This window comes from Rhizobium hidalgonense (assembly GCF_005862185.2).
Lineage (GTDB): Bacteria > Pseudomonadota > Alphaproteobacteria > Rhizobiales > Rhizobiaceae > Rhizobium > Rhizobium hidalgonense.
In genome coordinates this window covers 3,481,997-3,709,660 of sequence record NZ_CP054027.1, presented here as the reverse complement: position 1 = coordinate 3,709,660, position 227,664 = coordinate 3,481,997, and the positions used below count along the sequence as shown (strand labels likewise).

Sequence of the window (227,664 nt, the reverse complement as noted above, 5' to 3'; positions counted from 1 at the left end):
GCTGTCGATCGTTGAGCAAACCGCTGGCCCATCCTTGACGAATTTGAAAGTTTCGCCGGCGTTGCGTCCAGTGGAACAAGGGTCATGGCATCGTCACTCCCTAGGTTCCCGTTCGAGCCGGTGGTTGAAGATAGGTTTCATAGATCCGCTCGCTGTCGCCGAAGGCAGCCACCATTCCATTACGCATGATGGCAATCTTGTTGGTGACCGGCAGGATCCCCATCCGATGCGTTATGATAACCACGGTCATCCCCCTGGATCTCATGCGCTCGATTGCGGTAAACAGCATGCGTTCGCCGTCATAATCCAGGCTCGAATTCGGATCGTCGAGAACGATAAGAGACGGATTTCCATAGGCCGCCCGTGCCAGTCCCAGCTGTTGGCGCTGCGCCCGCAGGAGCAGGTTGCCACCTTCACCGATGTCGGTCTCGTAGCCCTGCGGCAGCCGCATGATCGCGTCGTGCAATCCAACCAGCTTTGCGGCGTCGATGGCCTTGCCCGGATCTCCTCCATCGAGCCGGCCGATCACATCCTTGATTGCTCCGCCGAAGAGTTCGATATCCTGCGGCAGGTATCCGACATGGCAGGTTCCCCCGCAAAGGCGCAGAGCCGAGATATCGACCCCGCCGAGAAGCGCATATCCGCTTGTCGCCGGCACGACGCCCGCCATGATGCGACCAAGTGTCGATTTTCCCGACCCCGACGGACCGATGAGCGCAATGCAATCGCCAGGCGCCAGGCGCAATGTGATATCGCTCAATATCGGCCGATCGGCGAATGGCTTGATATAGCTGACATTATCGAGAACGAGGCCATTGGGTTCCGGCAGCGGCACCATTCGGGCATCGCATTCCGATGCAACTGTTATCAGCATTCTGTTCAAGCGATTGAAGGCGTTGCGCGCGAACATAAAGGAGCGCCATGCCCCTATTGCGCCTTCGATCGGTGCAAGCCCGCGCCCGAGCAGCAGGCTCGCCACGAAGATGATTCCGGGACTGCCGCTGTTGACGAGCACCAGCCATGTCGCCGATCCCATCATCAGGATCTGCGCAAGCGTGCGGATCGATTTGGAGAAACCAAGAATGATCTCCGTGCGATGCATCGCGATGTCCTGCGCCCTTCTTGCCATTTCCGCATCGCGATAGACGATCAGCGCTGCGCCGTCCTGCATGCCCATGGCCCGGATCACTTCGATGTTTTTCAGCGCGGTCGCAAATCGCAGATAGCTCCTCGAAAGGGCAAGATTAGCGTGAGCAAGCGGCGCCCGCGTCCCTACTTCCGTCGCCAAGGCAAACAGCAGCAGCGCAACTGCGCACAGGAGACCGATGGTTCCAAGCAGCGGGTGAACAAGAAAGAGCAGAAGCAGGAATACCGGCGCCCAGGGAACGTCAAATAAAAGCGAGCTGGCCGGTGAATCGAGGAACTGCCGTAATGCGGCGAGATCCCTGTAGCACTCCGTGGCGGCTCCCGTATCGGCGTGAGCGGCATATTCGAACGATGCGGTGAGCACCATTGGCCGCAGCCTGTGGTCCAGCCAGCTGCCGATGCGCGAGAGCGCTGCCCTGCGCACGATATCCAGCGTCGACCCGACCAACACGGCGATGGCGATGATCATTGTCAGCATCAGGAGTGTGTCGACGCTTCGGCTCGACAGGACCCTGTCATAGATCTGCAGGAGATAGATCGAAGGTGTGAGAAGAAAGAGATTGTAGCCGCAGCTGTAAAGGAAGACCAACCCGAAGGCTCCGGCACAAGCCCGGAGCGCAACAACAAGCTGTGTCGGCGGGCGCGGTGGCTTTATGGAAATCGTTGTCATTATCAGATCTCGCTGCACTTGATACTGACAAGAAGAGGCTGCTTACCTTGAGGGCCGCCGGCCGAAACCAGCGGCCCTTGATGTCTGAGTTCAGGAGCCGAGATGGTCGACGTCGATATGGCCGAAGGCGTTTATGAAGTGATCGAGAGAATTGGTCACCGTCGTCGTTTCGGGATCCGAGTGAACCAAAGCCGACGAGATATCGCCGCCATGAGCCGTGTTGCCGTTGCCGCCGTTGCCGCCGACACCGGCGAGGATGGTGGCGTGCTGATCGGCCATAAGCTGCGTATATTGTGTCGCGGTCGTCGCCGCAGCCACCGCAGCCGTGTCGCCGCCGCTTGTGTTTCCTTGACTGCCGTTGGAGTTGGAATCTCCGCCGTCGCCGCCGGGGCCGCTATGCGCGAGTGCCGCCAGGAAGTTGTTCTGGGCTTGGCTAAAGCCACCGTTTCCGCCATGGCCGGCGTCCCAATCTGCCGTCTGCCAGACGTGATCGCCGTTGTGCACATCGGTCGTTGCCCCGTAGACCTTTTGTGTGGGGTCGACATAGGCGACCGGGTTGTAGTTGATGTTCCCATCATTGTGGCCATCACCACCGTTGCCGGCATTCGCGTCACCCGCATCCGGATGGTTGAGATGAATCGTGTCGGAGATTTGTGGAATAGGCATTGATGTCACTCCTTCTACTTGGTTTCGTGCGTGTTTATTTTTACGGCGTCCCCCTGCGGCCTGCGTTCCAGCATGTCACCGCAGCCAATACGACCGCGGACGAATATTGCCTGCGATTTAAACTTCGAACTACCCGGATATTCGGAGGCATTCCTTCGGGTGTATACTTGATGTGACGTAGCGTTATTTGGATTGGTGCTCGGTGATTTGGCGCAGGGTGGTGGTCATGATCTCGATTCACCGAAGCGACGCCAGACCTCTCATCCAAAGACCGATTTGGTGCTTTCAACACGCACAACGGGCACGTCGGCCATGACCGCCAAATGGCTACAGAACTAGCCGACTGGATGTAGACGAATTGCAGGCTCTGCTTTTGCTAGGTTCAGATGCACAATGCCTCAACAATTCAGGCTGCATGGCGCCGCATGCTTGGCGGATCTGCGGTCGACCGCGAATGGAGACGGTAATGGCGGAATCTCGTCCCTTATTGGAAGACCTGCCCAAGACGGGCACCGATCAACACCTCGCCCCCAACGTGGCCGCGGGGCACCTGGCATTGGTGCCGACCTGGCTTCCATTGGATGTCGCTTCCGGTCCAAGCCATAATTCAGCCGGCAGCGGTGGTGACGGGATCAGCGAAGGCGTGATCAGCAGCAACGCACTGGCCGTCTTCATGCCGTCCAATGCGGCGATCGCGGGACCTCATTCGAGTGCCGACGCTTTCCAGGGCAACGATGCGCTCATCAATCAGCATCCCACCGAAATGGCTGGGATCGGCGGGAATGGCGGAAGCGGCAATGTTGCCATCGGCAGCGGCGAGGGCGCCAGTCATGCCGGCACCGGCGGCAATGGCGTCTTCTACGGTGGGATGGTCAGCACTGAAGTCGCGCTATTTGCCCCCGTCAATACTGCCGTGGCCGCTGGCCCCGGCGCGGAGGCTCACGCCGACCAATCGAACAACGCAATGTTCTTTCAGGGCGCAACCCAGATAGGCGGCATGGGCGGCTCGGGTGGAGACCATAATGTCGCGACCCATGGCTCGTCGATGAGCCCGGGAACTGCGCTGACATTGACTGGCGACTTTTACGCGGGCCACGGCGGCGATGGATATTTCGTCGGCAGCATGGTCGACGTGAGCATCGCCATCTTCTCGCCGATCAACATCGCCATCGGCGCCGCAGGCGGCTCGGCGGAGGCTCATCAGACAAACAACGTCATTTTCGATCAGGGCACTGTGCAGATTGCAGGCATCGGCGGTAATGGCGGTGGCTTCAACCTGTCGTCGGACACGATTTTTACCGGCAACCATGCCGGTGGCGGGGGCGGCGACGGATCGTCGACCGGCAGCATGGTCGACGTCAATTTCGGTTATTTCCATCCCATCAACATTGCCGTTCCCGCCGGTGGAACGGCGGACGCCCAACAGGTCGATCATGTTCTCTATGATCAGCACGCGCTTCAATTGGCCGGTATCGGAGGCCACGGCGGAGAGGGCAACCTCACGGACGCCCATTCGGCTCTCGTAGACGACATTCTGAGTTTCATGCATAGCTAGAGAATCATGCATAGCTAGAGAATGAAGTGTGAGCGGTCTTCGGACGACATCCTGTTCTCGATGATAGAATCCTCACTTGTATTGCGCAGGCCCAACGGCACGAGACTGTTCCTGGTGCCATTTTTCAAACCATATGTTGGTTCGCTTCCTCCGCCCGGTACTCGTCTCCCCGGCATGGGCCGCAACGACCGGCTCACCGAGATACCGACCGTTCCGCCATGACCTTATCCGCATTATCGGCGATTCCGGCCGATGGAGGCCGTGATCTCTGGCCGGTATCTGTCGGCGCCGGCGCGGTTCCAAAGGGAAAACGATGCTAAACTGGTATTAATGCGTCATCAGAACTCAGTTTTCAGTAATCATAACGGGTAGTCGGCGATCTCAGGCATTTTTGCTCTCCGCGTTTGTCGTTTTGCTGTCGGCGTTTACGGCTGTTTTGAATTGCGATAGGCAACCAAAGCCGCGCCGATCGATGGATCGTTGTATCGAGCAGCTTCTTGCTGAATATGTCGGTAGAAGATCGGTTGGCTTTTCAGTGTCTTTTGAAGATTTGTTTACCCGCTTCCCGTACGTAATTTTTCGAAGACTCAAAACTCTTCACGGGCAAGTCGAACCAGAGGCTCATGATGAAAAATATCTTGAATGTGCTCTGCGAGCCACAATTATCTATCGATGATATCTTATAGACTATAAGAATTATCGTGAGAGATCAGACTATTGATATTGAGAATACACTCGCTTTTTATCATGACATGCAGCGAGAACTGGAATAATATGAATAGCTGTTGGGTTGCACAACTTCTGGGGAGCACGCAAGTGTCCGACAGTGCTGGAATAAAGCGCCGGCGCAATGCACCAACTGTGATCATTATTGAGCATTCGACACTGGCGCGCACGACCGTGGTGAAGCTTCTTGAGCGTGAACTCGCCGGGTGGAACTTTATCGATTTGATCTCGACCGAGAGTCTCGATCGGGCGCTTGGAGCCGAGGTGCGTTTGATTGCATTGGATCTGGCCGGGAGAGGCGTTGAGAGCACGAGCCTGCGCGATGATCTCGCCGCGATCGCTGCACGTTTTCCTGAGATTCCTATCACGTTGCTCTCAAGTACGGATGACGCCATCATCGCCCGTCAGGCGCTCAAGATGGGCATCCGCGGCTTTTTCTCGACCTCCCTTCCCATCGACATTGCCCTTGCCGGTCTTCGTCTGGTTCTGGCAGGAGGAACATTTTTCCCACAGCTTTTGGGGACGGCCGCAAACGGCTCGAATGAGCATAGCCCGGCCAGAAGCGAGGCCGAAAAAAGCTTGGATGAGAGAACGCAGTACTTGGCGCTTGCCGATTTCACTCCCCGGGAGGCGGATGTCCTCGCTGAGTTGCAATCCGGCTGTTCAAATAAGGTCATTGCAGGAAAACTCAATTTGTCAGGGCATACGGTGAAGATGCATCTGCAGCACATAATGCGAAAGCTGCAGGCGCAAAACCGGACTGAAGTGGTTGCCCGCTTGATTCAAAGAGCCGCCGGCGGGCCTGACGCCTCGCCGAGTTAGATCGCCCGCGCGGCCGCCGGTCGCATATCGATCGGAGCCTTCGTGTCATCTGGTTTCATATCGTGAATCCTCGGATGGGAACCGCGAGTCCGGCCGTCCGTTACCCCAGAGCGTTCCGGGTTCATCTAACCCGGAAAGGCTCTCGTGAACGGAGGAGATGACATGCGCAAGAAAAAGGCCATCGTCGAGGCGGCGCTCGAGTCCGAGTATGAGCGCCAGCCGCTCGGGATCATGAATACGGAGCAGGCTCTGCAGCTTGAGGATTCCGACGGGCTTGTTTTCAGTCATCCGGATAAGGAGGCCGGCGTGACGGATGATTTTGTCGATCAGGAACAGCTGCGCCGTTTGGTGCAGAAGCCAAAGTCGCCGCCTGTGTCCTTGTGACCCTTGCAAGACGCGGCGCTGCCGACCTCAGGCAATCATATAACCGCCGTCCACCGGCATCGATATCCCGTTCACCATTGCCGCCTCATCCGAGAGCAGGAACAGAACAACCTCGGCGACATCAGCCGGTTCAGCGAAGCGGCCGACGGGAATGCGCTGCATCATTCCGGCGGCCTTCTCGGGATCGCTCCATGCTTTCACCGCCATCGGCGTCAGCGTCACCGTCGGGTGGACGCCATTGGCGCGGATGCCGTGCGGCCCGAGCTCTTTGGCCATGACTCGCGTCAAGCCATCCAACCCACCCTTCGACGCACAATAGGCCGCGTGGTCGGGGAGGCCGATGAAGGAGGCGACCGACGAGACATTGACGATGGCGCCGTTGCGGCCCTCCCTGATCAGGAAACGGGCATATTCCTGCGCGACGATCATCGGCGCACGCGTATTGACCGCGACAAGGCGGTCGAACGCCTCGACTGTCGTCTCCAGGAACGGTTGAAGTTCGGTCGTGCCGGCGCAGTTGACGAGGAAATCGGCGGGAAGGGCAGCGATCGCCGCCTTCCTCGTCGCATCGGCGTCGGCGAGATCGACCTGTATGGCGCGGCAGCCGGATTCCCCTCGCAGCGCGTCGACGTCGGCAGCACTCCGGGTCAGGGCGCTGACCTTCGCACCCCGTTCTGCGAGCATCCGTGCAATTTCGCGTCCGATGCCTTTTCCGGCACCGGTAACGATGACGGTCTTTCCATTAAAGTCCATGGTCGTCTCCCTTACAGTCGCTGGCCCGTTTCCCGATCGAAGATATGTGCACGGCGGGGATCGATGTGGAAGTACATTGTCCGTCCGGGATCGACCTCGATGCGCTCGCGGATCAGGGCGTCGATCGGCACGCCTCCCGTGCGGCCGAAGATCAATGTCTCCGAACCGGTGGGCTCGAACACCGATACCTCCACAGGAACGCCGTCGTCGCCGATGGTGATGTGCTCCGGTCGGATGCCATAGGTAACGGCTCTTCCTTCATCCGCATTGGGATTTTCCACGGGAAGGGCGACGCCCTGGTCGGTGACGACGATCTTCCTGCCGTTTCGGGTTTCTATGCGGCCCTGAAGGAAGTTCATCGATGGGCTGCCGAGGAAGCCGGCGACGAAGAGATTGACTGGGAAGTCATACAGATCGAGGGGCCTGCCGATCTGCTCGACCCTGCCGTCGCGCATCACCACGATCTTGTTGGCCATCGTCATGGCCTCGATCTGATCGTGCGTGACGTAGACGGTGGTGGTCTTCAGTCGCTGGTGCAGCTCCTTGATTTCGACGCGCATGGTGACGCGAAGTTTGGCGTCGAGGTTCGACAGCGGTTCGTCGAACAGGAACACCTGCGGATCGCGGACGATGGCGCGGCCCATCGCCACGCGTTGACGCTGCCCGCCCGACAGTTGCTTCGGATAGCGGTCGAGATAGCGCGTCAGGTCGAGGATCTCGGCCGCCCTGCCGACCTTCTCGTCGATCTCCGCCTTGGGGCGCTTGGCCATCTTCAGCGGAAAGCCCATATTCTCCGCCACCGTCTTGTGGGGATAGAGCGCGTAGCTCTGGAAGACCATCGCGATGTCGCGATCCTTCGGCGGAGCGTTGGTGACGACACGGCCGCCGATCCGGATGTCGCCGCCGCTGACGGTCTCCAGACCGGCGATCATCCGCAGCAGCGTGGACTTGCCGCAGCCGGAGGGGCCGACCAGCACGACGAATTCGCCGTCCTCGATGTCGACGCTGACGCCGTGCATCACCTGAAGCGCACCATACCTCTTGGTGACTTCGCTAACCTGTACGTTTGCCAATCTCGTTCCTCCCTAAAGCAACGCGGCTTGTGTGTTGACGGAAGTCATCGGCTCATCCCTTCCAGACGATATAGGCGCCGAGCACCGCCGAGATTGCCGCTGCGAACCACACCGAAAGCCCGGCCGGCTCGATGAACCGCATCCAGAACAGCGAGAGCGCGACCCAGATCACCACCGAGATGAACAGCCGGTCGAACCAGTTCGTTTCGATCGGCAGGAAGCCCGGCTTGCGTTCGTTATTTCCTGATGGAGACGTCATGGCTTTACCCTTTCACCGCACCGAAGGTTAGGCCGGCAACGATGTGACGCTGCACCACCGAAAAGACGATGAGGGCGGGAACCAGGGTCAGCATCGAGATCGCCGCCATGATGCCCCAGGCAGTCCCCGTGGTCGTCACATATTCCGACAGACCGGTGGTCAGCGTCCGCGCGTTGAAGTTGGTGAGCGTCGCTGCCAGCAGATATTCGTTCCACGCAAACACCCAGGTCAGGATCAGCGTCACCGCAAGTCCCGGCCGCGCCAAGGGAAAGACGATGTCATAGAGCACGGTCCATGGGCTGGCGCCATCCATATAGGCTGCCTCGTCCAGCTCCTTCGGAATGCCTTCCACCGTCGGGCGCAGCGTCCAGATGGCGAAGGGAAGGTTGAAGGAGCAATAGACCAGGATCATGCCCAGCCGGGAATCGGCGAGCGAGAAGTCGCCGATCCTGTAGACCTGCGTCAGCAGCAGGAAAAGCGGCAGCAGGAAGACCGCCGGCGGCGCCATGCGGTTGGTGATCGTCCAGAAGAAGATGCTTTCCTTGCCGGCGAGGTCGAAGCGGCTCAGCGCGTAGCAGGCAAAAAAGCCGAGTGTGGTGACGAGCAGCGCGTTGCCCGACGAAATGATCATCGAGTTGAGCATGTATCCGCGCAAGGTCGGATTGGTCAGCACATCCTGATAGTTCTTCCAGAAGAAGCTCCGGAGAATGACGTCGGGCGTCGAGAACAGGTCGAAGGGCTGTTTCACCGATATGACGAAGAGCCAGTAGATCGGGAAAAGCGTCGCCAGGCTGATCAAGGTCCACAACACGACCGGCAGCCAGGGGGTCTGGTTCTTCATCGCGTCAGCCTCTCTTCACGCGGGGCGCAATCAGGCCGACATAGAGCAGCCAGCAGACGACGATGGTGAGGTAGAGGACGATGACCGAGATGGCCGAACCATAGCCGTAATTCGTCTTGGGGAAGACTTCCCGGAAAATATGGACGCCGATATAGCGCGTCGATGAACCCGGGCCGCCTCCGGTCAGCATCAGCACCTCGTCGACGGTGCGCAGCGCGTCCATCAGCCGGATGAACACCGTGGCGAGCAAAGCCGGGCGGATCAAGGGAAGCGTTATGTGCCAGAAGATCTGGCTCTTGCCGGCGCCGTCGATCTGCGCCTGCTCGAACGGGTCTGGCGGAAGCGAGACGAGGGCGGCGATCAGCGACAGGGTGACGAGCGGCGTCCAGTGCCAGATGTCCATGATCACCGTCACCGTGAAGGCCGCAACGGCGCTCTGGCCGATATTCAGATCGTAGCCGAACCAGTTCCTCAAAAGATAGGGGATGATGCCGATCGATGGCGTGGTCATCAGCTTCCAGACGGAGCCGACGATGATCGGCGCCATGATCAGCGGCAGGGTGTGGATCGTGCGAAACACCGCTTTTCCAGGAAAGTCCTTGAGCAGCGCTTGGGCGAGGATATAGCCGAGCACCAGCTCCGATACGACCGCGAAGAAGACGAATGCCAGGGTAATGCCGAGCGATGCCAGGAACTGGGCGTCGAAGACGAGCCGTCGATAATTGTCGGACCAGTTGAAGACCATGCCCGGATTGGCCGCGAACGGGTTCCATGCATGGAACGAGACCCAGAGTACGTAGATGAACGGAAAGATCCCGAACAGCCCGAGGATTATTATGGTCGGTGACAGCAACAGCCACCCGAGCTTCTGCGAATGCATCGCCTACCCCCATTGAACGCTATATGGACGTCCGCTCCAGCCGGGAGCGAAAGATGCCGGGTCGTCGGAACGACCCGGCAGTTGGGGAGGAGGTCTTATTTGCGATAGCCGAGCGAGGTGAGTTCCTCTTCGGCCTTGGCCGCCATCTGGTCGAGGCCTTCATCGGCGCCGATCTTGCCGGTCAGGATGTCGTAGAAGATCGGCGCGGTCGCTTCACGCACCTGAGCATGGAAGGGGTAGGGAGGAGCGCCCGCAAACAGTTTGCCTTCGTCCTTCAGCATCGTGTAGAAGCCGCCGAGCTTGGTATCCATCTCTTTCACCTTCGGGTCGTCGAAGGTTGCCTTGTTGGTGATGCGCGGTGCAGCGATGGCCCATTCTGGCTGCACTTCGTTCTGGCCGATGAATTCGAGGAACAGCAGCGACGCTTCCTTGTTTTTGGAGGTCACCGGCACGCCGAAGGCGCCGCCGTCGTAGTAGCCGATATAGCCCTTTCCGGCTTTCGCATCGTCCAATACGCCCGGCTCGAGCGGCGGCAGAGCGAAACCGACCTGTCCAACCACCTTAGACTGCGCCGGATCGCTGGCGATCCATGCGGCATTCTCACCATAGATCAGCCCCTGGGCGACGCGGCCGGCAGCGAATGTCGTTGCGGTTTCCGTCCAGGTCGACTGCGTCGATTCAGGCGGTGCGATGTCGCGCAGGTGCAGCCAATATTTCAGCGCGGCCTTCGCCTTGTCGCCGTTCATGGTGCCGCCGTGTTCGACCGTCGCCGCATAATTGTTCTTGGCGTCGATGCCCCAATTGTAGACGCCGAAGGTAGGCACGATGGACTCGAAGAATTCATACCAGGAGGCCGGATGGCCCGTATGGGCCTGAGCGGTCGTGCCCCAGAGCTCCATGCCATTGTCCTTGCCGTACTTCGTGAAGAATTCGGCAATCTCGGTATATTCCGCGTGGGTCGTCGCCGGCTTCAGGTCCTTGCCGGTTTCCTTCTTGAAGGCCTCTTTGATCTTCGGATCGTCGAAGAGGTCCTTGCGATAGAGATAGGTCTTCAGGAAGGCTTCCATCGGCGTGCCGAACAGATCGCCGTTGGCGTCCTTGAAGTAGTCGGCGAAGCTGGTGAAGTTGGAGTCGTCGTAAGTCGGCGCTTTCAGATCAGGTTGATCTTTCAACGTCTTGGTGATGTCGACGAGGAAGTCCCTGGCCAGATACGAGTAGATGATGTCCTGCTCGATATAGACCATGTCATAGATGCCGGTCTTGGCTTCCATGTCCTTGATGGCCTTGTCGTACATCTGGTCCCAGGATGTCGTCTCGATCTCGACCTTGATGCCGGTCTTCTTTTCGAATTCCGGAGCGAGAACATTCTTGATGTAGTTCGATGGCGGGGTGCTTTCGGTGACGCCGTGCAGCGTCACGCCCTTGTATTTAGCCCCGGCGTCGGACCAGAAGTCAGCCCGGGCCGGCGACGCGGTAGTAGCGAGGCCGAGCGTCAGCGCAAGCGCGCTAGCCTTCAAAACGTAATTCATTTCATCCTCCCCAAAGTGCAGCGAGATCATTTCGCCGGCATTTGTGTAGGCCAAAAAACGCCATCGCGCAACATTTGTTGTCTAAACATGCAAATGATTGGTCTATCCTATTGATTTCCGCAGAAACTAATTTCCATGAAAAAGCTGACGCCATCAAGCTCAAAATAAAATGCTGCAATGCAAAGAGATTTTGCCAAGCAGCAAAAAAGTGACCATCGAAATTATTTGTTGCCTTACCAAACTAAAAGGCATAGCTATGCCCGATCAACGGCATTTTCGTGGAGGAAGAACCTATGCGTCGATTGGGTATCCATTCATTTGTATGGACGGGCGGCCAAACGCAGGAAGGGCTGGAGATGGCCCTCAACAAGACGGCCGAACATGGATATCGCACCATCGAATTTGCCTATCTGCGGCCTGAGAAATTCAACCTCGATCGACTGGCAAAACTTGCGCAGTCCCTTGACGTCGAGATTGGCGTGACCATGGGTCTGCCGCTCGATAAGGACGTTTCAAGCGAGGAGGCGTCTGTGGTGTCCGCCGGCAAGCAGACGCTGGCCGACGCCGTACGTGCCGTCCGTGACATTGGCGGCAACAAGCTCGGCGGGATTCTCTATTCCGCGCACACCAAGTACAATCGCCAGCCGACGAAGAAGGGCTGGGACAACAGCGTCGCCGCGATCGCCGCGACCGGCGAAATCGCCCGTCAGGCGAATGTCGATCTCGTGCTGGAGGTGGTCAACCGGTTCGAGACCAACCTGCTGAATACCGCGGCGCAGGGGCTGAAGTTCATCGCCGAGACGGGATCGGAGCATGTTCGTCTCCATCTCGATACGTTCCACATGAACATCGAGGAAGCCAATCCGGCCGCCGCGATCCGCCTGACCGGCGACAAGATCGGTTACTTCCACATCGGTGAAAGCAATCGCGGTTATCTGGGTGACGGCGTCATCAATTTCGATCTGATTTTCGACGCTCTGCTCGATATCGGCTACATCGGCGACGTCGTGTTCGAGAGCTTCTCGACGACGGTCGTCGACGAAGGCCTGTCGCTCGCCTGCGCGATCTGGCGTGATACCTGGGAGGATAATGATCCGCTCGCGGCGCACGCCAAGCGCTACATCGAGCTGAAATATGACGAGGCCAAGCGCCGCCGCGCCACAAACGCGCGACCCTGATTATCCTTCTGACAGCCTGTTCCAGTCGTGTAAGGGTGGGCGGCGTGAAGGGAATGGAAATATGAACGACAGCGTCTCCATCGGAAGTTCGCCGCGCAGGATCCGGCAGAACAATATCGTCGCCGCCTTGCAGTCGATCTACACCCACCGAAGCCTCAGCCGCGCCGATCTGGCCCGCAAGCTCGGTATGAATCGCTCTTCCTCGGGAGAGATCGTTGCTGCACTGACGGAAGGCGGATTCGTTCAGGAGTCGGACGACAGCGGCAAGCAGCGGCTGGAGCATTCCCGGGCCGGTCGTCCCGGCATCCTGCTCGAACTGGTGCCCGATGCTGCATTTTTCGTCGGAATCGAAATTGGCGTCGAACATATATCGGCCGCAGTGATCGATCTCTCCGCCGAGGTTCGGGCATGTCGGAAAATGGCGTTCGACACACCGTCTTCGACCGTGGAGGAGGCCGTCGCGCAGGGTGTCGAGCTCATCGTCGGCGAGATGACGAAAGGGATGATCGGAAGGTGCAAGGGCTTGGGCATATCGACGCCGGCCCATATCCAGCCGGATGGATTTGTCACCCTGGCGCCGATCATCGGCTGGCGAGACGTGCCGTTGAAGGAGATTGGCCGGTCAGCCTTCCCGACCGTCGTCCCGATTGCGGTTGAAAACGACGCCAACGCCTTTGCGATCGGCGACAGCTACCGTCACGGCGCCGCAGGCGTGACCCTGTTCCTGCTGATGGAAACGGGCGTCGGCGGCGGCATCATGATCGACGGCAAGTTATTCCGTGGCGGCCACGGTCTGGCGGGAGAAATCGGCCACACGCTGGTGCCGGGAAGCGGCGGCCAAAAGTTCGAGCAGTTGATCGGCCGCGAGGTGCTGATCAGGCAGTATCGCGAGGCTGTCGGACGCGAGGACGCGGATCTGCAGGAATTCCTGGGCGACGTTCGTGATCGTGTCCCGGCCGCGGTCAATATCGCCGAAACCTGGTCGCGCCATCTCGCCTATGCCTTGCTGCAGGCCTGTCGCCTGCTCGACCCGGACAGGATCGTGCTCGGCGGCTCCGTCGCATCCCTCTATCCGATGGTGGCTGCCCGCGTTGCGGTCCACATGTCGGAAGGCCAAAGCATCGCTTTTCCCACGCCGGAGATCGTCGTCGACGATGATGCGGAGTTCGGCTCCGCCTTCGGGGCGGCCTGCATGCTGCACCAGCGCTTTCTGTCGCTGGAAAACGAGGAGTTCGGCAGCGAGGACGGTGCGCCGGTCCAATCGGCGCTGAGCTAAAGACAACAGGGATCGAAAGCAGGATTGCACATGGCTTCAACTCTGGCTCCGGACGCGCTTGGTCCCACGGTTTGCGTCGGCGAGATCCTCGTCGAGATCGTCGCGACCACGGTTGGAGACGGGTTCCTCGAAGCCCAGCCGCTCGTCGGTCCGTTTGCGAGCGGCGCGCCTGCGATCTTCATCTCACAGTGCGGCCGGATGGGCGGTCAGGCCGCCATGGTGGGCGCCGTCGGTGATGACGATTTCGGCCGGGTCAATACCGATCGCCTCAAACGCGACGGCGTCGATATCTCGGCGATCTCGATCGATCCGGCCTATCCGACGGGAAGCGCTTTCGTTCGCTACCGCAAGGATGGCTCCAGAGATTTCGTCTATAACATCGCCACCTCCGCAGCTGCGCGCTTCGGCTGGTCTCGAACGGTCGGTGATCTCATCGATCGGACCGGGCATCTTCACGTCATGGGCTCGGCGTTGTCGGTCCCGAGTGCGCGCGCGGTGATCGACAGAGCGGTCGACATCGTCAAGGCGCGCGGCGGCACGCTCTCGGTAGATCCGAACATCCGCAAGGAATTGAAGCTGGACGAGGACACCGAGCGCCGCTTTTCCAAGCTCGTCGCCATGGCCGATCTGCTTCTGCCGTCCGGAGAGGAACTCGAGCGTGCCGCAGGTGTCGAAGGCGAGGCGGAAGCGATCCGCCGCTTGTTCGAGATCGGCGTCAAGGAGATCGTGCTGAAGCGCGGCGCCGGCGGCGCGAGCTATTTCAGCAACCAGGGAGACCGCATCGACGCTCCGGCATTCCTGGTGCAGGAGGTCGACCCGACCGGCGCCGGCGACTGCTTCGGCGGTGCCTATCTCACCTGCCGGCGGCTCGGAATGTCGCCACAGCAGGCTCTGACCTATGCCTCGGCCGCGGGTGCCCGCAACGTCACGCTGCTGGGGCCGATGGAAGGCGCCGGCACCCGGCAAGAACTCGATGCGTTTATCGCGTCAACGGAAAGGCGGCCGTGATGCAGGTGCATCTCAACGAACTGGCCAGATTTAGGATCGAAGGCCAACCCAGAGGTATCGTCTCCGTATGCTCGGCCCATCCGATCGTGCTGCGCGCCGCCCTCCGGCACGGGCGGCAACAGGCAAGCACTGTGCTGATCGAAGCGACCTGCAACCAGGTCAATCATCTCGGCGGCTATACCGGCATGACGCCGGACGATTTCGCGTCGCTGGTGATGAAGATCGCGGCCGAGGAGGGGTGCCCCGAAAAAAGCATCATCCTCGGCGGTGACCATCTCGGCCCCAATCCGTGGCGCGACCGCCCGGCGGAAGAGGCGATGGCCGAGGCGGAGAAGATGGTTGCCGCCTATGTCGGGGCCGGGTTCCGCAAGATTCATCTCGACGCCTCGATGGGCTGCAAGGGCGAGGCACTGGCGCTCGACGACGAAACCACGGCTCATCGCGCCGCCCGGCTGGCGGCAGTTGCCGAGGCCTCGGCCAAGAAGGCCGGAGGCGCAATGCCGGTTTACGTCATCGGCACCGAAGTGCCGCCGCCGGGCGGAGCCGACCATGCCCTGACAGCGATCGAGCCGACGGCAGCGACAGCGGCGCTGAAGACGATCGAAGTCCACCGCCGGGTCTTTGCGGAGGCAGGCGTGGCGGAGGCGTTCGGGCGCGCCATCGGGCTGGTCGTTCAGCCGGGCGTCGAGTTCGGCAATCACAATGTCATCTTCTACGACAGCAGCAAGATAGCGGCGCTGCAATCGGTGCTGACCGAGGAGCCGCAGTTCGTCTTCGAGGCGCACTCGACGGATTATCAGGGCACCGGACCGTTGACTTCGCTGGTGAGGGATGGGTTTCCCATTCTGAAGGTCGGCCCCGAGCTGACCTTTGTCCTGCGCGAGGCGCTCTACGCGCTGGATGCGATCGCTTCGGACCTGTTGCCCGACTACGGCCAGCGTCCGCTCTATCAGGTGATGGAAGCGCTGATGCTCGGTCAGTCAGGCGATTGGTGCCGCCACTACCACGGGACCGAGGCCGAGATGCGCTGGCTGCGGCATTATTCGCTGTCTGACCGGATCCGCTATTATTGGGCGTCGGCTGAAGCAGAGGATGCCGTCCGCCGCCTGTGCGAGGCCCTTCGAGGACAATCCGTACCGCTGCCATTGCTGTGGCAGCATATGCCGGCCGCGCAGCATTTCGCAGACGCGCCGCTCGATCCGGATGAGGTTCTGATCTGGAGAGTGACGAAGAGCCTTTCAGACTATCACGCCGCCTGCGGCGTCGGGAAGAATGAGCAACCAGCATCAAGATAGGAGGAGAAATCGATGAATGACTTGAATGGGAAGATCGCGGCGGTCACGGGTGCGGCATCCGGTATAGGATTGGCCTCGACGGAGGCAATGCTCGTCGCGGGTGCGACGGTCGTGCTGGTCGATCGGGATGAGAAGGCCCTTGAGGCGGTTTGCAGCCGGCTTGGCGAGCGCGCTATTCCGCTGGTGATCAATCTGCTCAATCCGAACGAGTGCGCGGGACTGCTGGAGGGCGTGCTGTCGAAGACCGGCAAGCTCGATATCCTGCATGCCAATGCCGGCACCTATATCGGCGGCGACCTGATGGAAACCGACCTCGATACGATCGATCGGATGCTCAATCTCAACGTCAATGTCGTCATCAAGAACGTTCACAACGTCATTCCGCACATGATCGAACGCGGCACCGGCGACATTGTCGTCACCAGCTCCGTCGCCGGACATTCGGCCATCCCCTGGGAGCCGGTCTATTCCTCGTCGAAATGGGCGATGACCTGCTTCGTCCAGACCATGCGGCGTCAGCTTCTGAAAAATGGCATTCGTGTTGGGTCGGTTTCTCCTGGGCCGGTGATCAGCGCTCTGCTCGCGGATTGGCCGGAGGAAAACCTTCGCAAGGCCAAGGAGGCCGGCGCCTTGATCGAGCCCAAGGAAGTCGCCGACGCGATCATCTTCATGCTGACCCGGCCGCGCAACGTCACCATCCGCGATATCGTGGTGCTCCCAAGCGCATTCGACATCTGAAGGAGCCTGATATGAGCTACCAGCAGAAATTTCGCCTCGACGGCGAACGTGCGGTGGTCACCGGCGGAGGGCGTGCGATCGGGCTGTGCTGCACCGAGGCGCTGGCCGAGGCGGGTGCCGCGGTCGTCGTCATCGAACGCAGCGAGGCCGACGCCAGGCAAGCGCTGGCGCTGCGCGACAAGGGTTACGATGTCGACGTCCGTGTGGGCGACGTCACCGACGCCGGCCGAATGGACGAGATCGCCGCCGAATTTGCTGACGCAGGGCGGCCGGCGACGATCCTGGTCAACAATGCCGGGATCGGCCAGAACGGCATCTCGGCGGAGGATGTCACCGACGCCGATTGGCTGCGGATGATGGACGTCAATCTCAACGGCGTCTTCTGGTGCTCGCGCGCCTTCGGCCGTCACATGATCCCGATGAAGCGGGGCGCCATCGTCAACCTCGGCTCGATGTCGGGGCATATCTGCAACCGGCCTCAGCCTCAGACGGCCTACAACGTTTCCAAGGCGGCCGTCCATCACCTGACGCGCTCGCTGGCCGCCGAGTGGGCGCAGCACGGCATCAGGATAAACGCCGTCGCGCCCACCTATATCGAGACGCCGATGGTGGTGGCCGTCGAAGCCAATCGCGAGCGGATCCCGATCTGGCTCGCCGACACGCCGATGGGCAGGATGGGAACGCCGGAGGAGGTCGCAAGCGCCGTCCTCTTCCTGGCGTCCGGCGCCGCCAGCCTGATGACCGGAGCCATCGTCAACGTCGATGCGGGGTTCACCTGCTGGTAGCCTGAGCGAATGTGGAAACGTTACCACATTTCTTGACTCGTAATTCTGGCCCGTCTATTCCACTGTGGAAACGTTGCCATACAGGGAGGAGCTTGATGAAATCCGCACGGTTGAACCGACTTTTCGGCGTGTCCGGAAATTGTTTTGACGTTGCTATCGATCACGGCATGTTCAACGAACGGACCTTCCTCGCCGGCATCGAGAACATGAAGACGGCCATCGAGGTGATCGCCCAGGCCGCACCCGATGCCATTCAGCTTCCGCCGGGCACCGCACCCATTCTGCAAGCGATCCCCGGCAAACATCGTCCGGCTTTGGTGCTGCGCACCGATATCGCCAACATCTACGGCAATCCGCTGCCGTCGCAATTGTTTTCCGAAATGATCGACAGGGCGGTGGAGCAGGGCGTGGTATTGGATGCCGCCTGTGTCGTCGTCAATCTTCTGATGCTGCCCGACCAGCCGGAGGTCTATCGCGCCTGCGTGCGCAATGTGAACAGCCTGAAGCGCGAATGCGAGATCTACGGCATGCCGCTGATGGTCGAGCCGCTCGTCATGCAGGACAATTCCAAGGGCGCCTATATGGTCGACGGGGCGATCGACAAGATTCTGCCACTGGTGCGCCAGGCGGCGGAGCTCGGCGCCGATATCATCAAGGCCGACCCCTGCGACAATGTCGCGGAATATCACCGCGTGGTCGAGATCGCCCAGGGTCTGCCGGTGCTGGTGCGCGGCGGCGGCCGCGTTTCCGATCAGGAAATCCTGATCCGCACCAAGCAGTTGATGGAGCAGGGCGCCCGTGGCATCGTCTATGGCCGCAACGTCATTCAGCACAACAAACCCGGCGGCATGACGCGGGCCTTGATGGCAATCGTCCATGACAAGGCTTCCGTCGAGCAAGCCTCGCTGCATATTGGCTGATGCGCCTCTGGGAGGAGATGTCATGACGAAAATATTCCGCTTCGGCGTCATCGGCTGCGGTCTGATGGGGCGCGAGTTTGCCAGTGCCGCGGCGCGCTGGCTGCATCTGGCTGATGTGAAGGCGCGGCCGGAAATCGTCGCCGTCTGCGATACCAACGCGACGCTGCTCGACTGGTTCACGGATCATGTGCCGACCGTTCGGCAGGCGACCGCCGACTATAAGGAGCTTCTGGCCAATCCCGAGATCGATGCGGTCTATTGCGCCGTCCCGCATGTGCTGCACCAGCAAATTTATATCGACGTCCTGAAGGCAGGAAAACATCTTCTCGGTGAAAAGCCCTTCGGCATGGACGCAGCTCAGAACCGGGAAATCACAGCGGTTCTTTCCGAGCACCCCGAACTGCTGGTCCGCTGCTCGTCGGAAATGCCGTTCTTCCCCGGCGCCCAGAAGGTCATCGCGCTCGCAAGAAGCGGCGAGATGGGGGAGATCCTCGAAGTCGAGGCTGGGTTCCTGCACTCTTCGGATATCGACCGGCAAAAGCCGATCAACTGGAAGCGCATGACCGAGATCAATGGCGACTATGGCTGCATGGGTGATCTCGGCATGCATGTGCTGCATGTGCCGCTGCGCCTTGGCTGGCGCCCGGCGAACCTGCATGCGCAACTGGTCAAGAAGGTCAGAGAACGTCCTGACGGCAAGGGCGGCATGCTGCCCTGCACCACCTGGGACAATGCCACGATCAGCGGCCGCGTGCGCAGCGGGGATCAGGATTTCCCGATGGTGCTGAAAACCTGGCGCATCGCCCCCGGCGAATCCAACACCTGGTACATCCGTATTCTCGGCATGAAGAAAAGCGCATTCTTCAGCACGAAGTCGCCGCGCCAGTGGCAGTGGATGGATTACAACGGTGGTGCGCAGGCCTGGAGCACCGAGGATCTCGGTTATGCCTCGCTGTTTCCCGCCATCACCGGCAAGATCTTCGAATTCGGTTTTGCCGACGCCATCCAGCAGATGTGGGCGGCCTTCGTCGATGAGCTTGCCGGCGGTAATGCGAACGGTTTCGGCTGCGCAACGCCGGCCGAGGCGCAGGCCCATCATGCGGTCCTGACGGCCGCCCTCAGATCCGGCCGCGACGACGTCGTCGTTCCGGTCGACTATGACGGGGTGTCGGTCTGATGGAGCCGATCGCACGCTTTGCCGCGATCGAAGAGGATGGGTCACTGCTCACACCCTTGTGGAACGAAGGAGGCCGCTGATGCGAACCGGGGAGGAGGTTCACCATCGCGACGGCCGGAAAGAGGGCGGGATCGTCTGCGCCGGAAACTTCATTGTCGATCGCGTCCACACCCTGTCCTATTGGCCCGAACAGGGCAATCTCGCCCATATCCTGCACCAGGATCTGGGCGTGGGCGGCGGGGCTGCCAATGTGGTCACGGATCTCGCCTCGCTTGGATTTCCCGCAAAGCTGGCGGCGGCGGGATGCATCGGCGCTGATCAGGACGGAGAGATCGTCAAGGCCCGGCTTGCGGTTGCCGGCGTCGATGTCGATGGGCTGACCGCGCTTGCCGATCGGGTAACGGCGCACACGCATGTCATGAATGTGCCCGGTCAGAACCGGACCTTCTTCTATCATGGCGGCGCCAATGATGCCGTCACCGATAGGCTCATCTCACCCGCGACCTTCGCCAAGGCCGGCTATCGGCTGTTCTATCTCGGTTATCTCATGCTGTTGCCTGGCCTCGACGAAATCGGCCCCGACGGTCTTTCCGGAGCGTCGCGCCTGCTCGAAGCCGCGCGCCGCGCGGGACTGACGACCTGCGTGGATTTCGTCTCGAGCGAAGACCCGGAATTTGCAGCCAAGGTCGGCGTCGCTCTGCCCTTCTGCGATTTTGTGATCATCAACGAGATGGAGGCGGGCCGGGCAACCGGTGTCAACGTTCGCGATGCGAGGGGAGATCTGATCGAGGCGGGGCTTTTGCAGGCCGGCGAGCGTCTGCTGGCCGCAGGCGTCGCAAAGGGAGCGATCATCCACGCGCCGGAAATCTGCTTCTGGTTTGCGCCGGGCGCTTCGCCGATCAGGACGCGATCGCAACCGGTCGATCTCGATGACATCGTCAGTACCGTCGGCGCAGGAGACGCCTTTTGCGCCGCCGTGCTCTACGGGCTGCATGAGAACTGGCCCGTCGAGCATATTTGCGCTGTCGCCCATGCTGCGGCTGCGCGTTGCCTCAAGGGTGCGACGGCCACCGACGGTATCCCCGACATATCAATCCTCCTTCGCGAGGCGAAGCAGACAGTCGAAAGGGAGGAGCAGATATGAAGCTATTCTTTACGGCAGCCGCGTCCGGCGCCTTTGCCGGTTTGGATGGGGAGGCAGCAGGGCGATGAGCTACACGGAAACGGCCCGGCTCCTGGGCAAGGTGGCGTTGGTCACCGGCGGAGCGAGCGGCATCGGCAAAGCGGTATGCAAACGCTTCGCCGCCGAAGGCGCCAAGGTTGTCGTCGCCGACCTCGACGGTGAACGCAGTGCGCGGGTGGCGGAAGCGATCGGCGCTCATGCCTTTGGTGTCGCGCTTGATGTGACCAGCCAGGATAGCATCGACGAAACGGTGCGTTTTGCCATTGCCGCCGCCGGTCAGGTCGACATCCTGGTCAATGCCGCAGGCATTTACGAGGTCGAGTCGATCCTGGAGATATCCCGGGAGCGGACGGCGAAAGTATTTCAGGTCAATATCGAAGGCCTGATTTTCATGACGCAGGCCGTGGCCCGGCACATGGTGGAACGAGGGGCAGGTGGACGCATCATCAACTTCTCGTCCCAGGCCGGACGCCGGGGCGAAGGACCTGCCGTGGCTTACTGCGCCTCCAAGGCGGCCGTCATCAGCATCACGCAGAGCTGCGCTCTGGAGCTGATCCGCTACGGAATCAATGTCAACGCCATCGCTCCGGGCGTCGTCGATACGCCGATGTGGGACGTCGTCGATGCAAAACTCGGCAGCCGGGAAGGTTTGCAACCCGGCGACGTCAAGCGCCGCGTGGCCGCCGCCGTCCCGGCCGGACGATTTGGCGCCGCCGAGGAACAGGCTGCGATGGCGGCCTTCCTGGCCGGGCCCGATGCAGCATACATCGTGGCGCAGTGTTACAATGTCGATGGCGGCAATGTCATGAGCTGAGCGCGCCAGCCCGGTTGGCTTTGTCACCGCGAGGTAGTCGAACATGAGGTCTGGAGGAGTGGAATGAGGGCTGTACGCTTGGAGTCGATCGGGTCTTTGGCCATGCGCAGCGTCGAGAAGCCGGTTGCCGGGCCGGGCGAGCTGCTTGTCCGGGTCGTCGCCGCCGGGATCTGCGGTTCCGATCGCCATATGTTCAAGGGCGAATATCCGACCTCCATTCCCGTCACTCTGGGCCACGAATTTTCAGGCATCGTGGAAGCGATCGGCGATGGTGTCTCCCGCTTTGCCGGTGGCGAGTTGGTGACGGTGGATCCGAATATTTCTTGCGGCACCTGTCCGGCTTGCGCGCAGGCGCGGCCGAACCTGTGCGAGAGCCTGACCGCCATCGGCGTAACACGGGATGGTGGCTTTGCCGAATACGTCGCGGTGCCGCAGGCGCAAGCATTCATGCTGCCGGCCGACCTCGATCCCGTTCACGGCGCCTTCAGCGAACCACTGGCCTGCTGTATCCACGCCATCAATAAGGCAAGGATCCGTCCGGGCGATGGCGTGGCGATCCTCGGCGGCGGCGTGATCGGCCTGCTGATGGTCCAACTGGCCCGTTTGGCCGGTGCGGCCAAGATTATTTTGGTGACGCGCCAGCAATCGAGACGCCAAACCGCTCTGCACCTGGGCGCCACGCACGCCTTCGACCCGGTCTCGTCGGACACGATCGCTTCGGTCCGGGAGGTCACCAAAGGCGGTGCAGATGTGGTGATCGAATGCGCCGGCGTCAGCGACACGCTTCAAAGCGGCCTGAAGATGGCGCGGCGCGGCGGTACCTTCGTACTTTTCGGGGTCACCCCGGCAGGTGTCGAGGTGCCGGTTCTGCCCTTCGATCTGCTGATCAACGAAGTCGATATCAGGCCCGCCTACCTCAACCCCTTCACCCATTCGCGCGCTGCGGCAATGGTCGCAAGCGGGGCATTGGAACTGGACGCATTGGTCACCAGAACCATCGGTCTCGAGGAGGTCGCCGAGGTGGTGGGCAACGCGCCCTTGCCGGGCGAGATCAAGGTCATCGTCCGGCCCTAGCTAGCTTCGGGGTCTCGCCTCAGCTGCGGACCGGACCGGTGGAATCGCGCGCGATCAGCGTGACCGGCACCTTGACGATCGCACCCTGCCGAAATCCGTCGCCTGTCTGCTGTGCCTCGATCAGCGCTTCCAGCAGCCGTGCGGCTTGCTGCCCGACATTACGGATCGGCTGTGCGACCGTTGTCAGCCGGGGAAAGACATAGGCTGCCTCCGGCAGGTCGTCGAAGCCGACGACCGAGTAGTCCTTCGGCACGGACAATCCGCGATCCTGGATGGCGTGGATTGCGGCAATTGCCGAAATGTCGGTGGTGCCGATGATCGCGGTGATTTCAGCTCGGGATGCCAGCAGTTCCCGCGCCAGCCGGTAGGTCTCGGCAAAGCTGTGCTCTTCAGCCATCGCCACGACGGCAGGCGTGATGCCGTCTTTGGCCATTTCCGCCGTGACGCCCTGCAGGCGAAGCTGGATCGGCTGGCTGTGTGCCGGCGCCCCGACGATGGCGATTGCCCGGTGGCCGAGGCCGATCAGATGGCGCGCCATCAGCCTTCCGCCTTCCTCGTGATCGGCCATCACGGCGTCGTCGGCGATGCCGCTCAGCTCGCGGTCGATGGCGATGATGGGAATACCGGCATCCCGCAGCACCCCGAAATGCTCGATGCTGCCGAACGCGCTTGCGACGATGACGCCATCGACGCGCTGGGCAAGCAGCATCGAGATATAGCGCGCCTCGTGATCCATATTTTCCGCCGTGCTGCAGATCAGCGTCTGATAGCCGTGCTGAAACAATTCCTGTTCGATGGCATGGGCGAGGATGCCGAAGAACGGCACGTCGATCGACGGCAGCATCAGTCCGATCATCCGGCTTGGTGCACCGCGCAGCATACGGGCGCCCTTGCTAGGCGTGTAGTTCAGTGTCCGGATCGCTGCCTCTACGCGATCCCTGAGCTCAGGCGAGGCGTAACCGCTGTTGTTGAGCACACGCGAGACCGAAGAGACCGACGTTCCCGCAAGTTTGGCGATATGTCTGATGCTGGTCGTCACGGGCCCGCATTTCTCTCTTTCTGCAGCACGGAGCGTCTTTGCAGCTGCGCAAGGGACGCTGTAGCAGTTTGAATGCCGCACAACTTATCCCTAAATCGATTCCGATCTAACGAATTCGTACGGCATGGACACCAGATGAACGACACAGTCATTCTTTTTCACGGAATTGCCCGGACGAAGAAAAGCATGGAGAAGCTCGCGGTCTTCCTGTCCGGCCATGGATATCGGGTTGTCAATGTCGGTTACCCCTCCACCAGGTTCTCGATCGGCGACCTCGTCGACCTCGTTCGGCCGCAGATCGACGCAGCCGCGAAGGAGGCGGGCGACGGCCGTCTGCACTTTGTCGGTTACTCGATGGGTGGGCTGCTCATCCGTGCTTTTCTCAGGAACCATCGCCCGCCGAACCTGGGAAGAGTGGTCATGGTCGGAACGCCGAACAGCGGCAGCCAGATCGCCGATTTCCTCAAGACCTGGCCACTCTACAGGAAGTTCTATGGACCGGCCGGGCAGCAGCTCATTACCGATCAAACCGCAATGACTAAGCTGTTCGGCACGGTCGATTATGAACTCGGCATCATCGCAGGGAACAAGACCATCGACCCGGTCTCTTCCCTGATCATCGGCCTCAGGGTTCCGAGTGACGGAAAGGTGTCGGTGGAGAGCACCCGTCTCGACGGTGCCGCGGCGCATATCGTCATTCCCGCCAACCACACTTTCCTGCCGGTCAACAAGATCATGTGGAGCCAGACCCTGTCGTTTCTGCAGGATGGGCGGTTTCTGGACTAAAACACGGATGGGCTGCCCATCGAGACAGTTTAACTTCTAACCATAGAACCGGCCCTCAGCGACCGGCGCCGATACGCCGTCCATTCATTCAGTTGGGCGTAAGCGCGCCAGGGGCCGACCTCACCGTTGAACGGTGAGGTCCTGCTTGACCTTTGAAATCAGCAGGCGTGAGCCGTCAGCGGTGAAGTGCCCGTAGTCGAATTGCACCGGGTCGCCGTTTTGTGTCCACACGACACAGTCCGGGTTGCACATGGTCTTATAGGTGGAGATATAGAGTGCTCCGCTTCCGGCCAATGCGTCCCGAATGTCGACACCGATGTGCTGCCGAGGCGCCAAATGATCGGCGGCTTTAAATGGCTGCCTGTCGTAGAGAGAGTGAGCGAGCAGCCGCGGCAAGGAGGATTTATACTCTGCCACTGGTCCGAAGACGACGATCTTTTTGGCAAAGGGTGAGAGGTAGTCCACCGTCTTTCTGATGAGTTTGACGTCATCTGCCGTCCAGCGTCCCGCCAAAACGAGCAAATCGACCTTGTGGCTCGGCAAAAACTCTTTGAATACGTAGTTCATCAGTTCCACGCACCGATCTTCGCCCTCGGCATCAAGCGTGGGACGGCATCCTGATGCGTTGGCTTGAATGATGTTGGCTCCCGGCAGCGTCTTCAATCCAGGATATAGGTGAGCGGCGTGGCTATCACCGACGAGCGCTATGTTTTGCTGATTATCTGAGAGAGCCAAACAGCCGTCGCGATCGTATTTTTCGATACCGTCGTTCGACGTCAGGAAACATTTTCCACTGCGGAAGGCTTGCGAGGGGTCGTAATCGGCAAATTCCGCCACCCGCTCAACGAGCTTGTTGTCGTCCTTCATTTGATTGGCGGCGAGTTGCCCGACGAATGCCAGCATTGCAACGGAGGCAATTGAGGCAGCCCCGGCGGCCACGGACACCATGGGTCGGTATCGCATCGTTCGGAACGGCGTTTCGATGAATCGCCACGAAACATAGGCGACGGCAAAACTCAAAGCGACCGGCACCAATTGCCAGCCATGCTCCCACGCCCCGTACTGGTTCGAAAACACCCAGATCGGCCAATGCCACAGATAGAGGGAATAGGAAATCAAGCCTATGGCGGTGGCGACCCGCAATGATAGAAGCTTGCTGACAAGCGTGCCTGGACCGGCCCAGATGATCAGAGCCGTGCCTGCCGTGGCGGGCAGGGCCATCAGCCCGGGAAACTCAGAGGTTTTTGACAAAAACAGTGCGCTCAGGCAGATCGCCAAGGCGCCGATTGCCGAAAGCGCACCGTTGATCCGCATATCGGCGAATTTCCTCAATGCCGGTGCTGCGATGAGGGAGCCGACCAGCAGTTCCCAAGCGCGATACTGCACAAGATAAAAGGCTGCCGAGCGATTGATTGGAACGGTGATCATTGCGGCAATGAGGCTGACCGCGAAAAGTCCCGCTATGGCTATCCCTGTTGCCCTGCGCCCGTACCGGCTTGCTGCCATGACGATCAGCGGAAAAATGACGTAGAACTGCTCTTCGACCGACAACGACCATGTGTGCAGGACCGGATTGAATTCCGCGGAATCATCGAAGTATCCAGTCGTCAGATAGAAGTAGGCATTGGAAGCAAAGAGCGCGGAAGAGGTAACAGACTTAAAGACCCGCAGGCTTTCGTCAGGCAGCATCGTGAAATACGAAACCGCCATCACAACGGCATACATGGCCACGACAGCGGGAAGAATTCGTTTGGCTCGGCGGCTATAGAAGTTGCCGATCGAAAATCGGCCATCGCTCGCTTCAGCGAGAATGATTTTCGTAATCAGATATCCCGAAATCACGAAAAAAATGTCCACCCCGATAAATCCGCCGGGAAGAATGCGATCGAATCCACAGTGATAAAGAATCACAAAAATGACGGCTACGGCTCGCAGGCCGTCGATATCTTGACGATGCGTAATCATTTTCGGCCTCGGTGTTTGGCCTCCCGGGATTTCGTAACGTGAGACAGTTCAACATGCAACCAGGGTCAGCGTAAAATGAAAACTACTCGCCTTAAAAGCGTTTCTACCCACAGATAAAAGGCCCAGCGAGCGGGCGCCGAGCGGCCGCAAGGTCATCCAGGTTTTCGAGATAGTGTTTATTTTACCATTGGTCCAAGGACGCCGGCGAGGAGAAGCATGGCGTCCATCAGCTCAACAGTGACTGACCAAACAGCTGCCTTTCAACGGTCCCCGACTCAGGCCACGGAAGAAGACTGACGGGCGATTAAAATGAGCTGCTGAAACGCAGCGGCGGCGTTGTCATGACGCCATGCAGGAAAAATCGGGCGAACGTGTGACGAGCCCGGTGCGGTGGGCCGATCTCGGGCCCGAGATGCGATGCGGCCTCGACGCGCTGGAGATAGCGGCCATTCAGGTTAAGGTAATTTTCAGATATTCAAACATCCGCCATACCACAGTTCACTATTGTGAGCGACAAGCCTATCGAAGGAAGATCTGATGCCCGCCATCCTGCGAAAGAAAATTCATGGAGCATCCACCCGTGGGCAGGTCATTGACGGTGCTGAGGATATCGGCGTCGCCTATCAGGTGTTTTCCGATACGGTGGTCGAAGACGTGGTGGTCAAGAATTCCCCGCGTGGCTTCAAATTTCACAACGGCAAGAATCTTATCATAAGGCGCTGCGAAATCGAAAATGTGACGGGCGACGGCATTTACCTGACGATGACGTCGAATGTGTTGCTGGAGAACAACCGAGTCGGCGAGGCGCCCGGCCAGGGAGCGGATTGTTGCCAATTCGCCTACCAAAACCGTGACGCCAACATCAGTTCCAATGTGGTGGTCCGGGGCAACCTTTTTCTACAGAGGCCGACCAGCGCCTCGAACAAGGGGGCGCTGGTTTGCGGCAGGACCCGAAATTACCGGGTTGAATATAATTTCATCGGCGGGAAGAATTTTTCTTTTTCATCGATCGGCGACGACGCGGTGGTGCGCAGCAATATCATGCGCGACGGCCGGATGAACGATTATTCCTTCGGCTATGGCGTTGGCGATCAAGTCAGCCATGCCGGCCACCATGTTTATGACAACAGGATTGAGAACAGCAATCGCGGCGTGAGTTTGAGCGGTTATTCGGATCAAAATCTGGCGTTTCGCAAAGACATGAATATCCACGATAACGTCATCAGCGAATGTGAAATCGCTTTCTTCGCCAATCGACCATGGTCCGGAAGCTTTCGACGCAACATATTCCTGCGGTGCAAGCAGGGCATTCTGCTGAAGGGGAACGGAAAGGAGACCGCGGGGAAGTTGACGACAACTATTTCAATGACGGCAGCTTTCTGAACGTGACTGCGCCGCCGCTTCGCTTCAACCCCGACGGAAAGGCTTCCGTTTCCTCCGGCGAATGGACAACCGAGCCCGACGAAATCCGCATCCAGTGGCGTGACAAGGGCATCGATATACCGGGCGCCAACCGGCCTTCCATTGCGGTCGCACCCGGCATGGAATTGTCATGCGTCCTATTGGCCCGCAAGGAGCAGAATTGGATGTTGGCGATCGCTGAGACTGCTTATGACGATTTCACGCCACGCGCCTGGGAAGAAAACATGCTGCCCTGGCAGAAGCGCTATCTCTCGATTTGAACGGCTGGTCGCATGCCGATTCGGCGGCCGACAAATATTGACCGATGCGCGAGAACGGCGGAATGAGCGCTCTACCGCCAGGCGTCAAGCACACGTTCCCTCAAGACTGGTGTTGATTCCGGTTTGTCCGCAACCTGGGACGTAGTTCCGAGAGTGCGATGACCATATGCGGCCAGCAAATGAAAGGTGCCAGCATCATGCCTGCCTCGGTCATGGCTCCAAGCATGATGAGGATGATGATGACAATTTCCTTTCGCCTGGCGCCCGATTCTGCCGGATCGGGGTCGACGATCGTCATCTTCCTGAACACGCGGGTCAGCGCAAACAATGTCCATGCGGTAACGCCTGGAATGCCGATATTGAGCGCGAGTTCAAGATAGGTGTTATGGGTCGATCGTGCATCGAAGGTAACCTTGACGTACTCTTCCATGACATCGGGCTGACGAAACATCGCAAACCCATAACCTGTTAGGGGCCGATCCCAGATCAACGGCAATAGCTGTTCCCAGATATTGGTGCGACCGGAGAACGTAATATCTTTGCCGAATGCTTCCGCAACCGCTGAAGCTACGCCGAGGTAAACGAAGCTGGCGCCGAACCCGATGATCACGAACAACAGGAAAACGACGAAGGAACGAAAAAGACGGTTCGGGTAAATGTGAATAACGCGAATGCCATACAGCATCATGCTGCCGAACATCGTCAAGACAACAGCCGTCGAGGACTTGGTTGCGACAATCAAGGCGAGAAGGCACAGCATCGCAGCCCAGCGTATCAGGGTACTGTAACGAAGCCGGCCGAGTTTCTCCGTCGACAGCAGGCAGACAAAACTGACCGAGCAAAACTGCCCCAACGTGTTCTTGTGATAAAATGCGCCTTTGACCATGCCCGCATAGCTGCCACGCATGATGGCGAATTGTGGGAAAGCCGCTGTATAGAGAACGTTGATGAATGCGGCGGCAATCGCAAAACGGCCGAGGACTTTGAAGGCTTCGACATTGCCGTAGCGCGCGCGATACAGAAGAGGCGGGATCGCGAGAACGATGACCGCAGCCAATCCCTTTAAGGATGCGGTCTTGTCAATGGAGAAGACGATCGATGTCAGGCAGGAAATGCCGACAACCACGATGAACGGCGAAAACCTTGAGAAGACCCGCAGGAACTGTTTCTGTTCCAGCAGAAAATATAAGCCTGACAAAGGAATAAGGCCGTAAAGCAATATCTTCATCGGCAGCGGGTCGACCGCGGCGCCATCGTCGAAGTTTGCAGGCAGGCCGTACCACATGCCTGTCGCCCGCCAGAGAGACGCGTAAAACGCTATCGTAAGGACCAGCTTTGCCAGTACATCGCGCCGGACGCGCCACCGGGGCACAGACTGCCGGTGGTAGCCCGCCGGATAGTGGTGTCTTGCTAAAGCTGCATTTTCTATCGTCATCAAAGGCTCTTATAAATCAATCTCGGAGAGCCCCGGCTGTTCACCCCAATCAAGGCATGCCGGGAGTCGATTGAACGGAGGCAGGAACTGAGCCGTGCATTCCGCTTGCACTCATAAAGAACGAATTCGTTTGGCCGTTTCGATAACGTCGTCCTAGTTTCGCAAACTGCCCGTTTCGGTGGGCAATACAGCCAGGGCACACTTGCCCAGTGGCCCCAAATTTCTTGAAGCGGCACGTCTCACTTCACCACGCGGCGCGACTTTAAGCGAACTCATTCCGTGAATCCAGCCGATATAATCATGTCATCATGTCGCGCCGTTTAACCGTCCCACCGGGGCGCTTTTGCGGCGAACCCAATTTTCGGAACCAAAAATCGAATCCGCCGTTGAATGCCATGTCCAACCGTGTCCGGGAGGCAGACATGGCACGTCAGACATTCTGGAAAGGTTATCTCAAGCTCTCGCTCGTCACCGCCGCCGTCTCGCTGACGCCGGCGACGACCGAAAGCAATAAGGTGCGGTTTCACGTCCTCAATCGCCAGACCAGGAACCGCGTCGAAAGCCGCTATGTCGATAGCGTCACCCACAAGCCGGTTGCCGACAGGGATCAGGTCAAAGGTTATCCGCGCGGCGAGGACGACTATGTCCTGCTCGAAGACGAGGAGATCGAGGAGGTCGGGCTCGAAAGCACCCGCACCATCGATATCGACACATTCGTGCCGCGCGGCTCGATCGATTGGATCTGGTACGACAAACCGCATTTTCTGGCCCCTGAGGACAAGGTCGGGGTGGAAGCCTTCTGCGTCATTCGCGAGGCGATGAAGGCGAACGATGTCGTCGGCATCGCCCGTCTTGTGCTCTATCGTCGCGAGCGTGCCGTGCTCTTGGAGCCGCAGGGCAAGGGCATCGTTCTCTGGACCCTGCGTTACGGCGACGAAGTGCGCGAACCGGTGGCCGAACTCGACAGCAAGGCGGAGATCGACAGCAATCTGCTGACGCTGATGAAGCAGCTGGTGAAGGAAGAAACGAAGGATTGGAGCCCGGACATGGTGCAGGATCCGATCCAGAAGCGGCTGAAGTCGATGATCCGCGGCAAGCAGAAGAGCCTGAAGAAGGCCGCGCCCGCGAAAAAGCCCGCACCGGTCAAATCGACCGGCAACGTCATCAATATTATGGATGCGCTGAAGAAGAGCCTCGCCGCGGAAGACGGGCGCAAGCCGCGTTAGAAAAAACGCGGTGGCATTTCGCCCGATAGGTTTCGAGAACCGTCTCAGCTCGCTTTCTTGCTGCGGCTGTCGCTGCGCGCCGGCGCCTTCTTCGCTGGCGCCTTCTTTGCCGAACTCTTGCCGCTCATCCCGGCGCTCTGGCGCAGTGCCTCCATCAGGTCGACCACCTTGCGTTCCGGCGGCTGCTTCTTCTTCGGTGGTGCTCGGCCCTCGATCTTTGCCTTCACCAGCTCGACGAGGGCAGCCTCGTAGCGATCCACATATTCGCTCGGTTCGAAACTGCCCTGCTTGGTGCCGATGATATGGCCCGCGAGCGCGATCATCTCCTTGTCGAACTTGATGTCGGGAATATCGTTGAAGACCGTCTCGGCCGAGCGCACCTCGTAGTCGAAATTCAACATCGTCGCGACGATGCAATCGTCATGCGGGCGGATCAGCAGCGTCCGGTTGCGCCGGAACAGCACGGCTTCAGCGAGTGCTGCGACCTTGCCGTCACGCATGCCCCTGGCGATCAGCGCCAGCGCCTCCTCGTCGTGTTTGTCCACGGGTGCAAGATAGTAGGGCCGGTCGAAATAAAGCTTGTCGATATCGTCGTAGCCGATGAACGCCTTGACATTAAGCACCTTGTCGCTTTCCGGCATGAGTGCGGCGATCTCGTCGCCCTCGATGACGATGTAATCGCCATTCTCCATCTGGTAGCCCTTGACCTGGTCGTCCCGCTCGACCGGTTTGCCAGTCTCGCTGTCGACGAATTGCCGCTCCACCCGATGGCCGGTCCTGCGATTGATGATGTTGAAGGAGACGCGGTCGGAAGAGGAAATGGCGGTGTAAAGTCCGACGGCGCAGGCAAGGTCGCCCACTTTCAGATGACCTTTCCAGCTTGCCCGCGCGGCCATTCCATCCTCCGTCGCAAATCAGAGCCGACTGTTGCTCTTGTCGGTTTCGAGTTCCTGGAACGCCCAGCCGCGGCCATCGGGCGCGGGGTAGGCAAGCAGTGCGTCGCCATCGCCGATCTTCTGGCGCGACGCGGCATCCCTGGCGTGAACGATCGCTTCATCGGCCGTCGCATAGGTTTCCGAGAGCGTATCGCCGAGCTTATAGGCCCAGCCATTGTCATGCGGCACGACCTGATAGGTGATATCGGCCATTTCGGATCTCCTCTTCTCAACTATATAGGGGGCATCATGGCATTGCCATCATGCTCTAATTCCGATTTGTTTTACGCCGCTCGTCCAGCGCGATGATTTTCTCCACCGAAGCGATCTCCTCGCTCGTGACGACGGGAACCGGATCGGCGGCGATTGCCTCCAGCACCTCCTGCGAGACGGCGCCGTTGCGGATCGCCCATTCCAGCGTCTCGCGTGTTTCGCGCTCGGCCTTGAGCTGAGCATAGAGCGCGACGATCAGCCGATCGCGGGCGTCCATGCGCCCGCCCTGGCGATCCACTCTGCGGACATGCACCATCGCAATCCACCTTTGTCACTGATTTCGTTCAGGTGTAATCAACTGCTGACGGGTGGAAAGGTTCCGAAACCGGCAGGCAGCCATTGCCCGGTGCGGCGCCGGGCTGACATTGCCATCCGCAGAATGTTCATGAGAGGATTTCATCATGGTCGATCTCAAGGCCCGTCCCCGCCCCACCGGCGCCACCGCCGTTCTCGGCCGCACCGGTTTTCCGCATGTCACCTCCGCCACCAGGGGCGAGATCGATATCGTCACGTCGCCGTCGCAGCCGGGCTTCAATCCACTCGACCTGCTCTATGCCTCGCTGTCTGCCTGCCTCGTGCTCAGCGCCCGCATGGCCGCCAGCCAGATGGGCGTCCTCGACAGGATCAGCGACATCACCGCCGAGGTTACCGGCGAGAAGGCGACGGAAGGCCTTTCGCGCGTTGCTAGGTTCAATATCGCCTTCTCGATCAAGGGCGATATCGATGAGGAGACCCGGCAGAAGATCGTCCATGCGGCTGAAGACGAGATCTGCACGGTGAGCAATACGATCCGCGGCAATCCCGATTTTTCGACGACGATATCGGCATAGGGCGAATCCTCATAATATTTATAGACAATTGCCAGCGGAGGATTGCGCGGCCCATGCCCGGCTTCTATGTTTGGGCATCGAAAGCGATGATACGGCCACCATGCAGTCCAAGCCTTTCCCGAATTCCGAACGGCCCGTCGTCGCCATCATCGGCGGCGGAGTTTCCGGCGCCGGCGTCGCCTATCATCTGGCCCGGGCGAATTGCGGCGAGCGCCCCGTTATCCAGGTCTTCGAGCCGCGCGCCGAGCTCGGCCGCGGCCTTGCCTATGACACGGATGATCCGGCTCACCGCATCAATGTCCCCGCCGCCAAGATGAGCCTGCAGCCCGACGAACTGGGCGAATTCCAGGCCTGGATCGAAGCCCGCGATGCCGTCGCCGGCGACCCCAAGGCCAAACAGCCCGATGGCTCGCTTTTCCCCCGCCGCCGGCTGTTCGGCGAATATGTCGCCTCCCTGCTGAAGCCATTGCTGGAAGATGGTCGCGTGCGTCATTGCCGCGCAGCGGTCACCGGCGTCGAGCGCCGTGCCGGCCGCTGGACGATCCGCGACGATAAGGGCGGCGTGACGCAAGCCGATATCGTCGCGATTGCCACCAGCCATCCGCCGCCCGCGGCCCCCGGCCGGCTCGCGAGCCGGCTCGCGGGCCATCCACGTTTCGTCGCCGATACCACCAAATCCGCTGCGCTCGACGTCATCCGCCCGCATGACCGGGTGCTGGTCATCGGCAACGGCCTGACGGCGGCAGACGTCATCGCCTCGCTTGCCGAGCGCGGACATGACGGTCCGGTGACGGCGATCTCGCGCCGTGGCCTGCGTTCGCGCGGGCATGCGCCGGTGCCGCAGCCGCTCTTCGGCGATTTCCTTGCCGATGCGACGCATTCCGCCGGCGCGCTGCTGGCAAGGATCCGCGCTGCCATCGATGCGGCAAAAGCCGAGGGCATAAGCTGGCACGGCGTGCTCGATCAGGTGCGGGCGCAGGGATATGATCTCTGGCAGGCGCTGCCGGTTGCCGAACGCCGCCGTCTCGTCCGCCATCTCAGACCCTATTGGGACGTGCACCGTTTCCGGATCGCGCCGCAGGTCGAAGCAGTGCTCGACGCCGCGATTGCCGCCGGCCGCCTTGAGATCCTTGCCGGCTCCGTCGCCGATGCGCGCATCGAGGGCGAGTTCATCCTGTGTATCCTGCAGCCGCGGTATCAGCGCCAGCCGCTGGAGCGCAGTTATGACGCGGTCATCGTCACCACTGGCCCCGCTCATGGCGGTATACTCGAAACGCAGCCCTGGCTTGGAGCATTGGCGGCAAACGGCCACTTGTCGCTTGATCCTACAGGCCTCGGCCTTGCCTGCACCGGGCATTCGGAGGCGATCGGCCCGTCAGGAGAGGCGGATCCGTCGCTGCTGATCTCCGGCCCGCTGGCGCGCGGCACCTTCGGCGAGTTGATGGGCCTGCCGCAGGTGACCGAGCACGCCTTCTTCGTCGCCACCGAGATCGCCGGGAAGCTGCGGGTGAACGCGAAAAACACGCACCCGGCCTGATTTCGCATCCCTATGTCGCGCATCGGCTGTCGCCGGGGATGGATTTCTGATACTCGCTCGGCGACGACCACATCGCGCTCGCGTCCGGGCGATTAAGAATATCGAGATCATGTCGCAGGCTGCCTCCCTTTCCGAAGCCTCGCCTTCCAATCGCCTTGCCCTTGCAGCCCTCATTCTCGGCGGGGCGGCAATCGGCGGTTCGCCGATCTTCGTGAGGCTCTCCGAAGTCGGGCCGATGGCGACGGCATTCTGGCGCGTGGCGCTGGCGCTGATCCCGATATTCATCGTCTCGCAGATGAAGAAGAATGCGGGGGCGAAGCCGCAGAGCTTTGCCGACTACGGCATGCTGATCCTGCCGGGCGTCATGCTGTCGCTCGATCTCGCCGCCTGGCACCTGTCGATCACCATGACGTCAGTCGCCAATGCGACACTGCTTGCCAACCTCGCGCCTGTTTTCGTCACCGTGATCGCCTTCCTGTTTTTCAAGGCGCGGATCGGCCGCGTCTTCCTGCTCGGTCTTGCCCTGGCGCTGGCCGGCGTCGTCGTCTTGAAAGGCGGACCGGCAGCGATCGGCAACGGCGACCTGCACGGCGACGGTCTGGCGATGATCGCCGCCTTCTTCTATGGCTGCTACATCCTTGCGCTCGGCAGCCTGCGCAGCCGGTTCGATACGCGGCGGATCATGCTGTGGAGCACGGCGTCCGCTGCCGTCTGCATCTTTCCGGTCGCCTTTTTCATTGAGGGTCACATGCTGCCGGCGACCGTCTATGGCTGGTCGATGGTCTTTGGCCTCGCCTTTATCAGCCATGCCGGCGGGCAGGCGGCGATCACCTATGCGCTGGCCTATCTGCCGCCGGCCTTTTCCTCGCTGACGCTGCTGCTGCAGCCGGTCGTCGCCGCGATCCTCGCCTGGGCGCTGGTCAATGAGGCGATCGGGCCGATGCAGGCGCTGGGCGCCGCCGTCGTGCTTGCCGGGATCATGGTTGCCCGAACATCTCGTTCTCCGGCTTGATCGCCTGTTGCGCCAGCGGCGGTGGATCGTCGCCCATTCTCTGCAGCAGCCACTTCTGGATGATCGGCACATCGGCATCGCCGAGGTCGTGGCCGCCGGCGATGACGTCTGAATCGACGGTGGCGCCCGAACTTTTCAGCCTTTCCTCCAGCTCGCTCGCATATTTGCCGTAGGCATCGGTCTTGCCGCTGATGACGAGCAGGTCCGTACCCTTCAGATCGGCATGCGGATAGTCGCTCAGAACCGGCATGGAGCGCAGCAGAACGGCCTTATGAACCAGGTTCGGATGCAGATAAAGAAGCGAGTTCAACAGGTTGGCGCCATTCGAATAGCCGACATAGACGATCTTCTTGGGGTCCAGCCCGTAGGATTTGACGGCGCCCTCGATGAAGGCCGCGAAGGCCTCCGCCTCGGTCTTGATGTCGTTCTGGTCGAAGGAGAAGGGGGTAATGCGCTTGTACCAGCGCGGAAACCCTTCCTCCGTCGCCCGGCCGCGCACGCCAAGCAGCGTCGCCCGCGGGGCCGCCTTGTTCAACAGCGGCATCAGCGTCGTTTCGTTGCCGCCGGAGCCATGCAGCAGCACGAAGACGCTGCCGTCGGGATTCGGCGGCGTATAGAAACGGTGGACGAAGGGCAGTTCGCGGTAATTGATTCGCGGCTGGCCGGGCATCGAAAATTGCGGCAGCACGACCTTCAGGTCATGGAGATTGGTGATCGCTTCGGGCGGCGCGAACAGCTTCGTCCCAAGAGCGGCCTGCTCTTCATCGACGGTCATGCCCGGCCTGTCGGTCGCAAGCTCTATCAGCGTGCCGCCGGGCTCGCGGGCATAGAGTGAGCGGAAATATTTGCGGTCATGCAGGTTGGTCGGCGATGCGTCGGTGGCTTCCAGGGCCTTGCGGACGGAAAGCAGCGTCTCCTCGTCGGCGGCGCGGAAGGCGACGTGGTCGACCGTGCCGGTGCCCGGCGCGCCGGACCAGAAGCCGCGCGCATCGCGCACGTCGATGACGTCGCCGGACTGCGAAACCAGCCTGTCGATCGTGCCGCGATTGGCCTGGAAGCGATAGCCGAAATGGCGCTCGAGAAAGCTGCGGCTTTCGGCGGGTTTCTCCGTCAGCATGGTTGCACCGCGCACGCGCTGGACGGTGTGCTCGACCGGGATCGAGGCGCCGTCCCAGACATCAGGCGATGTCAGGTTCTTTGTGCCGGCGAGCTTCAGGATGATGTTGTCGGGGTCCTTCAGCCTCAGCACGGGTTCGCCGAATTCGTCGGTCGGCCCTTCCGATCGCAGGCCGAAGCTCATGGCCCGCGTCAGCCAATAGCCGATGCTCGCAGGGTCGATCGACAGCGATATTTCGCAGATCTGGCCGTAGCCGGCCCGTCCGGGCGCGCCATCTTCCCAGGCGAGGAAGGTCAGGAGCGAACCCGGCGATCCCGCTGCATCGCCATAGAAGAGATGCAGTTGCGTCGCGTCCTCGTAACCGGCCGTCTGCTTGACGAGGCGCATGCCGAGAAAGCCGGCGTAAAAGTCCACGTTCGCCTGCACTTTTCGAGTGACGGCTGTGACGTGATGTATGCCTGATACCATCTGGAGCAGTCCTGATTGAAGCGGTGTCGTCAGGAGCGCGAGTATGAAAGCTGCGAAGGTCATACCGTTGCCAATGACCATCGCTTAGTTTTGTTCCGCACAAAGCGCAAGCGAATCGCCGCGCTGCAGCAATTCCAAATGATCGACATATTCGAGCGCTTCTTCGAGTTGCTGCAGGGTCGGCGGCTTGACCATATAGGCGCGGGCACCGAGTTTTCTGGCCCGTCGCACGTCGCTCTCGTCGCTTGACGTGCTGAGAATGCAGACGGGAATCTGGCTAAGGCGGATATCGGCCGAAAGCGCACGCAGCACCTCGAAGCCGTCCATGATCGGCATGTTGATGTCGAGCAGCATCAGGTCGATCTGCGGCACCTCGGCAATGCCGGCGCGTTCTTCCAGCAGCCGCATCGCCTCGCGCCCGTTGGTGGCGACATGCAGGTTGAAATTCACCTTTTCCCGCCGCATCAGCTTGATCTTCAGAAGCTGGATGTCAGCCGGGCTGTCTTCCACCAACAGCACTTCGGCGAGCCGGCCGGCCCCTTCACCCGGCTGCTCCGCCGGTTTGCCGCTATGCGCGACGGCCGCTGCAGGCGGCGGCTCGAGCCGCGTCTCGGCGAGCGGCACGTCGAGAATGAAGGTGGCGCCCGGCCCAGTTTCCGCCTCGCACCAGATCGAACCGCCATGCAACTGCGCGATGCGGCGGCAGATGGCAAGACCGAGCCCGGTGCCTTCGATGCCGCGGCCGACGAGACGCTTGAACGGCTGGAAGATCAACTCGCGATGCTGAGGGTCGATGCCAGGCCCGTTGTCGCGCACGGTGAGGCGGCACATGTCACCATGCGCTTCGCCTGAGATCGTAACCTCCGGGATCTTCTGCTCGCAATAGCGGATGGCATTCGACACGAGGTTCTGCAGGAGCTGGGTCAGCAGCGTCGCATCGCCCATGACCTCCGGCAGCGCTCCGCGGATGATGACCGCGCCGCGGCTTTCGGTCTGCTGGCGCAGATTGTCTTCCACCTGATCGAGTACGGCAGAGAGCGAGACCGGCGTCAGCTCCGGCCCGCCGGAGGCCTCGAGCCTGGTGAAGCCCGAGACCTTGACGATCAGGTCTTCCATATGGTCGGCGGCACTCAGCACGTAATCGAGCAGTTCCCGGTCGTCGGCCGGCAGCGCTGGAGAACCATGCAGGATGCGGCTGAAGGATTTGATCGTCCGCAGCGGCTCCTTCAGATCATGGGCCATGGCGCGGGTGAAGATTTCAAGCGATTGCCGCTTCTGCTCCAGCTGTGCCTCCAGCATGCCGTGCATGATGGCGTTCTGGATGCAGCGATGCAGGGTTTCGGGCGACAGCGAATCCTTCGTCAGATAGTCGCGCGCGCCGCTCTTCATCACCTCGACAGCGACGGTTTCACTGCCCTGGCCGGTCAGCATGATGACGTTGGCGGCAGGATCGTTCTCCAGGATATCGGCAAGAACACCGAGCCCGTTGCGACCCGGCAGCGAATAGTCGAGCAGGATGCAGTTCGGCCGTTTCCGGCCGTTCAGCGCCAGACCCTCTTCGCCCGTCTCCGCCTCCAGGACGCTATAGGCGGTGCTGGAGACGCGGCTCAATATGCGGCGATAGACCTCGCGATCGTCGATATTGTCGTCGATGATGAGAATGCTGCAGTCTTCCGCCAATCTGTCAGTCCTCGAGCGGCAGGATGGCGATTTCGAACCAGTATTCCTTCAGCCGCTGGATCGCCGCAAACAGCCCGTCGAGATCGACCGGCTTCTGCACATAGGTATTGGCGCCGAGCGCATAGCAGCCTTCGATATCTCGCTCGTCGTCGGAAGTGGTGAGGATCACCACCGGGATTTTGCGCCAGCTGGCGTTCGACTTGATCGCCTCCAGCGTCTTGCGGCCGTCAAGGCCCGGCATGTTGAGGTCGAGCAGAATCAGCCCCGGTTTCGGCACCATCGAGGCCAGCATGTCGAGCGCCTCCTGCCCCGAGGCCGCCCAGCGGATCGAGTTGCGCAGGTTGGTGCGTTTGAAGGCGCGCATGGTCGCTTCGAAATCGTCTTCGCTGTCCTCGACGATCAGGATCGGTTGCGTGTCACGCTGCTGCATTGTGCCCCTCGCGCTTTTTTCCCAATGTAAAATAGAATGTCGTGCCGGCGCCGACCTCCGATTCCAGCCAGATATCGCCATTGTGCCGGGCGATGATCTTGCGGACGAAGGTCAGGCCTGCTCCGGTGCCGTCGTCGGAATCCTGCGACTTTTCCAGCCGTTTGAAAATGCGGAAAATGTCCTCATGGAATTCCTGGGGTATGCCCTTGCCGTTATCCCTGACGAAAAACACGTTGCGGGCAATCGTGCCGTCGTGGCCGACGAACCGATCGAGATAGCCGATCGAAACCAGCGGCGCCGGTTTGTCGTTGTATTTGATCGCATTGGTGATGAGATTGCGGAAGACCTCCGTAAGCCGCGGCGCGTCGCAGACCACATCCGGCAACTTGCCGTCGATGATGACCTTGGCATGCCGTTCCTCCAGCAGCAGTTCCATCGTCGCGACGACATCCTTGATGATCAGGCCGATGTCGGTGCGTTTGACCGCCAGCTGCTGCCGCCCGAGCCGGGAGAAATAAAGCAGGTCGTTGACGAGTTTTTCCATGCGCTGGCTAAGGCGCACCAGCCGGTTCAACCGGCGCACGCCGTCGTCGTCGAGCTTGTCCTCATAGTCCTCCAGGAGAAATCGCGAGTGGTTGTGCAGGCCGCGCAGCGGCTCCTTGAGATCATGCGAGGCGATATAGGCGAATTCGTCGAGATCGTGGTTGCTGCGCTCGAGTTCGGCCGTATAGGCCTCCAACTGGGCAAGCGTCGTTTTCATCCGCTCTTCCTGCCGGGCGCGCTCGCTGATGTCGCGCACGATGCCGACGAAGATCTTCGTATCGTCGGTCGCGACTGCGCTGATGGAGACGTCGATCGGAAAGACGATGCCGTTCCTGCGTCGTCCGGAGACCATGCGCGTCGTGCCGATGATGCGCTCCTCGCCGGTCTTCCGGTAATGGGCGAGATAGCCGTCATGCTCGGAATGGTAGGGTTCGGGCATCAGCATCTTGATATTCCGTCCGATCGTCTCCTGCGGGGAGTAGCCGAACATGCTTTCAGCCGCCGGGTTGAAGCTCCTGATCGTTCCCCCCTCGTCGATGACGATGACGGCATCGGGCGTGCCGCGCACCAGCGCGCCGAAACGGACGCGCTCGGTTTCGAGATTATGATTGTTGCGCATGAAATAAAAGATGAGGATCGCGATCAGCCAGAGCGTCGCCGCCGTAATCGTGCGGTTGGCGATCTCCTGCCAGAATGCCGTCTCGTTGTGCCTGACCGCGAAAAAGCCGAGCATCAAAAGCACGGTGCACGCAAAAGCGAAGAAAAGCGGCGCATTCCTGTTGCCGAACCAGAGCGCCGTCAGCACCAGCGGCACATAGAGAATGCCGTTGGCGACGCCGAGCGGCGTGTAGAGATCGACGAGAAGGCCGGTGAAGCAGACCGCAGCCGGGATCCACAGCGGGATTTGCGCCCGGTTTGCCGGCTGCATCCACCAGGAGCGCGCGAGCAGGCCCGAGCCGAAGATCACTATGCCGACCGCCGTATGCAGCGCCATCGCCGCATAGGGCCCCCAACGGTAACCCTGTTCGGCATCGGTGACATAGCTGGCGAGCGCGATCATGCCGAGGGTGATGACGACGTAGCTCGTCAACTCCTGCACCACCTGGCCTTTGCGCACCGCGTGGAGAGAGAGCAGCAGCGAAAGATTGGCGATCAGGAAGACCAGCGCCGTGTTCGGCCCCATGCCGCCGCCGATCTCAGCGATGAAATCGGGCGGAACCAGGAACTGCGTGATCAACACGTCGACATTGTGGAAAGTCCGCCCGATCGTGATGATTTCCACCAGCCGGGCCGCGGCGAACACCGCCGCAAGCCCTGCCATGATCGTTGCCGCCAACCGAAAGCGACGGGCGGCCAGCGTCGAGGCGGCGAGCCCCAGGCCGGACAGCACGAAGCAGAGGGCGGTGTTGAAGGCCATCGACGGAAAGCCGGGAACCAGCGAAATGATCACCTTGATCTGCAGCAGCCAGCCGGCAAGGGCGCTCGTTCCGAGAAGCAGCATCAGGCAGCCGACCGCAATCGCAAAGCCACGGTAGCGTCGCCGCCGCCGCTGGTCCTGCAGGTCCACGTTGCCATTATCCTGCACCCGTCATGCCCTCCCCGGTTCGCGCGGCCATTTTTTCCGAAATCGAGGAATACTCAATAGGCAGGCGAGGGCGCCGCCGCGCTTTTTGCGAAATGATTTTTTGAGAAGATGGATCGAATTTTCGCGAAATCGCGATATCGTGACGTCGAAAGACAGCGAGGTTCATTCGAACAATATCCAATCACGGTGCTGAATGCCTACCATAATCTACGTCGACGACAGCAGGGATGATCTCTTCTATCTCGACTATATCCGCAGGAAGCAGCAGATAGAGGTCGATCTATTCTGTTTCTCGACCGCCGAGACGGCGCTTGCGGCGCTGGAGCAGCGTGCGGCGGAAGGCTGGTCGCTGCCGGAACTGTTGGTCGCCGATCTCTACATGCCGCTCGACAGCGGCATCGCCCTGGTGAGCAGGCTGCGCCGGGACGATCGCTTCAAGGCGATGCGGCTTGCCATCTGCAGCGGCTCGGATGCTGCCGAGGATCGCGCGCGCTCGCTTAAGGCCGGCGCCGATGCCTATCTGGAAAAGCCGCTTGATCTCGCCGGGATGATTCTCAATCTTGAGATGTAGGAAACGGCAAAGGCCCGGTAACTTGTTTCCCCTCCTATGTCCCAACCATACGGCAAACCGCAATTGACAAGGTCGAGGACGCATAACAAGATGCAACCGAAGCGAAGGAAATGATACGCAAAGTAAGCGCTGAGAGAACCGATTGACCCGCGTTCGCCGCCACGAACATCAGCCAACCCCTTAGCTGAATGGGTCTGTCGGCTCTCTCGCGCTTACGTCTGGCACTGCCTTCCTGCATTCATGGATGTTGAATGCAGGAAGAATACGATACCCAGGTAAGAACTACTGCCCCTCAGTAAAATCTGCCCGTGCATCACTTGTAGTTGAGATAATTGATGATTTCCGCCTTTGAATGTCGAAAGTCCCCGTTTCGATATTCGTCATCAACCGTCTCGCAATTTTTGTAGCTCTTCGCGTCTAAGACGTATATCCCAAGATTTCGGGATCGGAGGCATCGAGGAGAGGAAGAGTGGGAATGAACAACGCCCCGGCAATTCCCTTTCATGCCGGACCGGAGCTGAGCCGGGCGATCAACCGCACCGATTTTTTCCGGCTGCTGAAGTCTGCGGCACAGCACTACAATTTCGATAGTTTCGCGCTGGCCCGTATTTCCGAGGCTTCGGCGCCTTTCGGTGAGCGCGATATCGTCATCACCAATGTCGCAGAGCGGCGTGTCGGCCTTTTCATCACGACGCTGAAGGAAGCGCTCGGGACCGTCCGGGCAAAGTCCGCCCAGTTTCTGGCAACGCCGGTTCACGGCAGGAGCGCAAAGCCGGAAGATTATCGCTCCGATCTCGTTTTCAACGAATTCCTGAGTAGCGTCTTTCTGTTCATCCCGCTATTCACCCCGGAAGGGCGGCGTTATTGCCTCGTGCTCAGCGGCGAGCGTCAGGAGCCGGATCAGAGCGAGATTGCCGACATGCTTCTCGACGCCATGCGGATTTTCGACAAGCTGTATGAGGAAATCCTGACGCCGGAAATGTCCGGGCGGCTGACCCATCGCGAGCAGGAAATCGTCAAATGGACGAGCGAAGGCAAGACGTCGGCTGAGATCGCCATCATCCTCGGTCTTTCCGAACATACGGTCAATTCGCACATTACCGCGGCGGCGCGCAAACTTGACGCTGTCAACCGCGTTCACATGGTGGCGATCGCCTTGAGGAACGGTTTGGTTACGTGACGCTGGTTTCGGGATTGGGGAATTGAGACGATGATCACCGAAACGAGCCGAAGGAACGCCGTAAAGGTTCTGTTTGTCGACGACGAATTCATCGAATTCCGTGCGCTCAAGAAGAAGATCGCCGATCTCTCCGAGCCGGCCGTCGAGGTTGAATATTCGCCGTCGATCGGTGACGCGCTGGAAAAGATCCGCTTGGCGCGTTTCGATCTCATCCTGCTCGACAACCGCCTTCTGCCGAACGCCGATTTCCGCGAGACGGTGCCGGAGCTGCGCGGCATCGGTTACACCGGCCCGATCGGCGTCGTCTCGACCGACATATCCGGCGGCTATTTTCAGGAATTCCCGGATTACGGCGTCGATTTTCGCATCGGCAAGGACGAAATCGACGCCCAGACGCTGCAGCACATCATCCGCGAATATGTGAACTACGACGTCCCGGATTTCTGGAAGGACGATTACAGCATCTGAAAAGACGCGCGCGCTGTAAGCTCAGGCGGGAAGGCGGATGAGGAAGCGGCTGCCGCTTGCATCGGAATCTTCGAGGCTGAGATCACCGCCGAGCGCTGCCAGGATCTCTCGCGCCGTCGTCAGTCCGAGACCGGCGCCAGGCACCGTTCCCGCCTGCGGCAATTTCCAGAACGGTTCGAAGATCCGCTCCCGATAGGCCGGATCGATGCCAGTCCCACTGTCGGAAACCCGGATGAACCAATCCGCCTCCTGCCGCTCCGCGGCAATGACCACATGGAGTGGCGCTTCGCTACGATAGCTCAGGGCGTTGGTCAGCAGGTGCCGGAGCACCAGGCCCAGCAGGGCAGGATCGCTCCGGAGGGAGGGCAGGCCCCGGCTTTCCAGCGTCGCATCGCGAACCCCGGTTTCGTCGGTCAGTTCGCGCCAGACATTTTCGGCCAGCGCCTGCAGATCGACCTCTTCGGGCGTCACTTGAGGTGTTCCGCCGGCAAGGCTCATCAGTGCCTTGGTCAGGCGTTGTGCGGCTTGCGCCTTTTCCATGATCATCCGGAGGCTCTGACGCTGTTCGCCGTCGAGCGTTTCCTCGAGATCGTCGAGCAGCAGCTCGGCATACATGGCGATATGGCGTAGCGGCGATTGCAGATCGTGCGAGGCGGTCGCGAGAAATCGCTTGATGCGCTCCTCATTGTTGTCGTCGGTTTCCGGTCGTCTCGTCGGGTTTGATGACATCTGGCGGTTCCCCCGATCTCTGCTGCAGCGCCGCGCATCCTTTTCAGACGCGCTAAGGACGCTGTAATCCTTTGAATCGCTGCAGGATTTTATCCCTGCAATTATCGACAATAGAAAGAGGGCGCCGGCTCTGCAACCGGCGCCCTCTTCAAGGATGCGTTAACACGCGGATTTTAGCTCGCCGACTTGCGCGGGCGACCCTGTTCCGGCGGGATGATTTCGACGGCGCCATCGGTGGCCGTTGCAGCCTTGGCGTGGCGGCGGCGCCAGTCGCCGAGGAAGAGCAGGATCGGCGCCGCGATGAAGATCGACGAGGCGCCGGCCACGAGAATGCCGAAGACCATCGGGATCGCGAAGCTCGAGACGGCGCTGCCGCCCCAGATCGCCATCGGCACCAGGGCGAGGAAGGCCGTCGCATTGGTGTAGAGGCTTCGTGCCAGGGTCTCGTTGATCGACTTGTCGATGATCTCGCGCAGCGGCATCGATTTGTAGAGCCGCATATTTTCGCGCATGCGGTCATAGACGACCACCTTGTCGTTCACCGAGTAACCGACGAGTGTCAGGATGGCGGCGATGGCCGTCAGGTTGAAGTCGAGGCCGGTGATCGCAAAGAAGCCGATCGCCTTGGTGACGTCGAGCACCAGCGTGACGATGGCGCCGACGGCAAACGGCCATTCGAACCGCACCCAGATATAGATGAGCATTGCGAGACTGGCGATCACCACCGACAGGATGCCGGCCCAGGCAAGCTCGCCGCTGACCTTCGGGCCGATGACATCGGTGCCTTCGACGGTAGCGGTCGGATCGATCTTGGCGACTTCGGCCTTCAGCTTGGTCACAGCCGCCGTCTGCGCTTCTTCGCCGCCCTCCTGCCGCTGCGCGCGAACGAGAATGCTGCTTTTGTCGCCGAAGGACTGCAGGGTGATTTCGCCGAGGCCGAGACTATCGAGACCTTCGCGGAACTTGGCAAGATCGGCCGCCCCTTGAGTCTTGACGGACATCTGGATGCCGCCGCGGAAGTCGACGCCGTAGTTGAGGCCGGGGTGAATGAAGAGCACGACGGAGGCAATCGACAGCAGCGCCGAAACGGTGACGCCGAAGAAGCGCGCCTTCATGAACTCGATGTGCTTGTCATAGGGGCTGAACGGAATCAATGGCCGGATGTTCAGCACCTTATACTTGCGGCGGCGGGTGATCTCGATCATGGCAACGCGAACGAAGGCGACCGAGGTGAACATCGAGATGATCAGGCCGAGCGCCATGGTCACGGCAAAGCCGCGAACCGGCCCGGAACCGAAAAAGAACAGGATGGCCGCGGCGATCAGGGCCGTCATATTGCCGTCGATGATCGTCGAATAGGCACGATTGAAGCCGGTATCGATGGCGGCAAAGGCGCCCTTGCCCTTGCGCGTCTCTTCACGAATACGCTCGTTGATGAGGACGTTGGCGTCGACCGCAAGGCCGATGCCGAGTACGACACCGGCAATACCCGGCAGCGTCAGCGTCGCACCGACCAGCGTCAGGGCCGAGAAGGTCAGGATCGTGTGGATCAGCAGCGCGATATTCGCCAGCACGCCCCAGGTGCCATAGAGCACGAAGATGAAGAGTGCGACAAGGATAAAGCCGACGATGCCGGAATAGATACCCATCTTGATGGCATCTGCGCCGAGATCGGCGCCGACGGTGCGTTCCTCGATGACCGTCAGCTTGGCGGGCAGGGCGCCGGCACGCAGCATGGCGGCAAGCGTCGTTGCGCTGTCGGCCGAGAAGTTGCCGGAGATCTGGCCGGAACCGCCGGTGATCGGCTCGCGGATATTGGGTGCGCTCAGCACCTTGTCGTCGAGGACGATGGCGAAGGGATTGCCGACGTTCTGACGGGTGATATCGGCAAAGCGGGTGGCGCCGGCGCTGTCGAAGCGGAAGCTGACGACCGGCTCATGCGTGTTCGGGTCGAAGCTGACGCGGGCATCCGAAAGGCGGTCGCCGGAGAGTTCGACGCGGTCGAGAACCGCATAGGACCGGCCTTCTTCGTCCTGCATCATGGTCACGCCCGGGCCGGGCTGATTGTTCGGGGCCACCATGTGGAACGACATCTTCGCCGTGGAGCCCAGAAGTTGGCGCAGCCGCGTCGGATCCTGCGCACCCGGAAGCTGCACGAGCACACGATTGGCGCCGATGCGCTGAATGGTCGGCTCGGAGACGCCGACCTGGTCGACGCGCTGGCGGATGACTTCAAGGCTCTGCTGGACGGCGTTGTCGACATTGGCGGAGATGCCGGCCCGGGAGAAGCCGACGGTAATGGTCGCCCCGTTCGCCGTGACATCAAGATCCGCCTGGCCGGCGCTGAGGCCGGTGCTGATCGGGTTGGCGAGCGTCTTGAGTTCGGTGACGGCGGCATCGCTCTGCGTGGCGTCGGCGAGCGTCACGACGATCTGGTTCTGGCTGCGCACGACGGCCTTCGGCTGGATGCCCTTTTCGCGCAGCACACGGCGCGCGTCCTGAAGCAGCGATTGCAGCCGCTCCTTGGTCAGATCCGCCTCGTCGACTTCCAGAACGAGATGCGAGCCGCCGCGAAGGTCGAGGCCGAGCGACACCTGCTCATGCGGCAGCCATGTCGGCACCCGCTGAAGGACGGATTGCGGCAGGACGTTCGGCAGGGCGATCAATAGGCCGAGAAAGATGATCACCGCATAGGTGAACACCAGCCATGGTGAAGTACGCATGTTGTATTCCTTAGATAATCGGGGGCCGGCGCTCGGGCGCTGGCGGCATGTCGTCAGATGTCGGAAGCGCGCTCAGCGCAAACGTCAGGCAGCAGCCGGCGGTCCGCGCGGCTGATGGGTCCTGGAGACCGCGGCATGAGGCGAAGCATCAAATGCCGGAAAGGCGGCGGAAATGGTCCAGCCGGCGAGATCGACAACTGGGGCAGCCGCAATGGCGGGCGATCCGCCGTCATGGGCTGCCTGCTTCGGCGCCAGCCTGCGCTCGGTGGCAAGCACGCCGCGCACGGCATCTCGCGCGGTCAGTTGCGGCGGTTGCGGATCCCGGCCGGAAGAGGAAAGCGTGTTGACGGCGGCGGCCGGCGAAATGACCAGATTGCCGCCGAGCAGCAGGCCGAGATAGGCTAGGATGGCGACAAGCAGGGAAACGGCGACACGGCTGGTCAGATGGTGCTGGTCCAGCTCCACCTTCTCCGTCCCTGTAATGTCACTCCCGTATCGGCTCAAAAGCGCGCCAATCTCTCATTCTTTCTCCAGCGGAGCAGTGCCCACCGGAATAATTGTATCAGGCGCATGCCTGTCTTCATAGGGAACACTCTCATGATGCACTTGAGCGAGGCGGTCAACCATGCCAAGCGCAATTTCGCGTTCGCCCATGATGACAGTGTCGGCGCCATATTGCTTCAGCTCATCGACCTCGGCGTCGGAATGGGCGCGGGCGACGATGAGGATCGACGGATTGACGCTGCGTGCTTGCTCGGCAATGCGGCAGGCCTCGAAGGCGTTCGGGATGGCGATGGCGATGCTGCGGGCGCCGGAAAGATTGGCGAGGTCGAGCGTTTCCCGCATCACCGCATTGCCCATCAGCGTTTCGATACCTTGCGTCTTCAGCTCGCCGATGCGCTTGTCGGAATCCTCGATGACCAGAAAAGGTGTAGCCGACGATTTCAGATTCTGTCCGACGATGCTGCCGACCCGCCCGTAGCCGACGAGAATGGCGTGACCGCTGAGAGCGGTCGGGTGCACCTCGTCGTCTTCGGGCGGCACCTCTTCGTGAGCGACCGCCGCATCCGCCGAGGAAGCGGGCTCCACCACGGCTTCCTCTCGTTTTGCACCTTCAAAAAGCGGCCGCATGCGGTCGCAGAGGAAGAACAGCAGCGGATTGAGGATGATCGAGATGATGGCGCCGGCAAGGATCAGATCGCGGCCTTCCTCCGGCAGCAGCCCGAGGTCGACGCCGAGGGCGGCGAGAATGAAGGAGAATTCGCCGATCTGGCCGAGGCTGGCCGAAATCGTCAGCGCTGTGCCGAGCGGCTTCTTGAAGGCGAGCACGATCAAGAAGGCGGCGATGGACTTGCCGATGACGATGATGAAGACGGTGGCGAGGATCGGCAGCGGCCTGTCGATCAGGATGTTCGGATCGAACAGCATGCCGACCGAGACGAAGAACAGCACGGCGAAGGCGTCGCGCAGCGGCAGGCTTTCCTGGGCGGCGCGATGGCTGAGCTCGCTTTCGGCCAGCACCATGCCGGCAAAGAAGGCGCCGAGCGCCAGCGACACGCCGAAGAGCTTGGCCGCGCCGAAAGCGACCCCGAGCGCGATCGCCAGCACGCCGAGCCGGAACAGCTCGCGCGATCCGGTATGGGCGATGCGGTGCATCGTCCATGGAATGAGCTTGCGGCCGAAGACCAGCATCAGCGCCACAAACAGCGCCACCTTCACCAGCGTCATGGCGATCATGCCGCCGATGCCGAGATCGAGTCCGAACAGCCGGCTCAGCCCGGCCGAGAGCGGCTCGACAGGCGCGTGACCTTCACCGCCGATGCTGGCTGCGGCGGGGATCAGCACCAGCGCCAGCACCATGGCGAGATCCTCGACAATCAGCCAGCCGACCGCGATGCGTCCGCGCTCCGTTTCGACCAGTCGGCGCTCCTGCAGCGCTTTCAGCAGCACCACGGTCGAAGCGACCGAAAGCGCCAGGCCGAAGACCAGGCTGCCGCCGGTCGGCCAGCCCATGAAGGCGCCGAGCCCCCAGCCGAGCAGGGTCGCAAAGGCGATCTGGGCGATGGCGCCGGGCACGGCGATGCCGCGCACCGACAGCAGGTCTTTCAGAGAAAAATGCAGCCCGACGCCGAACATCAGCAGGATGACGCCGATTTCGGCAAGCTCCGGCGCCAGGCTTTGATCCGCGACATAACCAGGCGTATGCGGTCCCACCAGCACACCGGCAATCAGATAGCCCACCAGCGGCGGCATGCGCAGCCGATGGGCAAACGCGCCGAAGATGAAAGCCAGCACGAGGCCGCCGACGATTGTCGAAATCAAGGGCGTATCGTGTGGCATGCTGTCTCCCGATCTGGAAATCCCGTTCGTAATGTGACATATATGGTTTATATCGACCAATATGGGCAAGTTGTAATCATGGGTCAAGGCGCAAGGGAAACAATTCTGACCCCGGCTCTCTGCCGGGCGGCGCGCGGCCTGCTCGACTGGACCCAGACCGATCTTGCCGAAAGGGCTGCCGTCTCGCGCAGCACCATCCGCGATTATGAGGGTCGCCACCACGACATCCATCGCGCGACGGAGGCGCAACTGCGCCTCGCCTTCGAGGAAGGCGGCGTCAAATTCGTCGAGATTGAAGGGGCGGGCACCGGCCTCTGCCTGCCCACCGCATAATTCCTTGAATCGGAATCGATTGGCTCACGGCGCCAGGCAGGTGGCGGAGACCTTGTAGAGCGACAGCGACTTGCCCTTGTAATAGCCCTCTGTCGGCTGCCAGTTCTTCAGCAGCTCGGGTGTCTCGGTGGCGCAGCTGAACGGACCGCCCGTCAGGAAAAGCACCTTGCCGGTGATATCGGCCGGCAGGGCGAATTCCTGCTCGTAATAGCTTTCGGGAAGGCCGGCCGGCGCTTGCGCATAGATCCTGTAGGATGTGTCGCGCAGCGTATAGAAAAGATCGGCAACCATATCGCGATCATTGGTGACGATGATGTCGGTCCCGGCCTGGCCGGCAAGGGCTGCGGCCTCGCGGCTGACCTCGGCGCGGCCGAGATAGCGCTTCATCAGCTCGTCGCCGTTCGGCAGCAGCAATTGTTGCGGAAAGATTGTCGCCAGCGGAAAGAGCAGGCTGGCGATGCCGTTGATGATAAGCGACAGCCTCAAGCCCTTCGGCCACATCCGGTAAAGCAGCCAGACGGCAAGGATGGTGCCGGCGACATAGGCGGTCACGGCCCAGTTGGCATAGGCCTTGGCGACTGTTGCCTGCAGCGTGATCAGCACCACCACCGGCATCGACAGCCAGACCAGCATCCTTTCGCGGTCGTCGCTCCTGCCCTTGATCATGCGATAGACCGCCCACAGCATCGCGAAGAAGATGATCGGCCCGACGACGCCGAACTGGGCGGAGAAGAATTCAAGCCCGCGGCGGAGATTGATGCCGAGATCGCTCCAATGGGCGATATCCTGCGTATGCCGCACCGTCGTATTGTCGTGCTTGAGGTTCCACCAGAGGTTCGGCAACGCGACAACCGCCGCGACCGCGACCGCGACGATGAAATCCCGGATGGCGATGCGTGCCGCCGGAACGAGGAGGAGGGCAAGCGCCCCACCCGGAACCACGAACAGCACGGCGTACTTCGTCAGGAAGGCGAGGCCGACGCCGAGGCCCATGACCAGCGCCAGCCCGACCGAGCGCCGCTGCGTCAGGCCGAAATAGGCAAGCAGGACGATCGCAATGAAGAACAGCAGGATCACGTCGGTCGAGAAGAACACCGACGACAGTGCGACGCCCGGAAGGGTGATATAGGTGGCGCCCGTCCAGCCTTCGATCTCCCGCCCGACGAAACCCTTCGCAACCTTCATCAAAACCAGTGCCGCCGCCATGTGGATGAGCGGTCCGCTGAGCCTTATCCAGTAGATGGCGTCGGAGCCGGAAAGCTCGGTCATCGCCCGGATCACCCAGGCGATCATCGGCGGCTTGGAATAATAGCCGAGATCGAGATTCTGCGACCAGAACCAGTACTGCGCCTCGTCGACGAAAAGGTCCGTCGCATCGAAATGCAGCGTGACGACGCGCCAGAGCGTGAAGCCGAGAACGATGAGGAGACCTGATCTGGGGGACATGAACCGACAGTTCCGCTGACATGAAAGGCGCGAGTGCGATACACCAAAGGTGCCGGACTGCCAACGGGGAAGGATCGGTTTTAGAATACCCGAAGCATGCGGATGTCGCGGTTTGCGGCGAGAGAATCGATGCGGGCGACGGCGGCAAGCAGCGTCATTGCAATCAAGCAGGAACCCAATCCGAGAACAATCATTGCTCTGTCCTTGTCGACGTCATGTCTTGGTTATCGACCGGCCTATAACACGGAGCTTGCGTGTGCCTTGTAGCAGCCGTGCAACTCCGCCGCAGTATTTGCTGCCAACGGCCTTGAATTGCTTCAAAAGCCGCCACTGCGACAGGCTTATTAACCTTCAGGCAAGGAATTAACCATAAACATTGGTTTACACGTCGGAATGGGAAGATGCACTCGTTCCCACCAGGCATGACGCCGTCCCGCCGTACCGGTTGATCCGGTATCCATCTCTTCAGACAGCTCCGAAACATAGCTGATCAGAGGGCTCGACCCGCCGGTTGTCACCGGTGGTGAGGACCGTCTCCACGCTTCGTATTGATCGGATGCTGCAAGAATTTTTAGCCAGGCATCTGCCTGGAAAGCGGGTTTGGGGACAGGCGTTGAGGCAGGACATGCCATCAGATCAGGCACGTGGAGCGCAGGCAGGCAGCTTGCGCGACCGCCTGCGCTTTGCCGGTCTCGATGCCGAGCAGTGCGAGCTGGTGCGCCGCAACCGGCCGGCCCTCGAAGCGCATCTGAAGGCGGGTCTCAGAGATCTCTTCCACAGGTTCCAGTCTTTCCCCGACGCCGCCCGCAATTTCGACAGCGAGCGCCAGGTCGAGCGCCTGCATGATCTGCAGTCCTCGCATTGGGACGTGCTGACCGATGCCCGGTTCGACAGCCTCTATGCCGAACGTGTCAAGGTTCTCTCCGATACCGAAAGCAAGATCGGCCTCGACCCCCGCTGGCACGTCGCCGGCCATGGCGTCATGCTGGAGCATGTCGTTGCCGGTCTCGCCGAGGAAATTGCCGGCCGTCCGCTGCTGCCGTCCGCCAAGCGCCGTACCCGCGAAATCTCCGAGCTGATGACGGCGATCATCCGCATCGTCATGGTCGATGTGGAAATCGCCGTCTCGCTGCGCTTCAACGCCCAGCGCGCCGGAGAGCAGCGTGCGCTCGCCGATCAGCGCGCCGACAACGAGGCCGAGATCGCCAGGATCTTCGGCGATGTCATCGAAGGCCTTGCTGCCCGCGACCTGACGCGGCGCGCCCCCGTCGACGGCGACCATGCGGCGATCGCCGCCGCGCTGAACGGCGCATTGGATGGTCTCCAGGCCGAGTTCACTGAAATCACCGAGCGCACGCTGAAGGCCGAGGCGGCGACCGGTTCGCTCGCCGGCCTGTCGCGGCAGTTCGCCGGTACGGCGTCCGGCCAGGCCGACCGGCTGCAGCTTTCCGCCGCAGCCCTTGCCGGCATCGCCGGGAGCGTTCGCGACGGCGCCGCCGACAGCCGCGCCGCCGAACAGGCGGTCGCCTTGACGCGCGCCGCCGTCGAGGAAAGCGGCGAGGTCGTCGGCCGCGCGATCAGCGCCATGGCCGATATCGAGCAGTCGGCCGAAAAGATCGGCCAGATCATCGGCACGATCGACGAGATCGCCTTCCAGACCAATCTGCTGGCGCTGAATGCCGGCATCGAAGCCGCCCGCGCCGGCGATTCCGGCCGCGGTTTTGCCGTCGTCGCCCAGGAAGTTCGGGCGCTGGCCCAGCGTTCGGCCGAAGCCGCCCGCGAGATCAAGACGCTGGTGACGACGACCAAGGCGCAGGTCGATGCCGGCGTGCAGATGGTCGGCCGCACACAGGATTCGATCGGTAGCATCGTCCGTCAGGTCACCGACATCAATGCCGCCATTGCAGGCATCGCCACGAAGACCGGCGAACATGCCGTAAGCCTCGACAGCGTGACTGCGGACGTCAAGGGCCTGGGTGGCGAGGTGGCGGGTTGCGCCGGCCTTGCGCAGCGCTCGGCCGAAGGCGCCGACCACCTCCATACCGTCATTCTCGAGCTCGGCCGGACGATTCGTGAATTCCGCATTGCCCGGGAAAACGCCAATGCCGGACGCCCGGCCCCGGTTCGGGTGACGCCGCCGCGCGCCGTCGAGACAGCCGCCCGTCCGGCTGTGGCCGAGGACGAATACGAATATGGTGATTTTAGCCTTCCGCAGCCCTTCGCAAGCGTCGGAGGTGGGCGGAATGTTTACTAACCTATCGGATGATTACCACAGCTCGTCTTCTCGAGCCGGGGACAAGGGGACAAGGAAAAGCTGATGGTAGCAAAGAAGAGTGGCAAGACGCTGGATTTGACAGCGGTGCTCGACCTCAACGAGGCTTCCGCCTTGCGCGATAAGCTCCTCTCGCTCAGGGGCAGCGGTCTGTCGATAGACGCTTCCGGCGTCGAACGGATCGGTGCTCTTTGCGCCCAGGTTCTGATGTCCGCCGAGAAGACTTGGCAGCAGGACAAGCAGCCATTCACCTTTTCCAAGGTGTCCGATGCATTTCAGAAAACCATGCAGCTGGTGGGCGTCAATATTGATCACCTGCTTGCCAAGGAGATTCGGCAATGAAGAAAAAAGTTCTTACCGTGGATGATTCCCGCACCATCCGAAACATGCTTCTCGTGACGCTCAACAATGCCGGCTTCGAGACGATTCAGGCGGAAGACGGCGTCGAGGGCCTCGAGGTTCTCGAAGAGTCGAATCCTGACGTCATCGTGACCGACATCAACATGCCGCGCCTCGACGGTTTCGGCTTCATCGAAGGTGTCCGCCGCAACGAGAAATATCGGGCGATCCCGATCCTGGTCCTGACCACCGAAAGCGACGCGGAAAAGAAGAACCGCGCCCGCCAGGCCGGTGCCACGGGCTGGATCGTCAAGCCTTTCGACCCGGCCAAGCTGATCGATGCCATTGAGCGTGTAACCGCTTAAACCCAGGATTTGCTCCTATGGATATGAACGAAATCAAAGAGATCTTTTTCCAGGAGTGCGAGGAACAGCTCGCCGAGCTGGAATCCGGTCTTCTGAAAATGAATGATGGCGATCGCGATCCGGAAACCGTCAATGCGGTGTTCCGTGCCGTGCATTCGATCAAGGGTGGCGCCGGCGCCTTCGGCCTTGATGATCTGGTTGCCTTCGCCCATGTTTTCGAGACCACTCTCGATTGCGTTCGTTCCAACAAGCTCGAGCCGAACCAGGACGTCCTGAAGGTGATGCTGAAGTCGGCCGACGTGCTCGCCGACCTGACCAACGCTGCGCGCGACGGCGGCAGCGTCGATGAAAGCCGCAGCCGCGGCCTCGTCAAGGAGCTCGAGGCGCTGGCGAACGGCGAATTGCCGTCTCCATCGGCATCGGCCGAGGCACCGGCGCCGAAGGCGGCAGCAAAGCCTGCTCCGGCCGCCGCCGCACCCGCTGCCAAACCGACGGATGACAGCGGTTTCCAGCCGGTTCCCTTCTCCTTCGACGACTTCGGCGGCGAGGGCGATGCGGGCGCCGAGCTTCCGACCTTTGAAATCACCTTCAAGCCGCGCTACGAACTCTATTCCAAGGGCAATGACGCCACGCTGCTGTTGCGCGACCTTTCGCGCCTCGGCGAAATGACCATCTATTGCAATAGCGATGAGCTGCCGGGCCTCGATGAACTCGATCCGGAAGGCGCCTATTTCTTCTGGAACGTCACGATCAAGACGGACAAGGGCGAGGACGCCATTCGCACCGTCTTCGAATTCGCCGAATGGGATTGCGAACTGACGGTGAAGCCGGTCGAGGACGCAAGGGCTGAGGCGGCCAGCAACGACGAACTGCCGATGGTGCCGGTTCCATTCGATCTGTCGATCCTGGACGAATCGGGCGCGTCCGAAGACGTTTCCGGCGCTGCCGCCGCCGTTGCCGCTGCCGAGATCGCCTCCAATGTCACGCAGATGGCCGCCGCCGCCGCGCGCGTCGAAAAGAAGGAATCGGCAGCCGCGGCTGCGGCCGCCGCAAGCGCCGCTGCCGCCCAGAACAATGCCGCCGCCGCCGGCCAGACGATTCGCGTCGATCTCGACCGCGTCGACCGCCTGATCAACCTCGTCGGCGAACTGGTCATCAACCAGGCGATGCTGTCGCAGAGCGTCATCGAGAACGACACGACCGGTACCTCCTCGATCAATATGGGCCTGGAAGAGCTGCAGCAGCTCACCCGCGAAATCCAGGACTCGGTCATGGCGATCCGCGCGCAGCCGGTAAAGCCGGTCTTCCAGCGCATGTCGCGTATTGTCCGCGAAATCGCCGACATGACCGGCAAGTCGATCCGCCTGATCACCGAAGGTGAGAACACCGAAGTCGACAAGACGGTTATCGACAAGCTGGCCGAGCCGCTCACTCACATGATCCGCAATGCCGTTGACCACGGCATCGAAACGCCGGAAAAGCGCGCCGCCGCCGGCAAGAACACCGAAGGCACGGTCCGCCTCACCGCCAAGCATCGATCGGGACGCATCCTGATCGAGCTTGCCGACGACGGCGCCGGCATCAACCGCGAGAAGGTCCGCCAGAAGGCGATCGACAACGACCTCATCCCCGCCGATTCCAACCTTTCGGATGAAGAAATCGACAACCTGATCTTCCTGCCGGGCTTCTCGACGGCTGACAAGATCTCCGACATCTCCGGCCGCGGCGTCGGCATGGACGTCGTCAAGCGTTCGATCCAGGCGCTCGGCGGCCGTATCAACATCACCTCGAAGCCGGGCCACGGCTCGGTCTTCACCATGAGCCTGCCGCTGACGCTCGCCGTCCTCGACGGCATGGTGGTCACTGTCGCCGGCCAGACGCTGGTCGTGCCGCTGACCGCGATCGTCGAAACCCTGCAGCCGGAAGCGGCCGCGATCCATTCCTTCGGTGCCAACCACCGGCTGATCTCGATCCGCAACAGCTTCTGCCCGCTGGTCGATGTCGGCCGCATCCTGAACTTCCGCGCGACCCAGGCCAATCCCGTCGAAGGCGTGGCGCTTCTGGTGGAATCCGAAGGCGGCGGCCAGCGCGCCCTGATGGTCGACGCCATCCAGGGTCAGCGCCAGGTGGTCATCAAGAGCCTGGAAGCCAACTACACCCATGTGCCGGGCATTGCCGCTGCCACGATTCTCGGCGACGGGCGTGTCGCTCTCATTCTCGATGTCGATGCGGTTGTCGGCGCCTCGCGCGGCCAGTCGCTCAAAGCAGAAATGTCGTTAGCAGCGGTAGGGTAAGGGAATGTCGTACGCCGTAAAAAATCTGAACGAGGGGGATCGCGAGCTGATCGCGTTCCGCATCGGGGATCAGGAGTTTTGCGTGAACATCATGTCGGTTCGTGAGATCCGGGGCTGGACCCCGGCGACCGCGATGCCGCACTCGCCCGGTTATATGCTGGGAGTCATCAACCTGCGCGGCGCGGTGCTGCCGATCATCGACCTTGCCGCCCGGCTCGGCATGAAGCCGGCCGATCCGACTGCCCGTCATGTCATCATCGTCGCCCAGGTGCGGCGCAAGGTCGTCGGCCTGCTGGTCGATGCCGTCTCCGATATCCTGACGGTGACCGACGAAACCATCCAGCCGACGCCGGAGATTTCCTCCGAGCTCGAACGTCAATTTGCCCGCGGCATTCTTGCCATCGACAAGCGCATGATCTGCCTGATCGAACTGGAATCCCTCTTTCCCGAGACCGAAAGCGAAGCCGCATGAACGCAATGGGCGCAAAAGATCAGAGACAGGGACCCGACGAGGTCCTGGCGAGCGGAGAATATCCGCTGACGCGCCGCGACCTCACGGAGATCGCCGCGATGATCTATTCGGATGCCGGCATCTTCCTCAACGAGACGAAGGCGTCGCTGGTCTATTCGCGCCTGTCGAAGCATATCCGCAATCTCGGCCTGTCCGGCTTCCGGGAATATTGTGACCTCGTCGCTTCGCCGGCCGGTGCTGCGCCGCGCCGCGAGATGCTGTCGCATCTGACGACCAATTTTACCCGCTTCTTCCGCGAAAACCATCATTTCGACCACCTGCGCGATCATGTCCTGCCGGAACTTCTGCAACGGGCGAAATCCGGCGGCAGGGTGCGCATATGGTCGGCCGCCTCCTCCGACGGGCAGGAGCCTTATTCGATCGCGCTCACCGTGCTGTCGCTGATGCCGAATGTCGCCGATTACGACTTCAAGATCCTCGCAACCGATATAGATCCGAAGATCCTGGCGATCGCCCGGGCCGGCGCCTATGACGAAAACGCGCTCGAAACCGTTTCGCCCGCCATGCGCAAGCAATGGTTCAGCGAAGTCGAGGTGCAGGGGCGCCGGAAGTTCCAGGTCGACGACAGGGTCAAGCGGCTGATCACCTACAACGAGCTGAACCTGATGGCGCAGTGGCCGTTCAAGGGCAAGTTCGACGTCATCTTTTGCCGCAACGTCGTCATCTACTTCGACGAGCCGACGCAGATGAAGATCTGGCAGCGTTTCGCCGGCCTGCTGCCGGAGGGCGGTCATCTCTACATCGGTCATTCCGAGCGCGTGTCGGGCGAGGCGAAACATGTCTTCGACAATATCGGCATCACAACCTATCGCTATACGGCCAAAGGTTCTGGGAGGAAGGCATGAGCGCTCCTGCAAGGGTTCTCGTCGTTGACGACTCCCCGACGATGCGGGGGCTGATCACCGCCGTCCTGAGTTCCGACCCCGAGGTCAACGTCATCGGCCAAGCCGGCGATGCGCTTGAGGCGCGCGAGGCGATCAAGCGGCTGAACCCAGACGTCGTCACGCTCGACATCGAGATGCCGAACATGAACGGTCTCGATTTCCTCGAAAAGATCATGACGCTGCGTCCGATGCCTGTCATCATGGTATCGACAATGACCCATCGCGGCGCCGAGGCGTCGCTTGCTGCTCTTGAGATCGGCGCCTTCGACTGCGTCGGCAAGCCGGCGCCGGGCGAACTCCGGCCCTTCGGCGACCTCGCCGAGAAGGTCAAGGCAGCCGCGCGCACGCAGCGCCAGTTCTCCCATCCGGTCGCCGCCCCGACCCCTCCGCCCGCCGTTGCCGATTTCCGCGTCGGTCGCAAGATCGTCGCGATCGGTTCGTCCACAGGCGGCGTCGAGGCGCTGATCGCCGTGTTGCAGAAGTTCCCGGCCAATTGCCCGCCGACTGTTATCACCCAGCATATGCCGCCGACCTTTACCAAGAGCTTCGCCGAACGCCTGAACCGCCTCTGTGCGCCGGTGGTGCAGGAAGCGACCGATGGCGCCCGCCTGGAAATCGGCAAGATCTATCTGGCGCCGGGCGGCGAGCGTCATCTCCAGGTCAGCAACGCCTCGGCGCCATGCTGCCGTCTCGTCGACCGGGCGCCGGTCAACGGTCACCGCCCCTCGGTCGACGTGCTGTTCGATTCGGTCGCCGAGCTGGCTGGCCGCAACGCCGTCGGCGTCATCTTAACCGGAATGGGCCGCGATGGCGCCGCCGGATTGTTGAAAATGCGCCACGCCGGCGCCAGAACACTCGGCCAGAACGAAAAAACCTGTGTCGTTTACGGAATGCCAAGGGTTGCTCATGAACTTGGCGCCGTTGAGCAGCAGTTGCCCCTGTCTGCCATCGGTGAAGAAATATTGAAAATGACAGCCGCCCGAAAGGAAGGGACCGAATAAATGTCGATCGCGGAGAAAATCAAAGTTCTGATCGTCGACGATCAGGTAACGAGCCGGTTGCTGCTCAGCGACGCGCTGACCCAGCTCGGTTTCAAGCAGATCACGTCCGCAGGCGACGGCGAGCAGGGCATGAAGATCATGGCCGAGCAGCCGCACCACCTGGTGATCTCGGACTTCAACATGCCGAAGATGGATGGCATCGGCTTCCTTCAGGCCGTTCGCACCAACCCGAACACCAAGAAGGCGGCCTTCATCATCCTCACCGCCCAGGGCGACCGCGCACTGGTGCAGAAGGCAGCCCAGCTCGGCGCCAACAACGTGCTCGCCAAGCCGTTCACGATCGAGAAAATGAAGGCGGCCATCGAAGCCGTGTTTGGAGCCTTGAAATGATGACTGAGGGGGCAGCCCGCCGCGTGCACATCATTCAGGGCGAGTACAAGGTTCTGAGCGATCCAAATGCGGTCCTCTCGACCATTCTCGGCTCGTGCGTGGCTGCGTGCCTCAGAGACCCTGTCGCCGGAATCGGCGGCATGAACCACTTCTTGCTGCCGGGTTCTGCGACGTCGCCGACATCGGGCGGCGATGCCACGCGTTACGGCGTGCATCTGATGGAACTGCTGATCAACGGTCTCCTCAAGCAGGGCGCCCGGCGCGACCGGCTGGAGGCCAAAATCTTCGGCGGCGCGAAGACGATCTCGACATTTTCCAATGTCGGTGAGCAGAACGCCGCCTTCGCCATGCAGTTCCTGCGGGATGAAGGCATTCCGGTGGTCGGCTCCTCCACAGGCGGAGACCATGGACGTAAGCTCGAATATTGGCCGGTCTCCGGTCGTGCCCGGCAATACCCCCTGACCGGCGCCGAAACGCAGAGAACCGTCGCTCTCGAGCAGCGCCCCGCCGCTCCGCCGAAGCCCGTCGAAACCAGTATCGAATTTTTTTGATGGCGAGGATTTTCATATGACATTTAATCCGGTGATGGAGCCGCCTGCGCCTGTTGAAGCGTTGAGCGACATCCTGATGCGCATCGTTTCGGAACTGCACGATGTCGCCTATCTCATCGAGCGCATTGAGCCGCAGCTTCTCGATCTCGGTGGTGCTGAAATCCTCAATTCGCCGGATTCCATGAAGGTCATGCAGGGCATCGATCTCGCCGTGCAGAAATCGCGCGGCCTTGCCGAGTTCATCGACACCATCACCGGCGAAATCCCGCACGGCTGGGCCGTCGACGTCGCAACCGCGCTCAGCCTCGTCAAGCTGGCGGAGATGCAGAAGGCCCTGGGCGGCGCCACACGCCACGGACATTCCCAGCCCCTGAGCAAGGCCGCCGGCGACTTCGATTTCTTCTAGTCCTTGGGGGGGCGCGCGCCCCTTCACGAAACGCTCGCACAAGTTTCGCCGATTATTCGTCAGATGAGGCAATAAGCCTGCTTTGTCCCTGACGGATCGTGCGAGAACAGAATGAATCTGTTAAATCAATTAGTTCAGATCTTTAAGAACTTCGGTTCCCTTGGCCGAACGCGCCTGATTATTCTCGGAGGCGTCGGTGCCGTCTCCATCGCAATCGTCCTTGCGGCCGCCCTTTTCGTCAACAAGCCGGCACAGGAAACGCTCTATGTCGGTCTGGACAATCCTGATCTCAACCAGATCAGCATGGCGCTTGCCGAAGCCAACATCAATTTCCAGGTCGGCACCGACGGTGCCAGCATCAGTGTCCCCGCGGGGATGACGGGCAAGGCCCGCCTGATGCTTGCCGAGCGCGGCCTGCCGAACAGCGCCAATGCCGGCTACGAACTCTTCGACAATGTCGGCTCGCTGGGCCTGACCTCCTTCATGCAGGAGGTGACGCGGGTTCGGGCGCTGGAAGGCGAAATCGCCCGCACCATCCAGTCGATCTCGGGCATAACGGCCGCGCGCGTCCATATCGTCATGCCGGAGGTCGGAAACTTCCGAAAGCAGGAACAGAAGCCGACCGCCTCCGTCATGATTCGCGCCAGCGCCACCACCGGGCGGAGTGCTGCGACCTCGATCCGCCACCTCGTCGCCTCGGCCGTGCCGGGGCTTGACGTCGATGATGTGACGATCCTTGATTCCGCCGGTCAGCTGCTCGCCTCCGGCGACGAAGCCAGCAACAGCTCGCTCAACCGTTCGCTCAACATCGTCCAGAACGTCCAGCAGGAAGTCGAATCCAACATCGACAAGGCGTTGGCACCCTTCCTCGGCATGGACAACTTCCGCTCCAGCGTCACGGCCGATCTCAACACCGACGCCCAGCAGATCCAGGAAACGACCTACGATCCCGAATCCAAGGTCGAACGCTCGGTCCGCTCGACCAAGGAAGCCCAGCAGTCGCAGCAGAAGCAGTCCGACAGTGCGACCACGGTCGAGCAGAACGTTCCGCAGGCGGCTCCCGAGGCCGGTGGTTCGGCCGGGCCTGAATCGCAGGACAAGTCCGACAAGCGCGAAGAGCAGACCAACTACGAAATCAACAGCCGGACGACGGCGACGACCCGCAACAGCTACAAGGTCGAGAAGCTCTCGATCGCCGTGGTGGTCAACAAGGGCCGCATCGCCAAGATGGTCGGCGAGCCTGCAGATCAGGCCAAGATCGATGCCTATCTTGCCGAAATGCAGAAGATCGTCGCTTCGGCGTCCGGCATCGACGCCAAGCGCGGCGACGTCGTCACCGTCACGGCCATGGACTTCCTCGAAAACCAGTTGCTCGAAGACGCCACCGGCGGTGTCCGCGTCATGGACATGCTGAGCCGCAACCTTGCCGGCGTCATCAACTCGCTGGCCTTCGTCGCGGTCGCCTTCGTGGTGGTCTGGATGGGGCTGCGGCCTCTGGTGCGCAGCGTCAGCGGCAATGGCAGCTCTCAGGTTCTCGGCGACGCCACGCCGGAGGCGGCCGGTCTCGAGCTTCCGGACTTCGCGCCCGCACCTGGCGCCTCCGGAGGAGCCCTCATGGACGGCTTCGGATCCGACTTCGGCTTCGACAGCACCGAGGATCTGCTCAGCCTCGGCGACGACGACGGCAACTTCAACCGCCGCGTCAAGGAAGGCCCGGAACGCAAGCTTTCCCGCATGGTCGAAATCAACGAGGAACGCGCCGCGAAAATCCTCCGGAAATGGGCGATCGACGAAGCAGCGTAAGACAAAAGGCCGGGCAACCGGCCTTTTTTCATATCGGAGCCAAGCATCATTCCTGGAGCGGAAGAGTTATCAACTTGTGGACTCGCGTAAAACGCGAATGAAGTTGCGACACAGCCAGAATCACCTTAGCCTTCCAAATATCTTGATGGCTGGAAATGATCATCGAATCAGTGCATGGGCGGCAGCGGAAGTAAATCCCTAGAAGTCGGAGATGGTGATTTGCATCGGCTGGCTTACCCTTGGGTGATTCGAAATGGGATTCGAGCGGACTTGAATTGAATCCCTTATAGAAAAATTGCTGTTGCACCGAGTTTGATCGTTTCTCAGCCGCAGGACATTGCCAATGGATATGGACGTAATTCAGGCGAGCAAAGGCGAGAGGCAAATGTCGAATTTTGCGAGCGCTGTGGTGCCGGATCTGTTGCCACGCGATCAACTGCTCCAGCGCCTGCACGGTGTCGCCAACACTGGCAGGTTGCAGTCCGGTCTGCGCGCGCTGACCGAGTATGTCGGTGCTTCGCACTACCTCCTGGCGCGCTGCGATCTCCTCCAGGAAAGCGGCCTCGATTTCATTGTCTCGTCGGATTGGCCCTTTGACCTGGTCAGGGATATCGCCAATGATCTGGTTCGCGGCTATGCCCGTTCGACTGAGCTGGAAAAATGCATGCAGGTTTTCCAGCCGAATTTTGCTCTTATGCCTGACAATGCCGAGGTGCCGGACGGCGCCAGCCGCCAATATTGTTCGGTCACCTTCAATGTCGGCCGATCGCGGCTGGCCCTGATGTTTCTGTTCGGCGAGGGGTTCATTCTGTCGCCGGAGCGCCTGCGGGATGTCGGCCTGCTTGCCGGTTATGTCGCGAGTTTCCTGCGCTGCGGCGGAACGAGGGTCGATCGTGATTTCGAATTGACCGACCGCGAGCTCGAATGCCTGTTCTGGATCGCCGAGGGCAAGACCAGCGACGAGATCGCGATGATCCTCGGCATCTCCCGCAATACCATCAACAACTACATCACCAGCGTGATGCGCAAGACGGCGACAAAGACCCGCTCCGAGGCCATTGCCTTCGCCGTCCGCAATAATCTCGTATAGGGGGGATCCATGGCGCATCCATCAGCCAGGACGATGAGCAGCGCCGAGCAGTTGCGCATGGTGCGTGTGAACAGGATTTCCAGCCGCTCCGATCTCTTTCCGCGGCTGATTGCGATGCAGAAGCTCGCCGATGCCCACGGTTTTGCGATCTTCCGCGTCAGCGGGTCGGGTCTTCCGGCCAAGCAGCGGCTTGTCTGCGAGCTCGAGAACTGGGGCTCCGCCAATGCCGGTTTCGGCAAGGCCTTCACGGATGCCTATGGCGATGTCCTTCTCGAGCATATCGACAAGTCGCTATTGCCGCTCTCATGGGCCGGCGGTTACGACCGTGCCGCACCCGGTCCTGCCGACTTCGCGCCATTCATGACGCGACTGCAGGATGGTATCCTGCCTTTTTCCGGCCTTGCCTTTCCGGTGCGGCTCGGCGCCGTCGGCAACGGTTTTATCGTTTTCACCGGCGATGAGATCGATCCGTCGAGCGATACTATTGTCGAGCTGCACGGTCGCTGCTGCCATATCATGATGGATCTGCTCTCGCTCGACGAACGCCGCACGGCGGCCGCCGAAGCGCTCAGCGAACGCGAGATCGCCTGTCTCCAGCTTGCCGGCGACGGCCGCATCAGCGAAGAGATTGCCGACAAGCTCGGCCTGTCGGTGCACACCGTCAACGCCTATCTCGGCTCGGCGACCATCAAGCTCGATTCCGTCAATCGCATCCAGGCGATCGCCAAGGCGATCCGGCTCGGCTACATCAGCTGAACCGCATGGATATGCTCTCGAAAGAGCGGATGAAAGCTCTCATGTCCTGATGACAGGTCAGCCGGCCAGCGCACGCGGCGTCTGGCTGACGCTGTAGCGCGATTCCCGAAGGCTCTTTTCGAGGAAGCGGGTGTTCTCATCGGGATCGGCCGAGGGATACTGGAATGCGATATGGTTGATCTCGATGCCGGCGTGATCTTCGGCAAGCGTCAGCTGCGCATAGACGGTGACGCCGCGCGGCTTGATTTCGAGATCGAGAACGACTTCGGGCTTGCCGCCCCACTCCAGCGTATAGTTGCCGCCCAGGCCGAAATTCACCGTGCCCGGATGAAAGAAAAGCTCCGCCGCCGAAGCCACGAGATCGGAAAGATTGCCGTAATACTCGAAGCGCAGCAGCGAAATAAGGTCAGAAGCATCCAGGAGGCGCAGTTCCGTGGCGACCGGGCTGATCGCGACTGCGAGGATTTTTTCACGCTGGGTAGAGTGGGGGCATTTTTTCATTCGGCTTATCTTACCCGTTTGTTCTTGGCGTCTGCGGCGTAGACCCGGTGGATCAGCTCCGCAACGGCCTTATAGAAGACTGACGGTATGACACTATCTACCGAGACTTGCGCAAACATGGAGCGCGCAAGCGGCGGATCCTCGAACACCGGTATGCCGTTTTTCTCGGCGATCTCCCTGATTTTGAGCGCAATGAGGTCCTGGCCCTTGGCCAGCACCACAGGCGCGTCGTTTTCTTCACGCGCGTAGCGCAGCGCCACCGCGTAGTGCGTCGGGTTGGCGATAACGAGTGTCGCCCGGTCCACATTGGCAATCATGCGCCGGCGCGCCCGGTCGCGCATCAGCGAGCGCTGCCGGCCCTTGACGAAGGGGTCGCCCTGCGCCTGCTTGTTTTCTTCCTTGATCTCGTGCCGCGTCATCTTCAGCTCGGTGAACCAGTGATGGCGCGTCCAGAAGACATCGGCGATCGCCACGATCGCGGTCGCGATCAGCACGACGATGATGATCTTGCGCATCGCTGTCGAGATCCGCACCAGAATCGTCTGCGGGTCGGAGAACATTGCGTCGATCGAGCTGAAATATTCGCTCCGGAGCACGAAAAACAGGATCACCCCGACGACGACGACCTTGAACAGCGATTTTCCGAACTCGATCAGGCCCGGCAGGCTGAAGAGCCGTTCCCAGCCTTTGGCGGGAGAGATGCGTGAGGCCTGTGGCCGGATGCGTTCGAGCACGGGCGTCGGTAGGTTCTGGAAGATGGAGGAGGCGATGCCGAACACCATGAACAGGATGAAGGCGGGCGCCAGCAGCGCCGCAACTGCCCAACCGAGCCGGACGAACAGCGAAAGCACATCCGGCCCCGTCTCGATCTTCCATTGGTCGGGCTGTTCGAAGATGTCGCGCAACGTTTCAGCCATGCGCCCGACGCTGGCGGGGAGGAAGAACACCAGATAGATATAGGTGGCAAGGATGGTCGCGAAGATCGACAGCTCGCGCGAAAACGGCACGTTGCCTTTCTCGGCGGCATCGGTTTGCTTTTTCGCGGTCGGGGCTTCTGTTTTGCTGTCCTTGTCATCGTCTGCCAAGACGCGGCCCTCCGTCAAAGAAATAGGCCGCAGCTTGAGCGCGGCCTATCGGTTGAAGGGTAGTCGCCTGCGACGCGGCGATCAACAGCCGCCTTGTGGCGTGCCGGATTTGTCAACAGGCTCGAAGTGTTAGGCGGCTGCCGAAGCGTCGCCTTCCTTCTCCTTGAGCTCGATCTGGCCTGAGTTGGCCAGGCGAATCGCTTCCTGCGCCACGGCGCGCCGGGCAATGGCGATCTCGCGCGGATTGACGCCGCCCATGCCGCTCTGCAGATCCGATTCGATCATGCGGCGCTGGCGCGGGCTGATGGCGGAGAGAACCGATTCGCGGATCTCGGGCGGCGAACCGCGCAACGCGACGGTGAGCACATCTGTCGAGATGTCGTTGAGCAGCATGACACGGCTGCGCTGCGGCATGTACATGAGGTCCTCGAACAGGAAGATCTTCGGGCGGACCTTGTTGACGGATTCGCGGCTGATCGATTCGAGCGAGGTGAGCAGCGTGTCGACCTGCGGCTTGTCGAGTTCGTTCATGAGATCGGCGACCTTCGTCGAGCCGGCGGCATTGCGCTCTGCCTCGACCTCGGCAAGCAGCGTCATGACCTGGTTCTCGATGATCTGCGCAGCCTTCGGGCTAACCGTCTTCATGTTGACGGTTCGGTTCATGATGTCTGCGCGGCGATTGTCGGGAAGCTGCAACAGCACCTTGGCGCCGAAGTTGGAAGGCATCATCGAAAGAATATAGGCGACGGTCTGCGGATGTTCGCGCAGCAGGAACTGGGCGACGAATGTCGGCTCCGCCTCGCTGAGGCGATCCCAGATCGAGGTTTCATAGGCCTGGAACGCCGTGCGGCGGCCGAGCAGGCTGTCGACCTCGTCGGGCGTCAGGCCTTCTTCCAGAATGGCCTCGATCGCCTTGGCATTGTCCATCAGGCCGGCGCCCTCGGTGAAGAGGTCTTCGAATTCGGAGACGAGCTGCAGGAGCTCGTCCGGCGGAATGGCGCGCAGCGACTGGGCGGATGAGATAATGGTCTGCAGTTCGGCCTGGGTGAAATATTTCAACAGCCGGCCGGCGACGCCCTTTCCCATAGCGAGAAGAACAGCCGCCGCCTTTTCAGCCTGGGTCAACGGTTTCCCGGCTAGCGCGCCGCCGAAATCGTCAAAGTCCATCATGGTCTAACCTCTCCGTCCCACACAGGGATCAGGCTTTTTTCGTACTCAAAACTTCTATCAGTTTCACACCGAATCGGGTGTCGTCGTTATCAAGCACCGTAATCTCGCCGCGGGCAATCCTGCGGCCGTTCACCATGATCTCGACCGGCTCGCCGATCTTCTTGTCGAGGGCGATCGTCGCCCCTTCATTGAGGTTCATCAGCCCCGAGACCTGCATACGGCTGGTGCCGAGCATGATCTGGACATCGATCGGAATGTCCATGATCAGTTCAAAATTGGAATTCAAAGCGCTGCCGAGCGGAGCCGGCGATGCCTCGAAGGAAGGGCTGCCGCCGAAATCCATGCCCGCAGCCGGGCCGGCATTGCCGGCACCGAAATCGCCGCCGAAATCGTCGCCGCCGAACGGGCTGTCCGAAATCTCGCCGCCGAAAGCCGCCAGATCGGTTCCTGCTGCGAAGGCGTCGTTCTGCAGGTCGTCGCCAAACTGCGGCAGGTCGCCATCGGCATCCTGCTTCAGCACGCCGCGCAGATCGTCGATCGCCTGGTCGAGATCCGCTTCGCTGCCCGGCATATCCAGGGAGAGGTCGCTGTTCTGCTGTGTTTTCTTCGTAGCCATGAAATCACTATTCCAGTTGAAACTTGCCTCAAACTGCCTTTGCAGCCCAAAAGCCAGAGAACCGATTAATTCATTAAATGACGGATGAGTTCGTCATCCGAGTTCATCGTATCCTTGACGCGGACCATGTAATTTTCGCCTGAACGCCCGAACTCGCACACATACAATTCCTTGCTGTTGGCGCTGACCTCGACGCGCACGTCGCCATGGTCACGGAACGGGATGACATCGCCGACCATCAGCTTGGAGATCGTGCGCAATGTCAGGTCCTGCAGCCTGATCTTGGCCTCGAGCGTGACATGCGAACGGCGGACCTGGTCGCCGAGCTGCTCGGTCCATTCCGCCGATTGGCCGGTCTGGCGCTTCGGTTTCGGCGGCGTCACTTTGGTCTTGAGAAGCGCCGTCTGTGGAACGATCAACGAAAATTCCGACACGATACCGGCAAGCGTGATCGACATGTTGATGGCGGCGGCGAATTCATCCAGGCGGTCCTCCGGCGGCCGGGCACGCATCTCAAGGGCGTGCGGGACCGAAAGGCTCGGTTCGAAACCGCCGGGCGCGTTGACGGCCGAGCGCAGCACCTTGGCGATCTTGTCGAAAACCATCACCGCCAGGTCCATTTCGATGATCGACAGCAGCCGGTGGGCCGGCTCCTCGATCGTATCGGCGGTAGCGCCGAGCAGATGTTCCATCAGCGTGATGACGAAACCGTTGCCGCAGGCAATCGTGATGTTCTGCGACCAGTTGCGCAGCGTCACGTCGACGAGCGTGACGTTCGAGCTCAGGTCGTCGATCAGGTGGTTCTTGTAGCCGATCTCGCAGCCGAGATAGTTGACCGTCACGTCGAGGCCGGTCTCGCTCTTGATGACGTCGGGAAAGAATTCGCTGTAGATTTCCCCGAAGGAACTGCAGATCTTGGCGACCCTGCCTCTGTCGCCGAGCCCGCCGGTCAGCTTGGCGAGAAGGGCAGGATCCATTGCCGGTTTGTCGTGCGAAGCATTGCTCATGGTCATTTAAGCCGCCTTGTTTTCGCCGCCTGGGTTCATCATTTCCTGTTCGACCGCATCGATGGACGGACGCTCGTAAGCCGAGATCGTCTTGCGGCCGTATTCGAGAGCGACCTGCGGCACCGAGCCGTTCATGTAGGCAAGCAGCGTCTGCTTGACGATGACGTAGAGGCGGTGCTGCTTGTTGCGCACGATCTTGATCTGGGAGACCAGCGGCGAGCAGAGGCAGTAGGACAAGAGAATGCCGAGGAAGGTGCCGACCAGCGCCGAGCCGATCAGGTGACCGAGCACCTCGGGAGAGTCGTTGATGTGGGCCATCGCCTTGATAACGCCGAGAACGGCCGCGACGATACCGATGGCCGGGAAGGAGTCGCCCATGATCTGGATGGCGTGGTAAGGTTTCATCTTGTCGTGCATGATGGTGTTGAGTTCTTCGTCCATCAGCGCTTCGATCTCGTGGCTGCGGGCGTTGCCGATGATGATCAGGCGCACGTAGTCGCAGATGAACGCCGTCAATTCCTTGTTCTTGAGAACGGTCGGAGCCGACTGGAAGATGGTCGATTCCGCCGGATTGTCGATGTGGGCTTCGATTTCGTTTCGCGACTTGGTGCGCAGGTCGCGCATCAGCGAATAGAGCACGCCGAGCGTATCGAGATAATTGCGTTCCTTGGGAACTGCGTGCTTGAAGGCTTCGCCGAGCGCCTTGCCGGAATCCTTCACCACCTTCATCGGGTTCGCCATGATGAAGCTGCCGAGACCGGCGCCGCCGATGATGACGAATTCGAAGGGCTGGAACAGGGCGTCCACGTGGCCGCCCATCGCCATGAAGCTGCCGATGATACAGCCGCATACAACTACAAATCCAATAATAATGTTCATCGTCAGCCCAATCTGAACGTTGCTTTTCTTTGAGACGGATAGGGTTTCTGCCTTGCGTGAGGCTGATGAAAGGCCGCCGGCCAGGCATTTTCGCGTGCCAGCTTCGCGCAAGCATCTGCCGTCAGTCTAAAGGAGACGAATGGGTGCCCGCGCCCGTTTCTGAGATGCCGCCTCAGCGAAATCCCGGCCGAAACAGACAGACGACGCCCGGCTTTTCGTTCCGTTCATCGCCAATGCTTGGAGCTTACCGACATGCAATCCGGTCTTTATGTTTCTCTGTCGTCGCAGATGGCCCTCGAAAAGCGCCTGACCACCATCGCGGACAACATGGCGAACGTGAACACGACCGGTTTTCGCGCCACCGAGGTGAAGTTCGACGAGATGGTGGCGGCGACCAAGAACAAGCTGAACACCAAGGTCGCCTTCGTTTCCCAAGGCAACGACTATCTGAACGAGGCCAATGGCGAGCTGCAGCACACCGGCAACATGCTGGATTTCGCCATCAAGGGCGATGCCTGGTTCTCGCTCGATACGCCGGCCGGCCGAGTGTTGACGAGGGACGGCCGCTTTACGCTGAAGGACACCGGCGAACTGGTTTCGATCCGCGGATATCCCGTTCTCGACGCCGGCGGCGCGCCGATCCAGCTCAACTCCAAGGGCGGCGAGCCGGCCGTCGGCGCCGACGGCATCATCTATCAGGGCGACCGCCAGGTCGGTTCGCTCGGGCTGTTCGAGGCCGATATCAGCAAGGGTTATCTGCGCTACGAAAACAGCGGCATCATGACCACCGACCAGCCGCGTGCCGTCGTCGACCGCTTCAATGTCGGTGTCGAGCAGGGTTATCTCGAAAATTCCAACGTCAACGCGATGCGCGAGATCACCCAGCTGATCGAAGTCAACCGCGCCTTCGAAAGCGTCTCGTCGCTGATGCGTGACAGCGAGGATTCCTTCAAGGAAGCCGTCCAGACGCTAGGGGGCAGCCGCTAAGCATGAGCACGACGCTACTGTCCGAGGACGGCCTTTCCCCGAAGCTGGCGCATCTGGCAGGCCTCGTCGACCGATACGCATCGCCGGAATTCGCCGTTGCCCATGGCGGTCGCGTGCACACCATCGCCGCCGGCCACTACACGGTTCGCGGGCTTTCCCGCCACGTTCGCCTCGGCGAGTTCGTCGCCCATAAATCGGCGACCGGCATTCATCTGGGCGAGGTGGTTCGTGTCGAGCCTGATCTGATCTATGTCTGCCCGATCGAACCGGGCGAGCCGATCGGCATCCACGATACGGTGATCCGCAAGGGCGCCTTCCGCATCTCACCGTCGGACAGCTGGTGTGGGCGCACCGTCAACTCGCTCTGCGAGCCGATCGACGGGCTGGGGCCGATCGCCGAGGGCCTCGACCGCCGCTCGATCTCCAATGCCGCGCCGCCCTCGATGACCCGCAAGCGGGTCGAGGCCGGTTTCAAGACCGGCGTGCGCGCCATCGACATCTTCTCGCCGCTCTGCCTCGGGCAGCGCCTCGGCATCTTCGCTGGCTCCGGCGTCGGCAAGTCGACGCTTCTCTCCATGCTCGCCCGCGCCGATGCCTTCGACAAGGTCGTCATTGCGCTTGTCGGCGAACGCGGCCGCGAGGTACGCGAATTCATCGAGGATACGCTCGGCAGCAACATGAAGAAGGCGATCGCCGTCGTTGCCACCAGCGACGAGAGCCCGATGCTGCGCAAGATGGCGCCGCTGACGGCGGTCACCATCGCCGAGCATTTCCGTGACAAGGGTGAGAATGTTCTGTTCATCGTCGACAGCATCACGCGTTTCGCCCATGCGATCCGCGAGGTGGCGACCGCCTCTGGAGAGCCGCCGATCGCCCGCGGCTACCCGGCCTCCGTCTTCACCGAGCTGCCGCGCCTGTTGGAGCGCGCCGGTCCGGGCGCCGAGGGCGCCGGCACCATCACGGCGATCATCTCGATCCTCGTCGACGGCGACAACCACAACGACCCGATCGCCGATTCGACACGCGGCATCCTCGACGGCCATATCGTCCTGCAGCGCAGCCTTGCCGAAGAAGGGCGTTATCCGCCGATCGATCCGCTCGCCTCGATCTCGCGTCTTGCCCGCAAGGCCTGGACGCCGGATCAGGAAAAACTGGTGTCGCGGCTGAAGGTGCTGATCCACCGCTTCGAGGAAACCCGCGACCTGCGCCTGATCGGCGGTTACCGCCAGGGCGCCGATCCCGATCTCGATATGGCGGTCAAGCAGGTGCCGATCATTTATGACGTCCTGAAACAGTCTCCGGGCGATCGCGACTCGCCCGATGCCTTTGCCGATCTCGCCGGCGCCCTCAAGGCTGCAGCCGGCATCGGCAATCAGGGCGGAGCCATCCAGAGGAGATAGACGTGGCAGAATTCGACGACGAACGCATAGCTTCCCCGAAGCAGCGCAGGAAGGCCGCCGGCCTGGATCGGTTTCTGACCGTTGCCGGTCTGGCGCTTGCCGGCGCCTCCGCGTTCTTTCCGTGGTATGTGTTCTTCAACGAAGACAAATTCGGCATCAACGTCGCCGCCAGCGACAATTCGCGCGAACTGCCGGATTGGCCCGCCCGCAACGTCTTCAGCGTTTCGCCGCTGGCCATGGTCAACAAGAACGAGCCGGACAAGAAGGCGCCGCCGATCGATCCACTGACGACGGCGACGGTCTCCGACCTCGGCAAGGAGCGCGAGGGCCGCCCCATCCTGGAGGATCAGCCTTTTCCCGGCAAGTCGTCCTTCCGCCTGCTGCACGTCTCCAATGGCCGGGCGCTGATCGAGGATACTTCCGGCATGTATGTGGTGCGCGTCGGCTCGATCCTTCCGGACCAGAGCCGCCTTGCGACAATCGAACAGCGCGAGGGAAAGTGGATGATCGTCACCTCCAAGGGTGAGACCTACCAGAACAACTGAACCTGCCGGCCATCGCTGAGGCAACAGGGGCTCCGCCGCGAACCGGCCGGAGCTCCTTTTTTTGCGCGCGGCGCTCCCCGAAGAGCCGTCGAAACCTGAATTCCCGTAAGTCCCACGCAAGATTACCGCACTAGGTTCGGGACAGTAAAAACGGAGAGTCTCATGCAACCGATCCAACTTTTCGACTTGGCTTCGCGACAGGCGGAATGGCTGACGATCCGTCAGCAGGTTGTTGCCGGCAATATCGCGAATGCCAATACCCCGAAGTTCCGCGCCAAGGACGTCACGCCCTTCGACGCCGTGCTCGACAAGTCGGATATCACCATGGCGCGCACCAATCCGGCCCATCTCAGCGGCAATGATTTCAGCACCAGTGGCGATATCGACGTCAAGGACGCCGCACTCGACCAGGAAATCGGCGTCCAGGAATCCGGCAACACGGTCGGTCTGGCCGAGGAGCTCTCCAAATCTGGCGATATCAAGCGCCAGTACGATCTGAACACATCGCTGGTCAGTTCCTTCAACCGCATGATGCTGATGACCGTCAGGAAGTAAACTCATGGATCCGCTTTCAGCAGCAATGAAAATCGCTGGTTCCGGGCTCGAGGCGCAGTCGACGCGCCTGCGCATCGTTTCGGAAAACATCGCCAACGCCCGCTCGACCGGCGACACACCAGGTGCCGACCCCTATCGCCGCAAGACGATCACTTTCGGCCAGCAGATGGATCGCGTCAGCGGCGTCGAGACGGTTGACGTCAAGAAGGTCGGCGTCGACGAAGGCGACTTCAGCACCGAATTCGATCCCAGCAATCCGGCTGCGGACCAGAAGGGCGTCGTCAAGCTGCCGAACGTCAACATCCTGGTCGAGATGGCCGACATGCGCGAAGCCAACCGCTCCTATGACGCCAATCTGCAGACCATCAAGCAGACCCGCGATCTCATTTCCTCCACGATCGATCTCCTGAAGAGCCAATAATAATGATCAGCAGCGTCCAGAATGTCAGCAACCTTTCGATGACCCGTGCGCTCGGAGCCGTCGATACCGAAAATTCCGCCTCGTCGTCCGCCGCCACCATGCCGGGCACCGCGGGTGCTGCCAATAATATGAGCTTCGCCTCCGTCATGGGCAATATGGCGAGCGACGCGGTCACCAGCCTGAAGGGTGCGGAAAGCATGTCCTTTGCCGGGATCAAGGGCACGGCGACGACGCGTGAAGTCGTCGATTCCATGCTCCAGGCCGAGCAGACGCTGCAGACGGCGATCGCCATCCGCGACAAGGTCGTCTCGGCCTTTCTCGAAGTCACCAAGATGCAGATGTAACTGATTTGAGGACGAACACATGAGAGCGCTCGCCATCGCAGCAACGGGCATGGATGCCCAGCAGACCAATCTGGAAGTCATCGCGAACAATATCGCCAACATCAATACGACGGGTTTCAAGCGTGCCCGCGCTGAATTCTCCGATCTTCTCTACCAGACCGAACGCGCCAAGGGTGTCGCCAACCGCGCCAACCAGGCGGTCGTTCCCGAAGGCGCCAATATCGGCCTCGGCGTCCAGACCTCGGCGGTCCGCAACCTGCATCTCCAGGGCGAACTGACCCAGACCGGCAACGACCTCGACGTGGCGCTGATCGGCAAGGGCTTTTTCCAGATCCAGTCGACCGACGGAACGACGCTTTATACCCGCGCCGGCGCCTTCAACAAGAACGACCAGGGCCAGCTCGTCACCATCGACGGCTACGAGGTCCTGCCCGGCATCAACATTCCGACGGGCTCGACCGAGCTGACGATCAGCCGCTCCGGCCAGGTTTCGGCCAAGCTGCCCGGCGCCACGGACGCGACCGTGCTCGGCCAGCTGACGCTTGCTGATTTCGTCAACGAGGCCGGTCTCCAGCCGATCGGTGACAATCTCTTCCAGGAAACGGCGGCCTCCGGCGATGCCGTCGTCGGCAATCCTGACGAGGAAGGCTTCGCCTACATGAAGCAGGGCTATCTGGAATCGTCGAACGTCGACCCGGTGAAGGAAATCACCGAGCTGATCTCGGCCCAGCGCGCTTACGAAATGAATTCCAAGGTGATCACCACCGCTGATGAAATGGCCTCCATCGTCAGCAAGAACCTGAAGTAAAGGGAAGGGCCGAAACATGATGTTTTGCCGGGCACGACACATCTCAGGATGGGTGGCGGCAGCCACGATCGCAGTCGCGGGCATTTTCTTGCCCGCGGACGTGGATGCCGGCATGGGTTATGCCGTCGTCCCGACGACGATCATCTACCCCGGCGACACATTGTCGGCCAGCCAGCTTCAAGAGGTCGAGGTCACCAACCCCAACCTCGCCGGTGATTTCGCCAAATCCATTTCCCAGGTCGAAGGCATGGTCTCCAAGCGCACGCTGCTGCCGGGCCGGACGATTTCGGTTTCGGGTCTCCGCGAAGCCTACACGGTGACCCGCGGCTCCTCGATCCGCCTGGTGTTTTCACTCGGCGCGATGACCATCTCGGCTGCCGGCACGCCGCTCGAAGACGGCTCGACCGGCCAGGTCGTGCGCGCACGCAATATGGATTCCGGCGTCATCGTCAGCGGCACGGTGCTTGCGGACGGCACGGTCCATGTGAGGGCAAAATGAAATTGTTCTTCCGGTTCTTGACCCTTGTCGCGGTTCTCGCGATCAGCCTGGCCGACGTCGCGCCCGCCTGGGCGCTGACCTCCCGCATCAAGGATATTGCCTCCCTTCAGGCCGGCCGCGACAACCAGCTGATCGGTTATGGCCTGATCGTCGGCCTGCAGGGCACCGGCGACGGCTTCCGTGCCTCGCCGTTCACCGAGCAGTCGATGCGGGCGATGCTGCAGAATCTCGGCATCTCGACGCAGGGCGGTCAGTCCAATGCCAAGAACACGGCGGCCGTCATGGTCACCGCCAACCTGCCGCCCTTCGCAAGCCCCGGCAGCCGCATCGACGTGACGGTAAGCTCGCTTGGCGACGCGACGTCGCTGCGCGGCGGCACGCTCGTCATGACCTCGCTGTCCGGCGCCGACGGCCAGATCTACGCCGTCGCGCAGGGTGCGGCCATTGTCACCGGCTTCCAGGCCCAGGGACAAGCGGCGACCGTGACCGAAGGTGTGACCACCGCCGGTCGCGTACCCGGAGGCGCCATCATCGAACGCGAACTGCCGTCCCGCTTCAAGGACTCGGTCAATCTCGTCCTGCAACTGCGCAACCCCGACTTCTCGACGGCGATCCGCATCGCCGACATCGTCAACGGGTATGCCTCGGCACGCTTCGGCGGCCCGGTCGCCGAAGCCAAGGATTCGCAGGAAGTGGTGATCCAGAAGCCGCGCACGGCCGATCTCACACGGCTGATGGCCGACATCGAAAATCTCATCGTCGAAACCGACACGCCAGCCAAGGTTGTCATCAACGAACGCACCGGAACGATCGTCATCGGCTCCGACGTCCGCGTTTCGCCGGTCGCCGTCAGCTACGGCACGCTGACGGTTCAGGTCACCGAGACGCCGCAGATCATCCAGCCCGAACCCTTCTCGCGCGGCCGAACCGCCGTCCAGCCGCAGACCGATATCGCGGCTGAGCAGACCGGCGGGCGCGTCGCCATCATCGATGGTCCCGATCTCAGGACACTGGTTGCCGGCCTCAACAATATCGGCGTGAAACCGGATGGCATCATCGCCATTCTCCAGGGCATCAAGTCGGCGGGCGCCCTACAGGCGGAGCTCGTGCTGCAATGATAGAGACCATCAAAGACATAACGGTCCTGCAATTGATGCGCCGGCTGGCGCTGCCGGCAGCAGGTCTCGTCCTTCTGTCGATCCCGGGCGCCTTCGCGCAGGAGCATGCGCCGGCGGGAGACATCACCTCCCAGGACGAGGTCAAGCAGTTCTGCACCAATATCGCCGACCCCGCCCGCGACCAGCGTTACCTCCTGCAGAAGCAGGAGCTGGAAAAGCTTCGCGCCGACATCGACGCCCGCATGGCAGAGATGGACAAGCGCAAGGCCGAATACCAGGACTGGCTGAAGCGGCGCGATGATTTCCTGAAGCAGGCCGAAGCCGGCCTCACCGAGATCTATAAGAAGATGAAGCCGGATGCGGCTGCACTCCAGCTGCAGGATATGAAGATCGAGGTGGCCTCCGCCGTGATCATGCGGCTTGGACCGCGTCAGTCGAGCCTCATCCTCAACGAGATGGACCCAGCCAAGGCAGCGGTCATCGCCAGCGTCATCGCCAGTGCGTCCGATCCCAATACGTCGAAGGATCCTTCATGAATATGCGTTTCCCGGCCGCGATCGCCGCCCTCGCACTGCTTGCAGGTTGCCAGTCTCCGACGGCAGTCAGCGAGATCGGCCGCGCCCCTGCCATGAGCCCGATCGGCAGCGGCCTTGCCTACGGACAGACTCCGCAGATGGCGCTTTATCCGAAGCAGCCGCGTGCCGTGGCGCAGGGTTATTCGCTGTGGAGCGATTCGCAGGCGGCGCTTTTCAAGGACGCGCGCGCGCTCAACGTCGGCGACATCCTGACCGTCGACATCCAGATCAACGACAAGGGCTCGTTCGACAACGAGACCAACCGCAGCCGCAAGAATTCGAGCGGCATGAGCTGGGACGTCAACGCCCAGATCTTCGGTTGGACGCCCGAGTCCAAGACCGACCTGACCTATGGTTCCGACACCAGCACCGACGGCAAGGGCAAGATCGAGCGCACCGACAAGCTCACCCTTCTGGTCGCCGCCGTCGTCACCGGCATTCTCGAAAACGGCAACCTCGTCATTTCAGGTTCGCAGGAAGTCCGCCTGAACCAGGAACTTCGTATCCTCAACGTCGCCGGTATCGTTCGGCCGCAGGACGTCAATGCCGAAAACCAGATCTCCTACGACAAGATCGCCGAAGCCCGCATCTCCTACGGTGGCCGCGGCCGTCTGATGGAAGTGCAGCAGCCTCCGCGCGGCCAGCAGGCCGTCGATCTTTTCTCGCCGCTTTGAGGCTGAACGACGATGGCAGAGCCGGACGCAAGCGCAGGTCAAGCAAAGAAGAAATCCGCCACGCTGATGACGATCATCGGCATCGCCGTCCTGACGCTGCTCGGCGCCGGCGGCGGCTGGGCGGTCGGCACGATTGTCGCGCCCAACATCAAGGGCGCCAAGGAGGCCGAGCAGGCCAAGGACGCCGAGGCCAAGAAAAAGGCCGAGGAAGGCCTGGTCCATATCTCGACCGAGGCCAACAACGTCGTCCAGCTCGAGCCGATCACCTCGAACCTCGCTTACCCATCGGAAAACTGGGTTCGACTCGAGGTGGCGCTGCTGTTCAACGGGCCGCCGGATGTCAAGGTTTCCGAGGATATTCACCAGGATATCCTCGCCTATATCAGGACCGTTTCCCTGCAGCAGATCGAGGGGCCACGGGGCTTTCAATATCTCAAGGATGACATACAGGAACGTGTTGACCTTCGCTCGCAAGGGCGGGTATCGAAGGTCATGTTCAGGACATTTGTCATCGAATGATTCGTCTCATAGTTTTCCTTGCCGCCATGATGGCGGTACCGGAACTGGCGGTGGCACAGCAGCTGCCGACTGACTTGCTGAACGTGCCCGTCGATGGCTCCGTCGCCGCCTGGATCATCCGAACATTCGGCCTGCTGACCATTCTCTCGGTTGCGCCCGGCATCCTGATCATGGTGACGAGCTTCCCGCGCTTCATCATCGCCTTCTCGATCCTGCGCTCGGGGATGGGCCTTTCCTCGACGCCCTCCAACATGATCCTCCTGTCGCTGTCGCTGTTCATGACCTTCTACGTCATGTCGCCGACCTTCGATCAGGCCTGGCAGAACGGCGTGCAGCCGCTGCTTGCCAACCAGATCAACGAGACCGAGGCCGTCCAGCGCATTGCCGAACCCTTCCGCACCTTCATGGCGGCCAATACCCGCGACAAGGATCTGGCACTTTTCGTCGACCTGGCGCGTGAACGCGGGCAGACTATCCAGACGACCGATCCGATCGACTACCGCGTGCTGATCCCGGCTTTCATGATTTCCGAGATCCGCCGCGGCTTCGAGATCGGCTTCCTCGTCGTGCTGCCGTTCCTGGTCATCGACCTCATCGTCGCCACCATCACCATGGCGATGGGCATGATGATGCTGCCGCCCACATCGATCTCGCTGCCGTTCAAGATTCTCTTCTTCGTGCTGATCGACGGCTGGAACCTGCTGGTCGGCAGTCTGGTGCGCTCCTTCAACTGACCTGCCGCGACTGATGGCTTGGCCATGAGGAGCTTCGGACCGGTGTCCGCTAGGTTTGGTTCGCGAAATCCGTCAGCAATGCCAGACCTTCGGGCCAGTCACCCAGAGCGCTTTGGCCATTGATGTGGCCGGCAGCGCCAATGATTTTCAACTCGCTGCCCCATTGCTTTGCGCGCGTTTCGGCGTAGGGCAGCGAACCATAGGGATCGTTGGTGCTTGCGACGATCAGCGATCGAAAGCCGAACTGCGCTTCCGGTACATCTGCAAAGCCTGCAGCATCCGCAGGAAAGCTAGAGGACAGAGGGTCGGGCACGGCGGCGAGGAACGCTCCCTTGATCCGCGAAGGTGCAAGCGGGTGCCAATGTGCTACAAGCAGGCAGGCGAGGCTATGCGCCACGAGAACAGGCGGTGTTTTAGCTCCGCGCACCGCCTCATCCAATGCTTCGATCCAGTCGGAAAGATCCGGCTTATCCCAGTTCCTCGGCGTAAAACGGCGTATGGCTGGATCGGCCTCCTCCCAACGGCTTTGCCAGTGCGTATTTCCGGAATTGCCGATACCCGGCAGATGAATGAATTCGGTCATATCTCGCCTCTTCCTAGCGTCAGCGGAAGTATGGCGATTTACACCTTTGAACGAAATTGGCATCTATCGGAAAACGAGGCAGTATTCCGATAGATTGAAGGTTGATGGCGAAGCGCACCGATACCAATCCAGATCTTGATCCAACCGACATCGCCATCATCGAGCTCTTGCAGGATGATGGACGCATGAGCGTCTCCGAACTCGGAAGGAAGGTCGGCCTTTCCCAACCGGCAGCGTCGGAGCGTCTCAAACGGCTCGAAGAACGCGGTATCATCGAGGCGTACCGAGCCGTCATCGACCCCGCCGCACTCGGACTTGGCATGATGGCGGTTATTCGCCTACGCACCACACATGAGCATATCAAGACATGCCTGAAGCAATTTTCCGAAATGTCGCAGATTATCGAGGTTCTGAGGCTGACGGGAGAAGATTGTTTTCACCTGAAAGTCATTGTTCCGACGCCCGCCGACCTTGAAAGCATCGTCGATGCTATCGCGCGCTATGGTTCGGTCACGACGGCCATCGTTCTGCGCAAAGAGCCGCCTAAGCGTATCGGGCGTGAACTGATTGCAAAGGCGTAGTTTTCGCAAAAATACCCGCTGAAGCGAATAGCTTGTTCGGCGGGTATACCGGCTCGGAAAAACCTTACTCGGCGCCGAATGGCGCCGTGCGCGGCGGCAGCGCGGCAATGTCCATGTGGTCGGGTGCGAGACCCTGTTTGGCGCGCGCGGCCATGATTTCGTAGGCCTGCTCCAGATGATTGCAGAAGCGTTCGGCGTCGAAGAGCGGCGCGATATAGCGCTTCTCTTTCAGATGCGCCTTGTATTCTGCGATCCTCCCGGGGTTCTCAGCCAGCTCAACGGCCATATCCTCATAGGCCTGCAGGTCGCTGGCGACGAGGTCGGGCAGGTCGATCGCCCTGAGCAGGCTCTCGCTGACACGTGAGGCGAAGTTGGTGCCCTTGACGGTCAGGACCGGCAGGCCACCCCAGAGCTGCTCCGAGGTGGTCGTGTGACCGTTGACGGGGAAAGTATCGATGCCGAGGTCGGCGGCCTGCTGACGGTCGATATGTTGTTCGTAAGGCGCGCGCGGGCAGAATATGATCCGCTTGGGTGAAATGCCCGCCGTCTGGAACTGCTTCAACAGGTTCGCCTGGTTGCGCGGCGTGTTCGCCATCAGCCAGAGCACGCTGTTCGGCGCCCGCTTGAGAATGCGGCACCAGCTGTCGATCGTCTCCGGCGTGATCTTGCGGTTGCCGTTGAACGAGGCGAAGATGAAGGTCTCTTCCGGCAGACCGAGCTGCTCGCGGGTGACGGGGCGCGGCTTCGGGCGATGCATTGGGTCGTTCGGCTGGTAGCTCTCCGGCAGCCGGCAGAATTTCTCATGGTAGAAGGGTTTGGCCACCTCGGGCAATACCGAATGGTCGCCGATGACGTAGTCGAGATCGATATTGACCGTGCTCCCGGGGAAACCGAGCCAGCCGACATGTACGGGTGCCAGCGGCAGGTTGAAGGCTGTCGCGCGACTGCCGGAGGTATGGCCCTTCAGGTCGACCATGATGTCGATATTGTGCTCGCGCACGACTGCCAGCACCGCCTGGTCGGAGAAGCCGTGAACGTCGACGATCCGGCCCCAGCGGCTGCGGTCGGTAACGTTGTGCTTCAGGTATTCCGGGCCGGTATGGCAGAAGAGCGTCACCTCGAACCGGTCCTTGTCGTGCAGTTCCAGGATGCGCTGCAGGAGCTTCATCGTCGCATGGCGATCCCAGAAGTCCGACGACATGTAGCCGATCCGGATCTTGTCCGACCATGTGTGCGGCTGGTTGCGGCGGAAGGCCACCCGTTCCGGATTGAGGGGGGTAGTGCCGATCGTTGCATAGCGGTTGTGGTCTTCGTTGCCGCACCAGTGCAGATGATAGAACGGATTGTCCTTGCGCAGGATCTCGAGATCGCCCTTTGCGAGTGCAGCATCAATCACCGCCTGATGTTTGCTGGCCTCTTCGAACTCATTGAATTCGCGGGCGAAAACCAGGTGCAGGAAGCGAAATGCAAGGTTGCCGGGAAACCGCTTGAAGAGGTTGCGCGAAAGGCTCTGATTGGTTGCGTCGTTCAGATCGTCGCTCAGCAGCAGGGCTGCCAGGCGCATATGATCGGGATTGGCGCTCTGTGACAGCACCGTCTTGAACGGGCGAATGATATCCCGCTGCTGGCGCTTCAGATAGATTGCGGTGATGATGAAGGCGAGTTCGGCGTCGTCCTGTGCCTTGGCGAGGTTGCGCATGGCAATCAGCAAAGCATCATCCTCGTTGCCGATCTCATAATGCAGCTTGGCAGCCTGTTTCTGGTATTCGTAGGCATTCGGTCCTTCGCAGTTGCCGGCCAGGCCATAGGCTTTCGCGGCATCGGCCTTGAAGCCGAGCTGCACGAGGTTCTTGGCCAGCAGCGCGTAGGTCTTGGCGTCCTGCTGCAGATCCATGAGCTGGTTGAGCGTCGCCAAGGACTGTGTGTAGCGGCCCGCCTGGTAATCTCTGGATGCCGCAGAGAACGAAACTTTGCTGTTCAAAACCCAACTCCGTGAAGGAAATGTTCTGGCATGGCTGTCGATCGCCGACGCGCGCCCGAGCCGTCCTCCCCGAAAACGGGTGGATCGATCCGATGATGCTTTCCCGGCACCTGCCACATTGCCACGTGAAGCTTGCTTGAAACCGGTGCGCCGCCTGAAGACGCTTCCTTTCGTGAGAGAAAATGGTTTCTTTCCCGGTACGTTAGCATGCGAAGAAATAGATTCAGCCGGCATTAACTATGCGATGTAAGGAGCCGGCTCGGACCCTCCATTTTTAAGAAGTTGGCAAGCATTGGCTGCGAGATTGCCCTGGACATGACGGGTTTGGGCCAAACAAAAAAAGGCGCCGAGTAGCATGAAGCTGGTCCGTCATCGCCGGTACTTAGTCCGGTATGTCCTCCTTTTTGTATCTTGTTTCCAGGGGACAGATTTATGACAAGCATTAACACCAATTCTTCTGCACAGGCCGCTCTGCAGACGCTGCGTAGCGTCAACCAGAACCTGAACAGCACGCAGAACCACGTTTCGTCCGGCTACCGCGTCGAAAAGGCTTCCGACAACGCTGCTTACTGGTCGATCGCAACGACCATGCGTTCGGACAACAAGGCACTTTCCGCCGTTTCCGACGCTCTCGGCATGGGTGCTGCCAAGGTCGACACCGCCTACACCGCCATGGACAGCGCCATCGACGTCGTCGGCGACATCAAGGCCAAGCTGGTTGCCGCCACTGAAAACGGCGTCGACAAGGCCAAGGTCCAGGAAGAAATCAGCCAGTTGCAGGAACAGCTGAAGAGCATCGCTCAGTCGGCCTCCTTCAACGGTGAAAACTGGGTTGCCGGCGCTGACGGCACCAAGAGCGTCGTTTCCTCCTTTGTCCGTGACGGCTCCAACGCCGTTTCGGTCACCACGACCGACTACGTTCTCGACGACAGCTCTGCAGGCAACGTTCTGTTCGGCATGAGCGGCGGCGCGGTTGAAACCTCCACGGGTATCCTCGGTACTTCGAATGGTGCGACCGGTTCGATCTACTCGATGGACATCACCAGCTTCACCGCCGGCCAGATCCAGTCGGCTCTGACCAACGTCGAAGCGGCCCTGAAGTCCATGACCAGCGCCGGCGCTGCTCTCGGCTCGCTCTCCAAGCGTATCGACAGCCAGGACGACTTCGTAAACGCTCTCAGCGACTCGATCGACTCCGGTGTCGGCCGTCTCGTCGACGCCAACATGGAAGAAGAATCTTCCAGGCTCAGCGCCCTGCAGACCCAGCAGCAGCTCGCAATCCAGTCGCTGTCGATCGCGAACTCCTCTTCGCAGAACATCCTGTCGCTCTTCCGCTAAGAGCGGTTGGCAAAGGCTTTCAAGTTTCGCGGCCGGGTCATTCCCGGCCGCGAAATGTTTTAACATAAGGTTAATGAAAATCCTTCTAAGTGTCAGATATTTTTACATTATTTCCATTTTGAATTTAGCTTTCCTTAACCATCTTGCTGTTTTCTAGGCCCATCGAAACGGCGAGTTAACCTTAACGAGAATGGTTAACAGGCATGATGCTGATCGCTGTGGGCCGGCCGAAAATCCGGAATGTCCCTTCTTAAAATCTGCCAACAAGGGGCAAACAAACTATGACGAGCATCAACACCAATAACGCTGCAATGGCAGCCCTCCAGACTCTCCGTGGCATCAACCAGGGTCTCCAGACAACCCAGGCTCACGTGTCGTCCGGCTATCGCGTCGGCCAGGCGTCCGACAATGCTGCTTACTGGTCGATCGCAACGACCATGCGTTCGGACAACAAGGCACTTTCCGCCGTTTCCGACGCTCTCGGCCTCGGCGCCGCCAAGGTCGACACCGCTTACTCCGCCATGGACAGCGCCATCGACGTCGTCGGCGACATCAAGGCCAAGCTGGTTGCCGCCACTGAAAACGGCGTCGACAAGGCCAAGGTCCAGGAAGAAATCAGCCAGTTGCAGCAGCAGCTCCTGAGCGTTGCTCAGTCGGCTTCCTTCTCCGGCGAAAACTGGGTTGCCGGCGCTGACGGCACCAAGAACGTCGTTGCCTCCTTCGTCCGTGACGGCTCCAACGCCGTATCGGTCGTGATGACCGACTACGTTCTCGACGACAGCTCTGCAGGCAACGTTCTGTTCGGCATGAGCGGCGGCGCGGTGGAAACCTCCACGGGTATCCTCGGCACGTCGAATGGCGCCACCGGTTCTGTCTACGCCATGGACATCACCAACTTCACCCTCGGCCAGATCCAGTCGGCTCTGACCAACGTCGAAGCTGCCCTGAAGTCCATGACCAGCGCCGGCGCTGCTCTCGGCTCGATCTCCAAGCGCATCGAATTGCAGGAAAACTTCGTATCCGCTCTCAGCGACTCGATCGACTCCGGTGTCGGCCGTCTCGTCGACGCCGACATGGAAGAGGAATCCTCCAAGCTCAGCGCCCTGCAGACCCAGCAGCAGCTGGCCGTCCAGTCGCTGTCGATCGCGAACTCTTCTTCGCAGACGATCCTCACGCTGTTCCGCGGCTAATAATCCGCAAAATATCGGCCCGCCGGTCTCCAGCGGGCATCTACGAAACGAGCCGCGCTTCAATGGAGCGCGGCTTTTTTAATGTCTGTTAACGGTTGATTAACCATAATGCTGTTTTCTCAGGTCAACGAGACGGCGGGTTAACCAATTTTAAGAACCGGTTAACAGGCATGAGGCTGGTCCCCGTACCCGGTAGCTTTCCGGAATGTCCCTTTTTATCAACTGCCGACAAGGGGCAATCATTTCATGACCAGCATTTTGACGAACGTTGCGGCGATGGCCGCTCTTCAGACACTCCGCGGAATCAATGACGGCCTTGAGGCGACGCAGAATCGCGTATCGTCGGGTTACCGTGTCGAAAAGGCCGCCGATAACGCCGCCTACTGGTCGATCGCAACGACCATGCGATCGGACAACAAGGCTCTCTCCGCCGTCTCCGACGCTCTCGGCCTCGGCGCCGCCAAGGTCGACACGGCTTACTCCGCCATGGATAGCGCGATCGACATCATCAGCGAAATCAAGGCGAAGATCGTCGCCGCGACCGAAAAGGGTGTCGACAAGACCAAGGTCCAGGAAGAAATCGGCCAGCTGCAGCAGCAGCTGCTCAGCATTGCGCAATCGGCTTCCTTCTCCGGTGAAAACTGGGTTGCCGGCGCTGACGGCACGAAGAGCGTGGTTTCCACCTTCGTGCGCGATGGCAACGGCAATGTCTCGGTCAAGACGACGGACTACATCCTGGACTCGAGCTCCACGGGCAACGTCCTCTTCGGCATGGACTCGGTCGGCTCGATCGAGACGAGCTCCGGCATTATCGGCACCTCATATGGTACGATCGGCTCGATCTACTCGATGGACATCAGCAGCTTCGGCTCGGTCGAGATCTCCATGGCTCTGACGTCGATCGAAGCCGGCCTGGAGGCGATGACCAAGGCTGCCTCGCAGCTCGGCTCGATTTCCACGCGCATCGACCTGCAGGAAAATTTCGTCGGCGCGCTCAGCGACTCGATCGACTCGGGCGTCGGCCGCCTCGTCGATGCCGACATGGAGGAAGAATCGAGTAAGCTGACGGCGTTGCAAACGCAGCAACAGTTGGCGATCCAGTCGCTGTCGATCGCCAACTCCAGCGCTCAGAACATCCTCACCCTGTTCCGCAGCTAAACCAGGCGCTGAAGCTGGACCGAATCTTGCGCCTTCGTCCGGCAACAAGCAGAAAACCTATGAACCGCGCCCGAACGGCGCGGTTTTCTTGTTTTATATCAATGGCTTGGATTGCATAGTGATCGACCCACCGCGTTCGGTGCTGTGCTCTTGCCCAACAGGTTGATATCGAGTTACCTTTACTTTCAGTTGATTTGCTTTTGCGACACGCCGGTAGAAACTCTACCGGAGGCATGACGCCACGTCAGTCGCCGCCGGCATTCCGGCCTGCCCTTTGACCTTATTCCGAGACCCTGTCGATGACCGTTAAGATTACCAGCGCGGCCGCGGTGAATGCGCTTGCGGTGCTACGCAGCATCAACAAAGAAGCCAGCCAGACCCAGCAGCAAGTTTCCTCGGGCTACCGTATCGAGACGGCCGCCGACGATGCATCCTACTGGTCGGTCGCGACCGTCATGCGCTCGGACAGCACCAATCTCGGAACGATCGGGGATGCGCTCGGTCTCGGGGCTGCCAAGGTGGACGCGACCTACACGGCGATGAATTCGGCGATCGATCTTATGGGCCAGATTCGCGCCAAGCTGGTTGCGGCAAGAGAGCCGGGCACCGACAAGGACAAGATTAATGCCGAGATCAGCGAATACAAGCAGCAGCTGCAGACGATAGTCGAATCGACTTCGTTTGCGGGGGAGAACTGGCTTCTGAACGGAAATACCACCGCGCCCCCGACATGGTCGGTCATATCGAGCTTCGTGCGCGCTCCGACCGGCGAATATCAAGCCCGGACCATCGACTTCCCGTCGTCGCAGACCATCCTGGTCGACAAGAACAATGCGAGCGGCGGTCTGTTTACCAAGGCGGTCGATGCCAATGCGATCAACAATACCGGCGCGACGGCGCGCAACTACTACCTGCTGAACGCCAATTCGACGACGCCGGCGGCAGGAACGGAAATTGCCATCGGCAAGAATACGACCGATGCGCAACTGACCGACATGGTTGATGTCACCGACTCGCTGCTCTCTTCGCTGACGACGACAGCCGCATCCATCGGCGTGATGAAAACGCGCATCGACGATCAGATAGACTATACCGCCGATCTCTCCGATTCGATCGACAAGAGCGTCGGTGCGCTCGTCGATACCGACATGGACGAGGCTTCGATCCGGCAGAAGGCGATCGAAACCCAGAAGCAGATGGCCGTCGAAGCAATCTCGATCCTCAACACGGCTTCCAGCAAGATTCTGATCCTGCTGGAATAAAGGTGGGCGCGATCGCGGATGGCGGCGTCATTCATCCTCGCGCAAGTTTGACTTCCTAGTTTCCGGCATGAAGGCATCGTCCGAAATTCGTGCCGGCGCAAGGTGAAGCCCTTGCCCGTTTCGAAGCGACATGCCGGTGCGCAAAGTCGTTTTGAGCGGGGGTGGATATGCTGCATGCCTCCCGAATGCTGGATGGTTTTTTATGAGCATTACGCTTTCCCGGTATTTGAAGGATTTCGGTGAACCGGAACCGTCAGCGCCGATCATCGAGATGGACGATTTCGGCGGCGACGGTTTTCCCGAGATGCCGAGCGAACCGGCGATCGACGTCGAGGCGGAGCGCCGCGACGCCTATGCGCAAGGTCATGCCGCAGCGACCGCTGATTTGACCGAAAAACACGAACGCGAGGCGCAGACGCTGGCCGAGGTTCACGCGCGTGAGCTCGAAGAGCTGAAGCTTCGCTACGAAGTCGAGGCCGCAGCGATCATTGCCTCCCGCGTCCGCGATATCGCCGAAGAGGTGGCGCAACTGGTCAGCGCCGGTGCCGCCATCGCCATCGCGCCGGTAATGTCCGAAGCGCTTGCCGCCAAGGCTGCCGAAAGCCTCGCCGTTCTGCTGCGCGAGGCGATCCTCGAGGGTGCCGCCGGTCCGATTCTCGTCCGCGGGCCAACCCGGCTTTTCGATCTATTGAAGGCCGAACTCGGTGAACATGCCGGGTCGGTACGACACCTTGAGACTGACGATATCGATCTTGCCGTCGAAATCGGCGAATCCGTCATCGTTACCCGTATGTCCGCCTGGGCAGCCAGCTTGAAGAAAGTTCTCGAATGAGCGAAGGCGAAAACCACCATCACGGCAAGAACGAGATCATCATCGTCAAGAGACATGGCGGCGGTGATCACGATGGCGCCCATGGCGGTGCGTGGAAAATTGCCTATGCCGACTTCATGACGGCGATGATGGCGTTCTTCCTGGTCATGTGGCTGGTCAATGCCGCCAACGAGGAGACCAAGGCCTCGGTCGCGACCTATTTTAATCCGATCAAGCTCTCCGATGAAAAGCCGACCGAAAAGGGCCTGAAGAAGCCCGTCGACAACGCCGAAGGCGAGGAGAAGCAGGAGAAGTCTAAGCAGAAGGAAGAAAATCCGAACGACGGCAAGGCTTCGGCGGATGGCGACGACCAGACATCGACATCAGGCGACCAGACCAATTATTCCGAGGCCGATTTCTTCGAAAACCCCTATTCGGTTCTGGCCGAGATCGCGCAGGAAGTCGGCCAGCAGGCCAATGTCAGCGCCAAGGGCGATGGTGGCGCCGCCGATTCCGGCCCGGCCACTGGCGCCGATGGCGGCGAAGCCTATCGCGATCCCTTCGATCCGGATTTCTGGACCAAGCAGGTCGAAGTGACGACGGCCGGGAAATCCGCGCCTCCCGGCAAGACCGACGAGCAAGCGGCCGAGAGCGGCGCAACCGAGGTCGCGAAGGTCGAGGATATGAAGCCGATCCCGCTGGCCACCGATCAGAAGGCCGGCCAAGAAGCCAAAGAAGCTAAGGAAAACAAGGGCTCGGCCGACAAGGACGGCAAGGCGCCGGACGACAAGAAGTCTGGCGATAGGAAGGCTGAGGACAAGAAGGCCGAAGCGCAGAATGACGCCGATCATCAGAAGGATGCGGACAAGAGCGCGGCCCAGACCGAGCAGCAACAGCAGAAAGACGCAGAGCAGCTGCAAGCTGAGATCGCTGAGCAGATCGGCGGCGTCGCCGGCAAGCTGGCCGAAGGCCTGACCGTGACGGCATCCGAAGGTGGATTGCTGGTCAGTATCTCCGACCAGAACGACGACTCGATGTTCAATATCGGTTCGGCGGTTCCCCGCCAGGAGATGGTGCGCGCCATGGAAAAGATCGGCGCGATTCTGAAGGAGAGGGGTGGCGCGGTCGCCATCCGCGGCCACACCGACGGGCGCCCGTATAAGGGCACGCAGAACGAGAACTGGCGGCTTTCGATGGATCGCGCCCAGAGCGCCTATTACATGCTGGTGCGCGGCGGGCTCGACGAAAAACGCATCTCGCAGGTCTCGGGCTTTGCCGACCGCCGGCTGAAGCTGCCGTCCGACCCGTTCAACGCGACCAACCGCCGGATCGAGATCCTGGTGCAGGCGGATCGAGGATAACAAGATGGCGCGTCGGCAGCATCGCTATGTCGGATTTGTGGCGCTTGGCCTGGCGATGCTGTCGCCGGCTGCAGGCAGGGCGCAGGATCCGGATGATCTGGCGCCGTACAAGATGCTGCGATCGCTGCAGTTCGTGCAGGATTCCGTCGTCGCCGGCGATCATTCGGCCGGCGAGATGCAGCGCTTCATGCTCGGCACGATCGACGAGCGGCTGCGCACCGTCGACACGGCGGTCTTCGATGACGACCGCAACGTCGATGCGGCGCTGATCTACGCGATGAGCGGTGGCAATCCGCAGACGCTCGAATATCTGATTTCCCACGACGTCAACGGCTATTTCGACAATCGTGTCACCGATGTGCTCAGAAAATATCTGAGCGGCAAGGGGTTGCTCGTCGCCAAGACGCTGGAGGAGACGGCCAGGGAATACCGCGACAAGAAAATCGGCCCTTACCTGGCATTGATCGGCGGCAACGTGCTGATCGCGACAAAGCCGACAGACGCGCTGGATCTCTATGACCAGGCCCGCCTTGCAGCACCGGGTACGATCGTCGAGGAGGCGGCGTTGCGCCGCTCCGTCGCCATTTGCGTCGACAAGGGGATGCTCGACCGGGGCATGGCCTATTCGCAGCGCTATATCAGGCGCTTCCTGCATTCGCCCTATGCCAGCCAGTTCGCCGATCTTTTCGTCACGCTCGTCGTCGGCCACGACCATGCCGTCAAGCCGCAGGAAGTCATCGACATCCTGTCCTTCATGGATGCGCCGCGCCAGCGCGAGGTCTATCTGCGCATCGCCCGCGCTGCCGCGATCGCGGGCAAGCCGGAGCTGGCCCATATGGCGGTCGAGCGTGTGCAGTCGCTTGGCGCCGGCACCGACAATGTCTTTGGTCCGCTGGCGGACTTTTATGGCGGCATGGCCGGCCTTCCCACGGAGGATATCGACCGGGCGGCGAAGAATGTCAGCGGCATCGCCGGCGACGCGCTTTCGCCGCGGGATCAGGCGCTGCAGGAGGCGGCCCGATCGGTCGCCGAGCAGATCCTGCGCGCTCCCGACCCGGCAAGCCTGACGCAAGCCTCCAACCCTAACACTTCTGATCAGGAAATCACTTCTGAAAAGGCTGCGGCTATAGCTCCGCAACCGGGAGCGCCGGGCGCGCTTCCCGAGCCTGTTCCGGGAGGTGTGGCATCGACTGGCCAGAGCCAGGGTACCGACCCCTCATTCAACGCATTTGTGACGACCAATCGGTCCAAGCTCGACGAGATCGACGGTCTTCTGGCGCAGGAAGGCAACGAACAATGATGGATATGAGCGTCTTGGGCGGAGCCGCCGGTGCGGAGTCCGCCGCGGCTGCAAAATCTGCACGGCCGATGGGCAAAGACGATGCCGCCGGCCAGAAGAACGGCTTCTCCGATGCGCTTGCCAAGGCAAGCAACGGTGCCGTCAATGACGACGCCGACGATGCGCAGCAGGGCGGGGTTGCCGATGCCGGCGCCGAGAACACGGCGCGGACAATCCGCAGCCGCAGCGGCGGCAAGCCGTTGATCGATCTCGGCGACGCCGCGCTGAAGGCGCAGGCCGAGGTGCAGCCGGCGACGATTGCCGATGTCGTAAAGGCCGCGGTAAAGACTGCAAAGGCCACGGTTAAGATGCCGGCGGATCTCGCCTTCGGCAAGCTTGACGCGAAGGACCGCTCGGCCGAGGAGGTCGTTCAGGCGGCCAAAGGCGGCAAGCACGGCAAAGCCGATGCATTGCGGACCGATACTGACCAGGACAGCGAGGACGACGACGGCGGTATTTCCGATGTCCTCGGCCTGCTAAAACAGGATCCTGTCGACGGCGCGGTCGCTTTGCAGGCGGCAGCAGGTGCCCACGCCTCCGCCAACGCCGATGAACTCGAGACGGCCGGCAAGAAGATCGAGGGCATCGACGCCAAGGCAGGCGGGCATGCATCCGACGCCCTGGCGGCCGTCAGCGGCAAAGCTGATAGCGGCAAGGCGGATGAAGTCAAGGTTCCCGGATCGGAGAGTGCCGAAGCCGCCGACGGCAGGACGTTCAGGATCAGTCGCGCCGATGGCCGTGGCGTGTCGATGGATGTTCACCTCGGCACCGATCAGGCCGGGCCGAAGGACGGCGCGAAGAAGGCCGATGTCGAAAACGTTTCGGTCCTTGAATCGCGCCGCTACATCGGCCTGATGCAGAACTCGAATTCGGCCGCCGTCACCGCCGCTCTCTCGGGCGATTCCGAATGGGCGCGCGCCATGGAACCGAGCTCGGCGCTCTCCAACGCGGCGGAATTTACCAGCACCGGCAAGGTGGTCAATACGCTGAAGATCCAGATGAACCCGCTCGATCTCGGCATGGTGACGGCGACCATGCGTCTGTCCGGCGACGCCCTGAACGTCGACCTCAAGGTCGAAACCGGCGCGGCCTATCGTCAGATGAAGGAAGATCACGGCAAGATTCTCGAAGCTCTGCGCAGCCAGGGCTATGCCGTCGACAACGTCACCATCAGCATGGCGCCGGTCGAGCGTAGCGACGCCGGCAATCAGGCAGGCAGCCAGGGCCAGGCCTCCCAGCAGCAGTCGCTCGCCCAGCAGGGGCAGGGCGGCGAGGCGCGCGAGCGCCACAATCAGACGGCACAGCGGACGGACGGAGGCTTCAATGGTGCAGGCGAGACCGGTATTGAAGACGTTTCTGCTGGCCGCAGCGGCGGCACTGGCGGCGTTTACCTCTGAGGCGAAGGCCTCGACCGGCGCCTGCGAACGCGAGATCCAGTCGGCAGCTGCCAAATACGGCATCCCGGAAGGGATTCTCTATTCGGTCGGCCTGACGGAGACTGGCCGCAAGGGCTCGCTTTATCCCTATGCCATGAACGTCGAAGGCAAGGCGCTCTTTCCGCCTTCCGAACAGGACGCCATGCGGCAGTTCGATGTCGCCCGCAGCAGCGGCGCCAAGCTCATCGACATCGGCTGCATGCAGATCAACCACTACTATCATGGCGAAAATTTCGGTTCGGCCGAGGACATGTTCGACCCGCATCGCAACGTCGAGTATGCGGCGAAATTCCTCCGCAACCTGCATGACCGTCACGAGACATGGACAATGGCGGTAGCTAGATACCATGCCGGACCCAACAACGACCCCGCGCAGAAGCAATATGTCTGTCGCGTCATCGCCAATCTGGTCGCCACGGGTTACGGCAAGTGGACTCCCAATGCGAGTAACTTTTGTCGAAATTGATTCAACCAAAAATAGAAGAGGCCTATTGTGACGAAACTGTGTCACAATATGGCAGGAATCCGGCATGAATCGCGTGCGCAAGTCATAATTAAGGGAGTGTTAACTTTTCCACGAAATTTTGGTGTGCACAAAATGCCAGACCCACTAGATATAGATCAAATCGCCACCCGGATCTTAATCAATTATTAGTTTCTGCCATTAACTTTAACGAGTTGTCGCCGATTCGCACGATTCGTACCCATAGATCATTGAAGTGCCACACTGATTCGGAGGCGGACGAATGATCGTCGTGGTTGATGAGCGTGAGCTCGTGAAAGATGGATACACATCTCTGTTTGGCCGTGAGGGCATTCCCTCCACCGGCTTTGATCCAACCGAATTCGGCGAGTGGGTACAGACCGCCGCCGATTCCGATATAGCGGCAGTCGAGGCCTTCCTGATCGGTCAGGGCCAGCGCAACCTCGAACTCCCCCGGGCGATCCGGGACCGGTCGATGGCGCCGGTGATTGCGGTCAGCGACCAGCCCTCTCTCGAAAACACCCTTGCGCTGTTCGATTGCGGCGTCGACGACGTGGTGCGCAAACCGGTGCACCCGCGCGAAATCCTCGCAAGGGCGGCTGCGATCCGGCGCCGGCTGAAGGCGATCGCCAACTACACCGAAATCGGCGGGATCCGCGTCTTCTCGGACGGTCGGGACCCCGAGATCAACGGCGAAGTCTTCGCGCTTCCCCGGCGCGAGCGCCGCATCCTCGAATATCTGATCGCCAATCGCGGTCGCCGGGTCACCAAGACCCAGATCTTCAACGCCATCTACGGCATCTTCGATGAAGAGGTCGAAGAGAACGTCGTCGAAAGCCATATCTCGAAGCTGCGCAAGAAGCTGCGCAAAAAGCTCGGCGTCGATCCGGTCGATTCCAAGCGCTTCCTTGGCTACTGCATCGACTGGGCCTGATTTTCCGGCCGGGCGGCGGCGCCCGGCTGAACCTCGATATTAGCCTGGCAGTGCGCCATGACAGACAGCTTCACGCAAGGCCCGACAAATACTCTCGAGTTTAACAGGTAAAACGAGGTTTTCAGATGAGCATTTTCGGCAGCATGAAGACGGCGGTATCGGGGATGAACGCACAGGCGAACCGCCTCAGCACCGTCGCCGACAACATCGCCAACGTGAACACCACCGGCTACAAGGCCGTGTCGACGAGCTTCTCGTCGCTGGTCCTGCCTTCCTCGGGCGGCAACTACAATTCGGGCGGCGTTCAATCCTCGGTCCGCCAGGCCGTCTCCGACCAGGGCGACATCTCCTACACCACCTCGGGCACCGACCTCGCAATTTCGGGCGACGGCTTCTTCATCGTTCAGGGTGCCGACGGTACGCCGGTTCTGACCCGCGCCGGCGACTTCCAGAAAGACGATGAAGGCAATCTCGTCAATGCCGCCGGCTTCCAGCTGATGGGGTATTCCTACGACTCCGGCTCCCCCGCCGTTGTCGTCAATGGCTTCGATGGCCTCGTTCCCGTCAACGTCAGCCAGGACGGGCTGACCGCCATCGCCTCGACGTCGGGTGTCTTCAAGGGGAATCTCGATTCCAACGCCAATATCCCGGTCGCGCCTGCGACGGCTCCGAGCGCCAACCTTGCCACTACGACGGCCGACACCAAGAAGGTCTCGATGGTCGCCTACGACCGTCTCGGCAACAAGGTGATGTACGACTTCTATTTCACCAAGACCTCGGTCGCGGCGGCACCGCCGCCGGCACCGCCCGCAACAGCGGCCACTTGGGAAGTTGCGATGTTCCGCAACGCCAATGCGGCGGTCGGCGGCACGACATCCTTCCCTTACACCGCCGGTGGCGCCGTCGGCACGGGCACGCTCACCTTTGACGCCAACGGCAAGATGACCTCGAGCGGTGCCGTTAACATCGCCGATACGGTGACCGGCCAGACGATCGCGATGGATTTTTCCGGCTTGACGCAGCTCGGCGCCGCCTTTGCCGGCACTGGCACGCCGAACGGCCAGGCGGCGACCCCGGTCAAGGACGTCACGATCGATGGCGACGGCATTGTCTACGCCAAGTATGAAGACGGTAGCACCAAGCCGCTCTATCGCATCCCGCTCGCCAACGTCGCAAGCCCGGACAAGCTGACGCTGATGAGCGGCAACGTCTACAGCGCCAACGGCCAGTCGGGTGTCACCGTCACCGGCTTCCCGCAGACCAATGGCCTCGGCACGATCAAATCGGGCGCTCTTGAAGGTTCGAACGTCGATCTTGCCGGCGAGCTGACCGAGATGATCGAATCGCAGCGCAGCTATACCGCCAATTCCAAAGTCTTCCAGACGGGTTCCGACATCATGGACGTTCTCGTCAACCTCAAGAGATAAGCAGGGTAACGGGTAAGCTATGTCGCTCACATCCGCACTTAATACCGCGCAGAACATATTCAACAATACCGGCACGCAGAGCAGTGTCGTATCGAACAATATCTCGAACGCGGGCAACAAAGATTACGTGCGCCGACAGGCGATGCTCACCACGTCCTTGAACGGCGCGCAGGTCGTCAAGATCGACCGGGCACAGGAAGATGCCCTGCTGCGCCAATATCTGAAGACCTCCTCACAGGACAGCGCCCAGCAGGCATTGCTGGGCGGCCTCGAGGACCTCAAGTCGATCATGGGTGGCAACGACTACGAAACGTCGCCATCCACCTATCTCGGGATTTTCCAGCAGAAGCTTCAGGCCTTCCGCACGACGCCGGGCAGCACGGTTGCTGCCCAGGGCGCGATCACTGCCGCACAGGATGTCGCCAACTCGCTGAACAATGCCTCGCAATCCGTGCAGGACGTCCGCGCCACCGCCGACAAGCAGATCGCCACCGACGTCGATAAACTGAATACTCTGCTCAGCGACTTCGAGAAGGCCAACAATGCGGTGAAGACCGCCACGGCCTCGGGTGCGGATGCATCGGGCGCGCTCGACGAGCGCGAGAAAGCGCTCAAGCAGATTTCGCAGATCGTCGGCGTCAACACGACGACGCGCGACAACAACGACATGGTGCTGAGCACCTCCGACGGGACAATCCTTTTCGAGACGGTCCCGCGCAAGGTGACGTTCAAGTCTCAGGACGTCTACACCGCTACCACGGTCGGAAATTCGGTCTATATCGACGGTGTCGCACTTGCGCGCGGCAGCGGATCGACGACGACGGGGCAGGGAAGCCTCCAGTCGCTCCTCCAGGTTCGTGACGAGATCGCCCCCAACTTCCAGAAGCAGCTCGATGAAATCGCCCGTGGCCTGGTCTCGCTTTTCAAGGAGCAGAACACGGCAGCCGGCCCGGCCTATGTGCCCGGCCTCTTCACCTGGAGCGGCGGTACGGTCGATACTGGCGCCACCGCGGTTGCCGGCATGGCCTCGACCATCACCGTCAGCAGCCGCGTCATCACCTCGCAGGGCGGCGATCCGATGCGCCTGCGTGATGGCGGCGTCAATGCCAACGGCCTCGTCAGCAATCCCACCCACCTCAGCGGTTATACGACGGAGCTCGATCGTCTCTACACGGCGCTGGGCTCCGACATGGATTTCGACCCGGCAGCGGGACCAGCGGTCGGTTTCGACGCGACGACCGGCATCGATTCCAACGTCAGCATCATGGAATATGCCACCAATTCCCTCGGCTGGCTCGAGCAGTACCGCAGCAACGCCACGACGGCGGCGGAGAACAGCTCGGCGGCGCTGTCGCGCTCCGATGAAGCCTATTCCAATGAGACCGGCGTCAACCTCGACGAGGAACTGACGCTGCTCCTCGACATAGAGCAGTCCTACAAGGCGGCGACCAAGATTCTGAATGCCGTCGACGAAATGCTGAAGTCATTGCTGGATATTGCGAGTTAAGCCATGAAGAGCTCATTTATTTCAAGTTCGGCCATTCAGAATGCGATGCGGTTGACGATCCGTCAGGCGCAGAACCAAATGACCAAGGCGACGATGGAAGCAACGACGGGTGTCTATGCGGATATCGGTGTCTCGCTCGGCGGCAATGCCGCGAGAAGCGTCGACTTCAGCCGCGAAACCGACCGGATCGACTCGATCAAAGCAAGCAATTCGCTCGTCACCGCCCGCATGGAATCCTCGCAGCTCGGCCTCTCCAAGATGAAGGACGTCGGCGACGGCCTGGTTTCGAAGCTGACGGCGCTCCAGGGCAGCCACGATCCCGGCAGCGTCACCGTCGCCATCCAGTCGGCGACCAGCGCTCTGTCCACCATGATGGACACGGCCAATACAATGGTGAATGGCGAATATCTGTTCTCGGGCATCAACACCGATGTGCAGCCGCTGACCGACAAGACGACGGCGACGAGTGCGGCCATCGTCACAGCACTGAACACCTATGCCGGCGCTCTCGTCCCGCCGAAGGCGGTCAGCGCTCTCACCGGCGCTGAAATGCAGACCTTCATCACGACGACGGTCGAGCCGATGTTCAGCCAGGCAAACTGGACGAATGCGACGACCGGCTGGTCGCAGGCATCGAGCCAGAACATGACGAGCCGCATCAGCAATTCCGAAGTGATCGAATCCTCGACCAACGCCAATTCCGAAGGCATGCGCTACATGGCGCTCGCCTCGGTGATGACCTCGGCGCTGCTCGGCCAGAACCTCAGTGCCGATGCGATGAGCACGGTGTCGAAGCAGGCGATCACCTACACCACGAAGGCGACCAGCGGCCTCGTGACGCAGGCAAGCCAGCTCGGCCTTTCCCAGGAGCGCGTCAAGAAGTCCAACGACGCCCTCGACGCCCAGTCGAATATTATCAAGAACAAGCTCGTCGATCTCCAGGGCGTCGATCCCTACGAGGCATCGACCCTCGTCAAGACTTTGGAAACGCAGCTTGAAACGGCTTACACGATCGTCTCGAAGATCCAGCAGTTGAGTCTCGTAAACTACCTTTGATGATCAAAGGCGCGCAAGATTAAGAAGGATGCATGAATGTATCAGTTCTCTTATGCCGAAGTCATGCAGGACTCGGTGGCCGACGCGAAAGAGCGGGAATGGCAGGTCCTTGACCGGTCCATAGACCTGCTGTCGCTGGCGCGCGATAAGGAAAAATACGGTCGGGAAGCCATCGAAGCCCTGTTTTATACGCGCCGGGTCTGGATCAGCTTCATCGAGGATCTGAAACATCCCGACAACCAGCTGGAGATCGAGCTCAGGGCCAACCTCATCTCGATTGCGATCTGGATATTGAAGGAATGCGACAGGATCCGAAAACGTCTGTCGAACAATTACCAGGGCATCATCGACGTTACCACCATCATCAGGGATGGACTTAAATGAAAAGTACACTTCGCATTTCTCTGAAAGCCGGAGAAAGAATCTTCATCAACGGCGCCGTCCTGCGCGTCGACCGGAAGGTCGCGCTGGAATTCCTGAATGATGTGACGTTCCTTCTCGAAAACCACGTCCTCCAGCCGGAAGGCGCCACCACACCGCTGCGTCAGCTCTACTTCATCGCGCAGATGATCCTCATCAATCCCGAGGGCAAGGACCACTCGACGGCGATGTTCCGCAAGTCGATCACCATGCTGCTCACCTGCTTCAAGAACGAGGAAATCCTCGCCGAACTGAAGCGCATCGATGCACTCGTCTCGACCGGCCGCGCTTTCGACGCGCTGAAGGCCATCCGCGGCCTCTATGCAATCGAAGACAATATCCTCAACAACCACGAAATGCCGCCGACGATGGTCGAGCAGATTCGCAGGGAGATTGCACCATGGCGGTAGATGCAACATCAGGCGTGAGCACTTCGACATCGAACTCGACGAGTTCGGCCCAGAAGAAGGCGACGCTGAACTACGACAATTTCCTCCAGCTGCTCATCGCGCAGATGAAGAACCAGGATCCGACCGATCCGGTCGATGCCAGCGAGCAGATGTCACAGCTGGCAAGTTTCTCGCAGGTCGAGCAGACGATCCAGACCAACACCAAGCTGGATACGCTTCTGTCGAGCTCAAGCCTCACCCAGGCAAGCAGCTACGTCGGAAAATACATGGAAAGCGCCGACGGCACTGTCAAAGGCATCGTCGATTCCGTCAAAGTTTATTCCGACGGCATCATTGCGACGACCAAGGATGGCGGTAAGATACTCGTGCAGGCGGGAATCACTGTTGCCAGCCAGGCACCGACCACGACCACCACGACAACGGACAGCAGCGAGTCCTGATGCTACGGCGCGATGCGCCGGATAATCCAATCAATCGCGGCCCCTAACATGGCGGGGCCGCTTCAAGGCGATATGAGGTTGCCTTCAGATGAATGAAGCTGATGCACTGGATCTGTTCCAAGCGGCGATCTGGACCGTGCTCATAGCCTCCGGTCCGGCGGTCCTCGCCGCGATGGTAGTGGGTCTCGTCATCGCCTTGATCCAGGCGCTGACCCAGGTGCAGGAGGCAACACTGACCTTCGTGCCGAAGATCGTCGCCGTGCTGGTCGTGGTCGGCGTCACCGCCCCCTTCGTCGGCTCGCAGATCTCCATTTTCACCAATCTGGTCTTCTCGCGCATCCAGTCGGGCTTCTGAGCCAACTTCGCGCAAGCTTCGCCATTTAAGTCTCGATCCGAATTGGGCGGACTGCATGTCCGCCTCCTCTCATGAAGAGACGGAATCGATATGGCGCAACCACCTGCACTCCCCCTTCCGAAAGTTGCCCCGAGCCTACGCGATGTGGGTTTTGCCCTTGGCATCATCGGCATCATCTGCATTCTCTTCCTGCCGATCCCAGCCTTCCTGATCGACATGGGACTGGCCTTCTCGATCGCCTTTTCGGTGCTGATCCTGATGGTCGCGCTGTGGATCCAGAAACCGCTCGATTTCTCGTCTTTCCCAACCATTCTGCTGATCGCGACGATGACCCGGCTGGCGCTGAACATCGCGACGACCCGCGTCATCCTGTCCCACGGCAATGAAGGTCACGATGCAGCAGGCGGCGTCATCGCCGGTTTCGCAAGCCTTGTCATGTCCGGCGACTTCGTCATCGGTCTGATCGTCTTCCTGATCCTCATCACCATCAACTTCATCGTCATCACCAAGGGCGCCACGCGTATCGCCGAAGTCGGCGCGCGTTTCACCCTCGATGCCATTCCCGGCAAGCAGATGTCGATCGACGCCGATCTCTCGGCTGGTATCATCGACGAGAAGGAAGCCCAGCGCCGGCGCAGGGAGCTCGAAGAGGAAAGCTCCTTCTTCGGTGCGATGGACGGTGCCTCGAAATTCGTGCGCGGCGATGCCGTTGCCGGCCTCATCATTACCGCGATCAACGTCTTCGGCGGCATCATCATCGGCTATTTCCGCCACGGTATGCCGATCGGCGAAGCAGCCGATGTTTTCGTCAAGCTCTCCGTCGGCGACGGTCTGGTCTCGCAGATGCCGGCCCTCATCGTCTCGCTGGCCGCCGGCCTGCTCGTCTCGCGCGGCGGCACCACCGGCTCCACCGACCAGGCTGTCGTCAACCAGCTGAGCGGCTATCCCCGTGCGCTCTCGGTCTCGGCCGTTCTGATGTTTGTCCTCGCCCTCATGCCGGGCCTGCCGTTTGTCCCCTTCATGATCCTCGGCAGCCTTCTTGCCTTCGGCGCATGGTTCATTCCCCGTCAGGTCGAGGCGGAAAACATGCTTCGCCGCGAACAGGAGGAAAAGAAGGTCGTCCAGAGCAAGGAACTGGAAAAGGATTCGGTCAAGTCGGTGCTGCGCACCTCCGAGATCGAACTCGCACTCGGCAAGATGGTCTCGACGCGCCTGCTCGGCGCTCATCAGGAGCTCGCTTTCCGCGTCGGCAAGATGCGCAAGAAATTCGCCACGCAATACGGCTTCGTCGTGCCCGAGATCAAGGTGACGGATGATATCGCCATCGCCGAGAAGTCCTACCAGATCCGCATCCACGGCACGACGGTTGCCTCCAACCTGCTGCGGGTCGGCGAGGTCCTCGTCGTCACCGGCGCCGGCCGCAAGCCCAGCATTCCCGGCGACGAAATCCGCGAACCCGCCTTCGGCATGCCGGCCGTCTCGATCCTCGAAAATTTTGCCGACGATCTGAAGCGGGAGGGCTTCCAGCCGATCGACAACGTCTCCGTCGTGCTGACACATATGAGCGAGGTCATCCGCAACAACCTGCCGCAGCTTCTGTCCTACAAGGACGTCAAGGTGCTGATCGACCGGCTCGATCCTGAATACAAGAAGCTCGCCGACGAGATCTGCTCGTCGCACATGTCCTATTCGGGCCTGCAGGCGGTGCTCAAGCTCCTGCTTGCTGAACGCGTCTCGATCCGCAACCTGCACCTCATTCTCGAAGCGGTGGCCGAGCTTGCCCCGCATGTCAGGAAGACCGAGCAGATCGTCGAGCATGTCCGCATCCGCATGGCCCAACAGCTCTGCGGCGACCTCGCCGACAATGGCGTGCTGCGCGTGCTGAGGCTCGGCAGCAAATGGGATCTCGCTTTTCACCAGGCGCTGAAGCGCGACGCCAAGGGCGAGGTGATCGAATTCGACATCGACCCGCGCAGCCTGGAAGAATTCAGCGAGCAGGCCACCAAAGTTATCCGTGAGTTCATGGATCGCGGCCTGCCATTCGCCCTTGTCACGTCGCCGGAAACACGCTCCTATGTGCGCATGATCATCGAACGGCTGTTCGCCACGCTCCCGGTCCTGTCGCATGTCGAACTGGCCAAGGGCATCGAGATAAAGATTTTGGGCTCTATTTCATGATAACAGACCCGCAAGGGACCGTTCTCGCGCTGTTTCTGGTTTTCTGCCGGATCGGTGGCTGTGTGCTGGCTCTTCCGGGTTTTTCCTCGGCGCGCGTGCCCGAACAGCTGCGCGTCTTCATCGCCGGCGCGCTATCGATCGCCGTCATGCCGCTGCTTTGGGACACGGTCTATCCGGCCGTCCACACCAGTTCGGCAACCTATATCGGCCTGATTTTCAGCGAATCGCTGATCGGCGTGATGTACGGCATGCTGGCGCGAATCTACACGCTAGGCATGCAGTTCGCCGCGACGATCCTCGCCATGATGGTCGGCTATACCCAGCCGGGCTCCGCAGACATCATCGAAGATACGCCGGAGACCAGCCTGTCCGCCTTTATCACCTTTGCCGGCATCATGATCCTCTTCATCATGGATTTCCATCACATCGTCTTTCGGGCGCTGGTCGATTCCTACACGACCATGCCCTTCGGCGGCTTGATGCAGATGCGCGCGACGCTCATCTCATTTACCGATACGCTGGAGCAGACCACCTACATCATGCTGCGGCTGTCGAGCCCGTTTTTGATCTACGGCCTGATCTTCAACGTCTCGATCGGCTTCATCAACAAGCTGGCGCCGCAGATCCCGGTCTACTTCATCTCCACACCCTATCTGCTGATGGGCGGGCTGTTCCTGATCTATTTCTCGATTGCGGCGTTGGTCAGCCAGTTCGGCCAGTCCTTCGGCTCCATCTATATCGGGCGATGAGGCTGTCATGGTCGAGAGGAACCGCTCCCAGAAGCTCAAGCGACTGCTCTCGGTGCAGCGGCATATCGAAAGAATGGCCGAGAACGATCTGGCCGAAACCAGCCGCCAGCGCGTCGAAGTCAATGCGGCGATGGACGACGTCATCGTCGCGCTCGGCTCGATGGACCCGGTCCACCATGCCTTCTCGCAGAACTACGCCGACCGATTCGGCAGGCTCAGCATCAAGGACAAGCAGCTGACCGGCATGCAGGAGGTCCACGAGATGCGGCTGGCGCGCGAGCGCGCCAAGGGCGACCGTTTCGAAGAAGGCATGAAAGAGGCCCTTGAGGCCGAGCGTCGCGAGGCCGACGATAATGCCGTCTATGATGTCATCGATCAGCAATTCGCAACGCCAGCCTCCAGCAAGCTTCGAAACCCATAGTCGTTACGATCTTAAATTAGAGGATTGTAACGTGGCTATTTCGCCCCCCAGTGATCTGGTCCTGGACGTTGTCAAAGCTGCCGACCCCATGGAGGTTCAGGTGGCCCAGGAAAAATTGAAGGCAAATCGTGCGGCCTTTGCCGCAACGAGCCTCGCCGAGAACGGCAAGGGCTTTTCCAATACGGTCGATGTTCTCGACCATATCGGCCAGAAGAGCGGCCTCAACAACATCCAGAACCGTACCAAGGCTGAGGAAGTGCCGGAAAGCTACCGGAAGTTCGAGGCCATGGTTCTGCAGAATTTCGTCAAGTCCATGCTGCCGAGCGAAAGCGAGGAGGTCTACGGCAAGGGCGCGACCGGCGATATCTGGAAAGGCATGATGGCCGAGCAGCTCGGCAACACCATGGCCAAGGGTGATGGCATCGGCATCGCCAAGCAGATGTACAGCGAGCAGTTGCGCCGGCAGGAAGCCAAGATCGTCAATGCCTCGACCGATGATCATGACCGCAACACTGCGATCAGCATGATCGACGACTTCCAGCGCAAGACATTTGGCACGCCGACGGCCGACGCCAAGACCGATAGAACAGGATGATTTAGGCTCGTTGGCCCAAAATCTGAATCCAGTTCTCAATTAAGGGTTAGAGCATTATGCGTCCGAAAACCGCGGACAGTTTTCGGCATCATGCTCTAAGCGACGCATAACCGAGGGTACAATGGAAATAGTTTCGAACGAATACAGGATCAAATCCGTTCTCGGACGCCTCGAAATGATCATCGATAATGAGAACACCCGGATCGGCAGCGATCCGCAGTTCGATCTCAAGGTCTCCAATGCGCATAAGAGCCGCTGCCTCTACGAGCTGTCGATGCTCTTTCGCGACACCGATCCGGCCGAGCTTGCCGCTGCCCACCTCGATCAGTTGCACGGCCTGAAGAAGAAGCTGGTTCTCAATGCCCGCCGGGTCGAGGCGCATCTCGAAGCGGTTCGCGCTGTCGCCGATCTGCTGAAGAACGCCGTTCAGGACGCCGACGCCGACGGCACCTATTCCCAGGAACAATTCGCCGCGCGTGGAAACTGATGATCAAGCTCGTCCTCACCGGTGTATGGGTTTGCGCCATCACCTTGGCATCGGTCTATTTGTCGGTGTACCTGGCGACCGCGCCGGCGCCCGCGGCATCCGATTCCAAGCAAAGCGCGCTGGAACTGGTAAAGGGTGAAACCATCACGGTACCGATCATCGGCAACGGCGCGATCACCGGCTATTTCCTCGGCCGCGTTTCCTTCATGATGAACAAGGAGATGCTGAAGGGCGTGACGCTGCCGCTGGCCGAGATGACCACGGACGAGCTTTTCAGCCTGCTCGTCGGCAACAAGATGGTCGATATCGCCCACATCAAATCCTTCGATCCGAAGGCCTTCCGCGAAGAGATCAAGAAGGGCATGAATGAGCGCCTCGGCGGCGACTATGTCGCCGACGTGATGCTGGAGCAGCTCGACTATCTCTCCAAGGAAGAAGTCAAGGAAAGCTCCGCTGGTCAGCCGAAGAAGGTGGGCACAGCTGTCAAGATCGTCGAGGCCGCACCGGCCGGCGAAGCGCCGGCACCGGCCGCCCACTAAATATCCTCATATCATCAACGACAAACGGCGCCGTAGGGCGTCGTTTGTCGTTGGCGCGCGTGGTTAACAAACCACTTATGCGAGCAGGGAAATTCAAGGAATTTTCCTAAGGGTTGTTTGAACCCGTCCTGTTATACCAGCTGACACAGCTTGGCGTGCCGCTTCCGAAATCGGGGCGACGCCGTCACGGCGGGACGCGACCGGGGCTTTCGAGACCCGGTGGCGGAGGTGTGGGCTTGTTTTCCGGGATGTCGGGCGCATGAAGCATCCTCGGCAGGAGGTGGGAATGAATCTGATTGCAAACTTCGCGGTGCTCGCATCGCGGCGGACGATCTTCGATCTGCCGGTCTGCGATCTCGGCTGGGATGACGCCCTCGTTTTCATCAACGAGCTGGCTTCCATTCCCGTCGGCCAGACCGTGGTTTGCTTCGTCAACGCCCATAACATGCTGACGGCACTGCGCGACGATGAATATTACCGGATCATGTCGCACAATCTGGTGCTGCCGGATGGCATCGGACTCAACATCGCATCGCAGATCGCCCATGGTTCGCCCTTTCCCGCCAACCTGAATGGCACCGATTTCGTGCCGGCCTTCCTCACCTTCATGGAAGCCCCGCGCCGCATCGGTCTCATCGGCGGTGCACCTTCGGTCGTCGAGGCGGCGGCGGAAAATTTCCGGCGACACACGCCCTGGCATGAATTCGTCGTCGTTTCCGACGGCTATTTCGACAAGGTCGATTCCTCCGCGGTTACCGAGGAGATCGAGCGGCAGAAACTCGATATCCTGATCGTCGGCATGGGAACACCGCTGCAGGAAAAATGGGTCCACGACAATATCCGTGCCGATCACGCCCGCCTGGTGCTGACCGTCGGCGCTCTCTTCGACTTCGTTTCCGGCGCCGTCCCGCGCGCCCCGAAGACGGTGCGGATGATGCGGCTGGAATGGGCTTATCGTATGATGCAGGAACCCTCGCGCCTCTGGCGCCGCTATATCATCGGCATTCCGATCTTCCTTTTCCATGTCCTGCGCTACCGCTTCCAGCGGCGTGAAAGGATCCTCAGCCAGCCGGAAGAGCATCACACCGTGCTGCAGCCGCCGTCGGACCGCAAGAAAGCGAGCTGACGCTCCGGCACTTTGTAGCTCTGGAAGAGCTGTTCTTAAATCGATGCCGATTTAAGGGCCATAGTTCTTACACGCTGCGGTTAACCTTTTCTTTGCCATGAATATTTAGACTGGCTTAATCATCTGCATCAGTGGATGAGCGAATTCGGCCATCCTGTGCATGAGATGTGGCGCAAATGTACGATATCAGGGCCAGAAGCTTTCACGATCGCGCAGCCGCCCGGCCAGCGGCGCCCGCACCGGCGCGCGCGCATAATGATCCCCAATTATCGCCCCGCTTGAACCGGCCCGATATCGCGCCGCCCGAGGCCGAACTGCTGCGCGCCATCGGCCGCGCCCTGGAAGAGCAGCGGGCCAAAGCGTCGCGCCCGGCGCCGCTGGTTGATCGCATCGAAACCATCCTCGGCAATCGCCTGCTGGCCGCCAATGATGTCGGCCATCCATTTGCTCAGGAACAGGCACGCCATGAAGCCGTGGCTGCGCCGGCCAGCGAGCCGCTGATTTCGCCCGAAACGCCGGCGGTCATTCGTGAGGAACCGGTCGCAGCCCGCCCGACAGCGCCACGGCATCGCGCCGGCGGCATGGGTCTTGCGATAGTCGCCGCTGCCACGATCATCGGCGCGGGCCTGCCGACGCTTATGCCGGCTTCGCCGGCCCTCTACCGTGCCGAAGCGACGCTTGCAGTGAAGACCGATGCCGCAAGCCGGGCCGCCTTCACGGAAGCTGCGGCAAAAGGGCTGATGTCGGCGCGGGTGGTTGCTTCGACGGTCGCTGCCCTGAAACTCGATCACGATCCCGAATTTGCCGGCCGTAGTGTCGATGCGCTTGGCGTTGCGCTCGATCTCCTTTCGGCGACCGGTGCCGCCGCCGATCCGGCCTCGCGCGCCGAGGCAGCGTTGAAACATGCAGTCGAGATCCTGCCCGATGCCGCCGCTGCCACGATCCTCGTCAGGGTGACGACAGGCGACAGCGGTAAATCCATGCGCATCGCCGCAAGACTTGCCGAAGCGGTTTCCGCCGGAGGCAGATCCGGCGGCAATGCCGAAACCGATGCCGCCTTGCGCAAGGCCTATGACGAGGCGAAGGCGGAACTTGCAGCCTTCACGACAAAGAGCGGCGAGGGCAACGTCAAGGTGGCGGTCGATCTTCGCCGCCAGATCGACCGGCTCGATGCCGATCTGAAACAGGCCGACCAGACAATCCTCGACGCCAAGGCTGAGGCCGACCGGCTCAAGACCGCAAAACTTGCCGGGGTGCTCGACGGTTCGCTGCCCGCCAATATGCTCTCGCCGGCGCTACAGGACTGGCGCGACAAATATGCGGTCGCCAGGACAGCACTTGCGCAGCTCTCGGCCGAGCTCGGCCCGCGCCATCCGCGGCTGTTACAGCAACAGGCCGAAACCGACGGCCTGAAGGAGAATATGGGCAAGGAGCTTACCCGTCTTGCCCAGGCTGCCAACGTCGCTGCCAAGGCGGCCGTCGATGCGCGCAAGGGCCTGAACGACCGGCGCAACACGCTGATCGCGCAAAGCCGGGATACCGGCGTCGATCTTGCTCGTCTGACCGAGCTCAGCGAGAAGGCGACCGCCGCGCGTTCGCGCCTGGAAGATGCGGCCTCCGTCTTGACTGGGACGGCCGCCGACGGTCATATCACTCTGATGAAGCCGGCGCTCGCAACGGCGGTATCGGCGCCCGACGGCCTGGCTGGCCGTTCGCTGGGCGGTGCTGCCGCGGGTCTCGCCGCCGGTCTTGCCGCGGCCTTCCTGTTGCGCCTGCGGAAACCGATGGCTGCAGCCGCCGAGGAAATGCCGCTATCCCCACCGCTGTCTGCCGCGCCGCCGGCACCGCAACCGGTCGCAACCACCACGGTCGACGAGATGGAGGCGCTGCGCTCCGAAATCTCCGGACTGCGCGACCGGCTTCTTGTTCATGGCCTTGACGCACGGCAGCCGCTGCGCTGACCGAAACATTTCCTTGCATTTTTGATATTGCCTTGCTGCTTTCCGACAGGATAGGGCGTTAGCGGGCATTTGACGCTCGCCGACTATCCATAGATTGGCGCGAAACAGGGCGGAGAGACGCGTGACGACAGTAATCGACGGCAAGAACGTAGCTGCATCGGTCATTCAGACGGTCAAGAGTGCGACGGCAGCGCTGGAAAAGAGCAGCGGCGTCACCACCGGTCTTGCGGTCGTCATCGTCGGTGACGATCCGGCAAGCCACGCCTATGTCGGCTCCAAGGGCCGCATGGCCAAGGAATGCGGCTTCAAATCGGTCCAGCACACGCTGCCGGCCGACACCAGCCAGGAGGAACTGGCAGCGCTCGTCGCCACCCTCAACGCCGATCCGTCGATCCACGGCATCCTGGTGCAATTGCCGCTGCCGAAGCCGCTCGATAGCGAGCCGATCATCCAGTCGATCCTGCCGGAAAAGGATGTCGACGGCCTGAGCATCGCCAATGCCGGCAAGCTCGCCATCGGCGACCTGAAGACCGGACTGGTCTCCTGCACGCCGGCCGGCGCCATGGTTTTCGTCCGCCGCACCCATGGCGAGGACCTCTCCGGCCTCAACGCCGTCGTCATCGGCCGCTCCAATCTGTTCGGCAAGCCGATGGCGCAATTGCTGCTCAATGCCAATGCGACGGTGACGATCGCCCATTCAAGAACCAAGAACCTCGCCGAGGTCTGCCGCAACGCCGATATTCTGGTCGCCGCCGTCGGCCGGCCGGAAATGGTCAAGGCCGATTGGGTGAAGCCCGGTGCGACGGTCATCGACGTCGGCATCAATCGGGTGGCAGCCCCCGAAAGAGGCGAGGGCAAGACCCGGCTCGTCGGCGACGTAGCCTTCGCCGAAGTCTCCGAGGTCGCCAGCACCATCACCCCGGTTCCCGGCGGCGTCGGGCCGATGACCATTGCCATGCTGATGGCCAACACGGTCATCGCCGCCCATCGCGCCGCAGGGCAAACGCCGCCGCAATTCTGATTGATTAAGCCCGCTTTGATTGACTAAAAGCGGGGGACAGGGCCGGTCGAAGCCCGGACGATCAGTTCGGTCTTCCAGAGTTCCTGTTCGGGGAAGGGGCCTGCCTGCTTCACCGTGCCGATCAGCCGCTGGGCGATGCGAACGCCGGCGGCCCTCAGCGAGGAGCGCGTCGTCGTCAGCGGCACGGAGAAGTTTTCCGGCTTCAACAGCGGCAGCACGTCGTCATGGGCGATCAGCGAGATATCCTCGCCGAGCCGCAATCCAGCCTGATTGACCGCACGGATCGCGCCGAGCGCCAGCACAGTGCTGGAGCAGAGGATGGCCGTCGGCCGCTCCGGCAGCTGCAGGAAGTGTTCCATCGCCAGCAGGCCCTGCTCGTCCGTCATCAGTGTATGGCTCATGCAATCCTCGTCGAGCGCCAGTCCGCGCTCGGCCAGCGCCGATATGACGCCGTTCTTCCGGCGGATGGCGAAATCGAGATGCATCTGCCCGTTCATCAAAGCAAAGCGCGTATGGCCGAGCTGCAGCAAGAGGCGCGTCGCATCATAGAAGGCGCCTTCATTGTCGATGTCGAGATAGGGATAGTCCGGCTCCGAACCGAAGGATCGCCCGTGCACGACATAGGGCATCGAGAGCGATTTCAGCATGGGAAGCCGCGGGTCGTGGCCGCGCATATAGGCGACGAACAGCGCATCGACATTGCCGCTGATCGCCAGGCGCCTGAGTGCTGCCACCTCGTCATCCGGGTCGGCCGGCATGATGACGAAGTGGAAGTCGTGGCGCACGGCCTCTTCGCCGAGCCCGGCCAGGAATTCGCCGAAATGCACGTCGGACTGATGGCCGGGCGCCGTCGGCATGACCAGGCCGATCGAGCCGGCCTTGCCGGTGGCAAGCCGCTGCGCCGCCTTGTTCGGGCGATACCCGGTTTCCTTGACAGCTTGAAGCACGCGCTCCCGGGTCGCCTCGTTGACCTCGGGATAACCGTTGAGCGCTCGGCTCACCGTCGTCTGCGACAGCCCCAGCAATTCCGATAGCTGTTTGAGATTCACCTGCTATGCTTCCTCCCGGCCCGCCCGTCGGCCGTCTTGAAAAGACTGCCGCCTCCCAGTGGCATCCAAAGCGCTTTCAATTATGTAGCATCTGGCGCGCTTGACTCAAGAAAAATCGCTCCATATTTCCGGGTAACCCCTGTTGCGCTGCGATAAGAGCCGCGTCCACAGCGGTTTTTCGTGAAATGACTTGACTCCATTCCACCGAAAGTGGAATGAGTTTGGTGTCAAAGCGCTTTGAAATTTCTTTTAAAGGGAATTCGGCGCGGGTTGGGATTGTGATGGGAGGTTGATCACATGAAAAAGTCATTTTTGATGGGCGTTGCCATGGCAGCGCTTTTTGCCGGTGCTGCGTCTGCTGCCGATCTGAAATTTGCCCCGGGACAGGACTCCAAGTTCAACTGGAAGAGCTATGACGAATTCAAGGCCGCTCATGCCGATCTGAAGGGTCAGCCGCTGACGATCTTCGGGCCGTGGCGCGGCGAAGACGAGGCGTTCTTCATGAGCGTTCTCGCCTATTTCACCGAAGCGACCGGCATCGACGCCAAATACTCCTCTTCCGAAAATTACGAACAGCAGATCGTCATCGACACGCAGGCGGGCTCGCCGCCGAACATCGCCGTTCTGCCGCAGCCGGGCCTTCTGGCCGATCTCGCCAGCAAGGGCTTCCTGACGCCGCTTGGCGACGACAACTCCAAGTGGATCAAGGACAATTACGGCGCCGGCGACAGCTGGGTCGGTTACGGCACCTATAAGGGCAAGGACGGCAAGGAAGCCTTCTACGCCTTCCCTTACAAGGCCGATGTGAAGTCGCTGGTCTGGTACGTTCCGGAGAATTTCGAGGAAGCCGGCTACAAGATCCCGACGACCATGGAAGAACTGCATGCCCTGACCGATCAGATCGTCAAGGATGGCGGCGTTCCCTGGTGCATCGGTCTCGGTTCCGGCGGCGCCACCGGCTGGCCGGCGACCGACTGGGTCGAGGACATCATGCTGCGCATCCAGCCGCCGGAAGCCTATGACAAGTGGACGACCAACGAGTTGAAGTTCACCGATCCAGCCGTCGTTGCCGCGATCGACGAATTCGGCAAGTTCGCCAAGAACGAGAAATATGTCGATGGCGGCGTCGCGGCCGTGGCCTCGACCGACTTCCGCGACAGCCCGAAGGGCCTCTTTGCGGTTCCGCCAAAGTGCTACATGCACCATCAGGCCTCGTTCATCCCGTCCTTCTTCCCTGAGGGTACGAAGCTCGGCCAGGATGCCGACTTCTTCTACATGCCGACCTTTGCGTCGCATCCCGAACTCGGCAAGCCGGTTCTCGGCGCCGGCACGCTCGTCTCTATCGCCAAGGACTCGAAGACGGCCCGTGCCTTCATCGATTTCCTGAAGACCCCGATCGCCCATGAGGTTTGGATGGCGCAGTCGAGCTTCCTGACGCCGTATAAGGGCGTCAGCACCGAGGCCTATGCCAATCCGCAGATGAAGAAGGAAGGCGAGATCCTGACGTCGGCCACCACCTTCCGCTTCGACGGTTCCGACCTGATGCCGGGCAAGATCGGCGCCGGCGCCTTCTGGACGGGCATGGTCGATTTCGTCGGCGGCAAATCGGCTGAAGAGGCTGCCGGCGAAATCCAGAGCGCCTGGGACGGCATCAAGTAATCTTCCAGAATTATGCCGCCGGCTTGCCGGCGGCATGGCCTGCATGACTGGCCGGGTTCGCAAAGAGCCCGGCCATCACGGGATATATTGTGATTGGGCAATACGAATTGATTGACGATGACCGGCGCTGACCCGTCAGAATAACAACCGGTCGCATTAAGATCAGGGGAAGCAGGGGAGGGACGAAATGCTGTTGCAGATTGTGTCCGCTTTGGGCGTCGTGGTCGGAGCCGTTTTCGCGTGCTCGGCCTATTTCTATTTTTCGAACAAGATCCTGGACCTCGCTTTGCCGGTGAAGGATGGCGACATCCGCGCCGCATCGCGCAATCTCAACCGCCGTGCGCTGATCCGGCCGTGGCTGTTCATCGGCCCGGCGCTTTTCCTGCTGATCGTTTATCTCGTCTATCCCGTCGTTGCGACCGTCATCCTCTCCTTCTACGACCGGTCGGGCAATCAGTTCGTCGGTGCGACGAACTACCTTTGGGCCTTGAACGACCGCGAATTCCGCCAGTCGATCTTCAACAACATCCTCTGGCTTGCCGTCGTGCCGGCCGCCTGCACCTTCTTCGGCCTCGTCATCGCCGTGATGACCGATCGCATCTGGTGGGGCAATATCGCCAAAAGCATCGTCTTCATGCCGATGGCGATCTCCTTCGTCGGCGCCTCGGTCATCTGGAAATTCATCTATGAATATCGCGGCGGCAACGACGTCCAGATCGGCTTGCTGAACGCCATCGTCCAGACCTTCGGCGGCACCCCTGAGGTATGGATCTCCGTTCCCTTCTGGAACAATTTCTTCCTGATGATCATCCTGATCTGGATCCAGACCGGTTTTGCCATGGTCATCCTGTCGGCCGCCCTTCGCGGCATCCCAGAGGAGACGATCGAGGCCGCCGTCATCGACGGCGCCAATGGCTGGCAGATCTTCTGGCGCATCATGGTGCCGCAGGTCTGGGGCTCCATCGCCGTCGTTTGGACGACCATCACCATCCTCGTCCTCAAGGTCTTCGATATCGTGCTGACCATGACCAACGGCCAGTGGCAGACGATGGTGCTGGCCAATCTGATGTTCAACTGGCTGTTCCGCGGCGGCGGCGATTCCGGCCGAAGTGCGGTCATCGCCATCATCATCATGCTCGCCGTCACGCCGATCATGGTCTGGAACGTGCGCCGCGCCAATCGCGAACTGAAGGGCCACTGAGATGACCGCTGTTGGAAGCTACTTCAAGATCGGCCCGGCCCGCCTCTTCGTTCATGCCGCCGTCCTGCTGATCGTCATCGTCTGGCTGATCCCGACGCTCGGCATCTTCGTCAGTGCGCTCCGCGACAAGGACCAGATCGTCGTCTCCGGCTGGTGGACGGCCTTCGTCGGCTCGACGCAGACCGTCGCCGTCCGCTTGGGCACGCCGGACCAGCAGAAGCAGGAAGGGACTGCCTATGTCATTTCAGGCAATGTGCTGGAAGGTCAGACCGGTCGTTCGGTAAAAGCCTTCGGCAACCGCGTGCAGCAGCCGGCGGCCTTCGAAGCCGGTCAGACCGCCGATCTCGGCGACGGTGAAAGCCTGCTGATCAATAGCGACGGCAGTTACCGCTACATGAAGAACGCCGCCTTTTCGCCCGACGAACGCCCGCGGCGCATCTATGCGTCGGTCGCGGCGCCGCCGGAATTCACCATGCAGAACTACAAGACGGTTCTTACCGGCGAGGGTATCGGCCAGTCCTTCATCAATTCGCTGACCGTGACCATACCGGCGACGATCATCCCGATCCTGATTGCCGCTTTCGCCGCCTATGCGCTGAGCTGGATGGAGTTTCCCGGCCGCGCGCTGTTGATTGCGCTCGTCGTCGGCCTCATCGTCGTACCACTGCAAATGTCGCTGATCCCGCTGCTGCGCCTCTATAACGAGATCGGCACCATGCTCGGCCAGCCGTCGAAGACCTATCCCGGCATCTGGCTCGCCCACACCGCCTTCGGCATGCCGCTCGCCATCTATCTCTTGCGGGCCTATATCGCCGGCCTGCCGAAGGAGATCATCGAATCCGCCCGCGTCGACGGCGCCAGCGATTTCGAGATATTCACCCGCATCGTCCTGCCTCTGTCCTTCCCGGCGCTCGCCTCCTTCGCCATCTTCCAGTTCTTGTGGGTGTGGAACGACCTGCTCGTCGCCATGGTCTTCCTCGGCACCGACAAGGACCACATCGTGCTGACCGGCAGCCTCAACGCTCTGCTCGGCTCGCGCGGCGGCAACTGGGAGATTTTGACGGCGTCGGCCTTCGTCACCATCATTGTGCCGCTGCTCGTCTTCTTCGGGCTGCAGCGTTATCTGGTGCGTGGCCTGTTGGCGGGTTCGGTCAAGGGAGGCTGACCATTTCCAAACGTGACTTCAGACAGGATATTCCATGAACGTGGCTCCCCAATCGATCTCGACCCCTGACAAGGACTGGTGGCGCGGCGCGGTGATCTATCAGATCTACCCGCGCTCCTACCAGGATTCGAACGGTGACGGCATCGGCGACCTCAAGGGCATCACCGCCCGCCTGCCGCATGTGGCAAGCCTCGGCGTTGATGCGATCTGGATCTCGCCCTTTTTCACCTCGCCGATGCGCGATTTCGGTTACGACGTTTCCGACTATGAGAATGTCGATTCGATCTTCGGCACGCTGGTGGATTTCGACACGATGATCGCTGAGGCCCATCGCCTCGGCATCCGGGTGATGATCGATCTCGTTATCTCGCATAGCTCGGATCAGCACCCCTGGTTCGTCCAAAGCCGTTCCAGCAAGACCAACGCCAAGGCCGACTGGTATGTCTGGGCCGACGCCAGGCCGGATGGCACGCCGCCGAACAACTGGCTGTCGATCTTCGGCGGCTCGGCATGGGCGTGGGATCCGACGCGCATGCAATATTACCTGCACAACTTCCTGACCTCGCAGCCGGATATGAACCTGCATAATCCCCAGGTGCAGGACCGTCTGCTCGATGTCGTGCGCTTCTGGCTGAACCGTGGCGTCGACGGCTTCCGTCTCGACACCATCAATTTTTACTTCCACGACCCGCTTCTACGAGACAATCCGGCCCTTGCTCCCGAGCGACGCAACGCCTCGACGGCGCCGGCGGTCAATCCCTATAATTTTCAGGAGCATATCTACGACAAGAACCGGCCCGAGAACCTTGCCTTCCTGAAGCGCTTCCGCGCCGTACTCGAGGAATTCCCGGCGATTGCCGCCGTCGGCGAGGTCGGTGACAGCCAGCGCGGGCTCGAGATCGTCGGCGAATACACGTCCGGCAACGACAAGATGCATATGTGTTACGCTTTCGAGTTCCTGGCCCCCGATCCGCTGACGGCCGAGCGCGTCGAAGAGGTGATGCAGGATTTCGAAGCCGCAGCACCGGATGGCTGGGCCTGCTGGGCCTTTTCCAATCACGACGTCATGCGCCATGTCAGCCGCTGGGGCGGGCTGGTCGCCGATCACGACGCCTTCGCCAAGCTCTATGCCTCGCTGCTTATGACGCTGCGCGGCTCCGTCTGCCTTTATCAGGGCGAGGAGCTGGCGCTGACCGAGGCCGATCTCGCCTACCAGGATCTGCAGGATCCCTACGGCATCCAGTTCTGGCCGGAATTCAAGGGCCGCGACGGCTGCCGCACGCCGATGGTCTGGGACAGCCAGGTCGCCCAGGGCGGCTTTTCCACGGTCAAGCCCTGGCTGCCGGTGCCGGTCGAACATATCCTGCGCGCCGTCAGCGTCCAGCAGGGCGACGAGGCCTCGGTACTGGAGCACTATCGCCGCTTCATCGCCTTCCGCAAATTGCACCCGGCCTTTGCCAAGGGCGAGATCGAATTCGAGGAGCCGCAGGGCGACGCGCTGGTCTTCACCCGCGAATACGGCAATGAGAAGCTGCTCTGTATCTTCAATATGAGCCCGACTGAGTCTGGCGTCACTTTGCCTGCGGGAGAATGGCAGGCGTTGACGGGGCATGGCTTTATCAGCAACAACTATGGCGACAAGATCGATATTCCGGCCTGGGGGGCGTATTTCGCCCGTCTCGCTTAAGGATCAGGAGGGGAAAGAGACATGACTGGACTGACGCTGAAGGATATCCGCAAATCCTACGGTTCCGTGGACGTTCTCCACGGCATCGACCTCGATATCAAGCAAGGCGAGTTCATCGTCTTCGTCGGTCCGTCCGGCTGCGGCAAGTCCACGCTACTGCGCATGATCGCCGGTCTCGAGGCAATCACCGGCGGCGAGATGTATATTGACGGCCATCTCGTCAACGACGTGCCGCCCTCCAAGCGCGGCATCGCCATGGTCTTCCAGTCCTATGCGCTCTATCCGCATATGACCGTCTTCGATAACATGGCTTTCGGCATGAAGATCGCCGGCGAAAGCAAGCAGGAAATCGATCGCCGCGTCAAAGCGGCGGCCGAGAGCCTGCAGCTGACCCAATATCTCGGTCGCCTGCCCAAGGCGCTGTCCGGCGGCCAGCGCCAGCGCGTGGCGATCGGCCGCGCCATCTGCCGCGATCCGAAGGTCTTCCTGTTCGACGAGCCGCTCTCCAACCTCGATGCGGCACTTCGCGTCGCTACCCGCATCGAGATCGCCCGCCTGAACGAACAGATGGCCGATACGACGATGATCTACGTGACCCACGACCAGGTCGAGGCGATGACGCTTGCAGACCGCATTGTCGTTCTCTCCGCCGGCAATATCGAGCAGGTCGGCGCGCCGCTGGATCTCTACGAGCGCCCGGCCAACCTCTTCGTTGCCAAATTCATCGGTTCGCCGGCCATGAACATCATCCCGGCAACGGTTGCCGCGACCGGAAACCAGACGACCGTGACGCTGACCGGAGGCATGTCGGTGACGCTAGATGTGCCGACCGGCGCCTCCGAAGCCGGCAAGCAGGCAAGCTTCGGCGTTCGCCCGGAAGATCTGCGGATCGCCGACGGCGCCGACTATCTTTTCGAGGGTGAGGTGTCGATCGTCGAAGCGCTCGGCGAAGTCACGCTGCTCTATATCGAAGGCCTGGTTCCGGGCGAGCCGATCGTCGTCAAGCTGCCCGGCATATACGATGTGAAGAAGGGCCAGAGGATGCGCTTTGCCGCCGACAGGCAGAAGTTGCATCTGTTTGACGCAACCGGCCACACCTACCGGAAATGAGGTAGCTATTTTTGGGGTAATGATCCCCAGAATTATCTGCGGGCGGCCGAATTCTCACTTTCTGTTAAAGATCGGCTGCTACCTTTTCCCCATCGATTTATGAGGGGGAAAAGCACATGGCCGCTTCCAATCCGTCACAGCCAAAGTCTCATTTCCTGAGCAAGGAAGAGTCCTTCATGTATGACCGCGAGCAGCGGTTCAAGATGGAGGACACGATGAATGCCGCGCGCATCGAGTATACGGAAAAGGGCGTCATGCACGCGGCTTCGCGCCGCTGCGATATCGTCCGTATTTCGATGAGCAGCGCGACGCTGGCGATCCTCACCCAGTTCAACCTGCCGAAGCAGTTCTATCTGGATATTCCGGATGCCCGCATCACCAAGGTCGGCTGCCTGCTGATGAAGGTCAACGCCAACAATACGATCGAAGTCCGCTTCCTGCGCCTGCTGACGCAGAAGGAACTGAACAAGATCTTCGTCTACAGCACCCATCCGGCGCACCGCGACTATGTGCTCGATATCCGCGCCTGACGAATAAGACGGAACATCAAAAACCCGCGGGTGCTTCGCGCGCTCGCGGGTTTTTGTTTGTCTGGAGCTAACAAGCTTCAGTGATGGAAGAGCACGCTGGCACCTTGATCCGACGCGCCGACGGCGCGGCGGAAGGGGGCGAACAGTTCGCGGCCCATGCCGAATTCATTGTCGGAGAGATCGACGGTTACCGGCTCGCGCTCGGCCAGATCGGCCGCATCGACGAGCAGCTCCAGCGTGCCCTTGATCGCATCGAGGCGGATGATGTCGCCGTCGCGGATACGGGCGATCGGGCCGCCGTCGACAGCTTCCGGCGTCACATGGATCGCCGCCGGCACCTTGCCTGAGGCGCCGGACATGCGCCCGTCGGTCAACAGCGCCACGTGGAAGCCGCGATCCTGCAGCACGCCGAGCGGCGGCGTCAGCTTGTGCAGTTCCGGCATGCCGTTCGCCTTCGGGCCCTGGAAGCGCACGACGGCGATGAAATCGCGGTTGAGCTTGCCTTCCTTGAAGGCGTCCTGCAGCTCCTGCTGGCTGTGGAAGATGATCGCCGGCGCCTCGATGATGTGGCGCTCCGGCTTGACGGCGGAGATCTTGATGACTGCCTTGCCGAGATTGCCGCGCAGCATCTTCAACCCGCCGTTCGCCTGGAACGGCGTTTCGATGCTGGAGAGCACCTTCGGATCGTGGCTCTTTTCCGGCGACGGCTGGCGCAGGACGCCGCCGTTTTCGCCGAGCCGGGCATCGACCGTATAGGCTTCGAGACCCTGGCCGAAGACGGTGCGCACGTCGTCATGCACCAGGCCGTGCTTCAGCAGTTCCTTGATGAGGAAGCCCATGCCGCCGGCCGCCTGGAAATGGTTCACGTCGGCCAGCCCGTTCGGATAGACGCGGGCGAGCAGTGGCACCACTTCCGAAAGCTCGGCAATATCCTGCCAGGTAAGCTGGATGCCGGCTGCCCGTGCCATGGCGACGAGGTGCAGCGTGTGGTTGGTCGAGCCGCCTGTCGCATGCAGGCCGACGACGCCGTTGACGACCGAACGCTCGTCGATCATCTCGCCCGCCGGCGTGAATTCGTTGCCGAGCGCGGTGATCGCCAAGGCTCGCTTGGCGGCTTCGCGCGTCAGCGCTTCGCGCAGCGGCGTGCCGGGATTGATGAAGGAGGAGCCGGGCAAATGAAAGCCCATGATCTCCATCAGCATCTGGTTGGAATTGGCTGTGCCGTAGAAGGTGCAGGTGCCGGGGCCGTGATAGGATTTCGATTCCGCCTCCAAGAGCTCGGCGCGCCCGACCTTGCCCTCGGCAAAGAGCTGGCGCACGCGCGACTTCTCGTCGTTCGGCAGACCTGTCGTCATCGGACCGGCCGGAACGAAGATCGAAGGCAGGTGCCCGAAGGACAATGCAGCAATGACGAGGCCCGGCACGATCTTGTCGCAGACGCCGAGGAAGAGGGCGGCATCGAACATATTGTGCGACAGGCCGACGCCCGCCGACATGGCGATCAGGTCGCGCGAAAACAGCGAAAGCTCCATGCCCGGCTGTCCCTGGGTGACGCCGTCGCACATGGCCGGCACGCCGCCTGCCACCTGCGCCACGCCGCCTGCTTGTGCGGCCGCTTCGCGGATGATCGCCGGATAGGTCTCGAACGGCTGATGGGCCGAGAGCATGTCGTTATAGGCGGTGATGATGCCGAGATTGGGGATGCGGTCACCGGCGAGCGCATCCTTGTCGGCGGGGGAACAGACTGCGAAGCCGTGGGCAAGGTTGGCGCAGCCGAGCACCGAGCGCGCCACACCCTTGGATGCTGCGGCGCGCAGGCGTTCCAGGTAGCGCTCTCGGGTTGGTTTCGAGCGTTCGACAATGCGATCGGTGATCGCAGATATGCGTGCGTGAGCGGACATGGAAAATCCCTGCCTTGTTCGTTGTCTTATCTGTTTCGGCGGCTCTGGCCTGATATTCGATCCGGATTGACGGCCGATCAGGGAGCCCAGTAGATCTCGACCGGGGAAGTGGCCCGGCGCAGAATGGCGCGGATCGGCATATCTGCCTCTTCACCGCTGCCTTCCGCCTTGGCGAGAACGTCTTTTTTGCCTTCGCCCTCGATATGGAGAACCAGGAGTGCGGCATCCTGAAGACTGGAGAAGGTGAAGGTCAGGCGCGGCTCGCCGGCCCCTTCCGCTTCCATGGTAATGATGCCGCGCGGCGTCGATGCATCGAGCGCGGTCGCAAGATTGCTGCCGCCCGGAAAGAACGAGGCCGTGTGGCCGTCGCCGCCCATGCCGAGGATGACGACGTCGAACGGAATGCCGATTTCGGCGCTCTTTTCGGTCGCCAGCCGGGCGGCCTCCTCGACGGTAGCCGCGGGCTGGTAAAGCGGCACGAAACGCGCGGACTTCGCCTTGTTCTGCAAGAGATTGGCATCGACCAGCATATGGTTCGAGCGCGGATTGTCGGCCGGCACGAAACGTTCGTCGACAAGCGTGATCGTCACCTTGTCCCAGGCGATGTCGCGGGTTGACAGCGCCTGGAAGAAGGCTTTCGGCGTCGAGCCGCCGGATACGGCGATGGACGCCGTTCCGCGGGCTGATATTGCCGCCGAAAGCCTGTCGGCGACCTTGTCGGCGAGGCTGCCGGCGAGATCTGCGGGGCTGGCGAAGGAATGCAGGGTCGATGCCATCGGTTTCGTCCTAGATATCGTCATGCCAGGTGCGGCCGTCACGCTCGATCAGCGCGATGGCCTGGCTCGGGCCCCAGGTGCCGGCGGTATAACCCTGCACCTGCTGGCCGGTGGTTTCCCAGCCTTTCAGGATCGGGTCCACCCATTTCCATGCGGCTTCGACTTCGTCGCGGCGCATGAACAGCGTCTGGTTGGAGCGGATCACGTCCATCAGCAGACGCTCGTAGGCGTCGGGATTGCGGACGTTGAAGGCCTGGGCGAAGCTCATGTCGAGCGAGACGTTGCGCAGGCGCATGCCGCCCGGGCCCGGATCCTTGATCATCAGCGACTGCTTGACGCCCTCATCCGGTTGCAGCCGGATGATCAGCTGGTTGGCAACGATGCGTCCGGCCGCCTGGTCGAAGATCGCATGCGGGATCGGCTTGAAGGTGATGACGATCTCGGACATGCGTCCGGTCAGGCGCTTGCCGGTTCTGATGTAGAAGGGAACGCCCGCCCAGCGCCAGTTGTTGATCTCCGCCTTGATGGCGACGAAGGTCTCGGTGTTGGAGACGCCGCCTTCGAGTTCTTCGAGATAGCCCTTGACCGGGCCGCTGCCGGACGCGCCGGCGCGATACTGGCCGCGGACCGTCGCCTGCTCGACATTGGAGGCATTGAGCGGCTTCAGTGCGCGCAGCACCTTCAGCTTCTCGTCGCGGACGGCTTCCGAATCCATCGACGAGGGCACTTCCATCGCCGTCAGGCAGAGCAGCTGCAGGATGTGGTTCTGCACCATGTCGCGCAAGGCGCCGGCCGTATCATAATAGCCGGCACGACCTTCCAGGCCGACCGCTTCGGCCACGGTGATCTGCACGTGATCGATATAGTTGGCGTTCCACAGCGGCTCATAGAGCGCATTGGCAAAACGCAGCGCCATCAGGTTCTGCACCGTCTCCTTGCCGAGATAGTGGTCGATGCGGAAAATCTGTTCTTCCTTGAAGGCGCGGCCGATCGTATCGTTGAGCTGCAGCGCCGAGGCAAGGTCGCGGCCGATCGGCTTTTCGACGACGATGCGGGTCGACTTGGTGATCAGCTTGTGGTCGTGGATTTTCTGCGAAATGTCGCCGAAGATGCCGGGCGCGACGGCGAGGTAGAAGGCGCGCACACGCTCCTTGCCCTCGTCGAGCAGCTTCTTCAACTGATCCCAGCCGGTATCCGTGCGGGCGTCGACCGAGACGTAGTAGAGACGGGCGCAGAACTTCTCCACCTCAGCTTCGTCATACTCGCCCTTCTTCAGGTGCTCGTTCAACGCATCCTTGGCGAATTTGCGGTATTCCTCATGCGAAAGCGGGCTCCGCGAAGCGCCGATCACCCGGGTCGGTTCGGAGAACTGGCCCTCGATCTGGCGGTGATAGAGCGCCGGCAGAAGCTTGCGTTCGGCAAGGTCGCCGCTGCCGCCGAAGACGACGTAATCAAAAGGCTCGACGGGAATGATCTGGCTGCTCATGAGCTTGTCTCTCAATCAGGCTGGTTGGCGGCCCTTTTAATCTAATCGATTTAAAAAAGCCAGTGTGCAGTGCAATGAATCTGTCAGGCACCGGTTTTAGAGCGAATTCCCGGAAGAGGAAATCCGCAATCTGACTAAAATTTGTCGCGAAGCGCAAACCACGACAAGGCGAGGAAAAGCAGCGGCGCCCGCACCCGGGCACCGCCGGGAAAGGCCGGAATATCGAGCGATGCGAACAGGTCGAGATCGCCGGATTTTCCCAGCACCGTTTCCGCGTAGAGCTTGCCACAGTAGTTTGACAGCATGACGCCATGGCCGGAATAACCGCCGATCGAGATGACGCCGGGCATGACCTCGCGCACGAAGGGCTGGCGCGGCATGGTGATGCCGACGCTGCCGCCCCAGGCATGGGTGATGTCGATATCCTTGAGGGCGGGATAGATCTCGGCGATCTGCCGGCGGATGTGCTGCGAAATATCCTTCGGATTGTCCGACGTATAGGCCTCGCGCCCGCCAAACAGCAACCGGCCGTCGCCGAATTTGCGGAAATAGCGCACGACAAAACGCGAATCGGCCACCGCCTCGCCGCCCGGCAGCACTTCGGGATGCCGGTCGAGCGGAGCGGTGGCGCCGATGAAGGAGCGGATCGGCATGACATGGCTTGCCGTCACCGGTTCGAGGTTGCCGATATGGCCGTTGCAGGCAATCAGCGCACGGCTGGCGATGATCGTCCCCCTGTCGGTTTCGATCGTCACCTTGCCGCCGCTTTGGCGGATCGTTTTTGCTTTTGTCATCTCGAAGATCGCAGCACCGGCATTGGCGGCGACCCGCGCCAGCCCGATCAGCAGCTTCAGTGGATGGATATGGCCGGTGCCGACGTCGCGCACGCCGCAATAAAAACGCTTCGAGCCGAGCCGCTCCTGCGTTTCCTTCTCGTCCATGAAGCTGATGTGCGGATAGCCGTAGCGCAGTGCGGCGATCTCGGCATTCTCACGAAAGTCGCGTTCGTAGCTTGCCTTGTGCGCGACGTTGAGCTGGCCGGGCGCATAGTCGATCTCGATCTCGTGCTCGCGGGCGAAATCTATGAGATGGCGCTTGGCCGCCTCGGCGAGATCAAACAGCGCCTTCGAGCGTTGGTAGCCAATCTTCTGCTCGAGCTCTTCCGGCCACCATCGCTGGCCGGTACCGAGTTGGCCGCCATTGCGCCCGGACGCCCCGTCACCGAAGCGGCAGGCCTCGATCAGCACCACCGAGACGCCTGACTTGGCGAGATGATAGGCGGCCTGCAGGCCGGTATAGCCGCCGCCGATGATGGCGACGTCTGATGTTCTCGAGCCGTCGAGGGCCGGATATGTCGGCCGCTCCCCGACGGTTGCCTGATACCAGGACAGGCCCGGCGAGATCGGGCTCTGCCACGTCTCCTGCGATGCCATGACGCTGCCTCACACGTTGAGCAGAAGGAATTCCCGCTCCCAGGGGCTGATCACCTGCATGAAGGTCTCGAACTCGCCGCGCTTGACGCCGGCGTAGAGGCCGATGAACTGCTTGCCGAAAATCTCCTCGAAAGCCGGCTCGTCTTCCATCAGCGCCACGGCTTCCAACAGGCCGCGCGGCAGATCGATCGAGCCCTCATTGGCCGAATCTTCGGTCGGCGCCGTCGGTTCGATCTGCTTCATGATGCCGAGCAGGCCGGAGGCGAGCGAGGCGGCAAGCGCCAGATACGGATTGGCGTCCGAGCTCGGCAGCCGGTTTTCGACGCGCCTGGCCTGCGGATCGGAAACCGGAACGCGGAAGGCGGTCGTGCGGTTGTCGTAACCCCAGGCATTGTTGACCGGGCAGGACATATCCGGCTGCAGGCGCCGGTAGGAATTCACATAGGGCGCCAGCATCGCCATCGCGCTCGGCACGAATTTCTGCATGCCGCCGATGAAATGGAAGAATTCCTTCGACGCCGATCCGTCCGCATTGGAGAAGACGTTCTTGCCGGTCTCGATATTGACCACCGACTGATGGATGTGCATCGCCGAACCCGGCTGAGCCTGCATCGGCTTGGCCATGAAGGTTGCATAAATATCGTGTTTCAGCGCCGCCTCGCGGATCGTGCGCTTGAACAGGAACACCTGGTCGGCAAGCTCGATCGGATTGCCGTGGCGCAGGTTGATCTCCAGCTGCGCCGGTCCCTCTTCATGGATCAGCGTGTCGATCTCCAAACCCTGTTTTTCCGAGAAATGGTAGATGTCGTCGATCAGCTCGTCGAATTCGTTGATGCCGGCAATCGAATAACCCTGGCCGCCGAGGATCGAACGGCCGGACCGACCCTTGGGCGGATGCAGCGGATAATCGGGGTCGTCATTCTTGGCGACCAGGTAGAATTCGATCTCGGGCGCCACGATCGGCTTCCAGCCGCGGTCGTGATAGAGGCTCATGATCCGCTTCAAGACGTTGCGCGGCGTATAGGGCACTTCGCCGCCGTCCGAATCGACGATGTCGCAGATCACCTGCGCCGTCGGGTCGGTCTCCCAGGGCACGACCGACAGCGTCGAAAGATCGGGCATCAGCTTCAGGTCGCTGTCACGCGGCTCGTAGCGGAAGCTCTCGGTCTCATCCGGGTACTCGCCCGAAATCGTGTGCCGGTAGATCGCCGAAGGCAGCGCAAGCGAGGTGTTCGAGGTGAATTTCGAGCTCGGCATCATCTTGCCGCGCGGAACGCCAGCAAGGTCCGGCGTGATGCATTCGATGTCTTCGATGCCCCTATCCCTGAGCCACCGCGCTGCTTCCTTCCAGTTCGCAACGCCGCGCAGGGATCCGGGGTCCGGAGGGGTCTGCTTCGAGGCGGGTACGTTTCTGGCAGGCTTCAGCGTCGTCTTTTTTGGGGACATGACACACCGGTTTGGTTGATCGTGGCGCCATCATAACCAGACTTTGCCAATTGGCGAGGGGTTGAGAACGTTGACTTTCGCCCTTCGATGGAAAAAGAAGACGCGGATCTATCGGGGAAACGGGTTTGCAGCGCAAAAGCGACGTCATCGTCATCGGCGCCGGGGCGGCGGGCATGATGGCGGCCATCCGGGCCGGAAATCGCGGCCGCTCGGTCGTGGTCCTCGACCATGCCAAGGCGCCCGGCGAGAAGATCCGCATCTCAGGCGGCGGCCGCTGCAATTTCACCAATATCCATGCCGGGCCGAAGAATTTCCTCTCCGCCAACCCGCATTTCTGCAAGTCCGCTCTTGCCCGTTTCACCCCCGCCGATTTCATCGCCATGGTCGACCGGCACGGCATTGCCTGGCATGAAAAGACGCTCGGCCAGCTGTTCTGCGACGACAGCGCCAAAGACGTCATTCGCATGCTGCTGACTGAGATGCGCGGCGCCGGCGCCCAGCTGTATCTCGGCACCGAGGTATCAGGCGTCGAGAAGGTGGAGGCGGGTTTTCGCGTCTCCACAGGCGAGGGCGCCTTTGAAGCATCGTCGCTGATCATTGCCACCGGCGGCAAGTCGATCCCGAAGATGGGCGCCACCGGCTTTGCCTATCGCCTCGCCGAGCAGTTCGGCCTGCCTGTGCTTGAAACCCGCCCCGGCCTCGTGCCGCTGACGCTCGATCCCGGCCTGCTCGAGGCCGTCGCCCCGCTCGCCGGCATTTCGGCGCCAGCCGAAATCCGCCATGGCAGGACCGCTTTCCGCGAAGCGCTGCTGTTCACCCATCGGGGCTTGAGCGGCCCCGCCATTCTGCAGATTTCCTCCTACTGGCGCGAAGGCGACGAGATTGTTCTGTCGATCGAACCGGATATCGACATTGCGGCACATCTGAAGGCGGCAAAGGAGCGAAATGGCCGCCAGTCGCCGCAGACCGCACTCGGCGACATCTTGCCGAAGCGGCTGGCCCAATTTCTCGTCGAGCGCGAAAAGATCGCCGGCAATATGGCCGACCTGGCCGACAGGGTGCTGCTGCGCCTTGCCGCGGCCGCCCAGACCTTCGCGGTCAAACCGTCCGGCTCGGAAGGCTACCGCACCGCCGAAGTGACGCTCGGCGGCATCGATACGGCAGCGCTCGATTCCCGCAGCATGGAGGCCAAGGCCGTGCCCGGGCTTTATTTCATCGGCGAATGCGTCGACGTCACTGGCTGGCTCGGCGGCTATAATTTCCAATGGGCCTGGGCCTCCGGTTTTGCCGCCGGCGAATACGCGTAAGAATACCGATTCAAGACTTCTTAATAGAGGTGCGCCATCCTGTCTCAATTGGCGGTTTGCAAGATCGTTCCTAGATAATGCTTTACCGGCAAGCTGTTTTGTTGGATTGTTGTGTCAGAAGAAGTGAGGTTTCGAGCATGACCAGAAACGCACGACGCGCCCGCGCCATCGCAATTGCCGAGGCAAAGCCCAACGCTCGCATGGTCGCCCTGCGTTATCTGATGCTTGCCGCCGGCGCCACCGCCGCCAGCCTGGCGCTGCTGCTCTCGCACGTCCTCTGATCCTGTCTTCGGGCCTGCAATGACGGTCGCGGCGCAATGTGCCGCCCCGTGGCGCCACGGCTTACAAAATTGCAACTATTTCACCGCCTTGGCTTAATCCGCCGCAACCGCTTATCCGAAAATTAATATCTAATCTGACACAATTGCCCGCGATTATTTGGGCATCTCCAAGTTGTTTGGACATGAACTGGCAATGACTGCCGCCTGGCTTCCGGGTTCCCCAATGTAAATCTAAATAGCAGCTCGATGTGCACCCGGCTGGCGCCAAATGGCCGCCGGCGGGAGGAGTGGTGTATGAAAGGCCCGGAACGCCATGTTGATTGACAAGATTCTTTCCCGCTTCAGGATCAAGACCAAGGTCCTGATCTTCGTTCTGCCTTTCGTCGTCACCATTTCGGCGGTCGGCCTGACGGGTCTTTACGCCTCGGGACTGCTGCAGGGCCGCATGGAAATATCCAACAGCGTCCTGCAGTCGCTGAGCGGCTTCAAGGATCTTTACGGTTCGATGGACGATTTCCTGCGCGTCACCAGCCCGCAGGCACGCGACAAGCTGACTGCCGAGCTGAAGACGCAGCAGGGCGTGCTCGATGCGACGTTGAACCAGGTCGGCGACGAGGCCGCCGGCCGCGACAGCCTGGCCGAAGCGTCGCGCCGCACCAAGGATATATCCGGTGTCGTTGACAAGCTCTGGGCGCTGCACGAGCAGGAACAGGCACTGCATGAGCAGATCGACGCGGCGCAGAAGAGCCTGATCAGCACCCGCTTCACGGTCTCCTACCAGGCCGAGGAATTGCAGACCGCGCTGCAGAACGACGAGGGTGCCGCCACCATCACGCTGCGCACGGCCGACCGCCTGCTGAAGGGCGGCGACTTCCTCGGCACCGTCGCCAGCGGCTACAGCAAGCCGCAGACGCCGCAGGACAAGATCGCCTACATCAACGAACAGATGCCTGCGATCATCAAGGCCCAGCGGCAGATCGCCATTTCGGTTCCGACCAACCAGAAGAACGTCATCGACGCGCTGACCGCAACCATCGACAGCATCAAGGCGATCGCGGCGATGCCCGCTCCGACCGACGAGGACGTCGCCGAACTCGGCCGTCTCGTCTCGCGTTTCCGCCAGACCTCGACCTATACGCAGCTGACGGCAACGCAGAAGATGCGCGAGGCGACACAGCGCTTCGCCGAACTCGAAGGCCGCATCGCCCAGACCAATTCCGTGCTTCAGGATACGCGTCGCCTCGAAAATTCCGTCTATGCGCTGCAGATCGTCCTTTCCGATTTCCTCGCCAACTCCAGCAAGGATAATCTCGTGCGTCTGCAGCAGCAGGCCGGCACCCTTGGCAAGGACATGCAGGTGCTGGCCACCAGTGCCAAGGGCATGGGCTTTGCCGAGGGCATCTCCGGTGCGATCCAGCCGGCGCTCGACGCCATCTCCGGCGGCGGCTCGAAGATCGTCGATACGATCGGCGAGCGCGTCACGGCCTATGCCGCTGCCCGCCAGGAGCTCGACCAGATCTGGACGAAGCTCACCGATTTCGCCGAATTGCAGAAACAGACGGCCGGCACCGAGCGCACCCAGGCAAACAGCATCTCCGTCATGACCACAGGTCTCGGCATCCTCCTGTCGATCCTCGGCGGTTTTGCCCTGGTCCTGACGCTGCAGCGGCCGATCAGCCATATCACCGCCGCCATGCGCCGCATCGCCGAAGGGGCGCTGGATACCAGCATCTCCGGCGAGCAGCGCTACGATGAAATCGGCGACATGGCCCGCGCACTCGGCATCTTCAAGGAAAATGCCATCTCGAAGATCCGCATCGAGGAGCAGAGCGACGAGGAGCGCGCCGCCGCCGAACACGAGCGCCAGCGCAACGATGCCGAAAAGCGCGAAATGGATCGCCAGATCGAATTCGCGGTCAACGAACTCGCCGCCGGCCTCGAACGCATGTCGCAGGGCGATATCTCGACGACGATCGAGACACCCTTCATCGGCCGTCTCGAACAGCTGCGCCAGGACTTTAACGGTTCGATGATGCGCCTGCAGGCGACGATGAGCCAGATCCGCGACAATGTCGAGCTGATCCAGGGCAACGGCAACCAGATGGCCCAGTCGGCCGAGGATCTGTCGAAGCGCACCGAACAGCAGGCCGCCTCCCTCGAAGAGACCGCGGCCGCCGTCGACGAGATCACCGTCACCGTCCGTTCGTCGGCCGAACGCGCCAAGGATGCCGACCAGATCGTCCGCCAGGCCAAACGCAGCGCCGACGATTCCGCCGTGGTCGTCAGCAATGCGATCGATGCAATGGGCCGCATCGAGGAAGCCGCGCGCCAGATCGAGCAGATCATCGGCGTCATCGACGAGATCGCCTTCCAGACCAACCTTCTGGCGCTCAACGCCGGTATCGAGGCGGCGCGCGCCGGTGAAGCCGGCAAGGGCTTTGCGGTCGTCGCCATGGAAGTCCGCGAACTGGCCCAGCGCTCCGCAGCCGCCGCACAGGAGATCAAGGGCCTGATCAACAAGTCGACCAACGAGGTCAGCTCCGGTTCGCAATTCGTCCAGGAGACCGGCACGGTGCTCGCCAAGATCAGCGCCCAGATCGTCACGATCAGTCAGCATGTCGAGATGATCGCCCGCGCCAGCCACGACCAGTCCAATGCGCTGCAGAGCGTCAACGCCACCGTCAACCAGATGGACCAGATGACGCAGCAGAACGCCGCCATGGTGGAGGAGACGACCGCTGCCAGCCGCGAACTGGCCGACGAGGCCGATTCTCTGCGCAGGCTCATCCAGCAGTTCAAGATCGACGGCGAGGCGGCCGCGCCGGTCTACCGCGCCGCCTGATCGTCGCCCGATCTGACTTGTTCGAACGGCCCCGGCTTTTTTCCGGGGCCGTTTCTGTGTTTCAGAATGGCGCTGCCTGCAGCCCAGATTTACGGAAAATTTTCCTTAACGCTTTTGGCTTAATTTGGCCTTGGTTTATCCGCCGGGGGTTTTGATGCTGCGCCTTTTCTCTACGTCGATCGTCCGTCAGATCGTTGCGATCACGCTGTGTCTGCTGACGGTCAGCACCGCCGCGATCGTCGGCGTGACCTATTACAATCTGAGCCGCCAGGTCATGGACGGGGCTGTCGCCGACGCCAGGGATGCCACCCGGGCAATGGCTGTGCTCTACGGCGCGGCCGATCAGGCGGCAAAGATCGAGCTGAAGGACAACCAGCTCGCAACCGTCACCGAAGACGCCATTCCGGCGCTGGCCGATCATTCGCTGGTCGACCGCACCGCGCAGTCGATCGCCGGCGTTGCGACGATTTTCCAGAAGCAGGGCGGCGACTACGTCCGCATATCCACCAACGTCAAGAAGGAAAACGGCGACCGCGCCGTCGGCACCAAGCTCGTCGCCGAACATCCCGCCCAGCCGGTACTCGCCAAGGGTGAGGCCTATTACGGCCAGGCCGAGCTTTTCGGCCGCAAGTTCATGACCGGTTATTTCCCGATCAAGAATGCCTCGAATGCCAATGTCGGTATACTCTTCATCGGCATTCCGATGGAACTCTATTACGCAAGGCTGAACGAGCTGCAAATGCTGGTTCTCGGCGTCGGCGCCATCGCATGCTCATCGTCGGGCTTCTCGCCTTTTATGCGATCCGCCTGTCGGTGAAGCCTTTGCAGGCACTGACGGCGCGCGTCCACTCGATTTCCTCGGGCGATCTCGACGGCGCGATCCCGTGTGTCGATAAGAAGAACGAATTCGGCGACATCGGCCGGGCCTTGGCGCTATTCCGCGACAGCGCCCGCGACAGACGCGGCCTCGAAACGCAGGCCGCCGAACAGCGCGCCTTGAGCGATGCCGAACGCGCCAGGAACGATGCCGACAAGCGCTCGCTCGACAGCCAGATCGACTTTGCCGTCAACCAGCTTGCCGCTGGCTTAGGGCGTCTGTCGCAGGGCGATGTCTCGGAAACGATCGGCACGCCCTTCGTCGGTCGGTTGGAGCAGCTGCGCGTCGATTTCAACGCCTCCCTGCTGCGGCTCCAGGATACGCTCTCCGGCATCCGCGACAGCGCCTCGACCATCCAGCGCAACAGTAGCTCGGTTTCTGCTTCTGCAGGCGAGCTTTCGAAACGCACCGAGGCGCAGGCGGCAAGCCTCGAAGAGACGGCCGCCGCGGTGGAGGAGATCACCGTCACGGTTCGCTCGTCCGCCGAGCGTGCCCGCGAAGCCAACAGCGTCGTCGCCGCGACCAAGAAGACGGCCGACAATTCCGGCGCCGTGGTCGGCGATGCCGTTGCCGCCATGGAGCGCATCGAGCAGGCTTCGCAGCAGATCGAGCAGATCATCGAGGTGATCGACGATATCGCCTTCCAGACCAATCTTCTGGCGTTGAACGCTGGCATCGAGGCGGCACGCGCCGGCGAGGCGGGCAAGGGTTTCGCCGTCGTCGCCCAGGAGGTCCGCGAACTCGCCCAGCGTTCGGCCGATGCGGCCCGCCAGATCAAGTCACTGATCGAGACGTCAAGCCGCGAAGTGACGGTGGGCTCCGAACTGGTGCAGAAGACCGGCAGCGTCCTTGCCTCGATCAGCCAGGAGATCATCGCGATCAGCGGCCATGTCGAGACTATCGCCACAGCGAGCCGCGATCAGTCGGCCGCGTTGCAGGAGGTCAACGGTTCGGTCAACGCCATGGACCAGATGACCCAGAAGAACGCATCGATGGTTGCCGAGACGACGCAGGCAAGCCGTCTGCTCGCCGGCGAGGCCGACACGCTGATGACGCTGATCGAGCGCCTCCGCATCGTGGCCGGGTCCGCACCGGCTCACCTCGGCGCAAGAAAAGTCGCCTGAGGCACGCAGCCGCAGCTATCGCAGGATTGCGCCGCGGCTTTGCGGCGTAGTCCTTTCGACGCGACACGCTTCAGCATGAGGTCAAGCGAGCTCAGCCAGCTGGCGAAGCGGATGAGGCCGTTGTCTCCGAACTCGGCATAGAACCGATCCTCCTCCGTCTTGTCCCCGCTTGGCCCGCGACGGTGTCGATATCCCAGCGTGCCTGCGATGGTCATCATGTCGATCATGGCGATGTCCTTTCCTGTAGAAGACATCACCTGATTTAGGCATCAAATTTCTCTTCATAAACAGGGAAAATCCCGCTATGTTTTTCATCGATGAAAAACGCGAATTGGGATTCCTATCAGCTTTTCCTGCAGGTTGCTCGCCTTGGCGGCTTGACGGGAGCAAGCACGGCAAGCGGGCTCAGCCCGGCGACCGTCGGCCGGCGGATGCTCGATCTCGAACAGGAGGTCGGCCGCGCCTTGTTTTCACGCAGCCAGACCGGCTACCGCCTGACGCGGGATGGCCAGGCGCTGCTCGATCACCTTCAGGAGATGGAGGCTGCCGCCCGCAAGGTGGAGGCGTGGCGGCAATCGGGCGAGGGCGGCACGACCGTCAAGGTTGCCGCCGGCACCTGGCTCGCCTGGCTGCTGACGGAGAATTTTGCCGCCATCCGCATGCCGGGTGATGGCTTTGCCATTTCGCTCACCATCGGCGAGGCGCGGGCGAGCCTTGCCTATCGCGAGAGCGATATCGGTATTCGCGCCTTCGAACCTGAGGAGGCCAATCTTGCCGCCCGCCGGCTCGGTGAAGTCGCCTATGCCTGTTATATCAGACGCAACGCCGCCGAGACGGACGAGCGCTGGATTGCGGTTGCCGAGGAGGAGGCAATCTCGGCCTATCTGCGCTGGCCGCACGCCAATGCTGCAGCCGCGATCGTCGCCACCGTCAACCGGCCGCGTTCGCTGCCGGATCTGGTGCGCGCCGGCGCCGGCAAGGCGGTGCTTCCCTGTTTTGTCGGCGATCTCCATCCCGATTTGCAGCGACTTGGCGGCGAACTGCCGGAATTACGCCACGCGCAATGGATCGTCATGAACGCCGAGGACCGCCATCGCCCGGAGATCCGCACGGTCGCCGACCGCATGACCAAACTCATCAGAAGTTATGCCGATCTGTTCGCCGGAAAACGGCCGAGCCGCGGCTGAAATTGGTGATGAAACGCCCGCGCATCTCTTCGGATGCGCGGGCGGTTCTCCTCAATGCCGGTTGGTGACGACGACGGGGATCAGCAGGTCGCCCCAGTTGCCGTCGCCGCCGTGATGGCGGGCCGAGCGCACCAGCTCGACCGAGACGCCGGCCTCGACGGCTTTCATGACCGACTGGTTCAGCCGATGCAGGTCGTTGGCGAGCATGCGGATCGTCGTCTGCTGATCCTCGCTCATACTGGTCGCCTGCTCCTCGGCCCGTTCCCTGACGCGTGAAATGGATGCCATGATCTTCTCCTCCTCTTCGCTCTATTCTGCAGCCGGTTTGAACTGCGCATGTTCGGTTGAGCCGTGCATCGCCGTGGTCGATGACCGGCCGCCGGTAATGGCGAGCGACACGGCGTCGAAATAGCCGGTGCCGACCTCGCGCTGGTGTTTGGTGGCGGTGTAGCCATTCACCTCGGCGTCGAATTCTGCCTGCTGCAGTTCGGAATAGGCCGACATCTGCCGCTGCTTGTAGCCGCGCGCCAGTTCGTACATGCCGTAATTCAGCTGGTGGAAGCCGGCGAGTGTGATGAACTGGAATTTGTAGCCCATCGCGCCGAGCTCGCGCTGGAATTTTGCGATCGTCGCCTCGTCGAGGTTTTTCCTCCAGTTGAAGGACGGCGAGCAATTATAGGCGAGCAGCTTGCCGGGATGGACCTTGTGCACGCCTTCGGCAAAACGCCGCGCCTGGTCAAGATCCGGCTTCGAAGTCTCGCACCAGATGAGATCACAATACGGTGCATAGGCGACGGCCCGCGCGATGCACGGTTCGATGCCGTTTCTGACCTGGTAGAAACCTTCGACCGTGCGCCCGGCGTCATAATCAACGAAGGGCTGGTCGCGCTCGTCGATATCGGAGGTCAGCAGCTTTGCCGCTTCCGCGTCGGTACGGGCAATGACCAGCGTCGCAACACCCATGACGTCGGCGGCAAGCCGGGCGGCGTTGAGATTGCGGATATGGGCGGCCGTCGGGATCAGCACCTTGCCGCCGAGATGGCCGCATTTCTTCTCCGAGGCGAGCTGATCCTCGAAATGGACGCCGGCCGCACCCGCTTCGATATAGGCCTTCATGATCTCGAACGCGTTGAGCGGTCCGCCGAAGCCGGCTTCCGCATCGGCGACGATCGGCGCAAACCAGGTGTCGACGGAAAGCCCCTGACCTTCCGAGGTCTCGATCTGATCGGCGCGCTGCAGCGTGCGATTGATGCGCTTGGCTAGCTCCGGCCCGGCATTGGCGGGGTAAAGCGACTGATCGGGATACATCGCCGACGCCGTATTGGCGTCGGCTGCCACCTGCCAGCCGGAGAGATAGATCGCCTTCAGCCCGGCGCGTACCATCTGCATGGCCTGGTTGCCGGAAAGCGCGCCGAGCGCATTGACGAAATCCTCCTGGCGCAGCAGCCGCCACAACCGGTCCGCCCCCATTTCGGCCAGCGTATGGGTCAGCGCCACCGAGCCCCTGAGCCGCCGCACGTCATCGGCCGAGTAGGGCCTGTCGATGCCGTCGAAGCGGCCCGCCGGTGCATCTGGAACGAGCTTGTAAAAATCGGTCATGCTGATCTCCTCACTAAAAATCGATATCGGGGGGTGTTGATGACAAGATTGACAATATCGTGCGACATGGCCAGGAAAACCTTTGATTTCCAGGTCGGAAAGAGGTTAAGATGACGAGGATTGACAGAGTGGCACTGTGAATTTGTAAAATTTTGTAAAAATTGGCGCCACGTCTCTGTCAAAGGGTGTGACAATGGCGGAACGGAAGATCTTCGCAGGCCCGAAATTGCGGCGCATCCGCAATGCGCTGACGCTGACGCAGACCGCCATGGCCGAGGCGCTGGAAATATCGCCCTCCTATCTGAACCTGATCGAACGCAACCAGCGGCCGCTGACGGTGCAACTGCTGTTGAAGCTCGCGGCCGTCTACAGGGTCGATCTGGAGGAGTTGCGCGGGCAGACCGGCGGCAGTCTCGGCCAGCTCAAGGAGGTCTTTGCCGATCCGCTGCTGTCGGGCGAACTGCCCGGCGACCAGGAACTGGTCGAGGTGGCGGAAGCCGCACCCAATGCGGCAAGCGGCATGATCAAGCTCTATCGCGCCTATCGCGAGCAGGCGGCAAGGCTATCCGATCTGACGGCGCTGATGGCCGCCGAGGGCCACGCGCCGGTTGCCGCCGGCCGGTTGCCGCTCGACGAGGTGCGCGAGACGCTGGAGCGCAGGTCCGCCTATTTCGGACGGATCGAGATGGCGGCGGAAGCCTTTGCGGCGACGTTGCCGGGCGGCCTCGATCTTGCTGCCGGCCTGAAGGATTGGCTGCGCGCCGAGCGCGGCATTGCGGTGCGGGTCCTGCCGGTACACGTCATGCCGGATCTACGCCGCCGTTTCGACCGCCATTCGATGCGGCTGTTCATCTCGGAGCGCCTGTCGCAGGCCGACCGCGCTCATGAGATATCAGTCGAGGCAGCGACGCTTGCCTTGTCGCCGGCCATCGATGCCGAGCTCGACGATCTCCAGCTCTCCTCCGCCGAGGCGCGCCGCATCGCCCGCTTCGAGCTTGCCCGCATCGCCGCTCTGGCGCTGGCCATGCCCTACGAAGCCTTTCTTTCCGCGGCCAAGGCAACGCGTTATGACATCGATATTCTGCGGGCGCGTTTGGGCGTCTCCTTCGGCCATGCCGCCGCACGCCTGACGATGCTGCAGCGGCCGGGAGTTGCCGCCATTCCCTTCTTCCTGATCGAGATCGATGCCGCCGGCCACCGGCTGCGGCGGGCAGGCGCCCAGGGTTTTCCGCAGGCCCGTTTCGGCGGCGGCTGTCCGAAGCTCAATATCCACGCGGCCTTCCTGCAGCCCGGCCAGATCCTCGCCGAAACCGTAGTCACGCCGGATGGCGCCTCCTTCTTGACGGTCGCCCGCACCCTGGAGGGGCCGAGCGTCGAATTCGGCGAAAGGCTGAGGCGCACCGCGATCCTGATCGGCTGCGATGCCGCCCTTGGCGACGCACTGGTCTATGGCCAGGCAACAGTGCTCGAGCCGGTCGCAATCGGTCCGGCCTGTCGGCTCTGCGAGCGGCGCGGCTGCCTTTCCCGCGCCGAACCGCCGGTGACGCGGCCGCTGGGGCTCGACGAGATGGTGGCGGGGCTCAGCGCCTTCGATTTCCAGTGATTGTGAAATCATTGAAGGCGCAGGATTTTGCGCTTGTGGGCTGTGAAATTCCTTCTTAGTCTGCAGGCAAAACCAGAGGGAAAAGATGTCCGGGGTGCGGGCTCTTTGAACAAACAGGAGAAGTCATGAGGTCAATCATTCCAAGTGTGACGGCCGTTGCCGTTGCCGCACTTCTTGCCGCCGCGCCGGCCTTTGCCCAGGAGCGCGTGGTCAACGTCTATAACTGGTCGGATTATATCGACGACTCCATCCTTGCCGACTTCACCAAGGAAACCGGCATCAAGGTCGTCTACGACACCTTCGATTCCAACGAGACCGTGGAAACCAAGCTGCTTGCCGGCGGCACCGGTTATGACGTTGTCGTTCCCACCGCCGACTTCCTGCAGCGCCAGATTCAGGCCGGCGTTTTCCAGAAGCTCGACAAGTCGAAACTGCCGAACCTTTCCAACATGTGGGATGTGATCCAGCAGCGCACTGCCGAATATGACCCGGGCAACGAACACGCGGTCGATTACATGTGGGGTACCGACGGCATCGGCTACAACGTCAAGAAGGTTGCCGAAATTCTCGGTCCCGATGTCAAGCCCGGCCTCGAAGTGATCTTCGATCCGAAGGTCGCCGCAAAGTTCAAGGATTGCGGCATCTATGTTCTCGATACACCGAAGGACGTCATCACCACGGCATTTCGTTATCTCGGCCTCGACCCGAACTCCACCAAGGCTGAGGATTTCAAGAAGGCCGAAGAACTGCTGACGGCGGTTCGCCCCAATATCCGCAAGTTCCACTCGTCCGAATACATCAATGCGCTTGCCAACGGCGACATCTGCATCGCCTTCGGTTATTCCGGGGACATGCTGCAGGCGCGCGACCGTGCGGCCGAAGCCAAGAACGGCGTCGAGGTCAATTATTCGGTTCCCCCGCAAGGCGCCCAGATGTGGTTCGACATGATGGCCATCCCCGCCGATGCGCCCCACGTCGCCGAAGCCCATGAGTTCCTGAATTATATGATGAAGCCTGAGGTCATCGCCAAGGCGAGCGACCACACCTTCTATGCCAACGGCAACAAGGCCTCGCAGCAGTTCGTCAGCAAGGACATTCTGGAAGACCCGGCAGTCTATCCGACCGCGGAGGTGATGAAGAACCTCTTCACGGTCAAGCCATGGGATCCGAAAACGCAGCGGCTGGGCACGCGCCTCTGGACGAAGGTCGTTACCGGCCAGTAATTTAAGCCTTGGGCCCGGACGGCAACGTCCGGGCCTTTCAATTACCGGCCCGGGGTGGAGGCCGGAAAAACCTTTATTCGGGGAATAATATGAAGTCTCTCGGCAATATCCGCCGCGCTTTCGCGCCTTGGACCGATCCCTCTGCAAAACCCTTCATTGCTTTCAAGAATGTCACCAAGCGCTTCGGCGATTTTACCGCCGTCGACAATCTGTCGCTTGATATCTATCACCGCGAGTTTTTCGCGCTGCTCGGCGCTTCGGGCTGCGGCAAGTCCACACTGCTGCGCATGCTCGCCGGCTTCGAGCAGCCGACCTCCGGCGAGATCGTTCTCGATGGAACCGACATGGCCGGCACGCCGCCCTATAAGCGGCCGGTCAACATGATGTTCCAGTCCTATGCGCTTTTCCCGCACATGACGGTGGAGAAGAATATCGCTTTCGGCCTGAAGCAGGACGGTATGGCCAAGGATGAGATGACCGAGCGCGTCTCGCAGATGCTGAAGCTCGTCAAGCTCGAGCAATTCGCCTCCCGCAAGCCGAACCAGCTTTCCGGCGGCCAGCGCCAGCGCGTGGCGCTGGCCCGCTCGCTCGCCAAGCGCCCGAAGGTACTGCTGCTCGACGAACCGCTCGGCGCGCTCGACAAGAAGCTGCGCGAGGAAACCCAGTTCGAACTGATGGACCTGCAGCAGAACCTCGGCCTCACCTTCGTCGTCGTCACCCACGACCAGGAAGAGGCGATGACCATGGCCGATCGCATCGCCGTCATGAGCCACGGCAAGGTCGTGCAGGTGGCGACACCAGCAGAGATCTACGAGGCGCCGAATTCCCGCTTCGTTGCGGATTTCATCGGCGACGTCAACATCTTCGACGGCAAGGTCGCCGCATCGGGCAACGGCACCGTCGAAATATCAGTCGACAGCGGCTTCAACGTACGTGTCGCCGCCGCCGAGACACCTTCGGCCGGCAGCGCCGTCGGCTTCGCCATCCGGCCTGAAAAGATGCGGGTCGGGCGCCAGGCGCCGGCCAATGCTTCGGTCAATGCCGCCAGGGGCGAACTCTGGGACATCGCCTATCTCGGCGATATGACCGTCTTCCATGTGAAATTGCAGAGCGGCAAGATCGTCAAGGCCTCTTCCCTCAATGCACAGCGCTCCGTTGACGACCCCTTCACCTACGACCAGGACGTCTGGATCTCGTTCGACGAGAACGCCGGCGTTCTGCTGAAGGATTGAGATCATGGGCAAGCTCACCTCCGGCCTCTACAATCGGCTCGTCATCACCATCCCCTACGCCTGGCTGCTGCTCTTCTTTCTGGCGCCGTTCTTCATCGTCTTCCGGATTTCGCTGTCGACGACGGCGATCGCCATGCCGCCTTATGTGCCGGTCTTCTCGCTTGCCGATGGCTGGGCCGGGCTGTGGAGCAAGATCGGCGAGCTTTCCTTCGACAATTACGCCTACCTCACCGAGGATGCGCTCTATATCAATGCCTATATCTCGAGCGTGGTGATTGCCGGGATCTCGACTTTCCTCACCCTGCTGATTGCCTATCCGATTGCCTACGGCATGGCACAGGCGCCGCGCACCATCCGCCCGACGCTGGTGATGCTGGTCATCCTGCCGTTCTGGACGAGCTTCCTGATCCGCGTCTATTCATGGATCGCGATCCTGAAGCCGGAAGGCCTTCTCAACCAGCTTCTCCTGTCGCTGCACATCATCGACAGCCCACTGATCATCCTCAACACCAATACCGCCGTCTATATCGGCATCGTCTATTCCTATCTGCCCTTCATGGTGCTGCCGCTCTATTCAGCTCTGGAAAAGATGGACGGTACGCTGATCGAGGCGGCGCAGGATCTCGGTTGCACGCCGATCCGGGCCTTCTGGCGCGTCACCTTTCCGCTGTCGATTCCCGGTGTGGTCGCCGGCTGCATGCTGGTCTTCATTCCCGCCGTCGGTGAATTCGTCATTCCCGACCTGCTCGGCGGTTCGCAGACGCTGATGATCGGCAAGACGCTCTGGAACGAGTTCAACGCCAACCGCGACTGGCCGGTCTCCTCGGCAGTGGCAACGATCCTGCTGATGATCCTGGTGATCCCGATCGTCTTCTTCCAGAACGCCCAGGCCAAAGCCGAAGAGCGGGGGAAATAAGCCATGCTGAAATGGACCCGCTTCAACATCGTCTCCGTCACGCTCGGCTTTGCCTTCCTCTATCTGCCGATTGTGCTTCTGGTGATCTTCTCCTTCAACGAATCGAAGCTCGTCACCGTCTGGGGCGGCTTCTCCACAAAATGGTATGTCTCGCTGCTCTCGAACCAGGGCCTGCTCGACGCCGCCTGGGTGACGATCCGTGTCGGCCTATTGTCGGCGACGCTGGCAACGATCCTCGGCACGATGGCAGCGTTGACGCTGGTGCGCTACACGCGCTTTCGCGGCCGCATGCTGTTTTCCGGCATGATCTATGCGCCGCTCGTCATGCCTGACGTCATCACCGGCCTGTCGCTGCTGCTGCTCTTCGTCGCCATCGGCTTCGACCGCGGTTTCTGGACGATCACGCTGGCGCATACGACGCTGACCATGTGCTTCGTCGCCGTCGTCGTGCAGTCGCGCCTGTTGAGCTTCGATCAGTCGATCGAGGAGGCGGCCCAGGATCTCGGCGCGCCGCCGGTGCGCACCTTTTTCGAGATCACCCTGCCGATCATCGCACCGGCCGTGATCTCGGGCTGGATCCTTGCCTTCACCCTGTCGCTCGACGATCTGGTGATCGCCAGTTTCACCTCGGGGCCGGGCGCCACCACACTGCCGATGCGCATCTACAGCCAGGTTCGCCTCGGCGTGACGCCCGAGATCAACGCGGTCTGCACGATCCTGATCGGCATCGTTGCGGTCGGCGTCATCTGCGCCTCGATCGTCACCAAGCGCCGCGAAATCCAGCGCCAGCGGGATGAGCGTGCGGCGGCTGCCGGGGCTTAGACTAACTCTACTGCGCGTGGGGTGTGGCGCCGAAGAGTGGAACCGGCGAGATCACCGGGTTCGGCCAGGAGCCGCCGATGAAGAAAGGCAGAAGCGGCAGATCCGCCGCCTTGGCCGGATCGGTCGACTCGAGCGATCCGGACAGCGCCAGCCCGTTCGACTGATAGGTGATGACGCCGGAAAGCGTCAGCGTTTCCGAAGGACCGGCAATCCGGGCGTCGTGCATCTCGGCCGAACCGTTGGCGAAATCGGCCTGCATGTTCAGCTGGTTGAAAGCGAAAGCGCCGCCTGCCGCCGCGCTCAGCGGAAAGAACGGCTTTTCGGCTGCCTGTGTCCTGAGGGCCGAGGCATCGATGCCGGGGATCGTGCCTTCCCTTGTCCAGAAGCGCAGCCTGCCGGTGACGTCGGCAAGACCGGTCGTCCAGATCGCCTTCGGCGACTGCAGGTCGAGATCGAGCGATCCGGTCGCCAGCGGCAGCGGTCCCTTCAGCTGCAGGCGCTCGGCAAGGGCTGCGAAGTCGGCATCGCGGATCGACAATTGCAGTTTGCCGCCGCCGTCGAAGTCACGCTGGGTTGCTTCCAGATGCGCGGTCATTTCGCCGCCTTCGAACCGGCTGTCGCCGATGTCGAATTTCGCTTCGCCGCCGGCGACGATCATGCTGGCGCCGACATCGGAAAGCTCGAAGAGGCCCATCTGCGCGCGCCGCGCCGAAAGCCTGACGTCGACATCGAGCAATTGCAACGGCCCGTTTATGCCGGCGGAGATTTCCTTCGCCTCGCCGGCGGCAAGCCTGAGCGCGAAGGCGTCGAGAAACGGCTTGAGGTTCATCTGGTCGAAGGCGAGCGTGCCGCCGATCTTCGGCCGTTTGCCGGGTTGGGTGAAAAGGTCCATCACCCCGGTGGCGCTCGCTTCATTCAGCGAGACGCTGAGATTGTTGAAGCGCAGCCCGTTGCCCGACGACATGATGTCGGATTCCAGCGAGGCGCTCTTCAGTGTTGCGATGCCGGGGATGGATTTGCCCGACCATGCCAGAAGTGCCTGCATATCGGGAATGCTGGCGGTGATATTGCCGGAAAGTGCCGAAAGGTTGGCGATGCTGGCAATTCCCTGGAAGTGGGCCGTCAAAAGATTCGATGTCAGCGACGTCCGCGTTTCGGCATTCCGGCCGGCAAAGGCGAGCAGCGGCTGGCGTGAGGCGAAATCGACCTTCAGGTCCTCGCCGTTGATGCGGGCAATGACGACCGCCGAGATCGCGCCGGATAGCCGCGGCCAGGCGATATCTGCGGTGACGCTGTCGAAACGATAGGTCTTGGCGGACTTGGCGTCGGTCACCGCAAGCGTGCCGTCTTCGACCGTCACCGCGCCGATCTCGGCGTCGAGATCGGGATCGAGCACCTCGGCGCCGTTTTCGGTGCGCACGCCGCTGATCGCACGGGCGAGCAGGCCGGCATAACTCCAGTCGATCAGCCCCTTCTCGTCGCGCGTCAGCGCCAGATTGGGGCGCACCAGATGAAATTCGTGGAAGCTGGTGCGGCCTCTCAGCGCATCGATGAGGCTGAAATCGGCCGACAGGCTATCGATGCTGCCGAGCAGTTTGTCGCCGCTTTCGCGCGGCTGGCGGATGGTGATCTGGTTCAGCGTGATGCGCGGCGTCGGCCAGAATTCCAGAACCGGGCTACCCTTGATCTCGGCATGATAGCCCGTCCATTTCGACAGCGCGTCTTCGATGCCCGAGCGCACGAAACCGGTGGTGATGAGATAGGGTGCGGCAACCCTCAGCGCCACGAAAATCCCAAGCGCAATCAGCAGGAAGACAGTCGACAGACGGGCGAAGGCCGGAAGCCAGCGCGAAACGGGTCCGATCTTCCTGCGCCACCTGCGATGTCTTGACGTGCTCATGATCTCCGCCGGTAATTCAGCCGGTCATCCCGTGATGCGCTGATTTCGCCGGATATAGGAAATATCGGGCATATGCAAATACCCTACTGCGCCGCGCGTCTTTTCACACGCGCAAAGGACCCTGCAACACCTACGATCCAAGCATCTTTTTTCCGATGCGCCAGCGACCGATCGCGTCGGTTCCGCACTTTATAATGCAATGCAGCATGATATAAAGGCGGTATTGGGGAGGAGCAATTGAATGCAGGATAACAGACCACTTTGGGTGCCTTCGGAGGATGCCGTCGCAAGAAGCCCGATCCATGCCTTCATGGCGCGCTGCAATGCCGATTTCGGGCTTTCTCTTTCGGGCTTTGAGGATCTGCATGCCTGGTCGGTGACAGAGCGGGAGAATTTCTGGTCGGCCGTCTGGGATTTCTGCGGCGTCAAGGGAGAGCGCGGCGCAGAGGTGCTCGTCGACGGCGACCGCATGCTGGAGGCCCGCTTCTTTCCCGATGCGACACTGAACTTTGCCGAGAACCTGTTGCCCGGCCGCGGCGAGGGCGATGCGATCGTCTTCCGCGGCGAGGACAAGGCCTGGGATCGCTGGTCGTGGGACAGGCTGCGCGCGCTGGTCTCGAAGCTGCAGCAGGCCTTCGCAGCCATTGGTATCGGTAAAGGCGACCGCATCGCCGCCATGATGCCGAACATGCCGGAGACCGTCGCGGCCATGCTGGCGGCCGCCTCGATCGGCGCCATCTGGTCGTCCTGCTCTCCCGATTTCGGCGAGCAGGGTGTGCTCGATCGCTTCGGCCAGATCGGCCCCAGGCTGTTCATCGCCTGCGATGCCTATTGGTATTCCGGCAAGCTGCAGGATGTTTGCCCGAAGGTCGCCACCGTCGCCAAAAGCCTGGGCGTTCCGACTGTCATCGTCCACTACGCCGGCGATGCGGAAGCGGTGGCGCGCGCAACGCCTGGCGCTTCAACGCTTGAGGCCTTCGTCGCGCCCTATGAGGCCAAAGAGGTCGAATTCACGCCGCTTGCCTTTTCCCATCCGCTCTACATTCTCTTTTCCTCCGGCACCACGGGAGTGCCGAAATGTATCGTCCATTCTGCCGGCGGCACGCTGTTGCAGCACCTCAAGGAACAGCGGCTGCATTGCGGCCTGCAGGCCGGCGAGAAGCTGTTTTACTTCACCACCTGCGGCTGGATGATGTGGAACTGGCTGGTCAGCGGCCTTGCCAGCGGCGCCACGCTCTGCCTGTTCGACGGCTCGCCCTTCGCGCCCGACGGCAATGTGCTGTTCGACTATGCCGAGGCCGAGAAATTCGCGATTTTCGGCACCTCGGCGAAATATATCGATGCAGTGCGCAAAAGCGGGCTGACGCCGCGCAAGAGCCACGATCTCTCCAGCCTGCGGCTGATGACCTCCACCGGCTCGCCGCTGTCGCCCGAGGGCTTCACCTTCGTCTACGAGGGCATCAAGCAGGATGTGCAGCTCGCCTCGATATCCGGCGGCACCGATATCGTCTCCTGCTTCGTGCTCGGCAATCCTCTGCAGCCGGTCTGGCGCGGTGAGATCCAGGGGCCCGGCCTCGGTCTTGCGGTCGACGTCTGGAACGATGACGGCAAGCCGGTGCGCGGGCAAAAGGGTGAACTCGTCTGCACCAAGGCTTTCCCGTCGATGCCGGTAATGTTCTGGAACGATCCCGACGGCGCCAAGTATCGCGCCGCCTATTTCGATCGGTTCGACAATGTCTGGTGCCACGGCGATTTTGCCGAGTGGACGGAGCATGGCGGTCTCGTCATCCACGGCCGTTCGGATGCGACGCTCAATCCCGGCGGCGTGCGCATCGGCACGGCCGAGATCTATAATCAGGTGGAGCAGATGGAGGAGGTGGCCGAGGCGCTGTGCATCGGTCAGGAGTGGGACGACGACGTGCGCGTCATCCTCTTCGTCCGCCTGGCAGCGGGTGTGTCGCTCACCGAGGATCTCGTCAAGGCGATCAAGACACGGATTCGCACCGGCGCCTCGCCGCGGCATGTGCCGGCAAAGATCATCGCGGTCGCCGATATACCCCGCACTAAGTCAGGCAAGATCGTCGAGCTCGCAGTGCGCGAGGTCGTTCACAACAGGCCGGTGAAAAACCAGGAAGCACTCGCCAATCCCGAGGCGCTGCGGCTCTTCGCCGGCTTGAGCGAACTCAAGGACTGAAAGGCCAGACCCGAAAATCGATCCCGATTGTCGGGTCGATGCACCAGCCTATAAGCTTTGACCATCTATCAATCTTTCGTCATTGAAACCTTTCGTTAAGAAAGGTTTGCCAAAGGTGAAGCTAACTTAGCGGCCGCACATGAACGAGGCGGCGTGAAGCCTTCGGGCTTGCAACATGATGTTGACCGACTAAGCTCTTGTTTGAACAGCACCCAATTTGAGGCAGCCCGAGGCTGCCTTTTCTTTATGCTAAATGGCAGCGCCGCGCGTCTTTTCAGACGCGCAAAATGCGCTGTAACACGTTGAATCAAGGCACGATGCGTTAAACGGCAGACTAGCCGGCGAGCACCCGCTGCGACGGGAAGGTGATCTCGACGAGCGTGCCCTCGTTCGGCGCCGAATTGATCGAGAATACCGCCCGGTTGGCATCGACCATCGCCTTGGTCAGCGGCAGGCCAAGGCCGGTGCCGTCGCCGCGATGGCGCGATTGGGTCGAGGAGACCTGCCGGAACGGCTTCATCGCCTGGTCGAGTTCGCTGCGCGTCATGCCGATACCGGTATCGCGGACCCTGAGCACGACGCTGCCATTCGCCTCATACGAGGTGGAAACGACAATCTGCCCGCCGGATGGGGTGAAACGGATGGCGTTCGACAGGATGTTGAGCGCGATCTGCTTGACCGAGCGCAGATCCGCCACGACTTCCGGCACCGCATGCGACAGTGCCGTGCGGATGATGACGCGCTGGCCGTTCGCCTGCGGCTGGACCAGGGCAACGGCCTCGGAGACCGCCTCGTTGAGGCCGACGGCGGCAAAATCGAGATCCATCTCGCCCGCCTCGATCTTTGAAATATCGAGCAGATCGTTGACGATATCCAGCACGTGCCGGCCGGAGCGGCCAATGTCGTTGGCATATTCGATATAGCGCGGATGGCCGATCGGCCCGAAGCGCTCGCCGGCCATCATGTCGGAAAAGCCGATGATGGCGTTGAGTGGCGTGCGGATTTCGTGGCTGACGCGGGCGAGGAAATCGGTCTTGTGGGCGTTGGCGGTTTCGGCCGCCCCCTTGGCGTTGCGCAACTCGTCCTCGGTGCGCTTCCACTGGGTGATATCGCGGATGACGGCGCAATAGCCGTTGGAAGAGGTGAGCTGGCCCATCGTCATGAACAGCGGCACGAAGCCGCCGGCGGCCTCGCGGCCGATCACTTCGCGCCCGTCATTCAGCACACTGGCGACGCCATGGCCGGAGAGGCCGTTCAGATAATCGAGCACGGCCTTCTGGCTCTCATGGGCAAACAGCATGACGAAGGGTTTGCCGCGCGTCTCCTGCTCATCATAATTGAAAAGCGCGCTCGCCGACCGGTTCATCGAGCGGATGTCGCCCTCCGTGCCGATGACGACGACGCCGTCGGTTGCCGTTTCCAGGATCGAGCGCAGTTCCTCCACCTCGACCTGAAGCTTGGCGACCTTTTCGACCATCCGCTCGGGGCGGCCTTCGGAACGACCTTCAACGCGGTTTGCTTCGCTGCGGCTGTCATCCTTGCCTTCGACCGGCATCAACGCCAGCATCAGGGCGTTGGCGTCTTCCCAGCGCACCGATTGCAGCCGCGCCGTCACCGGCACCAGCGTATCGTCAGCCTTGACCAGCATCATGGTGCCGGCGCCCGCGGCCTTTTCCTCGAGCTCGCGGCGCTGCAGCAGGGCTTCGATGCCGCCGACCTCGCGCAGCGCATCGAGCGACGCGTAGCCTGTCAGCCGCATGAATTCCGGGTTGGCATGGATCAACGCATCGCCAACATGGATGAGCACGGCGACCGGTAGCTGGTCGACCGTTCCCAGCGAGAGGCCGTCGGTCATCTTGACGCGGGGCGGGATGAAGCTCGTCAGAACTTCGATCTGGCTGACCGTCTCCTCCAGCCCTTCCGTCGCCTCGTCCTCTTCTATGACGTCAGGCTCCTCGGCACCGGCGTCGTCATGCGAGTTGGCGGCATTCTCGAAAATCGCCTCCTGCGGCGCGATCTCCTCGAGCGACGGGACTTCCGCCTCGTCGGCAACGGGTGTTTCGGTCTCGACCTCCGCGGCGCCGGACGCCTCTTCGAAGCTGGCCGTTTCCGCGCCGGTAGGTTCCGCCTGCGCCGTGACGGTGGGCTCCACCGGCGCCGGCGCGGCAGGTTCGTCCTTGCTGGCGCCGAAGGCCTCGAGACGCTTGGCGATCTCGCGGAAATTGGCCTGCTCGGCGGCCGTCAGTGCAGCGCCGCTATTGTGAAGCTGAACGATCTTGTCAGAGAAACGGCGGTTGGGAGTTTCCGAAATGCGCAGTGCCGGCGGCTCGCTCGACGGTTCCGCTGCCGGTTCGACGGCAGGGCTATCGCCGGCATCGGCGCTATCGTCTGTATTTTCCGAAACGCTTTGCTGGAAAGGTGCCTCGCCGGACGCCTGCTCGGCAGCAATCTCCTCAGGTTCCGACTGCCGTCGCGGCTCGCTTGCCGCAAGCGTCTGGTCCTCATCCTCATCCGTCAGGGCGGGTTCGCTCGGAACCTCGTCATGGGCTGCCGGCGCCTCGTGTGCCACATCGCCGATGGTCTCTGTCACCGGGCCGAGGCTTGCCGCATCATGGCCGACGCCATCCGGGCCGAGTGTCAGGCCGAGCGCCAGCGGATCTTCCTGTGCATCGGAAAGCCGGACGACGCCGAAGCCGCGGAAACCGTCGAAGTCGCGGTTGCGGGTATAGGTCGGCAGCGCCGCCAGATCGACGGGAACGACGAGGCTGGTGCCTTCGACCGGCCAGAGGATGGTTTTGCCCGACCATGTGTCGCGGCGGGCGAGCGCTTCGGCAAGCTTGCCGTCGGGATCGAGATTGAAGAGGGCGGCGATATCGCTGAAGGCGGAGCCGATGATGTCGGAGGCATGCGGACCGACGGCCTCGGCAAATTCGTGGCTGACCTCGTTGAACCGGCCCTCGGCATCGATCTTCCAGACGAAGCGCGTGGCGCGGCTGTTCGGCCTGAAGACGAAGCCGGGCTCGGCCGCAAGCTCTGGGACAGGGGACGCCTCAGGAACGTCAGGCGCCGTAATGGCTGGCTCTTCGTCAATCGCTGCCGGCGCGTCTCCGATCGGCTTCTCGCCAGCGTCGACAGGCGGTTCCGCCGTCGCCGTTTCCACCGTCTCCGTGACCGAGGCCAGGTCGTCTTCGATGATCGCGGCAGGCGCGTTGGTCTCATCGGCGCTGCTGTCGATCACGCCGCCGTCGCTCTCTGGCTCCGCATGGCCGGCGAGACCAGTCTCGTCATCCAATTCGTCTGCCGCTGCCGTCTCCGCCGCAAGCTCGTTTTCGCCGCTAATGTTCTCGAGCGTTTCCTCGACTTCCTCGATCCCCGAGACAGCCTCGATAATCTCGGTAAAGCCTGCGTCGGCAACGGGCGCGTCGCGGAAATCTTCGGCCGGCTGCACGGCGTCTTCCTGTGCATAGACCAAATCGAGCGCGGGCGCATCGATCAAGTCGAGCGAGGGCGCATCGATCAAGTCGGGCGCGGCCGTATCGATCGGGTCGGGCGCGGCTGCGTCGATCGGGTCGAGATGGCCGATCGCGGTCTCCACGGCGAAGAGAAGATTGAGCGCCGGCTCGTCGCTGAGCTTGCCGACGGCGGCCGGAAGATTGCCTCTGCCGGTGGCAACGGGTCGCTTCACCAGCCGGTCGGGATGCGCGCCGGCAAGGTTGATCAAGGTCTTTGCGGTCTGCTCGGAAATCCCGAGCGAGGCATAGCCCGGCGAGGCGGCGATGATGCCGCCATCGGCGCCGATCACGGCCATGTGCGTGTCGGGATCATCGAGCCCCTGCAGCATCTGGGCCGCCGAGGCGCCGGCGGCCAGCGGCTTTGCCGAGACCGGCACTGAAAACAGCATGGCCTTTTCGCCCTGGGAAAGCCGGATCAGTTCGGCCGCCGCCTGCACCTGCACGCGCTGAAAGCCCTTGGCGACGCGGATCATCAGGCTGCGGCTCTCGCCGATATCGGTAAGCTGCCGCGCCGCCGTCTCGAACTGGCGGAAGGTGATGTCCTTGCGGTCGACACCCTGATCGAGCAGATCATAGACGGCCGAATGGCCGAAAAGCTCGGCGCCCGCACCGTTCGCCCAGAGCAGGCGGGCAAGGTCTGATGAAAACAGCACCATCGCTTCGCCGCGTGAAAAGCGTTCCCGCACCCGTGCATGCACGGCGATATCGATGAACGGGTATTGGACTGCGGGCATGATCGAACCTTGTCGCTGTCGGCCTTCTAAATTAACGGCTTATTAATAACTGCGGGGCGCATGCGGGTCCAGAAGAGCAGGGGGTTTTCGGCCGGCAAGGTTAACGTCTTGTGCATTGCACAATAATTGTTGCAATGCACAATGAAATGTCCTATATAAGCTGCATCCCAACTATTGCAGGCAGCGACTGCCTCAGCCCAAAGGATGCGACCCATGGCTACCATAAAGACCGACGACGTTTTTTCAATCGCTTCTTTCGACCCGTCCAAGTTCGCGGAATCCTTCCGTGATTTCGCCGAAAAGGGCGCCCAGCAGTCGAAAGACGCCTATGCCAAGCTGAAGACCGCTGGTGAAGAAGCCGGCAAGACGCTCGAAGCCACCGTCCAGACGGCACAGGCCGGCAGCGTCGAGCTCGGCCTGAAGGCGATCGACATCCTGCGCGTCAATTCCGAGAACTCGCTGTCGCACTTCGAAGCCCTGCTCGGCGTCAAGTCTGCCGCTGAATTCTTCGAGCTGCAGACCTCGTTCATCCGCAAGCAGGCCGAACTGACCGTCGAGCAGGCGAAGTCGATCCAGGAAACCACCAAGCAGGTTGCCGAAAAGCTCGCAAAGCCTTCCAAGGACGCCGCCGAAAAGGCCATGGCTTCCTTCAAGGTTGCCTGATCGGTCCTAACCGCTCAGCGATAAAAGGCTGGACCTCGCGTCCAGCCTTTTTGTATATTGACGAGGATTGGGGCTTGAATTCATCGCCAAGTCCTCGTATGTGACCCCCGTCGCGCCAAGCGTGACATATGCGGTTGTAGCTCAGTTGGTTAGAGCGCAGGTTTGTGGCACCTGAGGTCGGAGGTTCGAGACCCCCCAACCGTACCATTTTTCCCCATTGAAACGCAGACGAATAGCAAGTCGGCCCCTTCGCCTGCTGATAGGATAGTGCCTCCCCGGCCAAGTGTTGTCGCGAGCGCGCAATGAATTTCATCGCGGTGACGGGCGGGCATAATCTCTCGACGTTGTGCTACATCAATTGGTATTACCAGGATCGCTTGATCTACCATTTCGTGCGAGGACACTACCAGTTGGTTCTCTTTACAATCTGGATTTTGGCTGAGAAATTTCTCTCGATGAAAGATGTCGGTCTATGCGACATGCTGTATCGGAGATGACGGGTGAGAAAGCCGTTTGGCAAGTATGCCTTTGAGTAGTCCATATCCAGGCTCAAATGCCAACCTCTGGGAAGTTCTAAATTTGGCGGATGCCTATTCTCGCGCTTCGAACGTCCTGTTCAGCGAGAGTCAGAAGGAAGCGCCTTTAACCATCGCACCTGCACGAATGTGTGCAATTCACGCTATCGAACTGTACTTAAATGCCTTCCTTCGGCATGAGGGCTTTGCGCCGGAGGAAATACGCAAACGGATGCACAGCCTTGCTGAGCCGACGTTCGTTGCTAAACTCAAATTGAAGAAAAAGACCGCGCTGCATCTGGAGGCAATGACAGAAAGGCGTGAGTATCTCATTTCGCGCTATGCTCCGGAGCGGATAACAGAGCACACTGAACTCACTCGCTTGGCCGCCACTCTGGGGGAGGTCAAGGCGAAGGTTGGCAAACATCTCCGTTCGCCCTTCGGCGGGGACATCCAGGCACGAGCGCACCCTTAGATGCAGCTTCTGGTGTAAAGACGTCGCGTGAACGTATCTCATGGCTCAGGCTGGGAGTGGGCATTGCCGCCGCAGCTCAGCATACAAAACCATCAGGTCATGGATGTAGATATCTGGTATCACGGCAAGGGTTCCCGTCGTTTCGATGGAACCCATGCCGTCTCGACCCGTTCTCCAAGTTAACGGGAGAATATGCATGTCGAAAACTCTTCTCTACGGCGCGACGAAGATTGACGAGACGAATAGCGCTTATGCGCCGGTCGAAAGCCTCGCCGCGTTCCAGTGGAAGAACCGTGTCTTCGTCCTTTTCGCTGATCGCGACAATGCCCGCGCCGCCCGCCAGGAAAACCAGTTGCTGGCCGATCGCAGCGCGCTCGATGAGCGCGACATGGTGGTGCTGAAGATATCCGGCGCTGGCGTGCGGCCACTCTTCGGTGCGGCTGACGGTCTCGACGGCGAAGCCATCCGCCACGATCTCGAGGCGCCGGATGTGGGCGAATTCGCCGCCTTCCTTGTCGGCAAGGACGGCACCGTCAAGCTCAAGGTCAGCGAGCCGATCACCGATGGCGAGCTCTTCGCCATCATCGACAGCATGCCGATGCGCGCTGCCGAAACGCTGAAGCCGGGCAAATAGCCCCGGCCAGACAGCATATTACCAATCATGAAAGGGAGACGGTCATGTCCGTGCCCAACGAACCCATCCCCGATCAGCCGCCGATGCCGGCGCCCGGCTGGAAGCCGGTGCCGCCGATCACCGAGCCGGAGCCGGATCGGCTGCCCGACGAGGCGCCGGTTCCGAACCCGGATGAGAACGACGAGCCGGCCAAGCACGTCTCTTCCTAAAGGAAGATGTGACGTTCGGCGCTGACCAGTTCCTGCAGGAAGTCGGCGACGCTCCTGACGCGCACAAGGTCGCGCGCCGTCTCGTGATAGGTCGTCCAGTAGGCCCGCCGGATCGATACGTCGGGCAGGATCCGCTGGAGTTCCGGATATTGCCGGGCGATATAATCATGCAGGATGCCGATGCCGGCGCCTGACCGGACCGCTTCCGTCTGTCCGATTGACGTCGAAATCTCGAAGCTGGCATCCCAGCTTCGCATTACCTCGCCGGAGAAATTCAGCGACGCCGTGAAGATCAGGTCCTCGACATAACCAATGCGCGGATGCGCTTTCAACGCGTCGATATCGCCGGGTGTGCCGTGGGAGGCAAGGTAATCGCGGGAGGCATAAAGACCGAGCGTGTAGTCGGTGAGCTTGGAGGAGACGAGCCGGCCTTGTTCGGGCCGCTCCAGCGTGATGGCGATATCGGCCTCACGCTGCGACAGCGAGAAGGAGCGCGGCACCGGCACGAGCTGGATCTTCAGTTCAGGATGGCGCTCGATCAGCCGGCCCATGCGCGGCGCCAGAAAAGAAACACCGAAGCCATCGGGCGCGCCGACGCGCACGGTCCCGGCAATGGCCGTGTCGGTGTGGCCGAGGCTCGCCTGCACGGCCAACATTTCCGTTTCCATCCGCTCTGCCGATGCCAGGAAGACTTCGCCTTCGGCCGTCAGTTCGCAGCCATTCGTGCGGCGGATGAAAAGCCGCGTCTTCAGCGCCTCTTCCAGCGACGTCAGCCGACGCGAGAGTGTCGCATGATTGAGCCCCAGCCGCTTCGAGGCGGCAAGGATCTGCCCGGTGCGGGCGACGGCGAGAAAGATGCGAACATCGTCCCAGTTCATGGCTTGGCCCGCATGGCGATCGGATCGACCTCGAGAAGCGTCAGCGACGTCACCATGCCTGCCGTCTCATTCTTGTACTTGAGGAAGTGCGCTGTCCGCAGATGGGCTTCGTACGCCTCTTGGTCGGCGTAGACTTCAAGGATATGGATCCTGTTCGGATTGTCCCTGAGGGAGACAGCGCTGAGCGAAAGAACACCCTCTTCCAGCGCGAGGGATGCCTCGATTTCTTCCGTCAGCAAGGCGCGATAGGCCTCAAGCCTGTCCGGATCGATCTCCAGCTCCGCCATTCTGACGACGGTTTTCCCGCTCATCGCTTTGACCTCCTCTTCGGATTTGACTTGTCCGCGCGCCGTACCAAGTTTGCAAGCAGCAGCGCCTGATACACTGACAGGGCTATAAATTACGCACAACAGTTCCTTATATCAGCGCATTGATTTGTGCAAATTGAAGTGCGATTGTTGGCCATCCAAAAACAGGAGGAGCATCCATGCACGAGATTGGTCATTTCATCGGCGGCAAGCATGTCGCCGGCACCAGCGGCCGCGTCAGCAACGTCTATAATCCGGCAACCGGCGAAGTGCAGGCGACGGTCGCGCTTGCAAGCGTCGAGGAGATGCGCGCCGCCGTCGAAAACGCCAAGGCCGCGCAGCCGAAATGGGCTGCCACCAATCCGCAGCGCCGTGCCCGCGTCTTCTTCAAGTTCGTCGAATTGCTGAACAAGCACATGGACGAACTTGCCGAGCTGATCTCCAAGGAACACGGCAAGACGATCGAGGATGCCAAGGGCGACGTCATCCGCGGTCTCGAAGTCTGCGAATTCGTCTGCGGCATTCCGCATCTCGCCAAGGGCGAGTTCACCGAGGGTGCGGGTCCGGCGATCGACATGTATTCGATCCGCCAGCCGGTCGGCATCGGCGCCGGCATCACCCCGTTCAACTTCCCCGGCATGATCCCGATGTGGATGTTTGCACCGGCGATCGCCTGCGGCAACGCCTTCATCCTGAAGCCCTCCGAGCGTGATCCCTCCCTGCCGATCCGTCTCGGTGAACTGATGATCGAAGCCGGCCTGCCCGCCGGCATTCTTAACGTCGTCAACGGCGACAAGGCTGCCGTCGATGCGATCCTCACCGATCCCGATATCGGCGCCGTTTCCTTCGTCGGCTCGACGCCGATTGCCCGCTACGTCTATGGCACGGCGGCAATGAACGGCAAGCGCGCCCAGTGCTTCGGCGGCGCCAAGAACCACATGATCATCATGCCGGATGCCGATATGGACCAGGCCGTCAACGCGCTGATGGGCGCCGGCTACGGTTCGGCCGGCGAGCGCTGCATGGCGATCTCGGTTGCCGTTCCGGTCGGCGAAGAGACCGCCAACCGGCTCGTCGAGAAGCTGACGCCGAAGATCGAATCGCTGCGCATCGGCCCCTACACCGACGAGAAGGCCGACATGGGCCCGCTCGTCACCAAGGAAGCCTATACCCGTGTTCGCGGCCTGATCGACCGCGGCATCGAGGAAGGCGCCAAGCTCGTCGTCGACGGCCGCGATTTCAAGCTCCAGGGTTATGAAGACGGCTATTTCGTCGGCGGCTGCCTGTTCGATCACGTCAAGCCGGAGATGGATATCTACAAGACCGAGATCTTCGGCCCTGTCCTTTCCGTCGTTCGCGCCGAGAACTATGAGGAAGCGCTGTCGCTGCCGATGAAGCACGAATACGGCAATGGCGTTGCGATCTACACCCGCGACGGCGATGCCGCCCGCGATTTCGCCTCGCGCATCAATATCGGCATGATCGGCATCAACGTTCCGATCCCGGTTCCGCTCGCCTACCACTCCTTCGGCGGCTGGAAGGCCTCGAGCTTCGGCGACCTCAACCAGCACGGCACGGATTCGATCAAGTTCTGGACGAAGACCAAGACCGTCACCGCCCGCTGGCCTTCCGGCATCAAGAGCGGCGCAGAATTCGTCATGCCGACGATGAAGTGATCTGCGCGATCATCGAGCTGCAATTCGGGGGCCTCACGGCCCCCGTTTCATTTGAGCACTAGAAGGCCATTCGGGATTACAACCAGAAGATCTCGGAGCAGGATTGACGTCGCGGCAAATGGCCTCATAAGCTGAATGCGAATTTCATATTTTGGAATTGTTCAAAACTACCAAACCGCCTATATAGGTCTGAACAGGCACGAGTCAGGAGAATGGCATGCGGTTGACGAAGCAGACCAACTATGCGGTTCGCATGTTGATGTATTGTGCTGCCAACGACGGGCACCTGAGCCGGATTCCGGAAATTGCCAGGGCTTATGGTGTTTCCGAACTCTTTCTCTTCAAGATCCTCCAGCCGCTGAACAAGGCGGGTCTGGTGGAGACGGTGCGTGGCCGCAATGGCGGTGTACGCCTGGGCAAGCCGGCCGCCGAGATTACGCTCTTCGACGTGGTTCGGGTGACGGAAGACAGTTTCGCCATGGCCGAATGCTTCGAGGATGACGGCGTGGTCGAGTGTCCGCTGGTCGATAGCTGCGGCTTGAACTCGGCGCTGCGCAAGGCGCTTAACGCCTTCTTCGCCGTGCTGTCGGAATATTCCATCGACGACCTCGTCAAGGCGCGTCCGCAAATCAATTTCCTTCTCGGGATTACCGGCGAGCAGCCCTATCGCAAACCCGCAATCGTTGCGCCCGCCGCCTGAATTTAAACAGCAGGACAGAGTTTTGAAACCGCGGTTGCCCCGGCAATCGCGGTTTTTGTTTGCCGCGTCTCGCTGGCGCGGCAAGCGATGAAAATCCTCGGCGTGGCACGCGAATCCGATCGATCGCGACACGCATAAGAGGCGCAATATCCAAAATACGACGAAATCCCGGACGTTTTTATCCGAAAATGTCCGAATGAGGCCGATTTTTGACTGAAAATTTCTAAAATTGTCCAACTGGAAAAATTTTCTCCTTAGCCCGTTGCTTTCAGTAGATAAATATCGTTCCATCGACCGTCGATCGGGATGCATATCTGCGGTCTCCAGACATCAAAAAAGAACAACCGGGAAACAATATTATGAAAAAGATCTCTGTCATGCTGGCAGCGACGGCCCTGATTTCGGTCATGGCAACGTCGGCCTGGTCCAAGACCCTTGTCTATTGCTCCGAGGGCTCGCCGGAAGGCTTCGACCCGAGCCTCTATACGGCAGGCACGACCTTCGACGCCTCGTCGCGCACGGTCTATAGCCGCCTGGTCGAATTCAAGCATGGCGGCACAGAGATCGAACCGGGTCTGGCCGATAGCTGGAGCGTTTCGGCCGACGGCACCGAATACACCTTCAAGCTTCATCCCGGCGTCAAGTACCAGACCACCGACTTCTTCACGCCGACGCGCGATTTCAACGCCGACGACGTCGTATTCTCCTTCGAGCGCCAGCTGAAAGCCGACAATCCGTGGAACAAGTATGTCGAGGGCGGTTCCTACGAATACGCCGCCGGCATGGGCTTCCCCGAGCTCATCAAGTCGATCGAGAAGGTCGACGACCTAACCGTCAAGTTCACGCTCAACCATCCCGAAGCGCCGTTCCTTGCCGACCTCGCCATGGACTTCGCCTCGATCGTCTCCAAGGAATATGCAGATAAGCTCGCCGCCGACGGCAAGATGGCGCAGCTGAACCAGCAGCCGCTCGGCACCGGCCCGTTCACCTTCGTCGCCTACCAGCCGGATGCCGTCATCCGCTACAAGGCCAACGAAACCTATTTCAAGGGCAAGGAAAAGATCGACGATCTGGTTTTCGCCATCACTTCTGATGCCGCCGTCCGCGCTCAGAAGCTGAAGGCCGGCGAATGCCACCTGATCCCCTATCCGAATGCGGCCGACGTTCCCGAACTGAAGAAGGACGGCAACCTGACAGTGATGGAACAGGCCGGCCTCAATGTCGGCTTTCTCGCCTACAACACCCAGATGGCCCCGTTCGACAAGCCGGAAGTTCGCCGCGCGCTGAACATGGCGATCAACAAGCAGGCGATCATCGATGCCGTCTTCCAGGGTGCGGCAGCCGTTGCCAAGAACCCGATCCCGCCGACAATGTGGTCCTATAACGACGCCGTCCAGGACGACAAGTACGATCCGGATGCCGCCAAGAAGGCTCTCGCCGATGCCGGCGTCAAGGATCTCAGCATGAAGGTCTGGGCGATGCCGGTGTCGCGTCCCTACATGCTGAACGCGCGCCGCGCCGCCGAACTGATCCAGGCCGATTTCGCCAAGGCCGGCGTCAAGGTCGAGATCGTCACCCATGAATGGGCCGAATATCTGAAGCTCTCCTCCGACGTGAAGCGCGACGGCGCCGTCATCCTCGGCTGGACCGGCGACAACGGCGACCCTGACAACTTCATGGATACGCTGCTTGGCTGCGATGCCGTCGGCGGCAACAACCGCGCTCAGTGGTGCAACAAGGAATATGACGACCTGATGACCAAGGCCAAGCTGACCGCCGATGTCGGCGAGCGGACCAAGGCCTATGAGCAGGCGCAGCTGATCTTCAAGAAGGAAGCGCCCTGGGCGACCCTCGATCACTCGCTGGTCTTCGTTCCGATGAGCAAGAAGGTCTCCGGCTTCTTCATGGATCCGCTCGGCATTCACCGCTTCGACGGCGTCGACGTATCCGAATAACAAGAAAAATGTAAGAATGCCCAGCGGAGCTGGGCGCAGCCGGCGGTCAGGCACCCCCTGACCGCCGGAAACTATTGGATATCTGCCATGTTTCGTTTTTTCATCGGCCGCCTCGCGGTGCTGATCCCGACATTCCTCGGCGTTTCCCTCATTGCCTTCTCATTCATCCGTATGCTTCCCGGCGACCCCGTCATGCTTTTATCGGGTGAACGGGTGATGGCGCCGGAGCGGCACGCCCAGATCATGCACGATCTCGGCTTCGACCGGCCTATGTACGTGCAGTATTTCGATTATCTCGGAAAAATTCTGCACGGCGATCTCGGCACCTCGATCGTCACCAAGCGGCCCGTTCTCGGCGAATTCCTGACGCTGTTTCCGGCGACGCTGGAACTTTCCTTCTGTGCCATCATCCTCGCGGTCTGTCTTGGCGTGCCCGCCGGCATTTTTGCCGCCGTCAAGCGAGGCACTTGGTTCGACCAGAGCGTGATGGGTGTGGCGCTCATCGGTTATTCGATGCCGATTTTCTGGTGGGGCCTGCTGCTGATCATCTTCTTCTCCGGCTATCTCGGCTGGACGCCGGTTTCCGGCCGCATCTCGCTGATGTATTTCTTCAAGCCGGTCACCGGATTCATGCTGATCGACAGCCTGCTGTCCGGCCAGAAGGGCGCGTTTTCCTCGGCCGTCAGCTATCTCATTCTGCCGACCATCGTGCTGGCGACCATCCCGCTTGCCGTCATTGCGCGTCAGACGCGCTCGGCAATGCTCGAGGTTCTCGGCGAGGATTATGTCCGCACGGCGCGCTCGAAAGGCCTGAAGCCGCTGCGCGTCGTCGGCGTGCACGCGCTGCGCAATGCGATGATCCCGGTCATCACCACGATCGGCCTGCAGATCGGCGTTCTTCTGGCCGGCGCCATTCTCACCGAGACGATCTTCTCCTGGCCGGGCATTGGCAAATGGATGGTCGATTCGGTGTTCAAGCGTGACTACGCCGTTGTCCAGGGCGGTCTTCTGCTGATCGCCGGCGTCATCATGCTGGTCAACCTGATTGTTGATGTCCTCTACGGCTTCATCAATCCGCGCATTCGTCACTAGGAGCGGTTCATGAGCACCGTCACCGTCAAGACCGGCCAGCCATCCGCCGCTGCGGAGTTCTGGCACTATTTCTCCCGCAACAAGGGCGCCGTCATCGGCCTCGTCGTTTTCATCGTCATCCTGGTCGTCGCAATCTTCGCGCCGGTCTTTGCGCCGCATGCGCCGAACGAGCAGAACCGCCAGGCGCTGCTGGCCGTGCCGGCCTGGATGGAGGGCGGCAGCATCTCCTTCCCGCTCGGAACGGATGCCGTCGGACGCGATATCCTGTCGCGCCTAATCTACGGCGCGCGCTTCTCGCTCTTCATCGGCGTTGTCGTCGTCACGCTGTCGGTCGTATGCGGCGTGCTGATCGGCCTCGTCGCCGGCTATTTCCGCGGCAAGGTCGATACGGCGATCATGCGCCTGATGGATATCATCCTGGCCTTCCCGTCGCTGCTGCTCGCCCTCGTGCTGGTGGCTGTGCTCGGGCCCGGCCTGACCAATGCGATGATCGCGATTTCGCTGGTCAACCAGCCGCATTTTGTCCGGCTGACGCGCGCGTCGGTCATTTCGGAGCGCGAGAAGGAATATGTGATCGCCTCGCGTGTCGCCGGCGCCGGCACCTTCCGGCTGATGTTCAAGACGATCCTGCCGAACTGTCTTGGGCCGCTGATCGTCCAGGCGACGCTCGCCTTCTCGGCGGCGATCCTCGATGCCGCCGCTCTCGGCTTCCTCGGTATGGGCGCCCAGCCGCCGACGCCTGAATGGGGCACGATGCTGGCCGAATCCCGTGAGTTCATCTCGCGCGCCTGGTGGGTCGTAACATTCCCGGGTCTCGCCATCCTCATCACCGTTCTCGCCATCAATCTGATGGGTGACGGCCTGCGCGATGCGCTTGACCCCAAGCTGAAGAGGTCGTGATGGCACTTCTCGAAATTGAAAATCTGACCGTCGAATTCCAGACCTCTTCCGGTCTGTTCCGGGCCGTCGACCGCGTATCGCTTGCCTGCGACAAGGGCGAGATCCTGTCGGTCGTCGGTGAATCCGGCTCGGGCAAATCCGTTGCCATGCTGGCCCTGATGGGGCTTCTGCCCTGGACGGCAAAGATCACCGCCGATCGCATGCAGTTCGACGGCCAGGATTTGCGCGGGATCTCCGGCCGCCAGCGCCGCAGGATCGTCGGCAAGGACATGGCGATGATCTTCCAGGAGCCGATGTCGAGCCTGAACCCGTGTTTTACCGTCGGCTTCCAGCTCGGCGAGACCCTGCGTGTCCATATGGGCCTCAACCGGAGGGAACGGCGCGAACGGTCGATCGAACTCCTGAACCTCGTCGGCATTCCAGCGCCCGAGGATCGCCTGTCGAACTTCCCGCATCAGATGTCCGGCGGCATGAGCCAGCGCGTCATGATCGCCATGGCGCTCGCCTGCAATCCGAAGCTCTTGATCGCCGACGAGCCGACAACTGCGCTCGACGTGACGATCCAGGCGCAGATCCTCGATCTGCTCGTGCGGCTGCAGAAGGAGCAGAGCATGGCGCTGGTGCTGATCACCCACGACATGGGTGTCGTTGCCGAAACCGCCGAGCGCGTGCAGGTGCAATATGCCGGCCAGAAGGTCGAGGAGCAGCCGGTGAGAGCGCTGTTCCGCGATCCGCATCACCCCTATACCGCCGCCCTGCTTGCCGCCTTGCCGGAACGCGCTGAGGTCGGCCAGCGCCTGCCCTCGATCGCCGGCGTCGTTCCCGGCCAGCACGGCCGCCCGACCGGCTGTCTGTTTGCGCCGCGCTGCGGCTACGCCGCGGTCGAATGCGATCGCGGTGTCGTGCGCCAGGGGCCGGAGCTTGGGCTGGCGCTGTGCAACTATCCTTTGAAGGACGGCAAGCCGCTCGGCCATCCCGGCGTCATGGCCGTTGAAACTGCAGGAGACCTGGTATGACGGGCGCCGTTCTCGAGGGCAGGGATCTCGCCCGCTTCTACACAGTCAATCGCGGTCTCTTCAAAGCCGATGCCACGGTCAAGGCGCTGAACGGCGTCAGCTTCAGCCTCCATTCCGGCAAGACGCTCGCCGTCGTCGGCGAATCCGGCTGCGGCAAGTCGACGCTTGCCCGTCTTGTCACCATGATCGAGAATCCGACGGCCGGCGAATTGCTGATCGACGGCAAGCCGGCGCGCGTCGGCGACCGCAGCCTGCGCAGCCAGGTGCAGATCGTCTTCCAGAATCCTTATGGCTCGCTCAACCCGCGCCAGAAGGTTGGCGCGATCCTCGAAGAGCCGCTGAAGATCAATACCGATCTCAACGCCGCGGCCCGCCGCCGCAAGGTGGAGGAGATGATGGCCCGCGTCGGCCTGCGTCCGGAACATCACGGTCGTTACCCCCATATGTTCTCCGGTGGCCAGCGCCAGCGCATCGCCATTGCCCGCGCCCTGATGCTGCGGCCGAAAGTGCTGGTGCTCGACGAACCGGTTTCGGCGCTCGACCTCTCGATCCAGGCGCAGGTGCTGAACCTGTTGATGGATCTGCAGAAGGAGATGGGGCTTGCCTATCTCTTCATCTCGCACGGCCTCTCCGTCGTCCATCATATCGCCGACGAGGTGATGGTGATGTATCTCGGCCGCCCGGTCGAAACCGGTCCCGCCGCCGAGGTCTTCGCAAGGCCGCGTCACCCCTATACGGCAGCCTTGCTGTCGGCCACACCGATTGCCGATCCCGAGCGCGAGAAGAACCGCATCCGCCTGCAGGGCGAATTGCCGTCACCGCTGAAGCCGCCGTCGGGCTGTCACTTCAATCCGCGCTGCTGGAAGGCGCAGGACTATTGCCGCCAGGTTTCGCCCGAATTAAGCGGAGAAGGCACGCAACAATATGCCTGTCACTTCCCGCTCGATTGAGCGGGGAGCCGGAGCAATTCCAGGCAAAGCGCGAAGCGCTTTTGCCAGGAATTGCGTAGACAAGAGTTAGATGCTGGGAGAAGCCATGCCCGATGAGCGGACGAACAAACCCCATGCGATCATCGTCATGGGTGTCAGCGGCTGCGGCAAGTCCTCGGTCGGCGAAAAGCTCGCCGAGGCTCTGCACCTGACCTTCGTCGAAGGCGACGCGCTTCACCCGGCAGCCAATGTCGAAAAGATGTCGAAGGGCACTCCGCTGACCGATGACGACCGGATGCCCTGGCTCGACCGCATCGGCGAAGACATCAAAACATCGCTTGAGGGAGGCGAGGGCATCATCGTCTCCTGCTCGGCGCTGAAGCGCATCTATCGCGACAGGCTGAGAGAGGCTGCCGGCGGCAATCTCTTCTTCGCCTACCTCGAAGGCTCCAGGGCGCTGCTGACGAAACGCATGGGCGAGCGCAAGGGCCATTTCATGCCGGTCTCGCTGCTCGAAAGCCAGTTGGCGACGCTGGAGGTTCCCACAGGCGAGCCAGGCGTCGTCACCGTTGATATCGACGATACGATCGATGGCATTGCGACATCGGCGCTCCGGGGCCTCAAGGCGCTTGGGGTCACGGCTTGAAGCGCTGCGGCGAATAGGCCGTGATATCGATAAACGGCGTCTCGCCGGTCATCAGTTCTGCAAGCACGCGTCCGGTCACCGGCCCGAGCGTCAGCCCGTGATGGGCATGACCGAAGGCGAACCACAGGCCCTGATGGCGCGGCGCCTTGCCGATAACAGGCATCATGTCGGGTGTGCAGGGGCGCGCGCCCATCCAGGGTTCGGGATCGAGCCTGTCTCCGAGCGGGAAGATCGTGCGCGCCACGGCTTCGGCCCGGTCGAGCTGGACCGGCGTCTTCGGCGCGTCGAGCGTTGCGAACTCCGCCCCCGTGGTCAGGCGGATGCCGCGGTGCATCGGCGCCAGCAGATAGCCGCGTTCGGCATCGAGCATCCAGTTGTGGAGCACGGCATCGCCCTTGGCGGCATAATGCATGTGATAGCCGCGCTTGACGCCGAGCGGAAAGGAATAGCCGAGCCGGCGTGTCGCAACGGCCGCCCAGGGGCCGAGCGCGATCACCGCATCGTCGGCCTCGAGCGAACCGTCCGCCGTCATGATCTTCCAGCCGGAGCCGAACGGACCGAGCGAGGCGGCGTCCCCGGTGACGAAGCGGCCGCCGAGGCTTTCGAAATAGCGCCGATAGGCCGAGGTCAGCGCCTGCGGATCGAGCACCGACCAGGGATCGCGCCAACGGATGCCGCCGGCAAAATCGCCTGTTAGATCCGGCTCCATGCGGGCGATGTCGGCCGAGGTCAGGCTGTCATATTCGACCCCGAATTCATTCTGCCAAAGTGCAGCCTCCGCCAGGGCTTCATCGCGCTTGGCCGGTGTGCGGAAAAGCTTCATCCAGCCATCCCTGCGGATCAGCCCTCCCGCATGTGACGCCTCGATCAGATCCTTGTGTTCGGCAATCGAATTTTCGATCAGCGGCGCATAGGCCCGGGTGATGATCGCGTGGCGCCGCGCATTCGAATTCCACCAATAGCGGGCGAGAAAGGCGACCTGGCGCGGCAGCGTGCGGAGGTGATAATGCGCGTCGATGCGGTTGTTCAACGCGTAACGCATGAGAAGGCCGAACTGCTGGGGAAAGCCGTAGGGCGCGACACCCTCGCGCTGGATCAGGCCCGCATTGCCGAAAGAGGTTTCGCTGCCCGGATCCTTGCGGTCGATCAGCGTCACCTGCCGGCCGCGCCGCTGAAGGTGGATGGCCGTGGAAACCCCGACGATGCCGGCGCCGAGCACGATAACGTTCTTCGTCATTTCCCTACATTCTGCTCTGTTGTCGGCGTGAAAATGCCCCTGCCGATACGGCGGCGCAAACGAAAAATCGCGGTTATTTCAAAATCATTGCGCTTTTCAGTGCGGCATTTTCGGCCTTCATACGGATATAGAGAACGCAGGCGTTGAGAAGCGAAAAACCGATCGCGTAGAACGGCAGGCCGAAGGCCAGCGGAAGGGCAGCGATTTCGCCGACGACGATCGCGTAATTCGGATGCCGGAGGAAGCGATAGGGGCCCGAGGTCACGAGCGGAGCGCCGGGCAGGATGATGATACGCGTCGTCCAGCGCCCTTTCAGTGTCGCCAGCACCCAGAGCCTGAGCGCCTGCAGCCCGACGAACACGACAAACCAGAAGAGCTCGACCGGCCTGCCGGGCGCTAGCAGCCAAAGGCCGATGAGCCAGCCGGCATGCAGCGTCACCATGGCAGGATAATGCTCCGGCGCTACCTCCCTGGCACCTCTAGCGAGAAGGGCGGCCGTGTTACGCCGGGCAAGCACGAGTTCGCCGAGCCGCTGCAGGGTCACAAACGCCAGAAGCGCGATCGACGCCCACATCATGCCACTCTCCTGAGCGTCACGCAGCTCGCCGAAAAGCCCGGTCCCATGGCAATCATCGCCGAACGCTCCGGCAATCCCGCTTGGATCGCCCGCTCCAGCACGAACAGAATGGTCGGCGACGACATGTTGCCATATTCGGAAAGCACGGCGCGCTCGTGATCCAGAGTGCCCGGCGACAGCGAAAGCGCACTCTCCATCGCCGCCAACACTTTCGTTCCGCCGGGATGGCAGATGAAGCGGTCGATATCGCCTGATGTCAGCCCGTTGCGCGCCAGTATGGCCGTCACCGCGGGGCCGAGCTCGCGTTCGGCAAAGGGCGGCAGCGATTGCGCCAGCACGATGCCGAAACCGCCATCGTCGATCTTCCACCCCATGATATCGAGCGTATCGGGAAAGAGATGTTCGCCTGTTGATTCCACCTCCGCCAGCCCGCCTTCGCCGGATCGCAGCACGCAGGCGGCAGCCCCATCGCCGAAAAGCGCCGTCGCGATGATGTTCGGCCGCGTCAGCTCATCCAGCCGGAAGGCCAGCGTGCAGAGCTCGATCGAGACGAACAGCACGACGGCGTCCGGCCTGCCCCGCGCCAGTCGCGAGGCGATCGCAAAGCCCGACACGCCGGCAGCACAGCCGAGCCCGAACACCGGGACGCGCTCGATATCGGCCCTGAAACCCATCCGGCGGGCCATCTGCGCATCGAGGCTCGGCGTCGTAAAACCGGTCGAGGAGACCGTCACGACACAGTCGACATCGCCGGCGTCAAGCCCGGCCTGACGAAGGGCCGAGCCGGCGGCCTTGACGAACAACTCGCCCGCCACCTCGGCATAGGCCTGCATTCGATCCTGCCAGCCATGCGGCTCGTCGAACCAGGCAAGTGGCCGCGCCGCATGGCGCTTTTGAATGCCGGCGCTATCGAAGACGCGGGCAAGATGGCGGAAATCCTCGAAACGGTCGGCAAACAGCCGGGCGGAGGCTTCGACCGCTTCTTTCTGGAAAATGACATGTTCGGGGGCGGCGGTGGCGAGGCTTATGAGTTTCACGCTATCGGTCACAGATTTCTCCTTGTCGTTCCCGGCGGAACGACGGAAAACACGCGGTCCCGATAATTTATTCGGCTTCGTGGCTTCACGAAGCAGTGATGAAGAAAATGGGAAGGCCTCCGAATAAAGCGAGGTGCAGCGGTGTTCTCTCCTCGCAACGTCACTTCTCGAGGAGTTTTCCCTATGACGATCATGACAGTCCGTTTCGCTTCCATCCTTCTCGGCGGCTGCCTTGCCGCTTTCGTTTTCTCTGCGCCGGTCTTTGCGGCGGGCAATGACAGCAGCACGATGCCGACCTGCAAGAAGGGCGAGATCTACGACCAGAAGACCAAGAAATGCGTGAAGCAGCAGAGCGCCAATGTTTCGGACGAGAACCGTACCGACTATGCCTATTCGCTGGCGAAAGCCGGCCGCTATGAAGAGGCGCTTGCCATGCTCGACACGGTGAAGGACCAGAACACGGCCGAGGTGCTGAACTATCGCGGCTATGCCACCCGCAAGCTCGGCCGCACCGACGAAGGCATCTCCTATTACCTGCAATCGGTGAAGATGGACCCGCAATACGCCAAGGTCCGCGAATATCTCGGCGAAGCCTATGTCATCAAGGGCCAGCTCGATCTCGCCAAGGACCAGTTGAAGTCGATCAAGGCGATCTGCGGCACGGGCTGCGAGGAATATCAGGATCTGAACGCGGCAATCCTCGACCCGTCGAAGATCTGATCCGCCCGGCAGAGCGGGAAAACGGAACCACGAAGGATATCCGAATGTCGGTCGCGCCCACCCGGTTTCCCGCCTATAGTCGCGCAAGAATGGAATCGCCGGTTCATCCGGCGGTTCCCAGACATGCAAGATCGTCGGAGGCGGCCATCGCGAGCGCAGCGGATATCAGGAGCGGCCTGACGGAAAATCTGCCAAGGCTCTGGCGTTATGGCCTCGTTCTCTCGCATCAGCGCGATGTCGCCGACGACCTGGTGCAGGCGACCTGCCTGCGCGCCCTGGAGCGCGCCGATCAGTTTACCCCCGGCACCCGGCTCGATCGCTGGCTGTTTTCGATCCTGCATTCGATCTGGCTGAACGAGATCCGCTCGCGCCGGGTGCGCCAGGGCCAGGGTTTTGTCGATGCCGGCGAGGCGCTGACCTTCGATGGCGCCCACGATACCGAAACGCAGGTGATGGCGGCGCAGCTGTTGAAACGGGTGAATGCGCTGCCCGAAGCGCAGAGAACGGTGGTTTTCCTCGCCTATGTCGAAGGACTTTCCTATCGCGAGGTTGCGGGCATACTGGATATTCCGATCGGAACCGTGATGAGCCGGCTGGCGGCTGCCCGCGCCAAGCTCTCCGACGACGGGCGGGAAGGGGGACGGCAATGAATACGAGAGACACCATTCCTTCCGACGAGGACCTCACAGCCTTCATCGATGGCGAACTGACGGCGGAAGAGGCCGCCCGCATCGAAACCCTCGCCAATGAAGATGAAGCCGTCGCCGAGCGGCTGGAGTTCCTGTCGCGCGCCAGCCTGCCGTTCGCGCAGGCCTTCGCCCCGCTGCTATCGGAAGCCCCGCGCGAGAAACTGGAGAAAATGCTCGCCGCCATCCCCGCGCCTGCAAGCGCAAAATCCGGCTCCCCACCCGCATTCGCCACCCGCCGCCGCTTCCTCGGCGCGCTTGCCGCCGCGCTGGTGGCCGGCATCGCCATCGACCGCGCCGTCATCGGCATCGGCAGAGGCTTATCGGCGAGGGACGAAAACAGCGAATGGCGCGCCGTCGTCGCCGACTATATTTCCCTCTATACGCGAGAAACTCTCGCCGGCCCGGTTCCAGCCACAGATGTCCAGGCAGCCCAGCTCAGCGCCTTCGACGAAAAACTCGGCCTGTCGCTTTCACCCGAAGCCGTCGCGCTTCCGGGCATCGATTTCAAACGCGCTTTGCTTCTGCAATATGACGGCAAGCCACTCGCCCAGATCGCCTATCTCGACCCCGAAACCGGCCCGATGGCGCTCTGCATCGTTAGGTCTGACCGGGGGCCGAAGCCGCCGGATCTCGAAAGCCGCAAGGGCATGAACATCGTCTACTGGTCGAACGGCACGCACGCCTTCATGCTGATCGGCCGTGCGGCGGCGGACAGGATGGCGACGATTGCCGATGGGGCGCGGGGAAGGATGGCTGTGTGATTGGCTATTGACCCTGCGCGACATCTGGCGGGATGCTGCTATCGATTTCGTGTGAGGAACTGGCCGAGGCGGTTGGCAATCTTCGATGCCCAGAACACGGGGGTTGAGATCTTGAAGCCGTGGTCGGCAAGGGCTCGCAGCACTTCCTTGTTCTGGCGCGATATGTTTTGGACGTTTTTGTTTGTGGCGCCCCCCAAGCGCATCCTGACCAGCACGCGGGGGATATAAATGGTTTTGATGCGCGCGACTTCCAGAAATCGCATCATAAGCTCGACGTCGGCTGCTAGGCGATAACGCAGATCAAACGTCCCAAACCGTTCATAGATGCGACGTCGAACATAGAAGGTTGGATGCGGCGGACACCAGCCGCGCCCAAAGGAACCGGATTTAAACGCACAGGATTTCCAATAACGGACTTTGCGATCGGTATTCTGGTTGGAAACATAGATGAGATCGCCGTAGCAGCCGTCGTAGGCTTCGTCTTCCAGCGTGGCCGCCACGATTTCGAGGGAGCCGTTACTCTCGAAAGTGTCGTCCGCATTTAGGAATCCGATGATGTCGCCCGTCGCAAGGCCAATCCCCTTGTTCATCGCTTCATAGATACCTCCGTCCCGTCCCGAAAGTACGCGGCGGTTCTCCGCCGGCGCCGAAGCAATGATGGCGAGCGTCGAATCGCTTGAGCCACCGTCAATGACGATGTGCTCGAAATCGCGGTAGGTTTGCGTATCGATGGACCGCAGCGTATCGGCAATGGTCCGCTCGGCGTTCCAGCAAACAGTGATGAGGCTTATCCGGGGGGGACGTGGATCGGCAGTGTCTGCAGCCATTTAACGGGTGTCTTGCTCATATTCCAAGGGGCGAAATTTGGCTAATCCGTAGCAGACGGAAAGGCGGCGTCGCAATCCAGTATAGCAAATTATCCTCGACCAATGCCCGATTGATGAGGGGTTGGGCTACTTCCCGTCTCGGTAAGTGCATTGCATGCCGATCGATCTATCTGTAGTGAGCAGTGTCGAACGGCGACGTCATCACGAAGGCTCGTGAATGCGCGCGGATTTACCAGTTGCAGGAGGTCTCTTGTCTTCGAAGAAAAAGCTGCGCAAGGGCATCTTGCTCGCCGGGGGCTCGGGCACTCGGCTCCATCCCGCGACCCTCGCCATTTCGAAGCAACTTCTTCCGGTTTTTGACAAACCGATGATCTACTATCCCCTGTCAACGCTGATGCTTGCGGGGATCAGGGATATCCTGATTATCTCTACGCCGCAGGACACGCCGCGTTTTGAACAGTTGCTGGGCGACGGCGCCCAATGGGGATTGAACCTTCAATATGCTGTACAGGCCGCGCCGGAGGGAATTCCCCAAGCGTTCTCGATCGGCAGGGAATACATCGGGCAAGAGGCAACTGCCCTCGTGCTCGGAGACAATATCTTTTACGGCAACCTCCTGACGCATGATTTATCTGCGGCTTCCGCGAGATCGGACGAAGCGACGATCTTCGCGTATAAAGTCCACGATCCCGAGCGGTATGGGGTGGTGGAATTTGACGGTCAGGGCAAAGTCCTCACCTTGGAGGAAAAGCCATCCAGGCCCCGCTCTTCTTACGCTGTGACGGGTTTATATTTCTACGACAATGACGTGATTGACATTGCTGCCGGTTTGAAACCCTCGCCGCGCGGTGAAACCGAAATTACCGACATCAACCGGCATTATTTGTCGGCCGGCAAATTGAACGTTGCTGTGTTGGGGCGAGGGCATGCCTGGCTTGATACGGGCACGCACGATTCACTCCTTGAAGCCAGTCAGTTCATTGCCACCATCGAGCGGCGCCAGGGGCTGAAGATTGCCTGCCCCGAAGAAATCGCCTTTCATTTGGAATACATAGATGCCGAGCAACTGCTGAGGCTGGCAGCTCCACTTGAAAAGAGTTCTTACGGTCGATATCTCATCAGCCTGGTGAGGGAGCCAGCTCCGCATTTCCCAACCGGCTGAACCGGCAAAACTGGAAAACCAATCTTGTCTGCTTTTACCCTGCTTACATTAAAGACGATGTCCGACGGACGAGGCGCGCTGACCGTCATGGACGGAATACTGCCATTTCCGGTCGTCAGGAGCTTCTGGATCTATGGAGCCGACGGACATACACGTGGCGGCCATCGTCATCACCAGACTCGACAGGCGTTGGTGGCGCTTTCGGGAAGCGTGATGATTTTGATGGACGATGGAAAAGCCCGCGAAGAGATTACCTTGTCGTCACCGGACCAGTGCCTGCTGGTGGAGCCAAGGGACTGGCACCAAATGACCTTCGGTCCCGGTTCAATCCTGCTCGTTTTTGCCTCTCGCGGATATGATAAGGATGATTACATCGACACTCCCTATGAACGGCTCTGAGATGATTGAGTATGAAAGTCTTGCGCAGGCCAACCGTGCGCTGATGGAAGAGCTGGAGGCTGTTGCTTCCCGCGTTATTCGTTCCGGGTGGTACATACTTGGGAATGAGGTCTCCTCGTTTGAAGCGGAATTCGCCGCCTTCGCGGAAAGCAAACATTGCATCAGCGTGGCCAACGGTCTGGATGCGCTGATCCTGTCAATCGAAGCGCTCGACCTGCCAAAAGGCAGCGAGATCATGGTTGCCTCCAATACCTATATAGCCACGATCCTCGCAATTCTGCGCGCCGGCCACAAACCCGTTTTGGTGGAGCCCGAACGCGAAACCTTCAATATTGATCCGGAGCGCCTTCCTGCGGCGCTCACACGTCACACCCAGGCCATCTGTGTGACGCATCTTTTCGGCAAAGCCTGCCGGATGACCGAGATCGCCGCGTTTGCAAGCGAGCACGGTCTCAAAGTGATCGAGGATTGCGCGCAGTCTCATGGTGCACGCTATGACGGCAAGCTGACCGGCACCTTTGGAGTCGCCGGCTGCTTCAGCTTCTATCCGACCAAGAATCTTGGAGCTCTCGGAGATGCGGGCGCGATCGTCACGGATGATGACGAATTTGCAGATCGCTTGCGGCACATGCGCAATTACGGCTCGAAGAAAAAATATGAGAACGTCTACATCGGGGTAAATTCCAGGCTTGATGAAATGCAGGCGGCATTCCTGCGGGTCAAGCTGCGTCACCTCGATCAGGTGACCGAACATAAGCGGGCACTGGCCGGTATCTATTTTGCCAATCTGCCCAACTGGCTCGCGCAGCCGCTTCGACGACCCGCCGAGTATGACGTGTTTCATATTTTCGGGATACGTCACCCGGCGCGCGACGAATTGCGTCAGTGGCTGCTCGATAATGGGGTCAAGACCGAGATACACTATCCGATCGCGCCGCATAGGCAGAAGGCAATGCAAGGCATTCTTTCCGGCGATTATCCCATTGCCGATGAGTTGCATGCCACCGAGCTGAGCCTGCCGATTTCGGCCGGCCATAGCAAGGATGAGATCGAGCGCGTCTGCAGCCTTCTTGCGGCGCTCCCGGAAAAGCTGAAGTTGGCGGCATGACAGAACACCTGAAAGGACCGGCCTCGGCACGTGAGGATGACGATTGGGATATCGTTATCAGGCCTTCCAAGGGCAATACGCCGGATCTCGGCCTTGTCTGGCAATATCGCGATCTCGTCTGGATGTTCTTCAAGCGGGATTTCACGACATTCTACAAACAGACCATTCTCGGGCCTGTCTGGTACATCATTCAGCCGTCGCTGACGGCGATGACCTATTATGTCGTGTTCGGAAAAATCGCCAATCTTTCGACGGATGGCCTTCCGCCCTTTCTGTTTTACATGTCGGGCACAATCATCTGGAGCTATTTTTCTGCCTGTCTGACCAATAACTCCGAAGTCTTCTCGAAGAACGCCAATCTGTTCGGAAAGGTTTATTTTCCGAGACTCGTGGTGCCGCTGTCAGTTGCGATGAGTGGCCTTGTCGCCTTTGCGATCCAGTTCCTGCTCTTGTTGACGGTTTCCATTGGCCTGAAAATTGCCAATCCCGATCTGGCCGTGAGCTATTGGTTCCTGTTTCTGACGCCGCTGGTGCTGCTCTATATCGCCGTGCTGGGCATTGGTGCCGGCCTTGTCGTTTCGGCGCTGACGGTGCGTTTCCGAGATCTTGTCTACGCCGTCGGGTTCATGACGCAACTCTGGATGTATGGTACGCCGATCGTGTACCCCTTCAGCCAGATTCCGGAACGGTATCATTGGTTCTATTATATCAATCCAATGACGACGCCAGTTCAAACCTTCCGCTGGGCGCTATTTGACGCTCCCGCCTTGCCCGTCGGTCTTTGCCTCGCCAATCTCGCAGTGACTGTCGCAATAACCCTATGCGGGCTGGCACTTTTCTCGCGGGCGGAAGCCAACGCGATGGATACCGTCTGATGAACGACATCGTTATTCGAGCGGAGCACGTCAGCAAACTATATCGTCTTGGCGTGATCAATCACGGCACTCTCTATCGCGACCTTCAGAGCTGGTGGGCGAAGTGGCGCAACCTTCCAGATCCGAACGTTTCGGTATCCGACCATACGTCTGACCGCGGCGCGCGGTCGCGGCTGAAGGGAGACATCTTCCACGCGCTGGATGATGTCTCTTTCGAGGTCGGGCACGGCGAGATCGTCGGCATTATCGGCAGGAACGGAGCCGGAAAATCCACACTGCTGAAGGTGATGTCGCGTATCACCATGCCCAACTCGGGCTTCATCGGCATACGAGGCAGAATTGCCAGCCTGCTTGAGGTCGGCACTGGATTTCATCCGGAACTCACCGGTCGGGAGAACGTCTATCTGAATGGCGCCATCCTCGGGATGAGCCGTGCTGAGGTTAGGTCGAAATTCGACGAAATTGTCGAGTTTGCGGAGATCGGCGAATTCATCGATACGCCGGTGAAGCGGTATTCGTCCGGCATGTATGTCCGCCTGGCCTTCTCCGTCGCGGCGCATCTCGAGCCGGAAATACTCTTGGTCGACGAGGTATTGGCCGTCGGCGACGTCAACTTTCAGAACAAATGCATGGGGCGCATGCAGGAGGTCACCAAGGCCGGCCGAACGATTATCTTTGTCAGCCACAATATGACGGCGATCAGCAGCATCTGCCCGAAATCGATCCTGATGGCCGACGGCAAAGTCGCTGCGATGGGCGATACCGCAGATGTGATAAAAGCCTACCTCGACCGCCCGGAATTCGGCGGCACGGCAATTTACTCGGTCAACCCCGAGGACGTCGATGGAAAGGCGGTCATTTGCCGTGTTGCGGTACTGAACGAGAAGGACGAGCTTTCGGGCACGGTAGAACTGTCTAAGGGCTTTTCCGTTGAGATCGAATACGAATTGAGGGAGCCTCTTTCCGGCCTCTCAGTCGGAATGCAGATCATGATGGAGGATGGCTATACCCCCCTCGTCAGTCTTTCCGATCCCGAGCTCGACCTTGGGCGCCTCGACACCCGGCCAGCCGGCTATTATCGAGCCCGCGTCAAATTTCCCGGATGTCTTCTGAATACGGGCACGTTCTACGTGCGGCTGGGGATATCGAGCCGGTTCTCGATATATTCCGTCGCCGAGGGTATTCGGTTTGACGTAGAGGACAATGTGGGAATCATCCAGATGCTGGGTCAGCAACGGAAGCCGTCGATTTCGGCGATACAGTTGCCTTGGGCGGTTGAGAAGGTCTTCCTGCGTGATTCTGAGGGTGTTTTGAAATGAAGAAAGCGCTTGTCACCGGGGCGGACGGGTTCATCGGCTCTCATCTTGTCGAGACGCTGGTCAGATCGGGCGTCGAAGTTCGCGCCCTCTGCCAGTACAATTCGTTTTCCAGTTGGGGCTGGCTGGACCAATCGGAATACCGCGGCAAGTTCGAGGTGATCCTTGGAGACGTCCGCGATCCGGCGCAGATGCGCTCCGTCGCCAGAGGTGTCGACACCATCTTCCATCTTGCCGCTCTGATTGCCATTCCCTACTCTTATCAGGCCCCGTCAAGCTATATAGACACCAATGTGCATGGAACGTTGAACGTTCTTCAAGGGGCTCTCGACGCCGGTGTCGGAAGGGTGATCCAGACCTCGACGAGCGAAGTCTACGGCACGGCGCGTTTTGTGCCGATCAGCGAGAGCCATCCACTGCAGGCGCAGTCGCCCTATTCGGCGTCCAAAATTGGTGCCGATGCGATCGCCTACAGCTATCATTCGAGCTTTGACCTGCCGGTGACGATTGCACGGCCCTTCAACACCTTTGGCCCGCGACAATCCGCAAGGGCGGTTATTCCGACCGTGATTTCACAGCTTCTGAGCGGACGAACGAAGTTGAAGCTTGGTGCGCTTTCACCGACGCGGGATTTCAATTTCGTGCAGGATACGTGCGACGGTTTTCTGGCGCTCGCGGCCTGCGACCAAGCCGTCGGCCGGACGGTCAATATCGGCTCCGGCAGCGAGATCTCGATCGGCGATACCGTTCAACTGATCGCCGACATTCTTGGCGTCAACGTCGAGATCGAATGCGACGAACAGCGTTTGCGTCCGGCAAACAGTGAAGTGGAACGCTTGTGCTGTGACAACGGCCTGATCAGGTCTCTGACGGGATTTTCGCCGCGTTACAGCTTGGAAGACGGTCTGAAGGCAACGATCGAATGGCTGCGCCAGCCTGAGAATCTGACGCGGTATAAGGCGGATATTTTCAATGTCTAGGCGCGCGGTCATTCTGGCCGGGGGAATGGGAACGCGGCTGCGGCCCTATACCGTCGTCCTTCCAAAACCTCTGATGCCGATCGGCGATTACCCTATTCTTGAGGTCATCATTCGTCAGCTGATCTCAGGCGGGTTCGAGCACATAACGCTTGCCGTCAACCATCAGGCCGAATTGATCAAGGCGTTTTTCCAGGACGGCGATAAATGGGGCGTGCGCATCGACTATTCCCTCGAGGACGAACCACTCGGCACCATGGGACCGCTACGGCTGATCAAGGATTTGCCAGAGAATTTCCTGGTGATGAATGGCGATATCCTGACGGATCTCGACTATGCCGATTTTCATGACACCCATGTCCGCGATGGCAATATATTCACGATCTCGTCCAAGACGCGTCAGCATCGCATTGACTATGGCGTTCTTGATACCAACGAGGCAGGACGCCTGACCGGCTTCCGGGAGAAGCCGACGGCCGAGTATAAGGTCAGCATGGGCGTCTACATGGTGTCGTCTGGGGCCGTCGAGCATATACCGCAACGCGGCGCTTACGGCTTTGACCATTTGATGTTGGATCTTTTGGCGGCCGGCAAGCCGGCCACCGTTCGCGATTTTCAAGGTTACTGGCTCGATATCGGACGCCCCGACGATTATGCATTGGCGATCGAGCAGTTCGAAACCATGAAATCCAGGTTCTTGAATGGTTGATGCCATCGTCACCGGTGCTGGCGGCTTTCTCGGGAAGCGTCTGGTAGAGCGGCTTATACAGGCTGGCATTGATGTGCTTGCGCTTGACCGAACACATGGCGACATAGGCGAAGAACGCCTTTGGCAGGAGCTTCCGGCGGCGCGAACGCTGTTTCATCTTGCCGGCAGGACATTCGTTCCGGATAGCTGGACACAGGGGCCGAGCTTCATGGCCGCCAATGTTCTCGGTACGCAGCATGCTTTGACCTGGTGCAAGCGACACAAGGCCAAACTCGTCTTCGCAAGCGCTTATGTTTATGGAGTGCCGGAACGGCTGCCGATCCACGAAAGCGATCCGGTCAAGCCGAACAACCCATACGCGCTCTCCAAACATCTTGCCGAACAACTCTGTGAGTTCGCTGCCACATACGAGCAGATACCGGTGGTGGTATTGCGCCTTTTCAATATATATGGCGCAGGGCAGCGGCCCGAATTTCTGATCCCGACGCTTCTGGATCAAATAAGGGCGAAGAAGGAAATCCAGGTTCTGGATCTGAGCCCGCGGCGTGACTATGTATTTGTTGCCGATGTGCTGAGCGCCTTTACCAAGGCCATGGATGTGGCAGAAGGTTACCACTGCATCAATATCGGCTCCGGAAAGTCGTATTCGGTGCAGGAAATCATCGATATCTTGCAGAAAGCCGCCGGCACTGATCTACCTGTAGTGTCGTCTTGCGCTGTTCGGCGGAATGAAATACCTGACGTGCGGGCCGATATTGAGCGGGCTCGAGCCGTTCTCGGATGGTGGCCGGAATGGGATCTGCCGGCCGGCATCGGCGTGATGATGAAGGAGTCGTGAATTGAACGAGCGTTACGTTCCGATCAATAAGGGCAACTACTCGATGGACACGGACGAGCGCGAAGCCGCGTTCGACAAATACCGTGGCGAGGGGTGGGAAGCCGAATACGCGGATTACCGTCGCAAATGGTCGGAATATGCCTTGAACCAGCAGGTTTCGGATTACCCGCTGCTGGTCGACCTCGAGCTGGCGTCGATCTGCAACCTGCGCTGCCCGATGTGCTATACGATTAGCGACGAATTCAAGAAGAGCGTCAATACGACCCGGATGGACTGGGACCTCTATTGCCGCATCATCGATGAGATCGGCGGCAAGGTTCCTGCGATCCGTCTGTCCCTGCGCGGCGAGGCCACGCTGCACAAGCGTTTCGCCGACTGTGTGCGCTATGCCAAGGACCACGGGATCAAGGAAGTCTCGACCCTGACGCATGGCTTCAAGCTCAACAGAGACTATTTCGCCCAGCTCGTCGATGCCGGCATCGACTGGATCACCGTTTCGATCGACGGCACCGGTGAGACCTATGAGAAGATCCGCAAGCCGATCAAGTTCCAGGCTCTGCTCGACAAGATCAAGGACATAAAGAAATACAAGGACGAGCGCGGTCTCCATCGTCCTGTCATCAAGGTGCAGGGCATTTGGCCGGCAATCCGGGAAAATCCTGATCTTTATTACGATACCTTCGCGCCTTACGTGGATCTCGTCGCCTTCAATCCGCTGATCGATTATCTCGGCAACGATTCAGACATCGCCTATCTCGACAATTTCACCTGCCCGCAGCAGTACCAGCGTTTGGTGATCGGTGCCGACGGATTGGTCATGAAGTGCTCGAACGACGAGGAAAACCGTGAGGTTATCGGTAATGCGAACACCGAAACCGTGCACCAGATATGGCACGGGGAAAAAATGAACGCCGTCCGCGCTTTGCACAAGGAACCGCAGGGCTTCCTCAAGAGCGAGGTCTGCCGCAGGTGCTACCTACCGAGAGAGACCAATGACGAAACCGCGCAGATTTGCGGCAGACAGGTCATTGTCCGGAATTACGTCGATCGGAACCAGGAAATCGGGCGATAATCGACTGAATACGCGCGCAACGGGCACCCTTTTCGAGATTTATGGGTGCCTGCTGCCAAAGGCGCGAGGCGAAATTGCCGGTCGTGATTACAGGGAGTAACAGATGTTTCGCAACTACCGGCCTGATCGCTGCTATATTATAGCCGAGATCGGCGGCAACTTTACGACGTTCGATCAGGCAAAGCGCCTGATTGACGAGGCAAAGGCGTCAGGGGTCGATGCTGTCAAGCTCCAGACTTACCGGGCAGAAACACTGTCGAGCCGGAACGCCATGTTCGATATGGAAAACACGGGCGTCACCTCGCAATTCGAACTTTTCCGTAAATATGAAATCAGTCACGACCTGCACGAGGCAGTTTTCCGCTATGCCGAGGAGCACGGGCTGGATTGGTTTTCGTCTCCTTCGCACGAGACGGATGTCGATCTCTTGGAGAGATGCGGAGTTGGAGCCCATAAGGTGGGATCGGACGACGCGGTCAACATTCCTTTTCTTCGTTATCTCGCAAAAACGGGCAAGCCGATCATCTTGTCGACAGGGATGTCGACGCTCGAGGAAGTTCGGGAATCCGTTGCTGCAATCAAGGAAGCCGGCAACGACAAGCTCATTCTGCTGCATGCCATCACGAGTTATCCGACGCATCCGGAAAATGTGAACCTGAGCGCGATGCAAACGATGATGGAGGCGTTTCCGAATCTCGACGTCGGCTATTCCGACCACACGGTGACGCCCGTCGCAAGCCTTTGTGCGGCCGCAATGGGCGCTCGCGTCATAGAGCGGCATTTCACTTACGACAAAACCGCCGACGGTCCCGACCACATGCTTTCGGCTGATCCGGCGGAAATGAAATGGCTTGTGGATGCGATCCGCGCGTTCGAGATCATGAAAGGCAGTGGTCGCAAGGAACCGGCTGCAAGCGAGGCGACGACCAGGCTGAACAACCGCAAGAGCATCGTTGTCAGCCGGCCGCTCAAAGCCGGCGATGTGATTTCTGCCGGCGACATCGCCGTCAAGCGACCCGGGACAGGGATTGAACCCAAGCATCTCGAAACCCTCACCGGACGACGGCTGGTGAATGATCTTGATGCAGATGCCGTCCTCCAGTGGAGCGATCTGGCGTGACGCTTGGGATCATTATCCAGGCGCGGATGGGATCGACGCGGCTGCCGGGAAAAGTGCTCCGCGATATTTGCGGGAAACCCCTTCTCGGACATGTCCTTGGTCGGCTCCAGATGCTGAAGCGTCCGGCCAAGGTTGTCGTTGCGACATCGTCCGCCAGCGAGAACGATATTATCGAAGCTTGGTGTCTTGAACACGGCGTCAGCTGCTTTCGTGGTGACGAAACCGACTTGCTCGATCGCTATTTTCAGTGCGCGAGATCGCTCGGGATGTCGGATATCGTGCGGTTGACCGCAGATAATCCTTTCACCGACATCGAGGAGCTCGAGAGGCTGATCGATCTGCACCTAAAGCAAGGATTCGATTACACGCATGCGTTTGGCCAGTTGCCTATTGGCGTCGGCGCCGAGATATTTACCCTCGAAGCCCTATCGCGCAGCCACCGCGAGGGGAAGCTTCCGCACCATCGCGAACACGTGAATGAATATTTCACCGATCGGCCCGAATTGTTCAAGATCGGTCAGCTCGATGTGCCCCCAGCCAAAATCTCTCCGAAGCTGCGCCTGACGGTGGATACTGAAGAAGATTGGAGCCGCGCCCGTGCGCTCGCAGCGCAGGCGGGTGAGAATTGGCTCGGGACGGAAGAAGCGATCAGGCTATGTTCGTCGTCTGCATAGAAAGTTCACATGCACGCGGCATGGGTCATCTGTTTCGATCGCTGACGCTCGCCACCGAATTGCGTTCACGCGGTCATTCGGTCCGTTTTTTGGCGAACGATCATCCGAATTCTTTGAAAATCATCCAGGAGCGCGGCTTTGACGTGGCGCTTTATGATCTCGCCGCCGTGACGGGATGGGAGAAGGATTTCCTCGACGCCACTGCTTCATCTGCGATCTGGATCAACGACCGCCTCAATACGCAGCGGCTCCACAGCGAGACGATCAAGCGCCTGGACGCCAAGCTGGTTACCTTTGATGATCGTGGTGATGGCGCGGAACTCGCCGACCTGAATATCTGCGCTCTCCTGTTCGAAGAGACGGGAAGTCTGAAGGGCCGGGACGTGCGGCTGGGGGTGGAGTACATGATACTCAATCCCGAAATCGCAAGGTATCGCCGAGTTCGGGAAAAGCTCGCTTCGATACTTGTCACGCTTGGCGGCGCCGATACTTACGGAGTGACGGTCCGCGTCGCCAAATGGCTGAGCAGCAAGCCCTTCCCGGTCACCATCGTGACCGGCCCCAGCTTCCAGCACATGGCCGAGCTTGAAGAGGTCGTCGCGGCGGCTGCGCCGGATCGGTTCAGGCTGTTGAACCAAGTGCCGTCGCTTGCGGCAGAAATGTATGGGCACGACCTGGCAATTACCGGTGGCGGCCTTACGCCCTTCGAAGCCTGTGCGGCCGGCCTGCCGTGTGTCGTGGTCGCAAACGAACCTTTTGAAATCCCCGTCGGGCGCGCGCTTGAAGAGCTTGGAGGAGCGTTCTTCGCCGGGCATCACTCGGCATTCGATCTCGGCATACTGGAGAAAGCAATTCCCATCAGGAGCATGAGCGAGACTGCCATGACCAAGGTCGACCTTGGCGGGGTTGGCCGTGTCGCCGATCTGCTGGAAAGATTGGCTGCATGACTCTGACAGCGGTAATTCATCAACCGGATTTTGCATCCTATCTCGGCTTTTTTCAGCGTTTTCTGAACGCCGACCTCTACATCGTTCTGGATCACGTTCAGTTCGTCCACGGCACGAGCAAAAGCTGGACGCACCGTGACAAGATAAAGACGGCGCAAGGCGACCGCTGGCTCACCGTCGGAATCAGGAAGCCAAGCTTCGGTACACCGATCAATGCGGTGGAACTGGCACCCGGCACCGGATGGATAGACCAGAACCTTTCCCTGCTTCGGGAAAACTATCGCCGATCTAACGGCTGGAGCGAAGTCTTTCCACGTCTCGAAGCCCTCTACGGCAGGCGGTTCGACCTCTTGGCCGATTTTAATATGCATTTCCTGGACGGTATTCTGGATATGCTTGAAATCACCATGCCGACGGTACGATCAAGCACTCTAAGCCCTGAGGCCAATAGGAACGAGTTGCTTGTCGAATTGCTTGGCAAAGTGGGAGCGACGCGCTATCTCTCAGGTCTCGGCGCCCGCGACTATATGCGGCCTGAGGTGTTCGAGGCGGCCGGAATCGAAATCGAATGGCAGCATTTCGTCCATCCGGTTTATCCACAGCCCTTCGGCGAGTTCATTCCCTATCTCAGTATTCTCGACACACTGCTGAATTGTGGTATTGCAGGCACGCGTGACCTGCTCTGGAGTTGCAAATGAATATTCTCGCGATCGGTGCCCATTTCGACGACGTGGAACTGGGCTGTGGTGGTGCGTTGGCGCGCCATGCAGCAAACGGCGATACGGTTTATGTCTATGTCGCGACCGTATCCGGCTTCTCCAACCAATATGACCAGTCCGTCCGCAGCAGCCAGGTCGCCAGAGCAGAGGCAGATGCTGCGATGGAAATTCTCGGCGTCCACAAGATGTTTTGCGGCGAGTTCAAAACGCTCCAGATCGAGTTCGTCGACCCGCTGAATATCGAGATCCTCAAACTCGTGCAGGATCTGAAGATCGATATGGTCTATACCCACTGGGTCGGCGATATCCATCATGACCACCTAGCCTTGTCGCGCGCGTCGCTGCACAGCTGCCGCCACGTACCCCGCCTGCTGATGTATCGCAGCAACTGGTATCATTCGACGGTGGATTTCAGAGGGAATTTCTACGTCGACATCACCTCCCATTGGGACCAGAAGGAAAAGGCAATCCTTGCCCATGAATCCGAGATGGAGCGCACGGGGCGGAAATGGGTGAGCTTCTTCCGCAATGAAGCCGAGAACGCCGGGCAGCGCATCGGTGTAAAATACGCCGAAGTCTTCGAGGTGGTGAAGTGGCTTCAGCCTTGAAGAAGGTCATGACTTTTGCCTCGATGCTGCTTCCCTATGGCGTGCATGAATTGAGGCGCAGACACAAACAGCGTGCCGAACTCTCGGGATCCATCCTGCAGACTTTGAAGGCCAACCGGGAGCTTGCGGGACGCCATCATGGCCAGCGCTGCTTTATCGTGGGTAACGGTCCTAGTGTGAAGGCCTTGGACCTGACGGTGCTCGAAGGGGAGACCGTAATAAGCGTATCGAATGGCTATCTTCATGCCGGCTTTATGCGCTTCGCACCGAAATATCATGTCGTTCCGCAGATAACCTATGGCACGATGACCGAGGATCAGGTTGCGCGCTGGTTTACCGAGATGCATGATAATCTTGGTGAGGCAGAACTGCTGCTGAACGAGACCGAAGCTGGCATCGTCGCCGAGCGAAAGCTGTTTGCCGGCCGTAAAGTGCATTACGTAGCTCTTCGAACGAGTTTCGACGACATCGGTGACACTTCCATCATCGACATCGCAAAGCCGATACCGCGGGTTGATTCCGTGCCGGTGCTGGCTTTGATGATCGCCATGCATATGGGTTTCGAAAATATTGTCCTGCTCGGCGTCGATCACGACAGCTGGCGAAGCGGATACTATACCTATGCCTTCGATTTGAAGACACAAGCCGACACGGATTTCTCGGTAACGTCCGAAGGGAAGATCCTGTCTCCTAACTACGACACATTTCAAAGCCTTGCTCGCCTCTGGCGCCAGTATCGCCGGCTGGCGATGATCGCCTCCGCCAATGGCATCCGGATAATCAATGCAGGCATAGGCGGCGAACTCGATGAGTTCGAACGTATTCCCCTGAACCTGCTGCTCTCGCAAGACAAGGTGCAGTAATATGCGCGCTCGTCTCTTTTCGCTGGCACGCCGTTTTTTCAAACCCGGGCATCCAGCCGGTCTTCAAGCCCAAACCGGTTACATCGGTGAATTCCCCACTTGGGAAGAGGCAAAGGCAGGCCTGCCCGGCTATTCGGATCCGAACATCGCGCAGAGAGTCGCTTATGGCACGACCGAAGTTCTGAGTGGACGGAAGGCTTACGAACGCGATTCGATTACGTTCGAGACCAGACAATATGCTTTCCCGATCGCAACTGCCCTTTTATGGGCTTCAGGCGCGCGCGGTGCGCTTAACGTTCTTGATTTCGGAGGTGGGCTCGGCACGACCTTTTTCCAAAATCGGCCCTTCCTGCAGGCTGTTTCTCAGATCAACTGGGTGATCGTTGAGCAACAGACGTTTGTTGAACAAGGAAAACATCTATTCCAAGATAGCCAAGTCAGCTTCTGTTCTGATATGCGCGAAGCGTTGGCGACGGAGATCCCGGATATAGTCCTTTTCTCGAGTTCCCTACAATACGTCGAGAGGCCTTACGATATGCTGGAGGCCGTAAAAGCCTCAAAGGTTCCGATGGTCGTATTTGACAGAACGTTGTTTTCAGGCCGCCTACACGACGTCCTCACGCGCCAATATGTATCCGCCGATATATTCTCTGCTGTCATACCGACATGGATTTTCAGCGAATCGAAGTTTCTGAATTTCATGGAGTCGGATTACACGCTCGTGTCAAAATTTCCAGCGTCCTGTTCCACGGTCGAAAATGATCGAGAAAATCGGAACCTGCAGGAGTCCGGTTATTTGTTCGTGCTGAACGGTTCGCAATACGATATTGCCCTGCAGTCGCCCATAATCAGCGAGAATAAACAATGAGTTCGTTGCAAAAGCATCCCCAATCCTGCCCATTGTGTGCGGGAAAGCAAATCGGATTGCACCGCTGGTTCGACGTGGACGCTTTAAAAGCGGATTGGCAGAAGGGGTTTGGCTTTGAACCGTTCAGTCGGCTTGGCATTGAGGGCGTAGCTCATCAGTTTCGGTGTTTTGACTGTGACTTGAGATTTTTCGATCCGGCAACGACGTTGGCGGGAGACGGTGAGTTTTATAATGAACTTTCGAGCCGTTTTTCCTGGTACTACGAGAAGGACAAATGGGAGTTCGACGTCGCGGCGGAAATTCTCGCCGGTCTCGACGGGATAAAGAGGGTGTTGGAGGTCGGCTGCGGCCAGGGCCATTTCCTCGTTCGAATCAAGAATCGCTACGACGTGAAGGGCTTGGAATTCAACCCTCAGGCGATTGCCGATTGCAGAGCCATCGGCCTTGACGTCACCAGCGAGGCGATGGCGACGCTGGGTGAAGGCAGTTTCGACGTTGTTTCGGCGTTCGAGGTTCTGGAGCATTTGCCTGCGCCACGCGAATTCATTGAACAGTCCTTGCGGCTTTTAAGGCCGGGCGGCTACCTGTTGTTCGCAGTACCTGATCCGGAAGGATATTTCACAGAGGCCGAAAAAGTTCTTCTCGATATGCCTCCCCACCACGTAATGGGCTTTTCGAAGAAAGCCTTCAAGAGCATGCAGGCCCTGTTCTCCCTCAAGTTGGAGCAGGTCCATCAAGAGCCTCTTCGCTTTGCACACTATAGATCTTATTTGGGTAATTTCCTTGCTCCTCCGCCTCCACCGCGGAAGCCGAGCTTTCTCGATCGCGTCCTTTATCGATTGTTCGGCTATCAGAAAGAGCGTGATGTCGAATTAAAGAGGCTCGGGGAGAGAGTCACGGAAATGCAAATGGCAACGACTTTTCAGAGCGCCAAAGACAAGCTGGTCGGACAAACACATCTTGTCCTGCTTCAGAAGCAATAGGTTCTCGCGCCGCAATGATCGTGTATGTCCTGATCCCGGTTTTTAATCGTCTCGAACACACAAGGCGTGTTCTCGCTTCTCTGCGTGCTCAGAGCATTGCACCGAAACTGAGGATGATAGTCGTCAACGACGGTTCGACCGATGGAACGGCGGAATATCTCCAGTCGCGGGGAGACGTGGTTGAAATCCGGGGTGACGGCAATCTTTGGTGGGGAGGAGCCATCGAGGAAGGGCTGAAACGCGTGCTTCCGTCGTGTCAGGCGGAAGATTACATCCTGTTCCTGAATAATGATACGTGGTTTGGCGATCATTATATTGAAACCTTGATCCGAACGTCGAAGGAAAATGGTGACGCCGCGGTCGGAAGCGTCATCCATGAAGAGGGACGTGACCCACCTCTGGTCAGTATCGGGGCTAAGGTCAACATCAACAGGCTTGCCGTATGGGACCTGCTCTCGGAATTGAATGAAACGGAAAAACGGTCGCCCAACAGCCACTATCGCGTCGATGCGTTGAGTGGCCGGGGAACGCTCTATCCTGCGCATCTGTTTAGGAAATATGGCGGCATGCGGCCGTCGCTTCTGCCGCACTACATGGCTGACTACGAAATCGCCATGCGTTTCGCCCGCGCAGGCGTGCCACTGGTTGTCAGCAGCAATGCAATCGTCTATTCGCCTCCGATATATGGAAATGATACGTCCAGACTTTCATGGTGGAAGCAGTTATTCGGTAGGCGTTCGCCTCATAACGTGTTTCAGCGCCTGATTTTCTATTCGCTTGTCGGCACACCGGTGCAACGCATGACCGCACCTGTTCGAATGGCGTATTTCTCGTGCAGCCGCGCGTTTTCGACGTGGAGGTCATTGGCGAAACAAAAGGAAGGAACGATATGAGCGGCGGCCAGCATCAGCAATGCATCGCGTGCGGATCGAAGATGCGAACTTTTATCGAGCGGATCAGCGACGACCGATACGGCTGCCCCGGCGTTTACGCGATAGACCGATGCGTTTCCTGTGGTCACATGTCGACCGCGCCACGCCTGACGGAAGAAGATCTGCCCGCGCTCTACAGCAACTATTATCCCCGTCGTGAGATCGACTTCGTTGCGCTGGAGAAAGAGGCTGCGCTCGTCCAAAGACCGCTCGCCGGATTTCGCCGATGGATAGCCGGGACCGATAACCAGGGGCATTATCTTGCCAAGCCAGGGCAAAAGGTGCTCGATATTGGCTGCGGCTCGTGTCTCTCTCTTCTGGAGATGCGTACGCTCGGTGTCGATTGCTGGGGGATCGAGGCTGATCCGAACGTGCGAACGATCGCTGAGAAATATGCCTTACGCGTTCATATCGGCAACATCTATGATGTGCCATTCCCTGACCAGAAGTTCGATCTCATCGTGCTGAACCAGGTCATCGAACATGTGCCCGATCCGCTCGCGATGCTTGCGGCTCTGAAAGGCCGTCTCAACAGCGGCGGACGCGTCATGTTGGCCTTTCCGAATACGGGTTCCTTTCACCGCAAACTGTGGAAGGAGCGTTGGATCAACTGGCACATTCCATACCATCAGAACCACTTCAATCGAACTTCTTTTGCTCTGCTTGCGCGGAAATCCGGTTACGATGTCGGGCGGATCAGGACCATCACTCCCAATCTCTGGTCGGTGCTTCAGCTCAGGACCTCGGGGGAGCAGCGCCAGGAAGGAAAGGCGTCCAATACCTGGTCGGAAAGCGGCAATTCTCAGAAGCCGCCGAGCCTTGTTCAAAAACTTCGCAACGTCGCTGTTTCGCGCGGCGCACGCCTTGCCGGTGCCATGATGGGATTTGGGAACCGGGCTCTGGATGCGATGGGGCAGGGCGATAGTCTGTTGGTAGAACTCCGACTTTCCGCGACAAAGAAATAGGATTTTAGAGTCATGCGGATTGCCGTGTTCGATACCTACTATTCCCGATTTCTGACGATGCATTATCGTCGCAATCGGGATTTGAGGTCGGCTTCCTCCCAAAGGCAGACGGCTTCCCTGCTCGAAGCAGCGTTCGGCACGTCCGATTTCTATTCACGCCACTTGAAGGATCAGGGTTGCGACGTCCTCGATATCATCGGCAACTGTGTTCCGCTTCAATCGGCCTGGGCAGAAGAGAACAATGAGCCGTTCAGCCCATGGGCGATGAAGCTTCCGCATCGGTTTTTCAGGTTGCCTTATATCGGGGCGCGGCTGGCGGCACTCCCCGGCTTGCTTGAGGTCGCGATGGCGCGGGTCCGCGCATTCAAGCCGGATGTGCTTTATTGCCAGGATCTCAGCTTTTTTCCACCTCATGCGTTGATTGAGCTGAAAAAGACGGTGCCACTAATCGTCGGCCAGATCGCTTGTCCTTTGCCGCCGGACGGCTTTTTGCGTCCCTATGATCTGATTCTCACGTCCTTTCCCCATTTCGTGCCGCGGTTCCACGAGATGGGCATAAAATCCGAATATTTCCGGATCGGCTTCGACACCCGAGTGCTGGATATCCTTGGCGATGTCCCTCGCGACGTACCCGTGAGCTTCGTTGGGGGCATAAGCCGTCATCATGGCAAGGCGATCCCGCTGCTCGAACATCTTGCCAATACCACGCCGATACAGTTTTTCGGCTACGGCGCCAGGACGCTTCCGCGCTCATCTCCAATTCGAAAACGTCATAACGGCGAAGTTTGGGGTCCGGACATGTATCGCGCGCTGGCCCGCAGCCGGATCACCCTTAACCGGCATATCAACGTTGCCGAAAACAATGCCAACAATATGCGGCTTTACGAGGCGACGGGTGTCGGATCGCTCCTCATAACCGACAGCAAAGACAATCTCGGCGAGATTTTCGAGGTCGGCAAGGAAGTGGTTGCCTATTCCAGCCCCCAGGAGGCCGCGGAACTTATCCGCTATTACATAGAACACCCCGACGAAGCTGACCTTATCGCGAAGGCCGGTCAGGCTAGGACGCTGAAGGATCATACCTACAAGTCGAGAATGAACCAGTTGATGCCGATCCTCGAGAGACATCTGGAGGCTCGCGGCTAATGTCATTTGTTCGTACGACTCTCAACCGCTTTCCGGTGTTGAAGCGCCGGTTGAAACGACTGCGTGAACAACTGATGCCTGCGGCATCGGTGTCCTCGCACTACGTCGAAATAGATGCAGCTCGGCGAGACAGCGAAAGCTCGCGTCTGGCTGCATCCTGGAAAGCGAGTGATCTGCCTGCACGTCAGAGAGCCCTCGTCGAGCGCCAGTTGAAGGAATATCGCGGTGGCGCTTCGATCGATGTATTCGATGTTTTTGCCGCGGCGCTCCGTAAGATCGACAATTTGCCGGCTGCCGGTTCATTGCTCGAAATCGGTTGTTCCAGCGGATATTACTCCGAGGTTTTGGAAGTAAATGGCCTGCCGTTGCGGTATCGCGGCTGCGATTATTCCGATGCGTTCGTCGATATGGCGCGCAGCCTCTATCCAGCATTGTCGTTCGATGTGGAGGATGCAACGCGGCTCAGCTATCAGAATGATGCGTTTGATGTCGTGGTTTCGGGATGCTGCCTGCTGCATATTCCCAACTATCAAACGGCGATTGCCGAATGCGCCCGCGTCGCCAAGGAATATGTCATTTTTCACCGCACGCCTGTCGTCTATGGCGAATCGACCAAGTATTTCCGTAAGCAGGCCTATGGCGTCGAGACCATCGAGATCCATTTTTCCGAACCGGAGCTGTTAGAGAGCTTTCGGGTTCATGGCCTGGAAGTTCAATCCACCTTCACGCTAAATGAGAGCGCGGATCCGCGTGACAGTAGCAAGGGCAATGCCAACCGCACCTATTTGTGCAGGAAACAATCCCAGTCATGACGACCTACTTCTGTACCCTTTTCGACAGCGGCTATCTCATCAAGGGGATGGCCATGATGGAGAGCCTCGTCCAGTGGTGCCCAGACGCGCATGTTTTTGTGCTCTGCATGGATCAGAAGGCGCAGGAGATACTGACTGCTTTCGACAGATCCTACATCACCTGCATCCCACTCGCCGATCTGGAGACGCCAGAGCTGTTGGAGGCAAAGAAATCGCGTGGCGTCGCCGAATATTGCTGGACTTTGTCGCCCTGTCTCCCAACTTTCGTACTGCAGCATCATCCCGAGATCGATTTCATCACCTATCTCGACTCCGACTTGCTATTCTATTCGCCGATCCGTCCAATCCTGGACGAAATTGGCGACAGTTCGATCGCAATCATCGAGCACCGTTTTGCTCCGCGGCTGCAGGACAGGGAAGTGAACGGTCGTTTCTGTGTGGAATGGGTGAGCTTCCGGCGCGACGAGGAGGGTATGCGTTGCCTTGCTCGTTGGCGCGAGCAGTGCATTGAGTGGTGCTACTATCGCCTCGAAGACGGCAAAATGGGCGACCAGAAATATTTGGACGAGTGGCCTGTGCTGTATCCGACGTGCCATATTATCGCGCACCCAGGAGCGGGAATTGCGCCTTGGAATTATGAGAAGCTGCATTTCGCCGAGGATACTTCAGGTCAGATACTGGTCGAAGGCGTGCCGTTGATATTCTATCATTTTCATCAGTTTCAGTTGCTGGCGGACGGCGGTTTCGACAGGATGTCGTCATTCTACACTTCGGTTTGCAGGGAGCCCGAAGCTGTCTACGCAGCCTATGAGACTGCACTCATGCGAGCGCTTTCGGAAATAAGGATGATCTCACCAGGATTCTCTGGCGGCCTTCGAGAGGCCGCCGCTGTCGCGAGGCGTAGATGGGCGCAGCGTTACGTTCCGTTCGCAGTCAAGCGCGTCCTGCACCGTCTCCTGCGTTATTGATCCTAGCGCAGCCTTGAATGTCGAAGATCAAGGGGCAGTATGCTTACCGATACTGCCGATCGATCCATTGGCGGTAGCTGCCGCTTGTGACGTTCTCGACCCAGGCATCGTTGGCAAGATACCATTCAACCGTCTTGCGGATGCCGGTGTCGAACGTCTCGCTTGGACGCCAGTCCAGTTCCCGCTCGATCTTGGCCGCATCGATGGCGTAGCGGCGGTCGTGACCAGGCCGATCCCGCACGAAGGAGATCTGCGCTTTATAGCTTGCCCCGTGCGGCAGGGGCCTTAATTCGTCGAGGATCTCGCAGAGCGTATTGACTACCGACAGGTTGGTCAGCTCGTTTTTGCCGCCGACATTATAAGTTTCTCCGACCTTTCCGCTTTCCAGAACGCGTTGGATCGCGCTGCAATGGTCCTTGACGAACAGCCAGTCGCGTACCTGCATTCCATCCCCGTAGATCGGAATCTGTTTGCCCGAAAGGGCATTGAGGATGACCAGCGGAATAAGCTTCTCGGGAAAATGGTGGGGACCATAATTGTTCGAACAGTTCGTGGTCAGAACCGGCAGGCCGTAGGTGTGATGATAGGCGCGAACCAGGTGATCGCTGGCTGCCTTGCTCGCGGAATAAGGGCTGTTGGGTTCGTATTTGCGATCTTCGCTGAAGGCTGCTTCCACGGGAGCAAGCGAGCCGTAGACTTCGTCCGTCGATACATGAAGAAAGCGGAAGCTCTTTCGGAAGGCTTCATCCTGTGCGGCAAGAAATCCGCGTGTGGCCTCCAACAGGCGAAAAGTGCCGACAATATTCGTCTGGATAAATTCTTCAGGGCCATGGATCGATCGGTCGACGTGACTTTCCGCCGCGAAATTCAAGATTGCGCGGGGACGATGGGATCGTAGCAGTTCCTCAACGAGATCGTAGTCCGCGATGCTGCCTTTGACAAAGACATGGCGCGGGTCGTTCCAGACGGAGGAGAGGTTCTGTAGATTGCCGGCATATGTCAGCACATCGAGGTTGACGATCGGTTCATCATGAAGCGCAAGCCAATCGAGCACGAAGTTCGCGCCAATGAAACCAGCTCCCCCCGTCACCAGGATCATATTTTCCCCCTTGGAGATCTGACAATTTGGAGAGTTCTAGTCTCATTGTCTCACTCCCGCGTCAACCGAAGAGATCGACGATGCTCATTTCGCTGGCCTCACCCTGGTCACATGGGGGTTGCGCTAGTTCAACCGTTTCCATAAACACGTCCCGAAGATTGTATCGAAAGACGTGAAAAGAATGACAAAAACCGCGCTGATTACTGGGGTGACTGGTCAGGATGGTGCTTATCTCGCTGAATTGCTTCTGAGCAAAGGCTATACCGTGCATGGTATCAAGCGCCGGTCATCGTCTTTCAACACCGGCCGCATCGAGCATATCTACCAGGATCCGCACGAGGCACATCCACGCTTCATTCTCCATTATGGCGATATGATCGACTCGACCAATCTGCTGCGGATCGTGCAGCAGACGCAGCCCGATGAAATCTACAATCTTGCCGCCCAAAGCCACGTGGGTGTCAGCTTCGAAACGCCTGAATATACGGCGGATGCCGATGGTGTCGGGACGTTGAGGTTGCTTGAGGCGATCCGCATCCTGCGGCTCGAGGAAAAGACCCGGTTCTACCAGGCATCGACGTCGGAGCTCTACGGTCTTGTCCAGGAAGTGCCGCAGAACGAGAAGACGCCCTTTTACCCACGTTCTCCCTATGCCGCAGCCAAGCTCTATGCCTACTGGATCGTCGTAAATTATCGCGAGGCCTATGGCATGCACGCGTCGAACGGCATTCTGTTCAATCACGAAAGCCCACTTCGCGGTGAGACCTTCGTCACGCGCAAGATCACGATGGCGGTGGCTGCCATCCATCTCGGACTTCAGGATAAGCTCTTCCTCGGCAATCTCGACGCCAAGCGCGACTGGGGCCATGCCCGTGAGTATGTCGAGGGCATGTGGCGCATGCTGCAGCAGGACCAACCGGATGACTACGTATTGGCGACCGGTGAGACGACGAGTGTCCGCCAGTTTGTCGAGTGGGCGTTTGCCGACGTCGGCATCGCTTTGGAATGGAAGGGCTCCGGCGTAGATGAAAAGGGTTATGACTCCGCGTCCGGTGCGTGCCTCGTGGAAGTCGATCCTCGATATTTCCGCCCGACGGAAGTCGACCTTCTGCTGGGTGATCCGACCAAGGCACGTCAGAAGCTCGGCTGGCAGCACAAGACCCCGGTTCGTGAGCTCGCCGCCGAAATGGTGCGCGAGGATGTCAAGCACTGGAAGGCTCAAAACAGCCGGAAAGAGATCTAAGTGTACGACTTGTCCCACAAGAAGATCTGGGTTGCCGGTCATCGCGGTATGGTCGGCAGTGCTCTCGTGCGCAGACTTCAATCGGAAGATTGCAACGTCATCACGGCGACGCGCCGTGAGGTCGATTTGAAGCGGCAGGACGAGGTCGAGAAATTTGTTGACGCAAACCGACCCGACGCGATCATTCTCGCCGCTGCCAAGGTCGGCGGCATCCTCGCCAATGACAGCTATCCCGCAGAATTCATCTATGACAATCTGATAATTGAAGCGAACATCTTCGAAGCCGCCCACCGAGGCGGAGTGGACCGGCTTCTGTTCTTGGGTTCAAGCTGCATTTATCCCAAGCTCGCTCCACAGCCGATTTCCGAAGAGGCTCTGTTGACCGGTGCGCTCGAGCCGACCAACGAATGGTACGCGATCGCCAAGATCGCCGGAATCAAACTCGCGGAAGCCTATCGCAAGCAACACGGCCGCGACTATATCTCGGCCATGCCGACCAATCTCTATGGCCCGGGCGATAATTTCGACCTGAATTCCAGCCATGTGCTGCCGGCCCTTATCCGCAAGGCGCACGCTGCCAAACTTCGCAAAGACCCGCATATGGTGGTCTGGGGCACCGGCACCCCGCGCCGCGAATTTCTGCACGTCGACGACTGCGCCGACGCGTTGGTATTTCTGCTGAAAACCTATTCGGGCGCGCAGCACGTCAATGTCGGCTCGGGAGCAGATCTCGAAATTATCGAGTTGACGCGTTTGGTCTGCCGGGTTGTCGGTTATGAGGGCGAGATCATCCATGATCTTTCCAAGCCCGATGGCACGCCGCGAAAGCTGATGAGCAATCAGAAGCTGCAGGACATGGGTTGGAAACCACGCATTTCGCTTGAAGACGGCATTGCAGCCACCTATGCCTGGTTTCTGGAGTTCGAAAATGCATCGGATCCGGCAGCCTGATATCGGTGAGAACCGGCAATTAACCGCACCGATGTTGGCGCCACAGACGGCGTCATCGGGCCGGCGCCTGGGGCAACATGCAATTGGAAAATCGCTAGGCCTTGGGTTTGATCCAGCAGCCTGGTGCCAACAGCACGTTTCCTGTCACTTCCCAGAGCCGCTCAGACACGGCAGTCCACCCAGGAAAATCTTCACTGCCTAAATTCAATGTCGGCTTGTTCGGTAAAATCGATTGGCTGGGGAACCTGGACTCGAACCAAGATTAACGGAGTCAGAGTCCGTCGTTCTACCATTGAACTATTCCCCAGCAGGTGCCGCCGAAGCATGGCTTGGCTGCTGTGCGGCGCTTATAACCAAAAGCGGGCGGATTGCAAATACCCGTTCTGAAAAAATTCAATGTTGTACGGAAGACGTGAAACCATCCGCAAATCTCCCGTCCAAAAAAGAATTTGGCGATTTCGGCGGGCGCTGATATTCTTGCCGCAACGCAAAAATCGAATGAGCGCCTGCTGCATACCTCAGGACTTGCGCGGCGCGATGGAAAAACAACGTGGAAGACCCCGAAGGCGGCGCAAAGCCGCAATTTGACGGGGCGTCGGCGGTAGGGCGCAAGGACGGCAAGAAGTCCAGGCGCCGCAAGGGCAAGCGTGGCGGGCAATCCCGCAACGCGGCTCATCCCGCTTCGCATGAGCTTTCCGGCAGTGCCGGGCAGTCTGCGCGCCCGATGGAAGACGCGGCCGGCAATCCGGCTCGCAAGCGAAAGCGTCGCCGCCGTGGCGGCCAAGGCGCTGCGCAGGACGGTTCATCTCACCCCCAAGCGATGGAGCAGGCGCAAGCGGCGGGCAATCCTGCCCGGTCGGAAGGCGCGTTGGCGCCGAGCCGGCGCAACCGCCGCAAACATCGCGGTAAGCGCGGTCTTCAGGGCCGGCCGCTGACGACGGCAAAACCTTCCGCTCCGCAGCCGGAAAGCCGCGCCGAAGAGACGGTGCAGCGCACCGAGCCGCGCGAGGCGCCAAACAGCGTAAATGCCGGCCGCAGGGGCGCCAGGATGGCCATACCACTTCCGGTTATCAGGGCGATCGCCAGGCGAGCGAACATGCATGGCCGGACGAGCTCTATGCCGCTCTCGACCTCGGCACCAATAATTGCCGTCTGCTCATCGCCCAGCCGACCCGCCCGGGGCAATTCCGGGTGGTCGACGCCTTTTCCCGCATCGTGCGCCTTGGCGAAGGCCTGGCTGCCAGCGGCCGTCTGTCCGACGAGGCAATGGAAAGGGCGATCGAAGCGCTGAGGATCTGCGCCTCCAAGCTCAGGAACCGCGAGATCCGCCGCATGCGGCTGATCGCCACCGAAGCCTGCCGCCAGGCGGTCAATGGCGAGGAATTCCTCAGCCGCGTCGTTGCCGAAACCGGTCTCGCGCTGGAGATCATCGATCGCGAGACCGAAGCGCGGCTCGCCGTCTCCGGCTGCTCCTCGCTCGTCGGACGCGAGACGCGCTCTGTCGTGCTCTTCGATATCGGCGGCGGTTCGTCGGAGATTGCCGTCATCCGCATCGGCGACAATCGTTTCAGCCGGCTGGCCAATCACATCACCCACTGGACTTCGCTGCCGGTCGGCGTCGTGACGCTGTCGGAGCGTCATGGCGGGCGCGACGTCACGCCGGAGGCGTTCGAAGGCATGGTGCGCGAAGTCGGCGGCATGCTCGAAGGCTTTGATTGCCCGGAGATCGAGGTCGCCCAGACCGGCGACTTCCATCTGATCGGCACATCGGGCACGGTGACGACGCTTGCCGGGGTGCATCTCGATCTGCCGCGGTATGACCGGCGCAAGGTCGATGGCATCTGGCTGTCCGACGACGAGGTCTCTGCCATGCAGGCAAAACTGCTCTCCTGGAATTTCGAAAGCCGCGCCGCAAATCCCTGTATCGGGCCCGATCGGGCCGATCTGGTGCTCGCCGGCTGCGCCATCCTCGAGGCGATCCGCCGCCGTTGGCCGAGCCCGCGCATGCGCGTCGCCGATCGCGGCTTGAGGGAGGGCCTGCTCACCGACATGATGGCCGATGACGGCGTGTGGCGGCGCAACCGCAACCGCCGCGGCCAGCGTGCAAGATAAGGAGAAGGCATGACCAAGGCACCGATCGCGGGTAACCGCACCGGCCGCAAGCTCGGCCAGCGCGTCAAGAACAAGAAGATGAAGGCCTCCTCCCGCCAATGGCTGCAGCGCCACATCAACGATCCCTATGTGCAGCGCGCCCAGCTGGAGGGATATCGTGCCCGCGCCGCCTTCAAGCTGCTGGAGATCGATGAGAAACACCATATCCTGCGCGGCGCCAAGCGCATCATCGATCTCGGTGCCGCCCCCGGCAGCTGGTCGCAGATCGCCGCCAAGGTCACCGGCTCGACCGATGAGGATGTCCGTGTGGCCGCAATCGATTTCCTCGAAATGACCCAGCTGCCCGGTGTGAAGATCCTGCAGCTCGATTTCCTTGATCCGACAGCGTCGGAAAAGCTGCTGGAAGCCGTCGGCGGCACACCCGATCTCGTCATCTCGGACATGGCGGCACCAACCACCGGCCACCACCGCACCGATCATCTGCGTACCATGCATCTCTGCGAAGTCGCGGCGCATTTCGCCGTGGAGGTGCTGGGGGAGGGCGGACATTTCCTCACCAAGACCTTCCAGGGCGGCACCGAACGTGAGCTGCTCGCCATGCTGAAGCAGAATTTTCGCCAGGTGGTCCATGTCAAGCCGAACGCGTCGCGCGCGGAATCCGTCGAGATGTTCCTGCTCGCCAAGGGGTTCAAGGGCCGCAAGGCCGAAGGTGACGCTGAGAAAGCTTGATCTTGGGCCGGGACCGTCCGATGATGACGGACCCAAGAGCTGAACTGCTGATCCCATGCTTCTTTACATCACCCTCGGAACCAACGACCTTTATCGCGCAGGACAGTTTTATGATGCCGTGCTGCCTCTGCTCGGCTATCGCCGCCAGCATTATTCGGAAGAGGAAATTGGCTATTCCGCCGAAAGCGATACGCGCTGCCGCTTCTGGGTGGTGACGCCGTTCAATCGCCGCCGGGCGACATCGGGCAACGGCGCCATGGTCGCGCTCGCGGCCGAGACCCGGGCTGATGTCGACGCCTTCCATGCAGCGGCGATTGCCGCAGGCGGCGCCGATGAAGGCGAGCCGGGCTTGCGCTCCTACCACGCCAATTTTTATGCCGCTTATGTGCGCGATCTCGACGGCAACAAGCTCTCTGCCGTCTGCGAAAACCCGGAATAGGAGGGCAGCGCCGCGCGTCTTTTCCGATGCGTAAAGGGCGCTATCGCAGTTTCAAGCCTATTTCGCCACCGGCTGCTCGGCTTCAATAGTCGACGACCTCGCCACCTTTAACCGGTGGCCGGAAACGAGCGCGCCGGCATTGCGGTCCATTCTCACAAAGGGAATCGTCGCAATGACGGTCAGTCCGGCGATGATGTAGAAGGCAAGGTGGAAGTCGACGACATCGAGCGCTTCGCCCCGGATGTAGATCGAGCTCTCCAAGATCGCGGCGGCGAGTGCGACGCCGAGCGCCAGGCTGATTTGCTGCATTACCGAGCTCATCGATGTCGCTTGGCTGGCTTGCGCATCGTCGATATCGGCGAAGGCAAGCGCATTGACGCCGGTGAACATGAAGGAGCGGGAGAAGCCGCCGACAAGCAGCACGCCGATGATCACAAGATGCGGCGTCGCCGGTGTGAACAGGCCGGTGATAACGGTCACCAGGGTCGTTACCATGGCGGCGCCGAGCAGGGTCGTGCGGAAGCCGGCGGCGGCAAAGACGCGTTTTGCCATGAATTTGGTGGTGATCGCCCCGATCGCGCCGGCAAAGGTGATCAGGCCCGATTGAAACGGCGTCAGCCCGAAGCCGAGCTGCAACATCAGCGGCGTCAGGAACGGCATGGCGCCGACGCAGACGCGAAAGAGGTTGCCCCCCGTGGTCGAGGCCCGGAAGGTCGGGTTTTTGAACAGGTTGAGGTTGAGGATCGGCGCCGGGTGGCGCTTCGCATGGCCGATATAGAGATAGCCGCAGATGAAGCCGATCGCGGTGGCGGTAACGCCGATGATCGGCGGCAGGGCCGGCAGGCTGACGACCGACAGGCCGAAGACGACGCCGGCGGCCGAAAGCGAGGTAAGAACAAAACCGGTGAAATCGAGCTTCGGCGGCGCCGTCGCCTCCACCTCCGGCAGGAAGATCGTTGCAAGCCAGATGCCGATGATGCCGACCGGCACGTTGATCAGGAAGATCCAGTGCCAGCTGAAATAGGTGGTGATGAAGCCGCCGAGCGGCGGGCCGGTGAGCGGGCCGACCAGCGCCGGAATGGTGAGCAGCGCCATGGCCGAAACCAGATCGCTGCGCTTCGTCGTGCGCACCAGTACCAGACGGCCGACCGGCGTCATCATCGCCCCGCCCATGCCCTGAAGGAAGCGGGCAAAGACGAATTCGCCGAGATTGGACGAGATGGCGCAGAAGATCGAGCCGATGACGAAGACTGCGATGGCCAGGCGGAAGATCTTCTTGGCGCCGAATCTGTCGGCCATCCAGCCGCTGACCGGAATGAACACCGCAAGCGCCACCATATAAGAGGTCAGCGCCAGCTTCAGCGTGATCGGCCCGACATTGAGATCCCTCGCGATCGCGGGCAGCGCCGTTGCAATGACCGTGGAGTCCATCTGTTCCATGAAAAGAGCGACGGCGAGGATCAGCGGGACGATGCGGTTCATAGGCGGGAGGCCTTGATGGGCTGCGGACGGGAGCTGCGAAGGCCAGTGCTGTGTAGTCCCACTTCAGGGGCCTGCCAATCCCTCAATCGGCCTCGACGACACGTTTGCTTCACGTCTGCGTGAAACGGCTTGTCCGACAACGTCGTTTGGCAAGATTGGGATATGTCTATTCCGCCCGAAGAAGAAATTCGGCCGGAATCGACATCGGGGGCCGTGCGGCGACGCACCGCACGTCATTGGAGGATGGACATATGGCAATTTCGTCGGGAATAAAGCGGCGCACCCTTTTTGCCGCAGGCCTCGGCCTGCTCGCGGCGCCGGTCATTTTAAGAGAGAAGGCCGAAGCGGCCGCGACTGGAGAAAGCAATAAGATGGATTTAACGCCTTTGCCAGAGATCAATCAATTCAAGCTCGGTTCCTATAAGTTCACCGTCGTTCGCGATGGCACCAATGTCTCCGAAAAGCCCTATGAAACCTTCGGTACCAATCAAGCCCCCGAAACCGTCCAGGCGTTACTGACCGCAAACTTCCTGCCGGCCGACAAGTTCGTGAACGGCTATACGCCGGCTGTCATCGATACCGGCTCGGATGTCATCCTGATCGATACCGGCTTCGGCGAGAACGGACGCGCACGGGGCGCCGGCCAGTTGACAGAGGGCCTGAAGGCCGCAGGCTATTCGGCCGACGACGTCACCATAGTCGCGCTGACCCATCTGCACGGCGATCATATCGGCGGCCTGATGGAGAATGGCGCGGCTGCCTTCAAAAATGCCCGCTATGTCGCCGGCCAGGCCGAATATGATTTCTGGTCGAACAAGGCGCGCGAGGGCACGCCGGCCGAAGGCGGCCATAAGGCGGTGCTGGCCAATGTCGCGCCGCTTGCCGAAAAGACCACCTTCATCAAGGACGGTGACAGCGTCGCGCCCGGCGTGACAGCAATGCTGGCGGCCGGCCACTCGCCGGGGCATATGGTCTTCCACGTCGAATCCGAGGGGAAACGTCTCGTGCTGACCGGCGATACGGCCAATCACTATATCCTGTCGCTGCTGCGGCCGGATTGGGAGGTGCGCTTCGACATGGACAAGGCGCAGGCAGCAGCCACCCGCCGCAAGGTCTTCGACATGATCGCGACCGAGAAGATCGCCTTCCTCGGCTACCACATGCCGTTCCCGGCGGTCGGTTTTGCCGAGAAGCAGGATGGCGGCTATCGCTTCGTGCCGAAGACCTATCAGTTCGACATCTGATATGGAGCCGCTCCAGCAAAATTGCGCAGCGGTTGTGCGTCCGGAATGCGTGAAAACAGAGAGTTAGGCCATCCCCGCGACTTGGGGAAATCAGGGGATTGCTCCAGGCGCATGGCACCCATGACGAGCCCGGCGGACAGGCCGGGCTTTTTGCTATTTCCTTCCTGTCATAGACGTGTTACCAGCCCTCGCCAACTTCCAAGCAATCCCATGCACACCGCCGGGGCGGACGATTCGTTTCCGGGCCAGGTTGCATTTTCTTAAATGAAGGAATTTGGCCATGGCACGCATCATTGAAACGGCAACCGGCGCGGACGCGCTTACCTTCGACGACGTGCTGCTGCAGCCCGGTCATTCCGAGGTCATGCCCGGCCAGACGAACATTTCCACCCGGATCGCCCGCGATTTTGACCTCAACATCCCGATCCTCTCTTCGGCCATGGATACCGTCACCGAAAGCCGTCTGGCGATCGCCATGGCCCAGGCCGGCGGCCTCGGCGTCATCCACCGAAACCTGACGCCGATCGAGCAGGCCGAAGAGGTCCGCCAGGTGAAGAAGTTCGAAAGCGGCATGGTCGTCAATCCGGTGACCATCGGTCCGGAGGCGAAGCTCGCCGAAGCGCTCGGCCTGATGAAATCGCATGGCATCTCCGGCATTCCCGTCGTCGAGAAATCGGGTCGCCTCGTCGGCATCCTGACCAACCGCGATGTTCGCTTCGCCTCCGATCCGGAGCAGAAGATCCACGAGCTGATGACCAAGGACAATCTGGTCACCGTCAAGGAGAGCGTCGATCAGCAGGAGGCCAAGCGCCTCTTGCATTCGCACCGCATCGAAAAGCTGCTGGTGGTCGACACTGAAGGCCGCTGCGTCGGCCTCATCACCGTCAAGGATATCGAGAAGTCGCAGCTGAACCCGAACGCCTCCAAGGATGCGCAGGGCAGGCTTCGCGCCGCCGCCGCCATCAGCGTCGGCGATGACGGCTTCGAGCGCGCCGAGCGGCTGATCGAGGCCGGCGTCGACCTTCTGGTCGTCGATACCGCCCACGGTCATTCGCAGCGCGTCCTCGATGCCGTCACCCGCGTCAAGAAGCTTTCCAACTCGGTCAGGATCATGGCCGGCAACGTCGCCACCTATGACGGTACGAGAGCGCTGATCGATGCCGGTGCCGATGCCGTCAAGGTCGGCATCGGCCCAGGCTCGATCTGCACGACGCGCATCGTTGCCGGCGTCGGCGTTCCCCAGCTCGCCGCCATCATGTCGGCCGTTCAGGCGGCACAGGCTCAGGACGTGCCCGTCATCGCCGATGGCGGCATCAAATTCTCCGGCGATCTGGCCAAGGCGATCGCCGCCGGCGCTTCCGCCGTCATGATCGGCTCGCTGCTGGCCGGTACCGACGAAAGCCCGGGCGAGGTGTATCTCTACCAGGGCCGCTCCTTCAAGGCCTATCGCGGCATGGGCTCCGTCGGCGCCATGGCCCGCGGCTCCGCCGACCGTTATTTCCAGGCGGAGGTGCGCGACACGCTGAAGCTCGTGCCCGAGGGTATCGAGGGCCAGGTGCCGTATAAGGGTCCGGTCTCGGCCGTCGTCCATCAACTGGCCGGCGGTCTCAAGGCAGCCATGGGTTATGTCGGCGGCAAGGATCTGAAGGATTTCCAGGAGCGGGCGACCTTCGTGCGCATCTCCGGCGCCGGCCTTCGCGAAAGCCACGCCCATGACGTGACGATCACCCGCGAGAGCCCGAACTATCCGGGCGCTGGCCTCTGATCATGAAAGCGGGCAGCGGGATTCCTGTCTGGATCGTCGCGCTGCTCGCAGCCCTCTGCCTGATCGTGCTCGCCTGGACGACCTTCGGCTTCGTCGTGCCCTTCAAGCATGAGACCGGGCAGGCGGTGCTCGATACTTATTTCGCCGGTTACGACGAGTCTGCCGTCTTCCACATGCAGAAGCTGCTGGATGAGAACGAGACGGCGACAAAGCTGCTGCGCGCCATGTATTTCGGGCCGGAACTGATTTTTCCGGCCTTGCTGACGGCGCTGCTGTTCTTTGTCTTCGTCGCACTCGGTCCCGTCGGCTCGTGGTTCGGCCGATCGGCGCATCCGCTTGTGGCCAAGGCGATCTACCTGCTACCGTTCATCTACGGCATCGCCGACTACGCCGAGAACATATCGAGCCTGATCGCCTTCGGCGATGGTGCGTCCACACATCTTGCAACACATCTGCTGCCGTGGATGACACGGCTGAAATTCGCAAGCCTCGCCATCTGCGTCATTGTCATCGCCCGGCTTGCCATCGCCCGCTGGCTCTCGCCGCGCGAGGACTGAGGGGACCTTCAGCCGTTCCATCGCCATGATGGGTTGGAAAGCCGCGCAACCATGAAATCGGACAACGCCTCCACCTTCGCCGGACGAGTGCGAGCCGAGGGCGTGACGAAATAGAGCGCACCGCTCGGCAGTTTCCAATCGCTGAGGATGGCTTTCAGCCGGCCATCGGCGAGATATTCATGCGCCATGAATTCAGGCAGTTCGACGATCCCTAGGCCGCGGAGCGCCATCGGGATCAGCGCCTGCGAATTGGTGGCGCGCAACGGCCCCGTCGGTATGACCGTTTCTTCCTCGCCGGCCTCGTTGCGCAAGTGCCAGATATCCTGCCGCGGCCGATAGGCATAGCCCAGGCAATGGTGGGCGGTAAGCTCGCTTGGATGTGCCGGTGTCCCGTGTTTTTCCAGGTAGGAGGGCGCTGCGAGGATGAAACGAGCGACCGGCGTCAGCCGTCGTGCCACCAGCGAGGAATCCTGTAGAACGGCGATCCGCAGCGCTGCATCGAAACCGTCTCCCACCAGATCGACGGCAGCGTCGCTCATATGCAGGTCGATGGAAATATCCGGATAAAGCTCGAAAAAATCAGGCAGGATCGGCGCCAGCCAGCGTGTGCCAAAGGCCATCGGCACGGCAAGCCGGATCATCCCGCGCGGACTGCTGGAAAGCTCGCGCGCTGCATCCTCCGCCGCCTCCGCCTCCGCATAGAGCCGTGAGGCACTGTCGACCAGCCGCAAGCCGAAATCGGTCAGCGCCAGCTGCCGTGACGTGCGGTTGAAGAGCCGTGCTCCCAACCTCTCCTCCAGCCGGGCGACGGCGCGCGAAACGGTCGGCACCGAGACGCCAAGCGTCTTGGCGGCGCGGGCGAAAGAACGCTCCTCTGCCACCTTTGCAAACATTGCGAGGCCTTCGAAATCGGGAAACTTCGTCATTTCATTCTTGCAACGATGGCTTTCATCTCTTTCTATTCCGAAACAATCCCCGCGTCCATATCTCAGCCTCGGTCCAACAACAGGAGACGACAATGACGCAGAGACTGAATGGAAAGATCGTGGTCATCACCGGCGCCACATCCGGCATTGGCCTTGCCACCGCCAAACGTTTCGCTGCCGAGGGCGCGCAGCTCTTCGTGACCGGCCGGCGCAAAGACGTCCTCGACGCGGCGGTCGCCGAAATCGGTGGCAATGTCAAAGGCATCCAGGCGGACTCGGCAAAGCTTGCCGACCTCGACCGGCTCTATGAGTTCGTGAAGGCGCAAGTCGGCCGCATCGACGTGCTCTTCGTCAATGCCGGCGGCGGTTCCATGCTGCCGCTCGGCGAAATTACCGAGGAGCAGTACGACGATACCTTCAACCGCAATGTGAAGGGCGTGCTCTTCACCGTACAGAAAGCGCTGCCGCTGCTCGGCCGGGGTTCATCCGTGATCTTGACGGGCTCGACGGCCGGCTCGACCGGCACGCCTGCCTTCAGTGTCTACGCTGCGTCGAAAGCCGCGCTCAGAAGCTTTGCCCGCAACTGGATCCTCGATCTCAAGGATCGGGGCATCCGCATCAACACGCTGAGCCCCGGCCCGACAGAGACGACCGGTCTTGTCGAACTCGCCGGTCAGGACAAGGTACAGCAGCAGGGCCTGCTCGACTATCTCGCAACACAGGTGCCGATGGGCCGCGTCGGCCGCGCTGAGGAAATCGCCGCCGCGGCACTCTTCCTCGCCTCGGACGATTCGAGCTTCATCACCGGCACAGAGCTCTTCGCCGATGGTGGCTCTGCTCAGGTCTGACATGTTCTTGTGACCCGCCGTCGCACGACGGCGGTTCACTGCCGCCGCCGCTGGTATCCGGCTCTCCTTTCGGCTACTGCTCGCAACGAATGCGGAAGCGGAAAAGGACTCAAGGCGCCCATATGACCGGTTATCAAATCTTCTGGCCACTCCTCGCCCATGTGGCCCTGGTCTATGGTCTTTATGCACTTCTGGGCATGCGGCGCGGGAAAATGGTCCGCGCCGGCAAGATCGGGAGATCGGATTATCGCGAAAATCGGGACGAGCCGGCGACAAGCCTCGTCGTCAAAAACTGCCTCGCCAATCAGTTCGAACTGCCTGTGCTCTTCTACGCCTGCTGTATTCTTCTCTATGTCACCGAGGCCGACAATCTCCCGGCCGTCGGGCTCGCCTGGCTCTTCGTCGCGCTGCGTTACGCCCATGCCGTCGTGCATGTCACCAGCAATGATCTGCGCTACCGCAGTCCGCTTTTCGCTGCCGGTTACCTCACGCTCGCCGCTATGTGGGTGTGGCTCGCAGCATGGATGGCAATGGGCTGATGCCGAACACTGGGAGCTCGTCCGGCGTCCCAGCGGGCAGGATCGTCACTTGCCCCGGCAGCGGCATGGGTCTCTCTTCTCGACCCAAGGATTTTACAACTATTTCAGGTCTTTCGAATGCTGGTCAATTAGGATGATATGATCTAGGTACCTGATTTCAAACGCATTTGCCGATCGTTAAAATGCGGGCGTTTTCATTTACCACTGATGAAGACCTGCAATGTCATACCCGCCCGACGCGCTGATTTGGCATGATGCCTGCCCGCGCGAACGATAAGAACGGGAACGACATGGGCGTGGAAAGCATCGATCGGATCGGCTTGCGCAGGAAGCCGAAGCAGGAGCGCAGTATCCAGAGGCTGGACCTCATTCTTGCCGCCGCCGCCAAAATCATTGCCGAAAAGGGCGTTAGCGCCATGCGGATGACGGAGCTCGCCGTCGCCGCCAAAGTGCCGATCGGCTCGGTTTACCAGTATTTTCCCGAAAAGGCGGCGATCGTCAAAGCCTTGTTCGACCAGCACGCCTTGGCAATCCAGGAAAAGACGGAGGCGATGTTCGCCGACGTTCAGACGCTCGACCAGGCACTCGACACCGTCTGCGACATTATCGACTGGTATTACGAGTCCTATCATGATGATCCCGTCTATCTCGGTGTCTGGATGGGAACGGAGACCGACCAGGATCTGCTTCAGCTGAATATCGAGCATAGCGGCCGCGTTGCCGGCATCTTTCATGAGGCCGTGCGTCGGCTGGCCCCGCACCTTTGCGACGAAGAGATGTATGCGCGCACTTATCTGTTCAGCCACTTGATCGGCGCCGTCATCCGGCTTGCCGCCGTCAGCGACAAAGCCCTGGCGCGGCGCATGCTCGATGAGTGGAAACGCGCCATCCGCGCTTCCCTTTTCGCCGCAACCGCTCAGCGCGCCGCCTGAGCTCTTACCTCATACTTCTTACCAGCTCGGCACCATATTGGCGGCTTTCAGCCGTGGATAAAGGCGTGCCTGGGCGGATTTGACATCGGCCTCCAGCGTGTCGTCGACGACGGCAGGCGTGATATTGTCGAGGCAGGCGGTGATATGCGCCGTGATCGCGTTCATCAGCGAGAGCGAAACGCCCGGCCGCTTCATGATGCCGATCTGCACCGGCGGCAGTGCGGGAAAGCCGTCCGCCTGGCTCAGCACCTTCATGCCGGTGCGCAGCGCCGATTCCGGCATCACCGAGACTGCCATGCCGGCAAGCACGGCAGCGGCAACGACGGTGCAGGACCAGCTGGTGAACAGGATCTGGTGTTCGCGTCCCACTGCGTCGAGCGCCGAGCAGGCAAGCTGGCGCCACTGGCAATCACGCCGGCCGACGGCCAGCGGCACCGGCGCGTCGTCGCGGATCGGATGGTTGGCCGAACCCACCCAGCAGAGCGGCTCGGTTCTGACGACGTCAGACATTCGCTCGCGCGGATTGTGGGTGACGAGCGCGATGTCGAGTTCGCCCTTATGCATGCGCTCGGCCAGATCCACCGAGGGCTCGCAGACGATGTAGAGTTCGACATTCGGATGGGTCTTGGCGAAGCGGCCGATGATTTCGGGCATGTAGCGGTCGGCATAATCGTCCGGCGTGCCGATGCGCAGCGTGCCCTCGAGCCTGTTGTCGTCGAAGGCCGCGATCGCCTCATTGTTGAGGCGGATGATACGCCGGGCGTAATTGAGCAATTTTTCGCCCTCGACCGTCAGCCGGTTGCCGCGTCCATCCTTGATGAACAACTGCTTGCCGATGCGCTCCTCGAGACGGCGCATCTGCATGGAGACGGCAGATTGGGTCTTATAGACCCTGTCGGCCGCCTTGGTGAAGCTGCCGGAATCGACGATGGCGATGAAAGTCTGCAACTGGTCGAGATCAAGAGGCGCGGACATGGTGTCACCCATAAAGATAGCTGATGATAATCATTAGAAACATTCGTTGGACTGATCAATAGGTCTTTGGCATCTTCGGGATGCAAATCAAAGCAAAGTGAAGGACAGACACCCTGCCTGTCCAAGCGGAATTCAGCTTGCTCCTTCCCGCACGACCTCGCGGGAGGGTCGGTTGCGTTGCGCGGAGATCTGAAACGTTACAGCGCCCTTTCCACGTCTGAAGGACGCGCGGCGCTGTACAGAAAGGAGAGTTCAATGCGCATGACAGACCAGACACTCGAACTCGATTGCGACAAGCCGACCCCGACGTTTTCCCAGCGTCTGGCGGCAGGTCTCGCACCGTTGGCCTCTCTCTTTCGCGTGTTCCGCAATCGCATGGAGATCAACGCGCTGCATGATCTGAACGACACGCAGTTGAGGGATATCGGCCTCACCAGGGCCGATCTGACCTCCGCGTTCCTGGCGTCGACCTTCTTCGAGGACCCGTCGGAACATCTGACCCGCTCGGCGCGCAATCGCTGGCGCCTGTCGCTCTTCCGCTCCTACCAGGAGTAGGAATGTCGAGTTTCCCCGCAGGGTGATAGCCAATAGCCCTGCCGCTTGACCCGGTGATCGGCTTTTCCCAAGCCATCTCCGGGTTTTTTTACGCCTTGGATTCCGGCGGCTTCGGCCGATAGGTTTCGAAGATCGCTTCCAGGTTCCTCTGGTAGGTCTTCTGCACTTCCAGCCCGCTGTCGAACATGGCGTTCAATATTTCGCCATAGCTGTCTGCCGCGGCCTTCGTCTCTTCCTTCGGCGCCTCGGGCGTCTTGGTTGCCGGCTGGGCCGCCGGTTGCTGTCCTAGCCCACCTATCATCTCCTGGAAGGCCTTGGCGAAGGGATTGTCGAGGAAGGGGTTCGGCTGAGGTGCCGGCTGAGCCTTCGGCACCGAAAACATCTGCTGCATCGCCTGCGTGAAGGGATTGTCGAAGATGCTGGGCTGCGCCGCCTTCGGTTTCGGCGCGAAGCCGGTACTCTGCAGCCATTGCTGGATGGTCTCGGCCATCGCCGTATTGACGAAGGGGTTGACCGGCGAAGCCATCTGGCCAGTCGTCTGTTTGAAGAGCCCGCCCATCAGCGTATCGGCCAGCACCGGCAGCATCCGCTTGTAGATATCCTGGCCGATGCCGGTCATCTGTGCGGCCTGAGCGGCGACCGCGCGCGAAACCTCCTTGGAGCCGAAAAGCTGGGCAAGGATATTGTTGCCGTCGGAAATGCCCTCGGGCGTGAAAGCCCGGCTCATATCCTCGAAATAACGCGCATAATTGCCGGAGGAGACGGCCTGCATCAGCCCGACGAAATCATAAGGGTTGCTGGTGCTGCGCTTCAGGCCGGCTGAGAAGGCCGGCATCAATGCCGCCATCGCCTTGGTCGCCTGTTCCTGGGCCAGGTTGAACTGCCGGGCGATTGCCTCCATCGCCGCGCCGTTCTGCGCCTGCATCATCATGTCGAAGAGTGGCAGCATGGAGGTCCCTTTCCCCGAGTCGTGACGCTGGTAACGCCACTATATCCGGAAATGGTAATGTGCAAACGGCTTTTTGCCATAAGAACTTAAACCAATTTCAGCGAAAGTGCCGTGCGATTTTCCGAGTTGGAGAAAACCCCAGGACAGGCTCAGTACTGATAGTCCTCGAAGACCGGTTCGACGGAGCCGTTCCAGCGGCCGTGATAAAGGGACAGCAGATCCTCGGCGAGCGTCGCCTTCTTGGCGAGCACCTCGTCGAGCGGCGCCAGGAAGATACTCTCGTCCTGGCCTTCGCGATTGAGCCTGCCGCGCGCCTTGAGGCCGGCCCTCGATATGCCGACCACTTCGCGCGCCGTGTCGAGCAGTGCATGTCCGCGAAACTCGGCCTTCAATCCTTGCGCCGGAACGGCATCCCGCAATGTGCCGATCTCGGCAAGGCTCCAATCCTTCGTCAACTGGTCGGCGGCATCGAGAGCCGCATCGTCGTAGAGCAGGCCAACCCAGAAGGCCGGCAAGGCACAAATGCGCCGCCACGGGCCGCCGTCGGCGCCGCGCATTTCGAGGAAACGCTTCATCCGCACGTCGGGGAAGAGCGTCGAAAGATGGTTCGTCCAGTCGCCCATCGTTGGCGCCGGATCAGCGACCTCGACCTTCAAAGCGCCATTCATGAACTGGCGGAAAGTGACATGGGTGCAGTCGTGATAGTGCCCGTCCCGGACGATGAAATACATCGGCACGTCGAGTGCCCATTCGGCATAGTCGCGGAAGCCGAAATCGTCGCGGAAGGTGAAATCGAGCAGGCCCGAGCGCTGATTGTCGACATCGCGCCAGATATCGCCGCGCCAGGACAGCAGGCCGTTCGGCTTGCCCTCGGTGAAGGGCGAGGATGCGAAGAGGGCGGTCGCCAGCGATTGCAGTTTCATCGAGACGCGCATCTTCTGGCGCATGTCGGCTTCGGAGGAGAAATCGAGATTCACCTGGATCGTGCAGGTGCGGTACATCATGTCGAGACCCTTGGTGCCGACCTTCGGCATATAGCGGGTCATGATCTCGTAGCGCGATTTCGGCATCTGCGGGGTTTCAGCATAGGTCCATTTCGGACTGCCGCCGATGCCGAGGAAGCGGATGCCCATCGGCTCGGCGATGTCGCGCAGCGTCGCCAGATGCTGGTTCGATTCCCTGCAGGTTTCGTGGATCGTTTCCAGCGGCGCGCCGGACAGTTCGAACTGCCCGCCTGGCTCGATCGAGATCGCGCCCATGCCGCTCTGCTCGGCAAGGCCGATGATGTTGCCACCGTCCATGATCGGCTCCCAGCCGCTTTTTTTCTGCAGGCCGGTGAGCAGGGCGGAAATGCTGGCGTCGCCGAAATAGGGAACCGGGCTGTTGTCGGCACGGAAGAAGGCGAATTTCTCGTGTTCGGTGCCGATCCGGAAGCGCTCCCGCGGCTTGTTGCCGGCGGCGATATAATCGGTCAGATCCTGAACCGAAGAGAGCGGTGTCTGGTCGGTGGTGTCGCGGGCCATGCGGGGTACCTGTATTCAAAAAGGCGCCCAGGGGGCCGGGCAGCTGGAAGGCTGATTAGGACCCAAGCCACGTATGTTGCAAGTGAAATTCTTTCAATGACGCATCAAAAAAATAGCAGCAATTTCCATGTCCACCCGTTTTCGCCGTCAGCGCCAGTCGCCGATCGCCGCCTGCACCACCGCCAGCGCCGCAACGGCCGCGGTATCGGCCCTGAGGATGCGTGGTCCGAGCGGAATGGCGGTGACGAAATCGAGGCTTCGAAGCCGCGCCCGCTCCTCTTCGGAAAAGCCACCTTCCGGCCCGACGAGCAAGGCGAGATGCCTCTCCCGGATCGCCGACAGCACCGGCAGCGGGTTCTGCCCGGCATCGCCTTCGTCGCAATAGATGATGCGGCGCTCTTTCGGCCAGCGGTCGAGCAGGTCGAGAAGCCGCATCGGCTCGGCAACTTCGGGAATGCCGAGAACGCCGCATTGCTCCGCCGCCTCCACGACATTGGCGCGCAGTTTGTCGAGATTGGTGATCTTGCCCTGGACGTGCTGGGTCATGACCGGCTGCAGCAGACCGGCGCCCATTTCCACGGCCTTCTGAACGAGATAATCCAAGCGGCCGACCTTGAGCGGCGCAAAAAGATAATGCAGGTCGCAAGGTGCCGGCTGCGGCCGCGTCTCTTCGATTGCTGTTAGCTGAATGCGTTTGCGCGTGGGGAAGGTGAGGGTTGCCTTCCACTCGCCGTCACGGCCGTTGAATAGCAGGACCTCGCCGCCTTCCTGCATCCTCAGCACATTGGCGAGATAGTTGAATTGGTCGACATTCACCTCGAGGGCGACACCGCGGGAAAGCGGCGCGTCGACGAAAAGTCGTTGCATGCGGAAATTGGCGCGCATTAAAAACTCGCGGGTTCCAGAGAATGATGCCGAAAAGTGTGAGCGGTTTTCGGACGACGTCATGCTCTAACGCTTTAATTTAGAACAGGATTCAGATTTTAGGCCGAGCAGGCCTAAAATCATCCTGTTCTAGACGAAGAGCGCGAACATAACCCAATAAATCACTGCCGCAAGCGTTGCCGAAACCGGCACGGTGATGATCCAGGCGGCGATGATCGTCATGAAATGCGAGCGGCGCACAAGATAGCGCCGTCGCGTCTCGTGGACGTTCGGCTCTTCCGGTTCGTCGATATCGAAGCTCTCGGCCTTGCTCCTGATATAGGTGATGCGGCGCTTCGAATGACGCGTATACCATTCGCGGAAGAAGCCGACACCGAAGACGGAACCGACGGCGATATGGGTGGTGCTGACTGGCAGGCCGAGCCAGGAGGCGACGATGACGGTGAAGGCGGTCGACAACGCGACGCAACAGGCCCGCATCGGATTGAGCTTGGTGATCTCCTCGCCGACGAGGCGGATGAGGCGCGGCCCGAACAGCAGCAGGCCGACGGAGATGCCGAAGGCGCCGATCAGCATCACCCAGAGCGGCGGGTGGCCGATGCTGTCACCGCCGCCGACGCCGACTGAGTGGACGATCGCCGAAAGAGGCCCGACCGCGTTCGAAACATCGTTTGCCCCATGCGCGAAGGACAGCAGCGCCGCAGAGCCGATGAGCGGCATCCGGAACAGGACCCGCAGCGAGCTGTTGCGGTTTTCGAGATTGCGCGCCTGGGCGAGAACGAGCGGCCGGGCGGCAAGCCAGCTGACCAGCCCGATGCCGATGCCGATGAGGATAATGGTCAAAGACGGATATTTGCCAGGGGGCGACAGCTGCAGCACCATATAGGCCATAAAGCCGCCGGCCATCACCGCGACCAGCACCGGCACCCAGAGCCGCGCGGCGGCGATCTTGTCGTCGCGATAGATGATCAGCGTCTTGACGAGATAAAGCAGCCCGGCCGCGATCAGCCCGCCGATCAGCGGCGAGGTGATCCAGCTCGAGGTGATTTCCACCATCACCCGCCAATTCACCGGGTCCGGCCCGACGGCTGCGATGCCCGCGCCGATCACCGCCCCGACGATCGCATGGGTGGTGGAAACCGGCGCGTTCATCCAGGTGGCGAGGTTGATCCACAGGGCCGCGGCCATCAGCGCCGCCATCATGATCCAGCCGAGCAATGCCTGCGGCACCTGGACGGCGTCGACGATATTCGAGGAAATCGTCCTGACGACTTCGCCACCGGCGATCGTGGCGCCGAGAACCTCGAAAATCGCAGCGATGACCAGCGCCTGGCTCATCGTCATGGCGCGCGCCCCGACGGCGGCACCGACATTATTGGTCACATCATTGGCGCCGATGTTCATCGCCATGTAGCCGGCAAGGGCTGCCGCCGCCACAACGAGCACCGCTCCCGGCCGGTCGAACACATAAACACCGGCAAACAGCATGGCCAGGCCGACGAAGATCAGCCCGACACCGGGCGCCACCAGCCGCCGCAAAACATGTTTCGCCGCGTCCTCGGCACGGGTTATCTTGTCGAGGTCTTTGTCGAGCGTGCGTTTCGTGAGGACTGTGGGGCGTGGCGGCATTCTTTTTCCGAGGGATGAAATCTGCTTCTACGCCACTTTCCTAGCAGCGCAAGATGGCAGGATTCATTCCGCCGGAATTTGCTTTCCCGCAGATCCCTGCTTTACCGCCTGGGCCGAAAGCCTCTCGGTCAGCTTTCGTTTGAAAGCTAGGAAAAGGCCGCGCAACTCCGGCTCGCGCACACGCCCCGCGGCCTCGTCAAACGAGACCCATTCGATGCGGCGTTCGCCCTTTTCCTTGAAGTTCTTCGCCATCTCGGTGACTTCGATCGCATAGACCTGCACCTTGCAGGCCACCTGCACACCGTCGCGCAGGATTTTCGAGTAGCTGTAAGCGCCGAGCGTTTCCGTCTCGACCGCGCCGCGGACGCCGGCTTCCTCGAAGGCCTCCTGGGCGGCGACCTCATGGGCGCATTTGCCCGTCATCGGCCAACCCTTGGGAATGACCCAGCGGCCGGTGTCGCGGCTCGTCATCAACAACACTTCGACATCGCCGCTCTTCTTCTTCACCCGATAGCAGATCGCACCATATTGCTGTCGCGGCGGACGCCGGAACATCAGTTGGACATCGGATGCCAATCTGGCGAGAAGAGTCAATTGTCGGGTCACCTTCACAATGGTTGTTAGGAATCACTCATATACGTGTATCACGAAATGATGACACAATCCAAAAGAGCCACGGGACGATCCGAAACGCGGTTCGATTGCCGTTCATAGGGGAGTCGAAGTCGGACAGGTTCGGAAAACCCGTCACGCCCTGTCTCGAATGCGTCACGTTGCACAGGTGTACAATATTGCGTGCTCTTGCATATCGTTCAATGGCAAGATCAAGTGATCCACTATCATTTAGAATTGTGGTAATCATGCGTCTTCCACCGCTCAATGCCATCCGCGTCTTCGAGGCCGTCTGCCGCCACGGCAGCATCGTGAAGGCCGCCGAAGAGCTCAACGTGGTGCGCGGCGCCGTGCGGCAGCAGATCGCCACGCTTGAAAATTACGTCGGTCGCAAGCTTTTCACGCGTGACGGCCGCAGGCTGGTGCCGACCGTGCAGGCGAGCGCCTTTGCCGCCGCTGCGGGCGCGGCTTTCGATATCCTGCAACGTGCCGCTTCGGAGCTCGAAGGCACGGTGCCGGGCCGCATCCGGCTTGGCGTGCCCTCTGCCTTCGCGGTCTGGTGGCTGATGCCGCGCGTGGCAGGCATGCAGGCAAGTCTCGGAGATATGGCGATCGACATCGTGCCGATGACCGTGGTGGAGCCGCTGCAAATACACCCGGAATTGGACGCTGTGATCATGGGAGGCGAATATCGGCCGGCGGCCGGGATTACCGCCCTGCGTTTCATGGAGGACGAGTTCGGCCCGGTCGCCACGCCTGCACTTGTCGCGGCCCTATCTGGTGACCCGGCGGCGATGGGCGCGCTGACGATGCTCGTCAGCCGCAGCGTTCCGAAGCTCTGGGACGAATGGTTTGCCGAAAGCGGCACGCCGCCGGTCACCTTTTCCCGCGTCCAAGAATTCGAGGATCTGCTGTTGGCGCTCGGTGCTGCCCGCTCGGGGCTTGGTGTCGCTCTGGCGCCACGCGCCTCGATCGAAGACGATCTTCAACGCGGGCATCTGCTGGCGCCCTACGGCTTCATCACCCGGCCGTCGGGCTATTGCCTCTGCTGTCGGACGCCGGATGCCAGACGGCAGGCCTTTGCAGCTCTGTCCGGCTGGCTACTTCAGTGCGGGACAGGGACTTGAAAGGACAGATTTTCTGCCCCTTCGCCAGAATTACTTCCATATTCGCATCCCTATTGCTCCGCTAAGAACGGTGCGACCATGGCAACAGAGAAGAGATGATGGAAAAGACCGCAACCCGCATCGACTGGATCGGCGACAGCTGCCGGCTGCTTAAGGCGACGGCGGCTGAATTCGAGCGGACGCGTCCTTTCGAGGGCTTGGCGATCGGCACCGGCATCCATCTCGAGCCGAAGACGGTGGCGCTCCTGATGACGCTGCGCGCCGGCGGCGCCCGTCTCGTTTGCACCGGCAATCTCAACAGCACCCAGCCGTCGACGGTCGAGTTCCTGCGCTCTGAGGGCATTACGGTCTTCGCCACGCAGACGACCGATCCCGCCGCCCATCATCAGAGCCTCGAAGCGGTTATGGCCGAAAAGCCGGATCTGCTGCTCGACAATGGCGGCGATCTGTTCGCGATCGCGGCGGACAAACCCTACGCCAATCTCCGCGGCGGCACCGAGGAAACCACCTCTGGCCGCACCCGCCTGCTGCCGCTGCGCGAGCGCCTCGCCATGCCGATCCTCGTCATCAACGACAGTCCGATCAAGCAGTTCGCCGAAAACAGGCATGCCGTTGGCCAGAGCCTGTTCGAAAGCTATCTGCGTTTCACCAACCGCTCGACCAACGGCAAACGCGTGACGGTGTTCGGCTACGGCGCCTGCGGCAAGGGCACGGCCGCCTGTTTCCGCAATGCCTTCTCGACCGTCAGCGTCGTTGATATCGATCCGGTGACGACGCTCGAAGCCCATCTCGACGGTTTCGCCACACCGCTGCGCGAGGTGGCGATCGGCTCGGCCGATATTCTCGTCACCGTCACGGGGTTTGCCGGTATCGTGACGGCAGCCGACCTGCCGCTTTTAAAGGACGGCGTAATCCTGATGAATGGCGGCCATTTCCCGCAGGAGATCGATGTCGGAGCCTTCCGCTGCCATCCCGATATCACCGGCATCGACCGCTACGAGGCCGATCATATCGAGACTTTCCATCTGAGCGACGGCCGCTCTTTCCATGTGCTCGGCGGCGGCCACATGGCCAATCTCGCCGGCCCGCGGTCGCTCGGCAACACGGTCGAATCGATGGATCTCGGCTTCACCCTGCAGGCCCGCTGTCTCGAGCGCGTCGCCAGTGGCGAGGCCGGCCCCAATTCCTGCGTCGTGCCCGTGCCCGGGGATCTCGACGCGATGGTGGCGAACGCCTATCTCGAACTGGCGCGCTAATCGCGCCGACGAATTACGACCCGTCGATCTCGACGACGAGCTTCCCGTCCGCCTGCCGGTCGTCGATCAGCTGGTGCGCCTCATTTGCATCTGCAAGGGTGAAGCGGCGCGGGTCGAGCTTCGGCATCACCTTGCCGGCTTCGGCGAGCTTCGTCATCTCCCGCATGATCTCACCGTGATGGGCGCGCCCTTCGCCGGTCAGAAGCGGCAGCAGCGTGAAGACGCCGGAATAGGTGGCGGCCTTGAAGGAGAGCGGTGCCAGCGCATGGCTTCCCCAGCCAAGGCAGCTCACGACATGGCCGAACTGGCTGACGGCTCGGAATGCCGTATCAAGCCCCTGGCCGCCGACCGTGTCGTAGACGAGATCGAAACCCTTGCCGCCGGTATGTTTTGCGACATAATTTTCCACCGTTTCCGCGTCACGATCGATCGGTGTTGCGCCAAGGCCGGCGAGATAGTCCGCTTTCGAAGCGCCGTCGACCACATAGGCCTTGGCTCCGGCAGCCTTGGCGATCTGCGCGACGATATGGCCGACCCCGCCGCCGCCAATCACGAGAAGCTTCTGGCCAGCCCTGACCCCGGCGCGGTCGACCAACCCTTCCCAGGCGGTGATCGAGATCAGCGGCAGGGCGGCCGCCTCGCGCATCGACAGATTCTGAGGCTTCGGCGCCAACAGCGCGGCATCGACCGCTGCAAAGTCGGCAAGCGATCCCTGAACGCCGCCGACCCCGCCGGTCATGCCGTAGACCGCGTCGCCGCGGCGAAAACCGCTGACGCCAATTCCGACCTCTTCGACAACACCTGCCATATCGATACCGACAATGGCGGGAAGCGGATGGCGGGCATGAGCCGCGTTGCCGGCCCGGATCTTGAGGTCGAGCGGATTGACGCCGCTTGCCTTTATGCGCACCAGAACCTGGGCTTCGCCGGGCACCGGCCTTTGAAGATCTGCGATGCGCAATGGCGAATTCGGCGATTCCGCCAGCAGTGCTTTCATCGTTGATTGAACGGGCATGGAACTCTCCTTCGTTCGCGGTGCGGCGCCTGCAGCGACACCGCAATTGGCATGGAAGAAAGATGCTTCATTGAAACTCGAATGAAAATGAAAGATAACGACTGAAGTCCATGCATTTTCGTTTGGTGGATGCGAGCGATGGAATGGAGCGACCTCAAGCTGTTTCTGGCGATCGCGCGGTTCGGCACGCTGGGGGCAGCAGCCCGCAGCCTCGGACTGACGCAGCCGACGATGGGCAGGCGGCTGCGTGCCCTTGAAACCTCTCTCGGCCAGACACTCTTTCAGCGCACCACCGATGGCTTCGTCCTAACGGATGAAGGCGCGGCCGTATTCGCCGGCGCCGAACGGATCGAGGAGGAGGCGCTCGCCGTCGAGCGTGTCCTTGCCGGCGGCAGCAGTCAGCTCGATGGTTTTCTCAGGCTGTCCTCATCCGACTGGTTCGGCGCCCATGTGCTTTCGCCGGTGCTGGCGGAATTCTCGCAAGTCCATCCGAAGGTGGTGGTCGAATTATTGACCGACAGCCGGCTTCTCAACCTGTCGCGACGAGAAGCCGACCTGGTCTTCCGCATCCAGCCCTTCACGGAAGCGGAGATCATATCGCGCAAGCTCATCCATATCGAATATGGCCTTTATATCGGCCGCGGTGCGCCTCACCCCGAAACCGGCGACGGCGCGGGCGCCCGCCTCGTCACCATCAACGAGGCTTTCGGCGACATGCCGGATGTCGGCTGGCTGCAGCGCCTGTTGCCAAATGCCGAGATCGTCATGCGCAGCAACAGCCGTGATGTGCAGGCGGCGCTCTGTGCCAATGGAGCCGGGCTCGCCGTTCTGCCGCGGCCGCTCGGCGATTCGCATGCCGCAATCGAACTGGTCGATCTCGGCGAGCCGCCGCCCGGCCGCGACACCTGGGTCGGTTATCACCGCGACATGAAACGCCTGGCGCGGCTGCGCGCCTTGCTCGACCTCGTCATCGAGAGGCTGGCGCGCTGAACATCAGCGTTCCCAGTAGGGAACGGGTCCGTACAGCTCGGCCAGATAGTCGATGAACAGCCGCACCTTGGCCGGCAGGAATTGCCGGCTGGGATAGACGGCCGACAGCGCCACATTGTGCGAGCCCTCATAGGCGGGCAGCACCTGCACCAGCCGGCCGGCCTTGAGTTCTTCGCCGATATCCCAGGTAGAGCGTAGCGCGATGCCGAGGCCGGCGATGACCGTCTCGCGGATCACTTCGCTGGAATTGGTGATCAGCATGCCTTCCGGCCGCAGGCTGATCATTCCGTCCGGCCCGTTCAGCCGCCAAGTGTCGCCATTGTGCGCCGGCAGGCAGCGGTGATGTTTCAGATCGCCGATATCTCCAGGCTCGCCATGCGCCGCCAGATAATCCGGCGAGGCGCAGAGCAGCCGGCGCACTGGCGCCAGCCGCCGGGCGACGAGGCTCGAATCGGTCAGTTCGGCGATGCGGATCGCCAGATCGAAGCCGCCGCCAACGATGTCGGAGAATTCGTCGGTCAGCACCAGGTTGATCGCCAGTTCCGGATTCGCTTCCATGAACGCCTTCAAATGCGGCGCGATGTGCATGCGCCCGAACGAGGTCGGCGCCGAGATTTTCAGCGTGCCGTGCATCTGCGCCGAGCGGCCTGATATATAGAATTCCGCCTCTTCAAGCCCGGCGAGGATGCCGAGGACGCGGTCGTAGTAACCCTGTCCGGCTTCCGTCAGCGAGATCTGCCGCGTCGTACGCTGCAAAAGCCGGGTGCCGAGCCGGTCCTCCAGCCGCTTGATCCGTTTGGAGACGACGGCGGGAGAAAAGCCGAGCGCCCGCCCGGCAAGCGACATGCTTCCCGTCGAAACGACCTTGGCAAAGATTTCGAGATCACCCAGATTGGTCATAAGGTTTTGAGACTTTTTCCTCTTTTGGCATAAGTGCTTAGCATTTGCGCCAGTTTTGGGAAAGTGCTAAGCCGGTTCATCGGCGGCGGGAGGTTCGTGGCCGGTTTCCGCTGTCATTTCCTGTCGTCATTTCCGAATGTCCGAGGCCAGGGAGAACGCCGTGTCCGACGCCATTTCGTTTCTCGCCCCGCGCGCCGATGTGCTGGCACGCCGCGATCAGATCGTCGCCGATCTGACCGATCTTCTGCCGCCGGAATGCCTGGTTCATGAGCCGCGCGAGCTGGTGCCGTTCGAGACCGACGCCTTCGTGTCCTATCGCCGCCTGCCGCTCGCCGTCGCCCTGCCACGCAGCACCGCCGAGGTTTCGGCCGTCATGCGTTATTGCCACCGCTACGGCATTCCGGTCGTGCCGCGCGGCGCCGGCACATCGCTGTCGGGCGGCGCCATACCGCAGGAGGATGCGGTCGTGCTCGGGCTGTCGAAGATGAACAGCATCCTCGAAATCGACCTGCCCAATCGCGTTGCCGTGGTTCAGGCCGGCGTCACCAACCTCAATATCTCCGAGTCCGTCTCGGCGGACGGCTTTTTCTATGCGCCGGACCCTAGCTCGCAGCTCGCCTGCACCATCGGCGGCAATATCGGCATGAATTCCGGCGGCGCCCATTGCCTGAAATACGGCGTCACCACCAATAATCTGCTCGGCGTCCGGATGGTGCTGGTCGACGGTACGGTGATCGAACTGGGCGGCAAGGCCCTTGATGCGGCAGGTTATGACCTGCTCGGTCTCGTCTGCGGCCACGAAGGCCAGCTCGGCATCGTCACCGAGGCGACGGTACGGCTGATCGCCAAGCCGGAAGGCGCGCGCCCCGTGCTCTTCGGTTTCGAAGCCTCGGAAGAGGCCGGCGCCTGTGTTGCCGATGTCATTGCCGCCGGCATCATCCCCGTTGCGATCGAATTCATGGACAAGCCGGCGATCGAGATCTGCGAGGCCTTTGCCCATGCCGGCTATCCCCTCGATGTCGGCGCGCTGCTGATCGTCGAAGTCGAGGGTTCGGAAGCCGAGATGGACGCCATGCTGAAGGACATTGTCGAGATCGCCCGCCGGCACGGCGTCAAGACCGTGCGCGAGTGCCAGTCGGCGACCGAAGCGGCGCTGATCTGGAAGGGCCGTAAATCCGCCTTCGGCGCCACCGGCCGCATCGCTGACTATATCTGCATGGATGGCACCGTGCCGCTCAGCCAGCTGTCGCACGTGCTGAAGAGGACTGCCGAGATCGTCGACCACTACGGCCTCAGGGTCGCCAACGTCTTCCATGCCGGCGACGGCAATATGCATCCGTTGATCCTCTTCAACGCCAATGATCCCGAGGATGCCGCCCGCGCCGAGGCCGCCGGCAACGATATCCTGAAACTCTGCGTCGATGCCGGCGGCTGCCTCACCGGCGAACATGGCGTCGGTATCGAAAAGCGCGAGCTGATGCGCCATCAATATTCGGAGGCCGATCTCGCCCAGCAGATGGCGGCGCGCGCCGCCTTCGATCCCGGCTGGATCCTCAACCCGTCGAAAGTCTTCCCGCTCGAAGGGCGCCCCGCCGCATGATCGATCTGATGCCGACCAGCGAGGAACAGGCGGCGGCGATCGTCCTCGCACATGCGGAGACTAACCGGCCGCTCGCGGTCTGTGGCGGTGATACGCGCTCGGGTTTCGGCAATGCCGTTGCATCAGAAGACCGGCTGCGATCGACCAGGCTTTCCGGTATTGTCGCCTACAATCCCGGCGAGATGGTCATGACGGTCCGCTCGGGTACGCCGCTTGCCGAGGTCGAGGCGGCGCTGACCGAAAACGGCCAGATGCTCGCCTTCGAACCGATGGATCACCGCCCTGTTATGCGCAGGTCGGGCGAGCCGACGATCGGCGGCGTCTTTGCCGCCAATGTTTCCGGTCCGCGCCGGCTCATTGCGGGGGCTGCCCGCGACAGCCTGCTGGGTGTGCGTTTCGTCAACGGCAGAGGCGAGATCATCAAGGCCGGCGGCCGGGTGATGAAGAATGTCACCGGCCTCGATCTGGTCAAGCTGATCGCCGGCTCGCACGGCACGCTGGGTTTTCTCACCGAAGTCACCTTCCGGGTGCCGCCGCGCCCGAAGACGGAACAGACAGTGGTTCTCTCAGGCCTCAACGACGCCGAGGCCGCCAACGCCATGGCGGCGGCGATGGCGCTGCCAGTCGAAGTCTCCGGTGCCGCCCACCTGCCGCTGACGGTGACGTGGAAATTCCTCGCCGGCAAATTGCCGGAGGGCGAGGCGACGGTTCTGCGCATCGAGGGCCTGCCGGGCTCGGTCGATGTGCGCGTCGAAAAGCTGGTGGCCTCCATGTCGGCCTTTGCGACGGTAACCCGGCTGGAGCAGCCGGAGAGCCGCAGGCTCTGGCAGGAAATCCGCGATGTGCTGCCTTACGCCGATGGCACGATGCGGCCAGTCTGGCGCGTCTCGGTCGCCCCCGGCATCGGCCATCAGCTGGTCGCAGCCCTGCGCCTCGAAGCTGGCGTCGACGCCTTTTATGATTGGCAGGGCGGTCTCGTCTGGATGCGCATGGAGGCCGGCCCCGAAGCCGAGCTGGTCCGCCGGTTCATCAAGGCGCTCGGTGGCGGCCATGCGACGCTGATCCGCGCATCCGATGCGGCGAGGGCGGTGACTGCGGCGTTTCAGCCCGTGCCCGAGGCGGTGGCGATGCTGTCGCGGCGGGTGAAGGAGAAGTTCGATCCGGCGGGGATTTTTAATCCGGGGAAGATGGGGTGAAAGGATGAGTTTGTATGCGGTTCACCCCCCTCTGTCCTGCCGGACATCTCCCCCACAAGGGAGGAGATTGGCAAGACGTTGGATCACCGGTCCCTCTTTACCGTCTCGAAGTAATTCCACGGTCGTTGTTTGGGGAAACCGTTGCGCCTATCTGATCTCCCCCCTTGTGGGGGAGATGTCCGGCAGGACAGAGGGGGGTGCCACACACGCAACTCCCGACATCCTCCCGAAGCGGAGGCCCCGCTAGATGCAAACCAACTTCACCCCCACCCAGCTTCTCGACCCCGCTGTTGCCGAATCCGAGCAGATTCTGCGCAAATGTGTCCATTGCGGTTTCTGCACCGCCACCTGTCCCACCTATGTGACGCTCGGCAATGAGCTCGACAGCCCGCGCGGCCGCATCTACCTGATCAAGGATATGCTGGAAAACGGGCGGCCCGCCGATGCCGAAGTCGTCACCCATATCGACCGCTGTCTCTCCTGCCTCTCCTGCGTCACCACCTGTCCCTCAGGCGTCGACTATATGCATCTGGTCGATCACGCCCGCGCCCATATTGAAAAGACCTACAAGCGGCCCTTTATGAACCGGCTGACGCGTGCCATTCTTGCCGCGGTGCTGCCCTATCCCGGCCGGTTCCGCCTGGCGCTCAATCTTGCCCGCCTCGGCCGACCCTTTGCCGGCCTGATGCGCGGGGCCGCGCTGAAACCCTTCGCCGCCATGCTGGCGCTTGCGCCGCGCCGCATCCCCGCGGCTTCGGACTTCGCAAAACCCGGCAGCTATCCGCCCGAGACGGAGCGGCGCGGCCGCGTCGCCATCCTTTCCGGCTGCGCCCAGCCGGTGCTCGATCCCGGCATCAATGCGGCGGCGATCCGGCTGCTGACGCGGCTCGGCGTTGAGGTCGTGCTGCCGGAAGGCGAGGTCTGCTGCGGTTCGCTGGTTCATCACATGGGGCGCGCCGAACAGGCGCTCGCCAGTGCGCGGGCCAATGTCGATATCTGGACGCGTGAGATCGAGGGGGAGGGGCTCGATGCGATCATCATCACCGCTTCCGGCTGCGGCACGACGATCAAGGATTATGGCCATATGCTGCGCCTCGATCCCGCCTATGCGGCAAAGGCAGCGAGAGTCTCGGCGCTCGCCAAGGACGTCACCGAATATCTCGCAACCCTCGAGCTGCCGGCCCATATGCCGAGGGGCATCACGGTCGCCTATCACTCGGCCTGTTCCATGCAGCATGGCCAGCGCATCACGCTGGCGCCGAAGCACTTGCTGAAAGCGGCAGGTTTTACCGTGCGCGATCCGGCCGAAGGCCATCTCTGCTGCGGCTCGGCCGGCACCTACAACATCATGCAGCCGGAAATCTCGGCGGCACTAAAGGCACGCAAGGTCAAAAACATCGAAGCCACCAAGGCCGATATCATCGCCACCGGCAATATCGGCTGCATCACTCAGATCGCCACCGGCACTGGCATGCCGATCCTGCATACGGTCGAGCTGCTCGATTGGGCTTATGGCGGCGCTGTGCCGGAAAAATTAACAGGTTTGCCACTAGGCTGAAGCTTGCGAAGGCCCGTCGGGGCCGGTCTCGGGAGTTTTAGACGATGTGGCGGGGAATGATTGTACTAGCGGGATTGCTCGGTGCGGCGGGCACTGCCCATGCCGATAGCCGTTTCTTCTGTTCCGCCGATGACACGCAGGCGCGCTTCACGGTCGAAAGCGGTTTCGCCAGCGATGCCGGCCACAAGCTCATTCATTTTCGCGGCGCACTTGTCGTCAAGGATCAGGCTCAATCGAGCGTGTTCGGAAAGCGCGTGTTCGAATCGCAGCACCTGACCAACCATTGGTCGCGCGATGGCGAGCTGCTGCTGGAAATCGTCGACGGCGGCGAGGACGACACCGGCGGAGCAACGCTGGATCTGGTGGTGGTAGCCGGCGAACGCGGCAAGCCGGCTTCAAATTTCACCGGCAGCTATTCCCTCAAGATCGAAGGCGGGGACAAACCCTATGCCGTCGACGGAAAGGTCAGCTGCGGCACGAAATAGCGCCGCAGCCGAAATTCTCGATTACCAGTGGAACGAGACGCCGACATTGACGGCATTGGTGAAGATATTGGTCTTCAGATCCACGCCGCTGTCGATCGGAACGTCGACGCGCGAATAGGTGCCCTTATATTCGACGAAGGTCGACCAGCGGTCGGTTACCTTGAAGTCAACGCCGGCCTGCGCCTGTAGCGTCACGCCGCCGAATTCATAGGCCCAGGTCTTGCCCTCGGGGCGAATCACTTCGACATGCGGAATGTTCACGCCGATACCGGCGCCGAGATAGGGCGTCCAGCGGCGGGTCGGATCCTGGAAGCGATAGAGACCGTTCACCGTCAGCAGGTTCAGACCGTCGGTGAATTCGAAATGCGACCAGCCGGTTTTGGCGAGCGTATCGTCGTCGGCATAGACCTTGTCATGGGTATAATCGAGCGAAATACCCCAGTTCGGCTTGTTGAAATTCTCCAGCCACCAGGTGACGCGGCCGCCGTAATAGGGCGGGCTGCCGAAGGACTTGCCTTCCCAGCCGGCGGTGAAATGCGTGCCGTCGGAGAGATCGACGCCGCTGTGCGGTGCGGTCTGGTAGCCGCCGTAAATGGAGAACTGCAGGTCTTCCGCCGAGGCGGAGGCTGCCGAACAGATCGTGAAAAAAGCGATGCCCGCAAGCACGGAAACGGACGAGCGCAGCCCATATGTCATTGAATAGCCCCGATATTGCAAATATGTCGACTCTAAGGCTGGTGTGCCAGCTTTCCGCCGCAAAGTCTAAGAAAAATAAAAGGCGCGACGAAAAGCGCCTATCATTTTTTTCTAAAGTGTTGCTCAGCCGCCGAAAAGCGTGCGCAGCACGTCGATGCCTCGGTCTTCGAACGCGACCTTGCCCTGCTTGTTGCCGGGGCCGATGACGATCACTTTGGTGCCGACAGGCGCGCGATCGTAAAGATGGGTCACGTCCTGGTTCATCATCCGGATGCAGCCGGAGGACATGTTGAGGCCGATCGTCCAGGGCTGGTTGGTGCCGTGGATGCGAAAGATCGTGTCGCGGCCGCCTTGGTAGAGATACATGGCGCGGGCGCCGAGCGGATTGTCCTCGCCGCCTTCCTGATAGGCGGGAATGATGTGTCCCTTGGCGGCTTCGCGGCGGCGCATCTCGGCCGGCGGCGTCCATGCCGGCCATTCCGCCTTGCGCCCGATCTTGACGACGCCCGACCAGCCGAAGCCGTCGCGGCCGACGCCGATGCCATAGCGGGTGGCGCGGTTGTTGCCCTCGATGAGGTAGAGATATTTGTTATTGGTATCGATAATGACGGTGCCGGCCGCTTCCGTCGTCACCAGCCGCACTTTCTTGCGCTTGAATTCCGGCTTCACATATTTCGGCATCTGCGCCACACGCATGACCTGTGCCGGGCGCTGCGCGTTGTCAGGAGTAGAGCCGGCAGGCGCGGCAAAGGCTGGTGTAGTCACCAAGGACAGGACAAGTCCGGCCGCGGCCAGACTTGGCATCAATTTGATCATGATCGAATCCCCTCAAGCAAATCTGCCTGAAGCTACATGAACTTCTGCCCGATTCAAGATCGGCCCGGCCGGATAAAGCAATTTCCGGTAGGGAAGCCGCCTGTTCTTGCAGCTTCCAAGATAATTGCCTGCGCCTTTACATGACGATGACGCGGGTTCCGACGCTGACGCGGTCATAGAGATCGACGACATCTTCATTGCGGAGGCGTATGCAGCCGGAGGAGACGGCGCTGCCGATCGACCAGGGCGCGTTGGTGCCGTGGATGCGGTAAAGCGTCGAGCCGAGATACATGGCGCGGGCGCCGAGCGGGTTTTCCGCGCCGCCGTCCATCCGCGCCGGCAGGTAGTGGCCCTTGGCGGCCTCGCGGCTGATCATCTCGGAAGGCGGCGTCCAATCCGGCCATTCCTGCTTGCGGGTGATCTTGTGGGCGCCGGCCCATTCGAAGCCGGGCTTGCCCACGCCGACGCCGTAACGCCGCGCCTTGCCGCCGTCCATCACCAGATAGAGGAAGCGGTTGTTGGTATCGATGACGATCGTGCCGGGTTTTTCCTGAGTGTCGTAATCGACCATCTGCGGCAGGAATTGCGGCTCGATCGGATGGCGGATCGACGGTATGCCGGGATTGATCGCCGAAACCGTCTGCGGGGCGACTTGCGGCGCCTGGCGCAGCACGCGGCGCTGGAAAATCCCGCGCTGCTGCTGCCGGACGACCGGCCGCTGATAGACGACGGGACGCACCGCGCCGCCGCCAAGCTGGTTGATCCAGGGCGCCGTCAGATCGGGGCTGAGCACGACGGGCGGGCGCGTGGCGTAGCGGTCGTCGGCAAGGGCGGCCGGGGAGAAAATGCCGAAGAGGGCTGCGGCAAGAACAAACGGTTTCATCATCGGACGAACTCTCTACAAATGGCCGAAAATGCGCTGGCGGGAGGTCCGCCTGGGTGGAGATGTTCCGCCCGGGAAAGACGCTGCCACCCAATCCGCCAGCGAATGGTAAAGATCGAAACGTGAAAACCCGACCGGCCGGATAAACTTTTCGTCAGGGTTACCGTTCGGTTTGGAAAGACGGTTTGCAAATGGTAAAGCCGGAATCACGACCGGAAAACGAGGCGGACCGGCGAACAGACGGACCGGGAATGAAGCGGACATGAGCGAGACAGGCATCATCATCGGCGAGGACGGCAGGAGCCGCTGCCACTGGCACGCCAATCTGCCGGATTATCTCCGCTATCATGACGAGGAATGGGGCCGCCCGGTCACCAACGACATTCGCCTCTTCGAGAAGATCTGCCTCGAAGGTTTCCAGTCCGGTCTTTCCTGGCTGACCATCCTGCGCAAGCGCGAGAACTTCCGCTCAGCCTTTGCCGGCTTCGATTTCGAAAAGGTCGCCCTTTTCGGCGATGAGGATGTCACTCGTTGCCTTGGCGATGCCGGCATCATCCGCCACCGCGGCAAGATCGTCTCGACGGTCAACAATGCCAAGCGCGCCATTGCGCTGAGGGACGAATTCGGCTCGCTCGCCCATTATTTCTGGCGCTATGAGCCGGGCCATAACGAGCGGCCTGTTGTGGTCGACCGTCAGCATATCGCCGCCAATCCGACGACGCCGACCTCGGTCATCATTTCCAAGGATCTGAAGAAACGCGGCTGGACCTTTGTCGGCCCGACCACAGTTTATGCTTTCATGCAGGCGATGGGTCTCGTCAACGATCATCTAGAGGGCTGTTTCTGCCGGCCTGAGGTCGAGGCGATGCGCGCCGTTTTGGTCCGACCATGAAAGAAGATGCATCCGTGAGAACATTGATCGCCGCCGCTGCCCTGTTCTTCCTGACGGTCCCCGCTCTGGCGCAGACGCCGCAGCTCGATCCCGGCGAGAAGCTGGAGAAACTGCAATTTCCGGCCGTCACCATGCAGCTGAAGGGCTGGACGAAGTTCGGCAACGGCCATGTCTACACGCTGCCGGTGCGCGCCGGCCAGCACGTGAAGATCGGCTTTGCCACCAAGAGCAAGTTCGCCTTCCTGGCGATTTTCGACCTGTCGAAACCGGATGACGAGGCATTCTTCGGCACCGACGAGGACGGCACGAGCTTCGAGACGACGGTCAAGGAAAACACCACCTGGCTGTTGCGTCCCTATTATTCCAAGGTCTCGCCGCGCCGCGGCCTCGGCGCCCCCTTCAGCGTCCTGATCGAGCCTCTCGCCGCTGCCCCGAAACAGCCGCAGCCGCCAGCCGAGCCGGAGCGCCCGTCGCTGTTTCCGAAGGCGCCTGCCAAACAGTAATGGCGCGCGGCCGATCTATGCGAGCCGCTCGATCAGGTCGCGCAATTCGCCGAGATGGCCGATCTTGCGGAAACGCGGCGCCTCCGTCGGTTCGTCCACATGTTCCAGCACCCAGGTGAGTTCATGCGGCACGAAGACGCCGTAGCTGCCGGCGGCGATTGCCGGCACGATGTCCGATTTCAGCGAGTTGCCGACCATCATCGCCCGCTCCGGTCCGTCGCCGACCTTGGCGAAGATGCGCCGGTAGGTGACGGCCGTCTTGTCGGAGACGATCTCGACGGCATCGAAGAAATCGCCGAGCCCGGATTGGGCGAGCTTGCGCTCCTGGTCGAACAGGTCGCCCTTGGTGATCATCACAAGCAGATATTTGCCGGCCAGCGCCTCCAGCGTGTCGCGCACATGCGGCATGGTCTCGACGGGATGGGAAAGCAGGTCGCGGCCGATATCGAGGATCTTGGCAATGACGCTCGAAGGAATCTTGCCTTCGGTGATCTCAATCGCCGTTTCGATCATCGACAGCGTGAAGCCTTTGATGCCGAAGCCGTAATGGCGGAGGTTGCGCCTTTCCGCCTCAAGCAGCCGCTCGGATACCTTCGGCCCTGCGGCGAAATCGGCAAGAAGCCCGGTGAAATGCGCTTCAGTTAGCCGGTAATATTGTTCGTTCTGCCAGAGTGTGTCGTCGGCATCGAAGCCGATCGTGGTCAGTGGTCGCGTTGTCATATGCGTACCTCTTGAAATATAGCCGCAATCTATCGGCCGCCTGTGTCGAGACAAGGGCGTCGGCTTCTGCACGGCGCGGCGTTGAAAAACGCCGCCGCCGCACTACATCGAACCTGCCTCACCATGCAGCCAGCCCCGGCTGTGCCTGTCACGCGCAGGCCAATAATCAAAAAATGAAGTTCTTCAGTTCGCAAGCCCCTCTTGCGGCAGACACAAAGGATTTTTTTGATCATGCGTTACAATCAACTCGGAAATACCGGACTTTTCGTCTCGGAAATCTGCCTAGGGACCATGACCTTCGGCGAAGCCAAACAGGGCAGTATGTGGGGTGCCATCGCCGATGTCGACCAGAATGCCGCCGACCGGATCGTCGAGCGCTCGCTCGGCTCAGGCGTCAATTTCATCGACACGGCCGACGTCTATTCGTCCGGCGAGTCCGAAAGGCTGCTCGGCCAGGCGCTGAAGAACCTCGACGTGCCCCGCAAGGACGTGGTCATCGCCACCAAGGTCTACGGCGTGATGGGCGACAAGCCGAACGACCGCGGCGCCTCGCGCGGCCATATCATGGATTCCGTCGAGGCGAGCCTGAAGCGCCTGCAGACGGATCATATCGACCTCTATCAGATCCACGCGACAGACACCGTGACGCCGATCGAGGAGACGCTGCGCGCCTTGGACGATCTCGTTTCCCGCGGCCTCGTGCGTTATATCGGCGTCTCCAATTGGCAGGCTTGGCGCATTTCCAAGGCACTCGGCCTCTCCGAACGCCGCGGGTTTGCCCGTTTCGAGACGGTGCAGGCCTATTATTCCATCGCCGGCCGCGATCTCGAACGCGACATCGTGCCGATGATGCAGGAGGAAAAGCTCGGCCTGATGGTCTGGTCGCCGCTCGCCGGCGGTCTGCTCTCCGGGAAATATGGTCCCGGCGCCCCCGGCAACGGCGAAGGCCGCCGCGCCAGTTTCGATTTCCCGCCGGTCGACAAGGACAGAGCCTGGGCCTGCGTCGCCGTTATGCGTGAGGTCGCCGAAAAACACGGCGTCAGCGTCGCGACCGTCGCACTCGCCTATATCCTCGCCAAGCCTTTCGTCACGACTGTTATCATCGGCGCCAAGCGGGTCGACCAGCTCGACCAGAACCTCGCCGCCGTCAAGCTGAAGCTCGATGAAGGCGATATGCAGAGGCTCGACGAGGTGAGCGCCCTTGCTCCCGAATATCCGGGCTGGATGCTGTCACGCCAAGGCGCCGGCCGCCGCCCGGCTGATTTCGAGCCGAAGGACTGAGGTTCTCGGGGATGGGCCACGGCTGACGGTTCGGACCGCGGATTAACCCTCGGGGCTGGTCGAGTAGGGAACGCCTGCAATATCAAGCGTTCCCCTTCAGCGATTGATTACTTGCCGTGGGCCTTAAGCCAGGCGTTCATTTCGGCGATTTCGGCTTCCTGCGCCTTGATCACCCCTTCGGCGAGTTTGCGGATTTCGGCATCCTTGCCGTATTGGAGTTCGATCTTCGCCATATCGATCGCGCCCTGATGGTGCGGGATCATGCCGCGGACGAAATCCACGTCAGGATTGCCGCTATACTCGATCGCCATATCCTTATGCATCTTGGCGTTCGCCTCGCTGAAGGCGTGGCTTGCCGCATCGTGACTGCCCATCGGCTTGCTCATGTCCATCGACATGTCTTCAGCGAAAGCGGGGACAGCAACAGCGAGCATTGCGGAAAGCGTGATGATTTTCAGAGACATGAGAGTCCTTCCTCTGTCTGACAATAGGTATTCCAGGCGGCGGGACCACCTGATCGGCACGGATGTGATGTCAGGACAGTCGGGGAGGGGGAGCCTGCGGAGCAGGGCGATTGTCATCCAAGGCGCGGGCAAGCGCCGGGTCGGGATAGCCGTAAACGGACTTTCCGCCATCCGTGACCGTCACCGTCGGCGGCAGTAGAAAACAGGCGGCGCAAAGCGGCATATGCGCGGAATTGCCGGTGGTGCAGGGGTCTTTCAGGGGCGCAGTCTTGACTGCTCCTTCCGGCATATCCATGCCTGATATCTCGTGGTGCATGCCGCCGCCCTCAGCAGCGACCGGTGCATTCATCGACGCACAAGTCGTACAGCCCCAGGCGGACATGGCGCTATAGACCAGCCAGCCGAGAACCATCGTGATGAGAGCAAGCGTGCGCATGGTATTTCATATAGGGGACGGCCGGCCGTAAGCCAATCCTGCCGAGGGTGAACATTCGGTGACGACATCGTCATCGCCTCTCACCAGACGGCAATCACCTTGTGCTCGATCTTATAGTCTTTGCTCTCCTCGCCGAGCGGTGCGACCGGCCATGTCCAGACCGCGTTCGCCGGCGGCGGCGAAACGCCATGCAGCAGGTCGGCCTCTTCATGCGTCCTGCCGTTGCGGTCGATGACGGCATAGGCGATATCGGTCACCAGGCAACTGCGGCAGGGCAGATCGGAGAGCCCGGTGAGATGCGCTGCGATCAGTCTCTCCACCGTGTCGGCCGGCATGTGGCCAGCCTCCGCCTCATATCGCCGCTTTACGCCGCGGCCGATCTGCGACAGGAGATTGGCCGAAACCACGAAATCGAGATAGGGCACCGAGCGCAGAAAGCCGAGCGGTTCGGGCTTGCGGCCGGCAGCGAGATCGTCATAACCGGAAAGATCGCGCTCGATCAGCCTGACATTTCTATAGGGCTTGGCCGAGAGCCACAAGCGCACCGAGGCGAGGTGAATGAGATCGACCAGCACCACGGTATCGAAGTCGCGCGCCAGTTCCTCGATCGGCACATCGCGCAACAGGCCGGAGCCGAGGACGACGGCGGTCCGCTTCTGCCTGAGACCGGCCGCAGCTGTGCTGATCGCATTCCGGCTCATCTCTTCATGTTCGGCCCAGGCCGCTGCACACCGCCCGGCCCGCGACCAGAGATTGACGGAATAGCGGATGAATTTTCGATAGGGCTTGCCGGTCAGCGGCAATGTCGCGGTATAGAGAAGCGCTTCAGTGATCATGGGCCTATCCGCATTTCGATCGATGCCTCTTCGTTCAATCGATTCTGCTCTCGACATCAAGACCCTTCGCCCTTGCCGCTCCCCGCCCGATCGGTTAGGAAACCGCCACTGTCACAGTCAGCGGAATTGCCGGAAATGAACGACAAGCAGAAGAAACCGCAAAAGCTCAAGGCCCGCCTGCCGCGCGGCTTCGTCGACCGGACGGCCGCCGATATCCGCGCCGTCAACGAGATGACGGCAAAGATCCGGGAAGTCTATGAGCATTATGGTTTCGATCCGCTCGAAACGCCGCTGTTCGAATATACCGATGCGCTCGGCAAGTTCCTGCCCGACAGCGACCGCCCGAACGAGGGCGTCTTCTCGCTGCAGGACGACGACGAGCAATGGATGTCGCTGCGTTACGACCTGACGGCGCCGCTCGCTCGCCATGTCGCCGAGAATTTCAACGAGATCCAGCTTCCCTACCGCACCTATCGCGCCGGCTATGTTTTCCGCAACGAGAAGCCGGGCCCCGGCCGCTTTCGCCAGTTCATGCAGTTCGATGCCGATACCGTCGGCGCGCCGGGTGTTCAGGCCGATGCCGAAATGTGCATGATGATGGCCGATACGCTCGAAGCCCTGGGCATCAAGCGCGGCGACTATGTCATCCGTGTCAACAACCGCAAGGTCCTGGACGGCGTGCTGGAGGCGATCGGCCTCGGCGGCGACGACAAGGCCGGCCAGCGGCTCAACGTGCTGCGCGCCATCGACAAGCTCGACAAGTTCGGCCCGGAGGGTGTGGCCCTGCTGCTCGGTCCCGGACGCAAGGATGAATCCGGCGACTTCACCAAGGGCGCCGGGCTCAGCGGGGAACAGATCGACAAGGTGCTGTTCTTCGTTGGCATCAAGGATTATGCCGAAAGCGCTCCACGCCTGGCCGAACTCGTTGCCGGAACGTCGAAGGGTGTCGAGGGCGTCGACGAACTGAACTTCATCGGTGCGCTCGTTGCCAGCGCCGGCTACCAGTCCGACCGCATCAAGATCGATCCCTCGGTCGTCCGCGGCCTCGAATATTATACCGGCCCCGTTTACGAGGCCGAACTCAGCTTCGACGTCACCAACGAAAAGGGCGAAAAGGTCGTCTTCGGCTCGATTGGCGGCGGCGGCCGTTATGATGGCCTCGTCTCCCGTTTCATGGGCCAGCCGGTGCCGGCGACCGGATTTTCGATCGGCGTCTCCAGGCTGATGACGGCGCTGAAGAACCTCGGCAAGCTTGGCGCCAGCGATGTGATCGAGCCGGTGCTGGTGACCGTCATGGATGGCGATGTCGAGGCGATGGGCCGTTATCAGAAGATGACGCAGCAGCTGCGCGCCGCCGGCATCCGCGCCGAGATGTTCCAGGGCAACTGGAAGAAGTTCGGCAACCAACTGAAATATGCCGATCGCCGCGGCTGCCCCGTCGCCATCATCCAGGGCGGCGACGAGCGCGCAACCGGCGTGGTGCAGATCAAGGATCTGATCGAGGGCAAGCGGCTCTCCGGCGAGATCGAGGACAATGCCAGCTGGCGCGAGGCCCGCGTGGCGCAGGAGACGGTGCCGGAAGCCGACCTCGTCGCCAAGGTCAAGGAGATCCTTGCCGCGCAGGCTGAGGATCGGAAGAGGGCGGGCGGTGATGTCTGAGACATACCCGTGCCTTCCGGCAAGCTTCTCGCCTATCCTTCGGAGCCCGGCATGCCCCTGATCAATCTCCCCGAATTCGCCGCCGACCTGCTGGCCGAATTTGCCGCCCGCAACGCCGAGCGCATCGATATACCTGTCATTCAGCCGGCCGAACCGTTCCTCGACATCGCCGGCGAGGATCTGCGCCGCCGGATCTTCATGACCGAGAGCGAAACCGGGGCCAGCCTCTGCCTGCGTCCGGAATTCACCATCCCCGTCTGCCTGCGCCACATCGAGACGGCGACCGGTACGCCGCAGCGTTACGCCTATCTCGGCGAGGTCTTCCGCCAGCGCCGCGATGGCGCCAATGAATTCTATCAGGCCGGCATCGAGGATCTCGGCGATATTAACATACCGAGCGCCGACGCCCGCGCCATCGGCGATGCCACCGGCATTCTCGCCCGGCTGCTGCCGGGCCGGCGTCTGTCGGTGACTCTGGGTGACCAAGCGGTGTTCGAGTCGGTTGTTCAGGCGCTCGGCCTGCCGCTCGGCTGGCAGAAGCGTCTGATCCATGCCTTCGGCAACATGACACAACTGGAAGCGCTGCTCGCTGGTCTCGTCAGCCCGCAATTCGTTACCGGGCTGGACGCTGATATTGCCGGGCTTGTCGCCTCGGGCGACGAGCAGGCACTGGTCGCCCATCTCGAGCACGAAATGCAGACGACGGGTTATTCGACCAATGCCGGCCGCTCGGCCCTGGAGATCGCCCGGCGGCTCAAGGAAAAGCTCATCCTCTCCGAAACGCGCCTCGACGATGCGGCCTTCCATGTGCTGGAAGAGTTCCTGTCGCTCGACGTGCCGCTCGTCAATGCGTCCGCAGCGCTGGCCGGTTTTGCCGATGCAGCCGGCCTGAAACTCGGCAATGCGCTTTCCCGCTTCAACGGCCGTGTCGCTGCCCTTGCCGATGCCGGGGTCGATCTTTCATGCCTCGACTATCGCGCCGCCTTCGGACGGCCGCTCGATTATTACACCGGCCTCGTCTTCGAGGTCACGGCTGAGGGTTCGACGGCGGTTTTGGCCGGCGGCGGCCGCTTCGACAAGCTCCTGACTTTCCTCGGCGCAACCGACCGCATTCCGGCCGTCGGCTTCTCCTTCTGGCTCGACCGCATCGAAACCGAAAGGGCAGTCGCATGACCATCACCATCGCGCTCCCCTCCAAAGGCCGGATGAAGGACGATGCTTCGGCGATCTTCGAGCGGGCCGGCATGCCGATCACGGCTGTCGGCAACGACCGTTCCTATCGCGGCCGCGTCGAAGGCTGGGACGATGTCGAGATCGCCTTCCTCTCGGCCTCCGAAATTTCCCGTGAACTCGGCAACGGTACCGTCGATTTCGGCGTCACCGGCGAGGATCTGATGCGGGAAGGTTTTGCCGAAGTCGACAAACGCGTCGAGTTCTGCGCCCGCCTCGGCTTCGGCCATGCCGATGTCGTCGTCGCGGTGCCGGAGATCTGGCTTGATGTCGAGACCATGGCCGATCTCGGCGATGTCGCCGCCGATTTTCGCGCCCGTCATGGCCGGCGCCTGGCCATCGCCACTAAATACTGGCGCCTGACCCAGCAGTTCTTTTCGAGCCAGCACGGCATCCAGCTTTACCGCATCGTCGAAAGCCTCGGCGCGACCGAAGGTGCTCCCGCCTCTGGCTCGGCCGATATCATCGTCG

Annotated in this window: 220 protein-coding genes, 2 tRNA genes and 4 pseudogenes (2 of these 226 only partly in view); 157 read left to right on the top strand and 69 right to left on the bottom strand. The window is 60.8% G+C overall.

From position 1 onward, the window contains the following. The 3 genes from FFM81_RS18005 to FFM81_RS17995 all read right to left on the bottom strand — a co-directional run. Positions 1-86, bottom strand: the 5' portion of a protein-coding gene (locus tag FFM81_RS18005; protein WP_138386283.1) for an HlyD family type I secretion periplasmic adaptor subunit. Its footprint begins 1,354 nt before the window's first position; the window shows 86 of its 1,440 coding nt (coding positions 1-86); the start codon lies at positions 84-86; its stop codon lies beyond the left edge, outside the window. 14 nt (positions 87-100) lie between these two features. After that, the gene (locus FFM81_RS18000) at positions 101-1,816 is read right to left on the bottom strand and encodes a type I secretion system permease/ATPase (protein WP_138386284.1); all 1,716 of its coding nucleotides are present in this window, start codon (positions 1,814-1,816) and stop codon (positions 101-103) included. Positions 1,817-1,906: 90 nt separating this feature from the next. Further along, positions 1,907-2,482, bottom strand: a complete 576-nt coding sequence (locus tag FFM81_RS17995; RefSeq protein WP_003570442.1) for a hypothetical protein — start codon at positions 2,480-2,482, stop codon at positions 1,907-1,909. A gap of 466 nt (positions 2,483-2,948) precedes the next feature. On the opposite strand from FFM81_RS17995, the gene FFM81_RS17990 reads away from it, so the two are divergent. From FFM81_RS17990 to FFM81_RS17980, 3 genes are all read left to right on the top strand, one after another. Further along, positions 2,949-4,037: a hypothetical protein gene (locus FFM81_RS17990; RefSeq protein ID WP_138386285.1), complete on the top strand. Its 1,089-nt coding sequence runs from the start codon at positions 2,949-2,951 to the stop codon at positions 4,035-4,037. A 774-nt stretch (positions 4,038-4,811) separates the two neighbouring features. Next, positions 4,812-5,585: a response regulator transcription factor gene (locus tag FFM81_RS17985; RefSeq protein WP_037092481.1), complete on the top strand. Its 774-nt coding sequence runs from the start codon at positions 4,812-4,814 to the stop codon at positions 5,583-5,585. 162 nt (positions 5,586-5,747) lie between these two features. After that, positions 5,748-5,969, top strand: coding sequence for a hypothetical protein (locus FFM81_RS17980; protein WP_003570438.1), 222 nt, complete (start codon positions 5,748-5,750; stop codon positions 5,967-5,969). 27 nt (positions 5,970-5,996) lie between these two features. Here the strand turns inward: FFM81_RS17980 and FFM81_RS17975 are convergent, their stop codons facing one another. The 6 genes from FFM81_RS17975 to FFM81_RS17950 form a co-directional block, all read right to left on the bottom strand. Continuing rightward, positions 5,997-6,722, bottom strand: a complete 726-nt coding sequence (locus tag FFM81_RS17975; RefSeq protein WP_003570437.1) for an SDR family oxidoreductase — start codon at positions 6,720-6,722, stop codon at positions 5,997-5,999. An 11-nt stretch (positions 6,723-6,733) separates the two neighbouring features. Next, a complete protein-coding gene (locus FFM81_RS17970; RefSeq protein ID WP_138386286.1) occupies positions 6,734-7,795 on the bottom strand; it encodes an ABC transporter ATP-binding protein in 1,062 nt (353 codons plus the stop codon). 52 nt (positions 7,796-7,847) lie between these two features. Continuing rightward, positions 7,848-8,054, bottom strand: a complete 207-nt coding sequence (locus tag FFM81_RS17965) for a DUF2160 family membrane protein (protein ID WP_003570434.1) — start codon at positions 8,052-8,054, stop codon at positions 7,848-7,850. A gap of 4 nt (positions 8,055-8,058) precedes the next feature. After that, entirely contained in the window at positions 8,059-8,895 is an 837-nt protein-coding gene (locus tag FFM81_RS17960; RefSeq protein ID WP_003570432.1) for a carbohydrate ABC transporter permease, read from the bottom strand. Between the two features lie 4 nt (positions 8,896-8,899). Next, on the bottom strand, positions 8,900-9,775 hold the full coding sequence (locus FFM81_RS17955; RefSeq protein WP_138386287.1) for a carbohydrate ABC transporter permease: 876 nt from the start codon (positions 9,773-9,775) through the stop codon (positions 8,900-8,902). Positions 9,776-9,870: 95 nt separating this feature from the next. Continuing rightward, positions 9,871-11,304, bottom strand: a complete 1,434-nt coding sequence (locus FFM81_RS17950; RefSeq protein ID WP_025415312.1) for an extracellular solute-binding protein — start codon at positions 11,302-11,304, stop codon at positions 9,871-9,873. 293 nt (positions 11,305-11,597) lie between these two features. Here FFM81_RS17950 and FFM81_RS17945 point away from each other — a divergent pair, with 293 nt between their 5' ends. From FFM81_RS17945 to FFM81_RS17895, 11 genes are all read left to right on the top strand, one after another. After that, positions 11,598-12,482, top strand: coding sequence for a sugar phosphate isomerase/epimerase family protein (locus tag FFM81_RS17945; protein WP_003570428.1), 885 nt, complete (start codon positions 11,598-11,600; stop codon positions 12,480-12,482). Between the two features lie 61 nt (positions 12,483-12,543). Beyond that, positions 12,544-13,758, top strand: coding sequence for an ROK family transcriptional regulator (locus tag FFM81_RS17940; RefSeq protein WP_025415313.1), 1,215 nt, complete (start codon positions 12,544-12,546; stop codon positions 13,756-13,758). Between the two features lie 30 nt (positions 13,759-13,788). After that, positions 13,789-14,766, top strand: coding sequence for a tagatose kinase (locus FFM81_RS17935; protein ID WP_138386288.1), 978 nt, complete (start codon positions 13,789-13,791; stop codon positions 14,764-14,766). After that, positions 14,766-16,061 (top strand): D-tagatose-bisphosphate aldolase, class II, non-catalytic subunit, encoded by a 1,296-nt coding sequence (locus FFM81_RS17930; protein WP_128399044.1) that lies wholly within the window; start codon positions 14,766-14,768, stop codon positions 16,059-16,061. The genes FFM81_RS17935 and FFM81_RS17930 overlap by 1 nt, the downstream gene beginning before the upstream one ends. Positions 16,062-16,073: 12 nt before the next feature. Further along, on the top strand, positions 16,074-16,799 hold the full coding sequence (locus FFM81_RS17925) for an SDR family oxidoreductase (protein WP_128399024.1): 726 nt from the start codon (positions 16,074-16,076) through the stop codon (positions 16,797-16,799). A gap of 11 nt (positions 16,800-16,810) precedes the next feature. Beyond that, positions 16,811-17,584 (top strand): SDR family NAD(P)-dependent oxidoreductase, encoded by a 774-nt coding sequence (locus FFM81_RS17920; protein WP_003570420.1) that lies wholly within the window; start codon positions 16,811-16,813, stop codon positions 17,582-17,584. A gap of 95 nt (positions 17,585-17,679) precedes the next feature. Continuing rightward, entirely contained in the window at positions 17,680-18,504 is an 825-nt protein-coding gene (locus FFM81_RS17915) for a class I fructose-bisphosphate aldolase (protein WP_138386289.1), read from the top strand. Between the two features lie 22 nt (positions 18,505-18,526). Continuing rightward, a complete protein-coding gene (locus FFM81_RS17910) occupies positions 18,527-19,681 on the top strand; it encodes a Gfo/Idh/MocA family protein (RefSeq protein WP_138386290.1) in 1,155 nt (384 codons plus the stop codon). Between the two features lie 79 nt (positions 19,682-19,760). Continuing rightward, positions 19,761-20,825, top strand: a complete 1,065-nt coding sequence (locus FFM81_RS17905) for a carbohydrate kinase family protein (RefSeq protein WP_097535724.1) — start codon at positions 19,761-19,763, stop codon at positions 20,823-20,825. Between the two features lie 64 nt (positions 20,826-20,889). Beyond that, positions 20,890-21,678: an L-iditol 2-dehydrogenase gene (locus FFM81_RS17900; protein WP_097535722.1), complete on the top strand. Its 789-nt coding sequence runs from the start codon at positions 20,890-20,892 to the stop codon at positions 21,676-21,678. A gap of 63 nt (positions 21,679-21,741) precedes the next feature. Then, positions 21,742-22,752, top strand: a complete 1,011-nt coding sequence (locus tag FFM81_RS17895; RefSeq protein WP_128399027.1) for a zinc-dependent alcohol dehydrogenase family protein — start codon at positions 21,742-21,744, stop codon at positions 22,750-22,752. 19 nt (positions 22,753-22,771) lie between these two features. On the opposite strand, the gene FFM81_RS17890 is transcribed toward FFM81_RS17895, so the two are convergent. After that, complete coding sequence (locus FFM81_RS17890) at positions 22,772-23,791, bottom strand: LacI family DNA-binding transcriptional regulator (RefSeq protein ID WP_138386291.1); 1,020 nt, start codon at positions 23,789-23,791, stop codon at positions 22,772-22,774. A 135-nt stretch (positions 23,792-23,926) separates the two neighbouring features. Here FFM81_RS17890 and FFM81_RS17885 point away from each other — a divergent pair, with 135 nt between their 5' ends. Continuing rightward, positions 23,927-24,577, top strand: a complete 651-nt coding sequence (locus tag FFM81_RS17885; protein ID WP_138386292.1) for an esterase/lipase family protein — start codon at positions 23,927-23,929, stop codon at positions 24,575-24,577. A gap of 120 nt (positions 24,578-24,697) precedes the next feature. Here the strand turns inward: FFM81_RS17885 and FFM81_RS17880 are convergent, their stop codons facing one another. After that, a complete protein-coding gene (locus FFM81_RS17880) occupies positions 24,698-26,542 on the bottom strand; it encodes an acyltransferase family protein (RefSeq protein WP_025415322.1) in 1,845 nt (614 codons plus the stop codon). 537 nt (positions 26,543-27,079) lie between these two features. On the opposite strand from FFM81_RS17880, the pseudogene FFM81_RS17875 reads away from it, so the two are divergent. Then, positions 27,080-28,224: pseudogene (locus FFM81_RS17875) on the top strand (right-handed parallel beta-helix repeat-containing protein). Positions 28,225-28,324: 100 nt separating this feature from the next. On the opposite strand, the gene FFM81_RS17870 reads toward FFM81_RS17875, so the two are convergent. Next, the gene (locus tag FFM81_RS17870) at positions 28,325-29,659 is read right to left on the bottom strand and encodes an O-antigen ligase family protein (protein WP_025415325.1); all 1,335 of its coding nucleotides are present in this window, start codon (positions 29,657-29,659) and stop codon (positions 28,325-28,327) included. A 422-nt stretch (positions 29,660-30,081) separates the two neighbouring features. Between FFM81_RS17870 and ku (FFM81_RS17865) the strand changes: the two genes are divergently transcribed. Then, complete coding sequence (gene ku / locus FFM81_RS17865; RefSeq protein WP_003570404.1) at positions 30,082-30,885, top strand: non-homologous end joining protein Ku; 804 nt, start codon at positions 30,082-30,084, stop codon at positions 30,883-30,885. A 44-nt stretch (positions 30,886-30,929) separates the two neighbouring features. Here the strand turns inward: ku (FFM81_RS17865) and ku (FFM81_RS17860) are convergent, their stop codons facing one another. The 3 genes from ku (FFM81_RS17860) to FFM81_RS17850 are packed head-to-tail and all read right to left on the bottom strand — an operon-like array spanning position 30,930 to position 32,349. Continuing rightward, the gene (gene ku / locus FFM81_RS17860) at positions 30,930-31,781 is read right to left on the bottom strand and encodes a non-homologous end joining protein Ku (RefSeq protein WP_003570402.1); all 852 of its coding nucleotides are present in this window, start codon (positions 31,779-31,781) and stop codon (positions 30,930-30,932) included. Between the two features lie 18 nt (positions 31,782-31,799). Further along, entirely contained in the window at positions 31,800-32,033 is a 234-nt protein-coding gene (locus FFM81_RS17855) for a DUF2188 domain-containing protein (protein WP_003570400.1), read from the bottom strand. 55 nt (positions 32,034-32,088) lie between these two features. Then, positions 32,089-32,349, bottom strand: a complete 261-nt coding sequence (locus tag FFM81_RS17850; protein WP_138386294.1) for a hypothetical protein — start codon at positions 32,347-32,349, stop codon at positions 32,089-32,091. Between the two features lie 145 nt (positions 32,350-32,494). On the opposite strand from FFM81_RS17850, the gene FFM81_RS17845 reads away from it, so the two are divergent. The 3 genes from FFM81_RS17845 (at position 32,495) to FFM81_RS17835 (ending at position 35,472) form a co-directional block, all read left to right on the top strand. After that, on the top strand, positions 32,495-32,923 hold the full coding sequence (locus tag FFM81_RS17845) for an OsmC family protein (RefSeq protein WP_097535710.1): 429 nt from the start codon (positions 32,495-32,497) through the stop codon (positions 32,921-32,923). Between the two features lie 100 nt (positions 32,924-33,023). Continuing rightward, positions 33,024-34,460: an FAD/NAD(P)-binding protein gene (locus tag FFM81_RS17840; RefSeq protein ID WP_128399033.1), complete on the top strand. Its 1,437-nt coding sequence runs from the start codon at positions 33,024-33,026 to the stop codon at positions 34,458-34,460. A gap of 109 nt (positions 34,461-34,569) precedes the next feature. Continuing rightward, positions 34,570-35,472, top strand: a complete 903-nt coding sequence (locus FFM81_RS17835; protein ID WP_138386295.1) for a DMT family transporter — start codon at positions 34,570-34,572, stop codon at positions 35,470-35,472. Here FFM81_RS17835 and FFM81_RS17830 read toward each other — a convergent pair. Genes FFM81_RS17830 through FFM81_RS17810 form a run of 5 tightly spaced genes read right to left on the bottom strand, consistent with a single transcriptional unit; the run spans position 35,438 to position 41,461 of the window. After that, a complete protein-coding gene (locus tag FFM81_RS17830; protein ID WP_246401126.1) occupies positions 35,438-37,120 on the bottom strand; it encodes a VOC family protein in 1,683 nt (560 codons plus the stop codon). The genes FFM81_RS17835 and FFM81_RS17830 overlap by 35 nt on opposite strands. A 21-nt stretch (positions 37,121-37,141) precedes the next feature. Beyond that, positions 37,142-38,737 (bottom strand): response regulator, encoded by a 1,596-nt coding sequence (locus FFM81_RS17825; protein WP_138386297.1) that lies wholly within the window; start codon positions 38,735-38,737, stop codon positions 37,142-37,144. Between the two features lie 4 nt (positions 38,738-38,741). After that, positions 38,742-39,167: a response regulator gene (locus tag FFM81_RS17820; protein ID WP_097535703.1), complete on the bottom strand. Its 426-nt coding sequence runs from the start codon at positions 39,165-39,167 to the stop codon at positions 38,742-38,744. Further along, positions 39,154-41,295 (bottom strand): sensor histidine kinase, encoded by a 2,142-nt coding sequence (locus FFM81_RS17815; protein ID WP_138386298.1) that lies wholly within the window; start codon positions 41,293-41,295, stop codon positions 39,154-39,156. Before FFM81_RS17815 ends, FFM81_RS17820 begins: the two co-directional genes overlap by 14 nt. Beyond that, positions 41,285-41,461, bottom strand: a complete 177-nt coding sequence (locus tag FFM81_RS17810) for a hypothetical protein (RefSeq protein ID WP_165779402.1) — start codon at positions 41,459-41,461, stop codon at positions 41,285-41,287. The genes FFM81_RS17815 and FFM81_RS17810 overlap by 11 nt, the downstream gene beginning before the upstream one ends. A 27-nt stretch (positions 41,462-41,488) precedes the next feature. Here FFM81_RS17810 and FFM81_RS17805 point away from each other — a divergent pair, with 27 nt between their 5' ends. The 3 genes from FFM81_RS17805 to FFM81_RS17795 all read left to right on the top strand — a co-directional run bounded on the left by FFM81_RS17805 (position 41,489) and on the right by FFM81_RS17795 (position 43,514). Further along, on the top strand, positions 41,489-41,866 hold the full coding sequence (locus FFM81_RS17805) for a response regulator (protein WP_097535699.1): 378 nt from the start codon (positions 41,489-41,491) through the stop codon (positions 41,864-41,866). A gap of 475 nt (positions 41,867-42,341) precedes the next feature. Next, complete coding sequence (locus tag FFM81_RS17800; RefSeq protein ID WP_138386299.1) at positions 42,342-43,046, top strand: helix-turn-helix transcriptional regulator; 705 nt, start codon at positions 42,342-42,344, stop codon at positions 43,044-43,046. Positions 43,047-43,076: 30 nt separating this feature from the next. After that, positions 43,077-43,514, top strand: a complete 438-nt coding sequence (locus tag FFM81_RS17795) for a response regulator (protein ID WP_003570381.1) — start codon at positions 43,077-43,079, stop codon at positions 43,512-43,514. A gap of 21 nt (positions 43,515-43,535) precedes the next feature. Here FFM81_RS17795 and FFM81_RS17790 read toward each other — a convergent pair whose 3' ends face one another. The 4 genes from FFM81_RS17790 to ybaL all read right to left on the bottom strand — a co-directional run bounded on the left by FFM81_RS17790 (position 43,536) and on the right by ybaL (position 49,306). Continuing rightward, a complete protein-coding gene (locus FFM81_RS17790; protein ID WP_138386300.1) occupies positions 43,536-44,243 on the bottom strand; it encodes a sensor histidine kinase in 708 nt (235 codons plus the stop codon). A 173-nt stretch (positions 44,244-44,416) separates the two neighbouring features. Beyond that, a complete protein-coding gene (gene secD / locus FFM81_RS17785; RefSeq protein WP_003570377.1) occupies positions 44,417-46,966 on the bottom strand; it encodes a protein translocase subunit SecD in 2,550 nt (849 codons plus the stop codon). 84 nt (positions 46,967-47,050) lie between these two features. Further along, positions 47,051-47,431 (bottom strand): hypothetical protein, encoded by a 381-nt coding sequence (locus FFM81_RS17780; RefSeq protein ID WP_025415329.1) that lies wholly within the window; start codon positions 47,429-47,431, stop codon positions 47,051-47,053. Between the two features lie 54 nt (positions 47,432-47,485). After that, entirely contained in the window at positions 47,486-49,306 is a 1,821-nt protein-coding gene (gene ybaL / locus FFM81_RS17775) for a YbaL family putative K(+) efflux transporter (protein WP_138386301.1), read from the bottom strand. Between the two features lie 33 nt (positions 49,307-49,339). Here ybaL and FFM81_RS17770 point away from each other — a divergent pair, with 33 nt between their 5' ends. After that, positions 49,340-49,639 (top strand): helix-turn-helix transcriptional regulator, encoded by a 300-nt coding sequence (locus FFM81_RS17770; RefSeq protein WP_173883797.1) that lies wholly within the window; start codon positions 49,340-49,342, stop codon positions 49,637-49,639. A gap of 24 nt (positions 49,640-49,663) precedes the next feature. On the opposite strand, the gene FFM81_RS17765 is transcribed toward FFM81_RS17770, so the two are convergent. Beyond that, on the bottom strand, positions 49,664-51,085 hold the full coding sequence (locus tag FFM81_RS17765) for an ArnT family glycosyltransferase (protein ID WP_138386302.1): 1,422 nt from the start codon (positions 51,083-51,085) through the stop codon (positions 49,664-49,666). Positions 51,086-51,710: 625 nt separating this feature from the next. Between FFM81_RS17765 and FFM81_RS17760 the strand changes: the two genes are divergently transcribed. The 13 genes from FFM81_RS17760 (at position 51,711) to visR (ending at position 63,768) form a co-directional block, all read left to right on the top strand. Then, positions 51,711-53,339, top strand: a complete 1,629-nt coding sequence (locus FFM81_RS17760) for a globin-coupled sensor protein (RefSeq protein ID WP_128399043.1) — start codon at positions 51,711-51,713, stop codon at positions 53,337-53,339. Positions 53,340-53,402: 63 nt separating this feature from the next. Further along, positions 53,403-53,699: an STAS domain-containing protein gene (locus FFM81_RS17755; protein ID WP_003570364.1), complete on the top strand. Its 297-nt coding sequence runs from the start codon at positions 53,403-53,405 to the stop codon at positions 53,697-53,699. Then, a complete protein-coding gene (cheY1, locus tag FFM81_RS17750; RefSeq protein WP_003570362.1) occupies positions 53,696-54,061 on the top strand; it encodes a chemotaxis response regulator CheY1 in 366 nt (121 codons plus the stop codon). The genes FFM81_RS17755 and cheY1 overlap by 4 nt, the downstream gene beginning before the upstream one ends. Positions 54,062-54,078: 17 nt before the next feature. Then, a complete protein-coding gene (locus FFM81_RS17745; protein ID WP_025415334.1) occupies positions 54,079-56,355 on the top strand; it encodes a chemotaxis protein CheA in 2,277 nt (758 codons plus the stop codon). Between the two features lie 4 nt (positions 56,356-56,359). Then, entirely contained in the window at positions 56,360-56,827 is a 468-nt protein-coding gene (locus tag FFM81_RS17740) for a chemotaxis protein CheW (RefSeq protein WP_003570359.1), read from the top strand. Beyond that, positions 56,824-57,732: a protein-glutamate O-methyltransferase CheR gene (cheR, locus tag FFM81_RS17735; RefSeq protein ID WP_003570358.1), complete on the top strand. Its 909-nt coding sequence runs from the start codon at positions 56,824-56,826 to the stop codon at positions 57,730-57,732. The genes FFM81_RS17740 and cheR overlap by 4 nt, the downstream gene beginning before the upstream one ends. After that, the gene (gene cheB, locus FFM81_RS17730; protein ID WP_003570357.1) at positions 57,729-58,772 is read left to right on the top strand and encodes a protein-glutamate O-methylesterase CheB; all 1,044 of its coding nucleotides are present in this window, start codon (positions 57,729-57,731) and stop codon (positions 58,770-58,772) included. Before cheR ends, cheB begins: the two co-directional genes overlap by 4 nt. Beyond that, a complete protein-coding gene (locus FFM81_RS17725; RefSeq protein WP_003556488.1) occupies positions 58,773-59,162 on the top strand; it encodes a response regulator in 390 nt (129 codons plus the stop codon). It begins immediately after the preceding gene. Further along, a complete protein-coding gene (gene cheD, locus FFM81_RS17720) occupies positions 59,159-59,713 on the top strand; it encodes a chemoreceptor glutamine deamidase CheD (RefSeq protein WP_003570356.1) in 555 nt (184 codons plus the stop codon). The genes FFM81_RS17725 and cheD overlap by 4 nt, the downstream gene beginning before the upstream one ends. 16 nt (positions 59,714-59,729) lie before the next feature. Then, positions 59,730-60,119 carry a chemotaxis protein CheT gene (cheT, locus tag FFM81_RS17715; protein WP_003570355.1) on the top strand — a complete coding sequence of 130 codons (390 nt, stop codon included), beginning with the start codon at positions 59,730-59,732 and terminating at the stop codon, positions 60,117-60,119. 111 nt (positions 60,120-60,230) lie between these two features. Beyond that, the gene (gene fliF, locus FFM81_RS17710) at positions 60,231-61,922 is read left to right on the top strand and encodes a flagellar basal-body MS-ring/collar protein FliF (RefSeq protein ID WP_138386303.1); all 1,692 of its coding nucleotides are present in this window, start codon (positions 60,231-60,233) and stop codon (positions 61,920-61,922) included. 343 nt (positions 61,923-62,265) lie between these two features. Then, a complete protein-coding gene (gene visN, locus FFM81_RS17705; protein WP_003570353.1) occupies positions 62,266-63,012 on the top strand; it encodes a transcriptional regulator VisN in 747 nt (248 codons plus the stop codon). 9 nt (positions 63,013-63,021) lie between these two features. Then, positions 63,022-63,768, top strand: coding sequence for a transcriptional regulator VisR (visR, locus tag FFM81_RS17700; protein WP_003570352.1), 747 nt, complete (start codon positions 63,022-63,024; stop codon positions 63,766-63,768). A gap of 57 nt (positions 63,769-63,825) precedes the next feature. Here the strand turns inward: visR and FFM81_RS17695 are convergent, their stop codons facing one another. The 6 genes from FFM81_RS17695 to motA form a co-directional block, all read right to left on the bottom strand. Then, positions 63,826-64,269, bottom strand: coding sequence for a hypothetical protein (locus FFM81_RS17695; RefSeq protein ID WP_003570351.1), 444 nt, complete (start codon positions 64,267-64,269; stop codon positions 63,826-63,828). A gap of 5 nt (positions 64,270-64,274) precedes the next feature. After that, positions 64,275-65,354 (bottom strand): flagellar biosynthesis protein FlhB, encoded by a 1,080-nt coding sequence (gene flhB, locus FFM81_RS17690; protein WP_003570349.1) that lies wholly within the window; start codon positions 65,352-65,354, stop codon positions 64,275-64,277. A 129-nt stretch (positions 65,355-65,483) separates the two neighbouring features. Next, entirely contained in the window at positions 65,484-66,524 is a 1,041-nt protein-coding gene (gene fliG / locus FFM81_RS17685; protein WP_003570348.1) for a flagellar motor switch protein FliG, read from the bottom strand. Between the two features lie 28 nt (positions 66,525-66,552). Further along, positions 66,553-67,140, bottom strand: coding sequence for a flagellar motor switch protein FliN (gene fliN / locus FFM81_RS17680; protein ID WP_003570347.1), 588 nt, complete (start codon positions 67,138-67,140; stop codon positions 66,553-66,555). Between the two features lie 65 nt (positions 67,141-67,205). Further along, positions 67,206-68,153, bottom strand: coding sequence for a FliM/FliN family flagellar motor switch protein (locus FFM81_RS17675; RefSeq protein ID WP_138386304.1), 948 nt, complete (start codon positions 68,151-68,153; stop codon positions 67,206-67,208). After that, positions 68,154-69,026 carry a flagellar motor stator protein MotA gene (gene motA, locus FFM81_RS17670; protein ID WP_003570345.1) on the bottom strand — a complete coding sequence of 291 codons (873 nt, stop codon included), beginning with the start codon at positions 69,024-69,026 and terminating at the stop codon, positions 68,154-68,156. It lies immediately after the preceding gene. A 252-nt stretch (positions 69,027-69,278) separates the two neighbouring features. On the opposite strand from motA, the gene flgF reads away from it, so the two are divergent. The 13 genes from flgF to fliP all read left to right on the top strand — a co-directional run bounded on the left by flgF (position 69,279) and on the right by fliP (position 78,205). After that, a complete protein-coding gene (gene flgF, locus FFM81_RS17665) occupies positions 69,279-70,013 on the top strand; it encodes a flagellar basal-body rod protein FlgF (RefSeq protein WP_003570344.1) in 735 nt (244 codons plus the stop codon). Positions 70,014-70,015: 2 nt separating this feature from the next. After that, entirely contained in the window at positions 70,016-71,413 is a 1,398-nt protein-coding gene (gene fliI / locus FFM81_RS17660; protein ID WP_003570343.1) for a flagellar protein export ATPase FliI, read from the top strand. A gap of 2 nt (positions 71,414-71,415) precedes the next feature. Continuing rightward, positions 71,416-71,958, top strand: coding sequence for a hypothetical protein (locus tag FFM81_RS17655; RefSeq protein WP_003570342.1), 543 nt, complete (start codon positions 71,416-71,418; stop codon positions 71,956-71,958). A 162-nt stretch (positions 71,959-72,120) separates the two neighbouring features. Then, the gene (gene flgB / locus FFM81_RS17650) at positions 72,121-72,513 is read left to right on the top strand and encodes a flagellar basal body rod protein FlgB (protein ID WP_003570340.1); all 393 of its coding nucleotides are present in this window, start codon (positions 72,121-72,123) and stop codon (positions 72,511-72,513) included. 4 nt (positions 72,514-72,517) lie between these two features. Further along, positions 72,518-72,934, top strand: a complete 417-nt coding sequence (gene flgC / locus FFM81_RS17645) for a flagellar basal body rod protein FlgC (protein ID WP_003570338.1) — start codon at positions 72,518-72,520, stop codon at positions 72,932-72,934. 2 nt (positions 72,935-72,936) lie between these two features. After that, positions 72,937-73,278, top strand: a complete 342-nt coding sequence (fliE, locus tag FFM81_RS17640; RefSeq protein ID WP_003570337.1) for a flagellar hook-basal body complex protein FliE — start codon at positions 72,937-72,939, stop codon at positions 73,276-73,278. 19 nt (positions 73,279-73,297) lie between these two features. Beyond that, on the top strand, positions 73,298-74,086 hold the full coding sequence (flgG, locus tag FFM81_RS17635; RefSeq protein ID WP_003570335.1) for a flagellar basal-body rod protein FlgG: 789 nt from the start codon (positions 73,298-73,300) through the stop codon (positions 74,084-74,086). Between the two features lie 16 nt (positions 74,087-74,102). Beyond that, entirely contained in the window at positions 74,103-74,585 is a 483-nt protein-coding gene (gene flgA, locus FFM81_RS17630) for a flagellar basal body P-ring formation chaperone FlgA (RefSeq protein ID WP_025415339.1), read from the top strand. Continuing rightward, entirely contained in the window at positions 74,582-75,703 is a 1,122-nt protein-coding gene (locus FFM81_RS17625; protein ID WP_003570331.1) for a flagellar basal body P-ring protein FlgI, read from the top strand. The genes flgA and FFM81_RS17625 overlap by 4 nt, the downstream gene beginning before the upstream one ends. Then, positions 75,700-76,239, top strand: a complete 540-nt coding sequence (locus FFM81_RS17620) for a MotE family protein (protein ID WP_138386305.1) — start codon at positions 75,700-75,702, stop codon at positions 76,237-76,239. The genes FFM81_RS17625 and FFM81_RS17620 overlap by 4 nt, the downstream gene beginning before the upstream one ends. Next, complete coding sequence (gene flgH, locus FFM81_RS17615; RefSeq protein WP_003570327.1) at positions 76,236-76,952, top strand: flagellar basal body L-ring protein FlgH; 717 nt, start codon at positions 76,236-76,238, stop codon at positions 76,950-76,952. The genes FFM81_RS17620 and flgH overlap by 4 nt, the downstream gene beginning before the upstream one ends. Positions 76,953-76,964: 12 nt before the next feature. After that, the gene (locus tag FFM81_RS17610) at positions 76,965-77,471 is read left to right on the top strand and encodes a flagellar basal body-associated FliL family protein (RefSeq protein ID WP_003570325.1); all 507 of its coding nucleotides are present in this window, start codon (positions 76,965-76,967) and stop codon (positions 77,469-77,471) included. Beyond that, the gene (gene fliP, locus FFM81_RS17605; protein ID WP_003584259.1) at positions 77,468-78,205 is read left to right on the top strand and encodes a flagellar type III secretion system pore protein FliP; all 738 of its coding nucleotides are present in this window, start codon (positions 77,468-77,470) and stop codon (positions 78,203-78,205) included. Before FFM81_RS17610 ends, fliP begins: the two co-directional genes overlap by 4 nt. Positions 78,206-78,254: 49 nt before the next feature. Here fliP and FFM81_RS17600 read toward each other — a convergent pair whose 3' ends face one another. After that, on the bottom strand, positions 78,255-78,788 hold the full coding sequence (locus tag FFM81_RS17600; protein ID WP_138386306.1) for an RBBP9/YdeN family alpha/beta hydrolase: 534 nt from the start codon (positions 78,786-78,788) through the stop codon (positions 78,255-78,257). 104 nt (positions 78,789-78,892) lie between these two features. On the opposite strand from FFM81_RS17600, the gene FFM81_RS17595 reads away from it, so the two are divergent. Then, positions 78,893-79,369, top strand: a complete 477-nt coding sequence (locus tag FFM81_RS17595; RefSeq protein WP_003570320.1) for an Lrp/AsnC family transcriptional regulator — start codon at positions 78,893-78,895, stop codon at positions 79,367-79,369. A gap of 64 nt (positions 79,370-79,433) precedes the next feature. Here FFM81_RS17595 and FFM81_RS17590 read toward each other — a convergent pair whose 3' ends face one another. Beyond that, positions 79,434-81,350, bottom strand: a complete 1,917-nt coding sequence (locus tag FFM81_RS17590) for an O-linked N-acetylglucosamine transferase, SPINDLY family protein (RefSeq protein ID WP_037092330.1) — start codon at positions 81,348-81,350, stop codon at positions 79,434-79,436. Between the two features lie 432 nt (positions 81,351-81,782). On the opposite strand from FFM81_RS17590, the gene FFM81_RS17585 reads away from it, so the two are divergent. The 26 genes from FFM81_RS17585 (at position 81,783) to folD (ending at position 107,355) form a co-directional block, all read left to right on the top strand. Then, a complete protein-coding gene (locus tag FFM81_RS17585; protein WP_003570315.1) occupies positions 81,783-82,688 on the top strand; it encodes a flagellin N-terminal helical domain-containing protein in 906 nt (301 codons plus the stop codon). 281 nt (positions 82,689-82,969) lie between these two features. Then, complete coding sequence (locus FFM81_RS17580; protein ID WP_003570313.1) at positions 82,970-83,878, top strand: flagellin N-terminal helical domain-containing protein; 909 nt, start codon at positions 82,970-82,972, stop codon at positions 83,876-83,878. A gap of 246 nt (positions 83,879-84,124) precedes the next feature. Beyond that, a complete protein-coding gene (locus FFM81_RS17575; protein ID WP_003570312.1) occupies positions 84,125-85,036 on the top strand; it encodes a flagellin N-terminal helical domain-containing protein in 912 nt (303 codons plus the stop codon). Positions 85,037-85,335: 299 nt separating this feature from the next. Continuing rightward, complete coding sequence (locus tag FFM81_RS17570) at positions 85,336-86,298, top strand: flagellin N-terminal helical domain-containing protein (protein ID WP_138385019.1); 963 nt, start codon at positions 85,336-85,338, stop codon at positions 86,296-86,298. Positions 86,299-86,500: 202 nt separating this feature from the next. Then, positions 86,501-87,130: a hypothetical protein gene (locus FFM81_RS17565; RefSeq protein ID WP_003570310.1), complete on the top strand. Its 630-nt coding sequence runs from the start codon at positions 86,501-86,503 to the stop codon at positions 87,128-87,130. Next, positions 87,127-88,470 carry a MotB family protein gene (locus FFM81_RS17560; RefSeq protein WP_138385020.1) on the top strand — a complete coding sequence of 448 codons (1,344 nt, stop codon included), beginning with the start codon at positions 87,127-87,129 and terminating at the stop codon, positions 88,468-88,470. The genes FFM81_RS17565 and FFM81_RS17560 overlap by 4 nt, the downstream gene beginning before the upstream one ends. A gap of 4 nt (positions 88,471-88,474) precedes the next feature. Further along, entirely contained in the window at positions 88,475-89,770 is a 1,296-nt protein-coding gene (gene motC, locus FFM81_RS17555) for a chemotaxis protein MotC (protein ID WP_138385021.1), read from the top strand. Next, positions 89,767-91,206 carry a flagellar hook-length control protein FliK gene (gene fliK / locus FFM81_RS17550; protein ID WP_138385022.1) on the top strand — a complete coding sequence of 480 codons (1,440 nt, stop codon included), beginning with the start codon at positions 89,767-89,769 and terminating at the stop codon, positions 91,204-91,206. The genes motC and fliK overlap by 4 nt, the downstream gene beginning before the upstream one ends. Further along, positions 91,154-91,711 (top strand): lytic transglycosylase domain-containing protein, encoded by a 558-nt coding sequence (locus FFM81_RS17545; RefSeq protein ID WP_003570303.1) that lies wholly within the window; start codon positions 91,154-91,156, stop codon positions 91,709-91,711. Before fliK ends, FFM81_RS17545 begins: the two co-directional genes overlap by 53 nt. 280 nt (positions 91,712-91,991) lie before the next feature. After that, entirely contained in the window at positions 91,992-92,663 is a 672-nt protein-coding gene (gene rem, locus FFM81_RS17540) for a transcriptional activator Rem (RefSeq protein WP_003570302.1), read from the top strand. Between the two features lie 125 nt (positions 92,664-92,788). Then, positions 92,789-94,090 (top strand): flagellar hook protein FlgE, encoded by a 1,302-nt coding sequence (locus FFM81_RS17535; RefSeq protein WP_003570300.1) that lies wholly within the window; start codon positions 92,789-92,791, stop codon positions 94,088-94,090. Positions 94,091-94,109: 19 nt separating this feature from the next. Continuing rightward, on the top strand, positions 94,110-95,597 hold the full coding sequence (gene flgK, locus FFM81_RS17530) for a flagellar hook-associated protein FlgK (protein WP_003570298.1): 1,488 nt from the start codon (positions 94,110-94,112) through the stop codon (positions 95,595-95,597). A gap of 3 nt (positions 95,598-95,600) precedes the next feature. Then, the gene (locus FFM81_RS17525) at positions 95,601-96,653 is read left to right on the top strand and encodes a flagellar hook-associated family protein (RefSeq protein ID WP_003570296.1); all 1,053 of its coding nucleotides are present in this window, start codon (positions 95,601-95,603) and stop codon (positions 96,651-96,653) included. 36 nt (positions 96,654-96,689) lie between these two features. Further along, positions 96,690-97,037 carry a flagellar biosynthesis regulator FlaF gene (gene flaF / locus FFM81_RS17520; protein ID WP_003570294.1) on the top strand — a complete coding sequence of 116 codons (348 nt, stop codon included), beginning with the start codon at positions 96,690-96,692 and terminating at the stop codon, positions 97,035-97,037. Further along, on the top strand, positions 97,034-97,483 hold the full coding sequence (flbT, locus tag FFM81_RS17515) for a flagellar biosynthesis repressor FlbT (RefSeq protein ID WP_003570292.1): 450 nt from the start codon (positions 97,034-97,036) through the stop codon (positions 97,481-97,483). Before flaF ends, flbT begins: the two co-directional genes overlap by 4 nt. Then, the gene (gene flgD, locus FFM81_RS17510) at positions 97,474-97,923 is read left to right on the top strand and encodes a flagellar hook assembly protein FlgD (RefSeq protein WP_003570290.1); all 450 of its coding nucleotides are present in this window, start codon (positions 97,474-97,476) and stop codon (positions 97,921-97,923) included. The genes flbT and flgD overlap by 10 nt, the downstream gene beginning before the upstream one ends. Before the next feature lie 88 nt (positions 97,924-98,011). Then, on the top strand, positions 98,012-98,278 hold the full coding sequence (gene fliQ / locus FFM81_RS17505) for a flagellar biosynthesis protein FliQ (protein WP_003570287.1): 267 nt from the start codon (positions 98,012-98,014) through the stop codon (positions 98,276-98,278). A 90-nt stretch (positions 98,279-98,368) separates the two neighbouring features. Then, positions 98,369-100,456, top strand: coding sequence for a flagellar biosynthesis protein FlhA (gene flhA, locus FFM81_RS17500; protein ID WP_025415346.1), 2,088 nt, complete (start codon positions 98,369-98,371; stop codon positions 100,454-100,456). After that, positions 100,453-101,205, top strand: a complete 753-nt coding sequence (fliR, locus tag FFM81_RS17495; RefSeq protein ID WP_003570283.1) for a flagellar biosynthetic protein FliR — start codon at positions 100,453-100,455, stop codon at positions 101,203-101,205. The genes flhA and fliR overlap by 4 nt, the downstream gene beginning before the upstream one ends. Positions 101,206-101,212: 7 nt before the next feature. After that, positions 101,213-101,626, top strand: a complete 414-nt coding sequence (locus FFM81_RS17490; RefSeq protein WP_025415347.1) for a hypothetical protein — start codon at positions 101,213-101,215, stop codon at positions 101,624-101,626. 31 nt (positions 101,627-101,657) lie between these two features. Continuing rightward, positions 101,658-102,221 (top strand): rod-binding protein, encoded by a 564-nt coding sequence (locus tag FFM81_RS17485; protein WP_025415348.1) that lies wholly within the window; start codon positions 101,658-101,660, stop codon positions 102,219-102,221. A 121-nt stretch (positions 102,222-102,342) separates the two neighbouring features. Continuing rightward, the gene (locus FFM81_RS17480; protein ID WP_003570277.1) at positions 102,343-102,708 is read left to right on the top strand and encodes a hypothetical protein; all 366 of its coding nucleotides are present in this window, start codon (positions 102,343-102,345) and stop codon (positions 102,706-102,708) included. Continuing rightward, positions 102,708-103,247 carry a hypothetical protein gene (locus tag FFM81_RS17475; protein WP_003570275.1) on the top strand — a complete coding sequence of 180 codons (540 nt, stop codon included), beginning with the start codon at positions 102,708-102,710 and terminating at the stop codon, positions 103,245-103,247. The genes FFM81_RS17480 and FFM81_RS17475 overlap by 1 nt, the downstream gene beginning before the upstream one ends. A gap of 286 nt (positions 103,248-103,533) precedes the next feature. Beyond that, a complete protein-coding gene (locus FFM81_RS17470) occupies positions 103,534-104,373 on the top strand; it encodes a WecB/TagA/CpsF family glycosyltransferase (protein WP_003570273.1) in 840 nt (279 codons plus the stop codon). A gap of 176 nt (positions 104,374-104,549) precedes the next feature. After that, the gene (locus tag FFM81_RS17465; protein WP_138385023.1) at positions 104,550-106,334 is read left to right on the top strand and encodes a GumC domain-containing protein; all 1,785 of its coding nucleotides are present in this window, start codon (positions 104,550-104,552) and stop codon (positions 106,332-106,334) included. A 121-nt stretch (positions 106,335-106,455) separates the two neighbouring features. Beyond that, positions 106,456-107,355: a bifunctional methylenetetrahydrofolate dehydrogenase/methenyltetrahydrofolate cyclohydrolase FolD gene (gene folD, locus FFM81_RS17460; RefSeq protein WP_138385024.1), complete on the top strand. Its 900-nt coding sequence runs from the start codon at positions 106,456-106,458 to the stop codon at positions 107,353-107,355. Between the two features lie 23 nt (positions 107,356-107,378). Here folD and FFM81_RS17455 read toward each other — a convergent pair whose 3' ends face one another. Further along, on the bottom strand, positions 107,379-108,404 hold the full coding sequence (locus FFM81_RS17455; RefSeq protein ID WP_003570267.1) for a LacI family DNA-binding transcriptional regulator: 1,026 nt from the start codon (positions 108,402-108,404) through the stop codon (positions 107,379-107,381). A gap of 297 nt (positions 108,405-108,701) precedes the next feature. On the opposite strand from FFM81_RS17455, the gene FFM81_RS17450 reads away from it, so the two are divergent. From FFM81_RS17450 to FFM81_RS17425, 6 genes are all read left to right on the top strand, one after another. After that, a complete protein-coding gene (locus FFM81_RS17450; RefSeq protein ID WP_138385025.1) occupies positions 108,702-110,063 on the top strand; it encodes an ABC transporter substrate-binding protein in 1,362 nt (453 codons plus the stop codon). 187 nt (positions 110,064-110,250) lie between these two features. After that, positions 110,251-111,264 (top strand): carbohydrate ABC transporter permease, encoded by a 1,014-nt coding sequence (locus tag FFM81_RS17445; RefSeq protein WP_003570264.1) that lies wholly within the window; start codon positions 110,251-110,253, stop codon positions 111,262-111,264. Between the two features lies 1 nt (position 111,265). Further along, on the top strand, positions 111,266-112,429 hold the full coding sequence (locus FFM81_RS17440; protein WP_003570262.1) for a carbohydrate ABC transporter permease: 1,164 nt from the start codon (positions 111,266-111,268) through the stop codon (positions 112,427-112,429). Positions 112,430-112,463: 34 nt separating this feature from the next. Then, on the top strand, positions 112,464-114,116 hold the full coding sequence (bglA, locus tag FFM81_RS17435; protein WP_138385026.1) for a beta-galactosidase BglA: 1,653 nt from the start codon (positions 112,464-112,466) through the stop codon (positions 114,114-114,116). Positions 114,117-114,137: 21 nt separating this feature from the next. Continuing rightward, positions 114,138-115,226: an ABC transporter ATP-binding protein gene (locus FFM81_RS17430; protein WP_025415353.1), complete on the top strand. Its 1,089-nt coding sequence runs from the start codon at positions 114,138-114,140 to the stop codon at positions 115,224-115,226. A 116-nt stretch (positions 115,227-115,342) separates the two neighbouring features. Further along, positions 115,343-115,756, top strand: a complete 414-nt coding sequence (locus FFM81_RS17425; RefSeq protein WP_003570259.1) for a hypothetical protein — start codon at positions 115,343-115,345, stop codon at positions 115,754-115,756. Between the two features lie 77 nt (positions 115,757-115,833). Here FFM81_RS17425 and edd read toward each other — a convergent pair whose 3' ends face one another. The 5 genes from edd to FFM81_RS17400 all read right to left on the bottom strand — a co-directional run bounded on the left by edd (position 115,834) and on the right by FFM81_RS17400 (position 122,798). Then, a complete protein-coding gene (edd, locus tag FFM81_RS17420; protein WP_003570257.1) occupies positions 115,834-117,657 on the bottom strand; it encodes a phosphogluconate dehydratase in 1,824 nt (607 codons plus the stop codon). A gap of 77 nt (positions 117,658-117,734) precedes the next feature. Then, positions 117,735-118,433, bottom strand: coding sequence for a 6-phosphogluconolactonase (gene pgl, locus FFM81_RS17415; protein WP_003570255.1), 699 nt, complete (start codon positions 118,431-118,433; stop codon positions 117,735-117,737). 10 nt (positions 118,434-118,443) lie between these two features. Next, positions 118,444-119,919, bottom strand: a complete 1,476-nt coding sequence (zwf, locus tag FFM81_RS17410; protein WP_003570253.1) for a glucose-6-phosphate dehydrogenase — start codon at positions 119,917-119,919, stop codon at positions 118,444-118,446. 134 nt (positions 119,920-120,053) lie between these two features. Then, positions 120,054-121,352, bottom strand: coding sequence for an NAD(P)/FAD-dependent oxidoreductase (locus FFM81_RS17405; protein WP_138385027.1), 1,299 nt, complete (start codon positions 121,350-121,352; stop codon positions 120,054-120,056). Positions 121,353-121,361: 9 nt separating this feature from the next. Continuing rightward, on the bottom strand, positions 121,362-122,798 hold the full coding sequence (locus FFM81_RS17400; RefSeq protein ID WP_025415355.1) for a glutamine synthetase family protein: 1,437 nt from the start codon (positions 122,796-122,798) through the stop codon (positions 121,362-121,364). A gap of 87 nt (positions 122,799-122,885) precedes the next feature. On the opposite strand from FFM81_RS17400, the pseudogene FFM81_RS17395 reads away from it, so the two are divergent. From FFM81_RS17395 to FFM81_RS17380, 4 genes and pseudogenes are all read left to right on the top strand, one after another. After that, positions 122,886-124,105 (top strand): annotated as a pseudogene (locus FFM81_RS17395) (BaiN/RdsA family NAD(P)/FAD-dependent oxidoreductase). A gap of 137 nt (positions 124,106-124,242) precedes the next feature. After that, positions 124,243-124,386, top strand: a complete 144-nt coding sequence (locus FFM81_RS17390; RefSeq protein WP_003570248.1) for a hypothetical protein — start codon at positions 124,243-124,245, stop codon at positions 124,384-124,386. Between the two features lie 313 nt (positions 124,387-124,699). Continuing rightward, the gene (locus tag FFM81_RS17385) at positions 124,700-127,228 is read left to right on the top strand and encodes a methyl-accepting chemotaxis protein (protein ID WP_138385029.1); all 2,529 of its coding nucleotides are present in this window, start codon (positions 124,700-124,702) and stop codon (positions 127,226-127,228) included. Between the two features lie 154 nt (positions 127,229-127,382). After that, positions 127,383-129,229, top strand: a pseudogene (locus tag FFM81_RS17380) (methyl-accepting chemotaxis protein). Here the strand turns inward: FFM81_RS17380 and FFM81_RS17375 are convergent. Then, positions 129,202-129,456 (bottom strand): hypothetical protein, encoded by a 255-nt coding sequence (locus tag FFM81_RS17375; RefSeq protein WP_025415359.1) that lies wholly within the window; start codon positions 129,454-129,456, stop codon positions 129,202-129,204. The pseudogene FFM81_RS17380 and the gene FFM81_RS17375 overlap by 28 nt on opposite strands. 90 nt (positions 129,457-129,546) lie before the next feature. Between FFM81_RS17375 and FFM81_RS17370 the strand changes: the two genes are divergently transcribed. Continuing rightward, a complete protein-coding gene (locus FFM81_RS17370) occupies positions 129,547-130,416 on the top strand; it encodes a LysR family transcriptional regulator (protein WP_003570244.1) in 870 nt (289 codons plus the stop codon). A 51-nt stretch (positions 130,417-130,467) separates the two neighbouring features. Here FFM81_RS17370 and FFM81_RS17365 read toward each other — a convergent pair whose 3' ends face one another. Both FFM81_RS17365 and aceA read right to left on the bottom strand, forming a co-directional pair. Further along, complete coding sequence (locus tag FFM81_RS17365; RefSeq protein ID WP_003570242.1) at positions 130,468-130,704, bottom strand: SMc00767 family acetate metabolism repressor; 237 nt, start codon at positions 130,702-130,704, stop codon at positions 130,468-130,470. Between the two features lie 21 nt (positions 130,705-130,725). Continuing rightward, complete coding sequence (gene aceA, locus FFM81_RS17360) at positions 130,726-132,015, bottom strand: isocitrate lyase (RefSeq protein WP_138385030.1); 1,290 nt, start codon at positions 132,013-132,015, stop codon at positions 130,726-130,728. A 193-nt stretch (positions 132,016-132,208) separates the two neighbouring features. Between aceA and FFM81_RS17355 the strand changes: the two genes are divergently transcribed. The 5 genes from FFM81_RS17355 to FFM81_RS17335 all read left to right on the top strand — a co-directional run bounded on the left by FFM81_RS17355 (position 132,209) and on the right by FFM81_RS17335 (position 137,811). After that, positions 132,209-133,618: a helix-turn-helix domain-containing protein gene (locus FFM81_RS17355; RefSeq protein ID WP_138385031.1), complete on the top strand. Its 1,410-nt coding sequence runs from the start codon at positions 132,209-132,211 to the stop codon at positions 133,616-133,618. Positions 133,619-133,743: 125 nt separating this feature from the next. Next, positions 133,744-134,841: a polyamine ABC transporter substrate-binding protein gene (locus FFM81_RS17350; RefSeq protein ID WP_003570236.1), complete on the top strand. Its 1,098-nt coding sequence runs from the start codon at positions 133,744-133,746 to the stop codon at positions 134,839-134,841. Between the two features lie 89 nt (positions 134,842-134,930). Beyond that, positions 134,931-136,073 (top strand): ABC transporter ATP-binding protein, encoded by a 1,143-nt coding sequence (locus tag FFM81_RS17345; RefSeq protein WP_128399108.1) that lies wholly within the window; start codon positions 134,931-134,933, stop codon positions 136,071-136,073. Between the two features lie 4 nt (positions 136,074-136,077). Further along, complete coding sequence (locus tag FFM81_RS17340; RefSeq protein ID WP_003570234.1) at positions 136,078-136,989, top strand: ABC transporter permease subunit; 912 nt, start codon at positions 136,078-136,080, stop codon at positions 136,987-136,989. Between the two features lie 3 nt (positions 136,990-136,992). Next, a complete protein-coding gene (locus tag FFM81_RS17335) occupies positions 136,993-137,811 on the top strand; it encodes an ABC transporter permease (protein ID WP_025415364.1) in 819 nt (272 codons plus the stop codon). A gap of 7 nt (positions 137,812-137,818) precedes the next feature. Here FFM81_RS17335 and FFM81_RS17330 read toward each other — a convergent pair whose 3' ends face one another. Beyond that, positions 137,819-139,711, bottom strand: coding sequence for an AsmA family protein (locus FFM81_RS17330; protein WP_138385032.1), 1,893 nt, complete (start codon positions 139,709-139,711; stop codon positions 137,819-137,821). Positions 139,712-139,952: 241 nt separating this feature from the next. Here FFM81_RS17330 and FFM81_RS17325 point away from each other — a divergent pair, with 241 nt between their 5' ends. Then, entirely contained in the window at positions 139,953-141,905 is a 1,953-nt protein-coding gene (locus FFM81_RS17325; protein WP_138385033.1) for an acetoacetate--CoA ligase, read from the top strand. A 334-nt stretch (positions 141,906-142,239) separates the two neighbouring features. On the opposite strand, the gene FFM81_RS17320 is transcribed toward FFM81_RS17325, so the two are convergent. Then, the gene (locus FFM81_RS17320; protein ID WP_138385034.1) at positions 142,240-146,151 is read right to left on the bottom strand and encodes an ATP-binding protein; all 3,912 of its coding nucleotides are present in this window, start codon (positions 146,149-146,151) and stop codon (positions 142,240-142,242) included. A 213-nt stretch (positions 146,152-146,364) separates the two neighbouring features. On the opposite strand from FFM81_RS17320, the gene FFM81_RS17315 reads away from it, so the two are divergent. From FFM81_RS17315 to FFM81_RS17295, 5 genes are all read left to right on the top strand, one after another. Then, positions 146,365-146,814 carry a phasin gene (locus tag FFM81_RS17315; RefSeq protein WP_003570225.1) on the top strand — a complete coding sequence of 150 codons (450 nt, stop codon included), beginning with the start codon at positions 146,365-146,367 and terminating at the stop codon, positions 146,812-146,814. Between the two features lie 130 nt (positions 146,815-146,944). Further along, positions 146,945-147,021 (top strand) — tRNA-His (locus FFM81_RS17310). Positions 147,022-147,393: 372 nt separating this feature from the next. Further along, the gene (locus tag FFM81_RS17305) at positions 147,394-147,804 is read left to right on the top strand and encodes a hypothetical protein (protein WP_245456641.1); all 411 of its coding nucleotides are present in this window, start codon (positions 147,394-147,396) and stop codon (positions 147,802-147,804) included. Positions 147,805-148,000: 196 nt separating this feature from the next. Then, complete coding sequence (locus FFM81_RS17300) at positions 148,001-148,438, top strand: DUF4174 domain-containing protein (RefSeq protein WP_128399104.1); 438 nt, start codon at positions 148,001-148,003, stop codon at positions 148,436-148,438. Between the two features lie 44 nt (positions 148,439-148,482). Continuing rightward, positions 148,483-148,647 carry a hypothetical protein gene (locus tag FFM81_RS17295; RefSeq protein WP_164895971.1) on the top strand — a complete coding sequence of 55 codons (165 nt, stop codon included), beginning with the start codon at positions 148,483-148,485 and terminating at the stop codon, positions 148,645-148,647. On the opposite strand, the gene FFM81_RS17290 is transcribed toward FFM81_RS17295, so the two are convergent. Further along, positions 148,644-149,525 (bottom strand): LysR family transcriptional regulator, encoded by an 882-nt coding sequence (locus FFM81_RS17290; protein ID WP_128399103.1) that lies wholly within the window; start codon positions 149,523-149,525, stop codon positions 148,644-148,646. The two genes, FFM81_RS17295 and FFM81_RS17290, sit on opposite strands and share 4 nt — an antisense overlap. Next, on the bottom strand, positions 149,522-149,836 hold the full coding sequence (locus tag FFM81_RS17285; RefSeq protein WP_128399102.1) for a putative quinol monooxygenase: 315 nt from the start codon (positions 149,834-149,836) through the stop codon (positions 149,522-149,524). Before FFM81_RS17285 ends, FFM81_RS17290 begins: the two co-directional genes overlap by 4 nt. Positions 149,837-150,012: 176 nt before the next feature. Here FFM81_RS17285 and FFM81_RS17280 point away from each other — a divergent pair, with 176 nt between their 5' ends. The 8 genes from FFM81_RS17280 (at position 150,013) to FFM81_RS17245 (ending at position 158,747) form a co-directional block, all read left to right on the top strand. Beyond that, positions 150,013-151,509 carry a CoA-acylating methylmalonate-semialdehyde dehydrogenase gene (locus FFM81_RS17280; protein ID WP_138385035.1) on the top strand — a complete coding sequence of 499 codons (1,497 nt, stop codon included), beginning with the start codon at positions 150,013-150,015 and terminating at the stop codon, positions 151,507-151,509. A 217-nt stretch (positions 151,510-151,726) separates the two neighbouring features. Then, positions 151,727-152,209 carry an iron-responsive transcriptional regulator RirA gene (gene rirA / locus FFM81_RS17275; RefSeq protein WP_003570210.1) on the top strand — a complete coding sequence of 161 codons (483 nt, stop codon included), beginning with the start codon at positions 151,727-151,729 and terminating at the stop codon, positions 152,207-152,209. 359 nt (positions 152,210-152,568) lie between these two features. After that, complete coding sequence (locus FFM81_RS17270) at positions 152,569-154,164, top strand: ABC transporter substrate-binding protein (RefSeq protein WP_128399100.1); 1,596 nt, start codon at positions 152,569-152,571, stop codon at positions 154,162-154,164. A gap of 87 nt (positions 154,165-154,251) precedes the next feature. Further along, positions 154,252-155,256 (top strand): ABC transporter permease subunit, encoded by a 1,005-nt coding sequence (locus FFM81_RS17265; RefSeq protein ID WP_138385036.1) that lies wholly within the window; start codon positions 154,252-154,254, stop codon positions 155,254-155,256. A 9-nt stretch (positions 155,257-155,265) separates the two neighbouring features. Beyond that, positions 155,266-156,156, top strand: a complete 891-nt coding sequence (locus tag FFM81_RS17260) for an ABC transporter permease subunit (protein WP_025415377.1) — start codon at positions 155,266-155,268, stop codon at positions 156,154-156,156. After that, positions 156,156-157,172, top strand: a complete 1,017-nt coding sequence (locus FFM81_RS17255; RefSeq protein WP_138385037.1) for an ABC transporter ATP-binding protein — start codon at positions 156,156-156,158, stop codon at positions 157,170-157,172. Before FFM81_RS17260 ends, FFM81_RS17255 begins: the two co-directional genes overlap by 1 nt. Next, positions 157,169-158,122, top strand: a complete 954-nt coding sequence (locus tag FFM81_RS17250) for a peptide ABC transporter ATP-binding protein (RefSeq protein ID WP_025415378.1) — start codon at positions 157,169-157,171, stop codon at positions 158,120-158,122. Before FFM81_RS17255 ends, FFM81_RS17250 begins: the two co-directional genes overlap by 4 nt. Positions 158,123-158,207: 85 nt before the next feature. Beyond that, positions 158,208-158,747 carry a gluconokinase gene (locus FFM81_RS17245; RefSeq protein ID WP_097534917.1) on the top strand — a complete coding sequence of 180 codons (540 nt, stop codon included), beginning with the start codon at positions 158,208-158,210 and terminating at the stop codon, positions 158,745-158,747. Here the strand turns inward: FFM81_RS17245 and FFM81_RS17240 are convergent. The 3 genes from FFM81_RS17240 to FFM81_RS17230 all read right to left on the bottom strand — a co-directional run bounded on the left by FFM81_RS17240 (position 158,737) and on the right by FFM81_RS17230 (position 161,610). Further along, positions 158,737-159,984: an NAD(P)/FAD-dependent oxidoreductase gene (locus FFM81_RS17240; RefSeq protein WP_138385038.1), complete on the bottom strand. Its 1,248-nt coding sequence runs from the start codon at positions 159,982-159,984 to the stop codon at positions 158,737-158,739. The two genes, FFM81_RS17245 and FFM81_RS17240, sit on opposite strands and share 11 nt — an antisense overlap. Positions 159,985-160,057: 73 nt before the next feature. Continuing rightward, on the bottom strand, positions 160,058-160,561 hold the full coding sequence (locus FFM81_RS17235) for an isoprenylcysteine carboxyl methyltransferase family protein (protein ID WP_003570195.1): 504 nt from the start codon (positions 160,559-160,561) through the stop codon (positions 160,058-160,060). Beyond that, entirely contained in the window at positions 160,558-161,610 is a 1,053-nt protein-coding gene (locus FFM81_RS17230) for a type III polyketide synthase (protein WP_138385039.1), read from the bottom strand. Before FFM81_RS17230 ends, FFM81_RS17235 begins: the two co-directional genes overlap by 4 nt. A 171-nt stretch (positions 161,611-161,781) precedes the next feature. Between FFM81_RS17230 and FFM81_RS17225 the strand changes: the two genes are divergently transcribed. Genes FFM81_RS17225 through FFM81_RS17215 form a run of 3 tightly spaced genes read left to right on the top strand, consistent with a single transcriptional unit; the run spans position 161,782 to position 163,768 of the window. After that, a complete protein-coding gene (locus FFM81_RS17225; RefSeq protein WP_097534908.1) occupies positions 161,782-162,318 on the top strand; it encodes a tetratricopeptide repeat protein in 537 nt (178 codons plus the stop codon). Positions 162,319-162,362: 44 nt separating this feature from the next. After that, entirely contained in the window at positions 162,363-162,968 is a 606-nt protein-coding gene (locus FFM81_RS17220) for an RNA polymerase sigma factor (protein WP_097534906.1), read from the top strand. Further along, entirely contained in the window at positions 162,965-163,768 is an 804-nt protein-coding gene (locus FFM81_RS17215) for an anti-sigma factor family protein (RefSeq protein ID WP_138385040.1), read from the top strand. The genes FFM81_RS17220 and FFM81_RS17215 overlap by 4 nt, the downstream gene beginning before the upstream one ends. A 38-nt stretch (positions 163,769-163,806) precedes the next feature. Here the strand turns inward: FFM81_RS17215 and FFM81_RS17210 are convergent, their stop codons facing one another. Next, entirely contained in the window at positions 163,807-164,595 is a 789-nt protein-coding gene (locus FFM81_RS17210) for a glycosyltransferase family 2 protein (protein ID WP_097534902.1), read from the bottom strand. Positions 164,596-164,845: 250 nt separating this feature from the next. Here FFM81_RS17210 and rfbA point away from each other — a divergent pair, with 250 nt between their 5' ends. From rfbA to FFM81_RS17100, 22 genes are all read left to right on the top strand, one after another. Further along, positions 164,846-165,757, top strand: a complete 912-nt coding sequence (gene rfbA, locus FFM81_RS17205) for a glucose-1-phosphate thymidylyltransferase RfbA (RefSeq protein WP_138385041.1) — start codon at positions 164,846-164,848, stop codon at positions 165,755-165,757. A 24-nt stretch (positions 165,758-165,781) separates the two neighbouring features. Then, positions 165,782-166,156 carry a sugar 3,4-ketoisomerase gene (locus tag FFM81_RS17200; RefSeq protein WP_138385042.1) on the top strand — a complete coding sequence of 125 codons (375 nt, stop codon included), beginning with the start codon at positions 165,782-165,784 and terminating at the stop codon, positions 166,154-166,156. 1 nt (position 166,157) lies between these two features. Then, on the top strand, positions 166,158-167,264 hold the full coding sequence (locus tag FFM81_RS17195) for a DegT/DnrJ/EryC1/StrS family aminotransferase (RefSeq protein WP_138385194.1): 1,107 nt from the start codon (positions 166,158-166,160) through the stop codon (positions 167,262-167,264). Further along, on the top strand, positions 167,261-168,139 hold the full coding sequence (locus FFM81_RS17190) for an ABC transporter permease (RefSeq protein ID WP_138385043.1): 879 nt from the start codon (positions 167,261-167,263) through the stop codon (positions 168,137-168,139). The genes FFM81_RS17195 and FFM81_RS17190 overlap by 4 nt, the downstream gene beginning before the upstream one ends. After that, on the top strand, positions 168,139-169,458 hold the full coding sequence (locus FFM81_RS17185; RefSeq protein WP_138385044.1) for an ABC transporter ATP-binding protein: 1,320 nt from the start codon (positions 168,139-168,141) through the stop codon (positions 169,456-169,458). The genes FFM81_RS17190 and FFM81_RS17185 overlap by 1 nt, the downstream gene beginning before the upstream one ends. Further along, the gene (locus FFM81_RS17180; RefSeq protein WP_097534896.1) at positions 169,455-170,435 is read left to right on the top strand and encodes an NAD-dependent 4,6-dehydratase LegB; all 981 of its coding nucleotides are present in this window, start codon (positions 169,455-169,457) and stop codon (positions 170,433-170,435) included. Before FFM81_RS17185 ends, FFM81_RS17180 begins: the two co-directional genes overlap by 4 nt. Continuing rightward, positions 170,428-171,141 carry a nucleotidyltransferase family protein gene (locus FFM81_RS17175; protein WP_097534895.1) on the top strand — a complete coding sequence of 238 codons (714 nt, stop codon included), beginning with the start codon at positions 170,428-170,430 and terminating at the stop codon, positions 171,139-171,141. The genes FFM81_RS17180 and FFM81_RS17175 overlap by 8 nt, the downstream gene beginning before the upstream one ends. After that, positions 171,134-171,979, top strand: a complete 846-nt coding sequence (locus FFM81_RS17170) for an NAD-dependent epimerase/dehydratase family protein (RefSeq protein ID WP_097534894.1) — start codon at positions 171,134-171,136, stop codon at positions 171,977-171,979. Before FFM81_RS17175 ends, FFM81_RS17170 begins: the two co-directional genes overlap by 8 nt. 1 nt (position 171,980) lies before the next feature. Beyond that, the gene (locus FFM81_RS17165; RefSeq protein ID WP_097534893.1) at positions 171,981-173,051 is read left to right on the top strand and encodes a radical SAM/SPASM domain-containing protein; all 1,071 of its coding nucleotides are present in this window, start codon (positions 171,981-171,983) and stop codon (positions 173,049-173,051) included. Between the two features lie 103 nt (positions 173,052-173,154). Next, positions 173,155-174,171 (top strand): N-acetylneuraminate synthase family protein, encoded by a 1,017-nt coding sequence (locus FFM81_RS17160; RefSeq protein WP_138385045.1) that lies wholly within the window; start codon positions 173,155-173,157, stop codon positions 174,169-174,171. After that, positions 174,168-174,845 (top strand): cytidylyltransferase domain-containing protein, encoded by a 678-nt coding sequence (locus FFM81_RS17155; RefSeq protein WP_138385046.1) that lies wholly within the window; start codon positions 174,168-174,170, stop codon positions 174,843-174,845. The genes FFM81_RS17160 and FFM81_RS17155 overlap by 4 nt, the downstream gene beginning before the upstream one ends. Then, a complete protein-coding gene (locus FFM81_RS17150; protein WP_138385047.1) occupies positions 174,827-175,792 on the top strand; it encodes a PseG/SpsG family protein in 966 nt (321 codons plus the stop codon). Before FFM81_RS17155 ends, FFM81_RS17150 begins: the two co-directional genes overlap by 19 nt. Next, a complete protein-coding gene (locus FFM81_RS17145; RefSeq protein ID WP_138385048.1) occupies positions 175,789-176,490 on the top strand; it encodes a WbqC family protein in 702 nt (233 codons plus the stop codon). The genes FFM81_RS17150 and FFM81_RS17145 overlap by 4 nt, the downstream gene beginning before the upstream one ends. Beyond that, positions 176,487-177,119, top strand: a complete 633-nt coding sequence (locus tag FFM81_RS17140) for a PIG-L deacetylase family protein (protein WP_003556714.1) — start codon at positions 176,487-176,489, stop codon at positions 177,117-177,119. Before FFM81_RS17145 ends, FFM81_RS17140 begins: the two co-directional genes overlap by 4 nt. 8 nt (positions 177,120-177,127) lie before the next feature. After that, a complete protein-coding gene (locus FFM81_RS17135) occupies positions 177,128-177,982 on the top strand; it encodes a hypothetical protein (RefSeq protein ID WP_246401121.1) in 855 nt (284 codons plus the stop codon). A gap of 1 nt (position 177,983) precedes the next feature. Beyond that, the gene (locus FFM81_RS17130) at positions 177,984-178,850 is read left to right on the top strand and encodes a methyltransferase, TIGR04325 family (protein WP_138385050.1); all 867 of its coding nucleotides are present in this window, start codon (positions 177,984-177,986) and stop codon (positions 178,848-178,850) included. After that, positions 178,847-179,833 carry a class I SAM-dependent methyltransferase gene (locus FFM81_RS17125; RefSeq protein ID WP_097534886.1) on the top strand — a complete coding sequence of 329 codons (987 nt, stop codon included), beginning with the start codon at positions 178,847-178,849 and terminating at the stop codon, positions 179,831-179,833. The genes FFM81_RS17130 and FFM81_RS17125 overlap by 4 nt, the downstream gene beginning before the upstream one ends. Before the next feature lie 14 nt (positions 179,834-179,847). Next, entirely contained in the window at positions 179,848-180,726 is an 879-nt protein-coding gene (locus FFM81_RS17120; protein WP_138385051.1) for a glycosyltransferase family 2 protein, read from the top strand. After that, complete coding sequence (locus tag FFM81_RS17115; RefSeq protein WP_138385052.1) at positions 180,723-181,730, top strand: class I SAM-dependent methyltransferase; 1,008 nt, start codon at positions 180,723-180,725, stop codon at positions 181,728-181,730. Before FFM81_RS17120 ends, FFM81_RS17115 begins: the two co-directional genes overlap by 4 nt. A 12-nt stretch (positions 181,731-181,742) precedes the next feature. Next, entirely contained in the window at positions 181,743-182,876 is a 1,134-nt protein-coding gene (locus tag FFM81_RS17110) for a CgeB family protein (RefSeq protein ID WP_097534880.1), read from the top strand. Then, complete coding sequence (locus FFM81_RS17105) at positions 182,876-183,688, top strand: class I SAM-dependent methyltransferase (RefSeq protein ID WP_097534878.1); 813 nt, start codon at positions 182,876-182,878, stop codon at positions 183,686-183,688. Before FFM81_RS17110 ends, FFM81_RS17105 begins: the two co-directional genes overlap by 1 nt. Next, a complete protein-coding gene (locus FFM81_RS17100) occupies positions 183,685-184,656 on the top strand; it encodes a hypothetical protein (RefSeq protein WP_138385053.1) in 972 nt (323 codons plus the stop codon). Before FFM81_RS17105 ends, FFM81_RS17100 begins: the two co-directional genes overlap by 4 nt. Before the next feature lie 43 nt (positions 184,657-184,699). Here the strand turns inward: FFM81_RS17100 and rfbB are convergent, their stop codons facing one another. Continuing rightward, positions 184,700-185,755 carry a dTDP-glucose 4,6-dehydratase gene (gene rfbB, locus FFM81_RS17095; protein WP_097534874.1) on the bottom strand — a complete coding sequence of 352 codons (1,056 nt, stop codon included), beginning with the start codon at positions 185,753-185,755 and terminating at the stop codon, positions 184,700-184,702. A gap of 181 nt (positions 185,756-185,936) precedes the next feature. Between rfbB and gmd the strand changes: the two genes are divergently transcribed. Next, entirely contained in the window at positions 185,937-186,998 is a 1,062-nt protein-coding gene (gmd, locus tag FFM81_RS17090; RefSeq protein ID WP_097534872.1) for a GDP-mannose 4,6-dehydratase, read from the top strand. After that, a complete protein-coding gene (gene fcl, locus FFM81_RS17085) occupies positions 186,999-187,949 on the top strand; it encodes a GDP-L-fucose synthase (RefSeq protein ID WP_128399085.1) in 951 nt (316 codons plus the stop codon). It abuts the gene before it with no gap. Between the two features lie 233 nt (positions 187,950-188,182). On the opposite strand, the gene FFM81_RS17080 is transcribed toward fcl, so the two are convergent. Beyond that, positions 188,183-188,256 (bottom strand) — tRNA-Gln (locus tag FFM81_RS17080). A 243-nt stretch (positions 188,257-188,499) separates the two neighbouring features. Between FFM81_RS17080 and FFM81_RS17075 the strand changes: the two are divergent. The 3 genes and pseudogenes from FFM81_RS17075 (at position 188,500) to FFM81_RS17065 (ending at position 191,229) form a co-directional block, all read left to right on the top strand. Further along, positions 188,500-190,061 (top strand): annotated as a pseudogene (locus FFM81_RS17075) (Ppx/GppA phosphatase family protein). A 9-nt stretch (positions 190,062-190,070) separates the two neighbouring features. Beyond that, positions 190,071-190,790 carry an RlmE family RNA methyltransferase gene (locus FFM81_RS17070; protein ID WP_138385054.1) on the top strand — a complete coding sequence of 240 codons (720 nt, stop codon included), beginning with the start codon at positions 190,071-190,073 and terminating at the stop codon, positions 190,788-190,790. A gap of 55 nt (positions 190,791-190,845) precedes the next feature. After that, positions 190,846-191,229, top strand: a complete 384-nt coding sequence (locus FFM81_RS17065; RefSeq protein WP_138385055.1) for a VOC family protein — start codon at positions 190,846-190,848, stop codon at positions 191,227-191,229. A 57-nt stretch (positions 191,230-191,286) separates the two neighbouring features. On the opposite strand, the gene FFM81_RS17060 is transcribed toward FFM81_RS17065, so the two are convergent. Further along, the gene (locus tag FFM81_RS17060; protein WP_138385056.1) at positions 191,287-192,711 is read right to left on the bottom strand and encodes a DHA2 family efflux MFS transporter permease subunit; all 1,425 of its coding nucleotides are present in this window, start codon (positions 192,709-192,711) and stop codon (positions 191,287-191,289) included. 251 nt (positions 192,712-192,962) lie between these two features. Between FFM81_RS17060 and FFM81_RS17055 the strand changes: the two genes are divergently transcribed. The 3 genes from FFM81_RS17055 to FFM81_RS17045 all read left to right on the top strand — a co-directional run bounded on the left by FFM81_RS17055 (position 192,963) and on the right by FFM81_RS17045 (position 196,277). Then, entirely contained in the window at positions 192,963-193,955 is a 993-nt protein-coding gene (locus FFM81_RS17055) for an MBL fold metallo-hydrolase (protein WP_097534863.1), read from the top strand. A 280-nt stretch (positions 193,956-194,235) separates the two neighbouring features. Beyond that, the gene (gene guaB, locus FFM81_RS17050) at positions 194,236-195,720 is read left to right on the top strand and encodes an IMP dehydrogenase (protein WP_003570128.1); all 1,485 of its coding nucleotides are present in this window, start codon (positions 194,236-194,238) and stop codon (positions 195,718-195,720) included. Between the two features lie 2 nt (positions 195,721-195,722). Continuing rightward, positions 195,723-196,277 (top strand): hypothetical protein, encoded by a 555-nt coding sequence (locus FFM81_RS17045; protein ID WP_097534861.1) that lies wholly within the window; start codon positions 195,723-195,725, stop codon positions 196,275-196,277. Between the two features lie 8 nt (positions 196,278-196,285). Here FFM81_RS17045 and FFM81_RS17040 read toward each other — a convergent pair whose 3' ends face one another. Next, the gene (locus FFM81_RS17040) at positions 196,286-197,203 is read right to left on the bottom strand and encodes a LysR family transcriptional regulator (protein ID WP_138385057.1); all 918 of its coding nucleotides are present in this window, start codon (positions 197,201-197,203) and stop codon (positions 196,286-196,288) included. A gap of 92 nt (positions 197,204-197,295) precedes the next feature. Between FFM81_RS17040 and FFM81_RS17035 the strand changes: the two genes are divergently transcribed. The 3 genes from FFM81_RS17035 to FFM81_RS17025 all read left to right on the top strand — a co-directional run bounded on the left by FFM81_RS17035 (position 197,296) and on the right by FFM81_RS17025 (position 199,522). Beyond that, positions 197,296-198,051, top strand: coding sequence for an SDR family oxidoreductase (locus FFM81_RS17035; RefSeq protein WP_003570123.1), 756 nt, complete (start codon positions 197,296-197,298; stop codon positions 198,049-198,051). Between the two features lie 122 nt (positions 198,052-198,173). After that, positions 198,174-198,590: an MAPEG family protein gene (locus tag FFM81_RS17030; protein ID WP_097534856.1), complete on the top strand. Its 417-nt coding sequence runs from the start codon at positions 198,174-198,176 to the stop codon at positions 198,588-198,590. Positions 198,591-198,880: 290 nt separating this feature from the next. Further along, positions 198,881-199,522, top strand: coding sequence for a TetR family transcriptional regulator (locus FFM81_RS17025; protein ID WP_138385058.1), 642 nt, complete (start codon positions 198,881-198,883; stop codon positions 199,520-199,522). 18 nt (positions 199,523-199,540) lie between these two features. Here FFM81_RS17025 and FFM81_RS17020 read toward each other — a convergent pair whose 3' ends face one another. Continuing rightward, complete coding sequence (locus tag FFM81_RS17020) at positions 199,541-200,497, bottom strand: LysR substrate-binding domain-containing protein (protein WP_003588350.1); 957 nt, start codon at positions 200,495-200,497, stop codon at positions 199,541-199,543. 255 nt (positions 200,498-200,752) lie between these two features. Between FFM81_RS17020 and FFM81_RS17015 the strand changes: the two genes are divergently transcribed. Then, positions 200,753-201,052 (top strand): YjiS-like domain-containing protein, encoded by a 300-nt coding sequence (locus FFM81_RS17015; RefSeq protein WP_025415412.1) that lies wholly within the window; start codon positions 200,753-200,755, stop codon positions 201,050-201,052. 88 nt (positions 201,053-201,140) lie between these two features. Here FFM81_RS17015 and FFM81_RS17010 read toward each other — a convergent pair whose 3' ends face one another. The 5 genes from FFM81_RS17010 to FFM81_RS16990 form a co-directional block, all read right to left on the bottom strand. Further along, the gene (locus FFM81_RS17010; protein ID WP_003570116.1) at positions 201,141-202,001 is read right to left on the bottom strand and encodes a DUF937 domain-containing protein; all 861 of its coding nucleotides are present in this window, start codon (positions 201,999-202,001) and stop codon (positions 201,141-201,143) included. Between the two features lie 149 nt (positions 202,002-202,150). Beyond that, complete coding sequence (locus FFM81_RS17005; protein ID WP_138385059.1) at positions 202,151-203,524, bottom strand: glutamate--cysteine ligase; 1,374 nt, start codon at positions 203,522-203,524, stop codon at positions 202,151-202,153. Between the two features lie 147 nt (positions 203,525-203,671). Then, positions 203,672-204,409 (bottom strand): 16S rRNA (uracil(1498)-N(3))-methyltransferase, encoded by a 738-nt coding sequence (locus FFM81_RS17000; protein WP_025415415.1) that lies wholly within the window; start codon positions 204,407-204,409, stop codon positions 203,672-203,674. A gap of 129 nt (positions 204,410-204,538) precedes the next feature. Beyond that, a complete protein-coding gene (locus tag FFM81_RS16995) occupies positions 204,539-206,038 on the bottom strand; it encodes an inorganic phosphate transporter (protein WP_003570111.1) in 1,500 nt (499 codons plus the stop codon). Between the two features lie 63 nt (positions 206,039-206,101). Next, positions 206,102-206,632 (bottom strand): NUDIX hydrolase, encoded by a 531-nt coding sequence (locus tag FFM81_RS16990; RefSeq protein WP_025415417.1) that lies wholly within the window; start codon positions 206,630-206,632, stop codon positions 206,102-206,104. Between the two features lie 266 nt (positions 206,633-206,898). On the opposite strand from FFM81_RS16990, the gene FFM81_RS16985 reads away from it, so the two are divergent. Together FFM81_RS16985 and FFM81_RS16980 are read left to right on the top strand one after the other, a co-directional pair. Next, positions 206,899-207,777, top strand: coding sequence for a LysR substrate-binding domain-containing protein (locus FFM81_RS16985; protein ID WP_138385060.1), 879 nt, complete (start codon positions 206,899-206,901; stop codon positions 207,775-207,777). A 98-nt stretch (positions 207,778-207,875) separates the two neighbouring features. Then, a complete protein-coding gene (locus FFM81_RS16980; RefSeq protein ID WP_097534852.1) occupies positions 207,876-209,033 on the top strand; it encodes an adenosylhomocysteinase in 1,158 nt (385 codons plus the stop codon). A 13-nt stretch (positions 209,034-209,046) separates the two neighbouring features. Here the strand turns inward: FFM81_RS16980 and FFM81_RS16975 are convergent, their stop codons facing one another. Next, entirely contained in the window at positions 209,047-210,048 is a 1,002-nt protein-coding gene (locus tag FFM81_RS16975; RefSeq protein WP_138385061.1) for a zinc-dependent alcohol dehydrogenase family protein, read from the bottom strand. Between the two features lie 138 nt (positions 210,049-210,186). On the opposite strand from FFM81_RS16975, the gene FFM81_RS16970 reads away from it, so the two are divergent. Then, positions 210,187-211,038 carry a LysR family transcriptional regulator gene (locus FFM81_RS16970; protein WP_003570103.1) on the top strand — a complete coding sequence of 284 codons (852 nt, stop codon included), beginning with the start codon at positions 210,187-210,189 and terminating at the stop codon, positions 211,036-211,038. 3 nt (positions 211,039-211,041) lie between these two features. Here the strand turns inward: FFM81_RS16970 and FFM81_RS16965 are convergent, their stop codons facing one another. Continuing rightward, positions 211,042-211,938: a LysR family transcriptional regulator gene (locus FFM81_RS16965; RefSeq protein ID WP_138385062.1), complete on the bottom strand. Its 897-nt coding sequence runs from the start codon at positions 211,936-211,938 to the stop codon at positions 211,042-211,044. A gap of 160 nt (positions 211,939-212,098) precedes the next feature. On the opposite strand from FFM81_RS16965, the gene FFM81_RS16960 reads away from it, so the two are divergent. From FFM81_RS16960 to FFM81_RS16945, 4 genes are all read left to right on the top strand, one after another. Further along, positions 212,099-213,538, top strand: a complete 1,440-nt coding sequence (locus tag FFM81_RS16960; RefSeq protein WP_025415421.1) for an FAD-linked oxidase C-terminal domain-containing protein — start codon at positions 212,099-212,101, stop codon at positions 213,536-213,538. Then, on the top strand, positions 213,535-214,734 hold the full coding sequence (gene glcE, locus FFM81_RS16955; protein WP_138385063.1) for a glycolate oxidase subunit GlcE: 1,200 nt from the start codon (positions 213,535-213,537) through the stop codon (positions 214,732-214,734). Before FFM81_RS16960 ends, glcE begins: the two co-directional genes overlap by 4 nt. 247 nt (positions 214,735-214,981) lie before the next feature. Then, positions 214,982-216,292, top strand: a complete 1,311-nt coding sequence (gene glcF / locus FFM81_RS16950; protein WP_138385065.1) for a glycolate oxidase subunit GlcF — start codon at positions 214,982-214,984, stop codon at positions 216,290-216,292. Positions 216,293-216,336: 44 nt separating this feature from the next. After that, positions 216,337-216,777 (top strand): hypothetical protein, encoded by a 441-nt coding sequence (locus FFM81_RS16945; protein WP_138385066.1) that lies wholly within the window; start codon positions 216,337-216,339, stop codon positions 216,775-216,777. Positions 216,778-216,798: 21 nt separating this feature from the next. Here the strand turns inward: FFM81_RS16945 and FFM81_RS16940 are convergent, their stop codons facing one another. From FFM81_RS16940 to FFM81_RS16930, 3 genes are all read right to left on the bottom strand, one after another. Further along, positions 216,799-217,473, bottom strand: a complete 675-nt coding sequence (locus FFM81_RS16940) for an outer membrane protein (RefSeq protein WP_025415424.1) — start codon at positions 217,471-217,473, stop codon at positions 216,799-216,801. Between the two features lie 123 nt (positions 217,474-217,596). After that, positions 217,597-218,289 (bottom strand): L,D-transpeptidase, encoded by a 693-nt coding sequence (locus tag FFM81_RS16935; RefSeq protein ID WP_138385067.1) that lies wholly within the window; start codon positions 218,287-218,289, stop codon positions 217,597-217,599. A gap of 136 nt (positions 218,290-218,425) precedes the next feature. Beyond that, entirely contained in the window at positions 218,426-219,175 is a 750-nt protein-coding gene (locus tag FFM81_RS16930; RefSeq protein ID WP_003570085.1) for a L,D-transpeptidase, read from the bottom strand. Positions 219,176-219,434: 259 nt separating this feature from the next. Here FFM81_RS16930 and FFM81_RS16925 point away from each other — a divergent pair, with 259 nt between their 5' ends. Next, positions 219,435-220,064: a DNA-3-methyladenine glycosylase I gene (locus tag FFM81_RS16925; protein WP_025415425.1), complete on the top strand. Its 630-nt coding sequence runs from the start codon at positions 219,435-219,437 to the stop codon at positions 220,062-220,064. Next, positions 220,061-220,567, top strand: a complete 507-nt coding sequence (locus tag FFM81_RS16920) for a hypothetical protein (protein WP_138385068.1) — start codon at positions 220,061-220,063, stop codon at positions 220,565-220,567. The genes FFM81_RS16925 and FFM81_RS16920 overlap by 4 nt, the downstream gene beginning before the upstream one ends. Before the next feature lie 15 nt (positions 220,568-220,582). Here FFM81_RS16920 and FFM81_RS16915 read toward each other — a convergent pair whose 3' ends face one another. Further along, positions 220,583-221,287 (bottom strand): HAD family hydrolase, encoded by a 705-nt coding sequence (locus tag FFM81_RS16915; RefSeq protein WP_003570081.1) that lies wholly within the window; start codon positions 221,285-221,287, stop codon positions 220,583-220,585. A gap of 231 nt (positions 221,288-221,518) precedes the next feature. On the opposite strand from FFM81_RS16915, the gene FFM81_RS16910 reads away from it, so the two are divergent. Then, on the top strand, positions 221,519-222,568 hold the full coding sequence (locus FFM81_RS16910) for an aldo/keto reductase (protein ID WP_003570080.1): 1,050 nt from the start codon (positions 221,519-221,521) through the stop codon (positions 222,566-222,568). A 107-nt stretch (positions 222,569-222,675) separates the two neighbouring features. Here the strand turns inward: FFM81_RS16910 and copM are convergent, their stop codons facing one another. From copM to FFM81_RS16895, 3 genes are all read right to left on the bottom strand, one after another. Continuing rightward, a complete protein-coding gene (gene copM, locus FFM81_RS16905) occupies positions 222,676-223,032 on the bottom strand; it encodes a CopM family metallochaperone (RefSeq protein ID WP_003570079.1) in 357 nt (118 codons plus the stop codon). 70 nt (positions 223,033-223,102) lie between these two features. Then, entirely contained in the window at positions 223,103-223,468 is a 366-nt protein-coding gene (locus FFM81_RS16900) for a hypothetical protein (protein WP_138385069.1), read from the bottom strand. A gap of 80 nt (positions 223,469-223,548) precedes the next feature. Continuing rightward, the gene (locus FFM81_RS16895; protein WP_138385070.1) at positions 223,549-224,304 is read right to left on the bottom strand and encodes a hypothetical protein; all 756 of its coding nucleotides are present in this window, start codon (positions 224,302-224,304) and stop codon (positions 223,549-223,551) included. A 135-nt stretch (positions 224,305-224,439) separates the two neighbouring features. On the opposite strand from FFM81_RS16895, the gene hisS reads away from it, so the two are divergent. The 3 genes in view from hisS to hisG are tightly spaced (at most 51 nt apart) and all read left to right on the top strand, a layout consistent with a single transcriptional unit that may run on beyond the window. Then, on the top strand, positions 224,440-225,963 hold the full coding sequence (gene hisS, locus FFM81_RS16890; RefSeq protein WP_003570075.1) for a histidine--tRNA ligase: 1,524 nt from the start codon (positions 224,440-224,442) through the stop codon (positions 225,961-225,963). A gap of 51 nt (positions 225,964-226,014) precedes the next feature. Further along, positions 226,015-227,136 (top strand): ATP phosphoribosyltransferase regulatory subunit, encoded by a 1,122-nt coding sequence (locus tag FFM81_RS16885; protein WP_138385071.1) that lies wholly within the window; start codon positions 226,015-226,017, stop codon positions 227,134-227,136. After that, a protein-coding gene (gene hisG, locus FFM81_RS16880; protein WP_097534842.1) for an ATP phosphoribosyltransferase crosses the window boundary here: on the top strand, positions 227,133-227,664 show its 5' portion. Its footprint extends 164 nt past the window's final position; only the first 532 of its 696 coding nucleotides appear in the window; it begins with the start codon at positions 227,133-227,135; its stop codon lies beyond the right edge, outside the window. Before FFM81_RS16885 ends, hisG begins: the two co-directional genes overlap by 4 nt.

Excerpts from the sequence above, each read along its gene's own strand:
- ku (WP_003570404.1), top strand. The coding sequence starts at position 30,082 with ATGGCACGTCAGACATTCTGGAAAGGTTATCTCAAGCTCTCGCTCGTC.
- rem (WP_003570302.1), top strand. The coding sequence starts at position 91,992 with ATGATCGTCGTGGTTGATGAGCGTGAGCTCGTGAAAGATGGATACACA.
- FFM81_RS17925 (WP_128399024.1), top strand. The coding sequence starts at position 16,074 with ATGAATGACTTGAATGGGAAGATCGCGGCGGTCACGGGTGCGGCATCC.
- FFM81_RS17015 (WP_025415412.1), top strand. The coding sequence starts at position 200,753 with ATGCGCATGACAGACCAGACACTCGAACTCGATTGCGACAAGCCGACC.
- FFM81_RS17110 (WP_097534880.1), top strand. The coding sequence starts at position 181,743 with ATGCGGATTGCCGTGTTCGATACCTACTATTCCCGATTTCTGACGATG.
- FFM81_RS17525 (WP_003570296.1), top strand. The coding sequence starts at position 95,601 with ATGAAGAGCTCATTTATTTCAAGTTCGGCCATTCAGAATGCGATGCGG.
- FFM81_RS17390 (WP_003570248.1), top strand. The coding sequence starts at position 124,243 with ATGACCAGAAACGCACGACGCGCCCGCGCCATCGCAATTGCCGAGGCA.
- FFM81_RS17365 (WP_003570242.1), bottom strand. The coding sequence starts at position 130,704 with ATGGCATCCATTTCACGCGTCAGGGAACGGGCCGAGGAGCAGGCGACC.
- FFM81_RS17260 (WP_025415377.1), top strand. The coding sequence starts at position 155,266 with ATGAGCACCGTCACCGTCAAGACCGGCCAGCCATCCGCCGCTGCGGAG.
- flgD (WP_003570290.1), top strand. The coding sequence starts at position 97,474 with ATGGCGGTAGATGCAACATCAGGCGTGAGCACTTCGACATCGAACTCG.
- FFM81_RS17300 (WP_128399104.1), top strand. The coding sequence starts at position 148,001 with ATGTCGAAAACTCTTCTCTACGGCGCGACGAAGATTGACGAGACGAAT.
- FFM81_RS17835 (WP_138386295.1), top strand. The coding sequence starts at position 34,570 with ATGTCGCAGGCTGCCTCCCTTTCCGAAGCCTCGCCTTCCAATCGCCTT.
- FFM81_RS16965 (WP_138385062.1), bottom strand. The coding sequence starts at position 211,938 with ATGACCAATCTGGGTGATCTCGAAATCTTTGCCAAGGTCGTTTCGACG.
- FFM81_RS17105 (WP_097534878.1), top strand. The coding sequence starts at position 182,876 with ATGTCATTTGTTCGTACGACTCTCAACCGCTTTCCGGTGTTGAAGCGC.
- FFM81_RS17040 (WP_138385057.1), bottom strand. The coding sequence starts at position 197,203 with ATGACGAAGTTTCCCGATTTCGAAGGCCTCGCAATGTTTGCAAAGGTG.
- FFM81_RS17950 (WP_025415312.1), bottom strand. The coding sequence starts at position 11,304 with ATGAATTACGTTTTGAAGGCTAGCGCGCTTGCGCTGACGCTCGGCCTC.
- FFM81_RS17850 (WP_138386294.1), bottom strand. The coding sequence starts at position 32,349 with ATGGTGCATGTCCGCAGAGTGGATCGCCAGGGCGGGCGCATGGACGCC.
- FFM81_RS17195 (WP_138385194.1), top strand. The coding sequence starts at position 166,158 with ATGATTGAGTATGAAAGTCTTGCGCAGGCCAACCGTGCGCTGATGGAA.
- FFM81_RS17765 (WP_138386302.1), bottom strand. The coding sequence starts at position 51,085 with ATGTCCCCCAGATCAGGTCTCCTCATCGTTCTCGGCTTCACGCTCTGG.
- hisS (WP_003570075.1), top strand. The coding sequence starts at position 224,440 with ATGAACGACAAGCAGAAGAAACCGCAAAAGCTCAAGGCCCGCCTGCCG.
- fliP (WP_003584259.1), top strand. The coding sequence starts at position 77,468 with ATGATTCGTCTCATAGTTTTCCTTGCCGCCATGATGGCGGTACCGGAA.
- bglA (WP_138385026.1), top strand. The coding sequence starts at position 112,464 with ATGAACGTGGCTCCCCAATCGATCTCGACCCCTGACAAGGACTGGTGG.
- FFM81_RS17880 (WP_025415322.1), bottom strand. The coding sequence starts at position 26,542 with ATGATTACGCATCGTCAAGATATCGACGGCCTGCGAGCCGTAGCCGTC.
- FFM81_RS16915 (WP_003570081.1), bottom strand. The coding sequence starts at position 221,287 with ATGACAACGCGACCACTGACCACGATCGGCTTCGATGCCGACGACACA.
- FFM81_RS17170 (WP_097534894.1), top strand. The coding sequence starts at position 171,134 with ATGGTTGATGCCATCGTCACCGGTGCTGGCGGCTTTCTCGGGAAGCGT.
- FFM81_RS17935 (WP_138386288.1), top strand. The coding sequence starts at position 13,789 with ATGGCTTCAACTCTGGCTCCGGACGCGCTTGGTCCCACGGTTTGCGTC.
- FFM81_RS16980 (WP_097534852.1), top strand. The coding sequence starts at position 207,876 with ATGGAAAAGACCGCAACCCGCATCGACTGGATCGGCGACAGCTGCCGG.
- FFM81_RS17570 (WP_138385019.1), top strand. The coding sequence starts at position 85,336 with ATGACCGTTAAGATTACCAGCGCGGCCGCGGTGAATGCGCTTGCGGTG.
- FFM81_RS17585 (WP_003570315.1), top strand. The coding sequence starts at position 81,783 with ATGACAAGCATTAACACCAATTCTTCTGCACAGGCCGCTCTGCAGACG.
- FFM81_RS17250 (WP_025415378.1), top strand. The coding sequence starts at position 157,169 with ATGACGGGCGCCGTTCTCGAGGGCAGGGATCTCGCCCGCTTCTACACA.
- fliK (WP_138385022.1), top strand. The coding sequence starts at position 89,767 with ATGATGGATATGAGCGTCTTGGGCGGAGCCGCCGGTGCGGAGTCCGCC.
- motC (WP_138385021.1), top strand. The coding sequence starts at position 88,475 with ATGGCGCGTCGGCAGCATCGCTATGTCGGATTTGTGGCGCTTGGCCTG.
- FFM81_RS17820 (WP_097535703.1), bottom strand. The coding sequence starts at position 39,167 with ATGCAGCAGCGTGACACGCAACCGATCCTGATCGTCGAGGACAGCGAA.
- cheR (WP_003570358.1), top strand. The coding sequence starts at position 56,824 with ATGAACGCAATGGGCGCAAAAGATCAGAGACAGGGACCCGACGAGGTC.
- FFM81_RS17245 (WP_097534917.1), top strand. The coding sequence starts at position 158,208 with ATGCCCGATGAGCGGACGAACAAACCCCATGCGATCATCGTCATGGGT.
- FFM81_RS17240 (WP_138385038.1), bottom strand. The coding sequence starts at position 159,984 with ATGACGAAGAACGTTATCGTGCTCGGCGCCGGCATCGTCGGGGTTTCC.
- FFM81_RS17905 (WP_097535724.1), top strand. The coding sequence starts at position 19,761 with ATGCGAACCGGGGAGGAGGTTCACCATCGCGACGGCCGGAAAGAGGGC.
- FFM81_RS17190 (WP_138385043.1), top strand. The coding sequence starts at position 167,261 with ATGACAGAACACCTGAAAGGACCGGCCTCGGCACGTGAGGATGACGAT.
- ybaL (WP_138386301.1), bottom strand. The coding sequence starts at position 49,306 with ATGCCACACGATACGCCCTTGATTTCGACAATCGTCGGCGGCCTCGTG.
- FFM81_RS17005 (WP_138385059.1), bottom strand. The coding sequence starts at position 203,524 with ATGGCCCGCGACACCACCGACCAGACACCGCTCTCTTCGGTTCAGGAT.
- FFM81_RS17285 (WP_128399102.1), bottom strand. The coding sequence starts at position 149,836 with ATGAGCGGGAAAACCGTCGTCAGAATGGCGGAGCTGGAGATCGATCCG.
- FFM81_RS17430 (WP_025415353.1), top strand. The coding sequence starts at position 114,138 with ATGACTGGACTGACGCTGAAGGATATCCGCAAATCCTACGGTTCCGTG.
- FFM81_RS17440 (WP_003570262.1), top strand. The coding sequence starts at position 111,266 with ATGACCGCTGTTGGAAGCTACTTCAAGATCGGCCCGGCCCGCCTCTTC.
- FFM81_RS17990 (WP_138386285.1), top strand. The coding sequence starts at position 2,949 with ATGGCGGAATCTCGTCCCTTATTGGAAGACCTGCCCAAGACGGGCACC.
- flgB (WP_003570340.1), top strand. The coding sequence starts at position 72,121 with ATGCAACCGATCCAACTTTTCGACTTGGCTTCGCGACAGGCGGAATGG.
- FFM81_RS17290 (WP_128399103.1), bottom strand. The coding sequence starts at position 149,525 with ATGAACTGGGACGATGTTCGCATCTTTCTCGCCGTCGCCCGCACCGGG.
- FFM81_RS18000 (WP_138386284.1), bottom strand. The coding sequence starts at position 1,816 with ATGACAACGATTTCCATAAAGCCACCGCGCCCGCCGACACAGCTTGTT.
- FFM81_RS17000 (WP_025415415.1), bottom strand. The coding sequence starts at position 204,409 with ATGCGCGCCAATTTCCGCATGCAACGACTTTTCGTCGACGCGCCGCTT.
- FFM81_RS16925 (WP_025415425.1), top strand. The coding sequence starts at position 219,435 with ATGAGCGAGACAGGCATCATCATCGGCGAGGACGGCAGGAGCCGCTGC.
- rirA (WP_003570210.1), top strand. The coding sequence starts at position 151,727 with ATGCGGTTGACGAAGCAGACCAACTATGCGGTTCGCATGTTGATGTAT.
- FFM81_RS17725 (WP_003556488.1), top strand. The coding sequence starts at position 58,773 with ATGTCGATCGCGGAGAAAATCAAAGTTCTGATCGTCGACGATCAGGTA.
- FFM81_RS17560 (WP_138385020.1), top strand. The coding sequence starts at position 87,127 with ATGAGCGAAGGCGAAAACCACCATCACGGCAAGAACGAGATCATCATC.
- FFM81_RS17335 (WP_025415364.1), top strand. The coding sequence starts at position 136,993 with ATGCTGAAATGGACCCGCTTCAACATCGTCTCCGTCACGCTCGGCTTT.
- cheB (WP_003570357.1), top strand. The coding sequence starts at position 57,729 with ATGAGCGCTCCTGCAAGGGTTCTCGTCGTTGACGACTCCCCGACGATG.
- FFM81_RS17915 (WP_138386289.1), top strand. The coding sequence starts at position 17,680 with ATGAAATCCGCACGGTTGAACCGACTTTTCGGCGTGTCCGGAAATTGT.
- FFM81_RS16930 (WP_003570085.1), bottom strand. The coding sequence starts at position 219,175 with ATGATGAAACCGTTTGTTCTTGCCGCAGCCCTCTTCGGCATTTTCTCC.
- FFM81_RS17225 (WP_097534908.1), top strand. The coding sequence starts at position 161,782 with ATGACGATCATGACAGTCCGTTTCGCTTCCATCCTTCTCGGCGGCTGC.
- FFM81_RS17955 (WP_138386287.1), bottom strand. The coding sequence starts at position 9,775 with ATGCATTCGCAGAAGCTCGGGTGGCTGTTGCTGTCACCGACCATAATA.
- FFM81_RS17600 (WP_138386306.1), bottom strand. The coding sequence starts at position 78,788 with ATGACCGAATTCATTCATCTGCCGGGTATCGGCAATTCCGGAAATACG.
- FFM81_RS17595 (WP_003570320.1), top strand. The coding sequence starts at position 78,893 with ATGGCGAAGCGCACCGATACCAATCCAGATCTTGATCCAACCGACATC.
- fliN (WP_003570347.1), bottom strand. The coding sequence starts at position 67,140 with ATGGCTACGAAGAAAACACAGCAGAACAGCGACCTCTCCCTGGATATG.
- FFM81_RS16945 (WP_138385066.1), top strand. The coding sequence starts at position 216,337 with ATGTGGCGGGGAATGATTGTACTAGCGGGATTGCTCGGTGCGGCGGGC.
- FFM81_RS17805 (WP_097535699.1), top strand. The coding sequence starts at position 41,489 with ATGCCTACCATAATCTACGTCGACGACAGCAGGGATGATCTCTTCTAT.
- FFM81_RS16885 (WP_138385071.1), top strand. The coding sequence starts at position 226,015 with ATGCCCCTGATCAATCTCCCCGAATTCGCCGCCGACCTGCTGGCCGAA.
- FFM81_RS17610 (WP_003570325.1), top strand. The coding sequence starts at position 76,965 with ATGGCAGAGCCGGACGCAAGCGCAGGTCAAGCAAAGAAGAAATCCGCC.
- FFM81_RS17870 (WP_025415325.1), bottom strand. The coding sequence starts at position 29,659 with ATGACGATAGAAAATGCAGCTTTAGCAAGACACCACTATCCGGCGGGC.
- FFM81_RS17450 (WP_138385025.1), top strand. The coding sequence starts at position 108,702 with ATGAAAAAGTCATTTTTGATGGGCGTTGCCATGGCAGCGCTTTTTGCC.
- flgH (WP_003570327.1), top strand. The coding sequence starts at position 76,236 with ATGAATATGCGTTTCCCGGCCGCGATCGCCGCCCTCGCACTGCTTGCA.
- FFM81_RS17445 (WP_003570264.1), top strand. The coding sequence starts at position 110,251 with ATGCTGTTGCAGATTGTGTCCGCTTTGGGCGTCGTGGTCGGAGCCGTT.
- FFM81_RS17255 (WP_138385037.1), top strand. The coding sequence starts at position 156,156 with ATGGCACTTCTCGAAATTGAAAATCTGACCGTCGAATTCCAGACCTCT.
- FFM81_RS17180 (WP_097534896.1), top strand. The coding sequence starts at position 169,455 with ATGAAGAAAGCGCTTGTCACCGGGGCGGACGGGTTCATCGGCTCTCAT.
- FFM81_RS17675 (WP_138386304.1), bottom strand. The coding sequence starts at position 68,153 with ATGACCATGAGCAATGCTTCGCACGACAAACCGGCAATGGATCCTGCC.
- FFM81_RS17020 (WP_003588350.1), bottom strand. The coding sequence starts at position 200,497 with ATGTCCGCGCCTCTTGATCTCGACCAGTTGCAGACTTTCATCGCCATC.
- FFM81_RS17375 (WP_025415359.1), bottom strand. The coding sequence starts at position 129,456 with ATGATCGACATGATGACCATCGCAGGCACGCTGGGATATCGACACCGT.
- guaB (WP_003570128.1), top strand. The coding sequence starts at position 194,236 with ATGGCACGCATCATTGAAACGGCAACCGGCGCGGACGCGCTTACCTTC.
- FFM81_RS17695 (WP_003570351.1), bottom strand. The coding sequence starts at position 64,269 with ATGAAAAAATGCCCCCACTCTACCCAGCGTGAAAAAATCCTCGCAGTC.
- FFM81_RS16920 (WP_138385068.1), top strand. The coding sequence starts at position 220,061 with ATGAAAGAAGATGCATCCGTGAGAACATTGATCGCCGCCGCTGCCCTG.
- FFM81_RS17580 (WP_003570313.1), top strand. The coding sequence starts at position 82,970 with ATGACGAGCATCAACACCAATAACGCTGCAATGGCAGCCCTCCAGACT.
- FFM81_RS17840 (WP_128399033.1), top strand. The coding sequence starts at position 33,024 with ATGCAGTCCAAGCCTTTCCCGAATTCCGAACGGCCCGTCGTCGCCATC.
- cheY1 (WP_003570362.1), top strand. The coding sequence starts at position 53,696 with ATGAAGAAAAAAGTTCTTACCGTGGATGATTCCCGCACCATCCGAAAC.
- fliQ (WP_003570287.1), top strand. The coding sequence starts at position 98,012 with ATGAATGAAGCTGATGCACTGGATCTGTTCCAAGCGGCGATCTGGACC.
- FFM81_RS17400 (WP_025415355.1), bottom strand. The coding sequence starts at position 122,798 with ATGTCCCCAAAAAAGACGACGCTGAAGCCTGCCAGAAACGTACCCGCC.
- fliF (WP_138386303.1), top strand. The coding sequence starts at position 60,231 with ATGAATCTGTTAAATCAATTAGTTCAGATCTTTAAGAACTTCGGTTCC.
- FFM81_RS17885 (WP_138386292.1), top strand. The coding sequence starts at position 23,927 with ATGAACGACACAGTCATTCTTTTTCACGGAATTGCCCGGACGAAGAAA.
- FFM81_RS17425 (WP_003570259.1), top strand. The coding sequence starts at position 115,343 with ATGGCCGCTTCCAATCCGTCACAGCCAAAGTCTCATTTCCTGAGCAAG.
- FFM81_RS17975 (WP_003570437.1), bottom strand. The coding sequence starts at position 6,722 with ATGGACTTTAATGGAAAGACCGTCATCGTTACCGGTGCCGGAAAAGGC.
- FFM81_RS17210 (WP_097534902.1), bottom strand. The coding sequence starts at position 164,595 with ATGGCTGCAGACACTGCCGATCCACGTCCCCCCCGGATAAGCCTCATC.
- flgA (WP_025415339.1), top strand. The coding sequence starts at position 74,103 with ATGATGTTTTGCCGGGCACGACACATCTCAGGATGGGTGGCGGCAGCC.
- FFM81_RS17535 (WP_003570300.1), top strand. The coding sequence starts at position 92,789 with ATGAGCATTTTCGGCAGCATGAAGACGGCGGTATCGGGGATGAACGCA.
- rfbB (WP_097534874.1), bottom strand. The coding sequence starts at position 185,755 with ATGATCCTGGTGACGGGGGGAGCTGGTTTCATTGGCGCGAACTTCGTG.
- gmd (WP_097534872.1), top strand. The coding sequence starts at position 185,937 with ATGACAAAAACCGCGCTGATTACTGGGGTGACTGGTCAGGATGGTGCT.
- edd (WP_003570257.1), bottom strand. The coding sequence starts at position 117,657 with ATGTCCGCTCACGCACGCATATCTGCGATCACCGATCGCATTGTCGAA.
- fliI (WP_003570343.1), top strand. The coding sequence starts at position 70,016 with ATGAGCACGACGCTACTGTCCGAGGACGGCCTTTCCCCGAAGCTGGCG.
- FFM81_RS17070 (WP_138385054.1), top strand. The coding sequence starts at position 190,071 with ATGACCAAGGCACCGATCGCGGGTAACCGCACCGGCCGCAAGCTCGGC.
- FFM81_RS16970 (WP_003570103.1), top strand. The coding sequence starts at position 210,187 with ATGGAATGGAGCGACCTCAAGCTGTTTCTGGCGATCGCGCGGTTCGGC.
- aceA (WP_138385030.1), bottom strand. The coding sequence starts at position 132,015 with ATGACCGATTTTTACAAGCTCGTTCCAGATGCACCGGCGGGCCGCTTC.
- flbT (WP_003570292.1), top strand. The coding sequence starts at position 97,034 with ATGAAAAGTACACTTCGCATTTCTCTGAAAGCCGGAGAAAGAATCTTC.
- motA (WP_003570345.1), bottom strand. The coding sequence starts at position 69,026 with ATGAACATTATTATTGGATTTGTAGTTGTATGCGGCTGTATCATCGGC.
- FFM81_RS16975 (WP_138385061.1), bottom strand. The coding sequence starts at position 210,048 with ATGCCCGTTCAATCAACGATGAAAGCACTGCTGGCGGAATCGCCGAAT.
- FFM81_RS16895 (WP_138385070.1), bottom strand. The coding sequence starts at position 224,304 with ATGATCACTGAAGCGCTTCTCTATACCGCGACATTGCCGCTGACCGGC.
- FFM81_RS17010 (WP_003570116.1), bottom strand. The coding sequence starts at position 202,001 with ATGCTGCCACTCTTCGACATGATGATGCAGGCGCAGAACGGCGCGGCG.
- visR (WP_003570352.1), top strand. The coding sequence starts at position 63,022 with ATGGCGCATCCATCAGCCAGGACGATGAGCAGCGCCGAGCAGTTGCGC.
- FFM81_RS17745 (WP_025415334.1), top strand. The coding sequence starts at position 54,079 with ATGGATATGAACGAAATCAAAGAGATCTTTTTCCAGGAGTGCGAGGAA.
- cheT (WP_003570355.1), top strand. The coding sequence starts at position 59,730 with ATGACATTTAATCCGGTGATGGAGCCGCCTGCGCCTGTTGAAGCGTTG.
- FFM81_RS17235 (WP_003570195.1), bottom strand. The coding sequence starts at position 160,561 with ATGATGTGGGCGTCGATCGCGCTTCTGGCGTTTGTGACCCTGCAGCGG.
- copM (WP_003570079.1), bottom strand. The coding sequence starts at position 223,032 with ATGTCTCTGAAAATCATCACGCTTTCCGCAATGCTCGCTGTTGCTGTC.
- FFM81_RS17220 (WP_097534906.1), top strand. The coding sequence starts at position 162,363 with ATGTCGGTCGCGCCCACCCGGTTTCCCGCCTATAGTCGCGCAAGAATG.
- flaF (WP_003570294.1), top strand. The coding sequence starts at position 96,690 with ATGTATCAGTTCTCTTATGCCGAAGTCATGCAGGACTCGGTGGCCGAC.
- FFM81_RS16910 (WP_003570080.1), top strand. The coding sequence starts at position 221,519 with ATGCGTTACAATCAACTCGGAAATACCGGACTTTTCGTCTCGGAAATC.
- FFM81_RS17790 (WP_138386300.1), bottom strand. The coding sequence starts at position 44,243 with ATGTCATCAAACCCGACGAGACGACCGGAAACCGACGACAACAATGAG.
- FFM81_RS17895 (WP_128399027.1), top strand. The coding sequence starts at position 21,742 with ATGAGGGCTGTACGCTTGGAGTCGATCGGGTCTTTGGCCATGCGCAGC.
- fliR (WP_003570283.1), top strand. The coding sequence starts at position 100,453 with ATGATAACAGACCCGCAAGGGACCGTTCTCGCGCTGTTTCTGGTTTTC.
- FFM81_RS17980 (WP_003570438.1), top strand. The coding sequence starts at position 5,748 with ATGCGCAAGAAAAAGGCCATCGTCGAGGCGGCGCTCGAGTCCGAGTAT.
- FFM81_RS17920 (WP_003570420.1), top strand. The coding sequence starts at position 16,811 with ATGAGCTACCAGCAGAAATTTCGCCTCGACGGCGAACGTGCGGTGGTC.
- FFM81_RS17135 (WP_246401121.1), top strand. The coding sequence starts at position 177,128 with ATGACTTTTGCCTCGATGCTGCTTCCCTATGGCGTGCATGAATTGAGG.
- glcE (WP_138385063.1), top strand. The coding sequence starts at position 213,535 with ATGATCGATCTGATGCCGACCAGCGAGGAACAGGCGGCGGCGATCGTC.
- FFM81_RS17115 (WP_138385052.1), top strand. The coding sequence starts at position 180,723 with ATGAGCGGCGGCCAGCATCAGCAATGCATCGCGTGCGGATCGAAGATG.
- FFM81_RS17480 (WP_003570277.1), top strand. The coding sequence starts at position 102,343 with ATGGAAATAGTTTCGAACGAATACAGGATCAAATCCGTTCTCGGACGC.
- FFM81_RS17625 (WP_003570331.1), top strand. The coding sequence starts at position 74,582 with ATGAAATTGTTCTTCCGGTTCTTGACCCTTGTCGCGGTTCTCGCGATC.
- FFM81_RS17295 (WP_164895971.1), top strand. The coding sequence starts at position 148,483 with ATGTCCGTGCCCAACGAACCCATCCCCGATCAGCCGCCGATGCCGGCG.
- FFM81_RS16935 (WP_138385067.1), bottom strand. The coding sequence starts at position 218,289 with ATGATCAAATTGATGCCAAGTCTGGCCGCGGCCGGACTTGTCCTGTCC.
- FFM81_RS17025 (WP_138385058.1), top strand. The coding sequence starts at position 198,881 with ATGGGCGTGGAAAGCATCGATCGGATCGGCTTGCGCAGGAAGCCGAAG.
- FFM81_RS17470 (WP_003570273.1), top strand. The coding sequence starts at position 103,534 with ATGAATCTGATTGCAAACTTCGCGGTGCTCGCATCGCGGCGGACGATC.
- FFM81_RS17760 (WP_128399043.1), top strand. The coding sequence starts at position 51,711 with ATGCCATCAGATCAGGCACGTGGAGCGCAGGCAGGCAGCTTGCGCGAC.
- FFM81_RS17215 (WP_138385040.1), top strand. The coding sequence starts at position 162,965 with ATGAATACGAGAGACACCATTCCTTCCGACGAGGACCTCACAGCCTTC.
- FFM81_RS17130 (WP_138385050.1), top strand. The coding sequence starts at position 177,984 with ATGCGCGCTCGTCTCTTTTCGCTGGCACGCCGTTTTTTCAAACCCGGG.
- FFM81_RS16995 (WP_003570111.1), bottom strand. The coding sequence starts at position 206,038 with ATGCCGCCACGCCCCACAGTCCTCACGAAACGCACGCTCGACAAAGAC.
- FFM81_RS17045 (WP_097534861.1), top strand. The coding sequence starts at position 195,723 with ATGAAAGCGGGCAGCGGGATTCCTGTCTGGATCGTCGCGCTGCTCGCA.
- FFM81_RS17740 (WP_003570359.1), top strand. The coding sequence starts at position 56,360 with ATGTCGTACGCCGTAAAAAATCTGAACGAGGGGGATCGCGAGCTGATC.
- glcF (WP_138385065.1), top strand. The coding sequence starts at position 214,982 with ATGCAAACCAACTTCACCCCCACCCAGCTTCTCGACCCCGCTGTTGCC.
- ku (WP_003570402.1), bottom strand. The coding sequence starts at position 31,781 with ATGGCCGCGCGGGCAAGCTGGAAAGGTCATCTGAAAGTGGGCGACCTT.
- FFM81_RS17405 (WP_138385027.1), bottom strand. The coding sequence starts at position 121,352 with ATGGCATCGCAGGAGACGTGGCAGAGCCCGATCTCGCCGGGCCTGTCC.
- FFM81_RS17320 (WP_138385034.1), bottom strand. The coding sequence starts at position 146,151 with ATGCCCGCAGTCCAATACCCGTTCATCGATATCGCCGTGCATGCACGG.
- FFM81_RS17465 (WP_138385023.1), top strand. The coding sequence starts at position 104,550 with ATGTACGATATCAGGGCCAGAAGCTTTCACGATCGCGCAGCCGCCCGG.
- FFM81_RS17175 (WP_097534895.1), top strand. The coding sequence starts at position 170,428 with ATGTCTAGGCGCGCGGTCATTCTGGCCGGGGGAATGGGAACGCGGCTG.
- FFM81_RS17995 (WP_003570442.1), bottom strand. The coding sequence starts at position 2,482 with ATGCCTATTCCACAAATCTCCGACACGATTCATCTCAACCATCCGGAT.
- zwf (WP_003570253.1), bottom strand. The coding sequence starts at position 119,919 with ATGAGCAGCCAGATCATTCCCGTCGAGCCTTTTGATTACGTCGTCTTC.
- FFM81_RS17855 (WP_003570400.1), bottom strand. The coding sequence starts at position 32,033 with ATGGCCGATATCACCTATCAGGTCGTGCCGCATGACAATGGCTGGGCC.
- FFM81_RS17945 (WP_003570428.1), top strand. The coding sequence starts at position 11,598 with ATGCGTCGATTGGGTATCCATTCATTTGTATGGACGGGCGGCCAAACG.
- FFM81_RS17270 (WP_128399100.1), top strand. The coding sequence starts at position 152,569 with ATGAAAAAGATCTCTGTCATGCTGGCAGCGACGGCCCTGATTTCGGTC.
- FFM81_RS17475 (WP_003570275.1), top strand. The coding sequence starts at position 102,708 with ATGATCAAGCTCGTCCTCACCGGTGTATGGGTTTGCGCCATCACCTTG.
- FFM81_RS17265 (WP_138385036.1), top strand. The coding sequence starts at position 154,252 with ATGTTTCGTTTTTTCATCGGCCGCCTCGCGGTGCTGATCCCGACATTC.
- FFM81_RS17370 (WP_003570244.1), top strand. The coding sequence starts at position 129,547 with ATGAAAAACGCGAATTGGGATTCCTATCAGCTTTTCCTGCAGGTTGCT.
- FFM81_RS17565 (WP_003570310.1), top strand. The coding sequence starts at position 86,501 with ATGAGCATTACGCTTTCCCGGTATTTGAAGGATTTCGGTGAACCGGAA.
- FFM81_RS17965 (WP_003570434.1), bottom strand. The coding sequence starts at position 8,054 with ATGACGTCTCCATCAGGAAATAACGAACGCAAGCCGGGCTTCCTGCCG.
- FFM81_RS17910 (WP_138386290.1), top strand. The coding sequence starts at position 18,527 with ATGACGAAAATATTCCGCTTCGGCGTCATCGGCTGCGGTCTGATGGGG.
- FFM81_RS17900 (WP_097535722.1), top strand. The coding sequence starts at position 20,890 with ATGAGCTACACGGAAACGGCCCGGCTCCTGGGCAAGGTGGCGTTGGTC.
- FFM81_RS17350 (WP_003570236.1), top strand. The coding sequence starts at position 133,744 with ATGAGGTCAATCATTCCAAGTGTGACGGCCGTTGCCGTTGCCGCACTT.
- flgG (WP_003570335.1), top strand. The coding sequence starts at position 73,298 with ATGAGAGCGCTCGCCATCGCAGCAACGGGCATGGATGCCCAGCAGACC.
- FFM81_RS17940 (WP_025415313.1), top strand. The coding sequence starts at position 12,544 with ATGAACGACAGCGTCTCCATCGGAAGTTCGCCGCGCAGGATCCGGCAG.
- FFM81_RS16985 (WP_138385060.1), top strand. The coding sequence starts at position 206,899 with ATGCGTCTTCCACCGCTCAATGCCATCCGCGTCTTCGAGGCCGTCTGC.
- FFM81_RS17140 (WP_003556714.1), top strand. The coding sequence starts at position 176,487 with ATGAATATTCTCGCGATCGGTGCCCATTTCGACGACGTGGAACTGGGC.
- FFM81_RS17125 (WP_097534886.1), top strand. The coding sequence starts at position 178,847 with ATGAGTTCGTTGCAAAAGCATCCCCAATCCTGCCCATTGTGTGCGGGA.
- flgK (WP_003570298.1), top strand. The coding sequence starts at position 94,110 with ATGTCGCTCACATCCGCACTTAATACCGCGCAGAACATATTCAACAAT.
- secD (WP_003570377.1), bottom strand. The coding sequence starts at position 46,966 with ATGCGTACTTCACCATGGCTGGTGTTCACCTATGCGGTGATCATCTTT.
- FFM81_RS17035 (WP_003570123.1), top strand. The coding sequence starts at position 197,296 with ATGACGCAGAGACTGAATGGAAAGATCGTGGTCATCACCGGCGCCACA.
- FFM81_RS17810 (WP_165779402.1), bottom strand. The coding sequence starts at position 41,461 with ATGAACCTCGCTGTCTTTCGACGTCACGATATCGCGATTTCGCGAAAA.
- FFM81_RS17985 (WP_037092481.1), top strand. The coding sequence starts at position 4,812 with ATGAATAGCTGTTGGGTTGCACAACTTCTGGGGAGCACGCAAGTGTCC.
- FFM81_RS17055 (WP_097534863.1), top strand. The coding sequence starts at position 192,963 with ATGGCAATTTCGTCGGGAATAAAGCGGCGCACCCTTTTTGCCGCAGGC.
- FFM81_RS17830 (WP_246401126.1), bottom strand. The coding sequence starts at position 37,120 with ATGACCTTCGCAGCTTTCATACTCGCGCTCCTGACGACACCGCTTCAA.
- FFM81_RS17620 (WP_138386305.1), top strand. The coding sequence starts at position 75,700 with ATGATAGAGACCATCAAAGACATAACGGTCCTGCAATTGATGCGCCGG.
- FFM81_RS16940 (WP_025415424.1), bottom strand. The coding sequence starts at position 217,473 with ATGACATATGGGCTGCGCTCGTCCGTTTCCGTGCTTGCGGGCATCGCT.
- FFM81_RS17795 (WP_003570381.1), top strand. The coding sequence starts at position 43,077 with ATGATCACCGAAACGAGCCGAAGGAACGCCGTAAAGGTTCTGTTTGTC.
- FFM81_RS17325 (WP_138385033.1), top strand. The coding sequence starts at position 139,953 with ATGCAGGATAACAGACCACTTTGGGTGCCTTCGGAGGATGCCGTCGCA.
- FFM81_RS17385 (WP_138385029.1), top strand. The coding sequence starts at position 124,700 with ATGTTGATTGACAAGATTCTTTCCCGCTTCAGGATCAAGACCAAGGTC.
- cheD (WP_003570356.1), top strand. The coding sequence starts at position 59,159 with ATGATGACTGAGGGGGCAGCCCGCCGCGTGCACATCATTCAGGGCGAG.
- flgC (WP_003570338.1), top strand. The coding sequence starts at position 72,518 with ATGGATCCGCTTTCAGCAGCAATGAAAATCGCTGGTTCCGGGCTCGAG.
- FFM81_RS17845 (WP_097535710.1), top strand. The coding sequence starts at position 32,495 with ATGGTCGATCTCAAGGCCCGTCCCCGCCCCACCGGCGCCACCGCCGTT.
- visN (WP_003570353.1), top strand. The coding sequence starts at position 62,266 with ATGGATATGGACGTAATTCAGGCGAGCAAAGGCGAGAGGCAAATGTCG.
- FFM81_RS17145 (WP_138385048.1), top strand. The coding sequence starts at position 175,789 with ATGACTCTGACAGCGGTAATTCATCAACCGGATTTTGCATCCTATCTC.
- FFM81_RS17315 (WP_003570225.1), top strand. The coding sequence starts at position 146,365 with ATGGCTACCATAAAGACCGACGACGTTTTTTCAATCGCTTCTTTCGAC.
- FFM81_RS17490 (WP_025415347.1), top strand. The coding sequence starts at position 101,213 with ATGGTCGAGAGGAACCGCTCCCAGAAGCTCAAGCGACTGCTCTCGGTG.
- FFM81_RS17065 (WP_138385055.1), top strand. The coding sequence starts at position 190,846 with ATGCTTCTTTACATCACCCTCGGAACCAACGACCTTTATCGCGCAGGA.
- FFM81_RS17150 (WP_138385047.1), top strand. The coding sequence starts at position 174,827 with ATGTTCGTCGTCTGCATAGAAAGTTCACATGCACGCGGCATGGGTCAT.
- flhA (WP_025415346.1), top strand. The coding sequence starts at position 98,369 with ATGGCGCAACCACCTGCACTCCCCCTTCCGAAAGTTGCCCCGAGCCTA.
- FFM81_RS17345 (WP_128399108.1), top strand. The coding sequence starts at position 134,931 with ATGAAGTCTCTCGGCAATATCCGCCGCGCTTTCGCGCCTTGGACCGAT.
- FFM81_RS17575 (WP_003570312.1), top strand. The coding sequence starts at position 84,125 with ATGACCAGCATTTTGACGAACGTTGCGGCGATGGCCGCTCTTCAGACA.
- fliE (WP_003570337.1), top strand. The coding sequence starts at position 72,937 with ATGATCAGCAGCGTCCAGAATGTCAGCAACCTTTCGATGACCCGTGCG.
- FFM81_RS17160 (WP_138385045.1), top strand. The coding sequence starts at position 173,155 with ATGTTTCGCAACTACCGGCCTGATCGCTGCTATATTATAGCCGAGATC.
- FFM81_RS17100 (WP_138385053.1), top strand. The coding sequence starts at position 183,685 with ATGACGACCTACTTCTGTACCCTTTTCGACAGCGGCTATCTCATCAAG.
- FFM81_RS17185 (WP_138385044.1), top strand. The coding sequence starts at position 168,139 with ATGAACGACATCGTTATTCGAGCGGAGCACGTCAGCAAACTATATCGT.
- fliG (WP_003570348.1), bottom strand. The coding sequence starts at position 66,524 with ATGATGGACTTTGACGATTTCGGCGGCGCGCTAGCCGGGAAACCGTTG.
- FFM81_RS16900 (WP_138385069.1), bottom strand. The coding sequence starts at position 223,468 with ATGCGCACGCTTGCTCTCATCACGATGGTTCTCGGCTGGCTGGTCTAT.
- FFM81_RS17800 (WP_138386299.1), top strand. The coding sequence starts at position 42,342 with ATGAACAACGCCCCGGCAATTCCCTTTCATGCCGGACCGGAGCTGAGC.
- FFM81_RS17280 (WP_138385035.1), top strand. The coding sequence starts at position 150,013 with ATGCACGAGATTGGTCATTTCATCGGCGGCAAGCATGTCGCCGGCACC.
- pgl (WP_003570255.1), bottom strand. The coding sequence starts at position 118,433 with ATGGCATCGACCCTGCATTCCTTCGCCAGCCCCGCAGATCTCGCCGGC.
- FFM81_RS17330 (WP_138385032.1), bottom strand. The coding sequence starts at position 139,711 with ATGAGCACGTCAAGACATCGCAGGTGGCGCAGGAAGATCGGACCCGTT.
- FFM81_RS17755 (WP_003570364.1), top strand. The coding sequence starts at position 53,403 with ATGGTAGCAAAGAAGAGTGGCAAGACGCTGGATTTGACAGCGGTGCTC.
- FFM81_RS17030 (WP_097534856.1), top strand. The coding sequence starts at position 198,174 with ATGACCGGTTATCAAATCTTCTGGCCACTCCTCGCCCATGTGGCCCTG.
- FFM81_RS17340 (WP_003570234.1), top strand. The coding sequence starts at position 136,078 with ATGGGCAAGCTCACCTCCGGCCTCTACAATCGGCTCGTCATCACCATC.
- FFM81_RS17120 (WP_138385051.1), top strand. The coding sequence starts at position 179,848 with ATGATCGTGTATGTCCTGATCCCGGTTTTTAATCGTCTCGAACACACA.
- FFM81_RS17355 (WP_138385031.1), top strand. The coding sequence starts at position 132,209 with ATGGCGGAACGGAAGATCTTCGCAGGCCCGAAATTGCGGCGCATCCGC.
- FFM81_RS17060 (WP_138385056.1), bottom strand. The coding sequence starts at position 192,711 with ATGAACCGCATCGTCCCGCTGATCCTCGCCGTCGCTCTTTTCATGGAA.
- FFM81_RS17930 (WP_128399044.1), top strand. The coding sequence starts at position 14,766 with ATGCAGGTGCATCTCAACGAACTGGCCAGATTTAGGATCGAAGGCCAA.
- flgF (WP_003570344.1), top strand. The coding sequence starts at position 69,279 with ATGCAATCCGGTCTTTATGTTTCTCTGTCGTCGCAGATGGCCCTCGAA.
- FFM81_RS17960 (WP_003570432.1), bottom strand. The coding sequence starts at position 8,895 with ATGAAGAACCAGACCCCCTGGCTGCCGGTCGTGTTGTGGACCTTGATC.